The sequence below is a fragment of the Enterovibrio litoreus genome (genome assembly GCF_045679545.1).
Lineage (GTDB): Bacteria > Pseudomonadota > Gammaproteobacteria > Enterobacterales > Vibrionaceae > Enterovibrio.
The window spans coordinates 749,728-980,413 of record NZ_CP166195.1; the positions used below are offsets into that span (position 1 = coordinate 749,728).

Annotated in this window: 192 protein-coding genes and 7 pseudogenes (1 of these 199 cut by a window edge); 85 read left to right on the top strand and 114 right to left on the bottom strand. The window is 47.9% G+C overall.

The genetic code is table 11. From position 1 onward, the window contains the following. Positions 1 to 24 precede the first annotated feature (24 nt). Complete coding sequence (locus AB8599_RS18745) at positions 25 to 1,734, top strand: methyl-accepting chemotaxis protein (protein ID WP_407333253.1); 1,710 nt, start codon at positions 25 to 27, stop codon at positions 1,732 to 1,734. Between the two features lie 104 nt (positions 1,735 to 1,838). Here the strand turns inward: AB8599_RS18745 and AB8599_RS18750 are convergent, their stop codons facing one another. The 7 genes from AB8599_RS18750 to AB8599_RS18780 form a co-directional block, all read right to left on the bottom strand. After that, entirely contained in the window at positions 1,839 to 3,515 is a 1,677-nt protein-coding gene (locus tag AB8599_RS18750) for a BatD family protein (RefSeq protein ID WP_407333254.1), read from the bottom strand. A 7-nt stretch (positions 3,516 to 3,522) separates the two neighbouring features. Then, the gene (locus AB8599_RS18755) at positions 3,523 to 5,481 is read right to left on the bottom strand and encodes a VWA domain-containing protein (RefSeq protein WP_407333255.1); all 1,959 of its coding nucleotides are present in this window, start codon (positions 5,479 to 5,481) and stop codon (positions 3,523 to 3,525) included. After that, entirely contained in the window at positions 5,474 to 6,439 is a 966-nt protein-coding gene (locus AB8599_RS18760) for a vWA domain-containing protein (RefSeq protein ID WP_407333256.1), read from the bottom strand. Before AB8599_RS18760 ends, AB8599_RS18755 begins: the two co-directional genes overlap by 8 nt. Further along, a complete protein-coding gene (locus AB8599_RS18765; protein ID WP_407333257.1) occupies positions 6,432 to 6,938 on the bottom strand; it encodes a DUF4381 domain-containing protein in 507 nt (168 codons plus the stop codon). The genes AB8599_RS18760 and AB8599_RS18765 overlap by 8 nt, the downstream gene beginning before the upstream one ends. A gap of 31 nt (positions 6,939 to 6,969) precedes the next feature. Next, on the bottom strand, positions 6,970 to 7,941 hold the full coding sequence (locus AB8599_RS18770) for a DUF58 domain-containing protein (RefSeq protein ID WP_407333258.1): 972 nt from the start codon (positions 7,939 to 7,941) through the stop codon (positions 6,970 to 6,972). Beyond that, on the bottom strand, positions 7,938 to 8,894 hold the full coding sequence (locus AB8599_RS18775; RefSeq protein WP_407333259.1) for an AAA family ATPase: 957 nt from the start codon (positions 8,892 to 8,894) through the stop codon (positions 7,938 to 7,940). Before AB8599_RS18775 ends, AB8599_RS18770 begins: the two co-directional genes overlap by 4 nt. Before the next feature lie 241 nt (positions 8,895 to 9,135). After that, the gene (locus tag AB8599_RS18780; RefSeq protein WP_407333260.1) at positions 9,136 to 9,642 is read right to left on the bottom strand and encodes a DUF3087 domain-containing protein; all 507 of its coding nucleotides are present in this window, start codon (positions 9,640 to 9,642) and stop codon (positions 9,136 to 9,138) included. A 219-nt stretch (positions 9,643 to 9,861) separates the two neighbouring features. Between AB8599_RS18780 and AB8599_RS18785 the strand changes: the two genes are divergently transcribed. Beyond that, complete coding sequence (locus AB8599_RS18785; protein WP_407333261.1) at positions 9,862 to 10,791, top strand: hypothetical protein; 930 nt, start codon at positions 9,862 to 9,864, stop codon at positions 10,789 to 10,791. A gap of 176 nt (positions 10,792 to 10,967) precedes the next feature. Here AB8599_RS18785 and AB8599_RS18790 read toward each other — a convergent pair whose 3' ends face one another. Then, positions 10,968 to 11,195, bottom strand: a complete 228-nt coding sequence (locus AB8599_RS18790) for an inner membrane CreD family protein (protein ID WP_407333262.1) — start codon at positions 11,193 to 11,195, stop codon at positions 10,968 to 10,970. Positions 11,196 to 11,226: 31 nt separating this feature from the next. Beyond that, on the bottom strand, positions 11,227 to 13,356 hold the full coding sequence (locus AB8599_RS18795) for a type I secretion protein (RefSeq protein ID WP_407333263.1): 2,130 nt from the start codon (positions 13,354 to 13,356) through the stop codon (positions 11,227 to 11,229). A 750-nt stretch (positions 13,357 to 14,106) separates the two neighbouring features. Here AB8599_RS18795 and AB8599_RS18800 point away from each other — a divergent pair. Continuing rightward, positions 14,107 to 14,607: pseudogene (locus tag AB8599_RS18800) on the top strand (hypothetical protein); the annotation flags it as partial. Between the two features lie 77 nt (positions 14,608 to 14,684). On the opposite strand, the gene creD reads toward AB8599_RS18800, so the two are convergent. Then, a complete protein-coding gene (creD, locus tag AB8599_RS18805) occupies positions 14,685 to 16,130 on the bottom strand; it encodes a cell envelope integrity protein CreD (protein WP_407333264.1) in 1,446 nt (481 codons plus the stop codon). A gap of 516 nt (positions 16,131 to 16,646) precedes the next feature. Here creD and AB8599_RS18810 point away from each other — a divergent pair. From AB8599_RS18810 to AB8599_RS18835, 6 genes are all read left to right on the top strand, one after another. Continuing rightward, a complete protein-coding gene (locus tag AB8599_RS18810; RefSeq protein ID WP_407333265.1) occupies positions 16,647 to 16,835 on the top strand; it encodes a helix-turn-helix transcriptional regulator in 189 nt (62 codons plus the stop codon). Positions 16,836 to 16,964: 129 nt separating this feature from the next. Further along, complete coding sequence (locus AB8599_RS18815) at positions 16,965 to 17,558, top strand: peroxidase (RefSeq protein ID WP_407333266.1); 594 nt, start codon at positions 16,965 to 16,967, stop codon at positions 17,556 to 17,558. 10 nt (positions 17,559 to 17,568) lie between these two features. Beyond that, positions 17,569 to 18,696 carry a helix-turn-helix domain-containing protein gene (locus tag AB8599_RS18820; protein WP_407333267.1) on the top strand — a complete coding sequence of 376 codons (1,128 nt, stop codon included), beginning with the start codon at positions 17,569 to 17,571 and terminating at the stop codon, positions 18,694 to 18,696. A gap of 200 nt (positions 18,697 to 18,896) precedes the next feature. After that, positions 18,897 to 19,661 (top strand): dual OB domain-containing protein, encoded by a 765-nt coding sequence (locus tag AB8599_RS18825; protein ID WP_407333268.1) that lies wholly within the window; start codon positions 18,897 to 18,899, stop codon positions 19,659 to 19,661. Next, positions 19,658 to 20,098 carry a DUF488 family protein gene (locus AB8599_RS18830; RefSeq protein WP_407333269.1) on the top strand — a complete coding sequence of 147 codons (441 nt, stop codon included), beginning with the start codon at positions 19,658 to 19,660 and terminating at the stop codon, positions 20,096 to 20,098. Before AB8599_RS18825 ends, AB8599_RS18830 begins: the two co-directional genes overlap by 4 nt. Continuing rightward, positions 20,098 to 20,703: a DUF4326 domain-containing protein gene (locus AB8599_RS18835; RefSeq protein ID WP_407333270.1), complete on the top strand. Its 606-nt coding sequence runs from the start codon at positions 20,098 to 20,100 to the stop codon at positions 20,701 to 20,703. Before AB8599_RS18830 ends, AB8599_RS18835 begins: the two co-directional genes overlap by 1 nt. Before the next feature lie 621 nt (positions 20,704 to 21,324). Here AB8599_RS18835 and AB8599_RS18840 read toward each other — a convergent pair. Then, positions 21,325 to 22,287, bottom strand: a complete 963-nt coding sequence (locus tag AB8599_RS18840; RefSeq protein ID WP_407333271.1) for a transposase — start codon at positions 22,285 to 22,287, stop codon at positions 21,325 to 21,327. A 203-nt stretch (positions 22,288 to 22,490) separates the two neighbouring features. Between AB8599_RS18840 and AB8599_RS18845 the strand changes: the two genes are divergently transcribed. Both AB8599_RS18845 and AB8599_RS18850 read left to right on the top strand, forming a co-directional pair. Continuing rightward, complete coding sequence (locus tag AB8599_RS18845) at positions 22,491 to 23,039, top strand: hypothetical protein (RefSeq protein WP_407333272.1); 549 nt, start codon at positions 22,491 to 22,493, stop codon at positions 23,037 to 23,039. Between the two features lie 190 nt (positions 23,040 to 23,229). Continuing rightward, positions 23,230 to 23,691, top strand: a complete 462-nt coding sequence (locus tag AB8599_RS18850; RefSeq protein ID WP_407333273.1) for an exoribonuclease R — start codon at positions 23,230 to 23,232, stop codon at positions 23,689 to 23,691. 239 nt (positions 23,692 to 23,930) lie between these two features. Here the strand turns inward: AB8599_RS18850 and AB8599_RS18855 are convergent, their stop codons facing one another. Genes AB8599_RS18855 through AB8599_RS18870 form a run of 4 tightly spaced genes read right to left on the bottom strand, consistent with a single transcriptional unit; the run spans position 23,931 to position 27,358 of the window. Next, complete coding sequence (locus AB8599_RS18855) at positions 23,931 to 24,506, bottom strand: hypothetical protein (RefSeq protein WP_407333274.1); 576 nt, start codon at positions 24,504 to 24,506, stop codon at positions 23,931 to 23,933. Further along, positions 24,506 to 25,093 carry a hypothetical protein gene (locus AB8599_RS18860; protein WP_407333275.1) on the bottom strand — a complete coding sequence of 196 codons (588 nt, stop codon included), beginning with the start codon at positions 25,091 to 25,093 and terminating at the stop codon, positions 24,506 to 24,508. Before AB8599_RS18860 ends, AB8599_RS18855 begins: the two co-directional genes overlap by 1 nt. After that, positions 25,090 to 25,635: a sigma-70 family RNA polymerase sigma factor gene (locus tag AB8599_RS18865; RefSeq protein WP_394208781.1), complete on the bottom strand. Its 546-nt coding sequence runs from the start codon at positions 25,633 to 25,635 to the stop codon at positions 25,090 to 25,092. Before AB8599_RS18865 ends, AB8599_RS18860 begins: the two co-directional genes overlap by 4 nt. 19 nt (positions 25,636 to 25,654) lie before the next feature. After that, the gene (locus tag AB8599_RS18870) at positions 25,655 to 27,358 is read right to left on the bottom strand and encodes a vWA domain-containing protein (RefSeq protein ID WP_407333276.1); all 1,704 of its coding nucleotides are present in this window, start codon (positions 27,356 to 27,358) and stop codon (positions 25,655 to 25,657) included. Between the two features lie 209 nt (positions 27,359 to 27,567). Between AB8599_RS18870 and AB8599_RS18875 the strand changes: the two genes are divergently transcribed. The 12 genes from AB8599_RS18875 to AB8599_RS18930 all read left to right on the top strand — a co-directional run bounded on the left by AB8599_RS18875 (position 27,568) and on the right by AB8599_RS18930 (position 39,046). Next, on the top strand, positions 27,568 to 27,921 hold the full coding sequence (locus AB8599_RS18875) for a hypothetical protein (protein ID WP_407333277.1): 354 nt from the start codon (positions 27,568 to 27,570) through the stop codon (positions 27,919 to 27,921). 239 nt (positions 27,922 to 28,160) lie between these two features. After that, positions 28,161 to 28,676: a transcription termination/antitermination protein NusG gene (locus AB8599_RS18880; protein ID WP_407333278.1), complete on the top strand. Its 516-nt coding sequence runs from the start codon at positions 28,161 to 28,163 to the stop codon at positions 28,674 to 28,676. Between the two features lie 221 nt (positions 28,677 to 28,897). Continuing rightward, positions 28,898 to 29,209, top strand: a complete 312-nt coding sequence (locus AB8599_RS18885) for a cupin domain-containing protein (RefSeq protein WP_407333279.1) — start codon at positions 28,898 to 28,900, stop codon at positions 29,207 to 29,209. 84 nt (positions 29,210 to 29,293) lie between these two features. Next, positions 29,294 to 29,950 (top strand): alpha/beta hydrolase, encoded by a 657-nt coding sequence (locus AB8599_RS18890; protein WP_407333280.1) that lies wholly within the window; start codon positions 29,294 to 29,296, stop codon positions 29,948 to 29,950. Positions 29,951 to 30,159: 209 nt separating this feature from the next. Next, positions 30,160 to 30,633: a 2TM domain-containing protein gene (locus AB8599_RS18895; protein ID WP_407333281.1), complete on the top strand. Its 474-nt coding sequence runs from the start codon at positions 30,160 to 30,162 to the stop codon at positions 30,631 to 30,633. A gap of 310 nt (positions 30,634 to 30,943) precedes the next feature. Further along, positions 30,944 to 32,041, top strand: a complete 1,098-nt coding sequence (locus AB8599_RS18900) for a substrate-binding domain-containing protein (RefSeq protein WP_407333282.1) — start codon at positions 30,944 to 30,946, stop codon at positions 32,039 to 32,041. Between the two features lie 35 nt (positions 32,042 to 32,076). Continuing rightward, complete coding sequence (locus AB8599_RS18905) at positions 32,077 to 33,435, top strand: ABC transporter substrate-binding protein (RefSeq protein ID WP_407333283.1); 1,359 nt, start codon at positions 32,077 to 32,079, stop codon at positions 33,433 to 33,435. A 249-nt stretch (positions 33,436 to 33,684) separates the two neighbouring features. Then, positions 33,685 to 34,947, top strand: coding sequence for a carbohydrate ABC transporter permease (locus AB8599_RS18910; RefSeq protein ID WP_407333284.1), 1,263 nt, complete (start codon positions 33,685 to 33,687; stop codon positions 34,945 to 34,947). Next, positions 34,944 to 36,188, top strand: a complete 1,245-nt coding sequence (locus tag AB8599_RS18915) for a carbohydrate ABC transporter permease (protein WP_407333285.1) — start codon at positions 34,944 to 34,946, stop codon at positions 36,186 to 36,188. The genes AB8599_RS18910 and AB8599_RS18915 overlap by 4 nt, the downstream gene beginning before the upstream one ends. Before the next feature lie 54 nt (positions 36,189 to 36,242). Beyond that, a complete protein-coding gene (locus AB8599_RS18920; RefSeq protein WP_407333286.1) occupies positions 36,243 to 37,490 on the top strand; it encodes an MGH1-like glycoside hydrolase domain-containing protein in 1,248 nt (415 codons plus the stop codon). Between the two features lie 4 nt (positions 37,491 to 37,494). Then, entirely contained in the window at positions 37,495 to 38,553 is a 1,059-nt protein-coding gene (locus tag AB8599_RS18925) for an ABC transporter ATP-binding protein (protein WP_407333287.1), read from the top strand. A gap of 250 nt (positions 38,554 to 38,803) precedes the next feature. Further along, complete coding sequence (locus tag AB8599_RS18930; RefSeq protein WP_407333288.1) at positions 38,804 to 39,046, top strand: hypothetical protein; 243 nt, start codon at positions 38,804 to 38,806, stop codon at positions 39,044 to 39,046. 4 nt (positions 39,047 to 39,050) lie between these two features. Here AB8599_RS18930 and AB8599_RS18935 read toward each other — a convergent pair whose 3' ends face one another. Further along, positions 39,051 to 39,596 (bottom strand): nucleotidyltransferase family protein, encoded by a 546-nt coding sequence (locus AB8599_RS18935; RefSeq protein ID WP_407333289.1) that lies wholly within the window; start codon positions 39,594 to 39,596, stop codon positions 39,051 to 39,053. Between the two features lie 219 nt (positions 39,597 to 39,815). Between AB8599_RS18935 and AB8599_RS18940 the strand changes: the two genes are divergently transcribed. Together AB8599_RS18940 and AB8599_RS18945 are read left to right on the top strand one after the other, a co-directional pair. After that, positions 39,816 to 40,409 carry a LysE family translocator gene (locus tag AB8599_RS18940; RefSeq protein WP_407333290.1) on the top strand — a complete coding sequence of 198 codons (594 nt, stop codon included), beginning with the start codon at positions 39,816 to 39,818 and terminating at the stop codon, positions 40,407 to 40,409. Between the two features lie 31 nt (positions 40,410 to 40,440). Further along, positions 40,441 to 41,262: an AraC family transcriptional regulator gene (locus tag AB8599_RS18945; RefSeq protein ID WP_407333291.1), complete on the top strand. Its 822-nt coding sequence runs from the start codon at positions 40,441 to 40,443 to the stop codon at positions 41,260 to 41,262. Between the two features lie 141 nt (positions 41,263 to 41,403). On the opposite strand, the gene AB8599_RS18950 is transcribed toward AB8599_RS18945, so the two are convergent. Next, a complete protein-coding gene (locus tag AB8599_RS18950) occupies positions 41,404 to 42,612 on the bottom strand; it encodes an ammonium transporter (RefSeq protein ID WP_407333292.1) in 1,209 nt (402 codons plus the stop codon). A 250-nt stretch (positions 42,613 to 42,862) separates the two neighbouring features. Beyond that, the gene (murQ, locus tag AB8599_RS18955) at positions 42,863 to 43,768 is read right to left on the bottom strand and encodes an N-acetylmuramic acid 6-phosphate etherase (protein WP_407333293.1); all 906 of its coding nucleotides are present in this window, start codon (positions 43,766 to 43,768) and stop codon (positions 42,863 to 42,865) included. A gap of 272 nt (positions 43,769 to 44,040) precedes the next feature. On the opposite strand from murQ, the gene rlmC reads away from it, so the two are divergent. The 4 genes from rlmC (at position 44,041) to AB8599_RS18975 (ending at position 48,655) form a co-directional block, all read left to right on the top strand. Next, complete coding sequence (rlmC, locus tag AB8599_RS18960; RefSeq protein WP_407333294.1) at positions 44,041 to 45,171, top strand: 23S rRNA (uracil(747)-C(5))-methyltransferase RlmC; 1,131 nt, start codon at positions 44,041 to 44,043, stop codon at positions 45,169 to 45,171. 234 nt (positions 45,172 to 45,405) lie between these two features. Beyond that, the gene (locus tag AB8599_RS18965; RefSeq protein WP_407333295.1) at positions 45,406 to 46,392 is read left to right on the top strand and encodes a glutathione S-transferase family protein; all 987 of its coding nucleotides are present in this window, start codon (positions 45,406 to 45,408) and stop codon (positions 46,390 to 46,392) included. Between the two features lie 64 nt (positions 46,393 to 46,456). Next, positions 46,457 to 47,440, top strand: coding sequence for a glutathione S-transferase family protein (locus tag AB8599_RS18970; protein WP_407333296.1), 984 nt, complete (start codon positions 46,457 to 46,459; stop codon positions 47,438 to 47,440). Positions 47,441 to 47,485: 45 nt separating this feature from the next. Further along, positions 47,486 to 48,655 (top strand): questin oxidase family protein, encoded by a 1,170-nt coding sequence (locus tag AB8599_RS18975; protein ID WP_407333297.1) that lies wholly within the window; start codon positions 47,486 to 47,488, stop codon positions 48,653 to 48,655. A gap of 125 nt (positions 48,656 to 48,780) precedes the next feature. On the opposite strand, the gene AB8599_RS18980 is transcribed toward AB8599_RS18975, so the two are convergent. The 4 genes from AB8599_RS18980 to AB8599_RS18995 all read right to left on the bottom strand — a co-directional run bounded on the left by AB8599_RS18980 (position 48,781) and on the right by AB8599_RS18995 (position 51,798). After that, positions 48,781 to 49,176: a DUF2750 domain-containing protein gene (locus AB8599_RS18980; protein WP_407333298.1), complete on the bottom strand. Its 396-nt coding sequence runs from the start codon at positions 49,174 to 49,176 to the stop codon at positions 48,781 to 48,783. Positions 49,177 to 49,257: 81 nt separating this feature from the next. Further along, on the bottom strand, positions 49,258 to 50,019 hold the full coding sequence (locus tag AB8599_RS18985; RefSeq protein ID WP_407333299.1) for an ABC transporter ATP-binding protein: 762 nt from the start codon (positions 50,017 to 50,019) through the stop codon (positions 49,258 to 49,260). Further along, positions 50,016 to 50,759, bottom strand: coding sequence for an ABC transporter permease (locus AB8599_RS18990; protein ID WP_407333300.1), 744 nt, complete (start codon positions 50,757 to 50,759; stop codon positions 50,016 to 50,018). The genes AB8599_RS18985 and AB8599_RS18990 overlap by 4 nt, the downstream gene beginning before the upstream one ends. Positions 50,760 to 50,802: 43 nt before the next feature. Then, positions 50,803 to 51,798 (bottom strand): ABC transporter substrate-binding protein, encoded by a 996-nt coding sequence (locus AB8599_RS18995; protein WP_407333301.1) that lies wholly within the window; start codon positions 51,796 to 51,798, stop codon positions 50,803 to 50,805. Positions 51,799 to 52,022: 224 nt separating this feature from the next. On the opposite strand from AB8599_RS18995, the gene AB8599_RS19000 reads away from it, so the two are divergent. Both AB8599_RS19000 and AB8599_RS19005 read left to right on the top strand, forming a co-directional pair. Beyond that, positions 52,023 to 52,340, top strand: coding sequence for an antibiotic biosynthesis monooxygenase family protein (locus AB8599_RS19000; RefSeq protein ID WP_407333302.1), 318 nt, complete (start codon positions 52,023 to 52,025; stop codon positions 52,338 to 52,340). A 30-nt stretch (positions 52,341 to 52,370) separates the two neighbouring features. Beyond that, positions 52,371 to 53,285: a Gfo/Idh/MocA family protein gene (locus AB8599_RS19005; RefSeq protein ID WP_407333303.1), complete on the top strand. Its 915-nt coding sequence runs from the start codon at positions 52,371 to 52,373 to the stop codon at positions 53,283 to 53,285. 156 nt (positions 53,286 to 53,441) lie between these two features. On the opposite strand, the gene AB8599_RS19010 is transcribed toward AB8599_RS19005, so the two are convergent. The 12 genes from AB8599_RS19010 to AB8599_RS19065 all read right to left on the bottom strand — a co-directional run bounded on the left by AB8599_RS19010 (position 53,442) and on the right by AB8599_RS19065 (position 65,976). After that, positions 53,442 to 53,990 (bottom strand): porin family protein, encoded by a 549-nt coding sequence (locus AB8599_RS19010; RefSeq protein ID WP_407333304.1) that lies wholly within the window; start codon positions 53,988 to 53,990, stop codon positions 53,442 to 53,444. A gap of 369 nt (positions 53,991 to 54,359) precedes the next feature. Next, entirely contained in the window at positions 54,360 to 55,187 is an 828-nt protein-coding gene (locus AB8599_RS19015; RefSeq protein WP_407334433.1) for a hypothetical protein, read from the bottom strand. Next, a complete protein-coding gene (locus AB8599_RS19020; RefSeq protein ID WP_407333305.1) occupies positions 55,187 to 56,056 on the bottom strand; it encodes an ABC transporter ATP-binding protein in 870 nt (289 codons plus the stop codon). The genes AB8599_RS19015 and AB8599_RS19020 overlap by 1 nt, the downstream gene beginning before the upstream one ends. Further along, entirely contained in the window at positions 56,053 to 56,424 is a 372-nt protein-coding gene (locus AB8599_RS19025; protein WP_407333306.1) for a GntR family transcriptional regulator, read from the bottom strand. The genes AB8599_RS19020 and AB8599_RS19025 overlap by 4 nt, the downstream gene beginning before the upstream one ends. A gap of 296 nt (positions 56,425 to 56,720) precedes the next feature. After that, positions 56,721 to 56,966, bottom strand: a complete 246-nt coding sequence (locus AB8599_RS19030) for a hypothetical protein (RefSeq protein ID WP_407334434.1) — start codon at positions 56,964 to 56,966, stop codon at positions 56,721 to 56,723. Next, the gene (locus tag AB8599_RS19035) at positions 56,966 to 57,283 is read right to left on the bottom strand and encodes a hypothetical protein (protein ID WP_407333307.1); all 318 of its coding nucleotides are present in this window, start codon (positions 57,281 to 57,283) and stop codon (positions 56,966 to 56,968) included. Before AB8599_RS19035 ends, AB8599_RS19030 begins: the two co-directional genes overlap by 1 nt. 101 nt (positions 57,284 to 57,384) lie before the next feature. After that, complete coding sequence (locus tag AB8599_RS19040) at positions 57,385 to 57,699, bottom strand: hypothetical protein (protein WP_407333308.1); 315 nt, start codon at positions 57,697 to 57,699, stop codon at positions 57,385 to 57,387. Beyond that, entirely contained in the window at positions 57,699 to 61,547 is a 3,849-nt protein-coding gene (locus AB8599_RS19045) for an RHS repeat-associated core domain-containing protein (RefSeq protein ID WP_407333309.1), read from the bottom strand. Before AB8599_RS19045 ends, AB8599_RS19040 begins: the two co-directional genes overlap by 1 nt. Continuing rightward, positions 61,548 to 62,543: a Rhs family protein gene (locus AB8599_RS19050; RefSeq protein ID WP_407333310.1), complete on the bottom strand. Its 996-nt coding sequence runs from the start codon at positions 62,541 to 62,543 to the stop codon at positions 61,548 to 61,550. Next, complete coding sequence (locus tag AB8599_RS19055) at positions 62,540 to 63,259, bottom strand: DUF4123 domain-containing protein (RefSeq protein ID WP_407333311.1); 720 nt, start codon at positions 63,257 to 63,259, stop codon at positions 62,540 to 62,542. Before AB8599_RS19055 ends, AB8599_RS19050 begins: the two co-directional genes overlap by 4 nt. Then, complete coding sequence (tssI, locus tag AB8599_RS19060) at positions 63,247 to 65,283, bottom strand: type VI secretion system tip protein TssI/VgrG (protein ID WP_407333312.1); 2,037 nt, start codon at positions 65,281 to 65,283, stop codon at positions 63,247 to 63,249. Before tssI (AB8599_RS19060) ends, AB8599_RS19055 begins: the two co-directional genes overlap by 13 nt. Positions 65,284 to 65,457: 174 nt before the next feature. Further along, entirely contained in the window at positions 65,458 to 65,976 is a 519-nt protein-coding gene (locus AB8599_RS19065; RefSeq protein WP_407330938.1) for an Hcp family type VI secretion system effector, read from the bottom strand. Between the two features lie 300 nt (positions 65,977 to 66,276). Here AB8599_RS19065 and AB8599_RS19070 point away from each other — a divergent pair, with 300 nt between their 5' ends. Beyond that, positions 66,277 to 66,657, top strand: coding sequence for a hypothetical protein (locus tag AB8599_RS19070; protein ID WP_407333313.1), 381 nt, complete (start codon positions 66,277 to 66,279; stop codon positions 66,655 to 66,657). Between the two features lie 73 nt (positions 66,658 to 66,730). Here AB8599_RS19070 and AB8599_RS19075 read toward each other — a convergent pair whose 3' ends face one another. The 5 genes from AB8599_RS19075 to AB8599_RS19095 all read right to left on the bottom strand — a co-directional run bounded on the left by AB8599_RS19075 (position 66,731) and on the right by AB8599_RS19095 (position 74,480). Then, positions 66,731 to 67,714 (bottom strand): DUF6708 domain-containing protein, encoded by a 984-nt coding sequence (locus tag AB8599_RS19075; RefSeq protein WP_407333314.1) that lies wholly within the window; start codon positions 67,712 to 67,714, stop codon positions 66,731 to 66,733. A 12-nt stretch (positions 67,715 to 67,726) separates the two neighbouring features. Beyond that, the gene (locus tag AB8599_RS19080; RefSeq protein ID WP_407333315.1) at positions 67,727 to 70,828 is read right to left on the bottom strand and encodes a hypothetical protein; all 3,102 of its coding nucleotides are present in this window, start codon (positions 70,826 to 70,828) and stop codon (positions 67,727 to 67,729) included. Further along, the gene (locus AB8599_RS19085; protein ID WP_407333316.1) at positions 70,821 to 71,702 is read right to left on the bottom strand and encodes a DUF4123 domain-containing protein; all 882 of its coding nucleotides are present in this window, start codon (positions 71,700 to 71,702) and stop codon (positions 70,821 to 70,823) included. The genes AB8599_RS19080 and AB8599_RS19085 overlap by 8 nt, the downstream gene beginning before the upstream one ends. After that, on the bottom strand, positions 71,703 to 73,784 hold the full coding sequence (gene tssI / locus AB8599_RS19090; protein ID WP_407333317.1) for a type VI secretion system tip protein TssI/VgrG: 2,082 nt from the start codon (positions 73,782 to 73,784) through the stop codon (positions 71,703 to 71,705). Between the two features lie 177 nt (positions 73,785 to 73,961). Further along, a complete protein-coding gene (locus AB8599_RS19095; protein ID WP_407330938.1) occupies positions 73,962 to 74,480 on the bottom strand; it encodes an Hcp family type VI secretion system effector in 519 nt (172 codons plus the stop codon). A gap of 284 nt (positions 74,481 to 74,764) precedes the next feature. Here AB8599_RS19095 and AB8599_RS19100 point away from each other — a divergent pair, with 284 nt between their 5' ends. Beyond that, the gene (locus AB8599_RS19100) at positions 74,765 to 75,292 is read left to right on the top strand and encodes a DUF4395 domain-containing protein (protein WP_407333318.1); all 528 of its coding nucleotides are present in this window, start codon (positions 74,765 to 74,767) and stop codon (positions 75,290 to 75,292) included. Positions 75,293 to 75,436: 144 nt separating this feature from the next. Continuing rightward, positions 75,437 to 75,652, top strand: a complete 216-nt coding sequence (locus AB8599_RS19105; protein WP_407333319.1) for a DUF3820 family protein — start codon at positions 75,437 to 75,439, stop codon at positions 75,650 to 75,652. 101 nt (positions 75,653 to 75,753) lie between these two features. Here the strand turns inward: AB8599_RS19105 and AB8599_RS19110 are convergent, their stop codons facing one another. Continuing rightward, positions 75,754 to 77,994 carry a DNA/RNA non-specific endonuclease gene (locus AB8599_RS19110; protein WP_407333320.1) on the bottom strand — a complete coding sequence of 747 codons (2,241 nt, stop codon included), beginning with the start codon at positions 77,992 to 77,994 and terminating at the stop codon, positions 75,754 to 75,756. A gap of 511 nt (positions 77,995 to 78,505) precedes the next feature. Here AB8599_RS19110 and galM point away from each other — a divergent pair. Beyond that, the gene (galM, locus tag AB8599_RS19115; RefSeq protein ID WP_407334435.1) at positions 78,506 to 79,570 is read left to right on the top strand and encodes a galactose-1-epimerase; all 1,065 of its coding nucleotides are present in this window, start codon (positions 78,506 to 78,508) and stop codon (positions 79,568 to 79,570) included. 166 nt (positions 79,571 to 79,736) lie between these two features. Here the strand turns inward: galM and AB8599_RS19120 are convergent, their stop codons facing one another. Together AB8599_RS19120 and AB8599_RS19125 are read right to left on the bottom strand one after the other, a co-directional pair. Next, positions 79,737 to 80,702, bottom strand: coding sequence for a nucleoside hydrolase (locus tag AB8599_RS19120; RefSeq protein WP_407333321.1), 966 nt, complete (start codon positions 80,700 to 80,702; stop codon positions 79,737 to 79,739). Between the two features lie 125 nt (positions 80,703 to 80,827). Next, the gene (locus tag AB8599_RS19125) at positions 80,828 to 81,718 is read right to left on the bottom strand and encodes a LysR family transcriptional regulator (protein WP_407333322.1); all 891 of its coding nucleotides are present in this window, start codon (positions 81,716 to 81,718) and stop codon (positions 80,828 to 80,830) included. 115 nt (positions 81,719 to 81,833) lie between these two features. On the opposite strand from AB8599_RS19125, the gene AB8599_RS19130 reads away from it, so the two are divergent. Next, positions 81,834 to 82,697 carry an MBL fold metallo-hydrolase gene (locus tag AB8599_RS19130; RefSeq protein ID WP_407333323.1) on the top strand — a complete coding sequence of 288 codons (864 nt, stop codon included), beginning with the start codon at positions 81,834 to 81,836 and terminating at the stop codon, positions 82,695 to 82,697. 43 nt (positions 82,698 to 82,740) lie between these two features. Here the strand turns inward: AB8599_RS19130 and AB8599_RS19135 are convergent, their stop codons facing one another. Further along, the gene (locus tag AB8599_RS19135; RefSeq protein ID WP_407333324.1) at positions 82,741 to 82,875 is read right to left on the bottom strand and encodes a hypothetical protein; all 135 of its coding nucleotides are present in this window, start codon (positions 82,873 to 82,875) and stop codon (positions 82,741 to 82,743) included. A 160-nt stretch (positions 82,876 to 83,035) separates the two neighbouring features. On the opposite strand from AB8599_RS19135, the gene AB8599_RS19140 reads away from it, so the two are divergent. From AB8599_RS19140 to AB8599_RS19150, 3 genes are all read left to right on the top strand, one after another. After that, on the top strand, positions 83,036 to 84,241 hold the full coding sequence (locus AB8599_RS19140; RefSeq protein WP_407333325.1) for an iron-containing alcohol dehydrogenase: 1,206 nt from the start codon (positions 83,036 to 83,038) through the stop codon (positions 84,239 to 84,241). A 149-nt stretch (positions 84,242 to 84,390) separates the two neighbouring features. Continuing rightward, complete coding sequence (locus AB8599_RS19145) at positions 84,391 to 85,842, top strand: DEAD/DEAH box helicase (protein ID WP_407333326.1); 1,452 nt, start codon at positions 84,391 to 84,393, stop codon at positions 85,840 to 85,842. Between the two features lie 266 nt (positions 85,843 to 86,108). Beyond that, positions 86,109 to 86,672, top strand: a complete 564-nt coding sequence (locus tag AB8599_RS19150; RefSeq protein ID WP_407333327.1) for a hypothetical protein — start codon at positions 86,109 to 86,111, stop codon at positions 86,670 to 86,672. A 594-nt stretch (positions 86,673 to 87,266) separates the two neighbouring features. Here the strand turns inward: AB8599_RS19150 and yegD are convergent. Next, a complete protein-coding gene (yegD, locus tag AB8599_RS19155) occupies positions 87,267 to 88,619 on the bottom strand; it encodes a molecular chaperone (RefSeq protein WP_407333328.1) in 1,353 nt (450 codons plus the stop codon). Between the two features lie 467 nt (positions 88,620 to 89,086). Between yegD and AB8599_RS19160 the strand changes: the two genes are divergently transcribed. Next, a complete protein-coding gene (locus AB8599_RS19160; protein ID WP_407333329.1) occupies positions 89,087 to 89,833 on the top strand; it encodes an HAD hydrolase-like protein in 747 nt (248 codons plus the stop codon). 23 nt (positions 89,834 to 89,856) lie between these two features. Here the strand turns inward: AB8599_RS19160 and AB8599_RS19165 are convergent, their stop codons facing one another. The 3 genes and pseudogenes from AB8599_RS19165 to opgC all read right to left on the bottom strand — a co-directional run bounded on the left by AB8599_RS19165 (position 89,857) and on the right by opgC (position 94,081). Further along, on the bottom strand, positions 89,857 to 91,971 hold the full coding sequence (locus AB8599_RS19165; protein ID WP_407333330.1) for a methyl-accepting chemotaxis protein: 2,115 nt from the start codon (positions 91,969 to 91,971) through the stop codon (positions 89,857 to 89,859). Positions 91,972 to 92,370: 399 nt separating this feature from the next. Next, positions 92,371 to 92,493 (bottom strand): annotated as a pseudogene (locus tag AB8599_RS19170) (glutamate synthase-related protein); the annotation flags it as partial. A gap of 25 nt (positions 92,494 to 92,518) precedes the next feature. After that, positions 92,519 to 94,081: an OpgC domain-containing protein gene (opgC, locus tag AB8599_RS19175; protein ID WP_407333331.1), complete on the bottom strand. Its 1,563-nt coding sequence runs from the start codon at positions 94,079 to 94,081 to the stop codon at positions 92,519 to 92,521. A 360-nt stretch (positions 94,082 to 94,441) separates the two neighbouring features. Between opgC and AB8599_RS19180 the strand changes: the two genes are divergently transcribed. Then, a complete protein-coding gene (locus AB8599_RS19180) occupies positions 94,442 to 94,978 on the top strand; it encodes a DUF924 family protein (protein WP_407333332.1) in 537 nt (178 codons plus the stop codon). Between the two features lie 64 nt (positions 94,979 to 95,042). On the opposite strand, the gene AB8599_RS19185 is transcribed toward AB8599_RS19180, so the two are convergent. The 4 genes from AB8599_RS19185 to AB8599_RS19200 form a co-directional block, all read right to left on the bottom strand. Beyond that, positions 95,043 to 95,906 (bottom strand): ABC transporter permease, encoded by an 864-nt coding sequence (locus AB8599_RS19185; RefSeq protein WP_407333333.1) that lies wholly within the window; start codon positions 95,904 to 95,906, stop codon positions 95,043 to 95,045. Positions 95,907 to 95,910: 4 nt separating this feature from the next. Next, complete coding sequence (locus AB8599_RS19190) at positions 95,911 to 96,771, bottom strand: ABC transporter permease (protein ID WP_407333334.1); 861 nt, start codon at positions 96,769 to 96,771, stop codon at positions 95,911 to 95,913. Between the two features lie 9 nt (positions 96,772 to 96,780). Then, entirely contained in the window at positions 96,781 to 97,887 is a 1,107-nt protein-coding gene (locus AB8599_RS19195; protein ID WP_407333335.1) for an ABC transporter ATP-binding protein, read from the bottom strand. 117 nt (positions 97,888 to 98,004) lie between these two features. Next, positions 98,005 to 99,069 carry an extracellular solute-binding protein gene (locus AB8599_RS19200; RefSeq protein WP_407333336.1) on the bottom strand — a complete coding sequence of 355 codons (1,065 nt, stop codon included), beginning with the start codon at positions 99,067 to 99,069 and terminating at the stop codon, positions 98,005 to 98,007. A gap of 441 nt (positions 99,070 to 99,510) precedes the next feature. Between AB8599_RS19200 and AB8599_RS19205 the strand changes: the two genes are divergently transcribed. After that, entirely contained in the window at positions 99,511 to 99,786 is a 276-nt protein-coding gene (locus tag AB8599_RS19205; protein ID WP_407333337.1) for a DUF3081 domain-containing protein, read from the top strand. A gap of 53 nt (positions 99,787 to 99,839) precedes the next feature. Here the strand turns inward: AB8599_RS19205 and AB8599_RS19210 are convergent, their stop codons facing one another. Continuing rightward, positions 99,840 to 100,907 carry an acyltransferase gene (locus tag AB8599_RS19210; protein ID WP_407333338.1) on the bottom strand — a complete coding sequence of 356 codons (1,068 nt, stop codon included), beginning with the start codon at positions 100,905 to 100,907 and terminating at the stop codon, positions 99,840 to 99,842. Positions 100,908 to 101,361: 454 nt separating this feature from the next. On the opposite strand from AB8599_RS19210, the gene fusA reads away from it, so the two are divergent. Then, positions 101,362 to 103,449, top strand: coding sequence for an elongation factor G (fusA, locus tag AB8599_RS19215; RefSeq protein WP_407333339.1), 2,088 nt, complete (start codon positions 101,362 to 101,364; stop codon positions 103,447 to 103,449). Positions 103,450 to 103,538: 89 nt separating this feature from the next. Here fusA and AB8599_RS19220 read toward each other — a convergent pair whose 3' ends face one another. The 11 genes and pseudogenes from AB8599_RS19220 to AB8599_RS19270 form a co-directional block, all read right to left on the bottom strand. Beyond that, on the bottom strand, positions 103,539 to 104,003 hold the full coding sequence (locus AB8599_RS19220; RefSeq protein ID WP_407333340.1) for a DUF302 domain-containing protein: 465 nt from the start codon (positions 104,001 to 104,003) through the stop codon (positions 103,539 to 103,541). A 277-nt stretch (positions 104,004 to 104,280) separates the two neighbouring features. Continuing rightward, the gene (locus tag AB8599_RS19225; RefSeq protein WP_407333341.1) at positions 104,281 to 105,189 is read right to left on the bottom strand and encodes a DUF4434 domain-containing protein; all 909 of its coding nucleotides are present in this window, start codon (positions 105,187 to 105,189) and stop codon (positions 104,281 to 104,283) included. After that, positions 105,105 to 108,152, bottom strand: coding sequence for an NfrA family protein (locus tag AB8599_RS19230; RefSeq protein ID WP_407333342.1), 3,048 nt, complete (start codon positions 108,150 to 108,152; stop codon positions 105,105 to 105,107). The genes AB8599_RS19225 and AB8599_RS19230 overlap by 85 nt, the downstream gene beginning before the upstream one ends. Positions 108,153 to 108,154: 2 nt before the next feature. Beyond that, positions 108,155 to 110,335 carry a glycosyl transferase family protein gene (locus AB8599_RS19235; RefSeq protein ID WP_407333343.1) on the bottom strand — a complete coding sequence of 727 codons (2,181 nt, stop codon included), beginning with the start codon at positions 110,333 to 110,335 and terminating at the stop codon, positions 108,155 to 108,157. After that, entirely contained in the window at positions 110,322 to 111,410 is a 1,089-nt protein-coding gene (gene wecB / locus AB8599_RS19240; protein WP_407333344.1) for a non-hydrolyzing UDP-N-acetylglucosamine 2-epimerase, read from the bottom strand. The genes AB8599_RS19235 and wecB overlap by 14 nt, the downstream gene beginning before the upstream one ends. Positions 111,411 to 111,802: 392 nt before the next feature. After that, the gene (locus tag AB8599_RS19245; RefSeq protein WP_407334436.1) at positions 111,803 to 114,541 is read right to left on the bottom strand and encodes an alkaline phosphatase family protein; all 2,739 of its coding nucleotides are present in this window, start codon (positions 114,539 to 114,541) and stop codon (positions 111,803 to 111,805) included. A 310-nt stretch (positions 114,542 to 114,851) separates the two neighbouring features. After that, the gene (locus AB8599_RS19250) at positions 114,852 to 115,511 is read right to left on the bottom strand and encodes a c-type cytochrome (protein WP_407333345.1); all 660 of its coding nucleotides are present in this window, start codon (positions 115,509 to 115,511) and stop codon (positions 114,852 to 114,854) included. A 6-nt stretch (positions 115,512 to 115,517) separates the two neighbouring features. Next, positions 115,518 to 116,852 carry a molybdopterin-dependent oxidoreductase gene (locus AB8599_RS19255; RefSeq protein WP_407333346.1) on the bottom strand — a complete coding sequence of 445 codons (1,335 nt, stop codon included), beginning with the start codon at positions 116,850 to 116,852 and terminating at the stop codon, positions 115,518 to 115,520. Between the two features lie 305 nt (positions 116,853 to 117,157). Beyond that, on the bottom strand, positions 117,158 to 118,054 hold the full coding sequence (locus AB8599_RS19260; RefSeq protein WP_407333347.1) for a sterol desaturase family protein: 897 nt from the start codon (positions 118,052 to 118,054) through the stop codon (positions 117,158 to 117,160). A 149-nt stretch (positions 118,055 to 118,203) separates the two neighbouring features. Continuing rightward, positions 118,204 to 118,416 (bottom strand): annotated as a pseudogene (locus AB8599_RS19265) (VF530 family DNA-binding protein); the annotation flags it as partial. Between the two features lie 122 nt (positions 118,417 to 118,538). After that, positions 118,539 to 118,868 carry a hypothetical protein gene (locus tag AB8599_RS19270; protein WP_407333348.1) on the bottom strand — a complete coding sequence of 110 codons (330 nt, stop codon included), beginning with the start codon at positions 118,866 to 118,868 and terminating at the stop codon, positions 118,539 to 118,541. A 266-nt stretch (positions 118,869 to 119,134) separates the two neighbouring features. Between AB8599_RS19270 and AB8599_RS19275 the strand changes: the two genes are divergently transcribed. The 8 genes from AB8599_RS19275 to AB8599_RS19310 all read left to right on the top strand — a co-directional run bounded on the left by AB8599_RS19275 (position 119,135) and on the right by AB8599_RS19310 (position 125,451). Beyond that, positions 119,135 to 119,500: a DNA-binding response regulator gene (locus AB8599_RS19275; protein ID WP_407333349.1), complete on the top strand. Its 366-nt coding sequence runs from the start codon at positions 119,135 to 119,137 to the stop codon at positions 119,498 to 119,500. A gap of 165 nt (positions 119,501 to 119,665) precedes the next feature. After that, entirely contained in the window at positions 119,666 to 120,457 is a 792-nt protein-coding gene (locus AB8599_RS19280; RefSeq protein WP_407333350.1) for a DUF3450 domain-containing protein, read from the top strand. Continuing rightward, entirely contained in the window at positions 120,454 to 121,812 is a 1,359-nt protein-coding gene (locus AB8599_RS19285) for a MotA/TolQ/ExbB proton channel family protein (protein WP_407333351.1), read from the top strand. Before AB8599_RS19280 ends, AB8599_RS19285 begins: the two co-directional genes overlap by 4 nt. Continuing rightward, positions 121,809 to 122,360, top strand: a complete 552-nt coding sequence (locus tag AB8599_RS19290; protein ID WP_407333352.1) for a MotA/TolQ/ExbB proton channel family protein — start codon at positions 121,809 to 121,811, stop codon at positions 122,358 to 122,360. Before AB8599_RS19285 ends, AB8599_RS19290 begins: the two co-directional genes overlap by 4 nt. Continuing rightward, a complete protein-coding gene (locus AB8599_RS19295; RefSeq protein ID WP_407333353.1) occupies positions 122,357 to 122,761 on the top strand; it encodes an ExbD/TolR family protein in 405 nt (134 codons plus the stop codon). Before AB8599_RS19290 ends, AB8599_RS19295 begins: the two co-directional genes overlap by 4 nt. Beyond that, positions 122,761 to 123,459: an energy transducer TonB gene (locus AB8599_RS19300; protein ID WP_407333354.1), complete on the top strand. Its 699-nt coding sequence runs from the start codon at positions 122,761 to 122,763 to the stop codon at positions 123,457 to 123,459. The genes AB8599_RS19295 and AB8599_RS19300 overlap by 1 nt, the downstream gene beginning before the upstream one ends. Then, positions 123,456 to 124,676, top strand: a complete 1,221-nt coding sequence (locus tag AB8599_RS19305; RefSeq protein ID WP_407333355.1) for a tetratricopeptide repeat protein — start codon at positions 123,456 to 123,458, stop codon at positions 124,674 to 124,676. The genes AB8599_RS19300 and AB8599_RS19305 overlap by 4 nt, the downstream gene beginning before the upstream one ends. Before the next feature lie 226 nt (positions 124,677 to 124,902). After that, positions 124,903 to 125,451 (top strand): hypothetical protein, encoded by a 549-nt coding sequence (locus tag AB8599_RS19310; RefSeq protein WP_407333356.1) that lies wholly within the window; start codon positions 124,903 to 124,905, stop codon positions 125,449 to 125,451. 55 nt (positions 125,452 to 125,506) lie between these two features. On the opposite strand, the gene AB8599_RS19315 is transcribed toward AB8599_RS19310, so the two are convergent. The 4 genes from AB8599_RS19315 to AB8599_RS19330 form a co-directional block, all read right to left on the bottom strand. Beyond that, positions 125,507 to 126,334, bottom strand: coding sequence for an AAC(3) family N-acetyltransferase (locus AB8599_RS19315; protein ID WP_407333357.1), 828 nt, complete (start codon positions 126,332 to 126,334; stop codon positions 125,507 to 125,509). Further along, the gene (locus AB8599_RS19320; protein ID WP_407333358.1) at positions 126,331 to 128,127 is read right to left on the bottom strand and encodes a family 20 glycosylhydrolase; all 1,797 of its coding nucleotides are present in this window, start codon (positions 128,125 to 128,127) and stop codon (positions 126,331 to 126,333) included. The genes AB8599_RS19315 and AB8599_RS19320 overlap by 4 nt, the downstream gene beginning before the upstream one ends. Before the next feature lie 22 nt (positions 128,128 to 128,149). Then, a complete protein-coding gene (locus AB8599_RS19325) occupies positions 128,150 to 129,145 on the bottom strand; it encodes an ROK family protein (RefSeq protein WP_407333359.1) in 996 nt (331 codons plus the stop codon). 403 nt (positions 129,146 to 129,548) lie between these two features. Continuing rightward, complete coding sequence (locus AB8599_RS19330) at positions 129,549 to 130,298, bottom strand: calcium-binding protein (protein WP_407333360.1); 750 nt, start codon at positions 130,296 to 130,298, stop codon at positions 129,549 to 129,551. A gap of 288 nt (positions 130,299 to 130,586) precedes the next feature. On the opposite strand from AB8599_RS19330, the gene AB8599_RS19335 reads away from it, so the two are divergent. Together AB8599_RS19335 and grxB are read left to right on the top strand one after the other, a co-directional pair. Continuing rightward, positions 130,587 to 131,756: an MFS transporter gene (locus AB8599_RS19335; RefSeq protein WP_407333361.1), complete on the top strand. Its 1,170-nt coding sequence runs from the start codon at positions 130,587 to 130,589 to the stop codon at positions 131,754 to 131,756. Positions 131,757 to 131,949: 193 nt separating this feature from the next. Then, positions 131,950 to 132,600 carry a glutaredoxin 2 gene (grxB, locus tag AB8599_RS19340; RefSeq protein ID WP_407333362.1) on the top strand — a complete coding sequence of 217 codons (651 nt, stop codon included), beginning with the start codon at positions 131,950 to 131,952 and terminating at the stop codon, positions 132,598 to 132,600. Between the two features lie 140 nt (positions 132,601 to 132,740). On the opposite strand, the gene AB8599_RS19345 is transcribed toward grxB, so the two are convergent. Next, positions 132,741 to 133,094, bottom strand: coding sequence for a DUF2750 domain-containing protein (locus tag AB8599_RS19345; protein ID WP_407333363.1), 354 nt, complete (start codon positions 133,092 to 133,094; stop codon positions 132,741 to 132,743). A gap of 137 nt (positions 133,095 to 133,231) precedes the next feature. Between AB8599_RS19345 and AB8599_RS19350 the strand changes: the two genes are divergently transcribed. After that, complete coding sequence (locus AB8599_RS19350) at positions 133,232 to 134,146, top strand: NAD(P)-dependent oxidoreductase (protein WP_407334437.1); 915 nt, start codon at positions 133,232 to 133,234, stop codon at positions 134,144 to 134,146. A 105-nt stretch (positions 134,147 to 134,251) separates the two neighbouring features. Here AB8599_RS19350 and AB8599_RS19355 read toward each other — a convergent pair whose 3' ends face one another. The 4 genes from AB8599_RS19355 to ectA form a co-directional block, all read right to left on the bottom strand. Further along, positions 134,252 to 135,667 carry an aspartate kinase gene (locus tag AB8599_RS19355; RefSeq protein WP_407333364.1) on the bottom strand — a complete coding sequence of 472 codons (1,416 nt, stop codon included), beginning with the start codon at positions 135,665 to 135,667 and terminating at the stop codon, positions 134,252 to 134,254. A 68-nt stretch (positions 135,668 to 135,735) separates the two neighbouring features. Beyond that, positions 135,736 to 136,122, bottom strand: a complete 387-nt coding sequence (locus tag AB8599_RS19360; RefSeq protein ID WP_407333365.1) for an ectoine synthase — start codon at positions 136,120 to 136,122, stop codon at positions 135,736 to 135,738. Positions 136,123 to 136,135: 13 nt separating this feature from the next. Further along, the gene (gene ectB / locus AB8599_RS19365) at positions 136,136 to 137,401 is read right to left on the bottom strand and encodes a diaminobutyrate--2-oxoglutarate transaminase (RefSeq protein WP_407333366.1); all 1,266 of its coding nucleotides are present in this window, start codon (positions 137,399 to 137,401) and stop codon (positions 136,136 to 136,138) included. Between the two features lie 12 nt (positions 137,402 to 137,413). Continuing rightward, entirely contained in the window at positions 137,414 to 137,962 is a 549-nt protein-coding gene (ectA, locus tag AB8599_RS19370; protein ID WP_407333367.1) for a diaminobutyrate acetyltransferase, read from the bottom strand. A gap of 508 nt (positions 137,963 to 138,470) precedes the next feature. On the opposite strand from ectA, the gene AB8599_RS19375 reads away from it, so the two are divergent. Beyond that, entirely contained in the window at positions 138,471 to 139,919 is a 1,449-nt protein-coding gene (locus tag AB8599_RS19375) for a glyceraldehyde-3-phosphate dehydrogenase (protein WP_407333368.1), read from the top strand. Positions 139,920 to 140,006: 87 nt separating this feature from the next. On the opposite strand, the gene AB8599_RS19380 is transcribed toward AB8599_RS19375, so the two are convergent. Further along, entirely contained in the window at positions 140,007 to 140,378 is a 372-nt protein-coding gene (locus AB8599_RS19380) for an MmcQ/YjbR family DNA-binding protein (protein WP_407333369.1), read from the bottom strand. Between the two features lie 346 nt (positions 140,379 to 140,724). On the opposite strand from AB8599_RS19380, the gene AB8599_RS19385 reads away from it, so the two are divergent. The 3 genes from AB8599_RS19385 (at position 140,725) to AB8599_RS19395 (ending at position 145,266) form a co-directional block, all read left to right on the top strand. Further along, entirely contained in the window at positions 140,725 to 141,903 is a 1,179-nt protein-coding gene (locus AB8599_RS19385; protein WP_407333370.1) for a MerR family transcriptional regulator, read from the top strand. An 83-nt stretch (positions 141,904 to 141,986) separates the two neighbouring features. Next, entirely contained in the window at positions 141,987 to 143,024 is a 1,038-nt protein-coding gene (gene rsgA, locus AB8599_RS19390; RefSeq protein WP_407333371.1) for a ribosome small subunit-dependent GTPase A, read from the top strand. Positions 143,025 to 143,220: 196 nt separating this feature from the next. Then, complete coding sequence (locus AB8599_RS19395; protein WP_407333372.1) at positions 143,221 to 145,266, top strand: prolyl oligopeptidase family serine peptidase; 2,046 nt, start codon at positions 143,221 to 143,223, stop codon at positions 145,264 to 145,266. A gap of 71 nt (positions 145,267 to 145,337) precedes the next feature. Here AB8599_RS19395 and AB8599_RS19400 read toward each other — a convergent pair whose 3' ends face one another. Genes AB8599_RS19400 through AB8599_RS19415 form a run of 4 tightly spaced genes read right to left on the bottom strand, consistent with a single transcriptional unit; the run spans position 145,338 to position 148,772 of the window. Then, positions 145,338 to 146,351, bottom strand: a complete 1,014-nt coding sequence (locus AB8599_RS19400; protein ID WP_407333373.1) for a 2-dehydro-3-deoxygalactonokinase — start codon at positions 146,349 to 146,351, stop codon at positions 145,338 to 145,340. A 44-nt stretch (positions 146,352 to 146,395) separates the two neighbouring features. Continuing rightward, a complete protein-coding gene (locus AB8599_RS19405) occupies positions 146,396 to 147,085 on the bottom strand; it encodes an RraA family protein (protein ID WP_407333374.1) in 690 nt (229 codons plus the stop codon). Between the two features lie 2 nt (positions 147,086 to 147,087). Continuing rightward, positions 147,088 to 147,756: a bifunctional 4-hydroxy-2-oxoglutarate aldolase/2-dehydro-3-deoxy-phosphogluconate aldolase gene (locus tag AB8599_RS19410; protein ID WP_407333375.1), complete on the bottom strand. Its 669-nt coding sequence runs from the start codon at positions 147,754 to 147,756 to the stop codon at positions 147,088 to 147,090. A 2-nt stretch (positions 147,757 to 147,758) separates the two neighbouring features. Further along, positions 147,759 to 148,772, bottom strand: coding sequence for a C-terminal binding protein (locus AB8599_RS19415; RefSeq protein WP_407333376.1), 1,014 nt, complete (start codon positions 148,770 to 148,772; stop codon positions 147,759 to 147,761). A 210-nt stretch (positions 148,773 to 148,982) separates the two neighbouring features. Between AB8599_RS19415 and AB8599_RS19420 the strand changes: the two genes are divergently transcribed. The 4 genes from AB8599_RS19420 (at position 148,983) to AB8599_RS19435 (ending at position 153,527) form a co-directional block, all read left to right on the top strand. Continuing rightward, a complete protein-coding gene (locus AB8599_RS19420) occupies positions 148,983 to 149,462 on the top strand; it encodes a TRAP transporter small permease (protein ID WP_407333377.1) in 480 nt (159 codons plus the stop codon). Position 149,463: 1 nt separating this feature from the next. Beyond that, positions 149,464 to 150,750 carry a TRAP transporter large permease gene (locus AB8599_RS19425; protein ID WP_407333378.1) on the top strand — a complete coding sequence of 429 codons (1,287 nt, stop codon included), beginning with the start codon at positions 149,464 to 149,466 and terminating at the stop codon, positions 150,748 to 150,750. A gap of 369 nt (positions 150,751 to 151,119) precedes the next feature. Next, entirely contained in the window at positions 151,120 to 152,115 is a 996-nt protein-coding gene (locus AB8599_RS19430) for a TRAP transporter substrate-binding protein (RefSeq protein WP_407333379.1), read from the top strand. 110 nt (positions 152,116 to 152,225) lie between these two features. After that, positions 152,226 to 153,527 (top strand): lactate racemase domain-containing protein, encoded by a 1,302-nt coding sequence (locus tag AB8599_RS19435; RefSeq protein ID WP_407333380.1) that lies wholly within the window; start codon positions 152,226 to 152,228, stop codon positions 153,525 to 153,527. A gap of 22 nt (positions 153,528 to 153,549) precedes the next feature. On the opposite strand, the gene larB is transcribed toward AB8599_RS19435, so the two are convergent. The 3 genes from larB to AB8599_RS19450 are packed head-to-tail and all read right to left on the bottom strand — an operon-like array spanning position 153,550 to position 156,270. After that, a complete protein-coding gene (larB, locus tag AB8599_RS19440; protein WP_407333381.1) occupies positions 153,550 to 154,209 on the bottom strand; it encodes a nickel pincer cofactor biosynthesis protein LarB in 660 nt (219 codons plus the stop codon). Continuing rightward, on the bottom strand, positions 154,209 to 155,018 hold the full coding sequence (locus AB8599_RS19445) for an asparagine synthase-related protein (protein ID WP_407333382.1): 810 nt from the start codon (positions 155,016 to 155,018) through the stop codon (positions 154,209 to 154,211). The genes larB and AB8599_RS19445 overlap by 1 nt, the downstream gene beginning before the upstream one ends. Next, on the bottom strand, positions 154,999 to 156,270 hold the full coding sequence (locus tag AB8599_RS19450) for a LarC family nickel insertion protein (RefSeq protein ID WP_407333383.1): 1,272 nt from the start codon (positions 156,268 to 156,270) through the stop codon (positions 154,999 to 155,001). The genes AB8599_RS19445 and AB8599_RS19450 overlap by 20 nt, the downstream gene beginning before the upstream one ends. 232 nt (positions 156,271 to 156,502) lie before the next feature. Here AB8599_RS19450 and AB8599_RS19455 point away from each other — a divergent pair, with 232 nt between their 5' ends. Beyond that, the gene (locus tag AB8599_RS19455; protein WP_407333384.1) at positions 156,503 to 157,264 is read left to right on the top strand and encodes a GntR family transcriptional regulator; all 762 of its coding nucleotides are present in this window, start codon (positions 156,503 to 156,505) and stop codon (positions 157,262 to 157,264) included. A gap of 95 nt (positions 157,265 to 157,359) precedes the next feature. On the opposite strand, the gene AB8599_RS19460 is transcribed toward AB8599_RS19455, so the two are convergent. The 5 genes from AB8599_RS19460 to AB8599_RS19480 all read right to left on the bottom strand — a co-directional run bounded on the left by AB8599_RS19460 (position 157,360) and on the right by AB8599_RS19480 (position 161,734). Further along, the gene (locus AB8599_RS19460) at positions 157,360 to 157,743 is read right to left on the bottom strand and encodes a DUF2541 family protein (RefSeq protein WP_407333385.1); all 384 of its coding nucleotides are present in this window, start codon (positions 157,741 to 157,743) and stop codon (positions 157,360 to 157,362) included. 9 nt (positions 157,744 to 157,752) lie between these two features. Next, positions 157,753 to 158,328, bottom strand: coding sequence for a membrane integrity-associated transporter subunit PqiC (locus AB8599_RS19465; protein WP_407333386.1), 576 nt, complete (start codon positions 158,326 to 158,328; stop codon positions 157,753 to 157,755). Next, a complete protein-coding gene (gene pqiB, locus AB8599_RS19470) occupies positions 158,325 to 159,995 on the bottom strand; it encodes an intermembrane transport protein PqiB (protein WP_407333387.1) in 1,671 nt (556 codons plus the stop codon). The genes AB8599_RS19465 and pqiB overlap by 4 nt, the downstream gene beginning before the upstream one ends. After that, complete coding sequence (locus tag AB8599_RS19475) at positions 159,988 to 161,343, bottom strand: PqiA/YebS family transporter subunit (RefSeq protein WP_407333388.1); 1,356 nt, start codon at positions 161,341 to 161,343, stop codon at positions 159,988 to 159,990. The genes pqiB and AB8599_RS19475 overlap by 8 nt, the downstream gene beginning before the upstream one ends. Positions 161,344 to 161,548: 205 nt before the next feature. Next, entirely contained in the window at positions 161,549 to 161,734 is a 186-nt protein-coding gene (locus AB8599_RS19480; RefSeq protein ID WP_407333389.1) for a Flp family type IVb pilin, read from the bottom strand. Positions 161,735 to 162,415: 681 nt separating this feature from the next. Between AB8599_RS19480 and AB8599_RS19485 the strand changes: the two genes are divergently transcribed. From AB8599_RS19485 to AB8599_RS19515, 7 genes are all read left to right on the top strand, one after another. Then, a complete protein-coding gene (locus AB8599_RS19485) occupies positions 162,416 to 163,468 on the top strand; it encodes a TRAP transporter substrate-binding protein (protein ID WP_407333390.1) in 1,053 nt (350 codons plus the stop codon). A 110-nt stretch (positions 163,469 to 163,578) separates the two neighbouring features. After that, positions 163,579 to 164,193: a TRAP transporter small permease subunit gene (locus AB8599_RS19490; protein ID WP_407333391.1), complete on the top strand. Its 615-nt coding sequence runs from the start codon at positions 163,579 to 163,581 to the stop codon at positions 164,191 to 164,193. After that, a complete protein-coding gene (locus AB8599_RS19495) occupies positions 164,193 to 165,548 on the top strand; it encodes a TRAP transporter large permease subunit (protein WP_407333392.1) in 1,356 nt (451 codons plus the stop codon). The genes AB8599_RS19490 and AB8599_RS19495 overlap by 1 nt, the downstream gene beginning before the upstream one ends. A gap of 70 nt (positions 165,549 to 165,618) precedes the next feature. Beyond that, positions 165,619 to 166,779, top strand: coding sequence for an iron-containing alcohol dehydrogenase (locus AB8599_RS19500; protein WP_407333393.1), 1,161 nt, complete (start codon positions 165,619 to 165,621; stop codon positions 166,777 to 166,779). A gap of 75 nt (positions 166,780 to 166,854) precedes the next feature. Then, on the top strand, positions 166,855 to 168,351 hold the full coding sequence (locus AB8599_RS19505; protein ID WP_407333394.1) for a CoA-acylating methylmalonate-semialdehyde dehydrogenase: 1,497 nt from the start codon (positions 166,855 to 166,857) through the stop codon (positions 168,349 to 168,351). A gap of 216 nt (positions 168,352 to 168,567) precedes the next feature. Continuing rightward, a complete protein-coding gene (locus AB8599_RS19510; protein ID WP_407333395.1) occupies positions 168,568 to 169,335 on the top strand; it encodes an IclR family transcriptional regulator in 768 nt (255 codons plus the stop codon). 366 nt (positions 169,336 to 169,701) lie between these two features. Beyond that, entirely contained in the window at positions 169,702 to 170,727 is a 1,026-nt protein-coding gene (locus tag AB8599_RS19515) for a lipase family protein (RefSeq protein ID WP_407333396.1), read from the top strand. An 87-nt stretch (positions 170,728 to 170,814) separates the two neighbouring features. On the opposite strand, the gene AB8599_RS19520 is transcribed toward AB8599_RS19515, so the two are convergent. The 9 genes from AB8599_RS19520 to AB8599_RS19560 all read right to left on the bottom strand — a co-directional run bounded on the left by AB8599_RS19520 (position 170,815) and on the right by AB8599_RS19560 (position 178,652). Next, positions 170,815 to 171,315, bottom strand: a complete 501-nt coding sequence (locus AB8599_RS19520; RefSeq protein WP_407333397.1) for a GNAT family N-acetyltransferase — start codon at positions 171,313 to 171,315, stop codon at positions 170,815 to 170,817. Between the two features lie 74 nt (positions 171,316 to 171,389). After that, on the bottom strand, positions 171,390 to 172,310 hold the full coding sequence (locus AB8599_RS19525; protein WP_407333398.1) for a biotin-dependent carboxyltransferase family protein: 921 nt from the start codon (positions 172,308 to 172,310) through the stop codon (positions 171,390 to 171,392). Beyond that, a complete protein-coding gene (pxpB, locus tag AB8599_RS19530; protein WP_407333399.1) occupies positions 172,300 to 172,995 on the bottom strand; it encodes a 5-oxoprolinase subunit PxpB in 696 nt (231 codons plus the stop codon). Before pxpB ends, AB8599_RS19525 begins: the two co-directional genes overlap by 11 nt. Next, positions 172,982 to 173,722, bottom strand: a complete 741-nt coding sequence (locus tag AB8599_RS19535; RefSeq protein ID WP_407333400.1) for a 5-oxoprolinase subunit PxpA — start codon at positions 173,720 to 173,722, stop codon at positions 172,982 to 172,984. Before AB8599_RS19535 ends, pxpB begins: the two co-directional genes overlap by 14 nt. Before the next feature lie 75 nt (positions 173,723 to 173,797). Further along, a complete protein-coding gene (locus AB8599_RS19540) occupies positions 173,798 to 175,108 on the bottom strand; it encodes a TRAP transporter large permease (RefSeq protein ID WP_407333401.1) in 1,311 nt (436 codons plus the stop codon). After that, positions 175,108 to 175,644, bottom strand: coding sequence for a TRAP transporter small permease (locus AB8599_RS19545; protein ID WP_407333402.1), 537 nt, complete (start codon positions 175,642 to 175,644; stop codon positions 175,108 to 175,110). Before AB8599_RS19545 ends, AB8599_RS19540 begins: the two co-directional genes overlap by 1 nt. 152 nt (positions 175,645 to 175,796) lie before the next feature. Continuing rightward, positions 175,797 to 176,777, bottom strand: coding sequence for a TRAP transporter substrate-binding protein (locus AB8599_RS19550; RefSeq protein ID WP_407333403.1), 981 nt, complete (start codon positions 176,775 to 176,777; stop codon positions 175,797 to 175,799). A 27-nt stretch (positions 176,778 to 176,804) separates the two neighbouring features. Beyond that, on the bottom strand, positions 176,805 to 177,632 hold the full coding sequence (locus tag AB8599_RS19555; RefSeq protein WP_407333404.1) for a putative hydro-lyase: 828 nt from the start codon (positions 177,630 to 177,632) through the stop codon (positions 176,805 to 176,807). A 132-nt stretch (positions 177,633 to 177,764) separates the two neighbouring features. Further along, positions 177,765 to 178,652 carry a LysR family transcriptional regulator gene (locus AB8599_RS19560; RefSeq protein ID WP_407333405.1) on the bottom strand — a complete coding sequence of 296 codons (888 nt, stop codon included), beginning with the start codon at positions 178,650 to 178,652 and terminating at the stop codon, positions 177,765 to 177,767. A 373-nt stretch (positions 178,653 to 179,025) separates the two neighbouring features. Here AB8599_RS19560 and AB8599_RS19565 point away from each other — a divergent pair, with 373 nt between their 5' ends. Both AB8599_RS19565 and AB8599_RS19570 read left to right on the top strand, forming a co-directional pair. Continuing rightward, complete coding sequence (locus AB8599_RS19565; RefSeq protein WP_407333406.1) at positions 179,026 to 181,134, top strand: methyl-accepting chemotaxis protein; 2,109 nt, start codon at positions 179,026 to 179,028, stop codon at positions 181,132 to 181,134. Positions 181,135 to 181,256: 122 nt separating this feature from the next. Further along, positions 181,257 to 182,297 (top strand): annotated as a pseudogene (locus AB8599_RS19570) (IS110 family transposase). 563 nt (positions 182,298 to 182,860) lie between these two features. Here AB8599_RS19570 and AB8599_RS19575 read toward each other — a convergent pair. The 3 genes from AB8599_RS19575 to AB8599_RS19585 all read right to left on the bottom strand — a co-directional run bounded on the left by AB8599_RS19575 (position 182,861) and on the right by AB8599_RS19585 (position 184,961). After that, on the bottom strand, positions 182,861 to 183,199 hold the full coding sequence (locus AB8599_RS19575) for a hypothetical protein (RefSeq protein ID WP_407333407.1): 339 nt from the start codon (positions 183,197 to 183,199) through the stop codon (positions 182,861 to 182,863). A 370-nt stretch (positions 183,200 to 183,569) separates the two neighbouring features. Then, complete coding sequence (locus AB8599_RS19580; RefSeq protein ID WP_407333408.1) at positions 183,570 to 184,550, bottom strand: hypothetical protein; 981 nt, start codon at positions 184,548 to 184,550, stop codon at positions 183,570 to 183,572. A 3-nt stretch (positions 184,551 to 184,553) separates the two neighbouring features. Further along, on the bottom strand, positions 184,554 to 184,961 hold the full coding sequence (locus AB8599_RS19585; RefSeq protein ID WP_407333409.1) for a hypothetical protein: 408 nt from the start codon (positions 184,959 to 184,961) through the stop codon (positions 184,554 to 184,556). Positions 184,962 to 185,349: 388 nt separating this feature from the next. Here AB8599_RS19585 and AB8599_RS19590 point away from each other — a divergent pair, with 388 nt between their 5' ends. The 4 genes from AB8599_RS19590 (at position 185,350) to AB8599_RS19605 (ending at position 193,430) form a co-directional block, all read left to right on the top strand. Then, entirely contained in the window at positions 185,350 to 185,646 is a 297-nt protein-coding gene (locus tag AB8599_RS19590) for a PTS fructose transporter subunit IIB (protein WP_407333410.1), read from the top strand. A gap of 5 nt (positions 185,647 to 185,651) precedes the next feature. Continuing rightward, positions 185,652 to 188,132 carry a phosphoenolpyruvate--protein phosphotransferase gene (gene ptsP, locus AB8599_RS19595; protein WP_407333411.1) on the top strand — a complete coding sequence of 827 codons (2,481 nt, stop codon included), beginning with the start codon at positions 185,652 to 185,654 and terminating at the stop codon, positions 188,130 to 188,132. A gap of 285 nt (positions 188,133 to 188,417) precedes the next feature. Further along, positions 188,418 to 190,880: a GH92 family glycosyl hydrolase gene (locus tag AB8599_RS19600; RefSeq protein WP_407333412.1), complete on the top strand. Its 2,463-nt coding sequence runs from the start codon at positions 188,418 to 188,420 to the stop codon at positions 190,878 to 190,880. A 54-nt stretch (positions 190,881 to 190,934) separates the two neighbouring features. Continuing rightward, positions 190,935 to 193,430 (top strand): GH92 family glycosyl hydrolase, encoded by a 2,496-nt coding sequence (locus AB8599_RS19605; protein WP_407333413.1) that lies wholly within the window; start codon positions 190,935 to 190,937, stop codon positions 193,428 to 193,430. Positions 193,431 to 193,664: 234 nt separating this feature from the next. Here AB8599_RS19605 and AB8599_RS19610 read toward each other — a convergent pair whose 3' ends face one another. Both AB8599_RS19610 and AB8599_RS19615 read right to left on the bottom strand, forming a co-directional pair. Continuing rightward, on the bottom strand, positions 193,665 to 194,933 hold the full coding sequence (locus AB8599_RS19610; protein ID WP_407333414.1) for an RNA polymerase sigma factor: 1,269 nt from the start codon (positions 194,931 to 194,933) through the stop codon (positions 193,665 to 193,667). Positions 194,934 to 194,936: 3 nt separating this feature from the next. Then, positions 194,937 to 195,296, bottom strand: coding sequence for a YciI family protein (locus AB8599_RS19615; protein WP_407333415.1), 360 nt, complete (start codon positions 195,294 to 195,296; stop codon positions 194,937 to 194,939). Positions 195,297 to 196,039: 743 nt separating this feature from the next. Here AB8599_RS19615 and AB8599_RS19620 point away from each other — a divergent pair. Further along, positions 196,040 to 196,909, top strand: coding sequence for a hypothetical protein (locus AB8599_RS19620; RefSeq protein ID WP_407333416.1), 870 nt, complete (start codon positions 196,040 to 196,042; stop codon positions 196,907 to 196,909). 617 nt (positions 196,910 to 197,526) lie between these two features. Here AB8599_RS19620 and AB8599_RS19625 read toward each other — a convergent pair. The 4 genes and pseudogenes from AB8599_RS19625 to AB8599_RS19640 form a co-directional block, all read right to left on the bottom strand. Beyond that, complete coding sequence (locus tag AB8599_RS19625) at positions 197,527 to 203,931, bottom strand: beta strand repeat-containing protein (RefSeq protein WP_407333417.1); 6,405 nt, start codon at positions 203,929 to 203,931, stop codon at positions 197,527 to 197,529. A 380-nt stretch (positions 203,932 to 204,311) separates the two neighbouring features. After that, positions 204,312 to 205,136 (bottom strand): helix-turn-helix domain-containing protein, encoded by an 825-nt coding sequence (locus AB8599_RS19630; RefSeq protein ID WP_407333418.1) that lies wholly within the window; start codon positions 205,134 to 205,136, stop codon positions 204,312 to 204,314. Between the two features lie 124 nt (positions 205,137 to 205,260). Continuing rightward, positions 205,261 to 205,575, bottom strand: a complete 315-nt coding sequence (locus AB8599_RS19635) for a PTS fructose-like transporter subunit IIB (protein WP_407333419.1) — start codon at positions 205,573 to 205,575, stop codon at positions 205,261 to 205,263. Between the two features lie 150 nt (positions 205,576 to 205,725). Further along, positions 205,726 to 206,763: pseudogene (locus tag AB8599_RS19640) on the bottom strand (PTS fructose transporter subunit EIIC); the annotation flags it as partial. A gap of 559 nt (positions 206,764 to 207,322) precedes the next feature. On the opposite strand from AB8599_RS19640, the gene AB8599_RS19645 reads away from it, so the two are divergent. The 4 genes from AB8599_RS19645 (at position 207,323) to AB8599_RS19660 (ending at position 210,931) form a co-directional block, all read left to right on the top strand. After that, on the top strand, positions 207,323 to 208,081 hold the full coding sequence (locus tag AB8599_RS19645) for an amino acid ABC transporter substrate-binding protein (RefSeq protein WP_407333420.1): 759 nt from the start codon (positions 207,323 to 207,325) through the stop codon (positions 208,079 to 208,081). Continuing rightward, positions 208,081 to 208,755, top strand: coding sequence for an amino acid ABC transporter permease (locus tag AB8599_RS19650; protein WP_407333421.1), 675 nt, complete (start codon positions 208,081 to 208,083; stop codon positions 208,753 to 208,755). Before AB8599_RS19645 ends, AB8599_RS19650 begins: the two co-directional genes overlap by 1 nt. Beyond that, positions 208,752 to 209,489 (top strand): amino acid ABC transporter ATP-binding protein, encoded by a 738-nt coding sequence (locus AB8599_RS19655; protein ID WP_407333422.1) that lies wholly within the window; start codon positions 208,752 to 208,754, stop codon positions 209,487 to 209,489. The genes AB8599_RS19650 and AB8599_RS19655 overlap by 4 nt, the downstream gene beginning before the upstream one ends. Before the next feature lie 290 nt (positions 209,490 to 209,779). Continuing rightward, positions 209,780 to 210,931: a Na/Pi symporter gene (locus AB8599_RS19660; RefSeq protein ID WP_407333423.1), complete on the top strand. Its 1,152-nt coding sequence runs from the start codon at positions 209,780 to 209,782 to the stop codon at positions 210,929 to 210,931. A 125-nt stretch (positions 210,932 to 211,056) separates the two neighbouring features. Here the strand turns inward: AB8599_RS19660 and AB8599_RS19665 are convergent, their stop codons facing one another. Genes AB8599_RS19665 through AB8599_RS19675 form a run of 3 tightly spaced genes read right to left on the bottom strand, consistent with a single transcriptional unit; the run spans position 211,057 to position 212,905 of the window. Then, entirely contained in the window at positions 211,057 to 211,848 is a 792-nt protein-coding gene (locus tag AB8599_RS19665; RefSeq protein WP_407333424.1) for an ABC transporter permease, read from the bottom strand. Then, complete coding sequence (locus AB8599_RS19670) at positions 211,841 to 212,473, bottom strand: ATP-binding cassette domain-containing protein (protein ID WP_407333425.1); 633 nt, start codon at positions 212,471 to 212,473, stop codon at positions 211,841 to 211,843. The genes AB8599_RS19665 and AB8599_RS19670 overlap by 8 nt, the downstream gene beginning before the upstream one ends. A 3-nt stretch (positions 212,474 to 212,476) precedes the next feature. Then, entirely contained in the window at positions 212,477 to 212,905 is a 429-nt protein-coding gene (locus AB8599_RS19675) for an acyl-CoA thioesterase (RefSeq protein ID WP_407333426.1), read from the bottom strand. A 298-nt stretch (positions 212,906 to 213,203) separates the two neighbouring features. Here AB8599_RS19675 and AB8599_RS19680 point away from each other — a divergent pair, with 298 nt between their 5' ends. Continuing rightward, positions 213,204 to 213,389 (top strand): DUF2892 domain-containing protein, encoded by a 186-nt coding sequence (locus AB8599_RS19680; protein WP_407334438.1) that lies wholly within the window; start codon positions 213,204 to 213,206, stop codon positions 213,387 to 213,389. A gap of 43 nt (positions 213,390 to 213,432) precedes the next feature. Here AB8599_RS19680 and arfB read toward each other — a convergent pair whose 3' ends face one another. Together arfB and AB8599_RS19690 are read right to left on the bottom strand one after the other, a co-directional pair. Continuing rightward, positions 213,433 to 213,846 carry an alternative ribosome rescue aminoacyl-tRNA hydrolase ArfB gene (arfB, locus tag AB8599_RS19685; RefSeq protein WP_407333427.1) on the bottom strand — a complete coding sequence of 138 codons (414 nt, stop codon included), beginning with the start codon at positions 213,844 to 213,846 and terminating at the stop codon, positions 213,433 to 213,435. A gap of 81 nt (positions 213,847 to 213,927) precedes the next feature. Beyond that, positions 213,928 to 214,884: a DMT family transporter gene (locus AB8599_RS19690; protein ID WP_407333428.1), complete on the bottom strand. Its 957-nt coding sequence runs from the start codon at positions 214,882 to 214,884 to the stop codon at positions 213,928 to 213,930. A gap of 160 nt (positions 214,885 to 215,044) precedes the next feature. Here AB8599_RS19690 and AB8599_RS19695 point away from each other — a divergent pair, with 160 nt between their 5' ends. From AB8599_RS19695 to AB8599_RS19705, 3 genes are all read left to right on the top strand, one after another. Next, complete coding sequence (locus AB8599_RS19695; protein WP_407333429.1) at positions 215,045 to 215,443, top strand: DUF805 domain-containing protein; 399 nt, start codon at positions 215,045 to 215,047, stop codon at positions 215,441 to 215,443. Between the two features lie 293 nt (positions 215,444 to 215,736). Further along, a complete protein-coding gene (locus AB8599_RS19700; protein WP_407333430.1) occupies positions 215,737 to 216,120 on the top strand; it encodes a DUF805 domain-containing protein in 384 nt (127 codons plus the stop codon). A 390-nt stretch (positions 216,121 to 216,510) separates the two neighbouring features. Continuing rightward, positions 216,511 to 218,097, top strand: a complete 1,587-nt coding sequence (locus AB8599_RS19705) for a BCCT family transporter (RefSeq protein WP_407333431.1) — start codon at positions 216,511 to 216,513, stop codon at positions 218,095 to 218,097. Between the two features lie 78 nt (positions 218,098 to 218,175). Here AB8599_RS19705 and AB8599_RS19710 read toward each other — a convergent pair. From AB8599_RS19710 to tal, 6 genes and pseudogenes are all read right to left on the bottom strand, one after another. Then, positions 218,176 to 218,274: pseudogene (locus tag AB8599_RS19710) on the bottom strand (transketolase); the annotation flags it as partial. A gap of 421 nt (positions 218,275 to 218,695) precedes the next feature. Beyond that, complete coding sequence (locus AB8599_RS19715; RefSeq protein WP_407333432.1) at positions 218,696 to 220,438, bottom strand: FG-GAP repeat protein; 1,743 nt, start codon at positions 220,436 to 220,438, stop codon at positions 218,696 to 218,698. A 285-nt stretch (positions 220,439 to 220,723) separates the two neighbouring features. Beyond that, a pseudogene (locus AB8599_RS19720) lies at positions 220,724 to 220,920 on the bottom strand (IS5/IS1182 family transposase); the annotation flags it as partial. Between the two features lie 228 nt (positions 220,921 to 221,148). After that, complete coding sequence (locus tag AB8599_RS19725) at positions 221,149 to 227,373, bottom strand: hypothetical protein (RefSeq protein WP_407333433.1); 6,225 nt, start codon at positions 227,371 to 227,373, stop codon at positions 221,149 to 221,151. A 657-nt stretch (positions 227,374 to 228,030) separates the two neighbouring features. Then, a complete protein-coding gene (tkt, locus tag AB8599_RS19730; RefSeq protein ID WP_407333434.1) occupies positions 228,031 to 230,025 on the bottom strand; it encodes a transketolase in 1,995 nt (664 codons plus the stop codon). 101 nt (positions 230,026 to 230,126) lie between these two features. Then, positions 230,127 to 230,686 carry the 3' portion of a transaldolase gene (gene tal / locus AB8599_RS19735; protein ID WP_407333435.1) on the bottom strand. Its footprint extends 391 nt past the window's final position, so 560 of the gene's 951 nt are visible here — the last part of the coding sequence; its start codon lies off the right edge, out of view — the gene reads right to left on this strand; the stop codon is at positions 230,127 to 230,129.

Genomic DNA, 230,686 nt, shown 5'->3' on the forward strand with positions numbered 1-230,686 from the left:
TACTAAAGTATTTTAGGGGATGCCATGTTGATTAGACAAAAAGTCGTACTTTCTATTTCGGCAGCGATTTTGGCCATTGTGTTTGCCATATTGTCTGGATTGCAGGTCACGAAAGTCAGTGATGCTCAGCGCGCCCAAGCGGAACAGCGCTTCCTCTCTAATCAGATTGCTAACGAGTTTGTGAAAGTGTCTGCGTCATTGACAAGAGAAGCACGTTCCTTTGTGGCGACGGGCAACCAAATACATTGGGAAAGATATTTTGACATCATTGATTGGAGCAGTGGTAAGACGGCTCGACCCAATTGGGTTCACCGCGACCTGTTTCCTGGCGAAAAAATCGATCAGCTAACGATCATGACAAACCTTGGTTTTACCGAAGAAGAGTTGGGCTTGTTAGAAACCTCGATTTCTTATTCAAACCAATTGGTTGAAACCGAAACGCAAGCCATGGAAAGTATCAGTCAGGGGCGTTTTGTTGAAGGGCCATTTGAGATGCTTCCAGGGGAAACGGTGCAGCAGTTTGCTATTCGTATTCTTTACGATGCGAACTACTTTAAAGAGCTCGACAAAATCGCAGTGCCCGTTAATCAGTTTTTCGATCTTCTTGAAAACCGTTCAAACAAGAGCCTGATGCAAGCACAAGCGAGAACAGATGATTGGATGACCATTATGGTGTCATTGCAAGTGGTCGCTGCGGCTCTGTTTGGTTTTGTGGCTTGGCTGGTTATTCGTCGTTTACTTAACCCGTTGGGCGTTGTGATTGAAACCGTGTCGTCAGTGAGAACGGCGAACAATGAAATAGACCTGCGGAAACAATTGCCGCAGTCAGGCAATGATGAAATTGCCAAGCTTTCGACCAGTTTTAACTTCTTTATTAGTGCGCTGCGTGACATTACTAAACAGCTCGAGCAGTCTACGGGGAATTTGAAAACCTCAACCGTTGAGCTTGAGGATATCGCTGGCAAGAATGAGCAAATCAGTTTAGTACAGCGCGATTCATTGTCTCAGGTGTCAGTGTCCGCAAGCCAAATGGTGTCATCTGTGAGTGAGGCTAGAGAGAATGCATCGTCAGCAGCAGTGGAAGCTGAAGGTGCGGTGAAAGCGGCGGAATCGGGCTTGTCAGATATCAGTCTTGCGAACGACAGCATCAATGCATTAAAAACCCTGATGCTTGATGCATCGACTGTGATTGAGTCGCTCAAGCAGGATAGCAATAACATCACCAAGATTCTTGACACGATTCAAAGCATTGCTGAGCAGACCAATCTTCTGGCGCTAAATGCCGCTATCGAAGCTGCACGTGCGGGTGAACAAGGACGAGGTTTTGCGGTGGTGGCGGATGAAGTTCGTTCTCTGGCGGCACGTACGCAAGATTCCACAGCAGAAATTCAAGCGATGATCATACGCCTTCAGGACAATTCTACTAAGGCGGTATCCTCGATGGAGAGGAGTACCGAACAGGCTGAGGTATGTGTGCAGCAAACCGCCAACACCAAGAACTCACTGAATGATATTTCGAGTAGTATCAATACCATTACGGCGATTAACAGCAGTGTGGCGCAATCTACTGAGGCGCAAAGTGCGGTGATTGAAGAAGTGAGCCAAACGATTAACCGCATCCTGACGGAGGTGGATAACCTAGCCGGTCATGCGATTAATACGCGTGAGAACAGTAATCGATTGGCGAAGATAGCGTCAGAGCTTGATTCAGAGAATCGACGCTTCTTGAACTAGCCCATGCGGCACTTAAAAAGCAGCGCATAAAAAACCGGAAGGCGACTTCCGGTTTTTTTGTTTATTTATGCTGTCGTTTCTAGGCTGTGAACACTTCACTGAGCCTAAGGGGTTAGCTCGCTGAGTGATTGGCCTTTGGTTTTGTGGCTTTTCACTTTCTCAGCTTGTCTGAGTAGCGCAAGCAATTCGCTACTGTTCCAATCTTGGGATTGCGAACGGTATCGGCTTTCCATCATGGCGTTAATTTCCGCACCAATTTTCTCGCGTAAATCGTTCGGTAGATGACTGGTTTGCCAATTGCGATAGTGAGTCGCTACTGCGACGGCATTATTGCTACTCACTGCCGCTATCAGCGCGAGCAGGGCGTTGTCAGCATGAGGCGATGTTGGGCTGTGTGTTTCTGCTGTGTAGGCGACGTTAGCCTTTGATCTACGCAAGTACATGCCCAATGTGCCGAGCCATAAAACGGCAAAGAAACCTGTCGCCCATGGCCAGTAACCCGCTTGGGCAACGATGTTAACCTCTTCCGTTGGCGCTGTTTCAGACGGCGCAATGTTGACGTTAGTGTCTGGCTGAGCCGTTTGAGTTACTGGCGCGTGTTCGCCGGGGGAGACGGTTAACGTCAGTGCCTCAATCTCGCTGGTTTGCTGTTTCTTGTCGGTGGTATTGAACCAATTAATCGACAATGACGGCAAGGTGATTTGTCCTTCTTGGCGCGGAATGATCACCTGTTTTATCGTCATTACTGTGTAATCGCCTTCCTCTGTGTATTCGGGTTTATCGGAATACACACTCACGCTGGTGGGATAATCCAGATTGAGATTTGGCATGGCGCTTTGGGCAATGTTTTTGATTTTCAGGGTGATAGTGCGGTTAATCGGCTCACCCACCTCGGTGCTGAGTCGTTGACTTAGCGTGTCCGGTTGCCAACTTTGAGTTAGCTCAAGGTGCGGGGTTGGAAGCCACAAGCCTTGGAAATCTGCAGGTTTGTCAGCAATGTTCAACGTGAGACCATTCGCTTGGCGACTCATCGGCAGACCAATGGATGCCCCCCAGCCATTACCTTTTACTTCTGTACCAGTAAACACTGCGCCTTCAATCGTGAGTTCACCCGCTTGGGTTGGCGTGATTTGATACTGACGACTGATCACTACATAGCGACGACCATTCACCACGGCCTCGGCTTGCACATCTTCGCCGATTTGTGTCACGTCCAAGCCTTCACCGAACGGCGCTTGCAGGGCAGGGGAATCTAACCGTGTGCCGATCATCAAGCGAACGCGATAGTTGAAGGTTTCGCCAATATAGCCATCGTGACGATCAAGTGTGGCGATCACGTCCACTGCTTGCGTATCGACTTGTGCTGTCGCCTGACCCGCTTCCTCGACCTTGATGGTGATGGGATCAGTGCTCATGCCATCAATGGTTAACGCCGGAATGGTGTAACTGCCGACCTGTTTGCCTGCGATTGCCACGCGCCATATGGTGCTGCGCGTTAATGTACCATTGATGTAAGAGGTGTTGCTGCTCACGCTCGGTCTGCCATAGATGAAATCTTTGTCGAGTGGCGAGAGATCCAGAGCGTTATTACTCACGCTTTCATCGACAGAAATGGTCAGTTGTATTGCGTCACCCAACGCGACCACGTTTTTCGACACCGTGGCTTCGGCGGTTGCCGCAAATGCCGCGCTGGGTAGAGACGCAATCGCCATTGCGGCAATTAGCAAGGCGGCTTTGGCCTGTTGTGACAGTGACATCAGCGAAAATCTCTGATCGTTCATTCTTTGTTCACCATGAATTTTCAGTAGGCTGCGGCATCTCTTTTTGCCTCGCCTGAAGGATTAACTGAGCGCGAAGCAAGGCGGCGGTATCATCCTGCACTTGCTCGAGCTTTTTAAGTACCGGATTGCTGGCGGTCAGGGCATCGCTGTCGTTGGCAGGCTCACCGGATTCAGAGGCCATTGCCGCTGGCTGTTCGCCTTGTTCTCCGTCCTGATTTTGTTCGCCATCCTGACCTTGTTCATTCTGCTGTCCGTCTTGTTCTTTGGTTTGCTCTTGCTCAGATTTGGCTTCGCTTTGCTGCTCGGCACCGTCTTGCTTGTTGGCGTCGGCGCTTTGCGGCTGACTCTGTTCAGAGGATTGCTCTTGTTGTTGATCTGCGCTTTCTTGGCCCGAACGTTCTTGCTCAGAACTCTCTTGCCCAGAGCCCTCTTGCTGAGACTGATCCTGCTGTTGCCCAGACTGACCTTCTTGCTGTTGATCCTGCGATGACTGATCTTGACTGCCTTGCTGGTTCTGGTCTTGGGAGCCTTGCTGGTTTTGAGACTTGTCCTGTGACTCGTCACCCTCACCCTGCTGTTGGTCGTTGTTTTGCTGATCTTTCTGTTCTTGTTGTTGCTGTTTCTGCTGTTTCTGCTGTTCGAGGGCTTTTTTTACGACATCCAGATTGTGCTTGGCATCGGCGTTATTCGGGTTTTTCGCCAGCAAAGATTCATAGGTTTTCTGAGCAGCCTCTAAATCGCCAGCCTGGGCGAACGCATTGCCGAGGTTGTATTGAGAAACCGGATCATCCAATTGCGACAATGTCTCTATCGCACCCTGATAATCGCCTGCTTTGTACTGCGCGATGCCTTTCCACGATGGCGATGCAAAGGTGTTCGCGGCGTCTTGGTAGTTGCCTGATTCAAACTGCTCATAGGCTTGTTGATCGTCGGTCTTAAAAGCCGCAGCCGAAACCGGATTAATGGGCATCACGACAATCAAGGCGGCTAACACCACACCTTTTCGAAAGCCAAACAGCGCGAGTAACATGATAGGCAGGATCAGCCAGAACCCATCGTTGATGCGTTCTTCAATGGTTTTACTCTTCCCATCGGCGTTGCCGTCGAGCGGCTTGGCGCTAAACGCGACGAGGTTATTCACGTCTCGGTTGGTTGGTTGCCACTGTTGGAGCATACCGCCTGTTTTCTGGGTGATAGATGCCAAGGTATTCAGGTCGAGCTTCGCAACCACAGGTATGCCATTTTGTTCCAGCAATTTGCCGTCTGGCAGTTTGATTGGCGCACCTTGTTGTGTGCCGACCGCCAAAACAGAGACGCGATAATCGCTGCCACCCAGCACGTTAAGCGCGGCGTTGGACTCGCTATTGCTCAATCCATCGGTGATTAACACGATGTCTCCTTGCGAGAACCCAGCTTGTTTCAACAAGTCCATCGCTTGGTTTATCCCTGCAGCGGCGTTGCTACCCGGGATTGGCATAATGGCGGGAGACAAATTCGGGATCAGGGTTTTTAGGGTTGCGGCATCTTCGGTTAACGGGCTGACGATGTAGCCATCGCCCGCATACGTCACCAAGCCAGTGCTGCCTTCTTTCCAGCCCGGTAGCATGTCGAGGGCTTTGAATCGCGCTTGAGTGAGACGATTGGGCGCAATGTCTGTGGCGTACATAGAGCGGGACATGTCCATCACCAACACACGTGCCCCAGCAAGGTTCACCGCGGGTAATTCAGTTTTCTGCCAGCTTGGGCCAGCCAAAGCAATCACTGACATCAGCCATGCGCCAGCAAGCACAGCAACAGGCCAACGTTTTGGTTTGCGGTTAGCTGTTTGGTTGCCCGAAAGCAACGCGGCGAGATGCGGCGCGATCAAGCCTGATTTTTGTGCTTTTCCTTGAACCCAAGGAAGCAAAAAGGCGAGTGGCAATAAGGCCAGCAGCCATGTAGGGTGCATAAAGGTAAAATCAGCCATGACGTCTCCTTAAAACAACGATGACGACAGACAACGCCAGCGCGAATCCAAGCGGGAAGCGGAACAGCTCGTCTCGTGGTCGCCACGTTTGCTGGACGGTCGAGATCGGCTCTAGCTGGTCGATGAGTTGGTAAATGGTTTCAAGCTCCTTTCTGTCCCGTGCGCGAAAGTATTCACCGCCGGTCATTTTGGCGATGTCGGTCAGGGTTCTTTCATCCAAATCTTGCGAAGGGTTAACCCGTCGTGAACCGAACAAAGTGCGTTGCAGCATGCTGTCTGCACCGACACCAATGGTGTAAATGGTCACATCATTTTCTTTGGCAAGCTCTGCCGCTTCTAATGGGTCGATAACACCTGCCGTATTCGCACCGTCACTGAGTAAGATGATCACGCGCTGCGGGGCTTTGCTATCAATAAAGGTTTTGGTGGCAACACCCAAGCCTTCACCAATGGCGGTGCTTTCACCTATTAGCCCAAGAACGGCGCGTTCAAGTTGTTGCGCCACGGTATTGCGATCCAGTGTGAGCGGCGTTTGCAGATAGCCATGATCGGCAAATAGCACCAAGCCCACGCGGTCGCCTTCGCGTTTTGTGATGAAATCTGCCAGCACGTCTTTGACTGCTGATAAGCGATCGGTGGTGTTGCCATTGGTCATCACCATGTCTTCCATGGCCATAGAGCCGGACAAATCCACGGCCAGCATCATGTCTCTGTGTTCTGGCTGGATCTGAATAGGGTCGCCATACCAAATCGGACGGGCTGCGGCGAGCACTAGGCTCACCCACATCAGTGCCATCAGCAGCTGCCGCAGGCGGCTGCGTTGTTGTTTACCACCCAAGCCTTTTGGAATGCGGGGCAAGTGGATAGCCGCAGGGGTTGGCACGGGCTTGGCGAATTTGTACACCAGTAAGGGTAACGGCAGCAAAATAAACGCCCACCACCAGACAAACTCAAACATGGTTTGCCTCCTTGGTGGCGTTGCTGTCTATGGGTTTGCTGCTGGGCGGCAATGCCTGTTTTAACCACGTTTCTGCTAATGCTTTACAGGTAGCCAGCTCGGCGTCTGACAGTGCGACGTTGGCAAATATCCCTTTCTGCCAAAGCTCGTTTTGGGCGACAAAGCCTTGTTTGATGGCAGGCAGTTGGCTGTCGAGAAATGCTAGCCACGTTGAGCCAGTCAGACCCGCAACCAAATCGCGGTCGAAATAGCTCAGTGCCGCGCGCTTTAATAATGCATTGATGGCAGCCAGTGAATCGGCTTGAGTTAGCTGATTGAGCGCTTCATTTCGCGCTTGTAAGCGCTGGGCTCGCTGACGCAGCAAAAAGATGGCAAGTAATGTTGCTGCCAAAAGGGCTGCGATCAATACCCACCAGCCCCACGCCAGCGGCCAGATCCCGGGGGCGATCTGAAGCTGAATATCGGCCAGTGGTAATGTTGTTGATGCTGTATTCGTCATGGTTATGACAATGCCTTCATCGTGTTTGACCTCATTTCGTATTTGTAGCGTTTGCACTGCCGCGACGTGTGCTGCCAATCTGTTGCAACAGCGGCTGTGCGGCGCTGATGGTATGCAGGGGAATCGCCAACGACCGCGCCATATCGGTAATAAATTGCTGGTGGCGTTGGTACTGAATGGCCAGACTTTCGCGGGTTTTACGCGCAGAAAAATCCAGCCATTCCGTGTCGATATCATCCGATACCCATTCGTGACCGCGGTAGTCGGTTTGTCCTTGCTCAAGCGGGTCTGAAATCTGCACAAACTGAATGCGGTTATGTTGGCGAAGTTGGCTCAATCTGCGCTTGTCCGCTTGGGTCAGTGCGTAAAAATCGCTGATGATGGCGATTTCACTGCCTTTGGGGCACAAATGGTGCATGTGTCGAAGCGCCCCTTGCCAACCTTCCGTGGAGGCCGTGTGGTTCTCTGCCGTCAGCATTTCTTTGTGGGACTCCATCAAGGCATGAATGATGTGCAAGGTACCTTGGCGTCTTGCGGTCGGTTTGCACTCGCGCAGTTGAATGCCGTTGTAGATCACCGCACCAATGCGATCTTGTTGGCTCACCACCAACCAACTGAGCAGGCTGGCAAAGTGAGTGGCTTGAACCGATTTCAACATCAGTTGCGAACCAAACTTCATGCTGGCACTGAGATCAACTAACAGCATCACAGGCTGTTCCCGTTCTTCTGTGAATAGCTTGGTGTGGGTTTTTCCGGTGCGTGCCGTCACCCGCCAATCAATAGCGCGAATGTCATCGCCCGATTGATACGGACGTACTTCAGAGAAGTTCATGCCGCGCCCTTTCTGGCGACTGCCGTGCTGGCCGCTTAATTGCGACCAAATGCTCAATGCCGGCGGCAACCATCGCACCGCCTGTTTCTGGTAGTGCAGCAGTTCAGCCAGACCCACGTTGACGCCGTCACTGTGTGGTGGCAAAACCGCGGTGGTGTCTGTCAGGCTCATACACTGGCGACCTGTTCAATCAAATGTTTCACCACGCTATCCGCCGCGATACCTTCTGCTTGCGCTTCGTAGCTCAACAGCAGGCGGTGGCGCAGTACAGGGTAGGCCATGGCTTGCACATCGTCGGGGGTGACAAAATCACGCCCTGCTAACCAAGCATGTGCTCGGGCGCAGCGATCGAGCGCTAACGTGGCGCGAGGGCTTACCCCCATTTGTAGCCACGCCGCCAGTTTGTCGCTGTAACGATGCGGATCGCGTGTGGCCATGATCAAACGAATGATGTACTTCTCGACATCTTCTGCCATGTGAATACCAAGCACAGCCTGACGCGCTTCAAAAATGTTCTCTTGTTTTAGATGCACAGGCTCTTGTTTCTCTAGACCTTGCGCTTCGCCGCGATTAAGACGAAGGATCTCAAGTTCGCTGTCGGCATCGGGGTATTCAACGTTCAGCTGCAGCAAGAAACGGTCGAGCTGCGCTTCTGGCAGCGGGTACGTGCCTTCTTGCTCGATCGGGTTTTGCGTTGCCATTACTAGAAACAGCTCGGGTAACGGATAGGTTTTTCGGCCTGCCGTGATCTGCTTTTCTGCCATGGCTTCAAGCATGGCGGCCTGCACTTTGGCTGGCGCGCGGTTTATCTCATCCGCCAGTACCAGTGAATTGAAAATTGGCCCCGGCTGAAAGGTGAACTCTCCCGTTTCAGGGCGGAAAATGTCGGTACCTGTGAGGTCTGCGGGCAGCAAGTCAGGGGTGAATTGAATGCGGTGGAAATCCCCTTCAATGCAGTCCGCTAACATTTTGACTGCGCGGGTTTTCGCGAGACCCGGTGGCCCTTGCACCAAGATATGACCGTCAGCCAATAAAGCGATCAGCAGTTGCTTAACCAGTTGTGGTTGGCCGATCACCTGACTTTGCAGGTAAGTATTAAGGCTTTGAAAAGTATCCGATAACATAAAATTCTTGTCCTTGGTGAATCAAAAACAAAGGAAAAATGACCTGTTTGAGACCTATATCTTCTTGATAGGTTCATTAATTGTAAAAGTGGAGGCTTGCGAGTCTGCTTTCAAGGGGAGGGGGGAATCTGTGAATTTGAGTGAAGTGTTAATAAGGCGGCCTCTACTTGGTGTTCATTCAACGCCGTGTTGAACCTGTTTCACCGTTGGAGGCATACCTTCGAGTGCTTGAAACTTTCGATTAAAATGCTTTAAGTAACGCTGATTTGTAGTTTGTAATGTCTAGCTGCACATTGTACTCGCGTACCCACTCATCAAGCTGTGCTTGTGCGTCATTGAGGCTGCTCATGGTGATGGTGTTGTCGTCCAGTTGCCACAGCTGGCGAGAGCCTTCATAGCTGAACTGAAGCGCTAACATGGCATCTTGGTTGCCCTGTTTGGCTGCCGCAAGGAGCTTTCTGTTCTTTCGATAGATTGCATTCAAGGCTTGTTTGAGATCCCACACATATGCCACTTCGCGCATTTTAGGGTGAGTTTTCAGTTTGAGCAGTATCATCACCAGCGCAATCGTGCTCACCACCACACCAAGTAAGTTCCAATGAAAGTGAGAACCCGATTCAGAGGGGAAAATTAGTATCAATGTCTGAGAGATCGCCAAGCTCGATATCGCCAAACTGGCAATGCAGGCGACGATCACTCGGTTTAAACGTGAACGGTATAGTGTCTTGTCGATTTTCTCTAACTGCATGGGTCATCCAATGTTCGTGGCCTGCCTGACATCATATCGACAGTCTCCAATAGGGGCCAATCATACATCTTTCAATCGATTGAATAAGACCGACTTTGTTGCAAGCCGTGTCTTTTAAGGCGAGCCAGAAAAAAGAAGCAGGTTTTGTTGTCGCAAGAAGAGATACATTGACGCACTTAACCAGTAAACTGCGGACATCAGAATAAGCGTAAAGCGGCCATGCAAACTCACTCTCATACATTGATCGATATCCCGTTCAACCAGCGCCACATTTGCTGGTTCTGTGGTGAACCCTCATCGGAAATTCTTCATTTTCCACGCACTGCCCGGAAAAACGTCGAACATGCGTTGTTGGCGTTACCGGCATGCAAAGAATGCGATGCCATTAAACATAATCGCGATTTGAAATCCATTTGGCAGCTACGCGCTCACGTTAAACAGGCGCTCATCTCCAAATACACTAAGCACCTCGCCATCGGTGAAAACTGGACCAAAGAAGAGCTCGACGAGAGTGAATTCTCAGGGTCAATATTGGGCGGCTTTGGTGAAAGTGCCTGGCACATGTATGAAATTGCCAAACAGCGCGTGGCGTATGAAGGTTGGCCACTGATTGTCGATGGCCTGACTTTCGATGCGATGGATGATACGAGCAGTTTTGAATTCAACGGCACATGCTATGCGTCACTCCGCAACTGTATCGACTTCTTTGAAAAAGCGAGCGATATCGACAAAGAACTGCTCACACAACTGGTTGAGATTGTCACCCCTGCGCGTTTTGCTTATGCGTTAAAAATCGCGAAATTGAATAAGCGAATTTCCCCTGCTCGCCGAACCCAAATCATTGATGATCTCGCTATTGAAGAAGCTGAAAAGCGCGAAGCCGCAGCCCAAAGTGCGCTTGACCTATCCATTGAAGATGTTTCGGTTTCAGGCACGATTGCGCCGAGCTTTGCCATTCAGTGGGCAATACAAAAAGGGGCGAGCACGCTTTCTGAATTGTGCCCGTTAGAAGATGACTACTTTGACGACTTCCAACACCTTGGCGGCGCGGCGGCATTTGCCTCGTACAATGGTTTGCAGCTGTATTTAGAAGCGCGAGAAAACGCAGCGTGGGTTGAAGCCAATGATCCGAATAAAGATTTGTGGTGAAGCGTGTTGAGAGAGAGAGGGAGAGGGCGGCTTTGTGTTCTAGCCATAATCCGTCCTTCCCTCGATTCTGACGTTTACCTTATCTTCCCTTTCTCGTCATAAACATCAAGACCAACAGCACCAGATAAAACAGCGTCATGGCAGCACCCACCATGGCGTATTGCAGTGCCGACAAGCTATGTGCATTGCCTTACTTCGATCGTGCTTTGGTAAACGAGAGACTGATAAATGCCTCGAGTTCGAAAGTCATGCGTTAATCCTGCTTTCAGATCCAGCGTTGCCCGTAAGATCACGACTTCGTCGTAGCGACGTGTCCGACGTTCACTCACTTCTTTCACTTCCCCCTTCAAACCTAGCGGGTAAGAGGGGGAGGTGGCACGCGGGAGCCACAGCGTAGATTCCATTTATCGCAGTGTACTAGAACGCGAAAGCCTACTACATGCCAAAGATATCTTGACCGTCTTGCAAGAAGTGTTCAGCGTCAGTCCAGATAGTGATTGCATTGTCCCCTTTGACAAAGACATAGGCATCTAACTCTGATACTTGCGTATCAGTCAGACCCATAAAAGCAATCTGCTCTGCTGAGATGACCGCAGTTGAAGTCGCATCAGCATCGTAATTCCAGTTAACAGCTTCTAGGTTAAATGTATCGTCGCCTTCACCTAAATATGCGACAAAACCATCCCAAGCACCTGGGTCTACCGAAGTCGTACTTTGGAAATCATCAGATTGAGCATCAATAGCGTAAGCATTTGCAGTCACCGTTTGGTCACCCTCTCCTGCCGCTACGATAGCTTCAACCTGTGCAATTGGTTTGGGGCCTGACGTGATACCATATGACTTACCAGTCAGATCAACATTTGCATCCCCGTCTACTAGAATCTTGTCAAAGCCACGGTCACCAACGTAAATCGTTTTGTTTTCCTGCAAGAACGAAAGATCAGAGAAGTCGGATTGGTCAAAAATCATCGTGTCGTTGCCTTCACTCCCAACATAGATATCTAAGCCTTCACCCCCATCCATGATGATGTCATCTTCGTATCCCGCTTGCAGGTAATCATTACCAGCTCCACCGTACAGAGAGTCATTGCCACTCGCTCCAAGCAAGGTGTCATCACCATCACCACCATAGATAACATCGTCGCCGTTACCACCATTGATGGTGTCATTGCCACTACCGCCGTAAATAACATCATTACCGTTATCGCCACGAATATTGTCATCGCCAGCATCACCGTAGATCACATCGTCTCCATCTCCGCCACGAATAGTATCGTCATTGCTTTCGTCGTTAACAACTTGGGTCAGAGAAACGTTATCAATCAATGCCCCTAAATTCTCACTCTGCGCAGATGATGAAAAGCGCAAGGCAATTGATTCAACACCTTGTGGTACAACAATTTCATCATTGAATTCCAAGAAACCTTCGGTAGATGACAAAGCACCGATTTGTGTCTGATAAATGACCTCTCCGTCTTGATTTAGCACCACAACATTGAGAGGGCTATTTTCAAATTCTCCCATTTGCTCTCGGAAAGCATAATTGAAGCTCAATGCTAAAATACTGTCACCTTCTGCTGTAAGGTCAGCAGTCGCAACTTCTTGTTGGACCCACAAATGTCCATTCACATTCATATCCAAAACGGTATTGCTTTGACTATTTTCCCCTAAACCATCAATCGCGCCCTGATGCGCGGTTATTTTGTAAGCACCAGGCGTATACCAACCAAGAAATTGATGGTCTCCTAATACGGCTGTAGCGTCACTTAAGTTGTCACCCCAACCTTCCATATCTCCGTTGATAATGAGATTTTTAGCAGCATCACCGTAGATAACGTCATTGCCGTCACCACCTTGTAAGTTGTCGTTACCATTACCTCCATGGATAACATCATCGCCAGACTCACCAAAAATTGTGTCATTTCCGTCACCACCATCAATTACATCATCAATGGTGTTTGACGCAGTCAAAGCAACGTTATCAATCAGCGCTCCAGAACCGTCAGCTTTTCCATGGCCAGTGAATTTAAGAATCAAGCCCGACGTCCCTTCAGGGATAACAACGTCAGCATCAAAGTTCACAAAGTGATCGTTACTCTGTGTGTTGTCAAAATACTGCTGGAAGATCACATTGCCATCTTGGTCGAAAACTTTGACTTCAAAAGGGCTGGTATCATCAAGGAAAATACCCTTCTTCTTAGCGATTTTATATTGATTCGCATAGTCAAATGAAAGTGACAAGGTTGCGTCACCACTCTTTGTAAGGTGCGATACATCGACGTCTTGTTGAATGGATTTGTTGTTCTTACCACCATCTAAATCTATCACGGTGTTCGAATCAGAATTACCAAGTGCCTTTCCCAGCTTTCCTTGACCTTGGTGCACTTCTATTGGGCCATTATTGTGGGTATACCAACCTGAAAAATCATGGTCTTTTATTTGTGCATGAGCTGAACCTGAGTCGTTGCCCCATGATTCCATATCACCATTTACTAATAGATTCTGTTTTTCGTTCTGGTTTCCGTAAAGAAAATCCGCATCCTTTGTTCCGTTGATCTTTGACATACTTTGTCCTTAACTTTTCTTATTCTGGAAGAATTGCAACACTGAAGATGTGAAGATCTAATTTTACACCTTATGGTTTTGGAATTTAAATTATGCCAAAAGCACTTCATGGAAATAATTTCAAATATGAGAAAAATTACAAAAATAGTCGCATTTAAAACTGATAAGTAAAAAATAGAAAGCACCAAAAAGAACCACATTGAAATTCACAAAGAATCAGTAACAAGTTGATATTGCTGGATTAAATTTAACTATTGGCTTCATAAAAGAAAATGGATTAATCACTATAAAATTGTTCACGCTTTATATTACTCTGGGCAAAGAACATAACGCACCATGAAAATTAAATGGAACACAGTGTTGAATAAATCATGTGTTATTAATTTTTTGGCGCAAAATGACAGAGGGTTGGCACATTATAAGATTTACAAATAAAAAAATATCCACTTTAAATTGAGAAGTTAATTTTAAGCCATAACCTCAGGGACAGTCACCGTTATAGAAAGGCTATAGAAAGGAAACAACTAACTTGTCGATCAACTACTGCTATAAAGATAGATTTATCAGAAGTACACTCAAGATCCCCAAGTCACTAGGTCTCTCATCAAGTCTCACTAAATCTGGGAACGGGAGACAGCATAAAAACAGGCGATTGCCTGTTAGTTGATGAAGCTGAGGTAAGGAAGGAGAAAGTGTAGCCGACAGGCAGTCTAAGCCCCGATATGAACCTCAGGGACAGTCACCGCTATAAGCAGTTTTGAATTCAACGGCACATGCTATGCGTCACTCCGCAACTGTATCGACTTCTTTGAAAAAGCGAGCGATATCGACAAAGAACTGCTCACACAACTGGTTGAGATTGTCACCCCTGCGCGTTTTGCTTATGCGTTAAAAATCGCGAAATTGAATAAGCGAATTTCCCCTGCTCGCCGAACCCAAATCATTGATGATATTGCCATTGAAGAAGCTGAAAAACGCGAAGCCGCAGCCCTAAGTGATCTTGACCTATCTATTGAAGATGTTTCGGTTTCAGGCACGATTGCGCCGAGCTTTGCCATTCAGTGGGCAATACAAAAAGGGGCGATCACGCTTTCTGAATTGTGCCCGTTAGAAGATGACTACTTTGACGACTTCCAACACCTTGGCGGCGCGGCGGCATTTGCCTCATACAATGGTTTACAGCTGTATTTAGAAGCGCGCGAAGACGCCGCGTGGGTAGAGGCGAATGATCCGAATAGGGATGTGTGGTGAAGCGTGTTGAGAGAGAGGGGGAGGGCGGCTTTGCGCTATAGCCATAATCCGTCCTTCCCTCGATTCTGACGTTTACCTTATCTTCCCTTTCTCGTCATAAACATCAAGATCAACAGCACTGTCACTAACAACCCACTGCCCATTAGCAAGGCGTAGTCTTCGAGTCGCAGGATGGAGTATAAGAGCGCATACAAACCGACAAGCATAGACAGCATAATCACGCCTCTCCCCACGCTGGCCGTTGCGCTGCCCACATATGCTGGAATGCTGATCAAGGGAATACTCGCTGCCGCCATGAATGCCATGGTGAAATTCATGTGTTCAGAAAGCGCCAATAGCACCAGATAAAACAGCGTCATGGCAGCACCCACCATGGCGTATTGCAGTGCCGACAAGCTCTGTGCATTGCCTTGCTTCATACCAAGTTCAAACATCATCAGTACAATAAACGTCAGCGCAACAAACAGCAGGCCGTACTTCAATGAGCGCTCAATCTTTCCGTAGTGGGTGTTTGGCTCAAATAGCTGGGTATAAGCATTCGCCTCGTCGAGATTGATGCTGGCAGAATCAACAAACACTTGCGGATAATTTCGGCTTAAATGGCTGATATTCCACGTGGCAGAAAAGCCGTTATCGTTAATGTTTCTCGCCGTTGGCAGTGCGCCCACAAAGCTCGGGTGCGGCCAATCTGTTGTTAATTCAAACGTTGAGCTTTCCCCTAACGGCAAGAAACCAATTCCTTGAGAACCACGCAAACGGATTTTAAAATCCAACGTAAACGGCACGGGTGTTTCCGCCAGCGAGATAGGACGATGAAAGCCACGTTTCAGTGCATCAGTGTCCAGCCCTGTGCCCGACATCAAACCCATTTCAGCGGGTAGCCCTTCTCCTGTCACCGTGAACATGTCTACGCCATCAATCGCTTTGTTTGCGGATAACCCGAACACCAAACGTGCAGAATCAAAATGGAAGGTTTCGAGGTTAGCAATATTGGGTAGCGCAAATTGAAAATCAGCCTTACCTTCGAGCGTGCTTTGGTAAACGAGAGACTGATAAATGCCTCGAGTTCGAAAGTCATGCGTTAATCCCGCTTTCAGATCCAGCGTTGTCGGTAAGATCACGACTTCGTCGTAGCGACGTGTCCGACGTTCACTCACTTCTTTCACTTCCCCGTCACCCGTTGCCACCTCTTGAATCACCACATAGGTGTAAGGCAACACCAAAACTGGCCCCGCCAAGGTTTGCTCACTCCCCCACGATTGACCAATTTCATTCACCACGTCTTTGTACAAATACTCCCGCTCGTTCGCCATGTCATGCACCATGGAGAGTGGCACGATGGCGAGCAAACAAAGCACCAAGGCCAACACGCCTTTTAATAACAGGGAGCTGCGCGCTTGCACCTCAGGTAAATCAATATTGATGTTTAAACGGTTTAGCCCTGTTTTGACTAACACGAATGCGCCAAAGCCAAAAACGGCGAGCAGCAATAGGGCGAGAAGCCCAAAAATTAAATCAGTCATGAGTCTTCCTTGCGAATGATTGGCGAGATGATGTGTGAATGGACATTAAACCAGAGCAACGAAGTCACAGGCTGGCAATGTGGTGATCAATAGTGGCGAGAATATGGCGTGATGGTTTGGGTTTGTTTTGCGTGTTTGGTACACCTAGGTTCAATGACAAGCTGATGCTGAACTTTCTGGTCATCCGGTGATTTGATGATGAAACTTTAGCGGGAAATCATAGGGGTCCTTGGCCGTGTTTTTGAAAGATCTTACAAAGATCTTACTGGGACAGTCATCGTTATACCCTTACTCGGGCCGATCTGATCTGGCTCGTTTCTGCCCCAAAGTTGCTTAGAGCCATTATTGAATGCGACTCAGGCAGCATGTGCTTGCCATACTAAAAGTTATCCATTTTATCCCCCTTAAACCCTAAAAATATGCCACTTATTTGATATTGGAGCCAGTTGTGTGGATCCCTATGGACAAAAATTACATACCAGTTTCTTCTGAATAAACCAGAAGAGAGTACACACCATGCAACTTTTCAATCTAAAGGAAGTGATTTACCTGACAGAGCTCAAGCGTTCGAGTATCTACAAGTTTATGGATGAGGGGCATTTCCCGAAAAGTAGTTCGATTGGTTGGCGGTCAGTCATGTGGAGACTCTGTGATGTGGATGATTTGATAGCATTGAAGATTAAGGCAAGAGATTCGTTGATTTAAAGTTGTGGACATTCTTCATGTGCGTTAACAAAACTAAACCCAATTGACAAATTGAGGAAAGTGCAAGATAATCGCTTTGTATTTCACCAATCCCGTATGGGGCTACACAGTTAATCAGGAAGTGACTAGATGAAACAACCGTGGGAACTCAATCCAGCTCTTTCTAGCGAGAAAATAAAGTGGTTGGCATCACTGATTCGAGATATTCGAGATGATGTTATTGACAGGCATGATGATGAGTTAGGGGATTCGGCTCGAAGCACCGGCCTTAGGGCTTATGAATGCTGTCGAACTAGAATTATAAGGGCGGCCGCAGCTGATGGTGATTGCGATTGGCTCGGGATAGTAAAAGATGATGGTAAATTTACATTTTCAATTGATTCTGTCCCAGTGCGATTCTTTAGGGGTAAGCCATCTAACCCAGAGGAGCGCAGGCTCATTCCTTGTGTGGAGGCTTTATCTCAGATGAGCTTACTTCCGGTTGAGGTTGGAGATGCTGCTGCGATTGTTTGGTTTTTTGCTGTTGAAGTTGATGAGTTTAGATACGTAGAGCGTGTAACGTTTACGGGGTTCTTGGATAGCGTGCAGGTGTCTTGTTGGGACATCCCGCTGGATGTGAAAGTAGCTAGTATTGGGCTTGTTAGCTCAGAACTTCCTGAGCCAGTTATAACGCAAAAAGCTTCTGTTTCAATAAAGGTAAAAGAGAAACAAGAAGCCAAGTGATGGTTAAGATATGTCAGTAACATTTATTGGAGAGCGGCTAAGGCTTGCTCGCTTGCTTAAAGGGTGTACTTTGCAGGAGTTGGGAGAGGCTGTCTCTGTGACTCGTCAAAGTATCCATCAGTACGAAAGCGATGTTCGAGCACCAGCGGATGATGTGAAAAATGCGCTTGCAGAATTTCTGAAGGTTTCTCCAGACTTCTTTTGCTTGCCTATGTCCGGTGATGTTAAGCCCGAGCAATGCCACTTCCGGAAAAGGCAAACCACACCAGTAGGTGTTAAAAACAGAGTTCAAGCATACAGTACAGTTTTGGAACAGCTTGTTGAGCAGCTACATGAGCACCTAGATTTACCTGAGAATAGATTTAACTTAGTTGATTGCGATAATTTGCCAGAATTAACACCACCAATAATCGAGAGAATTGCCGAGGGTGCTCGTGAGCGATGGGGGGTTGGTCCTGACGCCCCGATTGATAACATGGTTAACGTTCTGGAAAATCAAGGCGCAATTGTCACTAGTTTTGATGGCGTTTCAGAAAAGGTTGATGCTCTATCTGTTAATAGGAAATACCCGATAATAATTCGAAATACGGCGAAAGAGAGCGTATGTAGAATGAGATTTGATTTGGCTCATGAGTGTGGCCATTTGGTCATGCACGATGGAGTGGAGACTGGGTGTAAAAAAACGGAGCGCGAAGCTGATGCTTTCGCATCTGCATTTTTGTTCCCAAGAAAATCTTTCTCGAGAGAATTTCCTTTTTGCATTCAATCTAATGGGCAAATCAACTGGCCAAAAGTTTATCAGTTAAAGTTACGCTGGAAAGTGAGTGCAAGAGCAATCATTTACCGTGCACATTATTTAGGGTTTATAAACGCCCAACAGTATCGGTCTGCAAATGTTTGGTTTAGTCAAACTCGTCAATCGAGGCAGGAGCGCTATGATGACCAACTGCCGCTTGAGGAGCCGCATGTGCTCAAAGATAGTTTGGAACTACTAAAAAGCCATCTCGGCATTTCGTTTGAAAAGCTTTCTGAAAAACTTGGTGTTTATCCAGAGCTATTGGCTGAAATCTCGGGCGTCAAATATACATCAGAGCAGTCAGGCGAGTTTGATGATGTAGTTGTGCCATTCAAATTCTGATCAAGCTTCAGTTTTCGCTCATACCCCATAGGGCTGGCTATTGATAGCCAGCCTTTTTTCAAGATGCTGACTGGGTGCATGGTATCTTGAGTTTAACCATTTGATCTGTATCACTCCCTTGTGAAGTTATCCCACCCTAATAGTATGCTTTATTAAGTCAATGATATATATTGTTTTTTCTGTATGTCTAGGGGCTTCGCATGGATACTGTTCAGGTCGTAATATTGTCTAAATCATATAAAAATGGTGGCAGATGCATAGCAGGAAAAGTTTGTGAATATGTTGGTGAAAAGACAGTTCGCTTGCTTGAATGGACGCGTCCGGTTTTAATCGACACTGATGGTAATGCGATTGGGCCAATCACAGAAAGTGAATACCAATACACTCGCGGTGGGTATTTGCAAGTGCTGGATATTGCTCATATCCCAAAGCTTGAGGATTGCACTGTTTCTGGTCAGCCGGACAATTTTGTAGTCGAACGTCGAAAAAAATGGGCTAGACATAGCCATTTTAGGGCCGACTGCGTTTTTAACATTGTAGATAATCCTGCTGATATCTGGTTGGATGCAGCAACGCAAACTAACAAAGTTACAAGAGCATATGTAGAAGAAGGGCGCGTTACTCAGTCGCTATATTTAATTCGACCAGAATCGCTGCAGGTGACTTTATCTAACAAATATAATGAATGGAAAGAAAGGTACGATAAGAAATCGCTAGCATCCTTTAGATACAATAATGTGCTATATGAGGATATTTCGATTACTTGCCCAGCAGCTAGGAAAATGCTGAAAGATCATTATCCTAATCAAGGGGGGGATGATGTTACTTTTTCTCTTCCTGACGGTGATGAGTATGCTCTGGTGTTAAGCTTGAGTCCTGTGTTGGAAGCTACGGGAATGCATTACAAGTTTGTGGCGACCATCTTCGATAGTTCTGGCTCACTTCAAAAGGACTTCAAAGCGTGAAAATTTACACAATTGGATTTACAAAAAAGAGTGCGGAGACTTTTTTCGAATATCTGAGGTCGTCAAATGTCAAAACTCTCGTTGATGTTCGTTTGAACAATGTCTCTCAATTGGCCGGTTTTGCGAAAAGAGATGATTTAAAGTTTTTCCTAAAAGAGTTATGTGATGCTGAGTATGTTCATGCTCCAGAACTAGCACCGACTAAAGATATTTTGAAGCCATACCAGAAGAAAGAAATTTCATGGGAAGCATATGAGGATAAATTTCTAAATTTGATGGCTCAAAGGAATATAGAAAAGCAGATATCTGCCAGTATGCTAGATGATGGTTGTTTGTTGTGCAGTGAGCATGAGCCTCATTTTTGCCATAGAAGACTTGTTGTCGAGTATCTTAAATTGCACTCTGGAATTGATATAAACGTAAAGCACTTGTTTTGATGAATAATTTACTTATTTTGTATCCGAATGCGTTTAAAGCTTACTCAAAGTTTGAGAGGAAGCTTGAACGAATCACAAGCAATATGGACAATTTTCGTCTAACTACGCCAGATGACGGTAATGGTTTTCTAGCGCAGTTTGCAGAAAGTCACAGTCTAAAACCTGAAGTGTTTGTGGTTGATGATTGGTTTGGTTCACAACCAACTCATGCCGTAGTGTTTGACGATGGGGAGGAGTTTTGTGATGAAGTGGTGCTTATTAAGCAACTCGCAGTGCCTCTTAGAGAGATTCGGATTGCTATAACCAGAGTTGTTAATATCAAGACAGACCCCAAATTCAACATTCAAGTCGATACGCCTGGGTTCACATATATTGGTAGGGGGTCATATTGGGGAAACCCATACTCAATGTTTGAAGAAAACGAGACTAGGGAAGAGGTGATTCGAAAATTCAAATACGACTTTGACTTTGAAAAGTTTCCAAATAAAGAAAAATCTGAAGTGTATAAATTGGCCGGGAAAAGATTGGGCTGCTTTTGTAAGCCCGAAGCTTGCCACGGTGATGTTTTGGCTGATTTTTTAAATGCTTGGGATGATGGAAAGTGAGTCAAACTCATAGCGAGCTGACAGAGTATCCCCTGCCTTAAACGACAGGGTTTCGTTTTTATACCGCAAGTTTCAGCCCATTCTGCCCAGCCATAGTATAAGTTGCCCTTGGCAGCTTATACTATATGTTCGCTCCAGCCCCCACAGCAACCGTGCATGCGGCTCCGCACAGGGTGGTTCATTTAGAACACCTAACTTTTCTGGTTAGGATATTGAACGGCGACTCATCCGTATCTCAGTGAAAATAATCCCGCTTTTTTTAGGTAATTATTACTCAGTAAAACTTACTAGGACAGTCACCGTTAGAGAACGGCACCAACTAACTTGTCGATCACCTACTGTTGTAAAGATAGATTTATCAGAAGGACACTCAAGCTCCCCAAGTCACTAGATTTCTCATCAAATCTCACAAGAACTTACTAGGACAGTCACCGTTAGAGAACGGCACCAACTAACTTGTCGATCACCTACTGTTGTAAAGATAGATTTATCAGAAGGACACTCAAGCTCCCCAAGTCACTAGATTTCTCATCAAATCTCACTAAGTATGGGAACGGGAGACAGCATAAAAACAGGCGATTGCCTGTTAGTTGATGAAGTTGGGGTAAGGAAGGAGAAGGTTTAGCCGTCAGGCAGTCTAAGCCCCGATATGCGCTTTCGGTTTAGTTGAGGTAATGCAGCTTTGATTGCAACATCGCTGCCCACTAGCCTGCCCCGCTCTATTTGGATGCAAGCTTCTAGCCAATCTGCGGGATCAAAGCCGAGCCTTGAAAGAATAGGCGGTAAAGCGCTGTTGATATGCCCACGTTTGTTGTCCCGCATTTGCCTTCCTGTCCAGTCGACAAGTTCCAGATAATCCATTAATCGAAAGGGAATACCATCGGGCATGGGTTCGCGTGGATTGCCAACAAAGGGGAAAAGGTAGGGGGCGGTGTGTTGCTCTTTTCTCAACGCTTCAATCCGTGCTTTGACGGAGGTAAAAGCGGATTGCTCAGGTGTTTCGGCAATCGCCGCACGAACGGGGTTTAAATCCACATACGCCATGGCTGCTGCCAGTGCTTTTTCATCAAGCAGCGCTTGGCTTTTAAAACGACCTTCCCAAAAGTGACCCGTACATTGGTCTTCCCGATTCGCTTCCAAAGCGATGTGTTGATTGAGCAACCGCATAAACCAACTGATGCTGGTCAGTCGCTCTCGCCAGACTTCGATAATTTCTTCACAACGTTCACGCTCAGCTTCGGAGAGTTTGTCACCGCCCATAAAGCGGTTCACCAACACCGGGCCTGAATGCAGTGACAGCCAACGTTCAGCGACCTGCTCCAGGGATAATAATCCTGCTTCTTTGGTGTTTATGTGCAAAACGACGTGATAGTGATTGCTCATAATGGCGTAAGCGCAAACATCGATGCAGAATATCTGTGCGAGCAGTAGCAGACGTTTCTCTATCCACTCTCGTCGGTGTTCAAAGCTCTTGTCTGCGTGTATGTCGTAGCCACAAAGAAATGAGCGGCGAACGCAGCGAGACACACAATGATAGTATGGCGTGGCTGATACATTGATCAGTGATGAGCGTGCTGTAGTCATAGAAGAAGCCGATAGTATGGTATGTCATAAAGCTACATGGGTTTCTATGTGTCGTCGCATCGGGTTCGTTGATTTATGGGGCTCTACTCATTGGAATGAAACTGACTGGTTTATCCTTTTCTTGAGGTGACTGTCCTTTCTTTAGGTGAGTCTTCCTTGATCAGGGAGCCAAAATTCTAGCTCACAAAGATGCTGCGAAGTGGATGAAGGCCAACCCCTATCCGGATATGGTCAATCCGACTGATACGTGGTCGGGCTCTCGCAAGGATATGATGTTTGGTGATACCAAGGTTGAACTGCATTTTCTGGGTTTAAACCACGGCATGGGCATGACCGTGTTCGTGCTACCGAAAGAGCGCATTGCCTACATTGCCGATCTGGTGACACCTAATCGTGTCATCTTTGCTGTCGTACCGGATTTCAACCCGCGCGAATGGGAACGTTCGTTGAGTGAAATTCTCGCGCTGGATTTCGACCGTGCGGTGTTTTCTCACAATGAAGGAGCAAACCCTCTTCAAGGTGGCGGCAAAGAGGAAATTCAGGCCCAACTTGCGTTCATTCAGGATTTACGCGCTGGCTTTTATGCGGAGTTACAGAAAGGCACAAACCCATTCCTGATCCCCTCAGTATTGAAGCTACCCAAGTATGAGAATTGGGTGGGTTACGATCAGTGGTTAGAAATGAACATCTGGCGCATTTTGTCGGACGAGTTTATGGGGCCTTTCCCTTGGTATGATGTAGAAGCCAAATAAAACAAAAGGCCGGAGCAAGACTCTGGCCTCTTCTCACTCCCAGCCAATCCAAGGCTCATTGTCTAATCACTCACCCCCTCTTCATTCAGCGCTCGCTGCCGAAACCTGCCGCGCCAATAAAACCGTGGCAAATCACACTTCAGCATTTAGAATGCGGCAATTGAAATCTATAACGAATTAGAGTGACCTTATGCTTCGTGATTACACCTTTGAATGTCTCGTAACCATGCCTCGCCATGAACTGGAAGAGTTTAGTGCTCGAATCATAAGCAGAATGGTGCCAGAGGACGTGATGAGCGAAATCTTCACGTTTGAGCAAGAGGAAATAGACAGCGAAGAACGCATGTTGTCAGCACGCCTTGACGCCATGCTACGTATGACGGCTATTGCACTGAATGAAAATCAGCAAGCCTTTGATGACTCAGAAAATGCCAAGCAAAACAGTGAAAGGATGACGCGATTAATCCTGTGGCACTTCTATGCAATATCGTTTCGATTGGAGCAAGCAATTTCCCTTGAAACGCATTGTGAGCACGTTGAAGCAACACTGAAAAATGCACCTGTGGATGTATTTGGTTGGGTTAACTGCCTGACTGAGCTGCTTCACACCTATGCCGACATCAGCGCGAAGCAAAACCCTCAAGGTGACTGAATAGCTGGATCGGACGCCCTGCGCTGCTGTTAGTACTACCTGTTAACGATCGCTTATGCCGCCGAGGTCGATTAAGAGCCTCGTTGGCATCAGTTAGTTTTGACGAATCCCAAAAATTCAACGTGGCGGATAGTAAAGTGGAATTGAGCAGTATTAGGTTTCGCCAACTGTGCTTGACGTGTTCATAACGTATATGAATCTTCTTTAAACAGGCGTTAATAGCGGGTTTATATGCTTGATTAGACATCAGCGATGCTAAGGTCTTTGCGCAGGATGTCGCAGACCACATCGATATCATCAATGCTATCAAAAACAGTATCATTGCTAAAATGTCGGGCAGACTCTCTCGCTGTATCGGAGTTAATGTCGAGTAGGAATTTCGTATATTTACTTTCTTTTCCTGTCCAAAAACGAATCGTTCCGTAGGACGCACCATAATATCGTGTGACTTGGATTTTTGTTTCAGGGGTGAATTCAATAGATTGGATGGCGCCAGAGCGTTCAATGATTGCCCGCTTATTGGTCAGTGCATAGACGGTATTTTTTCGGATTAACCTGTCATGTGTCTTGTTGCCATATAAAAAGTAAAAAAGGGTCAACGCCAGAACGAAAACTGCCGAAATACTCGATAAGCTGCTATTCATGTTTATGACTGCGGTGATAACTAATGGCAGTCCCAGCATGACCAAAACCAATGTAGAACCTATATTGATGCTGTCACCTTCGCGACTGATTATTCCCTGATGAGGTTGTCCACACCAAAGAATGGATTCGGATGCTTCTAGCGGCGTGTTGAGACGACTATCTGTATTCATCATTCCTCCTCAAGCAGGCGTTTGAGATGAGCTGGCAGCAAGCCATATAACGCTGGCTGTTCGTCCAGTTGCTGTTTAAGCAAGGCAATGGCCTTTTGTTTCTCGCCCTCTGCAAGCAGGCTTTCCACTTCTGCAAATGGACTGAGCTTGGCTTTCATTGCCGCGCTGGATTTTGCTTGCGGTGTGCGTTGGCTATCCATCGATTTAAAGGCTTCGGTTGGCTGGGATTTCAGCAGAGATCGCTCTTCCAAAGGCGCAGTGTCGGCTTCTATTTCTATTTCAGCCTCTATCGCGGATTCCAGTTCTAGGCTTTCTGCTTGCTGGAGGTTTTGCTTTGGTATTGGCGCTTCCATTAATTCAATATGAGCCGGTGATTGCAGGCTTTGATCAACCCACTTCCACGGTGCGAGCAAGGCAATGAATCCGACCGTGGCGGCGACGCCTGCATACGTCCACCAAGGAACCGGTTTGCGAGTAGCGGATTTTGCATGGGCAAGAATACGATTATCCAAGGCATCACTTGGGGTTTCAGTCGCGCTTTCCTTGTACAGCGCGACGATGTCTTCATCTTTGAATGGCGCTGTCATTGGCGTTCTCCGAGTTTTTTCGTCAGGCACTCACGAAGTTGCTCCATCGCATAGCGAAGGCGTGTTTTAACGGCTTCGGCTTTTGCCCCCAAGATTTCGCAGATCTGTGCGGGTTCAAACCCCGCTTCGTGGCGCAACAGAAAAGCTTCGCGCTGCAAGGGCGCCAATAAGGCCATGCAGGCTTTGATGGCTTGCGGTTTATCGCCGTCCATGTCTGGCGTGTGCTTTTGTTCATCGCTCAGGGTCTTGGCGTAAGCGTTAGACGACAGGTTTTTCCGGTGCTCATCAATCACCAAATTATGGGCGATATGATAAAGCCAAGTGGTGAACTTAGCCGATGGTGCGTAGCTTTCGCGCTTATCGATCACACGATACCAAACATCCTGATACAGCTCTTCTGCGCGGGCATGCTGGCTTGCGCCCAGTTGTCTGACGAAGTAGCGATATAACGGATTCTTATGGCGTTGATACAGTTCAGCAAAGGCACGTTGTTCGCCCTTGCTGAAACTCACCATCAGTTGTTCGTCAGTTAGACTGTTCATTAAAGGCTTTGATTGTCCATTACAGGCTCTGAGCGATCTCCACTAAGCTGATGAATTCACCACGATAGTTGTGCGGATCGTCGCCTCGGTTTTCCCGCGCGATATCAGCAATTTGACTGTAGGCTAAACCATCCACGTAGTGATTGTCTTTGAGTTTCTGCGCAAAGGCAGCAACGGCGGTGGCAAATTGAAAGTCGGTACTTGCTTCTGTGAACTGGCGTTTGTCTTTGTTGTTATTCACCAATTGGGTGGTGAGCTTGCTTTGTTCTTCGCCCGGCAGTTTGTATCGGACTTTGACTTGCGCCAGTTCGTCACCAAAGCCGGTTTTGCCAGATGTATTGACCTGATAACGAAGATCGTCAATGCGGCCTTGGTCGCCAACGAGTGTCACCTCATAAAGCGCGGTGACAGTATGGCCTGCACCAATCTCTCCGGCATCAACCTTGTCGTTGTTAAAATCTTCATCGCGTAGTTTGCGGTTTTGATAGCCGATCAAACGGTATTCTTTGACGGTGTTAGGGTTAAATTCGACTTGAATTTTCACGTCTGATGCAATGCTTTGCAGTGTGCCGCTCATCTGACGCAATAGCACTTTCTGTGCTTCATGCAGGGTATCAATATAGGCATGGTTGCCGTCACCGATATTGGCCAGTTGTTCCATCATGGCGTCGTTGTAGTTTCCGCGTCCAAATCCAATCGTGGTCAGAGAAATGCCGTTTTCACGTTCCTCTTCCACCAAATCTTTCAGTGCATCCAGGCTGGTGACGCCGACGTTGAAATCGCCGTCTGTCGCCAAAATCACGCGATTAACCCCGTCTTTGATAAAGCCATTCTTTGCTTGTTCATAGGCGAGCCTAATGCCACTTTCACCATATGTGCCACCACCTGCTTGCAGGCTTTTCAGGGCGTTGATGATGGCTTGTTGATCATCACCTTGGGTTGGTTCAAGCACCACGGAAGCGTTGCCGGCGTATGTCACCAGACTGACTTTGTCGTCGCTGCCAAGGTTCTTCACCATCAGAGAAAGGCTTTGCACTAGCAAGGGCAGTTTGTTGGGTTCGTTCATTGAGCCGGAGACATCAACCAGAAACACGAGATTCGAGGGTTTTCGCTCGTTGATAGGAATGTCATAGCCTTTGAGTGCAATACGCAAGAGTTGACGTTCTGCATTCCAAGGCGCTGTTGCCAGCTCAGTGTTGACTGAAAACGGTTGAACCTTGCTGGACGGCGCAGGGTAGTTGTAGTCAAAGTAGTTGATGAAAGCTTCTTCGCGAATGGCATCCGCGGGTGGCGTATTTCCCATCTTGAGGTAGCTGCGCACATTGGCGTAGCTGCCTGTGTCGACATCGACTGAAAAGGTTGATAACGGGGTAGTCGCGACCAAATGGGTGCTATTGCTCGGGGTGTCGAGATACTTATCGCGATTTTCTGGCTCGAAGAATGGATCGGCAAGGTTAGGGGCAGGGTTTGGCATCGACATCACCGCCAACTGTTTATGCGCAGCACGGTGATAGGCGATTTTTGCTGTTGGAGAAGATGGCATGACTTGAATGGCATCGGCTTCTACTACTTCCACTTCCACTCGTGACACCAAGACTTCTTCCTGAATGGCAGGGGTGGGCGTTTCTTTAGCGTTTGGTGTGTTGTCATTGATAGATTCTGAGCAGCCAATGATAACCGTGAGTGCTGTTGCAACAGCAATAGAGACTTGATTACGCTTCATATCCCGATCCTTTTTATCGTGGGTTTTTCGATATAAACGGGCGAGTCTCTGAAAGGGGTGAAATATTTTCTCACTTTTTTGTGTGAGTACTGCGGGGCTGTTCTGCGCATTAGGCACTGCTGCCCTTGTAGCGTTCTGGTATTATCTGGGCGAGCAGAAAACCCGTGTTGTTGTTTTCTGCCTTTTTGCGTTTGAAGGAGAACGAATTCATGGATCTGAAAGGTCTGGAAAAATACTTGGCGTTAAACCGCATTGATTATAAAGAAGCAACGGATAACGACGGTTTGCTGATAAACCTCGGCTTTCTTGTTGGCCGTGTCCACGTTAAGTACGACGAAGAAAGTAAAACGTTCAACTTCAATGACAAATCGCGTTGGATCATTCAGGTTGTTCTGATGGCATTGATGCTGTTCTTCCTGATCTCAAATTTCAACGTGTACACGCAAGTTCAGCTTTATACCTGTGTGGGCGTCACCATCGCGATGTTTGGCATTTTTGGCTATAAAGAAACGCGCATTAAACAGTTGAAGCAGGCAATTACACGTGAGCATACGGCATCTTAGATGAACGAAGCGCAGGCTAGTGCCTGCGTGATGTGACGTTCATCCAAGCAAGTCAGCCTCAATATGAAACTATCTCACGTCATCGGTGTTTTTCACTTCTCTGTAAGGGGCTGAAGCGATACTATCGCTCCGGAAAATCGGCATCCGCCGTGTAAGTGTTTGATTGTTAAATCCTCATTGCCTTAAATGCCAACCTTGTATTTTTCTTGTTGGCACTCGCCCAAATAGGAGATCGCGAATTGCATTACTATCGCTGGTATGCAGTTTATACCCACGCCAATGCTGAGAGCATGTTGTTCGAACATTTGCTGGCAAAAGGGTATGACGTATATCTGCCACGTCGGGCCATTAGACAAATGATTGGCATCAAAACCAAGACCACGTATGAGCCATTGTTTAAATCTCATGTGTTTGTGCGCACCCTGCCTGAGGGATTGGCTCAGGTGAAGCACGCGCCAGGTTTCTCACACATGATCAGACATGGCAATTATCTCGCCGCGATTCCCGAAACGCACATTGTGAAAATTAAAACTATTCTTTATCACTATGATGAATCGACTTCACTCGCCAACAATCTTGTTGATGGTGTCACGGTCGCCGTTATCAACGGCCCGTTAAAGGGGCTCACGGGGTTGCTGGTTGACGGTGAAGGTGAGCGTCCGATCGCGATGGAAGTGGGTCAACTTGGTCGATCAATTTTGGTGAATGTTCCGATGGCGACTGTTTTTCGCACCGAACTGCCTACACCCGCTTAAGCCTGTCACGCATTCGCGCGTAAATCCTTTGCGTGCGATGTGTGACGCTCAATTTTCTCCCATCCACTTCTCGATTCATTCCGTCTTTGTCTCAATACCTGAAAGGCCATTTGCCAATTTATTGCTGAGAAGTCGCACTCTCCACTCAGAAATTGCCGATAACACGCGCTATTCTCTTTTGTACGCATTGATGACAATGGTTGAGCCATAAGGACGAAAGGATGAAGATTGTTCGTAGCGGGGAATTCACAGCCGATCGTGCTTGGGGCGCGAAAGATATTGCCAACATGAATGGCGTTACCACTCGGCTCCATTGGACCGACGAGCCCTACAAATGGCATATCAATGAGGGCGAAGAAGTCTTTGTTGTGCTTAATGGCGTTGTAGAAATGCGCCTTCGTGAAGAAGGAATTGAGAAATCTGTGATGATGCAGGCGGGGGATATATTTTATGTTGCCGCCGGCATGGAACACGTTGCCAAGCCGTTTGGAGAAGCACGTATTTTGGTGATTGAAAATGAGGGCAGTGTTTAACGGCAACGGCCAGTCGCCATTTGTCTTGCTTCGCTGTATCGTTATGTTTATCAGGCATAACGATATCAATACGGACAGACAACAATGCTTAAATGTGTAGAAGTGGAACCCCAAGTCACCGCCACGGCCAGCGTGATTTGGTTACATGGTCTTGGGTCAAATGGTCATGATTTTGAAGCCATCCTACCCGAACTGCGTTTACCGGCATCGGCACCCGTGCGATTTATTTTTCCGCATTCTCCCTCCCTTGCTGTCACCGTCAACGGCGGTATGGTCATGCCAGCGTGGTATGACATTTTAGAGATGGGGGCAGGGCGTAAACTCAATACTGAACAATTGTTGGCATCTGCAAAAAGCGTCACTGATTTGGTTGAGCGAGAAATGGCACGTGGCATAGCGTCAGAGCGCATTATTCTGGCAGGCTTTTCTCAAGGCGGCGCTGTCGCGTATCAAGCGGCGCTGAGCTTTCCCCATCCACTGGCTGGTTTGCTCACATTATCAACCTATTTTCCGACCTCCGACACCATTGAGTATTCAGCATTAAATCGCGCGCTTCCGATAGAAATCATGCATGGCAGTTTCGATCCTGTGGTATTGCCGGCAATGGGAGAAGAAGCACGAGACGACTTGCTCGCTGCGGGCTTTACGCCAAATTGGTCGACGTATCCCATGGAACATCAAGTCTGTATGGCGCAGATAAAAGACATTGCAGCGTGGCTGTCGGTGCGTTTGGGTTTGTGATCTCATGGTACCTATCTGGGCTGTTTCGTGACATTCGTCGTGCAGTCGGTTTTCTGTCGTATTGCTGGCGGGCTAAGTCGATACCCGTGATGTACAGTGCTAAGTATATGTTTTTAAACAACTGTCAGGTAAGTGTCACGACGGTGTCGTAGCCAGTGTTCTCCGGTTTTCTGTAGATTGAAAGGGCACACAGCAGAAAGGATTCAATAATGATTGTCAGAAAACTCAGGTTACAGCGCGGTTGGTCTCAAGAGCAGCTTTCAGAGATGAGTGGGCTCAGCGTTCGCACTATTCAACGTATCGAACGTGGAGACAAACCGGGCCTGGAATCACTGAAATCTTTGGCTGCTGTATTTGAACTTCAAGTATCAGACCTTCAAAAAGAGCCGGAGCCAGAGATGACAGCAGACATTAAAATTACAGAAGAAGAAACACGTGTTCTCAACCAAGTGCGCGAAATCAAGGGGTTCTACTCCCACCTTGTCACTTACGTGTTGGTTATTGCGGGATTGTTCATTTTGAACTTTATGACCAGTCCTGATTATATCTGGGCATGGTGGCCAGCCATGGGGTGGGGGATTGGCATTGTTTCCCACGGTCTTAGCGCCTTTGAAGTGCTGAATCTCTTTGGCCCAGAATGGGAAAAGAAACAGGTTGAGAAAAGGCTAGGGCGTAAACTTTAGTATGTTGGTTATTAACGCGCTAACACCAGCTATCTAGCAGACACCACCGCTCAAAATAATCATGTGAAAGACCAGCAAGCAAGTTGGTCTTTTTTCGTTTAGGCAGAAGAGGTAGATGGCTTTCGCCGTCACGACCTGCTGACTACACCATCTGCTACTTTCAAACCCGTTATTAAACCTTGCCACACTCTCTACTCACAACATCTCCCTTTATTGGTGCATTTTTTCTCGATATTGACACGTTAATTATTTGCCGAAACCGGTTTCGTTAAATAGTTTTTAAATTAACGATACAAACTATGAGTGATTTATGGTTTTCAGTTCTCGCTCGGCCAATGCGGAAAAAACACAACGAAACAGACGACCGACGATTAATGATTTGGCATCTGCTTTGGGGCTGAGCAAAGGCACGGTATCGCGCGCACTGAATGACTACCCCGATATTTCCCCCATCACAAAACAGCGTGTCAGAGCAAAAGCTGACGAATTGGGTTATCGCGCATTGAGCTACGCACAAGCAGTCAAAACAGGACAAGTAAGGGCGATTGGGCTGGTGTTGAATTTAGGCAACGACAACGCGCACCGTCCCTTTTTGACCAATTTTATTGATGGGATCAGCCGTGCGGTCAGCCGTCACAACTGGACGCTAACGGTCGCTACCGCCAACAGTGAAGACGATGAACTCGCGACATTGTCGCGTTTGATTGCTGAGCACAAAGTAGATGGGTTCATTTTGCCGAGAAGCCGCGTTAAAGATCCTCGTGTTCATTTACTCACAGACGCCAAGGTACCGTTCGTGATTTTTGGCCGAATCCCCGACATAACTGGAGTCAGCTACTTCGATATTCGAGGTGAGTCAGCCATGCGCGAATCAGTGAAATTACTGGCGAAACAAGGCCACATCCGAATTGCATTTATTAATGGCGGTGACGAATACAACTATAGCCTGCTTAGAGAAGCGGGCTATCGAGAAGGGATGAAAGACGCAGGGCTTAAGGTTGATGAATCGCTGGTGGTATCTGGTGGGATCACTAAAGCGGCTGGTCATCAATTAGGACTGACGCTAATGGACTTACCGAATCCCCCGACAGCGATTGTTTGCGCGTTAGATATTGCTGCGCTAGGTGTGTACCGAGCTGCAGCAGAAAAAGGGCTAGACATCGGTTCAGAATTGGCCGTGATCGGTTACGACGGATTACCGGAAAGTGAGTTTGCATCACCCCCTTTGACGACGTTTTCTGTCGATATGCGTTACTCCGGAGAGCAACTTGCGACCTTGTTGCTGCGCCAAATCAGTGGCGAAAAACCGGAAGCGTTACGAGAGCTTGTTGATGCCCAACTGATACAGCGCCGTTCTCATTGTCATCATGATCTTAGTGATGAAGAGAGCGGTAGCAGCAATGTGTAGTAAGTGTGATTGATGCGCACCATAAGGAGAAAACCATGAACAATCAGCAAGCAGGTAAGCGACGTTGGCTAGCGGGTATCGTGTTGACCGCATTGTTTGGCGCTTCATCGGTGTCTGCCGATACGCTGCGATTCTGGACCACGGAAGAGCAGCCAGAACGTCTCGAACGACAAAAAGAGATGGCGCAGGATTTTGAAAAACTGTCAGGCACCAAGGTAGAAGTGATCCCTGTGACGGAAAGCGATCTGGGTACGCGAGCAACGGCGGCATTTTCTGCCGGCGATTTACCTGACGTGATTTATCACCCACTTCAATACACCTTGCCGTGGAGTGAAGCTGGTATTTTGGACGCCGACGCCGCCACGGAAGTCATTGAAGAATTGGGTGGCGATACCTTTGCGCCTGGAGCGTTGCAAATGGCCACAGTGCCTGATGGTTACGCGGCTGTGCCCGTCGATGGCTGGACGCAAATGATCGTTTACCGAAAAGATTTGTTCGACGAGAAGAAATTGGCCGCTCCTGATTCGTTCGCGAATGTGGTCGCGGCGCTAAAAGCACTTCACAACCCGCCTGAAATGTTCGGCTTTGTCGCCGCTACCAAAGTGGATGAAAACTTTATGAGCCAAGTGCTTGAGCATGTTTTCCTCGCGAACGGTGTTTCTCCTGTCAACAAAGATGGCATTCAAATGCTGGATAAGAAAAAGACCACAGAAGTGCTCGATTTCTACAAAGCAATTGCCAATGCATCGCCAGATGGCGAGTTGTATTGGAAGCAATCTCGCGAGCTTTATTTTGCAGGCAAGGCAGCCATGATCATTTGGTCTCCCTTCATTCTTGATGAGCTAGCAGGCCTGAGAGATAGCGCGCCACCGACGATCAATAGCGATCCAACCAGTCGTGAACTGGCTTCGAAAACGGGTATTGTGACACGCTTCTCTGGCCCTTCTAACCCAGATGGCGCGGCATGGGGCGATGTGCGTTATTTTGGTATCACGACAGACGCGGACATTGATAACGCCATGGCATTTGTGCGCTATTCAATGAGTGATGGTTACACCAATACCTTGGCCATCGCACCAGAAGGAAAATTCCCAGTTCGCCGTGGCGACGAAACCAACCCCACTTTGTATACCGACGCTTGGTCAAAACTGCCTGTGGGTGTCGATCGCAAAGCGCCACTTTCTGAGCTTTACGAAGCTGAAATGATTGAAGAGATAGTGAGTGGCTTGAACAACGCGCAACGTTGGGGTGTCGCAGACGGTCAGTTGGCATTGGCATCTCGTGTGATTAACAGCCAATCCATCAACCGACTGGTACGCGAATACATCGACGGAAAGCGCGATGCAACTGCCACTGTCGATGCGATGAATAAGGCGTTAGCCGAAATCCAATAATGTGATACCTGAGCCATCTCAAGAGGCGTGGCTTCCGAAGGGCGAATTTGTTGACCTCTATGCTTTGTTGGCTTCCGTGCTTTGTTGCGGACTCTCAATGTAGAGCCACTGTGTTTTCAAATCAGCGCGCGCCCGCAAGCCAACAAATTCTCACTGAACAAGCATTTTGAGGTGGCTCGGGCATATTTTCTCCTCGCACAGGCGCGGTAATCCCGCTCCTGATGGGCAGATATTATCCAAGGAATTGGGATGAGCGAACAAATCAATGCGATCAAGCCTGAACCGCCCAAGGGGGTGGGGCCACTGCAACGGCGTGAAACCCGTTTAGCGTGGGGGCTGTTATCACCCACTTTAATCTCAGTGGCCTTGGTTGTGCTGCTGCCATTGCTGACCATTTTTTGGATCAGTGTAAAACCGATACAACTCGCTGATCTGCGTCCGGTTGAACCGAATGTTTACGAGCGCTTTCGCGGTAAAGCAACCGCGGTCGGCGATGAGATTAAGATTGAATATCGCCTCACCAACCGCTCACAAGAAAAGCCAATTGACAATGTCACACTGAGAGACGTCTTGCCTGAAGGGTTAGCGGTTCAGTCTGTGCCAGAGAATTGTACGCTTGCTGCACGTGAACTGAATTGTGAGCTGGGTAACTGGACGCCGGGTTACAAAGAGAGATTCCAGATCCCCGTCGTGGTTGAAGAGGCTTATCTTGCCAACCCTGTTGGGATGCGTGATTACCCAGCCGAAATGACGGGGGTGAGCAGCTCAGACTTATTCAACGCCAATTTTACGCTAGATAACTTCGTCAAAGTGTTTGATAGCGAAGAATTTGCTGAAGTGCTGTGGGTGACCATTTTTTACACCGTGTTTGGCACCATAGGTGCGCTGGTTGTGGGCATGATGGCGGCGTTGTTGTTGAACAAAACCTTTAAAGGCCAAGGTATTATTCGCGGCTTAATGCTGTTCCCGTATGTCGCTCCCGTGATAGCGGTGGCGTTTACTTGGGTGACTTTGTTTGATCCTTTTTCGGGTTCCGCTAATGCGCTGTTGATTCAGATGGGAGCGATCAGTGCGCCGATCAATTTCTTCGGTGAAAAGCCCCTCGCGCTGATTAGCGTCACCGTGTTTGAGATTTGGCGTTACTTCCCCCTTTCTTTCTTGTTCATTTTGGCGCGAATGCAATCCATTGACGCCGATATGTATGAAGCCGCACGCATGGATGGCGCATCACCGTTCCAGCAATTCTGGTATCTGTCTATTCCGCAGCTACTGGGTATTTTGTCTGTGCTTTTCTTGTTGCGCTTTATTTGGACTTTCAACAAATTTGACGACATTTTCCTGCTCACTGGCGGTAATGCAGGCACACGTACTCTTACCGTGAACGTGTATGAGCAAGCTTTTGCCTTGTCGAATATTGGCGCGGGCGCCGCGGTTGCTGTGGTGATCTTCGCGTGCTTGTTGATTTTCTCGTTCTTGTTTTTCCGTTATGTCAGCAGGGAGGAGGGGTTATGAGAACCGTTACCGAACACATTTGGTATCGCCAATCTGATTTCTTGTGCGCCATGATCGGCGCTGCGTGGGGCGCGAGTTCAGCCGTTACGGTTACTGTAGCTCTCGCACTGATGACAGGCGCAGCCGTCGCACCCGTGATGATGGCTTCGCTCATCGCTGGGGCCGTTGCGGCAGTGTATATACTGCGAATGCAGCATCACCTTGAAGGAACAGCGCTGGTGGTCAGTGGCACAACAGTGTTCTTGCTACTGTTTCTGGTCATGACAGGGTTAGAGCCGTTTTCTTTGCCATTGGAAGTGCATACGTTGTCCCAAGCGGTCGCTTTTGTGGTTATGGCATTGTTCACCGTTTGGCCGCTATCACGCATGTTGGTTGATGCGCCACAAGGGTGGCTGGACCGCCATGAGTTTGAAGGCGCGATCATCAATTTCCTTTACTGGTTTGGCTATCTGTTCTTCATCATTATTGTGGCAGTGCCGTTTTATGTGATGGTGATGACTAGCCTCAAAAGTCAGCAAGCCTTGCTCGCTAATCCGCTTGATTTCAGTCTCGACCTCGACAAAGGGTTTGGCTTGTTTCGTTCCTACACCGAATTGTTCGAGCAGTTTAACTTCGGGGAATATCTACTGACGTCCTTTGGCGTTTCCGTCGCGACGGTGATTGTTACTTTGTTGTTCAGTGTACCGGGCGCGTATGCCGTCGCACGTTTACGTTTTCGCGGGCAAGCGGCAATGTCCCGTTCCATTTTGCTGATTTATATGGTGCCAATGATCGTACTGGCGCTGCCGATTTACATCGGATTCAGCATGCTTGGCCTGCGCAATTCGCTGTTTGGCATTTTGCTTATCTACCCCGTGACCACCATCCCAGTTGCGCTTTATATGCTGCAAGGTTACTTCCGTGGTTTGCCCGCCGAAGTGGAAGAAGCGGGGCTGATGGATGGGCTCTCTCGGTTGAAAGTGATTTGGAAGATCACCTTACCGCTTAGCCTGCCTGCCATGGCCTCGGTGTCGCTTTACGTGTTCATGATTGCGTGGAACGAGTTCCTGCTCGCTTTCATGTTGTTGGACGACCCGTCGAAATTCACCCTGACTCGCGGCGTCGCCATGCTCAATAGCTCCGAGATCCCAAGGCAGCACTTAATGGCTGGGGCCGTGATTGCCACTGTGCCCATCATGCTAATTTTCCTTGGGCTTGAACGCTTTATGGTGAAAGGCCTGACTGCCGGATCGGTGAAGTAGCGGCGTGGATGAACAAATGAAAAATGCAGAGACGAACTGTTTAGGGAAGCGATGATGGAAAAGTTAGATCAACAAGCTATCGATATATTGAAAGACAATGATCGTGGCGGTTACACAATACCAACGGCGGGGCTTTACCCGTATCAGTGGAACTGGGACAGTGCTTTTGCTGCACTCGGGTTCGCAACCTTTGATTTACCGCGAGCATGGTTAGAAATCGAAACCCTGTTTACGGCGCAATGGCAAAACGGCATGGTGCCGCACATTGTGTTCCATCAGCCCGATGAAGGCTACTTCCCCGGCCCCGATGTGTGGCAGGGAAAAGGGCCGATTGCCTCATCGGGGATCAGCCAACCACCGCTGATAGCAACCTTTGCCAGAAAAATTTACCAGCGCGATACCGTCTTGGGCGAAGAGAAGCTCAGAAAACTCTATCCTGCATTGGTGAAATGGCACCGTTGGTACATGGACTGTCGTGGTGAGTCTGGCGCGATTGCAAGCACGCACCCGTGGGAAAGTGGCCGAGACAATGCACCGGATTGGGATGAAGCCTCAGAAGCGATTGATACCTCCGCTGTCGGTGAGTACAAACGTCGTGATACGTCACACGTCGATGCTTCCATGCGCCCGACCAAGCTTGATTACGATCGCTATCTTGCGCTGCTGTATTTTGGGCGAGACTCGGGCTGGGATGAGGAAGAAATTGCCAATAATGGGCCACTGCGTGTCGCAGACCCAACTCTGACATTCACATTGCTTCGCGGTCATCGTGATCTGGCCGAAATAGGCAAAATGCTCGGTGAAGATGTCAGTGAAGTGGAAACATGGATTGCAACGCTAGAACAAGGCTGCATGCAGCTTTGGAACGAAGAAATGAAAGCGTTCGACAGTGTCAATCTTCGCAATGGCAAGTTCGCAGGCAGTTTATCGAATGCCTCCTTTCTTTGCTGGTATGCAGGCATTGAAAGCCCCGGTATGGTTGAACACCTTGAGCGCTTGTTGGCGAGCGGACATTACATTGTGCCGAGCTATGACCCCGCGGGTGATAAATACGATGCTATGCGTTACTGGCGCGGCCCTGTTTGGGGGATCATGAACGCATTGATTGGCTGGGGGCTGGAAGATCAAGGCCATGTCGTCTTGGCGCGTGCGGTGCGGCAGCAAACCGCAGGGCTGATATCGAATTTTGGATTTGCAGAATATTTCAACGCAGACGATGGAACATCGGCGGGCGGTGGTCATTTCACATGGACAGCATCAGTGTGGTTGTCATGGTCGTTGTCAGACATAGCAGGAGGCTAGGAACATGGGATCGATTCAACTCAATCGTGTTGAAAAGTGGTATGGCAACACGCAAGTGATCAAAGGTATCGATTTGTCAGTTGAAGAGGGCGAACTCGTCATTTTCGTTGGGCCATCAGGGTGTGGTAAATCAACCTTATTGCGCATGATCGCTGGGCTTGAAGAAACCAGCCGCGGGCAGATTTTGATAGATGATATTGATATGACCGATCAGCCCCCCGCGAAACGTGGCCTCACTATGGTGTTTCAAAGTTATGCATTGTATCCGCACATGACGGTGCGTGAGAACATGGGCTTTAGCTTGAAAACGCAGGGGCGTCCTCAAGCAGAAATCGATGAAAAAGTGAATTACGCCGCGCAAGTGCTGAAGTTAGATACGTACTTAGATCGGCGTCCACGCAATTTATCGGGCGGTCAACGTCAGCGCGTTGCGATTGGTCGTTCCATTGTGCGCGATCCCACCGCGTTTTTGTTCGACGAACCTCTGTCTAACCTTGATGCCTCCTTGCGTGTTGAAATGCGTTATGAAATCGCCAAGCTGCACCAATCACTGAAATCCACCATGATTTACGTGACCCACGACCAGGTTGAAGCGATGACGCTTGCCGACAAGATTGTGGTGTTGCAAGGCGGAATCATTGAACAGGTGGGCAGCCCAAAAACCTTGTACAACCACCCTGAAAACCTGTTTGTGGCGCAGTTTATTGGTAGTCCAAAAATGAATGTGATGCCGTGCATGACAGAAGGCGATAAGTATGTGCTTGCGGGTGGTAGCGAAGGCGGTGCGTATCCTTATGGGCGTGAAGCAACGCAAATCGGTGTTCGACCTGAAGCCATTGATCTGGTGTCTCCGGAAAAAGGTGACTGCCAAGGCATTATTGATGTGACTGAATACCTAGGTGCGGATATCTATCTCGTTGTTGATTGCGGCGAATTGGGCAAATTGACCGTTCGCACTGACGGAGAGAGTGAAGTTGCAGCGGGAGATCATGTTGGTCTTCAGTTCCACGCCAACAAGCTTCACTTTTTTGATGCAAACGGGCTTTCTGTTTCTGCGTCGTGATCTTCTGCGCTAACGCCTTTCGAGTTGGCATTAGCGCGAACATTCTCCTTTGATAACAGTCCTGCTCTTACGGTTCTGATATCTGTACCCGGCATTTCCTCCTTGGATGCCGGGATTTTTTTGCTTCTTGAAGCGATATCATTGAGAACAACGCGACATCTCACTTCATGAACACATTTATCAGCATGAATTGAATAACATTTCTCGCAGTCAGTGAATCTGCTGGCAGACAATAGAGAAAGGAAATTCAATGAATGCAAAATATCTAAAAAAATATACAAACCTAGCAGGGAGTCTGAGCTTGGCGTTTCTCTCTGCGTCAGTCATAGCAGGAAACTACACGCCAAAAGACTTTCCTGATGGTCAGTTGCCAAGTAATGACCCTAATATTACGTTTACCACCTACGACGCAAACTGGGTGTCTGAAATCAAACTTCCTATCGCCCCGCAGGATCATGCCCTCCCTGAAATTTGGGAGGGTGTTTGTAGCTAAACCCTCAGGTACTTTTATCAAGCATGAGTTTTGGCCAAAGTGTCAGCCAGTTTTTACTTTTAATTCTGTGTTTGGAAATCGTGATGTCCCGTTTGGGGTTCGGCGTGATCCGCAAGGCAAAAAGAGACTCAAACCCGAATGCAGATATACATTCCATTTCATTTTGCGGTGAAAGTCTGGCAGCGACTGCCGTTTCTTTTTCTGGCCAATAGCTCATGGCATCAATCACATCTCGATAGACGGGATCCCCATTTCTTACATGCATGTTGGCTTGATTGCGCACCTGCCAGTTCAGCGATGGCATAAGCGCGTGTAGCTGAGCTTCATAAGCAAGATAGGTGCTGTCGTCAGGTTCGTGCGGATCGAAATAGATGAGGTCCACATCATTAAGTGGCGTAGGCACCGGCTTCTCATGCAAATGATCCCAAACCAGATTTCGAACAAACCCTGCAGCGAGGTAACACTGTGACAACCCCAAGCTTTGGGCTGTTTGGAGTGCGCGCATTCTGTCTGGATCTTGCTCTAACAAGGCAATAATAGTGGTTTGCATGGTAATAAAACGAGAAGGGATGTTTCGGAAATCTTATCATATCGGAGTGACGAGCAATGGGTGAGAAGATGAATTTCCAGCTCTGATAAGTCAGTCAGGATGCATGGCACTCTGCGTTAGCTCTATTTGTGGCCTCAGTAAATGATCATCCCTGCAATATCGTTCAATACCTTTTCTGCGCTATCGAATATTCTCTGTTCGTTGAAAAGGGAGCAGTACATGGGAAGTGTGATTTTAGCGATGGCGACTTTCGCCTTTGTGGGGGCCGTAACACCGGGGCCTGTGAATATTCTGGCCACCAGCACAGCGGTAAACGCGGGCGTGAAGGAAGCTGCAAAACATGTCTTGGGCGCTTCGTTGGCCTATGCCTTTGTGGTGTATCTGTCGGGGAACGTGATGCAGGGGTTGCTGCACGTTTTACCTAAACTTGAAGCGGTCATGCAGGTCGTTGGCAGCCTGTATCTTTTTTACTTAGCCTATAAAATTTTCACTGCACCAGTGACAAGAATAGCGGCTTCACATACGGCGCGATCGGGACTGTGGACAGGTTCATTGACACAACTTCTCAACCCCAAAGCGTGGTTAGTTGCTATGTCAGGAATCAGTTTGTTTGTGTTTGGACGTGGTGATGAAAACCTATATTTGCTGATTTTTACCAGCGTCTCATTGGTACTGTGTTTAATTGGCGTGGGTGTGTGGGCTGTGCTGGGCACTGTGCTTGCAAGCCGTCTCGAGAATCCAAGGCAACAACGTCAGTTTAATCGTGTGATGGGTGTGTTGTTGGCCGTTTCTGTGCTAATGATATGGATCTAAGTGATAACGGCAAACAGGCAAGAGGATTGCGATGAAAAAGGACGGGAGTGCCAGCTTCAAACAAAGCACTGTGTTGCCTTGGGTTGAACTGCGAGTCGCCAACCAAAGTCATGCCTGTTATGACGCGCATTCTCACGATGAGTTTTCGTTTGGCATCATTAATCAAGGCCATGCGTACTATCGAAATCGTCAGAAAACCCACCCTATTGGCGAAGGTGATGTGGTGACGATTAACCCCGCGGATGTCCATGCGTGTAACCCCAATGCGGGTACGTGGTCTTACAGCATGTTGTTTGTTGATACGTTAAAGATGGGCGATGTGCAGCGAGATGTCCTTCAACGCGGTAGCAATGATTACACGCCATTTTTGAACGACTTGGAACGAAGTCCTTTCATCAAACAGCGCTTTCAAGCTCTTTTCGATGCGCTTCAAGCGGATTCCAGTGCACTGCAGGCGCAGGTCTGTTTGTACGACTTCATCGAAGTGATGCTCGGGAAGCAATCCCACGATCACATTGGGAAAATGGCCCAGCAACCGTATTTGACTCACATTCGTGAAAAGATGCTCGATGACATTGATCATGCCCATCAACTGGATGAGCTTGCTGAAGAGGCGGGGATGAGTCGCTATCAGCTACTTCGGGCATTCAAAAGTCAATTTGGTTTGCCGCCTCACGCTTATTTGATGGATGAGAAAATTAAGCGCGCCAAAGTGATGCTGAAATCTGGCAAAGACATCTCAGACGTTGCGCTGCAGCTTGGTTTTTCTGATCAAGCCCATTTCCAGCGCCAATTCAAAAAGAAACTCGCCGTCACACCGAAGTTTTATCAATCACACTTTTTACAGAAATAGCTCACTACACAGTCGTTTGTTTCTTGTTTCTTGTTTCTTGTTTCTTGTTTTTACTCCACTTCAGGGTGTTCTCAGCGACAAAAAAAAGCCCATCTCACAGGCAGAGATGGGCTTTTCAAACTGCTTCAGCAAGGTGCGTGATTAGTCTTCTGACGTCGAGGCGATTTTGTGAATCGCCAAGTCTGCGCCGTTGTACTCTTCTTCTTCCGTCATACGAATGCCTGCGGCTTTATCGACGGCGGTGTAGACAATCCACCCGCCCACGAAGGCCACCACAACACCTGCAATGGTGCCGATGAGCTGAGAGATGAAGCTCACGCCGCCCAAACCGCCCAGTGCTTCTAAGCCGAAAATACCGGCGGCGAGACCACCCCAAACACCACATACGCCGTGCAACGGCCAAACACCCAAAACATCATCAATTTTCAAACGGTTCTGGGTCAAGGTGAATAACCAAACGAACAAGGCGCCAGCAACACCACCGGTGACGAGTGCACCAATTGGGTGCATCAGGTCAGAGCCCGCACACACAGCGACAAGACCAGCAAGGGGACCATTGTGTAGGAAGCCGGGGTCATTTTTACCCACGATGAGCGATGCGACGATACCGCCAACCATCGCCATTAAAGTATTCACTGCGACTAATCCGCTAATGCCATCCAGCGTTTGTGCAGACATGACGTTAAAGCCGAACCAACCAATGGTGAGGATCCATGCGCCAAGTGCAAGAAACGGAATGTTTGATGGTGCGAAAGCGATAAGTTTACCGCCACGGTAGCGGCCTTTGCGCACGCCAAGGATCATAACGGCAGCAAGGGCAATCCAGCCGCCGACAGCATGCACAACAACAGAACCTGCAAAGTCATGAAAAGGCGCACCGAACGAGGCGTCTAGCCAATCTTGGAAGCCGAAGTTACCGTTCCAAATTAAGCCTTCAAAGAACGGATAAACAAAAGCCACGATGGCCGCAGCGGCAATTAACATAGGGGTGAACTTCGCACGCTCTGCCACGCCACCGGAGATAATGGCGGGAATAGCGGCGGCAAATGTCATCAAGAAAAAGAACTTAACGAGTTCATAACCGTTGTTGGCGGAGAGTGTTTCTGCGCTGCTAAAAAAGGTGGTGTCATAGGCTACCCAGTAGCCAATAAAGAAGTATGCAAGCGCTGAGAAACCAAAGTCTGACATGATTTTGACCAAGGCATTCACTTGGTTACGGTGTCTGACAGTGCCGACTTCCAAAAAGGCAAAGCCTGCGTGCATGGCGAGTACCATGATGGCACCCATCAAGATAAATAGCGTGTTCGCGCTTTCTGTTAGCGTTTGAATCGCGCTGCTGATGTTTTCCACGTTGTTTTTCCTCTACTTCCATGAGAACAAATTTCCATTGAGGGCAACAAAGCACAAAGCATGCCTGATTGTTCCAATAGGGGGCAGAGGAGCGCCAAGTGAGTGCGGTTTTTCTATAACATACTGAAATAATGCTATTTAGTTCTGCACTAAAAAGGAATGATTCAATAGTTGGCATAACAGCTTTGAAACGTGTCGCTTCAAAGCTGTGCAGAAATAGTGCGAGAGCGCACTAAAAGAGTGCAGCTATTTATTGGTGTTTGTTCAAAGCGTTGCGGATAAAGTCATGATGTTGCTCCAATCGTGCTTTCGCTTGTTCTGCATTAATACCTGCTAGAAGCATAAGAATGGCGGTTTTGCAGTGGCGGTTGCAGGCATTAAGCGCTGCTTCAGCCGAGTGTGAAGATTCGCCTGTTGCTTCCATGACAATGTTGACTTGGCGCTGAATCAGCTTGGCGTTGGTGGCTTCTACATCGACCATTAAGTTGCCATATACTTTGCCGCTTCGGATCATCGCGCCTGTGGTGAGCATGTTCAGGATAAGTTTTTGTGCTGTTCCTGCTTTCATGCGTGAAGATCCGGTGACAACTTCAGGGCCAACAATCGGCGTGATAGCAATATCCGCTTCATCCACCATGGCGCACTGTGGGTTACAGGCAATGGCGACCACGGTGGCACCTAATGTCTTTGCGTATGCCATGCCGCCCAATACATACGGGGTGCGTCCACTGGCTGCGATACCGACAAGTACGTCTTTGTTTGAGAGCTTAAGATCTTTTAAATCCTGCTCACCGAGTTCTGTATTGTCTTCTGCATTTTCGACCGCCTTGAGAATGGCAGGATGACCTCCTGCAATTAATCCTACGACCTGCTCAGCTTTGGTGCCAAATGTCGGAGGGCATTCGCTGGCGTCAAGGATACCTAATCGACCAGACGTGCCCGCACCCATGTAGATCAAACGTCCGCCAAGAGAAAATGCGTGAGTGATAGCATCAACCGCGAGCGCAATGGCTGGCAGTTGTGATTTGACGGCGAGTGCCACTTGTTGATCTTCCTGATTAATCACTGCCAGCATATCGAGCGTGGAAAGTGTGTCGATGTTTGCACTGGCTGGGTTACGGCTTTCTGTGACCAGCTGGGTTAAATCAATTTTCATTTTCTACGTCTCTTATGTCACTCGAGGGTAAGGCGTTTTGTCCTTCGATAGTATTCCTTATCCGCGCCAATGACCTCAAGTAAAAAGAGATTTTCTTTGGGATGTGCACCAGTGTATGTCGTCAGATTCGCTTTTGTGTCCTATGCCTGAAACGTCGGATCAAGACAGATTTATCTACGATAAAAATCATCAATTATCACGAAAAACAACGCGAATGGTGATTTTTCGTGGGAAGCATAGACTTGCATTTTTTCCGGCGGTGGTGGAACCCCATGCGTTGCAAATTCTTTGACCAGCATACGTGCCGTTCCTGTTCATTGAGAGAAATACCTTACACAGAACAGATTGCACAGAAAGACGAGGCGTTAAAAGCGTTGTTTGAACAACGAATGCCACAGCAATGGCTGTCGCCAGTGTTGAGCGATGAAATCGCCTGTCGCAACAAAGCAAAAATGGTGGTGATGGGGGCAGCACATGCGCCCGTATTGGGTATTGAAATGGCAAATGGCGAGCCTGCGAGCCTCACCAATTGCTCCCTATACACAGATGACATGACAGTGTTGCTGGATTATCTGCGTGATTGGATTCGTACCTCCGGCATTCCGCCTTATAACAAAACCAAAAAGAAAGGTGAGCTGAAGTATATTTTGCTTACTCGCGCTGAGATCAACGGTGAGTTTATGTTGCGGTTTGTGGCGCGAAGCCATGATGCCATAGCGCGCATTGAAGCCAATCTTCCCCGTTTGCAGCAGGCGTTTCCAAAGCTGCGCGTTGTGACGGTGAATATTCAGCCCGTTCACATGGCTCGCTTGGAAGGGGAAGAAGAAATTTTCCTTACGAAAGAGCAACACCTTGTTGAGCGTTTCAACAATGTGCCTTTAGTGATCCGTCCAAAAAGCTTTTTCCAGACCAACCCGAAAGTGGCCGCTCAGTTGTACGCGACCGCGCGTGATTGGGTTAAAGAGATCGCGCCGACGCGTATGTGGGATCTTTTCTGTGGTGTCGGTGGTTTTGCGCTGCATTGCGCCAGTGCAACTAACGCGGTGACAGGCATTGAGATTGAACCTGAAGCGATTGCGAGCGCCAAACGCTCTGCGGATGAAATGGGGATCACGAACCTTGATTTCGATGCCTTGGATTCCACTAAGTTTTCGCTAGGACAAGACAGCGCCCCCGAATTAGTGCTAGTGAACCCGCCTCGCCGTGGCTTGGGTAAAGAGCTCGCGGCGCAGCTTTCAGAGTTGGCACCGAAACACATGATTTATTCCAGCTGTAACCCTGACACGCTGCGAACCGATCTCGATGTCTTGCAGAACTATGTCGTTCAACGCTTGCAATGGTTTGATATGTTCCCCCATACCGACCATGCCGAAGTGATGGTGCTACTGAAACGATCGGCTTAAGGGGGGCAAAAAAGAGGCAAGTCAGTGGCTTGTCTCTGCTCTCACGACTTAGCTTCTCTTCTCTTCTCTTCTCTTCCCTTCTCTTCTCGTAATACTCCTATCTCATGTCTTGTCTCGTTTCGCCCCCTTTGTTCCCATATAGAGAACAATCATTTCGCATTACCTCTGTTTATTCACCCGTAGAGGTCGATTATTGTTTGTTCATCGAAAGTTGATGGCAAAGGATGACAGGTAATGGGCTTATTAGTAGATGGAAAGTGGCGAACCGATTGGTATGACACCAGCAAGACAGGCGGACGTTTTACCCGGAAAGCACCCAGTTTTCGTCACTGGATAACCCAAGATGGCGGCGCAGGGCCAAGCGGTGATGCGGGGTTTAACGCTGAACCGGGCAGATACCATCTGTATGTGTCACTGGCTTGTCCTTGGGCGCATCGGACGTTGATTTTTCGTGCGTTAAAAGGGCTCGAAGACATGATCTCCGTGTCGGTTGTTAATGCCTTTATGGGCGATGACGGTTGGACGTTTATGCCTGGCGATGATGTGGTGCCAGATAGCGTGAACGGTAAAACGCATTTGCATCAAATCTATACCGAGGCGATGAGCGATTACACCGGACGTGTCACTGTGCCTGTGCTGTGGGATAAGAAAACTCACACCATTGTGAGCAATGAATCGGCGGAAATCATTCGCATGTTGAACAGCGCATTTGATGAAGTGGGCGCAAAGCCAGGTGATTACTACCCGACGGCGCTACGCGAAGCCATTGATGAGGTGAACGATTATGTGTACCCAAACATCAACAATGGTGTGTATCGCGCTGGGTTTGCGACCACTCAAGCAGCGTATGACGAAGCGGTAGATGACGTGTTTGATGCACTTGATGCATTGGAAGTGAAACTCGCCACACAGCGCTATTTGCTGGGTGATGCATTAACCGAGGCCGATTGGCGTTTGTTCACCACCTTGATTCGGTTTGATGCCGTTTATGTTGGGCATTTCAAATGCAGTCGCCGTCGTATTGTCGATTACCCAAATTTGTTTGGATACCTGCGCGAGCTTTATCAAATGCCGGGTATTGCTGACACGGTTCATATCGACCATATCAAGGCGCATTACTACGGTAGCCACGAAACGGTGAACCCGACACGCATTGTGCCGATTGGCCCAGCGTTGGATTTTGTGACGCCACATGGGCGAGAGCAGATTGGCAACCAATGATATGCACCAGCACTGAGAAGCAATGCTGAGAAGCAATGCTGAGAAGCAATAAAGGAATGAAGGAATGGGAAAATTAGTTGAAGGACGCTGGCTCACCGACGATGCATTGCTTGAGTTGGAGACCAAAGAATATGAAAAGGCCAATGGCCGATTTCAACGCGGCACGGCGAAATTTCGCTCGTGGGTAACGGAAACGGGAGAGGCGGGCATAAGCGGTGATTCAGGCTTTAAAGCAGAAGCGGGTCGCTACCATTTGTTCGCGGCGTTGAATTGCCCTTGGGCGCATCGCACCTTGATTTATCGCAACGTGAAGCAATTGCAGAATGTGGTCGGGTTGTCGCTGGTTGCGCCGCTTCGCACCGATCAAGGTTGGGTGTTTGATAAAAGTACGCCGAGATTTACTGATGAGCTGTTTGGGCTCGATGCGATGCATCAGCTTTACGTGAAATCCAATCCCGATTTTACAGGCCGCGTGACGGTACCTGTGCTGTGGGACAAGAAAACACAGACCATCGTGAGTAATGAGTCGTCTGAGATTATCCGTATGTTCAACAGTGCGTTTAACGAGGTGACAAGTGATAAACAAAATTTCTATCCGTCTAAATTGGCGCACCGCATTGATGCGATGAACGAGTGGGTTTTCAACACCGTGAATAATGGCGTGTACAAAGCGGGCTTTGCCAGAACACAAGAGGCGTATACGGAAGCGGTGACGACATTGTTTGCGTCGTTGGAGGAAATAGAAACCCGTTTAGGGAATCACAAGTATTTGCTGGGGAGGAAGATCACTGAAGCAGATTGGCGATTACTGCCGACGCTGGTGCGTTTTGATGTGGGTTACTTCACCGCGTTCAAATGTAACCTGAAAGCGCTTAGAGATTACCCGAATATTTCGGCGTATTTGAAAGATTTGGTTCGACAGCCGGGCGTGCGAGACACCATTGATCTGGATGTGTATCGCCGCGGCTACCACTCAAAAAGTCCGTTGCGAAATCCGCACGGCATTGTACCTGTCGCACCAGATGTGGATTTTTTAGACGCATCTTAGGTCGGCACAGCAACAAACACATTATCAACGCAAGGAGGAGTCACCATGTTATTTAATCCATCGAATACTGCGACACGACAATTCAACGCAGCTGCTGACATATCTGCGTTGGTAAATGATGAAATGCTGAAAGACAGCGCGTTTCACCCCAACCTTGGTGGTGTGACAAAAGGCGGGATGGCGAATCATTACCCGATGACCATTATGTCGTTGCAAGCACTGGGTGCCAGTGATGAAAACATCAGGGATTTTCGTGCGTCGTGGCCGCGTTATCGCTCAAAAATTACTGACGATCTTCGTCTTCGTGACAAGGGTGTGGTGACACAAGAAAACTGGCCTGATTATGTAGGACAAGCAAACCTGCTGGCAGATTTTCAGCGTGTGTTTTTCGACGGTTTACAAGCAACGGACGATCAAAATGCGTACATCATGTCTGCGCTCGATAAGCTGCAATATGCGCTGCCGATGGGGCTGTTTCACCCCTTGATCAGATTAAGCTTTGCCATGATGCATGGCGATAAAGGGTTGATCGCTGATGCACTGGCGTATTGGGCAATCCGCTATGAAGATCTGTATAAACGCATGTTGCCGCCGCGCACGGATTTCACCAATATCTCGGTCAGCGCCGAAGACAATTGGGCGACATTACATGCTGCGAAACCCGAGCTGAATTTTCGAGGTGGTAGCCTGAATGTGTGCGAGCGTTTGTGTTCTGAGCCTGCGCTTCACGATATCGCCGTGGCGGAGAATTTCTTTATCACTGAAGAAAATCTCGAGCTGAAAATTCAAGAAATCGGTGATCGTGCTATTGGCTTGTACCTGTTTGAACCCGCACTCACGACCTTACATGGCGTGACGGCGTTTCAAGCGCTGGTGGACATTTCCCAGACAGTGCTTGGTGACAGTGACAGATTCCGCCCGTTGTTAGCTGAACTTTGGCAACGTTACTGGATTTGGTTGACGGCGCTATATATTGAAAAAGGCGTTCCAGAGGCCTTGCCAAGTGTTGCTGAAGAAGCACGAAATGACGTTGATGCTTTTGCATGGGAAGACATTGCCAGTGCCATAGTGAAAGTGCCAGAAGTGCATGCCATTAAAATGGTGTTTAGCTGCAAATGGCTATTTGAGAACCTTGATGCAAACCCGCGATACAAAGCGGCAGCCATCAATGTACTTAGCCAGCATCTCAATGTGAAGCCAGTGAGACTGAGCTAAATTCGGTTTTTTTTCAGAGCGACAAAAAAAGAGCGGGCATTGCCCGCTCTCTCTCTGCTTATTCTTTACTCTTCGTCATTCTGCATCAACACCAGCATGCTGTGATTGGCGCGACGGCTGAAGACTTAGCGCTTTTGCTTTTTCGCCAGACTCGTCAGATCAAAATCAAACTCATCAGGGAACAGCACGACACCTTCTAAGTCGATGTTTGGGAAAGCGACGATAGAAAGCTCATCGTCCAGCAGCCCGTTTGTCCAACGGCTATGCCACTTGTTCAGGCCAATGGCCTCAGGTTTACAGTGTTCCCACTCACCAGTTGCCCACTCTTGCGCAAACTCTTCGTTTGGCCAAACGGGAACGCAATCTTCTTCTTCGGTATTGAGCATGACGCAGCCGTGCTCGTCAGTCAGTATCCAAATCTCGCGATTCTCTACGACTTCTTTCACTAAGTATTTGTAACGTTGGTCAATGTCTAGTTTGAGGATTTCTGCGATGCGCTCTTGCGTCAGCGTCTTAGCCATGTTGGATTCCACCGGGCAGTAAGAAAGCGGGCATTATACGCAACTTACACCTTGATGTGCGATGACGCTGTGCGGATTTTTTTACTCTTGTTGAGAGGGGGTATTAGCTATCAGGCCGCTGAGCAAGTTTGGATGTTCATCCATCAGCTTAGTGGTGATGTGATCGATCTGATGGCGTCCTTGTTTGTCGGCGAGTAAACGTGCGGTGGGCTGTGTTATGGGCAAGGTATGAATCACAGTGGTTGGCGAACGACTGAGGAACCAAATTTCGTCTGCCAGTGAAATGGCTTCGCGAAGATCGTGAGTGACAAACACCATGGTGGATTGATGCCTCTCCCACATTTCAAGCAATTGTTGTCTGAGCTGATCGGCGGTGGGGGCATCCAAAGAGGTAAAAGGCTCATCGAGCAACAAGAGATCAGGGTTGTAAACAAACGCCCGTGCGATGCTGACTCGCTTTTGCATTCCACCGGACAATTCGGCGGGGTAGGCGTCTTGTCTATCGAGGATACCCATGGCATCAAGGGTTTCACCGATCGCTGGGTTGTCTTTGCCACATACCAGCGCCAAATTTTCTTTCGCGGTTAGCCACGGCATAAGGCGCGGGGCTTGGAAGATATACCCAACCCTTGGTTGGGCATTTTGTAGATTTGAAAACGATATTTCATCGGGTTGTGATGTTTCAAGCCCTGCAATCATGTTCAACAAGGTGGATTTACCGCAGCCAGATGGCCCGACAATGGCGGTGATTTTCCCTGCTTTGATGTTGCCTTTCAGATCGGCAATAACCAATGCATCGTGTTTATAGCGCTTGCTTTGAATATTCAGGGCAATCGAGATCATACGCGCCCCCGCGAAACAACGCTGTCGAGCGGACGGAAGATCAGTGCTTCAAGCAGATAGATGATGGCAACAAACGCAAAGGTGTATGCGAGGATGCCGGCAATATCGAAGAACTGAAACAGGGTATGCAGCTTAAAACCAACGCCGTTGCTGCGTCCTATCAACTCGACCACGAGAACGATTTTCCAAATCAATGACAGCCCAGTTCTGGCGGATGCCATGATGTAGGGGTAAAGCTGTGGTAGGAAGACTCGAAAAAAGCGAGTAGAAGGCGGCAGTTGAAATACTCTAGCGACGTCGATCAAATCGTCATCGACCATGCGCGCGCCTTCGCGGATCATCGCGATCACAGTGGGGATTTTGTTCAATGCCACTGCAGTCACGGCAGCCGCTTCAACCAGGCCAATACTCAGATAGCACAACAAAATCGTAACCAGCGCGGGAATGTTCAAGGCGAGTATCAGTACTGGGTCTGACAGTTCATTGAGCCTTGGGAAACGCCCCATCATGATGCCAAAAATGACGCCAAGTACCATTGAAAACGCAAAGCTCAGCACTACCCGCCATAGCGTCATGCCAAGGTGATAGAGCATTTGTTCCTGTGTCAGCTCAAAAACGAAGGCATGGTAGACAGCAACAGGCGTGGGATAATCGGGATTGTTTATCCACACCGCGGACCATTGCCAGAAAATCATCAGCAATGCGGGTAACAGCAGGCGAGTGTAGTTAAGCCGAATCACGTGATGGCAGTCCCTTTACCTATCATCCCAGACCTTTGCACGCTTACTGATTGAGCCAGAATGTGCCTTCACTCAACGAATCGGATTTACCCACCAGTTTTGGCCCTCCTTCTTTGGCGAGAATGTCGAAGATCTGGGCGGCGGCTTTTTGTTGCGCTTCACCAAATGTGCCTGAAAATCCGCGGCGATATGAAGATTTAAGCGCCTTAAACACAGCATCATTTTCTGCTTTGGTGAGGGGACGAATGATGTCCCATTCTTCGTCGGACGTTTGCAAAATCCCTCTCGCTTCTGCTGAGGCTTTCAAAAATGCGGCAACCAATTGTGGGTTGGCGTCTGCCCATTTTTCATCAAACACCCAACCGAGCATAGGCACTTGCGTGTCGATGCCCAAACCTTCAACGATTTGATCAAGAGAGATAACAGGTTGGAAGCCCGCCGCTTCAAGCCTTGCGCCGTAGTGCCAAAAATTGATGCCGACAGGCAGCTTGCCTTGCATGAGTAATTTATTAAGAAGGGGCGGGGCGACAAATTGCTGCTCGGTGGCTTCACTGACGTCTTTGTTCTCTTTGGCTTTGCAATACGCTTGATAAAGCACCCACGTTTTGTCTACCGCACCGCCTGCGATCCCCAGTTGTTTTCCGGCGATATCACAAGGGGTGGCTAGTGTGAGATCAGCCGCAGCAAACAAGCCACCTGCGGTCGCTGAGGTGGGTGATAAGGTATAGCTTTTCCCTGCTGCGCGCTGGCGGCTTACCCATACCCAATCAGAGAAAATGACGTCTACAGCCTTGCCTTGCAGTGCAACGGAAGACGCATTTTTGGCGGCAAGCGGGGTGATATCGAGCACAAAACCCGCTTTTTCGTCGAGTTTATTGCGTTTGATGACATCCATTTCCCAATTGATTGTCCCGAACTTAAGCACGCCGACTTTCACCACAGGTAGTTCTGTGGCGAGAGTCAGAAAAGGAACAGTAATCAACACGATAGCGGTACATGCAACACGAATTCTTTGCGCGAGTCTCTTGCTGTCCATCATGCTTAACCTCTTGATTTATTTGGGCTCAAACTAAAGCTAAGCGCATAATGGTATTGCTGCAATGCTACTTTGTGAGGAAAAAACCATTAATCTGAGCTTCATTAGTGCATTTGAGACGGTTAAAGGCGGTTAAAGGCGGTTAAAGGTTAACTGGGTGACTTGGGCTAAAGCGTGTTCTGCGCTAGGCTGTCTTTCCACGTCAAATAAACGGGAAAGGAATGCCCATGTCAGATATTGCGAATACCCCCGTCCCCCCTTATTACGCAGTTATTTTCACTAACCTGCGAACCGATATCGACGATGGCTATGGCGAGATGGCAGGGAAAATGGTCAAACTCGCTGAGCAGCAACCCGGTTTTTTGGGTGTTGAATCCGCCCGTGATGGGCTAGGCATTACGGTTTCGTATTGGCAGGATCTTGAATCCATCAAACAGTGGAAAGCGAACGTCGACCACTTGGAAGCGCAAAAGCTTGGGCGTAAAAAATGGTATGCCGCGTTTACAGCGCGCATTGCTAAAGTCGAGCGGGAATACAGTCTTTAATCAGTATTAAATAAATCGGAAAGAACATTAATGAGAATCGCCGTGATTGGCTTGGGTGACATTGCCACCAAAGCCTACCTTCCGTTGCTTACCCGTATGCCAGCCCTAGAGTTAGTGTTGTGTACCCGAAACCCTGAAAAACTGGCTGATGTTGCCAGAGAGTACCGCATCACAGAAACGTGTCGTGATTATCGAGAGCTGGTGAATATGAATGTCGATGGCGTGATGATCCACACCAACAGTGAAACCCATGCCCCCATTGCGACCTTCTTTATCGAGCATGGCATTCCTGTATTCGTTGATAAGCCTGCTACACTGAATTTCGCTGACTACCAAGCACTCCATGCGCTTTCAGAGCGTCAAACCGTCCCATTGTTTGTTGGCTTCAACCGTCGCTACATTCCGCTTTGGCAATCGCTGGTGGCGCGTCATGACCTACGAACTATCACTTGGCATAAGCACAGATTGAACCTGACAGGCGCAGCACAAAACTTCGTTCTTGATGACATGATCCATGTGATTGATTCGCTCAATCTTAACGGGAGAATTGACCAGCAAGATGTGCAAATCTCTGTGCAACGCAAGGGTGATGAAATCGCCATGATCAACCTGAGCTGGGAGGAAAATGGCACACTGTTTAACGGCCAAATGAACCGCTTATTTGGCAAAACCTGTGAGTCCGTTTCTCTGAGCTTTGAAAACGAAGCCTACCAATTTGACGGTTTTCTACGCGGTGAAAAACTCGAAAATGGCAAAACTGAGCGCATAGAAATGGCCGATTGGACAGATACATTGGAAACCAAAGGCTTCAAAGCGATGCTGGAAGATTGGGTCAGTGTGGTGAAATCAGGAAGTATCGATCAGCAGATAAAGCTTAGAAATTTTTCCACCCATGCGTTTTGTGAAAAGCTGGTGGGTAATTTATACGTGCCTAACGGGAAGTAAGTCTATCGTTCGCTCGGCGTTAGCGTTTTTGAGCGATCGATGTTCGTATCGAGATGATTTATCGCTGCTTTTTGTAAAGGGTGCATGAAATGAAAAATGAGTCAGCGCAACGTGTAACTGACTCATTTATTTACCTAAACGCCAGCAGAAAACGAATTAGAAATTATATCTAACGCCGATAACAACGCCTTGGTTTGATACATCTAGACCATTAAACGCATCAAAATCTGCCGTTTGATATCGGTATCCGATGCCGATATCCAATTGGTCAATCATGTAGCCTATTTCGAAACCCGCTTGGTAAGAAAGGTCTGAATCTTTAAACTTTTGACCACCAATAGTGATTTCTGAAGACATAGAGCCAACGCCAAAAATCAGCGCGCTGTAGAGGTTGTTTCCCAACTCAACAAACTTCGGCCTGACGTTGACATAAAAAGCTTCGCCTTCAACGCTTTCTGTTCTAGAAAACTTCGCTTTGCCAAAATGTTGATATTCAACTTCCACACCCAGATCCATGCCTGGAGAGATCGAGAAGCTATAGCCTGTAAATGCGTTAACACCCACATCGCTATTTTTATCAACCTTCATGCCGCTGTATTTCAATTCGGTATCGTTGAAAACGGATGCACTGACACCAGCATAAAAGTTGTTTTCAGCAAACGCATGAGTACTAAAAAGAAGTAACGCAACAAGTAGTTTTTTCATCTGTAAACCATATATAGCTTGATAAGGAGATAGGAGGTGCTTTTCCTATCTCTCTCAGAGAGTTAGCGGAGGAATATAACACTAGGTGTGAAGGCTTATATTTGATTTCGATCTCAAATGATTGTTTTTGTGTATATTTCTCGAAATGAAACGAGATGATTGTAGGTTGGGTTAGAGATATTTTTGTCGATCAGGCTGGCGTTGTTTTTTTCTGCGAGGCATGGAGGAAAGTCATGAGAGCAGGGGCAACTGAGAAAAGCGATGCTGAAGATTGGGTTAGTGTGATTGGATCAGGACGCATGGATGGACAGATGAAACTTAGATATCTGTCGACCCATGCGTTTGTGAACGTATGACTAATACGATCTTTTACACGGTGCGGCTGAATTTCAGGCTTGTTGCGCCCGCCATGACACCGCAAAGTGCATAAATTGCCACGTTGAACGCGCCCGCTTCTGAGATCGCGCTAAATGGATTTGAGTCGATGACTGCGCTCATTGGCAGGGAAAATATGGCGGAGAAAAAATCATCGACACCATAGAAACCAAACAAAGCGATAGGCATCCACTTCAACGCATAAATCGCAAGAACCATGACGATAAGCGGTGAATTCACTTTCTGCGAAATCGCCATCGCTGACAGCGCAAGCGGCAGCAGTAAGACACCGGCAAATACCATACGTAATAAGAACGTAATCCAACTCACCAATATGTTGCCCAAAGACGCTTGGCTTTGAAACAGTGCCAATTGGTGTTCGGTCGATACATGTAAGATCCAAAGCATCATATTTGCAGCTAAGACCAATATTGAACAAACGAGGGGAATAACGAGCAATCCAAACGTGAGTTTCACCACGTGTGTTTTGACGTCACTGACGGGCATGCTGCGCCAAAACATGATGCTGCCCTCTGTCCGCGCTTTACGCAACGTTCTCGGGAAGTAATGCGTACCAAGCAGGATAGACAAAAGCCCAGCCGCGCCTGTGACGAACCCATTAATGTTATCACCCAGCGAATGGAGAATGTCACTTCCATTGCCATTGATGCTCATTTGGAAGGACATGTCGTTTTGCAGACTAGAGTTACTCATCACGCTGACAAACAGCAGAGCGCCACAGGCGAGCAAGAACAGAGGTATGCGCAATACCAATGGGTTTTCCAACCGCTCTTTGCGTAACATCGCTAACACTGAACGCATCATACGGCCTCCCTTTGCAATGCCAGAAATAGGTCGGCTAGCCTAACCTTGTACACCATGCCCATCCCTTCAACTTGATACGCGCAATCACGAGATAGTAGCCACTTGGTCGTACCGAGTCCTTTTTGTGAAGATATCGGATTCAAAGCTTCTATTTGGCCACTAAAATCGTCACTGGCATCGAGAATGAAGTACGCCTCACTGATCGATTCCATTGAGGTCTGCATCACTGCGCGCCCATGTTTAAGGATCAATACATCCGTCAGCAGGTGTTCGATTTCAGCGACTTCATGGCTGGCGATGACCAACACTCGCTCGCCATCGTGGAACCATTCCAAAAGGTGGCGATAAAACGTATCGCGATACACCAAATCCAACCCGAGTGTTGGCTCGTCCAAAATGAGAATTTGCGTATTGGTCGCAATCACTATCGCGAGATGAAGTTGGACTTTCATGCCTTTTGAAAGCGCGCTGATACGTGTGCGAGGCTTAATATCGGTTTGAGTCAATAACGCATCTGCTTTACTGCGCTTAAAGCCAGGATGCACGCCTTCGGTGTAATCTAACAATTGTGCCACTGTCATCCATTCGGGAAGCACGTTCACATCCGAAATATACGATAAACTCTCCATCATTTTGTCACGTTGCGTGATGGGCTCGTAACCGTTAACACTGATCTGGCCTTGGTATTGATGCGCACCTAACATCGCTTTGATGAGCGTCGATTTACCCGCGCCATTGTGTCCGAGTAGGCCAAGCACCTGACCGGGCTTTAGCTCAAAGCTGATGTCGGTGAGCACGTCACCTTGTGTGATGTCTCGCCCACTGTATTGCTTAGAAACGTGTTTTACGCTGACTAATGCACTCATTGGTCACCTTCTGTATGTGATTTGAGTTGCTGAATAAAATCATCAAGAGACATACCCAGACGTTGTAATGTGTCGGCAATTTGAGGGATCTGCTGCTGGAGAAAGCGTGTTTTTTCTGCATCAAGCAACGCTTGCTTTGCGCCTTGGATGACAAACATACCCTGACCGCGCCGTTTCTCGATCAACCCTTCATCAACCAGCAGTTGATAACCTTTCATGACGGTTAAATGGTTGATTTTCAAATCAGCAGCAACAGTTCGAACCGAAGGCAAAGCCTGACCTTCTTGCCAGATACCCTGTAAGATTTGTTGGGTGATTTGATCAGCAAACTGGCGAAAAATAGGTTGGTTATCGTGCCAATGAGCCATGGTAATCCTTTGGCTGAGATGGTGTTATATCTATGTATAACAGCTATTGAAGGTGATGGGAAGGGAAGTGGCAGTAGTAGCGGTGAATGGGGTGGATGATAGCTGCCCTAATTCATTTGTATAGTTGTGGGTGTAAGGGTGTCTGCTATCTGTCAGTCTAAGTAGATTTAGAACGGTATCTGCACGGATGAGCGCTAACCCAATCTAAAATTGGTCATTATTCCGAAGGAATGAAAAGGCATGAGGCCGATTTTTCGACTTTTTTAAGAGTGACTGTCCCAGTTATTTCCGTTGATTTATCCCATCGAACGTATATTTTTCACAATTTCAAACTCTTTGTTTGTCAAATAGCCATGAGCTTCAATACCAACTAAAGCATGCTTGAGTTTGTCCCAGTAGATAAATATTTCTTCTTGCGATTTTGCTTGAGATATTTTTTCAATTGCTCCTATGTAAACTTTAACACCCTGTTGCGTATTCCTATCATTGGCCAGTTTTAACAGAATGGTTATATTGGTTAGCAATTCATTTTTGTCTATCATCACTTAAAACTCTCTGACAATTTATCAGTTCTTACTACAGTCGACTTAGGTAAGTTTTTAACATCAATAAGGCCTTGATAGCCACCTCCAAGACGTACTTCTCCAGTGAAGTCGCCGATTTGTTTTTTTGCGGTGCCTTCGCTAACCCAAGTTCCTTTCTGGGGTTTAAAGGTCGTGACGCGATCTATTTCAATACCCCACTCATCCAATATAGCTAGGTCGTTTCGAAGTTCTGTTTCGGTCGAATACTTCTTTTTAGTTACATAATTATGGGTTTTCCCTAAGCGATTGTTTTTACCATGATACTTATAGAGCATCTCGTCGCCAGAAGCCTGTCGATTTATGGCGACATCATCGGTAAAGTTACCTACATGATTATATAAGTTGCCTGTCCCGCTAAATTTTTATTAAAAAGTACTTAGCTTACTAGGGACCATATGTCTGACCTTAGTACGTCTAACTTTTCATTCTCTTTTTTTCTCTCTTTAAATTCATCGCGCCAAATATAAAAGTCTGCGAAGCTGCCATTTCCTGACACCATTGACTTATAGGTTTCACTTACGTAATCGAGAGTTTCTTCGAAATCCTTTTTTTCAGACTTATCTATCTGAGACAAGGCCGCAATGATGAGGTCAATACCCCGTATCCAGTTGGAATCATTTTCGTTTGCTAGAATTTTCCTGAGCTCAACGAAGAGCTTCAACAACTCTTCGGATTTATCTTTGGTGTTCACTACTTCTTTCCTCCAATAGGAGTTTCACTTAACACCTCAACGCCGTCAATATTCCACGGAGCGTTAACATAGAGTTGGATCTTATCTTGTCCGCCAAAGTATATGTCACCTTGATATCCCACAGGACCTTCGTACACCTTAGAACCTTTGGGTATTTTTATTTTGTATACTGATTCGACGGGAGATTCTCCAGTAATCTTACCATTGGAATCTTTCCATTGTGCTTTTACTGCCAAATCCATGCGTACTTGAACCTCTGATATTGATGGCTCTCTTGTGAACCATTGACCGAGAGAGTTTTTTCCACCACCTGCTTTTCCTGCTCTATGTAAAACTAGGTCTTCTTGTAACGTAATTACATTGTATTTGCCCCCAGCAAAGTTTGATGCTGGATTATTTGGGAGGTCAGCAAGCGGCCCTGGGCTTTCGACCATGTTGTGCGAATAACTCTGCTCACTGCCAGAAACGTCGCAACAAGCCCCACCAGCCTCAACAACCGCCAACCCCAACGGATCTACCCACCCAGTAGGATTCGGCACATACTGATAGTTGTTTAAACCACCTGCAAGCCCTATAGGGTCAGCTGTCACAAATCGCCCTGTGTTCGGGCTGTAGTAACGGTGTCGGTTGTAGTGAAGCCCGGTTTCTTCATCAAAATATTGCCCTTGAAAACGCAGTGGGCTGACGATTTCTTCAACGTGCTTCCTGAGCACATTGCCGTAAGCGCGGTATTGAACTGACCAGACGGATTTACCGTGTAAATCGGTGATGTCTGTTGGTGTGCCGATTTGGTCGAGGTGGTAGTGGTAAACCTCGTAATCTGTGCCTTCACCGGACAGCATAACCATCGGCTTGAACGTGCCAGGCTCGTATATGTATGTCTGGTAGTGCTCGCTGCTGGTCTCGGCTATTAAGGTGTCGCCTTGCCAAACAAACTCAGTGGCTTTCTCTGTTCCTAGTTTGTCGGTGACGTTCTTTTCAATACGTCGCCCAAATGCGTCATATTTGTAAGTTGCGAATGTGCCATCTGGGAGCGTGGCTTTGATCAATCGGTGTTGGCAGTCGTATTCGTAACGAGTGATTAAGCGCTGGTCTTTTCCGCGTTTTTCAGTGATGAGTCGGCCAAATTCGTCGTACTCATAGTGGCGGTCACCATGAAACTTGAGTTGGTTGCCTTCAACGTCGAACGGCTTTCGTCCTGCCTCTGCGCCGATCACCTGATCGAGCAAGTTACCTGCCGGGTCGTGGGCGAAGGATTCCTCAACCACACCACGGGTTTTCTTTAATCGAGAAAGGGGATCATAATCGTAGAAAACAGTACCGAAGCGGCTGTCAGCCATTTCTGTCAAATTGCCGTCTGCACCATATTGGTATTGGCGAGACTGTGTTTGGCGACCATTTTGATGCTGCGTGTGTGCGGTTAACCGCCCTTGCTCGTCGTGTTGGAAACGGCTGAGAATATCGCCTTGTTTACGGGCGGTTTCGAGGCCGTTTTGATAGTGGTGGCGAGTGAGTTGCTCATCGTTGAGTAAAACGCGATTTAATATGCCGCCTGCTGAACGCTCATAGCTTAGCTTGTTCGCATCAGGGAGTTGCCAGTGAGTGAGGTTGCCCACACTGTCGTATTCGAAGAAACTAGACGCCCAGTGTTGATGCTCTTCGGTCAAACGCCCTAACAGATCGTAACGCCATGCTAGCGGTGTTTCACCGTCATCAACGCCAATCAACTGCCCAAATTGATCATAGCGGTAGGCGACTTCATTGCCATCTGGCAGTGTTTTCTTGGTCAACCTGCCCATCGCATCGCGTTCGAAAATGGTTTCGAGCTGTGTGCCTTCTGTGCCCGTTTCGGTTTTCTTTAGCAGCTTGCTGTTGAGATCGTATTGGTAGTCGAAACGTCGTCCATCAAAGGTGACTTCGCTGCGAACCAAGCCATTGGCGAAGTAATCAATTTTATAGGTTTCATCGCGCTCATTGATAATGGCAGTGACGAAGTTTTTGGCGTTCTCATACTGGTAGCGAAGCGTTGAGCCGTCGGGTTGGATAACTCGGCTGACAAGATCAGTATTGGGGTGATACTCGTACTGCGTCGCTAGCCCATTTTCATCTACGACACGGGTTGCTTTGCCATAGCCGTTGTAATCGAAATGCTTGGATTGCCCCGATGGAAGTATGACCTTGCGGAGCCTGTCGGCATCGTCCCATTCATATTGTGTGACAGCACCTATCGCCGATTTTTCAACGATGATTCGCCCGAATATGTCATAGCGATAAGAGGCTTTTGCGCCATCAGGGTAGGTTTCGCCGATCAGCATACCTAGACGGTTCCACGCTAGCGCGTGTTTGCTGCCGTCAGGGTAGGTAATGTCAGAAAGCTGGCCTTGCCCGTTGTAACGGTAGAAGGTGTCTTGCCCTAATGGGTCGCGCTTTTCAGTGATATCCCCATTGGCGTTGTATTTATATCGCCAGTTGCGCTTGCCTTGAATGACTCGGCGCAGATTGCCGCGCCAATATTGGTATTCAATGACTTCACCATCGGGAAGGACAGTGAGCACACGTTGTTGGAACTCGTTGTAGACATGACGGGTTTCGTTACCCAGTGGATCGATAGAGAGAACTAAATCACCGTTATCGTTGAATTCGTTTTTAGTGACCGCCCCGTCAGGATCGGTCTGTTCGATGAGTTTGGCATTCTCATCATGCTGGTAGGCCGCAGTGCTTCCGTCTGAATAGGTGATTTCGACGGCATTGGTGGAATTATTCCACTCGAATTTCGTGTCGTATCCCGTGTTGCTCCAGTGGTGAACACAGCGAACTTCTTTTCCTTCACCTTCCCACTGCCAGCCGAATTCAACGCCCCCTGCCATTTTTCGCAGTGAAATGACGTTGGCGTCATCGTATTGGTAGTGTTCGCCTTCACCTGCGGTGTTGAGGGCGTCAACCAGTTGTCCATTCTCGTTGTAGTGATAGGTGAAGCTGGTGCGCTCTGTTATCCATTCTTTCTTTGAACCGTCTGATTTCAGGGTGCGGAATTCAATGGCCGTGATAAGACCGTTTTGATAAACAAACCAGAGGGCGATGCCGTACTCATTGATGACAGCTTGAGGGCGCTGGTAGCCATCGTATTCGACAATTAACCGGTTATGGTAATTGTCTGATAGACCCGTCAGTTGGGCTTTATTCCCTTTGCGGATGAAATGGTGGAATGGCTGACCCGTTTGAGCCAAGACATACTCGTCTTCTTTCTCACCCAAAAATACTGCTGCCCCCGCGAGGTCATTATAGATTTCAGGGCGTGACGCTGTGGGCTCTGGGAGTTGGGTGCGTTTGCCTTCGGAATCTTTCCAGAACAGTTTTCCCGCTTCGAAAATCAGGGATTGGCTAAGTGGGTGACTCCAACCAAAACCCAGACCTGAATTAAGTTCGCAACTTGAAGTTTTGTAGGTTCGAGTGAACGTGTAAGGCAACGTGCCAGGAAGGGTGACATCGCTGAGTTGAAGCGTTTCTTCACCCGTGACCATGGAGACGGGGCAGCCTTCCGAGACATCTTTTCCTGTACCTTGTGTCGCGTCGCCTTTGTCGGTGGTACTGCTGCTGTTATCGATGTCCCGAGGTTTTTCAGACGTGATATGCGAAGTCTGTGTTGCTGAACGTTTTTCCGAGGTCGCCCCCTCTAAACTTTTCCCTTCTACACGTTGGGTTGCCTTTGCCCGGGCATTAAGCTTGCCGTTACCATGCTGGGTGACTTTTTTAAGTGTGTCGATGTTGTCGATCGCATCTACCTTGGTGATATCAACCACTTCTTTGATTTTCTTTACGGCCTGAACGGCACGCTTTTTACTGCTCATTTACGCACCTACCATGGCTGCTGTGCCAGCAACATCTCTGAGTCGATTGAGATTTCTTAAAACCGCACCACCGGGGATAACGATACTCAAAACCACCTCAACCAAAATCGCGGCAAGAGAAACGGTAACCAGAGTGAGGATCTGCAGTGGGCTGAGGGTTTTGAACCATGAAATGACGGCATTCAGACACAAGAAACAGCGTGCTTCATCTTTTATCAGTGTCAGCATTCGCTCGGCTTCTCCTTTTGCAGAGGCCAGCATTTCCGCAATCAGCTCGGGATTCTCCATATATTTGGAGAGTTTTTTTGCAAGTTCAGTGGGATTAGCCAGTAGCTTGAATAAATCGGCAATTTCATCCCATGCATCAATGAGCTCATCGAGCATTTTGTCGAAAAATTTGCCAACTTCTTGCCAGACATCGATAGGGTCTGATAGGTAGAGCTGCCACTCGCTGCGCTGCGTCTTCCATTCTTTATCCAGCCATGCACTGAGTTTGCTAATGGTGGGGTCGTACGAGTCGATCATGGTTTTGATGTCACTCTCGTTCACCTCTGGATAAAAGGTGATGCGGACGGGCTTACCGCGATACTTTTGGTCCAGCGTCACTTCAGCCGTGCCATCACTACCAATGGTGCCGGATACCGCTGGGCCGTCAGGCTCATAAGAATCAATAAATATCCCATCATCGAATTTAACGGGTTGTACCTTAAATGGCGTGCCTGTGATAGGCACAAAGGCTTCGGCTTCAAAGCAATGAACCAGAGTTATCTTTCCATCCAATGGACAAGTGATGATATCGGCTTCTATCTCGGAATCATCAGTATCAGCCGATTGCTCATTTTCATTTACAAAGACTTTCTGCTCCATCTCTAGCGCCCAGCCATAAAACCAGTTCTCTGAATGCTTTCGGTACTCGTCGATAGAGGTTTCAAAATCACTTTTGATGGTGCTGAACATTTTATCGACATCACCCATTGTCATGGTGGTATTGCTCATCGATACACCTCTTTTTCCAAGGACGTTTTTAATAACTGATTAAGCGATCCATGCTCTTCTTTATGACGAGTAACGAGACGAGTGATCTTGGCTTGCAGTGTGCTTTCGGGGTAATAGAAATAAAGATCGGCGTGATTTTCACGAAGCCATTTAACGCTGTTGGTGATACGTGTGGTTTTGTCTGTGTCAGTGATTTTTTGAACTACATTTTTTGGCACGTTCCACCAAGGGAAAGGCTTCTCATCGGCATGTTTTATTGGCGTAACATTGAGGATTTCTTTTCCTTTCGCCTGCCATGTTTGGCAGGGTCCCATCACCTGAGCCCGCTGCTCGTCATCGCAAAATTCCGCAACAGTGAGGCTGAACCTAGGATCGTAGAAACGAAAAAACGAATGAGAACCTGATGGCATCCACACTTGTGTGAGGCTTCGAAAATGCGCAAGCGCGTCTGCCATTGTTGAGTCTGAACTCACGAGAATGCCCCAGTCTTCAGGGGCTTGCTGCGCTTCCCATTCGGTAAATGCGCTGAGGTGGGTGACATCCGCAATGAAAGGCATGACTTCAAGCCATTCTGCGTAAGGTGTGCCGCTCCAAAGCGGTTTTGCATCGTTTCCACCCAACCGATAGAAATGCTTGATGGCATTCTCTTCTGTTGTGCCATTGAAAATGGCGAAACGATTGATGCTCTGTGGTGTTGCCATGTTTAGATCGCGCATTGACCGTCCTTACATTTTTCACACTCTTCACAGAAAGGTGCTGCAGATTTCATGGTCGCGATTTGGGCGGGTGTCAGCATTGGTAACGGATTTGCAGGCTTGGGAGGTAACTGACCCGGCAATGTCGGCGCAATGCCACCGAATCCACTGCCGCTGCCTGCGCTGCCACCTGCATTGAGATCAATCACTGGGCCTGAAATGTGCACGCCTGTAGCATCAACAGTGACAAAGCATCCCCCGGCTTTTAGCGTAATTTGGCTTCCTGCTTCAATGACCAATTTGGCGCCTGATTTCTGATGGATTTCAGAGCCAGCTTCTACAAGCTGAGATGCTCCTTGCTTGATGTGAATGCTGTTATCGCTGATAACGGTTTTATCACCCTTCACATGCGCTTTGCTTTGCCCATCGACGGTTAAATGGTCATCCACCTTGATGTGCGAGAAACGCTCATTCTCCACATCCAGATGCAAATCATGTTTGATGTTGTCTTTGCGGTCATTCTCGACCAGCAGGTTCATGTCCTTTTGGGCATGAACGTAAATCTCTTCTTTGTCCGCTTGGTCTTCAAAACGCAGTTCGTTAAACCCTTCGCCTTGATGGGTTTCGGTTCTGAGTACCGTTCGGGTTTTGTTGGCTGGCAGCGGGTAGGGCGGCACATTGGTGGCGTGATAAGTGCGTCCTGTGATAATCGGTTGGTCTGGGTCGCCTTCAAGGAAAGAGACAATCACTTCATGGCCGATTCTTGGGATAGCCATCATGCCGTATTGCCCGCCTGCCCAGCCTTGGGATACACGTACCCAACAACTTGAGGCGTCGTCGCTGTTGCCATATCTGTCCCACGGAAACTGCACTTTCACGCGCCCATGCTCATCACAGAAGATTTCCTCCCCGGCAGGCCCAGTCACAATGGCGATTTGTGGGCCATGCACACAGGGTTTGGCTTGTGGCGCGGGACGCCACGGTCGGTGCGCCGGAATAACTGAAAACGTATTGTGATAGGTGGTCATGCCCTCACCACCGTGCTCTTCGAGCGCTTGGGGCTGCGTGCCTTCACACTGCGCCGAGACCACCACCCAATCGCGATTGGTGGTGTCATCAGGGTGGTCGGTTAAATCAAACAACATGCCGGCTTGGATTTGCATCACATTGCTCGAGGCGGTCGCGGTAATCGCATCGCTTCTTAGATGCTCTAACCGGTATTGGGTAAACGGTTTTCCTGCCGCATCACTTTTGTAGCGCCCAGGGAAATCATAATGCTCATAGGTGCCGCGCTGATAAGCCATCTCGGTGCCCGCATGGTCATGCAAAAAGCCATAAGCCGGTTTTTTGAAGCTGTAGTCTTTCAGCTGCGCCGACGACGGGCGGGTTTGCGCCGAGAATTGCCAACCTTTGACAAAGGTTGAACTGGCCGTGCCGCCAACAGTGGCGTTATAAGGCAGTGCTAATGACGAGTGAGAGAGTGTCTGAGTGTCATCCGAAAACAACACGGTATGTTTGTCTTTGCTGTGCAAGAAGGTATAGAAAATGCCTTCCTCGGCCGCGATGCGCTCTAAGAATTCAAGGTCAGACTCACGATACTGCACACAGTATTCACGGGGCTGCGGGCTGCCAGAGAGGGCGAACGCATACGCATCAATGCCCATTTCTTGCAGCAAGATACTGATGATTTCAGGGACAGATTGTTGCTGGAAAATACGGCTGTTATGGCGAAGGGACAAACGCGAAAGGGCAGGGACCATCTCAAGCGCATAACGAGAATGGCTAAAGCCCGTATCACCGCGGGTAAAGCGGCGCACAATGCCATGAAAGCGTTGGGCTAACTCCCCGTCTTTCCACAACATCAAGGTAACATTGCGGTCAACCACGTCGTTTTCGGAGAGGGCTTCTTTGCGGCTCGCCAGATTGACCTGATACACGAACGGCGCAGAAAGGCTATCCGTGCCTGAGAAGTCGACCACCGCAAAGGTGTCGTCGGGTAAGCCTTCAACATGAAGAGTAAATTGCAGACCGCTTTCCGTAGCCATAAACCATCCCAGCATGACCCTGTTTAAACAGCGTCCGTACATCATTCAACATCAGGCCGTCAGGCGTCATTGCTTGACGACAAAACCCGCCCAAGGGCGGGTTGGGCACAAAAGGCTCACATTGCTTCTTTTCAACAAAAGGACAAGAGAGGCGGAGCCTTAAGTCACGAAGCCTTACGCTTCAATCGGCGCACGCCAGTCATCGGCACCTGACGTACCCGCTACAGTGTGTTCCCAATCAATCTTGCGGTAAGCGACAGACACAGTCACCAGCTGGGTGAACTCTTTCTTGTTCGCGTCTTGGCAATGGGGCATTTGGCAATCGATATCGATGATGGTGCCGTCAGTCAGGATGGTCGAGAAGAAATGCTCTTGCTTACCTTCCACCGAGGTGCGGTACCATTTGAGTTCAATCTTTGGCAGCATTTCGCCTGATGCGAGTGAGTTGTACATCAGCGGCACGGCTTTGTTCAGCGCCACGGTGAACTTGAACGGCTTGTGAACACGTTGGCCAGAAGGCTGACCGCTTTGTGGGTCGGTCGGCACGGTCACGATGTGGTCAAAGGCTTGCACCAGCATTTGGTCTTCGTGGCCTTCCACATAGATGTTACCGACAGAATCCGCGGTGAAAGCACCGGCAGTGATGTTTCCCTGAGTTTTACCTTCAATAGCGATATAACATGGAGTTGGCATTGCGATGTCCTTATTCAATGGTTGCCCGCCAATCATGGCGGACAGAGAAATGAGCGATACAACGCAAGAGATAACGCAAAGGGTGTGCCAGCTCTTAGATGTAGTAAAAACAAGGAGTTAGTGAGCAACCTCACTCAGGCGAGCAAAGAATTGCTTGGAGGTCGGGCGAAAAATTGCTCAGCGAGCAAGATTTGGCCGGAATGACAAAACAGCGAGCACACTAATTTAACGATTTGGCGCATCAGTCAGACACTCGATGTCTTTCGGTACTGATAGCATGCAGTGAAATGGATTTAGCCAATGACTCATGGCGCAGAGAACTTGATGATGAAAGACATAACCTTCTCAGTAGGAGCCGTCACCTTTACCTACTCGCTCACCGCAGAGCAAAAGAAATTTCTGCGATTGGCTCAAGATACCCACGTTGATTTGGGTCAGTGGCCCAATTTTGCTGAGAATATGACGCAAGTGATTCAAGATGCCATTCCGGATTCGCTCAAGCTGCCATCAGAAAGCCAACTCAACTACGTGCGCACCATTTCAAGTGATTTGAATGTTCCGCTACCGGATAAATACGACCAAAGTGCATTAACATGTTTGTCGTTTATCGCTGACCACAAGCCAGCCCACGATAGGGTGCTGGCGGTGTTTAATGGGATAAAGGGGAGGTTGTTGGGGTGAGCCGAATTCGTCGTCTTTACCCAAGGTTTGCAGTAAAGACGACGATGATATAGTCATCAGTGTGTTAGCAGAGTTAATGCCAGTTGACTGTTTTCCCTGTCCATTTATGTACTTCTTCAGGCCAATGGTCTTTGATTGGATTGAAGCGAATTGCAAATTGAGATGGTGAGATGAATGGCAACAGTCCATAAAAAATTGGCGATAAGCACCAACCAATAACTTTTGCCTTTGTGCTCCAATCGGGATTCGGAAAACCAAAAAGCACTTTTTGTTGCATATTTCCCGTTAGGACACCCTTTTCTCCTATGGTCATGAACCGTCGAACGAACTCCCAATAAGCATATACCTCTCCATGCTCAGCCACAGCAGTTACCAAATTTAAAGCGATAGGCTGGTTTCCGCATTCTCCTTTTACACAGTGTTTGGGGTACAACCAAAGGTTCAGGTTATATGCATCCGAAAAAGCACCATAACCGACATGGTGAGGGGCATACATTGAAGCGATTTCACATTCACTCCAAGGGATCCGATATAGTGCTTTTTTGTGGTAAACATAAACCTCCTGATTTTTATGATGGAATCTAACAGGAGTTCGTATTGGTCGAAAAAATTCAACAAAACACAGAGCAAATACGAAGATAAGAATACCTAATTCGGCTGGATCTAAATATAGCCAAGGAGTGTCGTCGCGAAGTAATCTTATAACTAGATATGTAAATAAAAATATTGGGAACATGAAAAATTGTGAAAAGCGAGTCAGTGTTTGCCTGTTGTGCACGCTGTTCACTCTCATATCGATGAAATCTCCATGCGTTCCCGCTGAGAAAAGGAGATAAGATGCGTCATAAAACCCGCCTTCATCTGTTTCTTTGTCATCAACTAGCTCCACAGTTTTTGCGGGAGGGCTAAGAATGTCCTCCATGATATGGCTAGTACCAAAACCCGTGCTAAAGCCCTTGCCTCTTCTTTTTATTGTATTCCTAAAATGTGGTGCGTAGCCTTCTTGCTCCGTCCCGATCCAAAGGTCATCAGAAACTTTATTGATTCTATTTGGCATAATTCGCCTCAATTATTTTTCAACTTCAATTTCGGTACTTACATCATCCTGCCAAAAAAGAGCAGCGTCATCATCCAAGTCTACCGAATAGTTTAACGTTACGGGAAAGGAGCTAGGATTTGCATAGCTAATATCGAAACGATAGCTGTCGTAATCCTTTTTCCAAAGACTTTCTTTAAATGAAGCCTCAAGAGCAAAACCCTCTCCAGAGGATGACTTCATGTTGATTTTGTTTGTTGGAAGCTCTTCTGAACCATCTGCGTTGATGACCCGACCATACAAGAGTTCGGTTTTGTCATCGATGACACCAAGAACCTTGAGCGAAACCTTGCTGCTCGCACTCTCATAACCAGGAAAATAAATATTTAACGAAAAATCTTCGTATTTATAAAACCAACCGCTTTCATCATATGAAGAGTGGCTAAATATTGGCCTAAACAGTTCGTCGGTAAAAGCTACCAACTCTTTTGTTTTTACTTTCTGAACATCTTCGTCTGCAACGTCTTTGAAGTATTTTATTCTTGCGGATGTGTCATCTGGTAAGCTCCTTTTATAGACGTATGTGCTACCAATGCCCCAGAAGGATCCTTTGAGAAATGTTTCGAGCTTACTATCTTCTATCCACGCATGAATAAGGTCTAAAGCAACGCCTACTATTGCCAGTACTAATGCAATGACGCCAACCACTACATTTACGCCCGGAACAAGCGCCACAACGGCTAAAACTAGCGCTGCCGAATTGACAATCAGGGAGGAGACTGCAACAACTTTGGCTCCTAAACTGTCTTGCTGCTCTATATCCTTGGCTAAGTTGAAGCCGCTGGTTATGACTCCCAGGAAGTTTCCGACTATCGGTAATGCACGGTATCCAAACCTCGCGATGCCCGTCAATCGTTTTGTAACGGCTGCTGAATATCTACTTATAACTTGTTCTGGGATTGGTTGTCCTAGTTTCATGATTGTTCTTGTCGACTTGATACCGAAAGATTTTATATTGGATTTAGCCACAAGCTTCATAGCTTGCTCGTCACCAGAAAACTTGGCACTTTGGATGAAAGCCAGTGTAGATTGAATCAAGCCCACAGCACTATTGGTGATCTCAACGACCATTTTAGTGTCGCGCTTTTTGGCTGAGATTGTTGTATTTAATACAGCGATCATATTCGCTGCTTGAGCGATCAGCAGCAAGCCAGTGAATTTCCCATTGTGCTTTTCTACGACACCAGATAACTGCTTGCTCCACTGGCCCAATTTACTATTCGGATTATTGATGTCACTTTGTTCGACATTTTTAACAACCCAATATGCAAAACCTTCAAGGGCGCTGGGCTTATTTCCAGGTTGAAGTATCGTGTCTAGCTGATAGAGCTTTATTTTCACCTTTGGATCAATATACTTGGCTTTCTTTATGACGCCCCCTCTTCCTTTGCCCTTAGATTTTAATTTCTTCTTTTTAATATTTTTGGTCTTAGCAATGAGGATATGCTCTGCTGAAGCGGCAAATTGGACTGCATTGAAGTCTTCGATATCTTCAAGCACATCATTTAGTGAGGTGGTCATTACGCCATATTGATATCCATACCGTTCAGCCATGGCGTGATAGTAAACATGCCAAGCAGCTTCGTTTTCTGCATCTACAACAAACTGAGCAACTTTTTCACCTATGGAGTATTGAATGCTGTCAGTCGCTTCGGTGGCTGCGAGAATACCGTCAGAGATGAGTCGCCTTTGGTTAGATATGACGTCATCCCAATCTATAGAGCCTGCGTCATAAACAAGTTTTAAGTGCTTGCTGAGCTCTTTGTAACCAGAGTTGAGTACACCAATGGTTGACCATATTTGTCCACCGATTCCTTTTGACTCTGGTTTATCTTTCTCCGTTGTGCAGTAGGCGAAATCTTTAATCCAGTCGTCACGCAGTTTTTTGCCTACTTCTGTCACTTGTACATTGCCAAGCATATTTGCAATGGCAATTTCCTTTAGCTTAATTTGTTCTTGTTTATATGGAGAATAAAGGGCTAGTGCGAAGTCGGTGTAGTCAGATTCAAGCCATTGTGTCCAATCAAGGGCTATCTCTTCTAAGCTAGTGCTTAGAGCCTTAGTGTAAGCATCGCGGTCCGATTGAAATTTATCCATTTCTTCTGAGCGAATAACATCGTGATAATCCTTGATTATCCTGTCTCGGCGATCTTCACGAATGTATTCAATCTCTTTTTCTGTTCGCTCATAGTATGTGGGAAGCCCGTATTGATAATCTTTGGGTTCATGGGTAATGGATACGCGTTTTTTTACTTCTTTTCTAAACCCTTTTTGTGCCTCTCTATTGATTAGCATTTTTGTCGCATTCGCAATCGTGTAAGGATATTGCGTCTCCGCTATATGGGTAAATCCAGCGTCATATTGAGCATTGAAAAGTGTGCAAAGTTCTATGCTGATCCCCACTGGGTCAATGACAGCGACAGCAACATGACTGTCGGGTGTCACTGACCTGTATTTAGCCAGTAACGGTGGGGTCGATAGATCAGAGGTGGACCATAAAGACCAATCAAAATTAAAAGTTTCACTTGAAAAATCTGGGCTAACGGTCGGAAGATCTTCGACCATTAGGCAGTGGTCTTCTTTGCCCCTTCGAGCTCTGCTGACGCTTACGTGCTGAAGTTGATTTTTTCTAATGCTTTTATCTTTGACTAAACCTAGAACGAACGCTTCGTCCAGCTTTATGTAAGAAAGGAGTATCGAGAATTTGTCATTCTTTTCTTGAGTGATGACAGGAAAATGGCCCTGTATCTCATTGGGAACATCTCCAAATATACATTCCGTTTTGATTGCCTCACCAGAAGTATCAAACTCAGACAGCAGAACGTAATTGTCCCTTTCATTAAAAAGATAAATAAAAGCATCAATGACAGGGCGCATGATGTAATCATGCTCTTTTAAAACAGGCAGGCCGCTCCCCACATCTGAAGGTAGCATGAAGCTTAGCTCTATTTGCTTAACGGAATAGCGCATTGGGTGAATAACGATGAGATCATCATTTAATGGACAGGTAGACATTAGCGAGTCGATGCTATCAGCGCTCGATGTTGTAGCCGCTTCATTTGCTTTATTAACCATTTAGAGACTCTCTGTGTTCATAAAGCTCTGTCGCTTTATTCAATGCGTTTTGAATTCTTTCTGATGGAAGCATTGTGTCTTTGCTATCAAGTAGCTTTTTGACATCGCTGTGCTTTTCACCTTCCAATGCCTCTTCCCCTAACATGCAGAGAATATTGATAAAGCAAAGGCTTTCCATTTCGCTACTCAAACCATAAGACTGGCCTTGTTTCACATAGGACTCGATTTTTAGAAGCTGATCCTGTGGGGATGCTTGGTAAAAATGATTAGGAAAATGCTGATTCACATGATCTAAGGCTCGATAATGAAAGTGTTGTTTAGCTGCTTCTCCTAAAGCCGTTAACTGGTTATCTGATAGTGCCATCCAGCCGTTGTTTTCTTCTTGAGGAGGCTTCTCAAAATAGGTTATCTCTGTCGTCTCCCAAATTTTGTCGGCGCGAGACTGGCTCCAAATCTTGGTGATGGGTCCAAATAGTCGATGCTTTTGTGTATCAGTGGAGGCCAAAGCAATTCGGCCTACAACGTGAGGTAGATAGAATCTAAACACTGATGTGCTTCCATTACCTAAATCGGCTTTGATAACCGTCTTTAAGTGTTCTGCTACGTCAGACGTTGATGCTTCCGCCTCAAAAACTATCCCCCAATCGTGTGGCTTTTTGTCCATCGCTGCATTGAGCAAAACTTGATTGTTTTTTAACGGAAGAATAATTGGGCTCAAATTCGACACGATGTTAAGCACTGTGCCGCTGTATATAATCTCGATGTCTTGATTGGCTGCCAGTTCATAACTGAGTTTGACTGCATCCTCTATGACTGTGCCGTCGAGCAGAATGTAAAGCGGATTCTGATTCGCTTCTATGTCAGGCAAGTTCACTTAGCTATCCTCGCCTGAATCGATACATTCTTCACAAAGAGGTTTCCCTGACTTTCCTGCAGCAACGAGAGCCTTAGTTTGCTGAAGTAAAATCAATGGTGCCGCTGATTGTTGTGAAGCTGTTGCCAAGTTCCGAACCGCCTCATCCGGCGCTTTCTCTGCTTCAACCCCACCCGGCAACATCGGCATTGCACCACCAAAGCCTGAGCCAGATCCTGCGCTGCCGCCTGAGTTGATATTGATAACGGAGCCGACGATGTGAACGCCGGCGGGGTCTATTTTGATGAAGTTGCCGCCGACTTTGAGCGTGACTTCGGTATAGGCTTCGAGAATAGATTTATGACCGCTTTTTAGGTGGATCTCTGAGCTTGCTTCGTTGAGTATTCCCACGCCGGCTTTGATGTGCAGTGAACTGTCGGTCACGATGGTTTTATCACCCTTCACATGCTCTTTGCTTTGCCCGTCGACGGTTAAATGATCATCGACTTTGATGTGAGAAAACCGTTCATTCTCCACATCCAAGTGCAAGTCGTGCTTGATGTTGTCTTTGCGGTCATTCTCGACCAGCAGGTTCATGTCCTTTTGGGCATGAACGTAAATCTCTTCGTTGTCCGCTTGGTCTTCAAAGCGAAGCTCATTGAACCCTTCGCCCTGATGGGTTTCGGTTCTCAGTACCGTGCGGGTTTTGTTGGCTGGCAGCGGGTAGGGCGGCACATTGGTGGCGTGATAAGTGCGTCCTGTGATAATCGGTTGGTCTGGGTCGCCTTCTAAAAACGACACAATCACTTCATGGCCGATTCTTGGTATCGCCATCATGCCGTATTGCCCGCCAGCCCAGCCTTGCGAGACACGTACCCAACAACTTGAGGCGTCGTCGCTGTTGCCATATCTGTCCCACGGAAACTGCACTTTCACGCGCCCATGCTCATCACAGAAGATTTCCTCCCCGGCAGGCCCAGTCACAATGGCGATTTGTGGGCCATGCACACAGGGTTTGGCTTGTGGCGCGGGGCGCCACGGTCTGTGCGCCGGAATAACTGAAAACGTATTGCGATAGGTGGTCATGCCCTCGCCACCGTGCTCTTCGAGCGCTTGGGGCTGCGTGCCTTCACACTGCGCCGAGACCACCACCCAATCGCGATTGGTGGTGTCATCAGGGTGGTCGGTTAAATCAAACAACATGCCGGCTTGGATTTGCATCACATTGCTCGAGGCGGTCGCGGTAATCGCATCGCTTCTTAGATGCTCTAACCGGTATTGGGTAAACGGTTTTCCTGCCGCATCACTTTTGTAGCGCCCAGGGAAATCATAATGCTCATAGGTGCCGCGCTGATAAGCCATCTCGGTGCCCGCATGGTCATGCAAAAAGCCATAAGCCGGTTTTTTGAAGCTGTAGTCTTTCAGCTGCGCCGACGACGGGCGGGTTTGCGCCGAGAATTGCCAACCTTTGACAAAGGTTGAACTGGCCGTGCCGCCAACAGTGGCGTTATAAGGCAGTGCTAATGACGAGTGAGAGAGTGTCTGAGTGTCATCCGAAAACAACACGGTATGTTTGTCTTTGCTGTGCAAGAAGGTATAGAAAATGCCTTCCTCGGCCGCGATGCGCTCTAAGAATTCAAGGTCAGACTCACGATACTGCACACAGTATTCACGGGGCTGCGGGCTGCCAGAGAGGGCGAACGCATACGCATCAATGCCCATTTCTTGCAGCAAGATACTGATGATTTCAGGGACAGATTGTTGCTGGAAAATACGGCTGTTATGGCGAAGGGACAAACGCGAAAGGGCAGGGACCATCTCAAGCGCATAACGAGAATGGCTAAAGCCCGTATCACCGCGGGTAAAGCGGCGCACAATGCCATGAAAGCGTTGGGCTAACTCCCCGTCTTTCCACAACATCAAGGTAACATTGCGGTCAACCACGTCGTTTTCGGAGAGGGCTTCTTTGCGGCTCGCCAGATTGACCTGATACACGAACGGCGCAGAAAGGCTATCCGTGCCTGAGAAGTCGACCACCGCAAAGGTGTCGTCGGGTAAGCCTTCAACATGAAGAGTAAATTGCAGACCGCTTTCCGTAGCCATAAACCATCCCAGCATGACCCTGTTTAAACAGCGTCCGTACATCATTCAACATCAGGCCGTCAGGCGTCATTGCTTGACGACAAAACCCGCCCAAGGGCGGGTTGGGCACGAGAAGTCACTTTTTCTTATAAGAACCCTGAGGCCTAAAAAGCAAAAGTGACGTCTTGATGTGAAGCCTTATGCTTCAATCGGCGCACGCCAGTCATCGGCACCTGACGTCCCTGCTACAGTGTGTTCCCAATCAATCTTGCGGTAAGCGACAGACACAGTCACCAGCTGGGTGAACTCTTTCTTGTTCGCGTCTTGGCAATGGGGCATTTGGCAATCGATATCGATGATGGTGCCGTCAGTGAGGATGGTGGAGAAGAAGTGCTCTTGCTTACCTTCCACCGAGGTGCGGTACCATTTGAGTTCAATCTTTGGCAGCATCTCGCCTGATGCGAGTGAGTTGTACATCAGCGGCACGGCTTTGTTCAGCGCCACGGTGAACTTGAACGGCTTGTGAACACGTTGGCCAGAAGGCTGACCGCTTTGTGGGTCGGTCGGCACGGTCACGATGTGGTCAAACGCTTGAACCAGCATTTGGTCTTCGTGGCCTTCCACATAGATGTTACCGACAGAATCCGCGGTGAAAGCACCGGCAGTGATGTTTCCCTGAGTTTTGCCTTCAATAGCGATATAACATGGAGTTGGCATTGCGATGTCCTTATTCAATGGTTGCCCGCCAATCATGGCGGACAGAGAAATGAGTGATACAACGCAAGAGATAACGCAAAGGGTGTGCCAGCTCTGAGGTGCAATAAAAACAAGGAGTTAGTGAGTGGCCTCACTCAGGCGAGCAAAGAATTGCTTGGATGTCAGGCGAAAAATTGCTCAGCGAGCAATATTTGGCCGGATAGTGTCATCAATTCCGTCACGCCCCGTCATCATTTCTTTCAGCGTATAGACTTAGAGAAGAAAGAGAGACAAGGGAAAGCTCTATGCGCGCTGACGAACAAAAAAAATATCATACCTTTTTGACTAAACCTGTATTGGCGATGGGGCAAAGCTTGCCGGGTGAAAGTGATTTACGGATAGACGAAACCGCGACGCGAGCAAGAGCAGGGCTGCTCAATATTCTCTCTGCGGTGACCATGTTTATACTCGTTGTTCGTCCCGAATGGGACCCCATCATTTATGTTGGACCTTATGTCATCTTTGACATGGCAATGGCTGCGATGTTTGGTTTAACGCCACTCAGTCCATCAGGTGTGCTAGGTACCGCCATGACAATGAAGTTTAAGCCAGTTTGGCGGCCTATAAAGCCTAAACGCTTTGCGTGGATATTAGGTGCATCGATGGGAATAACTTGTTTGGCATTTCGATTATTCGACTTTTCTGATATTTGGCTTCTCTCTGTCTTGGGTATCTGTTTTTTGTTGACGTGGCTAGAGGCAGTGCTGGGCTTTTGCGTGGGTTGCTGGATGCACAGCAAACTCTTTGGTTGTGAAGTGTGTCAGTTGGATTGAATAACAAAAATGCGCTGGTTTGTGTCACTGGGGTGCCACTTTGTGTCAGCGTATGTTCCCCCTTTATTTCGCTGGTTTTTTTCTGATCTGAAATCCGTAAGGGTATACACTGCCCGCTTGTTTACTGAATAAAGCGCTCAAACCATGTTAGAAAAAGAGAATATGCTCAAACTTGCCCGAATTAAAATGCCATTTGGCAAATATTCGGGAAGAGTGCTTATCGACTTGCCTGAAGAATACTTGCTGTGGTTTGAAAGGCAGGGGTTTCCCAGCGGTGAACTTGGTCAGCTGATGGCGCTTTGTCTTACCTTAAAAATTGAAGGGTTAGACGAGATTGTGAGACCGTTAAAGAACATGTAATCACTAAAAAAAGCCCATCACACCCGCAAGCTTTTGTGCAAATGGTCAGGGCTTATCGTCAATGAATGCTCAATCAGTTTCGGGTCTTCTCCAAGGCTCGACTACGTGAAATTCAGCACCTGACCTTCGGCTCGTCGACTGACTGATTTATATTCCACCTTTGAAATCACTGTCTGCTCCACGTCTATTAGCTCGATGTATGATCCTTTGTTGGAAAGCGCAGCGCCACCGCCTCCTGCTCGCACGACAATACGATGATCTCGACCAGGCGCGAGTTTGGTTTTCTCTTGAATCGCGGTAGTGCCTGATTTAGTGCGTATCTTCCAGCCTGTCACGTCAACCAACCCCGCGGTTTCATTGCGGATTGATACCCATTCATTTTTATCTCCTGAGCCTTGCGGGTTAGGCAGCGCAGAAGCAATCACAACATCCCCCTCTTGATACAAAGTGACCTCAGCGTTGGAGTGGGGTGCCAAAAGAGGTTGGTGATTATCTCGACTTTTCAGCACGGGATAAAACGATCGTAAATGGAAACCGCGGGATTTGTCCTGACGGGTTTCGCGATAAATTACCAAATCATAGCGCCAGTCGTTAATGGCTGCGCGGCGGTTGGATTCTCCATCGAAAAATGCCAGTGCGTCGGCGTCATTGCGGTAGCTTTCGAAGGTCACTAATGTGCCCAGAGCTAGCATGCATTCTGGGCTGATGCCGACAAAAAAGCCGCCTTTTTCTTTCAGTGCAGACTTATTTCCCACACGCCAGCGCATGGACAGCGTCGCCACATCGGTATTGAGCTGACCTTCAGGGCCATCATAGAAAGAGCCGAGATAATTCAGGTTAGATTGGCCGCTCATTGCAACTTGCTCGTCCCAAAAGAACTTCACCCAATAATGATATCCACCCACTTCATAGCGAGAGCCTTCGCGTTTAATTTCCCCAAGGAACACATGCTCAAAGCCCGATGCACCGATAACAGCTTTATCGAAATAATTGGTGTAGAGGCCAAACCAAATGTTACGCAAGGTGGTTTGAAAGGCGGCCATGTCGGAGAGATCAACGCAGGCTTCTGAACCGAACGTGGTGCTGGAAAAGGGCATGTCGGTGTGGGCTTTTCTCTCAAAGCCTAATCCGCCAATTTCCGGCGAAGCGGTGATGTATTGATAGACTTCCTCCATCAAGGTCACACCATTACTGCCTGTGGTGGCAAAGCAGGTGTTTAGGAAGTTGTCGATCTCGATGCGCTCTTGGTTACTGTATTGTTCGCCATCGTGTGCCATTTCGTTGTAGTTATCCAACAGGCGCTTAAAGGCTTCATAGGTAGGCGACAACATTAGCTTGTCAGTATTCACGTCATCGAAGAGGGCAAATTTGGCGAGGTCTTGTTTTCTGGGGTTACGAAAGCCTTGTTCGTACAAACGAATATCCGCGTTTTCATTCATCCAGCGACCATCTTTCATGCGTGTCACGCTGAATTTGTTTTTATCGCCATCCCAAAGTGCTTGAATGATATCTGTGTAGTCGCCCCGGGTATTGATGATGTCCGTGGGCGATTCGATGGGGCGCATTTCTGGCGTGTCGATGTCGTTAGAAAGGGTAAAGTTGTTTGGCGAGTAGAACATTGGGTTGGCTTCGTACAGCTCAGCTTGGAAGTAGAGATCCGTCAGCTCACTGATCTGTGACAGTGAGACCTGATAGCTCTCCAAGTTAAGCGTTTTACGCCCGTCATGGTCGTCCCAAAATTCGCTCTGTTTCATCAAAAATGCACGGCATTGCAGCTCACCACCACGGGTAAACACGATGACTTTCCAAAAAGCGGAAGGAATAAATGTGCCGCGGTAGGGTTGATCATTGATGCTGTTAATCGGGCCAGTAAATACAGACAAGCGATCGCCCAGTTCCTGCTCTTCGAGCAGCCAGTTTTCGAGCTCCAACCACTCATCTTGATTAAACTTCGCGTGCTGCAAGTTGGCATTGGTGTAGAAGAAGGAGTCTCTATTCGCTTGGCTTGCTTTGGCGCGCTCACCCCACGTAATGGCGGCCCGTCGCACCATGTGCCCGCGATCCCACACATTGTTTTTGTAAACGTCAGGCCCTGCTTGATAGGCAAGGTCAACGCGGGGGTCGAGTTTCCATCGGCTTCGCGCCAAGCTGATCAGGTTCTCACGATCAATGTTATGCGCAGTATAAAACGCCATTTTGGTTTCACGGTTCATCACCAGAGAAAAATGCTCGTAATGCAGGGGCTCGCCATATTCCCATGCCACCTCTAACAAGCTTTCGCCTAGGCGTGGTAATGAAACGGGAATAGGTAAAAATGCCGTGTCGAATCCTTGTGCAGCCATTGAGATCTCCTGAGTGTTTAGCCGAAATTCGTGTCTGAATGAAATGTGTACGTTTAGATGTAGTTCGACTTAGAACAAGGTGCTGCGCAATACGCTATCTCAGCAATGTGTCTGATTTGTTCCAACAAAGTATGATTGATTGCCGCTTAACTAGAAGTGAGACGATCTTTCACGTTTGCTGTTTTGGGTGGGGAGAAGATCAAGGTCGAGTTGGCAAGCCAGAAACAGGTGATTGGCTGCTAAAGGTGTTAATGCATAAAATGACAACGTAATAAATTGTTATATGGGTGCTATTGATTACCTTTAACGTGTGCCGTGCATCTTTTGTAAACTTTTTCAAACGTTGTTAGGGGTACGGTTCGGGTTGTCTGTCACTTGGTAGGATGCAACACACTTATCTCGCGAAATAAAACCCTTAGCGTCGTGAAGCGAATAAGGCGTGAGAGGCGCGCTCACTCCAATAGCATATCGAACAATACATGATGGAGAAAAAGACGGTATGAGCGAACAGATGCTGCCACACGTTTCACAAATAAGTGCTGCGATGACCGCACACCATGCGTATGACGATCGTCCTGCAAATGTGGTTCATCTGCATAACGCAGCCGGAATGACCGCGTCATTTATGGACATTGGCGCAACCTGGCTGAGTTGTAATTTACCCATGAAAGAAGAACGTCGTGAAGTCTTGCTGCGTTCGCCAGATATGGATGCCCACAAAGTGCAAAAGGCATATCTGGGCGCGATTGTCGGTCGCTTTGCTAACCGTATTAATAACAGTCGTTTTTTGTTGAGTGGCACGGAATACGTGTTGGCAGCAAATGAAGGGGAAAATACCTTACACGGTGGCGTAAACGGTTTTGACAAACAGCGTTGGGTGATTAAATCTCAAACGCCACAACAGGTAGTGTTTACGCTTTTTTCTGTAGATGGCGACCAAGGCTTTCCGGGCAACTTAAGTGTCAAAGTGACATATACCCTAACGAATGATAATTCGGTTGAGATTGGCTACGAGGCGATATGTGATGCGGATTGCCCGATTAACTTAACCAACCATGCCTATTTCAACCTAAATGGCGAAGAAAGTGGTGCTAAAAGTCTCGATCACTCACTGAAAATGCACGCTAGCCATTATTTACCCACACGAGCTGATTTGATCCCGACGGGCGAGCAGCGCAAAGTGACAAGCACAGCATTTGATTTCAATGTGGCAAAAACCATACTACGTGACTTCTTGATCGATGATGATCAAGTGATGGCGGGCGGATATGACCATGCGTTTATGTTGGTACCTGAATATTGTGATGGCAAAGCGGCGGTGGCCACCGTTGTTTCTCCCGATGAAGCGGTCACAATGACAATCATGACCACCAAACCTGCTATTCAGTTTTACTCGGGTAATTTCCTCCAAAACACCGCAGGTGCGAGCCATATTTACGAAAAATATGAAGGCTTAGCGCTAGAGACACAATACTTGCCGGACGGGCCGAATCAGCCCCAATGGGGCGCTTTGTCCGGGATTCAACAAGCCAAAGTGCCGTATCAGCACATCACGCGTTATCGTTTTGTGTATTAGCGAACAGTGGAGGTTGGTGCGCCTTGTTAACGCAGGGGTGAGGAGCACAGCAAGGATTAACAGAGCTGTTGGTAGTAGGCAAACAAACGCCGACAACTAATGTTGTATTAGCGATCGGCGTTTATTTAGAGAGCGCTGAGCGTAAAAGCTTTTTAAAAGCGCAAATTTAGCGATTACCGTATTGCGCCATCGAATCGAGGTAGAGATCTAATACGCCTTGGTCGTTGACCGCCACGGCTACTTGTTGCGGCTTTTTGTCTGCCCATTCATCGGTTTTGTGTTGTGTCTGTTTGTACTTTTGCAGGGTCAGACCTTCGGCCGGGCCGTCGCATACCACTCGGATAGGGCCTTCACGTAGCGTAAACAGCGAAGGGTTTATCACATAAGCAATGGCTGATGGGTCGTGTACAAAACAGCCATTTACGCCCATGCGAGATTTGTAAAAATCGAGGTAGAAGCGGCTGATATCCCACATGAACTGGCCCACTTCTCCGCACGTATCGCGAAGTGTGTCGATATAGTCCGTAGAAAAGAAGGTTTCGTGAGTCACGTCCAACCCAATCACGGTGACAGGCCAGCCAGCAGTAAAAACGATGTCTGCGGCATGTGGGTCGTCGTGAACATTGGCTTCGGCAAATGGGGTGACATTGCCTGTGTGCTCATGCGTACCAAAGGCTCCGCCCATGATCACCACTTCTTTAACCAGTGCAGTAATTTCGGGGGCCAGTGTCACCGCGAGAGCAAGGTTGGTCAGTGGGCCGACCGCAACCAGCGTGATTTCGTTTGGCGCCGCTTTCACCGCATCAATGATGTATTGATGCGCAGGGCGCGGATCTGCCTGAATATTGGGCTCATCTATCTTTACATCACCAAAGCCATTTTCGCCGTGTACCGCAATACTGGCACCGACGGGCGGGCGCTTAAGGGGGTTGCTCGCGCCTTTGGCCACGTCGCATTGAAAGCCAAAACGTTGTTTGAGGTAAAGGGCATTGCGGGTACTGGTTTCAATATCTGCATTGCCAAAGACCGTGGTTAGCGCGACCAACTCAATGTTGGGATTGGCTTCTGCAAACAGTATCGCCATCGCGTCATCAATACCTGGGTCAGTATCGAGGATGATTTTTGCATTCATAGTGAATATACCTAGCCTTTTGTTTTTTATTTTAAATGTATTTTGAGGTCATATTGCCAAAGCAAATTCGACCTGTTGGCTTTTATTATGAGAAATACCAACAAAGTAACGTGTTGGACCGATTATCACTTTTTACCTAAGAATTGAAAATAGCTGCTCAGGTAGTCAATCACTGCTCTAACTGCGGGAGCCATGTTTTTTCTCGATGGGTAAAGAACGTAGATCTGCATGTCTTGCGGCTTCCATTCACCCAGAATTGGAACAAGCTCACCAGACTGAATATATTTCTCCGCCAAGTAAGTTGGTTGCATTGAAATGCCCATCCCTTCTATTGATCCGTATAACAGTGATGTCGCCTCATTCGCAGTGAGTTTGCATTGTATATCGATTGATTCGCTCAACTCGCCGTTTTGTAAATGCCATACGTGGTGCGCGAAGTTTCTATAGCCAAGACATTGATGCGTTGACAGGTCGGAAGGGCATGTGATCGGTGCATGGGTATCGATATATGACGGAGAAGCGACCAAGACGGATTCACAAACTGCGATAGGCTTTCCTATCAAAGATGGATCGGGGTTGGATGAAATGCGAATGGCGAGATCGATACGATCGCGGGTCAAATCGTTAGTTGTGTCTCGTAAGTCCATGTCGATGATGACACGAGGGTTGTCCGCCATGAAGGTTTTTAAAGCAGGAATAAGTTGGGCATGCCCAAATGACATGGAGACGGCAATGCGCACTGTTCCTGTTAATTCACCGTAAGTCGTATTAAGAAAAGAGAGCGATTCCGCCTGCTCAACGAGTTGTTCAACGTGCTCAAGATACCGTTCACCGGCTGAAGTCAGAGACACTTTACGTGTAGTCCGATGAAGTAAGCGCGTTTTCAGCCAGTCTTCCATGGCTTCAACGTATCGCGTCACCATGGGGCGAGACATCTCTAATCGGTCGGCCGTGGCGGTAAAGCTGCCTGTTTTTGTCACATCCAAAAACACCCTTGCGGCTGTGATTCTGTCCATGATTCGCTCGTAATAAGAAACAATATTGTTCAGTATTTGCTGTTTTTCCGAGCAGGTCAATTCACTAATCTAGTCTCCGACAAGAAAACATAAAACAATCTTTTGGAGAACAATGATGAAAACACGTATTGCACTTTTGACAACGCTACTTGCCGGTCAAGCTTTCGCTGCTGACATGGCACCGTTGACACTGGATGTTTACTACGGCGACGAAAATAGCTTTATGGTGACATCCACTTTAGTTCAAGGCGAAACCGAAGCCGTGTTGATTGATACGGGTTTCACAAAAGCAGATGCTTTGCGCATTGCCGCCAAAGTATTGGACTCAGGTAAGGAACTAAAAACCATTTTTATTAGTCAGGCCGATCCTGATTACTATTTCGGTGCGGAAGTGATTCATCAATTTTTTCCCAATGCTGAGATCATCACAACGCCTGCTGTGAAGAAAGTGATTGAGAAGAAATTGGCGGGGAAAGTGGCATTTTGGGGGCCAAAAATGGGCGCCAATGCACCGGTGAAGCCAATCGTTCCAGAAGCGGTTACTGTCACCTCTTTCTCAGTGAATGGCACGCCGATCGAAATCAAGGGGACGGAAGGTGTATTGGCACACCGCCCTTATTTGTGGCTACCTGCGAACAAAGCGATTCTTGGCAACGTTGGCGTGTTTGAAGGTATACATGGTTGGATGGCCGATACGCAAACAGACGCCGAGGTGGCGGCGTGGACAGCCCAACTGAAAGAAATGCAAGCTCTACAACCCCAAGTGGTTGTCCCTGGGCATACGACGCCAGATTCCTCGTTGAATGCTGAAGCCATTGATTATTCACTTTCCTACATTTCCGATTTTGTTGAGGCGAAAAAAAGCAGCAAAGACAGCAAATCGCTGATTGAAACAATGATGAAGTCTTACCCCGATGCCGCTGAGCCGTCGTCATTGGATCTGAGTGCTAAAGTGCATACCGGTGAAATGAAGTGGTAAACGTCATAGGTTGAGAATGACAAAGAAAAGGGGAGTGATGTATTCACTCCCCTTTTTTCTTGTTGTTAGCGATCAATTGTAACTCATCGATTTTTAGGTCTGCCTTCTCAGCGGTCTCCGATTCAAAGCCATCCAAGCGGTTTGGTTTTTCATTCAGTGATTTTGGGGTCTGCACCATGGTCATCCTCTGACGTGTTTAAGTGGGAGCTCCCGTTTATCAGGCGATGAAATATAGACCGCGCATCGTGACGAATCACTGTTTTTGAAAGCAAAAAGATAGATGGCACGGCGTCTGTTGCCTAGGCTATTACTACATCTCAAAAGAGGTAACAGACACAATGGGGCAACCGTCGTTGTTTTTCTTTAAAGGCTATATGAAAGCGCTCAAGGTCGCTGCTCGGGTGATCCCTATTCCGCGTCCGACTTTGTTTACAGGTGCAGACAGCACCGAGCAATTGTGTGAAGCGATTGGATTGATGAATCTCGGTAAGTTGCTGATAGTGACTGATCAACAGTTAGTCGATGTGGGGATTGTCGAAAAAGTAGAAGCGCATTTGTTACGTTTTGGCGTGAGTTTCGTTCGCTATGCCAATGTCATGCCCGATCCTACCTATCCCATGGCGGAAGAAGGCCGAGATCTTTATTTACGGGAACAGTGCACTGGCATTTTAGCCATTGGTGGTGGCTCGCCAATCGATTGTGCCAAAGTGATTGCTGCACGCGTTACCAATAAGAAATCTATTCAAAAGCTCGCGGGAATCCTCAAGGTATGGCGTACCCCCGCGCCACTGTTTGTTATTCCGACCACCGCTGGAACGGGTTCGGAAGTGACTGTTGCCGCAGTGATTTCAGACCCTTTCACGCATCAGAAAACCCCTTTAATGGACCCAAAGCTGGTGCCTATCATGGCGGCGCTCGATCCTGTGTTAATGACAGGGCTTCCACCCGCGGTGACTGCCGCAACAGGCATGGATGCGCTGACCCATGCTGTTGAGGCTTACTTATCGTTAAACGCAACGACAGAAACAGATGGCTATGTGAATGCCGCGGTACAACTTATCAGCAATAATCTTGTTCCTGCATACAAAGATGGCCATTCGCTAAAAGTGCGGTTCAATATGTCCATGGCGTCGTATTACGCTGGGCTGGCGTTCACCAAAGCCAGTTTGGGATACACTCATGCGATTGCACATAATCTTGGTGCCAAATACGGTACGCCGCATGGCCTCGCCAATGCCTTGGCGTTGCCTCATGTATTGAGATTTTCATTGCCGAGTGCAACCGCGCGAATGGCTGAACTGGCGCACATGGCAGGGGTAGGTGATGCAACATGGGATGATGCGACCAATGCACATGCTTTTGTTGCCTATATAGTTTCATTACAAGATGCTTTATCGTTGCCAAAAACACTGGCGGAAATTCAAACGTCGGATGTGGCAATCATCGCCAAAAATGCCATTAAAGAGGCGAAGTGGAACTATCCTGTTCCACGTTATGCCACCCAAAAAGACTGCGAGCAAATGATCGAAAAATTGATGGCATGAGTGATACTTCAACATGGCCTTGTCGCTGCGCGAATGCACCTGCACAGACATTGCTCTGCTTTTCTAACCACTCGTGCTAGAATGCGCGCCCTTTGTGGCGTTGCTATCTGCCATACTTGTTGTCATTTCTTTTTACGCCGAGATTTCTCATGCCATTCTCTAAGCTGGGCTTAAGCCTGCCGATTGTTTCTGCCGTCACTGAACTTGGGTATCAAACCCCAACGCCGATTCAGGAAAAAGCCATTCCTGTGATTTTGAAAGGGGAAAACCTCCTTGCAGCAGCGCAAACCGGAACCGGTAAAACAGCAAGTTTTGTTTTGCCTATCCTTGAGATGCTAAGCCGTGGTGAAACCCAACGTAAAAAGCGTGTTCGCGCGTTGATCCTTGCACCGACTCGAGAGTTGGTGGCACAGGTAGAAAAGAATGCAGAGCAGTATGCGAAGAATCTGTCACTGACCACGTTGGCGATGTACGGCGGTAAAGAGATCGCGGCGCAGAAACAGCGTTTGATTGAAGGCGTTGATATTCTGGTTGCCACACCAGGTCGTTTGCTTGACATGTACGCGCAACGCGCCGTTCACTTCGACGAAATTGAAATTTTGGTGCTGGATGAAGCTGACCGCATGTTAGACATGGGCTTCATTGAAGACATCAACAAGATCATTGAGCGCTTGCCAGTTGACCGCCAAAACTTGCTGTTCTCTGCAACCTTGTCTGACAAAATTCGATTCCTAGCGAAAACCGCCGTGCCGAATCCGGTTGAAATTTCAACTGCGGACTCGCAAAGCAAGCCAGAGATCGAACAGTGGCTAGTGACGGTCGATAAAGACAAAAAATCTGCGCTGTTGAGCCATTTGATCACTGAGCAGAAATGGGACCAAGCCCTGATTTTCCTAGAAACCAAGCACGGCGCTGCCAAGCTGGTGGAACAATTGGGTAAACGCGGGATTCCTGCCGAGTCATTCCACAGTGGTCGCAGCCAAGCAGTGCGAGAGCAGTTGCTGGAGGATTTTAAATCTGGCGCACTTAAGTACCTTGTGGCGACAGGCGTTGCATCTCGCGGGATTGACATCGAAGAGCTAACCCGAGTGGTGAATTACGATTTGCCATTCCCTGCTGACGACTACATTCACCGTATTGGTCGTACCGGGCGTGCAGGGGCGAAAGGTGAAGCGATCACTTTCTTGTCGAAAGATGATTTCAAAAACCTGTGCATGATCGAAAGCCGTTTAGGGCATTTGATTGAACGACGTGTGATTGAAGGGTTTGAGCCACGTAACCCAGTGCCTATTTCAGTGCTGAACTTTAAACCCAAACACTTGGCGTCAAAGAGCAATGCACCTAAAAACAGTTCATCAAAAAGTGGATCACCAAAAAGCCGTCAGCCGCGCAACGAGAAAAGCGAAGGGTCTGACAAGCGTGGTTCGCGCAACAGTTCACGACGCAGTGAAAACGCACGCTCAGGTGGCCGTTCAAATGATAGCCGTGTAAGTCGCAACGACGACAAAGCAGGCAGTTTATCCGCGAGCACATCTGATCGCTCAGGACGTGAAAGCAGCCCATGGGATACGGTAAAGCCGCGCACAGTTGGCAAATCCTGAGTCGTTATTGACGCGTGATCCAAACGTTGTAAAAAGTCCGCTCAGGCGGACTTTTTTGTATTCATCGCATTTTGACTTTTTTGATGCCTCGTCCTGTGCCAGTGTATTGATTATCCGCTAACGCATGTTTGGGTATGTGAGCGCTCTCGGGGTTCACACTGTCAATCTGTGATGTGATAGAGAACTAACCGTCTGATTCTTCAGTAATGAATAAATAATTCCCGCTGACTAAACGGGATGTTGGCGTCAATAATTAAGGATTGCAATTGAGACCAACACTAGGGCCACTAACCGTGCTATTACTCGCTGGATGCGCCACCGTGTCATCAGAATGGATGGCGGTGAACGGCGCGCAAGTCACGCAACAAGACGTCGTGGCTGTTGAGCGTCAATGCGAAGCTGCGCCGCCTGCGAACGTGACTGAAAACAAAATAGACTACTGCATGCTTTCTTATGGATTGATCCGACAAGACGCTATGTATGATGCTGCGCCTTCGTTTGTGAAAGCTGCGGCGATACGTATTAATCGTGATGTGCCAGTCATGGTGGATGAAGGAACAAGGCTGGATTCTGTTGCGCAAGACGGTCGCATGTTGCGTCTCAACCACACGATTGTTGATGATGTAGTCGCGGACATTAACGTTGAGTATTTTCGTCGTGTCGTGCCTCCTCTGGTCGTAAAAAACACCTGCCAGGCACGGCAAACCGTTGTGTTGTTTGAAAATGATGTTGTGTTTCGATATGTCTATTTTGACACGCTAGGGGCGTTTATTACTGAATTTGATGTAAAACTCTCTGATTGTACTACCGAAGCACCAATCAATAGGTAAGAGTGGTTTTCTTTTCTACAGTTAACAGCTTTCTTATGGCGCAGAACTTTAGATGTGCGCCGCACAAAAAGGCTTTCTTCGCGCTATTTCTTAATCACTATGTCATAAATAACACGCCACTCAATAGTATCCACGTTGAATGGAATGTTTTTTATCAGCAATCCACTGCCTTTTCTCGCTGATGTCAATCTGAGTGAATCATCACCGATTGAACACTTCGTCCCGCTTGACGAACACCCACCTGACTTTTCTGTGCAAAAAGGAAACGTTCAGAGTGGGTGAGTTTCTTTTTTTGCGCCGCTAATCATTGTTAAACCGATGTCGAGTTATACCGATGTCGTGTTCAACACTGGCTCTCTCTCTGTGTTGCTTCATGGCATCAGAAAGTTGTGTTGCTTTTGATCGAAGGGTCACAGCTGCTGGTGGAATGTTATTGGTCTCTAACATGAAGATATGTAAAAACGAGTGAAAAACACCGCTTACTGATTATGGATTGAAGGGTTGGGATGGAGTTGAAAACCAGAAAAATTCGGAAGCCAAAGAGGGCAAATTCTCTCCCGAACTGGGAGAGAATAAGTCGTCAGAAACCTTACACTAACTAAATCGTGCGGCTGCGTGACGCGCTAGTCCGGACGTGACCGAGCCAAAGTAGTCACCCGCAACGATTGGCACACCCGGCAAAGTGGTTTCGAGCAAAGTGCGTAAGATAGGTGAACGAGCACTGCCGCCTGTCATGAAAATGGCATCAGGTTTGGTATGAGCTTGTGCCAGCGCCTCGGTCACTAATTCGCTTATCTTAGTCACGGGTTTCACAATCGCATCCGCCAGTTGCCCCGTATCGATATCCACATGCAGTTGCTCACTCACGTTAGGCAGCGTCACTTGCGTGTTCTGTTGCTCTGAGAGCAATATTTTCGCTTCCTCGGCACAACGAACAATTTGATAGCCCAATGTTTCTTTATGGACAGTAATCAAGCGCGCAATTTTTTCAGGCTCACTGGCATCACGCATTAATTGATCAAGCACTTTGCGGTTTGCTGATGCATAAAAATCGGACTGCGCGACCACATTGTTGATGGCTATCGGGTTCCAAAACTGTGTCACGGGCATATCCATGCCGCGTTGCAATGTTGAACCTTTGCCAAACAATGGCATAAGTTGATCAAATGCCAAATGGATATCAAGGTCGTTTCCACCAACACGACACCCAGAATGCCCTAATAATGAAGCGTGGCGATCTTCCTTATCTCGCCAACTTGGGCCCATTTGGATCAAGCTGCAGTCCGTTGTGCCACCACCAATATCGACCACTAATACTGTGCTGTCTTGCGCCAATGTACTTTCATATTCCAATCCCGCCGCGACTGGTTCAAATTGGAACAGTACGTCTTTGAAACCGGCACGTTTGGCCGCGGCAGTAAGAATAGATTCCGCCTGTTGGTTGGCTTTTTCGCCACCGCTTCCTTGGAAGTTAACAGGACGACCAATCACGGCTTGCAAAATATCGTCTTGCAGGTTCGCTTCTGCTTGTTGCTTGATGTTGGCCATCATGGCGCAAACCAGATCTTCGAAGAAGCTAACTTGCACGTCGCGCAAACCCGTCGCACCTAAAAATGATTTCGGAGACTTAACGTAGTAAACCTCTTCAGGGTCTTCTAAATAGGTGGCTAACGCTGCGCGACCAAAGCGTAAGTCGCCTGGCTCAACATCAATCCCTTCTTCTCGATTAAACGCCACGGCACGGCGAAGTAATTGCTCGCCAACCGAATCGATAGGTTTGATGGAAAAGTGACGCCAAAGATACTCGCTCACCGCTTCACGCGTTGGGGCGCAAAGGGTTGAGGGGATGAAAGGACTGTCGCCTTCTAAGGGAAGGAGGCGCGGTGCGCCATTCTCGATGACAGCCACAGAACAGTTAGCGGTTCCGTAATCGAAGCCGATAAACATGAAAACTCTCCTGCGTCAAAAAAGCCGCACAGTTTACGCGAAAGAGAAATCTTAACAAGCAAAGCTGGCGATTTAGTGACGTTGTTTGATTCGCTTTTCGTTAATTCTGTGGAAAATTGGCTGATCTCTTATGACATGAAAAAAAGTTAATAAAAAATATGATTAAAAATCAATATAATAATAGGTTTTGAGATGACGGTTAGTCAAAGATCAATAAGATAGATAACATGCGGTAACAGGGTGTCACTAGCTTTTCTCACCACTCTGCTAAATTAGAAAGACGACGTTATTTTCCCTTGGCTGCTGTTTTAACATCTCGCAGTCGCAACGTCTTTGTTAACCCATTGGCTGTGCATTCAATAACACATCAATTTCTTCAACCGGACAGGGATAACCCAAGCAGCGAACGCCTAACAGTGGCACTGGCGAACGTTTTCTCATACTAATCATCACAGTTGGAGTGACCTATGTTGTCAGCAACACAGGTGAAAGCCGTTGTTTTTGAGTTAGATGGTACCTTGGTGGATACTGCTGCTGACATTTGTCACGCCGCAGAGGAAATGTTGTCTGATTTGCGTTTGCCAAGTTTAAAACCAGAGCATGTACGCGATTGGATAGGGGATGGCTCAGACAAGTTGATCCATCGAATCCTTTCAAGAAAGATCGATGGAATCGTGCCAGACCCCGTGTTTCGTATCGGCAGTGCACTTTTTATGAAAGCCTATCAGCGACGTCATCATTCGAGTGCTGCATTGTTCGACGGGGTTGAGACTTGTCTTCGTCAGTTAAGCCGACGAAAAATCCCCATGGCGGTTGTTACAAACCAAGCGACAGCACAAGCCAATGAGATTCTGACGGTGTTAGGTATTCGTAGCCACTTTTCACTGGTGTTAGGTCGAGACGCATTACAAGAGCCCAAACCGTCTGCTGATGGCCTGTTGGAAGCCGCATTATTATTGCACCTCAAACCCGAACAGCTCTTGTTGGTGGGGGGAAGCGTGAATGATGTCAATGCATCGAGAGCCGCCCAATGCCCAGTAGTTTGTGTTAGCCACGGCTATAACTATGGGATTGATATTCGCAAATCGGCACCGGATGTCGTGGTGGATTCATTGGCGGAGATCCCCGCTTATTTGAACCAAGATAGACCGAGAGCCACGAGACCTCGGCCGGGACGAAAATTGGCCTCGAAATCGGAAAAAGAGAAGCGCTGACCAGCGCTTCTCTTTGATTGGGCTCAAACCGTAAAGTGACTGACCATTTTATCAAGTGACCCAGCCGTTTCTTTCAAGTGCTGACTACTGCTTTGCGATTGGCTTGCAGCGCTAGATAGCTCGGTCACAACTTGGCTGATTTCAACCAGATCCTGACTCACTTGCTCAGAAACCATGCTTTGCTGGATGGCGATGCTGGCGACTTCGGTATTTAGCAAAGAAATGTTGTCGATTTCGTCGGTCATTTGGGTGAGTTGTGTTGCGGCATCATTCGCCAGTTCGACGCAATCTTTCGCACTTTGCCCACCAGAATTCATGGCTTCAACTGCGCTTTCCGCATCGACTTGCAGCTGGTTGATCAAATCATAGATTTGCTGAGTGGAAGACTGTGTACGAAGTGACAGTGAGCGAACTTCATCTGCGACGACCGCAAAGCCACGGCCATACTCCCCGGCGCGGGCGGCTTCAATGGCAGCATTCAGTGCGAGCAGGTTAGTTTGGTCAGCAATGCCTTTAATAACATCAATAATGCCATGAACGTTTTGACTGTTTTCGCCAAGCCGTGTAATCACGTTCGATGCGTCTGCAACTTCCACTTCCAGCTTTACGACAGCTTGTTGTACATCCGCTAGCATACGTTGACCGCGAGCTGAGGCGACTTGTGTAGTCGCCGCCGCTTTAGCGGCACTTTCAGCATGATCCGCGACGGTTTGTGCTGTGGTGCTCAGTTCGGTTGATGCGGTCGCAACTTGATTGACCATCTGCATTTGACGACTGACACCCTCTAACGTTTGCTGAGAAACGGCAGAAGATTGAATAGCGCTGTCCGAGACGACGTGGCTTGTTGCAATGACCTGTTTGATCACTTGTTGGGTTTTATCCAAGAAGGTATTGCATGCACGCGCTAATTCGCCAGTTTCATCTTGTGACTTAGCTTCTTCATCTAAGCGGCGTGTGAAATTGCCATCGGCCACCTGAAGCATAAACTGCGCGGTGCTTTGAATTGGTGACGCGATGCGACCGGCAATCATCCAAATTAGTGCGATGTTACCGATTAATACCGCCAAGCCCATCATCAGGGAAATCAACGTTTGCTCTCGCTGGTCTTCATCGGCTTGTGCTTGCAGCGCGATAACATTTTTCAATACTAACGCTTTATCGAGCGTGACAACGAGTGTCCAAGGAGCAATGTCAGCATCAGGCTTCACGGGGATCATGGCTGTAATGCGTTGTTCATCATCACTGGTAAAGCTTTGATAGCCACTGTGACCAAGGCGAGTTGCCCACTGTGTGGCATCGCCGCGAAGTGATTTTACGGAATTGCCTAGCGCTTCGTCTCTGCTGTCTGCTGCGATCGTACCGCGGTCAGTTACTAGCATCACGTGGCTTTGGCCTTGATAAAGACGCTGGCTAAGTGATTCCGCAACGTATGAAAGAGAGGCCAGTGAAATGTCGAGCCCGGTGATGCCGACGAAACGTCCATCATTCAAAATGGGCGATACCACAGAAGTGAGCAGCACGTTTTGACCATTCACCGGGTAAACATACGGATCCAGCAAGCAGTTACGACGGCTGTCGCGAGAGCAAAGGTAGTATTCGCCGACGCGTGCACCACTATCTGCGCGTGTTTCATCTGCATAACCTGTCAGCGGCGAAAGCTGAAAGCGTCCAGCCAAATCACGGTTCCAGTTAGGAATAAATCGTCCGGTGTTGTCATGCCCAGTTAGATTCGCATAGAGGCTGTCTTTGCCATCCAGCGCATTGGGCTCCCAAGCAGAGAATACACCAAGGGCATTTGAATTCTTCTCGAGCAAACCTTTGAGTTGATGATTCAGGCTAGCGCGAAGTGTATCGAGGGTATCTTGGTCGCTGGCATCCTGCTGACGGGAGAAATTTTCAGCCATCAAGGATGTTTGCAGAAAACTGTCTGCAAGTTCATCGGCAATCATCTCCGCGGCGTTACTTAGCTCAGCCTGTAAACCGTTGTTAAACATTTCCAACAGCAGCGCCTGATTTCGCTCATTCGACTGTGTCTGCAACTGAGTAGAGGAGTAGAGTGAAAAGGCGGTCATGGTGCTAATGGCGACTAACGTGGCAATCCCAGTAAAGAGACAGATTTTGAGTTTTATGGATTTCATAAAATGTATTTTTACGACCGTAAAGATAGGAACGAGATAAACCCAAGCTTCTACAAATAGCGAGTTTGTGGAGGCAAGAGGAGAAAAGGGCCGCAATATTCAATTAAGTGTTCATTAATGTCTACATCTATGTTGCTGGGTCATTGTTAAAATTATTATTAAATGGCTCATATGTTGGAAATTCATGGGTGCTGCTTAATTTTTCAAAACTTTAATTCAATTTTTTTATCATAGCGGGCAAAACCCTTTGTTTTGGTCGTGGGTATCCAGATACGGATGGTAACGCGCAGCGTGGTATTTGATGGTGTGAATGTTGATGTGAAACGCTTAGCGCAGCAGCATGAAATCGACCTCCAGAAGGAGGTCGAGAAGTGAAGTTTATAGTGCCGATTTTTGCTATTTCGCGGTTCCAATCTGAAATACGATGTCTGTGCCATCTTCAAGGTGGTAAGGTGACAATCCGCCTTCGCCTGTGTTCATCCAGATCCCTGCTTTTTTCGCCCCTTGTGAGAGGGATAGTATCAGTTGCGAAACCAAGTGATTGAATCTAATATAAATTCAACATGTAAATAGTCTGATCTTGCGCCTTATTATGGGCGAATTTAACAACATCCATGGTCGGTGGGCCTTGAAGGGGCGGGTTGTTTGAATAACCAAACCCTTCGGTTGGCATACCACCTGCGCCGAATGACAAGGTGTTGTTCCCATCCAGATCCTGAAAGGCCATGATGGCATAATATCCCGACGGCATTGGGTTTAGGGTGATCCCTTCTCGCACTTGATCAGCGGTATACGGCCCTGCAAAATGACTCGGAGCGCCCATTAAGTTGTCGGTGTCCTCAAAGATCAGTAGCATGACTCCCGCCTCTTCATCTTTCACATCTTTGATTTTGACGGTAAGCGGGTAACTTTCATTCATCGCGATAATAGGTGCTTGTTCCTGTTTGATGCTAGCCAAGCTGGCGGTTAGCAGCAGGGCAACGGTAGAGGCTAGCACGGCACCTTTCGGCAATGAGTTCGTGGTTTGTTTGCCGCTTTCTTGCCACCAAGCCGCAGCCCATAAAGTAGCGGTCAATGCTAAAACCAGCAGTGAATAGTAATGCGTGATCCTCATTTCGGTTAAGAATGGTGCGCTGACAAATATCAACACGGCTTGCCACGTGAATACTTGCAGAGAGTGCTTGCCAATATAGCTAAGTGGTGCGAATGCCAATGCATTGGGCGCGACACGTATTACGGCTGCAATCAGGTAAACCCATGCCGCCAGATTCAGTACACGCAACCAACCTAGTTCAGGTTTGTCGGCTAGGTGATACAGCACACCTTGATGAATGCCCCAAGACACAAACGCTCCGTGATGCGCTGCAAACATGCCTGCCGCAAACAGCCCCGCTAATACGGTCATAGCCGGATGATACCAATGCAATGTGCCTTGTCGTTGTGAATAGCCGAGAGCGGCACCCGAGACAAAAAGGAGCTGCCATGCGAATGGGTCGAAGTATCCAAACTGTACGTTGAGATCTGGTGAAATCAGCTCGAGAGCGGGGGAAAGCAGTGAGGAAGTGATACTGCCACTGAAAGCCCAAACTAGAACGCTGACTGCCAAAAATAGCCACAAATAACCTCTGCGAAACGCGTAGAGCGCAAGCGGCAGTATCAGCATGAACATCACGTATAGCGGTAGAATTTCTAGGTAGTCCGGCTTGTTGATGAGTAAGGTACTGAGAAGCAACGTCGCCACTGGCGATGCGATGAGATTATCAAAACTGCCACCTAAAGAGGTTGAAGCAGCAGGGAAAGTGAATGCGCAGAAGGTGAACCAGAGCATCACAATAAATAGGCTAGTAAGATGGTATTTGTAAATTGTTAAGGCACGGCGCAACACTTTGTTGCTAGCTTCTCGATGGGAATATTTGCGGCTGCTATAAACCGCGCCAGCCAAAAGACCAGAGATCAATACAAACCCTTCCGCGGCACCAAACTGCCCTAAGGGTTGTTGTGAGAAGTATTGAAGCACACTGCGACCACCGCTTGTCCATATCAAATGGTTGATGGTCATAATAACCAGCAATAAACCTCGAATACTGTCGAGTGCAAGTATCCTTTTCATAACTTATCTCCTCATCATTTTCATGCAACCGATTGTGCGATTAGGGAAAGGAGATAACCTGACCGAAGTTGCTGTTTTTATTGGGAAGGGGGAGCTTTTAGCCATAACTGTTGACTGGGTCTAAAAAAATGTGAAATAACTTTTTCCGCTCGCACTGTTTTGTTTGCCACCATTAAGTCCTTTTTCAGTTTTAGATTCTTGATGGGTCTGAGGGAATCGATTATTTCTTTTTTCTACGGATGAATGTTTGGACTGAACATCAAACAATCTGATGGGTTAGACAGAGAAAGCGCTATTATCTGGGCTATACCTTTATTTGGGCTATCAGGGCGTTGAAAACAAAATATAAGGAGAAATGCGATGTTTCGAAAAGTGCTCACGTTTTGGTTTGAAGAGTTAACGCCAAATCAGTGTTTTGCGAAAGATGAAAAGATAGACCGGTTGATCGAATCTCGTTTCTCCTCCTTGTTGGAAGAGGCTTCTCGGGGGGAGTGTTTCGGTTGGCGAGAAGAACCGGAAGGGCGCCTTGCTGAGATCATTGTGTTGGATCAGTTCTCCCGCAACATCTATCGCGACACACCAAAGGCGTTTTCACAGGACTCCATGGCGTTAGCATTGGCGCAGGAGGCCGTTTCTTTAGGGATTGACCGCGAGTTACCGCCGGTACAAAGAAGCTTTTTGTATATGCCATATATGCACAGTGAATCTAAATTGATTCACGAAGAGGCATTGAATTTGTTCAATCAGTCGGGGCTAGAAAATAACTATGACTTTGAGGTTCGCCATAAAGCCATTATTGACCGCTTCGGTCGTTATCCTCACCGCAATGTGATTTTGGGGCGACAAAGCACCCCTGAAGAGATTGAATTTCTGAAGCAGCCTGGATCTGGTTTTTGAGTATTTCTCAGAAGATGCCTAGAACCAGAGCCTCTCTCTATTTCAGTGAGAGACTCTGATTGGGTTATTCGATTTGGTTTCCTCGTGATGACACCCAAATACTCGCAAGAGCAAGTAACCCAGAGGCAACCATTAGAAGTAGTGATACCGCATTGATGACAGGCGTAGAGCCTTCACGCAGCCGATCAAACATGGCGATAGTCAATGGCGCGTCCGAGCCAACCAGCATTAAAGTCGTGTTGAAGTTCTCAAACGACATTAAAAACGCGATGATCCCTGCGCCAATCAAGGCTGGGCGAAGAAAAGGAATGGTAATAGTAAATATCGCCTCTGCTTTGGTCGCACCGAGATTGAGTGCGGCTTCTTCCAACGTGAGATCAAATTTTCTTAGTCTTGCTGAAATCACAAGCGTACAAATGGTGGTGATAAAGGCGAACTGTCCCAGCACGACAAGCACGAGCCCTGGCCGCATCCATTCAATATCCCAGCCGATTGTGTCTTCGATACCATTTGCGATAGTGCTGCTCATCAGCAAGATCGACACCCCTAAGATCACACCCGGAATCACGAGGGGCAGCAAGAGCAATACATAGCAAAAGCCTTTGAATCGAAAATCAAACCGTTCAAACAGAAATGCATTGGTGGTGGCGAAAATCAGTGAGCACGCTGTCACGGCAATGGCCACAAACAGACTCACGCCAATACCATCGGTGAGTTCTCTGTCATTGAACACGCCAATCTTTGGGGCGCTGGTTCCTGTGAACCAATCGAGCGTAAAACCATTCCATGGCAGGGAAGGGAATAAGCTGTCGTTAAACGAAAACACCGCGACGACAACAAGCGGTAGCATCAGAAATATAAAGAACAGCGCCACATAACCCTGATAGACACGGCTGAAACGCTTATTGGTGGGTAGAGAAGGGATCATGGCTTTACCCCATTGTCTTAACGAAGGATTGTCGAGTCAGCTTCAAGCCACCCCAAACCATAAGTGACGAAAGCGCGAGCAGTAAAATGCCAAACGCTGAGCCTTGCTCCCAATTAAAGCGGGTGATGAATTGGGTGAAAATTTGCTCGGTAAACCAGAGGCTATCTTTCCCGCCCAGTAAGGTGGGCGTAAGGTAATTACCGAGAGTCAGCATAAACACCACAATACACCCAGCCACAATGCCACTCATGGCGTGAGGGATCACGACTTCGCGCATCACGTCCCAACTGCTACCGCCGAGATCATACCCGGCTTCGATCAGGCTGTTATCGAGGCTGTCGAGCGTGGTGACCAAAGGCACAACCATAAATAGCATAGAGGTATAAACCAGCCCGACCATGATGGTAACGTCGTTATAAAGCAGTTCAACGGGTTGATCGACAAGCCCGAGAGTTTGCAACAAACCACTCACGATGCCGGATTCGCGTAGCAATATCATCCAACCGTAAGAGCGCACTAACTCACTGACCCAAAATGGCAGCAAGCAAGCGACAAACAGCAGGCTTTTGGCCTTTCCTTGGCACACTTTCGCGATGTAAAACGCGACAGGAAAAGCAATGATCAGCGTCAGTACGGTAGCGAGCAATGACATGACCGCCGTTCGCATGAAGGTGCGCCAATACAAAGGTTCACTGAAAAAGGTGATGTAGTTGTCAGCGCTCAGCACCGTTGCGCCGCCCACTGCGCGATCATGAATCGAAATAGAGAACATCTGAAGATGCGGAAGAATAATCAGCAGCAGTAACCACAGCAGAAACGGCGTGAGCAGCAGAAACAGGGCGAGTCGGTTGCCTCGTTCAATCATGGTCCTCTCCTAGCGTTGTGAAGGCAAGCAGCGAGAGAGTTGCGCCTGCCAATGCACGAAAAGGGCGTCACCGGGACGAACCTGCCGGAAGGCTTCGGTCTGCGGTAACTGCACCGCAAATTGCGTTTGGTGCTGTGGGCAATCGACCACAAGCTGGCTGCGAGAGCCATCAAACAGAATTTCTTTCACTGAGACGTCAAAGCCATTGTCGGCGAAGGCGGGCTTGGCGTTCGGAAATGCAATGCTGATGGCTTCTGGACGGACAAACACATCCGCACGTTGGCCGACTGAAAGGGGCGTTCCCGCATTGGCTTGCATCGTGTCACCGCCTTCACCTTTCAAGGTGACCGTGTTGCCATTGACCGAGGTGACGGTGCCAGTGCGCTGATTGTTTTCACCAACAAATTTAGCGACAAACGCAGTGGCGGGTGAATAGTAGAGATCTTGCGGTGTGCCAAGCTGCTCAAATTGGCCATTATTCATCACGGCCACTTGATCGGACATCACCAAGGCTTCCGATTGATCGTGGGTGATGTAAACAAAAGTAGTGCCGAATTCTTGTTGTAAGTGTTTCAATTCCACTTTCATCTGTTCGCGCAGTTTTAAATCCAATGCGCCTAGTGGTTCGTCTAGAAGTAACACGTCGGGGTTGAGTACCAAGCAACGCGCAATCGCGATGCGTTGCTTTTGGCCGCCAGATAACTGAGATATCTGTTTTGGCCCGCTGCCAGAAAGTCCTACACGGGCAAGCACTTCATCCACTTTCTTATTGATTTCATGTGAAGGTGTTTTGCGGCGGCGAAGTCCATAACCTATGTTCTCAGCGACTGTCATGGTGGGAAACAGTGCCAAATGCTGAAACACCATATTCACAGGGCGTCGATTGGGACTGATGTCGTTAACTCGCTTTCCCTTGATGAAAATGTCGCCGCTACTGGCTTGCTCAAAACCTGCCAGCATTCTGAGCAATGTTGTTTTGCCACAGCCTGATGGACCGAGAATGGAAAAAAAACTGCCATTTGGCACGCTGAAATCGATGCTGTTCACTGCGGTGAAGTCAGCAAACGCTTTGGTTAATGCTCGACATTCGAGATCTGGGATCGGGTGTGCTGTCATTTAAGTACCGCCAATTGGTTCAGACTGGGTCACGATTCAGATCGACAAAAAACGACGACGAATGTGATAGAAACGGCCTGTGTGAGCCACAGGCCGTGACAGGGAGGAGTGGCGAAATTAGTTTGCCGCTTTCACGCGATCTAGCACTAATCCTTCCATTTCTTCTAAGCCAGCCGGCACGGTTGGATACCATTTGATGTTATCAATATCCGCTTGTGGGAAACTGGTTTGGAACTGGGCTTTTGCGGTTTCGTTGACAAAGTTATCTGCGCCTTTAGATGCAGTAAAGTTGCCTGCGGATTCCGTGATTTTTGCAGCAATCTCTGGTTGATTCACAAAGTTAATCCACTGATATGCTGCGTCAACGGCTTTGGATTTTTTCGGAATGGCAAAAGTATCAATCCAACCCAGTGCACCAGAAGCTGGGGCGACAAAATTGATATCGGCATTATCGCGATTCACTTTCCAGCCACCTGCATCCCATGCCATAGCGCCAACGACTTCGCCGGAGCGAACCAGATTAAGCAGTTCGTCACCGCCTGACCAATAGGCTTTCACGTTAGGTTTACATTCCACCAACTTGGCTTCCACTTTATCCAAAATGGCTTTGTATTTTTCAGGGTCGCTGTAGGCAGCGAATGGGTCTTCACCCATGGCAAATGCAAAACCAATTAGTGTTGGGCGTTTCAGTCGGTATGACACCTTGCCTTTGTATTGTTCGTTACACAGGTCGGTGTAGTCTTTGATCATGCCAGCGTCTTTGGTGTTCACTACCAAGCCGCTAGTACCCCAAATATGTGGTACGCCATAAACCTCACCGTCTAACGCCGTGTTTTTCTTCGTGGCGTCAACCATTGAAGGAATGAGTAGGGCGGTGTCCACTTTGCTCATATCAATCGGCTGATAAATACCAAAGTCACGCTGCGCACCAGTGATGCGATCTTGGCTTGGTTGAACAAGGTCAAAGCCTGAACCGCGTGTCGCGCGAAGTTTGGAAATCATGTCTTCGTTGTTTGATTTGGTGACTTTGACTTCTATGCCCGTTTCTTTCTCAAACTGATCAATCACTTCTTGTGGAGCATAGCCACCCCATGTCAGCAGACGAAGGGTTTCAGCGTTGACAGCTTGCGCAGAGAGCAATGTTCCCGCTGCCAATGCAACGGTAAGTTTTAAGCTATTCATCTTTCGTTCCTTTTGGATGGGGTACGGCGTAGGCATCGTCCTTGCCGTCCGAAGCTAACTTGTTGGCATTTTTTCTTTTGTTTATCTTTCTTTTTCGAACGGTACGGCTATTTTGTTACGTTTTTTTTACAAGTTAGTGAAATAGCTATGATCCAAAGTGAAGGAAATCACCAATATACATTCTCACATCTGTGAAGGTAGTCACGTGGTGGGTGGCGAAATTTATCTTTAATTTTTAATTGGTTGACCGTGTCTTAGTAGCGATGCGTGTGATTTGAGAGTGAAAGACGTAATAGCGGGGTACAAAACGGCGGCGTGTTCGAGAATCCCTGTTTTGGATAGATATGGGGCGTTGGCGAAATAGTGTATTGAAAATCATACTGTCATAGAGAGAAAAGGAATTCTCTCTCGTATCTATATCTATTTGAAAAGAGGTGTGAAATGAAAAATGAACTCAACCCTGCCAAATTGTTAGCGGCGTTTGAAGTAATCATGGCGAAAGGTGAGAAGACCGAGTTTGGTAAGCATTACCGAGGCGTGGAAGCATCCACTGACTATGATGGCTACAACGTGTATCTGAAGGGGAATGGTGTAGAACTCCATATTGGGTTTCACAACACGTATGACTTGAAGTATGACCAAGCCCATCTCAAAGACAGTTTTTTGAAGAAAATCGACAGTTTGCTTCAGGATGAACAGGCTGGTGACCATCGTTAAAAAAGTCCGGGTAGCCGGACTTTTTCGTTTTCACTCACATGAATGTTGCGCTATCAGAGCGTTTTACTGTGCTTGAAATGGCGAGATTGCTTGCTTTCCATTTGAACCAGAAAGCGCGTGAAGGGCAGTTTTTCCAATAAGAAAACCAGGCCAAACGAAAGTGCGATTGTCAGTGGCGCAAGCAATAGATCTTTAAGCAGGCCTTCAATGGCAAAGGCGCCAAGGAAATTAAACAAGACAATCATTACAACAAAATGTGCGACGTAAACGCCAAGTACGCGCTGGCTTAATGCTAGCGTCATGGGTGAGTTACCCCACGTTGGGTGATTGAGTAGCAGGCTAAAAATACCCATAGCCATGATAGGCGTGCCTAGTAAGAAGTCATGGGTCGCCATCCAAACATCGTATTGGCTGAGAAAAGCTCCTTCTAGCAAAATTAATGACAAACCACCCAAGAACATGGCCAGTGAAACCTTTGATGAGAACCGGATGTTTCGACGACGTAATTCAAAGCCTGCCACGACCATCAGCAAACTAAAAAAGGGACCATTACGGGTGAAGATCGGAGCATCGCCTTCCATGATAGGTTGGTAGCTTCCTGCCCCCAAGCCCCAGATATAAAGGCCTAGTGCCAATGGTACCATTAAGGATTGCTGCTTGAACCTGATGAGCAATGCCATGATGCCCAGTGCGGATAACAAGCCTGGGATGTACCAAAGGTGCACCATGCCGCCTTCAAATAGCGTATTGAGTGGCGACTCTAAGAGATAATTCCAGTATCCAGCGCGATCTGCCAGATAACCTTCGGTCATTGCCACGTCAAAGCGAAAAGGTATCAGCAGATAAATAGCACTCCACGCGAGCCAAATTGTCACTAGTGGCTTGGCATAGTGAGCGAATGTTTCTGATGGGTGTTGGGTCAGTTTGGGTTGGGTAAAATAGCCCGTCAGTAAAAAGAAGAAAGGGACCGCAAATCGGGACAATTGGTTGATGACATCAGAGATAATATTGATGTTTTGGCTGTAGGCGTCACCACGCAAAGGCCCTGCGTGAATAATGATAACGGCAACGATGGCAAGCAGTCGTCCCATCTCCAACGATGAAATACGGGCGGAGGGCATACAGAATCCTTAATTTTACAGCACGTGTAGACTTGCGAAAAGTGGCACTGACTATAAGGATTTGCCGGTTCAAAACTGAGTTAATAATCTCTATTTTGCGAAGTGAGTGCGCAAAGTCGTGTAACGATGATGCGTTTGGTTGAAAAGAAGCCAGTCTGTATCCACAAACAAAGTCTAAAAACTCTTTATCTCTGTCGTTTAAGATTCTTGATGACATAGCTTCTAGAGGTGACTTGGGTAAAAACGAATCAGGACCATGCAAATTAATGATATGTCTATACGTGTATGGCGGAAAGACCTGAGGAAACGGACGAGATTTGCTCGGAAATGTGGCTAGAAATGCAGCAATGGAAACTTAAATTATCTCGCTGTGTACTACATGTTTCTTTACGCCACAACGCCTGCTATAATCTCCGCCCTTATATAAGCCAGTAATTGTTTATAGAGACGAACAATGACAGATCTAAGTAAATACAGAAACATTGGTATTTTCGCGCACGTTGATGCGGGTAAAACCACGACCACAGAGCGTATCTTGAAGCTTACAGGTACTATCCACAAACTTGGTGAAGTTCACGATGGTGAATCGACTACCGACTTTATGGAGCAGGAAGCTGAGCGTGGTATTACCATCCAGTCAGCAGCAGTAAGCTGTTTCTGGAAAGGCTACCGCTTCAACGTTATCGATACTCCGGGACACGTTGACTTCACCGTTGAAGTATACCGTTCACTGAAAGTACTCGATGGCGGTATCGGTGTTTTCTGTGGTTCTGGTGGTGTTGAGCCTCAGTCAGAAACCAACTGGCGTTACGCGAATGATTCAGAAGTTGCACGTATCATTTTCGTAAACAAACTAGACCGTATGGGTGCAGACTTCCTAAACGTTGTTGATCAAATCAAAAACGTGCTAGGTGCAGTACCACTAATCATGACACTGCCAATCGGCCGTGAAGATGATTTCGTTGGTGTTGTAGACGTTCTTGACCGTAAAGCATACATTTGGGATGACTCAGGTCTTCCTGAAAACTACACCGTTACCGACGTTCCTGCGGACATGGTTGACGACGTTGAAATGTACCGTGAAGAGATGATCGAAACTGCTGTAGAGCAAGACGATGATCTGATGATGGCATACATGGATGGTGTTGAGCCTTCAATGGAAGACATCAAGCGTTGTATCCGTGCGGGTACGCGTACTTGTACGTTCTTCCCAACGTTCTGTGGTTCAGCGTTCAAGAACAAAGGCATGCAGCTAGTTCTTGATGCAGTTGTTGATTACCTACCTTCTCCTACAGAAGTAGATCCACAGCCACTGACCGATCCTGAAACTGGTGAGCAAAACGGCGAATTCGCTATCGTTTCTGCTGACGAGCCTTTGAAAGCACTTGCATTCAAAATCATGGACGACCGTTTCGGTGCCCTAACCTTTATTCGTATCTACTCTGGTGTGATGAAGAAGGGTGATACCATTCTTAACAGTGCGACTGGTAAGACTGAACGTATCGGCCGTATGGTTGAGATGCAAGCTAACGATCGTAACGAACTGACTACTGCACAGGCGGGTGACATCATCGCTGTTGTTGGTATGAAGAACGTTAAGACTGGTCACACTCTGTGTGATGTTAAGCACGAATGTACGCTTGAGCCAATGATCTTCCCTGTTCCTGTAATCTCAATCGCTGTTGCTCCTAAAGACAAAGGCGGTTCTGAGAAAATGGGTATCGCGATCGGTAAAATGGTTGCAGAAGATCCAACGTTCCAAGTTGAAACTGATGAAGAGACTGGCGAAACCATCCTGAAAGGTATGGGTGAGCTTCACCTAGACATCAAAGTAGACATCCTGAAGCGTACTTACGGCGTAGACCTTATTGTTGGTCAGCCTCAGGTTGCTTACCGTGAAACTATCACCAAGCCTGTTGAAGATAGCTACACGCATAAGAAACAGTCTGGTGGTTCTGGTCAGTTCGGTAAAATTGATTACCGTATCAAGCCAGGCGAACCAAACACTGGCTTCAAATTCAACTCTGTGGTTGTTGGCGGTAACGTTCCTAAAGAATTCTGGCCTGCAATCGAGAAAGGTTTTGCATCAATGATGCAAACTGGTCCACTAGCTGGTTTCCCAGTTTTGGACGTTGAAGTTGAGCTTTACGACGGTGGCTTCCACGCAGTCGATTCATCTGCAATTGCATTTGAAATCGCAGCGAAAGGTGCATTCCGTCAGTCTATGCCTAAAGCGGGTCCTCAGCTTCTTGAGCCAATCATGGCTGTTGACGTGTTCACGCCAGAAGACCACGTAGGTGACGTAATCGGTGACCTTAACCGTCGTCGCGGCATGATCAAAGATCAGCAAGCTGGTGTTACTGGTGTTCGCATCAAGGGTGACGTACCACTTTCAGAAATGTTTGGTTACATCGGTACCCTGCGTACCATGACATCAGGCCGTGGCCAGTTCTCTATGGAGTTCGCTCGCTACGCTGCATGTCCAAACAACGTTGCTGAAAAAGTGATCGCTGATCAAAAAGAGAAAAACGCTAAGAAGTAATTCTTAACGTCTCTTAAAAACAAACCCCGCATGCGTAAGCCTGCGGGGTTTTTGTTTTTGAAACCAAGAAATATACTGAGGATAATTCGTTATTGAGCTGAAGGTTGGGTGGCGAGTTTTGCTAGAGAAACCAGCGCTTTTTCTACTTTTTTAACCGACATTCCGCAGTCTTCAATATGATGACGCTCTGCCATATAAGTAGGGTTGTTGTACCCTAGCCACACTTTTCCTTCCGCATCTTCCCAGATCAGTGCTTTTTGAGGAAGGTCGATACCCGCCGTTTGGTTACATACCATCATGGGCGTACCAACTTTAGGGTTTCCAAAAATAACTAACTCAGTTGGGCGTAATGCCAATCCTGCTTTTTGTGCTCCTTCTGCGTGATTTACGCGTCCGATAACATTGAGTCCACGGGCTTTGGCGGCGACGATCAGACGTTCTGTCGTAATGGGAACACTGTATTGGCTTTGAACCTGAACCATACCTTCCTGTGCGAGCGAAGGAACGGCGATGAAAGCAGCCAAGAGTGTTAAAAGTCCGAAATTCAATTTCATAGTCGAATCCTTATTGCGAATACCTTAACGATAAAGCGAATAAACTAAGGCGCTACACACTCTGTCCTGAGTAGTGTAGAACTGCATGCCGACACATAAAGACTAGCAAATTGTGCAGAATGTCACTGAAGCTATTGGCCTAATCAAAGGATTGACGCAAGAAAAATACGATAAATGACGATATTTATTACGTTCTCTATTGAACTCGCTGAAATGCGGCAAGAGCGACTGAGTGTAAACGCACACAGTAAATCGACAGCTAGATCGAAGTTACGTATCAAGGCAAAGGGAGCGGATGGGGAATTGGACGTAGATATCGCAACGAGAAACTGAGCTTTTGGTGACAAGGTTTGATAGATAAGTTAGCGGTACTACGTTCTTCGTTGGTCATCGGACGCGCATGAAAGGGAGATACACTCGTTTGTATAAAAAGCTCTGAAATTACGCCTACGTCGCAGGCGAGCACATTAAAATAGGCCTGTCGTGTTTTTATCGGTAGTGCTTGCGTTCCTTGTCCGTCTTGTAGCCATATGTGAACGCCTGTTTGTGTCAAAGAGATCAACCATTTGTTAAATGCTGATGGGGAAAGCGTTCCGCTTGCAAATACACTAATGGCGAGAGGTTTATCTAGCTTGGAAGTAAAGTGCGTGAGCTGCTGTTTCAATACTTGCTGTGATGCAGGAGTGCGAAAGTAATAGTCAGACAGTTCCATAGGCAGATAGTAGCCCTGAACGTTGTTGGTGTTCGCACTCACCCAAGTCTGCCAAGCGGAGAGAGTTTTAGCATTCTTATCAAGCAGCATGTCCAAATATTTCGCTTGCTGGTTTGCGGGCTGATCAATACGAGAGAAATACTCCGGGTCAGCATATAGCCCTAACCAGACAGGCGAACGTTGAGTCCACATTTGCATTCGCTGAGCCAGCCAGCCGTTTGTTTCTCCAAACGTCTCATCACCGTATTGGACCCACTGAATAACGCCACTTTCTATCCCAATACCGCGCAGAGAATCAAGGTTCGCTGCCCACTCGCGGTCGGTAAGCTGCTTATCCATATTCAACGGCTGATAGTATACAGTGCTTGCGCTCGCAAAGGACACACTTGTTAGTAGTGCCAGTAAAGCCGCAACATAAAGGCATCTTCTGTATTTGTTTTGGGGTAGAAATCGCTGTCTATGATGTGCTGCCATTCGAGATCAACCTCAAGGTCGTGGTTGTAACCATGATATTTGTTATAGCCCCATTGGCTTAGCCACCCAACGCCTAAGCCTGCGCGAAAGTCACTGCGTGTCACTGAGTTGTCAGTGGTGCGGTTTTCGTCTTGGTCCGCTTGTAAAAAGGAGTAAGCACGGAGCCGGTGTTGGTTGTCATATTTTATGGGAAATACCGGCCCAACGTCATAACGTCCATAAAGCAGTCGCTGATTTCTCCCGAGATACTGAAAAATATCCAAATACAGACTTTGGTGCCACCAGTAATCCACGCCACTTTGCCAGTATTTATTCATGCCCAGGTGAGCGAGTGGGTCACCATAAATGCGAATATAGCCATTGGTGTCTTTGTCCCCATCAAGTTGATGGCGTAAGCCCAGTGCGACATTCAAATCGTAGGTAGGCAGTGGCCGCCAAGAAAGACCTATATCCAGTTCTTTGGTGTCAAAGGGGGTATCTTCGCCAGAAGAAAGCCAAGCTAGTTTGAATGAAAGGCTGTTCGCTCCGTTGTCATGATTAAGTAGGGTGCGCTGCGCTTCACCAAGTAAAAATCGATTTTGGTCGGCGGTGAACAGCGTGCTCTCAGCATTTCGGGCGTCGTTCCCTCCCGTCTCGCTAATACTGAATTGCCAACGGTTGTCGACTTGCTTGTTTTGTGACTGCAAGTAGACCAATTTCTGCTTATCTGATGCACTTGGGGAGTCGCTCAATGGGTCAATGAGTTTTGCATATTGTGCTTTTGCATCCGCGTTTAGGCCTAGGCGAGAATAGCCTATCGCCAACTGATGTTCGGCTTGAAACAGGGCTTCACTATCCAGCGATGGTATGGATTGTTCCAGCAATCTGACCGCCCGTTCGGTGTCCGTTGGGAACAAGATGTAAGCCAACTCTGCCTTGTATGTGGCATCATCAGGATGTTGTGCGATTTGTGTTTCGTAAAATTCGATGAGCTTATCTTGCTCTCCCGACGCGTTATAAAGTCGAGAGTAAAGATCATCAATATAGACAGAATCAAAGCGACTATCTGCTTGTTGCAGCCTTAACTCTGCCGTTGAATATTGATGACGGCTGATCGCGATATTAACGCCAAGTAACCACCAGTCTTCACTTTGTTGTAAGTCAGCTGCATTCCACCATGTGTCCGCTTTTTCATAGGCGCCGGTATGGTAAAAATTCTGCGCAATATAGAACTTCATATTGGGGGATAATTGGTCTTCGGGCATGAGTAGCCAATAGCTCAGTGCTTTCTCTGGTTGGTCGGTGACGGTGTAGAGATACCCAAAATAGAAAAGGTCATGTTTGTCTGGTTGTTGTGCGTGTGCTTTTTCTAGGTAGGCCAACGCTTTGTTAGGATCTGTTTGATAGATACAGTAAGCCAAGACGCGATATGCGAAGCTACTTTCTGGCTGGGTTAGCGCCTTTTGGGCAACATCACAAGCATCGTTGTTGACCCAGAGATTTGCCAAGTGTTGCGCCGACACGGGTTGGTCATTAAATTGTTTGATCTCATTGGGGTTGAAGTAAGCAGGGTGATCGGCATAGAGCGCCAATAATCGATCGAGCTGAGTGCGCTGATAAGCCTCGCTGCGTAATTTGCGCAGTGAATCATGAATCAGCGCAATGGAGCGTCTGGGCGAAAGGTGTTCAATCGCAAGCGTAGTGGCAATATCGAGAGCTTCAACGTCACCAGTTTTTAGAAATAACTGATACCAAGTATCTACTGCCTCTTTGAAATGGCCACTTCGTTGTTGAGCGGTGGCGAGCAACATGTATTCGTTTAGGTTTTGCGGCCGATCTAAAAGCGCAATTTGTTTTTGATCTTGCTGCTCGCGATGGTAAAGATTAGCGAGAATTTTGCGTTGCTGTTGAATTAGCACGTCATCGCTGAATAACTGAGACTCAATAGCATCAGTTTGTCCGAGTTTTTCGGCGAGATAGAGCCAGTTCTCTGGGTCTTCTTTGGGGCTACAAGATTGAAATCGTTCATTGGCGATGTCTAGTTGATTGAGTTCAGCATACAGCGAAATGTTCGCGATGCAGTTAATGCCTGCGGGACTCGCCGCTGCGATAGCACTTTTCAAGTCATTGTCTCTAATGGCCAACTCAAATTTCTTTTTGTAGTCCGCATTGGTGAGCGAATGGTGCGTAGTAAGCCATTCATATTGCACTCTGGCGGTTGAAATATCGTTATCTTCGACAAGGTTCTCGATGTGCTGACGAACAATGCCTTCACTGCTTTTCAGTGCTGGCAGTTCATTGGCTAACGCGAGCGCTTGCGGGACATTGCCTTTGGCGAGATAACTCAGCCCCAACAGCAGCCGAAGCCGTTCGTTAAGATCTCCTTCTTGGCGCTGAATAGCGGCAATGGACGATATAGTTCGATCAAAATCGTCGAGTTCAAACGCCTTCTCTGCTTCATAGGCCAAGATGTCAGCGGATTTCATCTCGCTAGGTAACTCTCGCGCCCAATCAAGCGCTTGTGTCGCACCTTTCGCGGTTTCTAATTGGTAAAGGTAGCTTAAGGTCAGTTTGTCTTTTTCCTCTGCCGTCAATCCATTGAGTAAGGCAATGAATTGCACCGAGGTCAGGGTATTGTTTTCTTTGAGTTGCTGATTCCGCAAAGCGAAAAGGAGGCCTTCGCGTTGCTCGTTGGGTATCAGATTAAGTACCTGCTCTGCTTTTGCATAGTTAGCGGCTTTGGTTAGCAGCAAATATTGATAGCGAAGAAAAGGAAGGTGTTCCGGCGTGATATTGAGAGCTTTCTCGATTTCCTCTTCTGCCTCCGTATAGCGATGCTGTTTTTCCAATTCAAAGGCTTTGTCGACATACGGATAGGTTCTAAACTCACTAAATTCGCTGAGGCCTTCCATGATGAGTGCAGACCCGTAGGCATTTAGTACAAATAAGTAGCTGACAATAATCAGTAGTAAGCGTTTCATCATGCTTAGTCCGCCATCGTCAAGAAATTGGAGAAAGGCTCGTCAGCTTGTTGCTGCTTGAGCGCTTGCTCCAATTGTTCATGGGTGATGTAACCTTGCTCTACTAAATACTCGCCAAAGCGCGTTGACGACGTGAAGTCGTAATTAATCAGTGCTTGATTGAGTTGCGCAGGGTCTAAACATTTTTCCGCCACTAAACGCACACCGAGTGGCTGTTGGCTAACCAAATATTGATCGATGTACTGCGTGAGGCGTTGCGTCGATACCTTGCCTTGATGTTGGGCCTGTTCTAGATGAGGACGAAAATCCGCACTTTTGTCTTTCAAATAGTGGTAGCGAATACCTAAAGTGACCAGCCCTTGGTCGACAATCTTGTAGGTGACTTCTTTATTGATTTGGCGCTGAAGGGCGGCAAGCGCCACCGGAGGAATTGGGGACTCTGCAGCGAGAACCAGCTGGTTGTTATCGCCCTCGATGGGAAAAACCATGTACTTTAGGGCCAAGTTAACAGGAAATTGTTCAATGAGCGTTAGCGGAACATTAAACAAATCTACGGCCATGTGTTCGGCCCCGGCTTGTATCGCAATGGCTTTACTGACATGGGCATTCGACACATATCCATGACGAACAAGATAGGTGCCGAGGCGTTGGTTCGGTGGAAGGTTCAACAGCGCCTTCTCAAGATCAGCCTCGGACAATTGGCCTTGCTCCACCAAAATCTGGCCCAAAGGTCTGCGTCGCACGTCATGAATAATGGGGAAATCGTGACTGGTTTTGTCCCACGCCACTCGCCGAGGATCGCCTTCAATGATGACCTGCTTGATTGCTCGTACGTTGGCTGAAAAGTTAATAAAGTTGCCCCAGACTACTCTGGGTAATGACATGATGCCCTGAAACGAACCGTAGTACTGGCTCACGAAAATAAAGCGCTGCACCATACGATTAAGAAAGAATAAAGCGTTGGAATAAATGAAAAATCGAACGGTAGGGTCATCGTTAAAAATGGACAGAAAATGATAACTTTCTGTCACTGTTAATTGGTAGATCACAATGAGCAAGAGTTGGAAAAAAACGAGTGTGGCTGCAAACGAGATGATGTTGGAGATAACGCCGCGTCTGTCTCGCCAAAGAAAATAATTAATGCGCCAGTCGCGTGACCAATGATGATTTTTCATACCTTGAAAAACGATACCAATGATCCAGCGGCTTTTCTGCCTTACTGCGGTTGAATACGTGGCGGGGAAATACTCTCGCACACAGATCAAGCGAGAGGCACGTTTGTTTAGGCCAAACGCGGTTTCGCGGAGAGAAGCGTCTTTGGCGCTCACTGGAAACTGCACAAAGACTTCGTTCATGCCCCATTGCTTAAGGCGAAAGCCGATATCATAGTCTTCAGTGAGAGATTGAACATCAAACGGAAGGCCGTCCCCTTCTTTTAACAGTCTAAGAACGGCTTTGCGACTAAAGCAGGTGCCCACGCCGGCACTGGGCACCTGTCCTGCGAGTGCTTCTCGTACGACCACATCCTTGCCATGCATCTCGGCAAACTCATCGACATAATGTGCGGGCGTGAATTGATACCATTTGCGTGCATAGGGGTAGACAGGAAGCTGGATGAGATCTTTGTTGGGTAGCAAATAGTTAAATAACCTCAGTTCCATCGGCGACAAAACATCTTCGGCATCGTGCAGAATGAAACCCGCGAATTCGATGTTGATGCGTTTCTCAAACGCCACAATAGACGCCACGATGTTGTTCAAGCAATCTGCTTTACTTGTTGGGCCGGGGCGCGCGCACACTACTTTGTGGACATTGCTAAAGCGCGCGCATACCTCGTCGACGTCAGCCTGTGTTTGTGGGTCATTGGGGTAAGTGCCGACAAAAATTTGGTAGTTTTCGTAGTCAAGTGTCTTTGCCGCGAGTTCTGCCATTTTTCCAATCACGCCGACTTCCTGCCAAGCGGGCACCATGATAGCGAGCGGCTTTTCCTTTTTTTCGAACAGTTTTTCAGGGTCGGCAAACCCTTGTTTTCGATAAATGGTGATACGGCGAAAAAGGCGTCTGACCCAGTAGTAAGTGTCTAGCATCAGATCATCAAAGCCAAAGATGAACAAGGCGACCATAAGCACTAAGGTGACGTATTTTAGGCCATACAAATAGACGAGAAAGGCATCAAGAAAGCCCACGAATGCACTCCTTAATATCACTAGCGATTGTTTGTGCGGCCTTGCCATCGCCATAAGGATTGGATGCGATGGCGTGACTGCTGTTCAGCATGTGTTGTGCTGCGTCGACAATTTTATCAGGGTCGGTTGCTCCTGCCAAAATGGCAAGGCCAAGTTGGCACGCTTCTGGGCGTTCGGTGGTTTCGCGCAACACGACAACAGGCACGTCATAGGTGGGGGCTTCTTCTTGAATGCCGCCTGAATCGGTAAGAACAAGCGCGGAATCGGCCAGTGCTTGCTGCAGGTTAAGGTAGTCAAGTGGATCGGAAATTTGCAGGTTAGGGCTGTCAGACAGAAGATCCTGAATTTGTTGTTTGATCAACGGATTTGGGTGGGTTACAAAGCGAAATGTTAGCAGTGGGTGCTGCTGCACTAAGCGATTGATCGCCAAGCATATTATGGGCAGGTTTACCCAGTTTTCGCGCCGATGCACAGTGATTAATACCGTGCGCTTTTCTTTTGGCGTGGTGATTTTGCTTTGTTTGAGCAAATACATCTGCGCGTCAACAACGGTGTTGCCTGTGCAAATGACGGTTTCGGGTGCGATGCCTTCAGCGAATAAAGCATGGGCGGCTTTGACCGTGGGTGAATAGTGACGGTTTACCACAACCGCGACTTGTTTACGATTTACCTCTTCGGGGAAAGGATGATAGATATCACCAGATCTTAGCCCGGCTTCAACGTGTGCGATGATAGCGACTTTGTTGTAAAACGCCGCCATGGCCGCGGCAAGGGTTGAGCTGGTATCACCATGAACAATCACGCATTTTGGGTGATGGGCTTGGATGACGCCGTTGAGTTGGGCGAGCAATCCGGCAAACAAATCAGCAAGCTCGGTGGTATTGGGGCGTGTTAATGAGAAATCAGGCGTAATGTTGAAGTAGCTAAAAGCTTGCGTCGCAAGCGTATCGTGTTGGCCAGAATGGCACCACACGACCGAGAGACTTTCCTGCTGAAGTGCATGGTAAACCGGTGCCATTTTTATCACCTCGGGTCTTGTCCCTGTGATAATCAAAACATCAATATCCAAATCCAAATCATTGACTCCTGCCAGCGTATTCTAGGTCACTGATCACCAATGTGCTGCTTGGCTTGCGTGCGCATTGTGCGCTTGATTTACCAGCGATGTGGCTTGAGCCTAGTCGTGATCTATTCATGCCTCCATGGCGAAATAGAGAATTTTGCTCAATCTCTCTAACCTTGGGTGATCTACGCATTTTGTTTGCTGAGAAATTGAGATTTTCAACATATCCCCAAACAACTTTAAGAGGCTCTGAATCCTGAGGTTGCTGGGTAGATAGTCGCTGTGTTGACCGACTCTCTATCGGGGAAGGCCGCATAGTTTGGTTGACTTGCTGGATTGAATAGTCAGTGTGATGGTGAGGGAAATATTAAAAAGGGGCTGTCGCCCCTTCTTACGCTTTTACTTTAATGTGTCAGCTGTTTAAGCAAAGACGGAAATCCCCAACCGTTTTTACCCACTTCCACCTGATCGCCTGATAGGTATTCGTAGAGGGTAGGGGAAAGAGAACCGTTGACTGCAGAATGAATACGCTTGTGGGCGTTAACAGGCGTTCCCCAAAAGCCGATAAAGGCGTCTTTTTCATGAAAATGCTCACCAGCATGGCGGCCAGGCACTTTGGTGTTGTAGCCAATGCCTTGGGCGGGGAACAAGTTAATGGTGCCCGCTCTGTCCTCATCATAAAGGTGTGCTAATTGGTTTACGCTATCGGGCCTTGGCGTGAGGCGAGTCAGTTGTTGCCAAGTTTGTTCATCGCACCATGTTTCCGGCTTAGCCGCTTCAGCTTGCTCTACGCATTGCTTGATGAGCGCAGACTTCTCGCGCTTTTCTCTGTCATTCATTGGCGCAACGTAAGGGTTTATCTGTTCAATATTGAGCAATGTAGGCAAAGTGCCGTCGACAGATTGATACAGCGCGCGTGACCCTTTGCGTGTGATGATCTCATCATGCCGCTTGCCGTTTTTGACGCTCACCAAGCGCAGTGTACAGGTGTTAATGTCGCAATCTGTTTCCCTTACTGCGAGATAATCAAGACTGTCGCCAAGGCGTGAAGCGGTTTCGTGGATAAGATCAATGGCAGGCTCATTGTGTTGCACTTGTTGAGGCTTCCACACCGTGAGCTCTTGATATACTGGCTGTGTAGACCAGCCACGCGTTGAATTGAACAAGTCCATCATGTAGTTGCCGCCAGCTGTCGAGGCAACAATGATGTCGACGTTTCGATTGCTGGGGTAGTTGAAGGTATGTGTGATCTTTGGTCCCTCCCCCTCGTCTGAGGAAATCTTGCGGACATTAAGGCTGTAGCCGTAGTCGGATTCAATGGCCTCAAACACTTGCTTTTCAGGGCTGACAATATGATGAATGGGCGTTAATCCATGATCACCCGCCATGCCCCAAAGCGTTTGGTCGTAGACATTGGCTTGTTGATAAACGCGCTCAATCTCGCCGAGCCAATAATCCAGTCGGTTTAATTCCCCGGTAGGGGAAAGTATTTCATCTGCAAACGGCCCGGTGAAATGTGCGAAATGATCCGGCCACGGGTTATATACCATGACAAAGTCGGGCAGACCACGTTGTGACTTTTCTGCGTATTGGTCGAGCTTGTCTTGGATAGCAAGGCGTTTGGTGGTTCGAGTAAAAGGTGTCCACCATGAGATGCCTTGGTAGGCGACAATATCTTTGATCAGAGACTGACGAAGCTGGTGAAGCTCGGTCTCGATATCGCCACGCTTTCGCAGATCTTTCAGGCAACGCTGTTCACCGAAATCACGAATCGCTTCTCCTACCCCCAGATTGATTAACGGATCAAAACTTGATTGTGCGTACCAGTCATACTGTGCGTTGCAGTTCAGCGTGACCATAGGGGCGAGTCGCTCAAACTGGGTTTTTGCGTCGTTTTGGTCAAGTAAGCGATCAAGTTGAATAGCATCGTTGCCGAAGAAGTAATACGCCCGATCGCGTTGCCTATCGACAAAGTGGAAATTGGGGATGCCCGTGCCGCCATCACCTGCCACGTTGGCACCTGTCTGTATGATGGGCAGGTTGCGTACGCTGATGGTGGGTGTGGTAGACACGCCAAACTCGACAACGCCATTATGATTGTTGACGTACAACTTGCGGAAAAAGGGCAAGTACCTTGGGTCACGCAGGGGTTTATCGGCGACCTCAAACAGGAACGCATTGTTTGGTACGTGATTTGGCGCGCTCACCTCCATGCCTTTTGGTGCCATGGCTGCGGCTTGTTGCTCGTCACGTTTTACTTGCTGCAAAAACGGTGAAGGTGTTTCGCTAACCAATCCTTGCATGAGCCCTTGTTGTAAACCGTCGACGGTGATTTGAACAGCAAGGGGGCGCTGGTTTTGATGTTCAAGGTAAGCGAGTAAGGTTGTGGGGTCGTCTGAAAACTGGGCTTTTAGCCAATCATTGAGGGCTTCTGTTTTGGCTTTTTCCAGAAGAAATTGGCGGTAGCCTTTCATCACATTTAAACGCACAAAGTCGATCAAGCTAATGGTGATAGCTTGTGCTTTGTTGTTTTGTCTATTTTGGTTCTCGGGTTTTGCGTCTTCGATAATGCCAAGCAAAGCTGTTTTGATATCTCCATCTTCAAGGCTTTGACTGTAGTCGGTGAGTTTCTGGATCAGTATGTTTTGCACCGTCAACACGGTTTCCTGATCCTGCACACTGTTGGTTAGATACAGGTAATGATCGGGGATCTCATCGCCGTGTAGCCACTTATCTTTGCCAAAGAGCGCATCGTATAGCGTGACCAGTGTGGCCATAAACTGGCGATTTAAGACACTGGCACTCTCGCTACTGCCGCTATCATCCATATTCTTGGGTTGAGCATCACTTGCTGGGTTTAGCTGAAACAAACCATGTTCCCATTGGTACAGTTCAGATCGGCTGTAACGATCAAATAGCGCCTGACGAAAAATGTCCTCGTTAACGACGTCGCCTGTGTATTTGTCATAAAAGCTGTAAAGCAAATGACCAAGTTGAATCGCATAAACCGGGTTGGCAAGCTGCGAGATCACTCGTGCTTTTATATCGGCTTCGAGCGGTAGGGTCAGCACAAGACTGTTCAACGTTACGCCGCCTACAGTAAACAAAGCAACGTCTCTACTGGTGGCCGCACCCACTTCAATTGAGTCAAAGATTGTGGAAAACACCAGTTGGCTACTGTTGTAGACAGTGCCAATGAGAGGTGTGCTGCCGATATCAGCGGCTTGTGTCATGGGCGCAATAGCTAAGGCCGTGGACACCAAGGCTGTGCGGATACAGAGGGGAAGTTTTGTCACTATTTGCTTAGCAGTCATGGAATCAGGCTTTGTAAGGGTTAAGCGCGAAGGCTATGAGTATGCTGCAAGCTTACAAGAATGGGGGAAGAAGAAAACAGAGGAGTGATGCATTTTTGTGCAGTCACTCCTTTCCGATAATGAGAATGGGGGGATTGAGTTACAGGCCGTAATAGGTTGAAAGGTAAACGAGTATTTGCTCATGATCATCAGGATCAAGTTCATCCATACCTTGTTCGTCAACCATCCACGTCAGGGTTTCATCCCAGCTTTCTTTGCTTAAGCCTTGTTGCGTGACTAAGTGCAATGAATGGCAGGCAGAGCACATTGACGCGACCAGCGCCATATTTTCTCCAGGCGCTAAAATGCCTTCGCCTGCTGACTTTATCGGCGTATCTGCATCGCCAATCTGCCAATCCGGTGGTGTCGGATTCTTCGTCGCGAGCCATGCAATAATTGCAGCGCGTGCGCCGTCGTCTTTTACGCCGGGATACAGCATATTGGTGCCAGGGGCAAATGCATCAGGTGATAACAGAAATGCATCTAACGACTGTGCATCCCACTTACCCGCATGCTGCTTAATGCCCTCACTGTAACTAAAATTAGGAAACGCAGCGATATTCCTCTCAGCTAACCCCCATAAGGGCGGGCCGACTAAGGGTACACCATCGGGTTCGACTTGATGGCATGCTTTACATACCAGTGCCTGTTGCTCCCCTGCAGCAATTAATGCTTCATTGGCGGTTGCGGTTCCCGGCCATAATAAGCAGAAGGCAACAGAGAGCGGAAAATACCGCTCATTAACAAAATTTCTTGCCATACAGGGTTACCCTTTCACAACTAATGCAACACGGTGAAAGCTATTGTTGAGGTAGCCTTTCGGGTTCCAAGCAATCGCAAAAGGTTGGCTAACGCCTTGGTCGTCAGTGGCCTTGGCCCACACTTCGTAATAACCCGGTTGTGGGAATTTGACGTTGGCACTAAACGTTTGCCACGCGCCAGGGTTGGAGGCTTCGGTGAGATTGGCGTCAATCCATGTCGCGCCAAAATCCGTCGATATCTGTACATTGTCGACCGCACGATCTCCAGACCAAGCATGACCTCTAACTAGGACCTCTTTGCCTGCAATTTCGCTGTTGGTTTGAGGAGAGGTGATAAGGGATTTCACGGGCATCCGTTCGATGATCACGAAATCTTCTTTTGCGACTTTCTCCCCAGGTGAAACAGGGCGATTCGGGACGCGATAAGATGTGCCAGTCATTTTCGCGCCATCATGCACTTGGTCGCGCACTTGAATGCGTGTTAGCCATTTTTGCGAGCATGAACCTGGCCAGCCAGGAACAACGAGACGCAACGGTGCACCATTCATCGGATGAAGCGGCTCGCCGTTTTGAGCAAAGGCGATTAAGTTCTCGCTGCCCATGGCTTTTTCAATTGGTAGGCCACGAGAAATTGGCGTTTTGTCTGCCTTGCCCGACAGGTGTTTATCTGCACCATAGTGCGCGGTATACACCGCACCATCTTGCACGCCAGCTGCCTTTAGCACGTCAGCCAGTCGCACGCCTGTCCAGCTGGAACAACCGACTGCGCCATAGGTCCACTGATTCCCTTTGGCTTTGGGTTCAAAGAAAGCACGACCGTTACCGCCACACTCCACCACCAATTGTTGCTCAACGACTTCAAAGTTTTTCTTCAGATCTTCGATGGTTAGCGTCATCGGTTTGTCCACTAACCCGTCGATGGTGAGTGCCCATTTTTCTGTGGAAATATCGCTGGGAGGGATCCCATTGTTACGGATGAAGTGGCGAGAGGTCGGGGTGACATCGTCATCAAGTAAATGGGGAGGTGTTTCGGCGTTCATGGGTCTGTCGTTAAGCACAGTGAGTCCGTCTTTCCCTTCAATGACCACATCGTCCAAGCCTTCTGCAAACGCAGCGGGGATCATACCGGCTGGCATATTGCGGTGAAAAGGGATCGCGCCGCCCAACACCGCCGCCATGGTGGCTAACCCCGCACCTTTTAAAAAGCCTCGTCTGTCGGGAAAGCTCTTTCGCCCAAACAAGGTTTCGTCTGCGGTGTCTGGGTTTGTCTGATAGTGTTCATAGATGCCAGTTGTGGGTTTGTCGTGATTGTTTGAATCGTGTCCTTTTTTGTTCGACATGGTGCCTCCTGCTTGATGAGTCAACTGAAATTTGCACAAGATGAAATGACAATGTAAGCGGTTACATTTTGAATGGTTAAAGTATAGGCATAGTTATGATCGGGGTTGATGAGGAGTTGATGAGCAGTCTTACTCGCGGGACAGCAATAGCGGTGTAGAGCTTTAAAAGTGAGAGATAAGCGTGTTTTTTAGGCAATAAATAACACGCTTCAAGCGAGGTGGCGGGTTTAAAACGCGGTATTCATCCACTCGCTAACGACGACTATTTATTTGTAGACCCAACAAAACATCTTATCGATTGGTTCTTACTCTTGTGTTGATGATGTCGTCGCGGAGGAATTCGTGGTGAGCCATTTCATCGCATCATCGCTGAATTTTGGCGGGCCAAATAGGTAAGCAAAGCGTGTTCTTAATGGTGTGCTGTTCGGTGAAAATGCCAAACTAAATAGTGTTTTCCATTGGTGAAACGTGGCGGTAAAAGGGTTCCAACTGTTGATAGGATGAGGGATGCCATAATCAATCTTCACGTTGTTTTTTTCTTCAACGTAAGTGCCGAAGAGTTTGTCCCAAATGATCAAGACGCCTGCAAAGTTTCGATCGATATATTCTGGATTTCTTGCGTGGTGGACACGGTGGTGGGAAGGCGTGTTGAATAGGTACTCAATCCAACCAAGTTTTCCCACAATGCGTGTGTGCACAAAAAATTGAAAGCCAAGATTGAGTGCCACCACTAATATCACTGTTTCAGGTGGATAGCCGAGGAACATGAGTGGCGTCCAAAATAGCCACATGCCTGAAATGGGGTAGGTCAGGCTTTGGCGAAATGCCGTGGTAAAATTCATCTGATCAGAACTATGGTGGGCGACGTGTGACGCCCATAGCCAATGTACATTATGCGATGCGCGGTGAAACCAGTAGTAGCAAAAATCTTGAAGAATAAAGGCGGCAAACACCGTGAAAGGGGTCATGGTGATATCGAATACGCGATATTGATAAAGCCATAGGAAGAAAGGCATGAGCAATAGGGTAGCGATGAGATCTGCACCCTGATGAAGCCCCGCAAGACTGAAGTTACAAACCAGTTCCTTCAACGAATAATCGCTAGCACCTTGCTTACGCAGCAGTCTGTATTCAAGCACCATGCAGATAAAAAACAGTGGTGCGAGAAAAAGCAGTGTCAGTGATTCCCAGCCTGAATCCATGCCATTTCCATATGTGATCGTGGCTTACAGTTAAACCAATATATACCACGAGCACGATGGCGACAAACTAACTCAATTGTCTGATAATGGGTCTATTTTTCTAGCTTATTTAGTGCTGTTGCCCATGGGTCTGTGGTTTCACTCGGCGTGCAGAAAGTATCGATGTACAGTTCTTCCGTTTTCTCTCGGGCCCAAGGCGTTTTTCGAAGAAACTTAAGGCTAGATTTCACGGAAGGATCACTACGAAAGCAGTTGATCGCGATCTGTTGACCTAGAGATTGCCAGCCGTAATGGTCAACCAATTCGGTGACGATTTGTTCAAGTTTAAGCCCATGAAGAGGGTTATTAGGTTGGACGTTCATGCTAAAGCCCGAGGGTGAGTGAATTCGGCTGCGACTTTGCCACAATGTGCGCTGCGCTTCAATCTATCACGCAAAAAGAAAGGAAGCCTAAGCACTCTTCATGTGTTTATCCTGCAATACGATTAGCGACGCATAGACAGGCTTTGGTCTTTGAATTGGTTAAGGCGGATACGTGTTTTAATGTCTTCACAAGCGCGTTGCACACTGAAGGTTTCTTGCGCAGTCAGGTGAAGCGAGAGAGTGCCTTTAAAACGAATATCTTCGCAAATATCAGCTAGGCCTACTAAATCAGAGATTTTGGCGTCTTCGGGATCTTTTAATAGCTTCTCATGTTGCTTTTGAATTTGTATCACATAGATCTGACTGGAGTATGTGAGTGATGTCAGTAACATTGCCAACATTGAAAGGAACAAAACCAGAGATACGACAAGTAGAGGTTTATAGCTAGACATATTTATTATTCATACCATCGATGGAAATGGGGGCTCATATTTGAGAACGAGGAGTCTACTCTTCTGGGCATCGTTCGGGCAATAGTCTCAACAACGTTGATGCAGGAAATATGTGATCACAATCAAATTATTGTTTTTATTCTCATATGATTGCAAATATAGATTTTGATTTGTCTTTTCTATTTCAGTGCGTTGGTTGCAATAGTAGACCTTTCAGGAGAGACATGAGATTATAATGAGAATTAATATCATTTAAGAGTTTAAACATGCCGGAATTACTTCTTATTGAAAGCAGGTTGTCTCCGTGCGGTTGGGTGAAAACAACGTTTAGCCAACATGGCTGTAAAGTGACCCGCGTGCTTCATGTCAAGCAAGCAGAAAGGGCATTGCGCCAGTGCAAATTTGATGTTGTGCTTATCGCATCTGAAGGGGTTTTGCCTTGCATGACGGATGTTAGGCGTTTAAGAGAAAGTACGACATTGCCCTTACTTGTATTGATGCCTAGTGCAACAGAGACGAATCAAACGGATCTTATCCAAGCGGGTGTGGACACATTAATCTGCGACAATATTGCTAGAGAAGCACTTTGGCCTGAGGTCGAACACTTGTTAAATAGAAAGTGCCTGCAATAATGGCGCTAATTTTGCCACCGGGCTGTATGTATAGCCGTCGTTTTATTTCGGCAGTTGGCATTTATGCAATTGATTTATAATGCATCTGTATTGAGGTAGTCACGCGCAATGTCGCGATTGTTTACAGTGTAAATATTGACCAAGTACATAGAGACACACTAATCCATGAAATTATTCTCGCGCATTTGCGTGATCAGTGCGATCAACTTGATAAGCATGCCGCATTTCGCGGGCGCCACCGAGCTTGATACGGCGGCTTCCATCGAGACAAGTACCCTTGAGGCGGCAGCAGCCTCGCAAGTGCGTATTGATGCGAGTGACGACAGCTCTCAACAGATGAAAGCCGACATTGAGCGCCTTCAGAAAGAGATCGAAAACCTCACTGTCTATCGTCAACATCTTCAAAATTTGCTGAGCGATCAAAGCCAAGAGCAAGATCGGCTCAATCAGCAAATTGCAGAGATAGAGCAAACGCGACAAGGTATCGTGCCTTTGATGTATGCGATGATCGATATGCTGGGTAATTGGGTGGAATCCGATATTCCGATCAAACCCGAGCGTCGTGAGCAACGTGTTGTTGAGTTAACAAGCATGATGTCACGGGCAGACGTGAGTGATGCAGAAAAATTTCGCCGAATTCTCGAAGCCTACCAAATTGAACTCGACTATGGCACGAAGCTTGGGGTTTATCAGAAGAGAATTTCATTGGATGGCGTTACCCGAGATGTTGACGTGCTGCACCTGGGTCGTTTGTCGCTTGTCGCTCAAAGTCTAGATGGCAAGGCATTCTGGTATTTCGATCGCCTTAAATCTGAATGGCGACCTGTTTCCGCTTCTGGAAATGACATGGACGAGCTGCGTCTGGCCTATCAAGTGGCGAACAAAAACGCGGCACCGACTCTGTTGAACTTACCTCTTTCATTGGTTCCGCCTTCACAATCGGAGGCACAAAAATGAACCTCAAGAAATTTTTCCCATGTGTGCTTTTGGCACTGACCGTGAGCACTGTCGCCTTTCCTGCGCTGAGTGATTTGGTGTCGGCTTCACAAGAAGCGCATATTGTTGGCAAACAACATAACAGTGAGCGTGAGTCCACGTTTAAAGTGAAAGAAGCCTCACTAAGAAGTCAATTGGAGGCATTGCAAGCGCAGCAGCAAGCGCTCGAGAGCGAAACAGCGAAACTGAGTGATGATTTTACCGCTAACGAAAAGATACTGGCCGACCTTGAGCAAACGCTCCGTTTAGAAACGGGCAGTTTAGGCGAAGTGTTTGGTGTAGTGCGACAAGTCGGGAAAGAGCTTCAGCAGGCGCGTGTCGATTCGCCAGTCGCTGTCACTCTAGTTGATTCTGACTATGAGCGAGCGCTCGATGTTATCGCTGACGCCAAAGTCTTGCCTTCCCTTTCCATCTTAAATGCCCTGTTTGCAGGTATATCGAAAGATTTGGTCGCCAGTGGTGAAATCACACCCGTGCAAGCCAAAGTGCGAGATGCAAATGGCGTGATCAACGAACAATCCATTCAGCGAATAGGAAATATTGCGCTGGTGGGCCAAGACGGATACTTGGAATGGGATAGCACGCGCCAACAAGCCAATTTGCTGCCTTATCAACCCAAAGGCGGCTTGACGAGCACGGCACTGGATCAGACGAACGCCGGAGATCTTATCCTCATCGACCCAACCCGTGGCGCTGTGCTTGAGCAACTGTTTAATACGCCGACATTGTCGCAACGATTCGAGCAGGCTGGAATTGTCGGCAAAATCATTGCTGCACTGCTGGCGGTGGGGCTGGGTATTGCATTAGTACGAGGTGTGATGCTGTTTCGAACGGGCTTAATGATTCGCGCCCAGATCAAGCACCCAGAAACGCCGAACGATAACCCGTTAGGCCGTGTGTTGAAGGTATACCACTCTGAGCCCAACCGTTCACTGGATTCGTTAGAGCTTAGATTAATGGAGACCATCATGGATGAGCAGCAAGGCTTAGAGAAAGGTCTGTCGATGCTTAAACTGCTCGCCGCACTCGCCCCTATGCTTGGCCTGTTGGGGACGGTCACAGGCATGATTGAAACTTTTCAGGTTATCACTCAATTCGGCAACAGCGAACCTACCGTGATGGCGGGAGGGATATCTATGGCCCTAATCACCACAGTGATGGGCCTGGTTGCTGCCATGCCGCTGCTCCTTGCACATAACCTACTGACCACGCAGGCGGAAATATTACGCGGTACGTTGGAAAAAGTGGGCGTGAGTTTGGTCGCGCAACAGTCAGAAATGTTTGGCCCATCTTCTGTTGTCGAGCTGCGAGCATGACAGATATAGCCCTTTACCAGCCCAATTTTGCCGACCAATGGTGGTCGTCACTAGCGAACTTTATGACACAAGGTGGCCCTGTTTTATGGGGGTTGGCATTGGTCGCGGGTATGTGTTGGTTGGTGGTGGTGGAGCGAGTGCTTTTTATTGCACTTATCTTCCCAAATACTCATCAATCCTTAGTATCACGCTGGGAGAGCCGAGATAATCAAGCAACGTGGGCATCTCGCGTGATTCGCGACGGCTGGCTGTTTGACGCGCATACCATGCTGTTTCGTCACCTTAATTTTATCAAAGGGTTGGTGGCGATTTGCCCCATGCTCGGCTTGCTTGGCACGGTCACGGGAATGATCACGGTTTTTGATGTGATTGCGACAGATGGCAACAGCGATCCGCGGTCGATGGCGGCGGGTATTTCGATGGCAACATTGCCCACGCTGGCGGGGATGGTGATCGCCCTTGCAGGAATGTTTGCACATGCGCGGCTGTTCAAAGCCTGTGAACGCCGAGAAGCCGCATTATCTAAAGCGTTGAGGAGCCAGCAGTGAGATTTCAACGCCAACAAAAACCTAGAGAAGATGCACAGATTGATTTGACGTCCATGCTGGATATTGTCTTTATCATGCTGATCTTTTTTATCGTGACAAGCTCGTTTGTTCGAGAGCCTGGCGTTGATGTTAATCGCCCAAGCGCCAGTCACGCTTCGGCTCAAAAAAGTGTCGGTATTATCGTCGCGATCACTGCCAACAATGATATCTACATCGACAAGCAACGTGTGGATGAAGAACGCCTTGAAGCGACGTTAGCAAGGATGGTGACCGAACAGCCTGACGCCTCATTGGTGATCCAAGCTGACAAGCTGGCCTATAACGGTACAGTCGTGACTGTTATCGATGCTGCCAAAGGCGCGGGTATTGATAAAATCGCGTTGGCGGCGGAGCAAGGTTAATGCTGCGTTGGTTGTTGGCAATACCCATTGCGGGGCTTTGCGTTCTCGCTCTGTTTGCTGTTATGGCTAGCATGATTGAACCTTCTCGCCCCAACAATTCGCGAGTTGGCAATTCACTGGCTTTCGATATTGTGATGGTAGAACCTGAAGCTGAGTTGGCACGCCGAGAGCGCGTGCTGCCGCCTAAACCTGAACCCCCGCCACCGCCTATTGAACCACCCACACCTGCTGTGAGTGAACGCGTCGCCAGTATGAATGACACGAACGCATCGCTGAACATGAGTGAATTTTTGCCTGATGTTGCTGACCTTTCCAACATTGCTTTGGATATCCGTGTGACAGGGATTGAAACGGCATTGCCTGTTGTATCCCCACTCGCCGTTGGGCCTGTGGGAGATTTGCCATCCGTGAATGTTGGCGCACCTCAGGAAGCGACTCCGATAGTGCGCGTTGAAGCGGCCTATCCACCCAAAGCATTGAAGCGCGGTATTGAGGGCTATGTCGTGATTGCATTTACCATCGATCAGCAAGGGCGTCCGAGAGATTTGAAGGTGATAGATGCAAAGCCAAAACGACTGTTTGAGCGTGAAGCACTGCGAGCACTTAAGAAATGGAAATATGCACCGAAGCGTGTGGACGGCAAGGCCATTGAACAACCGGAACAAACAGTGATGTTTGAGTTTGCGGTCGCGAAATGAGTTCTCGTATCCACGCCTTTGTTTTTCTCTGCCTTCGTTTGACACTGAGCTTGGTGTTGGCGGTTAGTTTGATGCCGTCTCCTGCTAGTGCGGGGTCCCTTTCTGCTAACACTGTGGCAAAGGTGCAACGTGCGATCACCTTTCAGCAACAGAACAAATGGCAAGAGGCGAGAGCAGTGTTGGAGGGTATGCCCACTGCAAACCTGTATCCCGCCAAAAACTATGACGCAGCGTTTGTTCATCGCATGCTAGGCAGCTTGTATTGGCAATTAGAAGAGCCGAATAAGGCCATTAAGGCATTAAGATCCGCTGTTGATAGTCATGAGCTTGAACAGAGTGCCCAGCGTTCAGCGCAGCGAATGCTTGCTGATATTTTGCTATCACAAGCGCGCTATGACGAAGCCCTGACGCGGTATTACTCACTGACGGCTGATAAACCTCAAGCATCCTCAGATCAGTCTGTGCTGACCAAAGAGCTGGCGGATATTTGGCTGCGTATTGCGCAGGCACACTATCAAAATCAGCAAGCAAAACAGGCGTTACGTGCGGTCGAAAAACACCTGTCGCTAACTGCCGCGAAGGTTTCTTCCTTGTCGTTGAAATTGGGTGCTCAGATCACCCTCAAGCATTGGAAGGGCAGCATCATGACGCTTAAGCAACTGCTCAGGCTCGAACCGACCAACAAAACGTGGTGGCTGCAATTAGCTGGGAGCTATCAGCAACTCAATCAGCCGGCAAAGATGTTGAATACCCTTGTATTAGCGACGCGAGAAGGCATCAAGCTTTCTTCTTCCGAGAAAAAGATGATGGCACAACTCTATGCGCAGCAGGGAGTGCCCGAAAAAGCGGCTGCCTTAATGCATGAGTTGAATGCGGACGAGGCCAAAGCGGGCTCATTGGCGATCGAAGCCAGTTACTGGCACAAAGCGAAAGAGTGGGAAAATGCGATGGCATCTTGGCAGCGTGCGGCAGAAAAAGATAATCAGTACCGCTTGGCGTTGGCGCAGTTGCAGCTTCAACGTGGTTTGTACCGAGATGCTTTGGTGAATTTCGCCTTGGTAACGGAGCAAAACCAAGAGGCACCAGTTGCTCTTGCTCAAGCAATGGCTTACGCCAAGCTGGGTGATCTCGATAATGCACTTCAACATGCAAAGCGTGCTCACGAGATTGAGCCGACTGCCCAAAGTGAAAGCTGGATTCAATACCTTAGTCATTAACACAAGCTGGCTGCTGGCAATGCATTAGCAGGTGTTAAGAATTTATATTCGCATTAGGTGTTGATAAGCACATCATTCTCGCTTTATTATCGTTCCTGACCTTGTTTTCCCCCTGATTTGCGTGGGTGCAATGGTTAAATATTCGGCATGAAGACCATGTTTTCTGTCGGCTAAGAAAAACGCCAATTTGAGCTATTCGTGCTCCTCTTTAAGAGATAATCCCTGAATGACGTTAGATCTCATCACCGAAATCCTCGGATGGACATCCGTTGCTTTCTACATCGGTATTACCATATTTAATACCATGAAATTTACGCGCTATGCTGCGTTTTGCTCGGCAACGAACGATACGCTTTGGGCGTTTTTGATGGGATGGTGGCCAAAAGTCATTCTTAACCTGTCAGTGGCATCACTGAATACTTATCGTTATGCCAAAGACTTCACGAATGCATCAAAAACGGTCATTCTTGGTCTGGGTGGTGTTATGGCGGCAGGTATTCTTTATATCGCTTATGTCGCAGTCACGGCATTTATCGCGGAACCTACACTGGCTGTTGCTTTGCAGTTTGCAGATTTGGGCGTGATTTTGTTGGCACTGTATATGACGACTTTGACCAACTACCGCAAGCTCATGCTGATCTCGGGTTTCATCGGTATGGCTGCTTACTACGGCAACACGCAAATGATGATCATCAAAGTGCTAGTGATTGGCATTATGAGCTTCAAGCTTCTGTTCGATAAATCACAAAACACGGAAAGCGCTGAAGCGGTTTAATGCCAATCAGAACTGTCTTAACAGGCAAGGATGCCACAATGAGTGACGCCGTCACTCATTTTTCTGGGAGAGAAAGTTCCTCTGATGTGGCTAGTCCGCCGTTTACCATGTCTTGGCACCGTGGACAGTCAATGCTGCACTGAGTAATCGTGGGGTTGATTACAATAGCGTGCTGACAAGCTGTCACCAGTGATGCCAATGGGTAGGCTGTCCATGCTGCCAACCCTACGTTGGCCGTTGTCCCCACGTGACGCAACGTATCTTCTAGCTGATGAAAACCTTCAGAGCAACTACCTATACACACTTCAACATCACCGCGTGACGCCGTGCGTGCCCACCGACGAAATAATTCTCGCCCCGCCAATTGTTCCGCGAAATGGATTGGCGTAATACTGTTAAGCATGACACCGATTGCTAACACGATAGCCTCTGAAGCGTCTTCGCAGTTGTAGTGCGCATACACATCAATATCTGTTTGATGAGCCAATACCGCAGCGGCTTTGGGGCCAACACCTGCAAAGCTGCTGATAGGGTGCTCCGTTCTTACGCGATTTGGGTGGTTAACCACGGCTGCAGCAAAAGCGCCCATTGAGGGTTCTATCACGTTGGCGTTTGCGTCAAAGGGGAAGATGTTCTCAAACTGCCATTCGCCACGATGTCCGTTTTGTGTGTAATGGTAATCACTGGGAGGAAGGCACAGGGTGTCATAGTTAAAGGCTGGGACGATCACGGTACATCCAGCTTCGAGCAAGATATCGAGCAAGGCTGCCGCACCGCCATCAAGCTTACCTAGTGAACGCATAGAAGCATGTACGAACAGCACTTTATTGCGCAGAGAAAGCGTGTGAAGCGCGGCTTCTATTTCAGACGGTGTGCGGTTCATAGTACAGCCTCTTGTCTATCGATTTTCACGGGCGCTTCGTCGAGTAACTTCAGTAAATGTTCAAGGCGCGCGCTGCTTTGTGTTAAACCGCCCGGTCTGTAGTACTCTGACCAGAGTATTCGATAGGTTGACAGAAGAGTTTGTACATCCTTGCGCAATGCATTTTTTCTTGATGCAGAAAAGTGCTCTACCTCTCGATGATCTTCTTCGGCATACCCTTGTACAATTCGACAAGCAATATTGAGCGCGTCAATGGTCCATTCTAAGTCAGGCATCATTTCACTGGCATCCAGTACGGCTAACTTTTGTTTCCATATTGCTAGCTCATTGCGTGCTTTTTCCAATGTGTGGGATTTCACGCCGGTTGCTCGCTTGATGTGGCGACGGGATTGCTGATCAAAGAGAACCGGGCCAAAGAAAGCGCAATTAGGGGTTTGCACACCCGTTGATAGGTAAATGTCTTGCAGTGCAATCAGCGCTTCTATTTCTATGTAGGTGGCGTCAGGATAAAACCATTTAACGGCTTCCGTGACGTTGCTATCGAGTTGTTGTTCTTGTCCCCAAGCCATCGCTGCCCCAAAAGCATAAGCAGGAATAGGCATGGCAAACTGTTGTCCGTGCCCCATGTCCCCCCATTCCGTCACCATGTAGCCTTCTGCGCCGAAACGTTTGCCGGATTTAGCGGCCTTGCGCATGTGCGAAACGGCAGCATGCCAGCGCCCAGAAACGGAAGCGAAACAATCCGTCGAAACCACCACATGAAACGGATGGCCAAACAAGGCGAGCTGCTTGTGCTCGGCGTCAAACGGGTGATCGGGTTCGTAGCCCCAGTTTAATAGGGTAAGATCGTTAGGGAGTTGGTCAATCAAGTTAGGATAGCGAAACAACATATCGCTAAACATCTGGCATCGTTTCCCTTTTGACTTAGCAAGTGCGATGACCTTGTTGAGGTACTCTAAATAGACTTTCCCTTTACCAAATATTTCACACGCTGATTTACTCGCCCCTGCGCCTAGATCCATGGTTTCATCAAAATTGATGTTGATCGTGTCGCTGGAGAAATTCGGCAGTAGTTCGTCGAGTAGCTCGTCAACAAACGTTTCGGTTTGTGTGCTGATAGGGTTTAGCCCAAACGCGCCGGGGCGAAAGTCTCCCCGCTGATCGAAAAAGCCTGATGTTTGTTCGGCAAGATGTTCATAGTCAGGGTGGTTGAGCCACTTTTCCATGTGACCAAAGCAAGCTTGGTTTGCCACCAGTTCTATACCTAACTGCTGACAGTAACAATCAATTTCTTTGATCTCTTGTGCTGTCATTGGCGAATAGTCTGCCCACACTGTTTCATGCTTTCGGTATGCGAAGGTGTGTTCGGTATAAAGTTGTAGTTGGTTGAATCGCAGCGCGGAGAAGTAGTCAACTAAGCGTTTTAATGACGTCATGGTTGGCACACGATCTCGACTGATGTCGAGTAAGACGGAACGGGTTGGAAAGTCTGGCCAATCTTCGATCACAATGTCTTCACGAATCACTGCATTATTCTCAATGAGTTGATTGATGGCGAGGTGTGCATAGCGGATACCGTGAAGATCGGCATAGTGAACGACGAGGCATCCTTTGGAAAATCGAATGCGATAGCCTTGTGCTTGGATTGCGGGGTCGTGACGGTAGTCGAGCGTTGCAAGCAGCACTTTCGCCCCAAACCGCACCGGACAAGAAGACACCAGCGCTGAGACATTGACATACTTTGTCGAATATCCTGCCAAATAGCGCTTTGGTGCGGGGAATATCATTGTCATCAGACGTCCTTGTCATGTGCCGTTAAATTGAAAGATTTCCGTTTTCAGGCAAGCTGAGACTGTCAGCAAGTTTGAGTTCGGGAGTGAGTAATTTTTGCCAAGCCATAGACGCTGCACCCATGGCAGCAGCTTGCGGGCCTAGCAGTGAGAATTCGATATTAGGCTTGAAAATTAAAGATCCTGCGAGTTCATCGCTATGCTTTCTTAATGATGTGGCCAGTTCAGAACCAAATGACATTCCGTTGCCCCCGATCACGATACGACGAATGCTCATTAAGCTGCACAGGTTCACCGCAAGGGCTGAAAATTCTTCCATGATGACACTCGGTGTGGGCTCAGCACCGCGCATCAGTTCCTGACTGTTAAACTGCCCCGCCATGTATTGCTCACCGTAAAACAATTGACGATTCAGCACGATGCCGACCCCAATACCGAGGCGGTGATAAAGCTCTCTGGCATGGTGTGTTGAAAGCAGCACGTAAAGAAAATGGTCATATGGCAGGCTGCGTTGCTGCATGAGTTCTCCCCAGGCGCCACAGTTTGCATCGTTATCGATGAAAACGGGGTAAGGAAAATGGCGTTTAAATCGAGAAGCAAAGTTGATGGTCGACCGGACGTTGAGAGAGTGAGAAACGTGCAATTGCCCTTTGTCTGGGTCGATAAGTCCAGGCATGCCAATGCCTATCGCGAGTATGCGAGGAAATAGTGATTGAATGGTTCTTACACAGGGTAGCAAAGAATCCAGCACAGCTTTGTCAACAGGGGCCTGAGTATCAATGGGGATCATGTCGTGATAAATCACTTGCCCAAGTAAGTTGACGACGGAAACTTTGATGGCATCAGAGTTAACATCGACACCGATAAGTACAGCAAACTCGGCGTTGAATACCAAAGATACTTTTGGCCGCCCGCCCTTGCCCGAAACGACCTGTGGTTGCTCCAATATCATGCCAATATTAAGTAGGTAGTTAACCGTCTTGGTGACAGTCGACTTATCGAGACCCAACTTTGTGGCCATATCAATGCGAGACACTCCGGGTGACTGCCACAAAGCGTTAATGATTCCCGCCGTGCTATTTGTGCGGCTTAGCTTAATCGACAAAACATTAGTTTCCAAAAGCAACTTAACTACAAACATGGTATTGATGATGTTAAAAAAAACAACGTGCTAGCTGCAATTCACAGCGCAGTTCACGACTTATAAGTGATAGGTTGAAGTGCGTCGAAGTTATGATGAGAAAGAAAAGGGGATTACGTTGATCGTCTGAGTGATATGCCTAGCTGTCATGCATCGAGCGTGTTGAGTATTGGTTGCCATAGACAAGTATTTTGAACGTAGAGGGTCGGATGTAAGCCTCGCCAAAACTCAACAAAACCTCAGTGTGCTGAACGACTGAGGTTTTTGACTGTGAGTATCTAGGCTAGAAAAGAATAGGGTCGATGGGTGCTATGCTATCCGTTTGAAACAAGTCACTCATTGAGGTATTGGAGCTATCAATATCATGCAGAACAATGGAAACCTTATTTTGAAAATTAATCAGCATATTCGCGCCTTGCTGCGTCACGATAAATGATGTGTCTAGATCGGTGAGATAGTCATTACCATAAAAATGGAATGCTAGGTGATCAACGCCGATTTCAAAATCGGTAATGCGCACGACAGTGTTGGTTGGGTTGACGTCTTGGCTTTGCTCGAATTCAAAGAAGTTGAATGAATCGGCTCCTTGACCGCCGCTGCAGTAACTGACGCCAGTTTCTGCAATACCCAGATCTCTGAACGAGAAAAAATCATCGCCATTACCACCAAACATGGTGCAGTTCTGCGAGCTTTCAGAAGCAAGCACATCGTTTCCAGCCCCTCCTTGCATCACATCGCGATAGTCGCCGCGATCTTGGTCTGGGTTGATTTTGCTCAGAATGTAATCGTCGCCAGTGCCACCCCGTAACGCGTTACTGCCGAAGTTTGCAAAGAGGAAATCGTCACCTGCGCCGCCGATCAAGGTGTCATCACCAAGACCTGCAAACATACGGTCTTCACCGCCGAAGCCAACAATAGTGAGGTCGTCGTTGTCGCGCTGTAAATCAAAATAGTCATTTTGCGTCGAACCATAGAGAAAATCGACGTTTGATTCTCCAAGTATTTCTACCGCCGTTTTTGAAACCACAGACATAGTTAACACCTTCCCTGAGTATAAGTAGTGATACGAAGTCATCCGTTAACTTTTACAGATTTACATAATTGCTTGATCTCGTGTGACTTAATATCGAGACACGCATGTAAGAATGCCTTGCAATCTCTTAATCTGAGAACCAACGGGGCATTGACGATTCGACAAAGACAAAGACAAAGACAAAGACAAAGACAAAGACAAAGACAAAGCCAACGGCAAAGGTTGCTGTCTTCACTTTGCTGCGGGATACTCGAACGAACGCTTTCTCTTGGCCTGAGTATTCACGGAATGAATAAAAATGTTTGGTTGCTGGCAATTTGCCAAGCTCTCCTGATGAGCGGAAACATCGTGCTTATTTCCGTCAACGGTTTGATAGGTCAACAACTCTCTCCGAGCGACAGTTGGGTCACATTGCCTGTCTCGACACAGTTTGTTGGCTTAATGTTGGCGACGATCCCTGCTTCTCTCATCATGGCGAGAATTGGTCGAAAAAATGGGTTCATGCTTGGTAACTTGATTGGCATTTGCGGTGCGATTTTGTGTGTCTATGCCTTGAATCAAGCGGACTTCTGGCTATTTTGTTTCAGTACACTACTGCTGGGTGTTGGAATTGGGTTTGGTACTTTGTATCGTTTTGCTGCGGTGGAAGTCAGTGATCCCGCGAGCCGTGACAAAGCCATCTCATTATCAATGGTGGGCGGTGTGTTAGCGGCAGTGCTAGGTCCAAACCTCGCGATTGCAAGTCAGCATTGGCTACCGGGCACGCACTTTAGCGGGGCTTTCGTCGGCATTACTGTCCTTTACATCATTTCTCTTATCGTGCTGCAATTTATTGGGTTGCCACCCGCTGCACCTGTTGATAAAAACAATCCGCCGCGATCAGTCTCCCTCATTATTGGTGCGCCTGGGTATTTGGTGGCGGTCTTCGCCGCGGTTGTCGCGTATGCAGTGATGAACTTGCTAATGACAGTCACGCCTATTGCGATGCACAAGCACGGCTTTGAATTCGCGCAGGCGGCGCTGGTGATTGAATGGCATGTGTTGGGGATGTTTGTACCGTCCTTTTTTACCGGATCGATTATCGGGAAAATTGGGACTCGCATGACTATCATGCTGGGGAGCCTGTTTTTCATTGCTTGTATTTTGGTCAACCTGAACGGGGTGTCAGAATGGCATTTCCGAATTGCGTTGGTATTGCTGGGGGTTGGGTGGAACTTTATGTTCATTGGTGCAACAAGCCAATTGACCCAAACCTATCTGCCCCAAGATAAATCACGTGCACAGGCATTCAACGAGTTTGCGGTGTTTGGTAGTGTTACGATCACGGCCTTGCTGGCAGGGAATTTAGAAGTGACGTTAGGCTGGCAAACGCTCAACTTAGCGGTGCTGCCGTTTGTCTGTATGGTGCCTTTGGTTTATATGCTGTTTACGCGAGCGTCAAAAAAGGCCGCGGTCTAGTTCTTCCCCGCTTCTGTTTTTTAAAGAATGGAATTTCCATGCCTTTGTGCAGATTGCGGAGGGTGTCATATCGTTCGTTGATAAAACTCACTACAATCGCGACTCCAACGATGTGCCACAACAGATCGTGGATATCCCCAAGCATCTTAAGGTTGTCTGGATATATCTGCCCAGTTTCAGAAAAGGAAGTTGTATGAAATTGTTCGTGTTCGATCATTGTCCATTTTGCGTTAAAGCGATGATGGTTGCCGGCTTGAAAAAGATGGACATTGAACTGGTTTATTTACAGAACCATGACGTAGAAGCACGTACCGAAAAAGTGGGTGCTAATTTGGTGCCTATTTTGCAAAAACCGGATGGTTCTTACCTGGCAGAAAGCCTCGATATCGCTGCATACCTAGACAATTATGATGGGCAACCCGTGTTGGCAGAGGGCGCGTTAAACGAACGAATCTCATCGTGGATGGATGTTGCCAGTTATTTTGGCTCTCGCCTGATTTACCCGCGTTGGATGATGATAGATTTGCCTGAGTTTCAGAGCGAAGAGGCCAATGCATGGTTTATTAAGAACAAATCAGCCATGATCGGCATGACGTTTGAAGAAGCCTTTGCTAACAGTGAAGAGTATCTTGCCAAATTGAATGTGGAACTGTTTAAGCTCAGCTGGTTGGTTCCGCCGTCACAGCGCAACAATCACATCACGTATGATGATGTAAATATCTTCCCGTTTTTGCGTAACTACACCGTGATAAAAGGTCTGCGTTATCCTGGCAATGTGCGTCAATATCTCGATGAAATGTCGAAGCTTACGGACGTCGATTTATATGATGCTGTTGCCGTGTGATGAGCAAAAGTGTACTTAATGTTGGCTTAATGTGATTGATGTTGGCTTAATATGATTGCGTATCAACTGCAACTGACATGAAAAAAGGGCCGACGGATAACACCGTCAGCCCCTTTTTTTCGTCTGTCAGAATGGTCTGACTACAGGTATAGTTTCGCTAGTTCTGAGGGCTCAAGTTCTTTGCCTTCTAGCTCAGCATTCCAGTTGGTACCAACCAGCACGCCATCTTCACTTAGTGTGATTAACCAATCTTCAACGAACACATCCAGTGGGATTTCAACGACTTCGAAATCTGCCCATTCTTCAACGTTATGATGTTCTGCATCTTCTTTTGCAGACCAGAAAGGCATCACTTCGCTGTTTTCGAATTCAGATGAATCGCAAGCCAGCCAACCATCTTCTTCGTTTTTTAGGCCCCAAACCACTTGGGTACGTTTGGTTTCTTCAACGAAAAGCATTAGGTTCGCTTGGATGTCTGCAGTCAGTTTGCTCATTTTTAGTATCTCTCAAGATAAGTCGGCATTAGGGTAGCACTTTATTGGATGATGTGCGCGTATGCTTTCGATTAATAGCAACGGGGTTTAGGTCTACAAGGCCAAGATCAAACTGAACTTTTGCTTGTTTCCTGTCTATCGTCACGTTACAACATTCCTTTACTGGAAAGGCTAGGGAAGCGGATATGACACAAAAAAAGGTTTCATTTATTGGACTTGGCGTAATGGGTTATCCCATGGCGGGGTATTTGGCGAAGGCTGGCCATGAAACTCGTGTATTCAACCGCACAACGGCACGTGCTGAAAAATGGGCAGAGACTTATCAAGGTTCGGTTGCGTTAACGCCTCGCGAGGCAGCGGAAAGCTGTGACGTGGTGTTTGTTTGTGTGGGCAATGATGACGACGTTCGTAGCGTGGTTTACGGCGACAACGGTGTGCTTGCCAGCATGAAAACCAACAGTGTGCTGGTTGACCACACAACCACATCTGCAGAATTGGCGATGGAACTGGCTAAAGCATGCGGCGAGAAAGGTGTGCATTTTATTGATGCGCCAGTATCTGGTGGACAAGCAGGCGCGGAGAACGGTGCACTGACGGTGATGTGTGGTGGTGATGCTGACGTGTTCGCCGATGTGAAATCAGTCATAGATGCCTACTCTAAGCAAGCGGTGTTGATGGGCGAAAACGGCCAAGGTCAGCGCTGCAAGATGGTGAATCAGATCTGCATTGCCGGTATTTTGCAGGGGTTGAGTGAAGGTATTAGGTTGGCGAAAGCATCAGGTTTGGACATTGAGCAAATGGTGAATGTCCTTAAGCATGGTGCAGCAGGTTCGTGGCAGATGGAGAACCGCTCGACCAGTATGGCGCAAGAGAAGTTTGATTTTGGTTTTGCCATTGATTGGATGCGCAAGGATCTAGGAATTTGCTTGGATGAAGCTCAGTCTAAAGGGCTTGATTTACCACTGACGAAATCCGTGGATGAAAAATATGCGCAACTTCAAGCGCAAGGGTTGGGACGCATGGACACCTCTGTGCTGATCAAGGCACGCTAACCATTGGCGTGAGCTTGATGCAGTAGATTCAGATAAAACCAAGGCCAGTGATGTTCTCATCACTGGCCTTGGTTTTTTTGATTTACGCGCTCAGGTTACAGGCTGTTATGCCACTTTTTGGCGCTTGACCTTTGCTTGGAAAAATTCCTGATGCAAGGCACAAATGGCATTTTCGTACACATTGTCTTTGACGACAAATTGCACATTCACATTGCGCATCGACGAGTGCACAGCAATGGGGGAGATATCGTGGCTCATCAACGCCAACACGCCTTTGCTCAGCGTGGTATTGGTGTTGATTTCTGAACCGATTGCAGAGATCAGCGCCACCATGTGACCTGTGATGGTCGAGTTCGGGAAGCGCTTTTCCGCACGATATAGCATTTCGTTGAGGCTTTTCGCCGTGCCACTTAAATAGTAAGTAATGGAGTTGGCGTTCATCTCTTTACCCACTAGGCTCACGCGCTCATCGGCGATGATTTCCATCATTTCGTAGCCGACGTTGTCGACTTTGCCAACCATGGCTTGATCGAATAGATGGAGCGCAAACACTTTGTTTCGTCCCGCAATGATTTCGATTTTTTGTGCTTCTGGCTGATAGGCTTTTGAAATCAAGGTGCCTTTATGTTCAGGCTCAAACGTATTCTTAATTTGTAGCGGAATATCGTTCTGACGAAGTCCTGATGCGGCATTAGGGTGAATGGCTTCCATCCCTAAGTTCGCGAGTTGATCGGCAACATCGAAATTAGATTGACCAATTGGCAGAACGTTTTCAGGGCCGACGACTCGCGGGTCAGCGCTGCTTAAGTGATACTCCTTATGAATAATCGCCAAGTCAGCGGAGGTATTGCACGCAATGCGACTAAAGGTAATTTCGCTGTAGCCGCGGTCATATGTTTTCATCAAGCCTTCGTCGCAATAGGCGTAGCCAGTCACAATCGGCAATTCAGTGGTGACATCAATGTCTTTAAACGCACTGGCAATCACAGTATCAAGGTTTCCTTGCAGCGAGTTGTCCCAGCCTGACAAATCAACAAAACGCGCATTGATATCAAGAGTTCTTAGCTTCAGGGCGGTGTTAAATGCACTGTGTGCTTCGCCGATTGAAGATAAAAACTCTCGGATTTGAGGAAGGTATTGGCGCAACGCAAACTGACCATATTGGCATGTCGCCAAAATGTTGGTGATACAGTTTTGAGCGTCGTCTAAACGTGAGCAAATAAAGTTGTCGGCACGTGTGCGGCTCAATGGATCGGCAAACATGTTGCTGTTGATCAACTGCAAGCGCTGTTTGAGCGCGTGAAATGCGTCAATCCAACTGTCGTCACGTTTTGCGACAAGTTGATAAATGCCAGGTTCGCCGGTGCGCTTGCATTCCAACAGTGCATCAGTAATGCCGCCATAAGCAGACACAACAAAAACACGATGGTAAGGGGAAGCTGGGCGGAGGAAGATATTGTCTAATACGGCATCAAATGCTGACATTGATGTACCGCCGATTTTCTCTACGGTATAAGTCATGAGTAAGTCCTTTGCTGGCAAATGCTTAAATGAAAGGGAGCAATTGCTCCCTTAAATGGCGGGGGAGATCAGTCGACTAACGGGTAGACACCGTTTTCGTCGTGAACCTCATTGCCTGTGATGGGAGGGTTGAAAACACACGCCATCACCATTTCTTTATTTTTATAGGCGCGCAGATAGTGCTCGTCGTGTTTGTCGAGAATATAAAGCGTACCTGGCTTAATCGGATACGTTTCACCGCCGACCACTTCAATCTCGCCTTCACCAGACATACAGTAGACAGACTCTAAGTGATTCTTGTAATGGATGTGCGTTTCAGTGCCTTCATAAATCGTTGTGATATGGAAGGAAAACCCCATCTTGTCATCTTTGAGTAGCATGCGTACGCTTTCCCACGTTTCAGACACCACTCGACGTTCACTGTTTTGGCACGCTTCCAGAGTTCTTACGATCATTTTCTTTTATTCCTTACGACGCTTTACGGGTTGAAACGGCAGCAACATGCTCGGCGGCTTTTTCAAAGATATGTAAGCCTTGCTCAAGCTCTGATTCACTGATTGTTAGCGGCGAGAAAAATTTAACCACTTCATCGTCAGGTCCTGCTGTTTCAATCACCATGCCATTTTCAAAGCAGTGACGTGAGATAGATTCTGCAAACTCAGGGCGTTTACACTCAATGCCTTGCATCATGCCGCGGCCTTTCGCTTGGACGAACAAGCTTGGGAAGCGCTTCAGAACACGTTCGATGGTTTTTTTCACCTGTTTGCTGCGATCTGCAATGTGGTTTTCGAAATCGTCGTTTTGCCAGTAGTTTTCAATCGCGCAGGTGGCTGTAATAAAGGCGTGGTTGTTGCCACGGAATGTCCCGTTGTGCTCACCTGGCGACCATTTGTCCAGTTCCGGTTTCAGCAGTACCAACGCCATTGGCAGGCCATAACCACCAATGGATTTTGACAAAGTCACGATATCCGGTTTGATGCCTGACGGCTCAAAGCTAAAGAATGTACCTGTGCGGCCGCAACCTGCTTGGATATCATCCACAATCGTCAAAATACCGTGTGCTTTACAGATTTTGCTGAGCTTTTGCAGCCAGGTATCAGAGGCCACGTTCAGGCCGCCTTCACCTTGAACCACTTCAAGTAACACTGCTGCTGGCTTGTCTAGGCCGCTTGAGTTGTCATTGAGCATGGTTTCGAACAGTGCCAATCCATCAACACCGGCATAACCTTCATAGGGAAGGCGAGAAGTGCCAGCAAGCGGCATGCCCGAACCACCACGATGGTGTTGATTACCTGTCGCAGCCAATGCACCCATGGTGCAACCGTGGAAGCCATTAGTGAAAGTGACGATGTTAGTGCGGCCAGTGACCTTACGCGCCAGCTTCATGGCAGCTTCTACCGCATTGGTACCTGTTGGGCCGGTAAACTGCACTTTGTAATCAAGATGTCTAGGTTCGAGAATGTGATTACGGAGTGCGGTTAGAAACGCAGCTTTGGCTTCGGTGTGCATGTCTAGGCCGTGGGTAATGCCGTCTTTGTCGATGTAGTCGAGCAATGCCTGTTTCAATATGGCGTTGTTGTGGCCGTAGTTAAGCGAGCCAGCACCCGCGAGAAAATCGATGTAGCGATCGCCGTCATCTGTTTTTAGCCAGCAACCTTTCGCTGAAGTAAATAGCACCGGAAAGCTGTTGCAATAAGACTTAACGTTTGATTCTTGCTTGTCAAAAATGTTCATGATGGGTCCGTTTTATAAATAATTTTTGTTCAAAGGAATGCGAAATAAAAACTCAGTATCGTGGTGTCCTTTGAAATGCTTTACGTCATCAAGAAACACCGATACGTCACCTTTCTTGCCATTGGCAGCATCGAGTTTTCTAAATAAGCGCCACGATCCTTCATTTGATTTTGTGATCGTGGTTTCGACCGCCTCCACATGCTGTAAATGCTCGCGCATTAAAAGCTCTTGCAGCATGTGATACGCCAACCCTTTTCCACGCATGTCTGGAGCCACAGCAACCTGCCACACGAATAAGTCATTGGGGGCATCGGGTTTTAAATAGGCGGAGATAAAACCGGCTACCTTGCCTTCGTGCTCAGCAACGATGCAAGTTTGATTAAAGTGGGAAGATTGGAGGAAATTGCAATACGAGGAGTTTTCATCAAGCGGGGGGCATTTGGCGATGAGGCTATGTATCTTGATGCCATCATCCTTACGTGGAACACGAAATACCCAGTCGTCTTTATCCGTCCTTAAACGCATCAGCGTTGCGTTTTGGTAAATGGTCTCAGTACTCATTGTGGTTAAATTCCTTTAGAGGTCTAAGTATTAAATCCTTTTAAAGAATACCTTTAATAGATAATTTATCAAGTGTAAGTCACTAATTTGAGAATAATCAGTGGTAAGTCACTGTTTTACATGTGCGGCTAGTTATTGCCTTAAAAGTTAAACATTTAGAGGTGTAATTAAGTTGTCACATATTTGTCAGACAGAAGGCATCCATGATGAGCGAGGCCGCTTGTATGCTTATTTGGTGGCGAGTATTAAGTGAAATGGTCACAATTTCCTGTCGCAATTACGTAGTAAACTTTCAGTCAGATTTTCGCTGATGATGAAGCAATTGAAGACTTGACAGTAATTAGTTAACAGGATCGCGTTTAACATGTTGAATTTTAGGCAATAGATCGTGATCTTATTTTTTCTTGGTTAATAATTATTCCCTCGTTAGACTCTGCGCCAAAATAATAAAAACAGTCGTAATCCTACTTTTCACCGTGAAGCACCCAAAAAGGCAAAGAAAGTAACGATGAGCCCTGAACAATATCTTACCCAATGGCAACAAAGCCAAACTGACGCAGAAACTATGTCCCCCCTCATCGGTAAGCTATACCGCGAGAAAGGTGTCGAAATCCAGATTTATGGTCGTGCTGTGATTAACGCGAGCACGATTGATCTTCTGAAATCTCACCGTGTCGCACGTTGGTATACCGGGCAGGAAGTAACCACATCTCACACATTGCCACTTCTGGAAGCCTTGGCAGCGTTTGATTTGCCTGCTTGCCGAATTGATCTTGGACGCTTAGCAAGCCTTTATTGGCGAGATCACCAAGATTGCGCTCAGTTGGATGATTTTTTAAAAACAGCAGTCGCAGACCTACCTAAAAGCACGCCTCTTAAGGAGCCCAAAGATGTTGTGCTATATGGGTTTGGCCGCATTGGACGCTTAGTAACGCGTCTGATGATCGAGAAAAGCGGACCAGGCTATCCCCTGCGTTTACGCGCGATTGTTGTACGTGGCGGCAAAGATGGCGACTTGGAAAAGCGCGCCAGCTTGCTGCGTCGTGATTCAGTACACGGACCCTTTAACGGTTCGATTTTGGTTGATGAAGCCCGCAACGCGCTGATCGTCAATGGCAACTACATCCAGTTTATTTACGCGAATCATCCCTCTGAGGTTGATTATGAAGCACACGGCATTAAAAACGCGGTTGTGGTAGATAACACAGGGATGTGGCGTGATGTAGAAGGGTTGAGCCAACACCTAACGGCCAAAGGTGCAGATAAAGTGCTGCTGACTGCGCCGGGTAAAGGTGAGATCAAAAACATCGTATTTGGTGTGAACCATGATGATATTGGTGACAACGACACCATTATTTCAGCAGCGAGTTGCACCACCAATGCCATCACCCCTGTTCTGAAAGCAATGAATGATCGCTATGGCGTGGAATCGGGTCATATTGAAACCGTCCACTCTTTCACCAACGATCAAAACTTGATTGATAATTTCCACAGCGGTGAACGTCGTGGTCGTGCGGCATCATTAAACATGGTGTTAACGTCAACGGGTGCGGCAAAAGCAGTGGCGAAGGCCCTACCAGCATTAAAAGGTAAGCTGACGGGCAACGCCATTCGCGTGCCAACGCCAAATGTGTCGATGGCAATTGCTAACCTGAACCTTGGCAGTGACGTTGAGCGTGAGTCATTGAATGCGTTCTTGCGTGAAACGGCGTTGGTCTCCCCGCTGGCAGGTCAGATTGATTACACGCAATCCACTGAAATTGTTTCGTCCGATATCGTTGGTTCACGTTATGCCGGTGTTGTTGATAGCCAAGCCACCATTGCAGAAGGCAACCGCTGCGTGTTGTACATCTGGTATGACAATGAATTTGGTTACAGCTGTCAGGTAATCCACTGCATAGAGCACATGGCGGGTATGCGTTATCCGGTTGTGCCAGCGCCAAAAACAAAAGGTTAATCGCGACATCACGCCAATCGGTTACATGTGTTAGCGAGGCGGCTCTTAGAGCCGCTTTTTTGCGCCTGTGCGGCAGTGAATGGACTTCTAGCTGAGATCTTGATTCAACCCTAATTCTTTCTGTTTTGCTTTGGTGAGCCCAAGCGAGACGAGGCGGTGGGATTCGGTCAGGTAATACTGTAAATCGTCGTCTTTTTCTGGGTGGGTATCGGTTTGTTGGATCCACTTCATACCACGGTTCGCAAAATAGGGCGCGGGTATATAGCCTTCGCATTCACGCAAAAAATAGAAGTTTCGCTCTGAGGTTTTGAAGGTGAATGCAGGCTGCTTATCTTTGGCCCAACCGCCAATGGCAAAGACCTTACCGCCTACTTTCCATACATGTGAATTTCCCCACTGCATGACATAAGTGGTTGCTGCTAACGAACCGCAAAATTGATTAAATGCTTCGTAATTCATAAAGCCTCTTTGCAAGTACAGGCGTCATTATATCTCGTTGAATCCTGAATCCTCTGGTTGTTTGGGTATATCCTACTGGGTATTGTCGAAGAGTAACGTCTCACTGTCTGACCATTCATAGAACCATATCAAAGCTCGATACTCATTTTTATCTATGTCCATGATGACATTGCCATTTTGCGATCGTGGAGATATGGCAAGCGACAATGAGCTGACTCCTGCATTCTGAATTTAACTATTGAAGCTGATGATTTTGAGTCATGGATTGCCCCAAAACAGGTTGACCTGTCTACTGCTTCATAGTTCATAATCTGTCCCAATTGAGAAAGCATAGGCTTGTTTCACCATGTATCTGATTTCAGAGTTGGCTGCCAAAGCGGGTATATCACGCACTACCTTGCTCTACTATGAAAAACTCGGCCTGATCAATGGTCAGAGGCTAAGCAACGGATATCGCCGTTACAGTGAGCGCGATATGCAACGGTTACTGCTTATTCAACAACTTCAAAGTGCAGGATTAACGTTAAAAGAGTGTCAAAGCTGCCTCGATGTGAAGTTGGATAAACAGGTTCTGGTTGAGCGATTGCATCAGCTAGAAGAAGAAATTCAGAAGAAAACACAAGCACGTGAACTGTTGCTCGGGTTACTCGGAGAGCGCTCGCAACGAAATTTGCATGAATCGCTTATCCAGAGTGCCCCGCTCGAGCATTTAAGCTGGCTGAACACGCAAGGGTACAGCGAAAAAGAAGCGCTTCGATTGAAATGGTTATCAAAAGACATGAATGATCACGATGCTTACATGCAAGATTTTATGGATATATTTGCACCGCTAGAGCGGTGGGGACCGGGTAGTCAGGAAGACACACTGAAAGCGGCTTCATTTCTGCCTAACAGTGCAACGCATATTTTGGAGATCGGCAGCGGAAAGGGGACATCGACCTTATTGCTTGCAGAGCATTGCGATGCGCATATTACTGCCGTAGATAATGAACCTATTGCGATTGAGCAACTTAAACAGAAATTGGCTGAGACACCGCTTGGTGAGCAGGTTTCGCCCGTTTGTGCATCGATGACGGCATTGCCGTTTGCAGCAAACAGTTTTGATGCGATTTGGGCGGAAGGCTGCGTCTACATTATGGGAATGGAAAACGCGCTGACTCAATGGAAACCATTCCTTAAAAACCACGGCATGCTTGTGGTGAGTGATCTGGTTTGGCTCACTGATTCGCCGGATGAAAAGACCAAACAGTTTTGGCAATCCGAATACCCTGACATGCAAGACATCGCGACACGACTGAAACAATTTGATGCATTGGGCTATGACCTTGTGGACCAATTTTCTTTAGGGGTAGACGCGTGGCAAAACTATTGGTTACCACTTAAACGTCGTATCAACGAACTGTCGCCCAGCATGGGCTCATCACAAGCACTTATCGATATTGACAATGAGATTGCGACCTATGAGAGAAGTGCTGCCAAGGCGTTCACCTATCAATATTTTGCTCTCAAGTTAAGAGCCTCTTAGTTAAGGGCATGGAAAGGCAATATGAATGACTTACTCGCTGTTCCGCGGCGCTCAACAATCCGAATTATTGGTAAGAAGATTATATGCAAACGCCAACATTAGTTGATTTAGGTATGCGTCCATTCTTCCAGCAACAACTGACGCTGGAAGAGCTCGAACACTGCTCGCTTGGGCGTGTTATTGAACACCATAAAACAGAAGTGGTTGTCTTGGCTGGCCAGGATGCGTTGCGGTTATCGCTCAACCCGAACATCGACGGCATTTGTGTAGGGGATTGGGTAGTGTTCAACGGTGAACGCCTACTTCGCGTTCTCGAAAGACAGTCCCTGTTTCAGCGCAAAGCAGTAGGGAGTGCTCGCGCTCGTCAGCTCATTGCAGCCAACATCGATACCGTATTTATCGTTAGCTCACTCAACGATGACTTTAGCCTCAATCGGATTGAACGCTACTTAGCACTTGCGAAGGAAACGAATGTTGAGCCAGTCATCGTACTGACCAAAGCCGATCTCTGTGCTGATGCCGACGATCACCGCCAGCAAGTGCAAAGTCTGGATTCACTGCTGAGTGTCTATTGTGTCAATGCGCTTGCGTCTGATGAACTCGACGTATTGAAAAGCTACTGTCGACGAGGAAGAACGGTTGCCTTTTTAGGGTCATCGGGCGTTGGGAAATCCACATTGGTGAATGGACTACTTGGCAGCGAGCAGATGGATACGGGGGAAATTCGCGAACAAGACAGCAAAGGGCGACACACCACCACTTATCGCGCCATTAAATGGCTTCCTGAAGGCGGTTTGTTGATGGATACCCCTGGAATGCGCGAGCTTCAACTCAGTGATGCAAAGGAAGGTATTAAACTGACCTTTGCGGACATTGAGTCTCTCGCTAGCCAATGTCGGTTTCAAGATTGTCAGCATCAAAATGAGCCGGGTTGCGCGGTGCTAGACGCGCTGGAAAAGGGTGAAATCTCAACCAGAAGGTTAGATAACTTCCATAAGCTATTGCGAGAAGATGCTTACAATAGCGCCACGTTGGCACAAAAACGCGCCAAAGATCGCGCATTTAGCAAGATGGTTAACACCGTTCAAGAACAAGCCCGATCGGGGAAAAAGTTCAAGTAAATCACTTATCCTTTTCAAATATCTTTGGGATGTCGTGAAAGGGGTGTTTTGTCATTTTGGCCACAGACTGGTGGCCTGCCTAAACGCTGTGTTACGTGAGTTATCAACAATTTGTCACGTTTTTTGTTGGACAAACCTGCGCAGTGTTCAGGTGCTTTCTATATGATGAAACCATCAGCAAAGTATGGAGTAAGCGATGTTTCACTATCCGAAAACGCGTCAAGATGACACTGTCGATCGCTATTTTTCTACGGAAATTGCAGATCCTTATCGATGGCTAGAAGATGATCTGAGCGAAGAAACCGCAGCTTGGGTTGATGCTCAAAACGAGGTCACGTTTGGCTATTTACGCGCCATACCGTCTCGCGATGCGATTCGTGCACGGCTGGAAACGGCCAATAACTACGTCAAAGAATCTGCGCCGTTTACGCGTGGGGCATATACCTATTTTTATCGCAACGACGGTCTGCAAGATCAAGCGGTGGTGTATCGCACCCAAGGCGCGGCAGAAGATGCCACCGTTTTTCTCGATCCGAATACGTGGAGTGAGGAAGGCACCACATCGCTAGATCAGCTCCGTTTCTCCGGTGATGATAAAAAGATTGCCTACTCCACCTCTGAAGGCGGAAGCGACTGGCGCACGATATACGTGATGGATGCGACCTCAGGTGAGCGACTGAGCGACAAAATCGAAAACGTGAAATTCTCCGGCATTGAGTGGCGGGGCAGCGAGGGCTTTTACTACTCCACTTACGACAAACCGGAAGGCAGTGAACTGTCGGCGCGTACGGAACATCACAAACTCTATTTTCATGCGCTCGGCACTTCGCAAGCTGATGACGAACTGGTGTTCGGTGGCGAAGGCGATCCTCAGTATCGGTATGTGGGTGGCTACACCACAGAAGATGATCGATTCTTGGTGATCACGGGTGCGAATGCTACATCGGGCAACATGTTGTATGTGAAAGATTTGCACAATGATTCCGATCTGGTTTGCTTGACCGAGGATGAAAGCGCAGACAGCGATGTAGTTGCGCATCATGATGGCAAGCTGCTTATTTATACCAACCTAAATGCGCCAATGGGTCGCGTTGTGGCAGTCGATGCCGCTACACCTCATCAAGAAAATTGGCAAGATCTGATCCCTGAAACAAACCATGAACTCGGCATTGATGTGGGCGCGGGATACCTATTCGCCAGTTATTTGGTGGACGTACAAACACAGGTGAAACAGTACCAGTTAGACGGTACCTTCGTCCGTAATATTGCCTTGCCAGGTGTAGGCTGTGCATCAGGCTTTGGCGCGCGAGCCAAAGACACTGAGCTTTATTACACCTTCACCAATTACACCACGGCGAGTGATACCTATCGATTTGACCCAGTGACAGGTGAGGCCGAGCTGTATCGTCGTAGCGCATGCGTCATCGACAGCACACAACTTGAATCCAAGCAGGTGTTTTATCCCTCTAAAGACGGTACCAAAGTGCCAATGACGATCTGCTATCGCAAAGGGATTGATCTGGACGGCAGCCATCCGACCATTCTTTATGGTTATGGCGGCTTTAACGTCAGCTTAGAGCCTGCGTTCAACCCTAATATCGCGGTGTGGATTGAAATGGGGGGCATTTATGCCGTAGCGAATTTGCGAGGTGGCGGTGAATATGGCAAAGCATGGCACGACGCTGGCACGCAGCAGCAAAAACAAAATGTGTTTGATGACTTCATTGCCGCGGCAGAATATTTGATTGACACGAAATATACATCGTCAGAAAAACTCGCCATTCGCGGTGGTTCAAACGGAGGCTTGCTGGTGGGCGCATGCATGACTCAGCGGCCAGAGCTGTTCAAAGTGGCACTTCCAGCGGTTGGGGTGTTAGACATGTTGCGCTATCACACATTTACCTCGGGCGAAGGCTGGGCTTACGACTATGGCACGTCGGCGCAAAGTGCAGATATGTTTCGTTACTTGCTGGGTTACTCGCCTGTGCACAACGTGAAAGCGGGCGTTAGCTATCCATCGACCTTGGTAACAACCGCCGATCATGATGATCGTGTTGTGCCTGCTCATTCCTATAAATTCATTGCCGAGCTGCAAGCCAAACATGGCGGCGATAACCCAGTGCTGATCCGCATTGATGTCAATGCAGGTCACGGTGCAGGCATGCCGACGCATAAAGTGATGGATTTGAATGCCGATGTCTACGCGTTCTGTTTCGATCAGATGGGCGTGACACTTGTCTAGAATCAGGGCCTATCGTTGAATTTTCAAAGGAAGAACGCGCTGCAATTGGCGCGTTTTTTTTCATTGCTGACTTAAGACATTTGCGAAGGGATCAACCCTGCCTGCTCTGCAATGCGCAACGCGCCGATGGCAGAGAGATCATCAATGTCATTACAGCAATACACTTCGTTGGGAAGCTGGCGCTTGAATATTTCGGCAGTTGCTTCGCACAGTAAACCTTTGCCGCCGACATAGATGGGGGTCTCTGGCGTGTATTGCAGCGCAGGAAACTGCGTGAGTGCTTGGACATCGGATTGTAAAACCACACCCACAAGAAAACTGGCCAATTGAGCATGTTCCCAGTGCCGGAATTGTTCATTGAGCCTGATTGAAAATAACGCTTTACCGAATCCGTACTGTTCGGCTTCTTGGTATCCCGCATTCAAAGACGTTACACACAAGGTATCTGAGAAGCGGTTTTCCAGTGAGCCAGTAAGAATGGTGTGATGTGTCACGATAGCGTTGAGTTCGCCCGCCATGGTGGTGCAACAGCCTAAAATGGTTCGCTGTGCATCAATCGCGACAAACTTAGAATGAGAGCCAGGAAGAGCAATGATCGCGTTTTGTTGAATGTCATAGCGCTCTGCAATGGCGACTGTTTCCACCTCTTCGCCACGCATAATGTCGAGGTTGAGTGGGGGATTGGTCGGTGAGTCATCATGTTCTGCCGCAACATCAATATTTTTCACACCGGGGATCAAGTAAATAGGCTGGTTCGCGATCTCAGGCAAGCTCACTGCGCGAATGCTGGTAGAAAAGTTAGCCAACGACACCGGCGCAACCAGATGTGGCACTTCGACCAAACCAAGGTTGGAGGTCAGCATGCCGGAGCCAATGATGATATCAATGTCGTTGTCGGATAACCGATGACGTTGCTTTAACTGCTTGACCGCATGAGCAATGGCTGCAACGAGAGACTGATTGTGCCCGTCGATACTGGTGTTTTTGACACCAACGTCTGATTTCACAATATCAATGCGCTGCTGTGTAGCATTAAACAAAGCGACCCGCGTATTGGTCGTGCCCGTGTCGATGGTAATGAACATTGCATTTTCCTTGAACAAGGGCTCGCCAAGCGAGCCCAAATACGTCAGATCCGGCCGAATTTTGCTAACAACTCTTCAACGGTTGCCCCTTTTAAGATCTCGGCACGGGTTGCTTCTTCCTTTTCAGCTTGTTCCTTTGCGATGGGATAGACTTCCGCCAGCAAATCGTAAGGAATGACGGTGACGCCGAGTTCATCCGCAACAACCAGATCGCCGGGATTGACGATTTGTCCGCCACAGCAAACAGGGACGTTAATTTCGATCGGTTCAGTGCGTCCGGTATAAGCAGAATGAGCTGCCCTTGGTGACACAGAGCGAGCGGCGACGGGGAAATCGAGCATTTTTGCTTCGTCGGTATCACGAACTGAACCGTCAACGACTGCGCCGACAACGCCAGCAGCGCGTGCAAGGCCAGACATGAGACCACCCCAGATAGAGGTATTCGGGGTGCCGTTCGCGTCGATAACAATGACGTCACCAGACTTTGCAATGTCAAAAATGGGCAAGCAATCAACAATGTCACCCGGCTTCAGCTTCACGGTGAGTGCTGTGCCGATGAAAGGCTTGTTGGCCGATTTGAATTTAATTTCATGATCCATCACACCATCGCGACTAAGCGCATCACTGAACACAGCGCTAATGCTCAAGGTGTCTTTCATCGCGACACAATTGGCGACCAACGCGGCGTCGATATCGTTTCGGCCAGGGTTAATGATCTTCTTTTCGTAATCCATGTTCAGTTCTCCAGTAATTTCAATGCCTGCGTGTAGCGACAAGCGTTGTGATAGATGTCTTCGAATGCGTTGCTTTCGATCAGTGTGTTGTTCACCAAATTCGAACCAATGCCAAACCCGACCGCGCCGGCTTTGGCAAAAGCGGCAAGGTTGTTGGCATCAACACCACCTACCGCGATAAATTTCAGATCAGACAGGGGGGCAGCCAGGGCTTTTAAATACTCAGGGCCTAACAAACCGCCCGGAAATAACTTGATAAAATCAGCGCCAGCATTGTGCGCCGTTACGGCTTCAGACGCGGTCATTGCGCCTGGAAGTGACACCATATGAGCCGCACGCGTTGCCTTGATGACATCCACGTTGGTGTCGGGAGAGACAACAAACGACGCCCCGATGTTTTGAATGGCGCTCACTTGATCTACGTGAGTGACCGTGCCCGCCCCGATGATCAGTCGGTCGCCATATTCTTCAGTGAGTATCCGCAGTACCTCTAAGGTTTGGCTGTCTTCAGCGTTGCGATCAAACGTGACTTCAACCAAACGAATACCGCCGCGATATAGCGCATCCATCGTTGGGCGCACGTGCTTTGCATCGATACCGCGAACGATGGCAAATATCTTGTGCGCTTCAATGGCACGAAGGGTTTCTTCTCTGTGTTGGTTTCTATCCATGATTACGCGCCTGAAAGCGGCGTTTTCACGCGTTTAACGGGGTTGCTCGGCGCGTTACCCAACAGCACTGCTTTGGCATTTTCGGCGGCAATGCGACGACATTCCTGAAACGCTTCGTGCGAAACGTAGGCAACATGCGGTGTGACAAGACAGTTATCTAGGCCAAACAACGGGTTGTCTGATGGCTGCCAATTTGCGAGTTTTGCCGGTTCTTCTTCGGTATCGTCAAGGCCAGCAGATGCTATCCATTTTTCGGTCAACGCTTTATACAGCGCCGCGTTATCAATCACTTTTCCGCGGGCACCATTGATCAAAATGGCGCTCGATTTCATTTGACGTAAGCGTGACTCGTCAATGAGGTGGTGTGTTTCAGGGGTGTATGGACACATCACATTCACGATGTCGGCGCGTGTTACCAAGGTGTCCAAATCAACTTTTTCAACCCCATACGTACGCATGAAAGAGTCTGAGATATAGGGGTCATAGGCCACAACATGGAAACCAAAAGCAGAAAGTTTTCGAGCGATATTTTGTGCAATACGGCCAAAACCAATTAAGCCCCATGTTGATGATCGAAAGCGTTTAGGAACATGACCATCCATGTTCCAGTGCCAGTTTCCGTTTTGCGTGTAGGCGTTGTAAGCAGGGATGCGACGCAATAATGTCAGCCCAAGCGATATCGAATGATCAGCCACTTCGTCGATACAGTAATCCGGCACATTGGTGACTTTGATACCGTGGTCGTAACAGGCTTCTACATCGAGAATATCCACACCGATGCCATAGCGGCAGATCACCTTGCATTGCGTCAGTTGTTCGATGGTTGAGCGAGGAATCTTCGCGTATTGCTGCAAAATCGCATCTGCATCTTTCGCTTGATCGGCCAAGCCTTCACCGGTTTTGCATTCAAGTCCGATCACTTCCGCACCAATTGGCTCTAGTACGCTCCGCTCAATGTCCAAGTTTGGGTAATCAAAATCGGACACATAGACCTTGAATCTCGTTTCGCTCGTCATGTTAATGCACCTCAGTATTTGAATATTCGTGCTATATGAGATCTAACATATCTGTTGATATTTGATTGAGAAATGTCCTTTGGCTTGAACTGTGATCAAGCCCAAAGTTTGAGCTATGTTCAATTTTTATCGCGATTCTGTGCTTTATTTCATCAATAAGTGCACCTATGCTATCTGATATATCAGTGATTGGATGAATGGTAGTTGATAATGAAATGGCTCAATGAGAACTTGGAATCAATGCTCGGAGGCGCGCTGCTGGCGGGTATTGTTCTGCTTATCATGATGCAAGTGATCATGCGTTACGTGTTTCAAGATGCGTTGTCTTGGTCAGAAGAACTGACGTTGTGGACGTTTATTTGGTTTATATGGATAGGGATTTCATACGCGTTTAAAGAGCGCAAACACGTGAAAGTGACCTTTTTTCAAGACCTGCTTTCAGACAAATTCAAGCGTAAATTAGAAATGGTCATTGATGTGATGGTCGTCCTCTTTCTGATCATCATGACTTACCAATCTTATAAGCTCATTTCATTGCCTTATGTTTTGTCGCAAAAATCGGTGGTGCTTAACCTTCCGATCGCCATCTTGTATGCATCTGCGCCTGTCGGTTCGATGCTGTCAGTTTTCCGTATCATTCAATTTTATTTCATAAAACCAACACAATACGCCAACTCGGAGGGTGTTTGAGATGTCAGGGTTAATCTTGTTCGGCGCATTAGGGCTGCTACTTATTCTCGGTGTTCCCATTGCGATGAGTTTGGGAATGAGTTCTTTGCTTGTCATGAGCGCGATAGAAGGAACCCCTCCTCTTAGCTTGATGGCACGTTCAATCGTGACAGGCGCTGACTCTTTTCCTTTGATTGCCGTTCCTCTGTTTGTCTTGGCCGGTGATCTGATGCAGCAAGGCGGATTGTCTCGCCGCATCATTGGTTTCGCATCATCACTTGTTGGGCATATTCGTGCCTCACTTTGCTATGTTAACGTGATTGCATCCATGTTCTTTGCCGCCATTTCCGGATCAGCCCCCGCCACGGTAGCAGCAATTGGATCGAACATTATTCCGTCGATGAATCAGCAAGGCTATAAGAAAGAATTCTCCGCTGCATTGACTGCCGCAACAGGCATGATTGGCGTCATGATTCCTCCTAGCATTCCATTCATTATTTATGGTGTGGCTGCAGAAGTATCCATTGGTAAATTATTTCTTGCTGGTGTTATTCCAGGTGTGTTGTTTGGCATTATGTTCATGATTACCAGTCGTTGGGTTGTTCGCCACCAACCGGTTATGGAACTTGATTTAACGCCTTTTTCTTGGATGGGTGTTGCGAAGCAATTTAGAGATTCTATTTGGGCCTTAATTGTTCCGGTTATTATTCTTGGTGGTATTTATGGTGGCGTATTTACGCCTACGGAAGCGGGGGCTGTCGCGGTCGTGTACGCCATTATTTGTGGTTTGTTTATCTACAAAGAAATTGGCTTGTCGGATTTGCCTAAAATATTTGCACGCTCAACATTGACGTCGGCAACTATCTTGGTGCTTGTTGTGTTTGCCGCTGCATTTGGTCGATTGGTCACGTTTGAACAGATACCATCGGCGGTGGCTAATGCCTTGGTGAATTTGTCTGATAATCCAATCGTTATTCTGCTACTGATAAATATTATGCTATTGATTATTGGCATGTTTATGGAGACGATTTCGGCCATCATCATACTGACACCCATCTTGCTGCCTGTGGCGATGAAAGTGGGTGTCGACCCTATCGTGTTCGGTGTCATTCTCACGGTTAACCTTGCTATTGGTTTTTGCACACCGCCTTTAGGGGTCAATATTTTTGTCGCCAGTCAGGTTTCAAATGTCAGTATCGAGAAAATATCACGTGCATTGTTGCCTTTCTTGGTTTCAATGATTGTGTTGCTACTTGCTGTCACCTTTATTCCTGAAATATCATTGCATCTCTCAGAGATCGTTTACTAACTAGTTGCAAAAAATAAAGACACTCAGTGCATTTTCTGAGTGTCTTTGTTATTTTAAATTTTCCCTTTATTAATTATTTTTTCATCATGTAAAATCCCACTGTAAACATCCTTTCAATTCCTTATCTGTCTGCTTTTCTTTCTGTTCTCAAAATGGATACTCAAATTAAATATTCAATTTCAAGTGGGTGGTAAATAAATTTTCGTGACATCACTCACGGTAAAAGATCACTTCATCAATAATACTTAACATCTAACATATCAGATGTTAACAAGTAAGCTGTGTGAGCGTATTACGCGAATACATCTAACGGAAAAGCGAAAACACGATATTCAGAATACACTTTGCCTATATACCAAAGAGGGCTCTATGAAAAAGTTACTGATGGCGGCAGCCGTATCTATGCTGGCACTTTCAACGTCCGTGATGTCTGCGACAATTATCAGGGTAGGACATGGTGCGAATGAAAATTACCACCTGCACAGGGCGTTAGAGCAATTTAAGACTGACGTTGAAACAAAATCTAACGGGAAGTTTGAAGTGCAAATTTTCCCTAGCTCACAAATGGGCCCCGATCGCGAAATGATTGAAGGCGTTCAGTCGGGCGCATTGCAAATGGCAGTTTCACCTTCGTCATTCTTCTCTTCATGGGATCCCTCTTTTGATGTGGTTGAATTACCGTTCATTTACCCAAGTAAAGAAGCGGGCCTTCGCACCGTGCACAGCGCAGAAGGCGATAAAATGCTAGGTCGCTTGGCGAACATGAACCTTGTGGGCTTAGGTTGGTTAGAAAATGGCGTGCGTCATGTGTCTAACAACAGCCGCCCAATTGCGGATATTGACGACTTGAAAGGGTTGAAAATCCGCACAATGAAAGTGCCGGCACACGTGCAAACGTTCAATTCACTGAATGCTTCGGCAACGCCAATGAACTTTGGCGAAGTGTATTCTGCGCTTCAACAAGGTGTGGTTGATGGTCAGGAAAACCCAATCGCTCATATCTTCTCGCAGCGCTTCTATGAAGTTCAAAACTACGTGAGTTTGACGGGGCACGTTATTACTTTCTACATCCCTGTGATGAACTATGAATTCTGGCAGTCTCTGTCTGCAGATGATCAAAAGCTGCTAAAAGACGCCATGAAAGGCGCGGAAGATTATCAGCAGCAACTGGTCAATGCTGAGGAAAGCCAGCAATTAGAAGCCTTTAAAGAAGCCGGCACCAAAGTTAACGCGTTGACTGAAGCCCAGCGTCAGCACTTTATCGAAGCGACTGAACCTGTTCGTCAGGCCTACCGCGAGAAGTTAGGTGCGGATGTGTATGACGCTTGGATGCAGGCGATTAAAGATTCATCAAACCAAAGCTGATTCAGATCTTAAACCATTCGGTTGATGGAGAAGAGGGCATGGCCCTCTTCTTTTTCCGTTTTGTTCCGTGAAGGAATCGATATTAATAGATAAAGAAGCGAGAGGTTGGCATGCGGAACAAGCTGTTTGAAGGTGGCGTTTCATTTGTGCTAGATGGCGGGTTTCACTGTGGTCTTCCCAAGATGGTCAAGGTGCAACAAAGCTTCAAACGCCAAAAGCTGGATGATATCCCCGCAAAGATGCGCGAGGAATTGGAAAACCTTTCTGATGGTTCGTCGTTAAAAGGTCAACGACTTGCCATAACGGTGGGGAGCCGCGGTATATCGGGATTGATCCCCGTTTTACAAGAAACCATCGCCTATTTACACGCTCAGGAAGCGGAGCCTTTTATCGTGCCCTCTATGGGCAGCCATGGGTCTGCCAACGCGGAAGGGCAGGTTGCGATTCTGGCGTCTTATGGGATCACTGAAGCGTCGATGAAAGTGCCGATCCGCTCGTCTATGGATGTCGTTCACGTGGCAACCATGCCCGACGGTATTCCTTTGTATCTCGATAAAATCGCCATGGAAGCGGACGGGATCATTCTGTGCAACAAGATTAAGCCACACGCCGATTTTAAAGGGGGTGTTGAGAGTGGCTTGCTTAAAATGCTTTGCATTGGATTGGGCAATCACCTTGGCGCGTCTTCGCTGCATCGATACGGATTCCATCAGTTTCACTGGGTTATTCCCGAAGCGGGCGAGCGGTTACTGCAAAAAGTGAACATCCCTTTTGCGATTGGTTTGATCGAAAATGCATATGATGAATTGATGGACATTGTGGCGGTGGAGCAAGCACATATATTGGACGCTGAGCCGAGATATCTCGCCCAAGCCAAGCAAAACATTGCACAAATTTTGTTTCCCGACATTGATGTGCTGATCATTCAAGAGATTGGCAAAAATATCAGCGGAGAAGGCATGGATCCGAATGTGACAGGACGCCCCGGATCTGGTGTGGCGGGCTTTCATGGCCCAAGCATTCGAAGCACTGTGGTCTTAGCATTAACGAAAGCAACACACGGCAATGGTGTTGGGATTGGCATGGCAGATGTGACTACCTTAGGCTTGGTGCAAAGCTTGGATCTGTCGGCCATGTACACCAACGCGGCAACGGCAGGTACGTTAGCAACCGCGAAAATCCCCATGGTGATGAACACTGATCGAGAAGCGATCGTGTTCGCGCTAAAAACTGCCCCCATTCATGACATTCAAACGGCCAAAATAGTGTGGATTAAGAACACGCTAGAGTTGGATACCATCATGGTATCGACCTCATTGGCCAATGAGATTGATGATATTTCAGCAGCGAAATGTGTGTCAGATCCGCTTGAGTTTAGGTTTGATGCCCAAGGCAAATTGATGCCGTGGTAGCGCTCGATCTGTCCAGCAGTTGTCAGCCTTCGAATTGATTGAGAAGCTTGATCGCGGCACATGCTGCGCCAAACCCATTATCAATATTCACCGTCATTAACCCTGCTGCACAACTTCCCAAACACGCATTGAGCGCGAGGTGGCCGCCTGATGCAACGCCATATCCAACAGACGTTGGAACAGCAATGATGGGATTGGCAATTAACCCAGAGAGCACAGTGGGCAGTGCCGCTTCCATCCCTGCTACCGCAATAATGATCTTGGCTTTTTTGATGTCATCCAATCTGGCTTCCAGTCGCCAAAGGGCGGATACCCCCACATCTTCAATACGCACTGCGGCGATACCGTGGTAATTCAGGGTTAGGCTGATTTCGTGACAAACGGCTTGGTCGGAAGCCCCCCCAGATACGATAGCGACGGGGGCGTTTTCGAGGCTTAACGGAGTAACAGCCCCCATGGTCGCGATGCAAGCAATGGGGTGGTAGGTCAATGGCGCTTTGGCTGATTCAGTGAGTTGGTCAAATTGCGTTTGATTGAGGCGAGTGAACAGTGCGCGTGCTTGTCTTTTGCTCATCATGGTGATGATGGCTTCAATTTGTTCAACGCTTTTACTTTCGCAGTAAATCGCCTCTTCCACACCACAACGTGCGCGACGTTCAAAATCAATCATGATGTCATGCATTATTTTGCTCCGATAAACGCGCTGCCGCGCTGATAAGGGCGAAAGGCAATCGGGATCGTCATCTTGTGGCGATGAACAATCGCTTCCACGTCATTGGTGAACTGACGAATTGCGTCTGGCGAGAGTGATTGAAATGTCGATTCATCGAGTTCGATACACACCTGCGAACCTTGGATACGACAGCGCAAATTGTCGGCATCTAGTTTCGATTTCAGTGACAGTTCAACGTCATCAATCAGGTGGAGATGTTGGTCTAGAATGTGAATGCCCGTTTCAATGCGACTTGATAAACAGGGTGAAGCTGGCAGTGTTGCCAGCGCAGGCAAACCCAAATCATGGGCGATTTCACGTAAGGTGTGTTTATCAATCCCGACCTCAACAAACGGATGACGAACCTTGTGTTCTTTTGCCGCAATCAGTCCGGGCCGATAGTCGCTCAAATCATCAAGGTTTGTGCCGGACACCACCACGCCGTGGTTCAGTGCAGACAAGGTAGAGTACAGGCACGATTTGCAGTAATAACAGCGGTTAACTGGATTGTCGCGATACGCCACGCTGTCGGTTTCCCCCGCTGTCACAAAGGACATGTTCCAGCCATATTTTTCCGCATATTCTCGCACTCGTGCTGTGTCTTGGCTCGGTACGGCATTCGACACGGAGTGGACAATTTTCGCTTGTTCTCCCAACACTTGATGCGCGAGAAACGCCAGCGTCATGCTATCGACGCCCCCGCTGACCGCAACAGTGACGTTGCCAAGTTCGTTTAAATGCGCGGCAAGCAATTGCGTCTTACTTTTTGCATTTTTCATCTTGTGCTTGCCTCTCTGCATCGTGTTTTAATTGGGTTTGGGTGGCGTAATTCATGTGAGCATCAACCAAATGATCCGCTTCGATTTTGCTTGTCATACTACGGTCGGGACGCGTGACGGTTTTGACTTCAAGGGGCATACCATTAACGGACACTGTGTGTTGCTGGCGGGGAAGGATTTGGCGATGACATGGCCAATATCGTACGCCAATGGTCGAAGTGTGATTGAGCACGACATCCACGGTTTGAGATAGCGCCTGCTCTTCACACAAGATCGTCAGCGTGCTGATATGGCGATGCTTTTTGCCGTGGCTAATGGCTTCGGTAACGTCCAATACGCCAGGTTGCTGTCGGATTTTTTCACGTGCGATAGCCAGCATTTCTCCTGTCATATCGTCGATGTCGCATTGCAAAGTGGCAATGGTTTGTGTGTGTTGGTATTCCGATGCGGCGATTGATTTCGCACTGTCAAACATGGTCACTCTGAGCAAATTGGCTCTGTCCGGCAGTTGGCGTTGACCAAAGCCAAAGCCGCTGCTCATGAGCTTACCTGTGGGGAGGGTTTGTTGTGGTTTGAGAAACGCCAGAATGGCAGCGCCTGTCGGTGTGACTCGCTCGCCTTTTACGCCATCATCCATCATGGTGAAGCCTTTCAGGAGATTCACCGTGGCGGGACTTGGAACAGGAATCGTGCCATGGGCGCAGTTAACGGTTCCGCCGCCCCAAGGAACGGAAGAACACGACCATGACGTGATGCCTGAGTGATGGATTAACCAACTGGCAGAGACGATATCGATAATGCAATCCCACGCGCCGACTTCATGAAAGTGCACCTCTTCAACCGATTTGTTGTGAACCGCCGCTTCTGCTTCGGCGAGCAATTGAAAAATGCCGATCGCACTCGCTGATACATCAGGATCCAAATTGGCCTGTTGGAGAAATTGGCGAATGTCTTTCCACGCTCGATGTGTGTGGTGTGTATCATCATGGTGCTGGTGCTGGTGCTGGTGCTGGTGCTGGTGCTGGTGCTGGTGCTTATGGTTGTGCGGAGTGTCATTGAGCTGTACGTGAAATCGTGTGCCAGATAGCCCTTTGTCCATGGCCTTATCCACTGAAATATCAACGCCGTTCCCTTCACTCAGCATAGTGAGTGCTGCCATGAGAGCCTCAACGCTGTCTGGCATTAAATCAATCATGGACGCAGAGAACATATCTCCGGCCATTCCCCCAACTAAATCCAAATGTGCATGCATCGTGATGGCTCCCTGTTCCTTTGCACGATCACCCCTTGTGATCCCAAAGCAGGCTGGAGTGCTTTATGTCATTTTAAGATCTAATATATTAGCTGGAGTATCAAAATTGGCTGAGAAATCGGTTTTTGGCAAAATCACAGGGAGGGAAGTTCAAAAACTGTGAGCTAAACCCTCAAAATGCTGCCTCAGACGAACGGGATTTTGCGTTATCTGATATGTTAGATATTCTTAATTGAATCAGAGCGGATTTTCATCATCGCGTCGAAAAATCGACATCCCCGCAGCATTCCGTGAAGCCGTCAATTACCACACTGAACAGATTGAGGATAGGAAATTGAAAAGCATTATTCGCCCGAAAAGCCTGACTGAAAACGTGGCGGAAAACTTACGTTTGTCTATTGTGAGCGGTGAGCTTTCATTGGGTCAGCCACTGTCGGAAGCTTCATTGTCTGAAACCTTTGGTGTGAGCAAAACACCAGTCCGCGAAGCCTTGTTTATTTTGAAACAAGAAGGCCTTGTGAACATCATTCCGCAAAAGGGGAGCTTTGTTTTCCAGCCGGATGAAAAATCCATTGTTGAACTGTGTAACTTTAGAAGCTATCTCGAACCCATTGCCATTGAAGAATCTATGCGCCACAGCAGGCAAGCTTTTCTAGAAGAACTCGAGATCTGCATTGTGAAAATGGAGCACAAACTCCGCAATAAGGATTTCAAAGCGTTTCTGTTGTTGGATGGGGAGTTTCATGAGTCGTTTTTCAAATACTGCAACAACAGCCTGCTACAAAAAAGTTACCAGTTGGTGCAGTTCCATATTGGTGCTATTCGCAGTCACCTAACCAGCACCCACGAAGCGTTTGAAGATATTATTGAAGATCATCGCAGCATTTGCGAACTTCTCAAAGACGACCAGATCGACGCGGCACAAACCAAGCTGAGAAAGCATGTTTTGAACATCAAATCTCTCATTGATGCGTGTGTTGAATATAAAGTTTGAACATCCGTGTCTTTGCAAGCAACAGACATACTCGTGAATAACTAGGCCGCTTTTTAGCGGCTTTTTTATTGCTCAATGCCTTGACTGCCAATCAATCACTGCCTCCCATAAACCCGAATCCCAGCCGATGAATTTTCAGATTCACCAAACACTTCCAGTTTTTTAACGCAACGTTTGTAGGGCAGTTTTCGCCAGTCTGTGGTTTTGTCTTCCTTGACGTTGCGGTTGAAACGAATGGTTTTGGTATCGCCATTTTTAAAGGTGATTTTCACTTTTTGAAGGTACATGTCGCGGTCGGCTTTGACTTGAATGGCATCGACACGACGGCAAATCACCAAGGGAATATCGGCACCGTAATCGGTGTTTTTAAACACGATGGTTCGGCCCAGTGTGATCCTGTCATCTGCTTGTGCGGCAGTTGGTATGCCGATCAGGGTGCCGAAAACGCAGATTAGTGAAAGTAACGTGTTCGTTTTCATGGCTCTACCTCAATGATTCAGCTTGTTAGCCAGCTGGGTGGTGAGATTATCGAGTGCTAGGGAAAGGGCATCAACCAATGCCACATAGCCCTCTTGTTGTAAAGGCTCGCTGATTCGGAAGGTTTCAGAAAACAGGATAGTTCCGTTGTTATCTAACCAAGCCCACTCGCCAGATAGTGTGGCGTTGCCGGTGTAGCTGCCATCAAATTGCTCAACGCTCACCCAAAGAGTGCTGGCGGGTGTGGTATTGGAAAGTGGCGACGCGCCAACCGGCCAATAGCGTGTTTGCTTTTCGCGAAGCCCAGCAATGATAAGTCGGGTGAGTTGCTCAGATAAGCCTTCCGCCCAAAGGTTATTGCTTGCCGCGATCGTTTCAGTGTCTGAAATCTGGTAAACAATGCCATTGCCAGAAAGGATATCCGCGACGCTAACAGTAGGAATGCGCAGAAGCGGCTTGTTGTTAAAGGTATAGGTTTTACTCGTGGAATCGCTTGTGAGCAGGTAAGTGTTGCGCTCAATGCTTTGTGAGCCGCTGCACGCAGAGAGCAGCCATAAAGCCAAAACAGAGATGACAAGAGTCTTCATTGGTGTTTTCCTTTCACGGGCACGGGGTCATGTTGTCCGCTGGTGCCAAATATCAGAGCATCTGGCGAGTCGTTGAGGGTTTTAAGTAATGGCTCGAGTTGCCCTAGTGCATTGTTAACTTGTGACAATGCCTGTTGAAGTTCAGCGTAAGAGCTTGATTCAGGGCTGAAGCCTTTCAAGGTTTTTTGAAGTTGCGTCAGGCTGTTTTGAATTTCTTTTGGTAGCTGCTGCGTGTCTTTTTGTTTAAGCAGGGCGTCGAGACGTTTGACGGTCACAGACAGATCTTGTCCAAGGCCATCAAAGGTTTTTAATGTTTGTTGTGTGGTGGTTAGCGTGTCATCCAGAGACGACAGTGTGGTGTCGAGTGGTAGCTTACTTAACTTGGTAAGAATGGTGCCGATTTGGCGTTGAAACTGAACAAATTCGCCATCAATGGTTGGGAATACGTTATAGCCGTAATATTGCTGTGCAGTGATTGCTTTGTCTTCATTGGGATAAAAGTCGGTGTCGATATACAAGGCGCCAGTGAGCAAGTTGCCGGTTTTCAGTGATGCACGAAGCCCCTTGCTAAATGACTTGTTAAAATCGGCCAGGAGCTCAGAGTCACTTAGTGTCACCGAGGCGTCATAGATTCGCTCCATTTCAATATGTACTAGCACGGGAATTTTTTCTGATCCCATTTCAGCTTCTTGGCTCAGGTGCAGAGGCACTTTCATCACGGTGCCTATACGAATGCCGCGATACTCGACGGCAGCACCGGGGTTTAGGCCGCGAACAGACTCGCTGAATAGCATGGCGTAAGCGACGAATCGCTCATACATTCGTTCACGAATTTCTTTTTTATTATCAAACAACGTAAACGACAGCATTTGTTCCGTGACTGCAGGGCCGTCAGATGTCCCATCCGGCACACCAAAGCTCACACCGCCAATCATGAGGGATTCGATGGAAGCGATGTTGACACTAAAACCTTCAGCATTGAGCTTGATATCTAGCCCTGAATTGAGCCAAAACCGAGTACGTGTGCGCACTAACGCATCGTAGGGCTGGAAGATAAATAGCTGATAGGTGGCGTATCGTTTGTCGATGTCGAAGCCGACTTTTTCGACACGACCGACCGTATACCCTTCGTACATCACAGGATCGCCAATGGCGAGTTTACCGGCATCGTCAGAGGTCAGTACCACACGCAAACCTTTGGTATCTGCGGGGGCGACAGGTGGGGAATCTAAAACGGTGAATTTGTCTTGCTCCACGTCAGATTCGCCGGGTCTGAGTTCTAGATATGGGCCAGATAATAAGGTCTCCAGCCCTGATACACCTTCTGTTCCAATGCGGGGTTTGACCACCCAAAACAGCGTATCTTCTCGCAGCATTCTTTCGGTGCCACTGTCCATTCGCGCCGTGAGCAAAATTTCGTTGTAGTTTTTGCTCAACGCCACGTTAGTGACCACACCAATTTTCACGCTTCGCGCTTTGACAAGCGTTTTCCCCGCTTCCATACCCTCAGCGGTCGGGACGGTGAGGGTGATTTCTGGCCCTTGTTCACTGGCGTATTGGTAGATCATCCAAATTCCCGCGAAAAGAGACACGATGGGAATGATCCACACTGCTGCCATGCGTTTGGCGGGCTTCACTTGTGCGGTAACGGCCTTGTCCTTATCCATGCTTTTCCTGTTTTATCGGTGTCTGTTGGCTTGAGACCGGAGGCGGTGAAGCAGCAAAATTCTCATCTGCTAAAACGCCGTCGGTTTGCCAAAGAATGCGAGGGTCAAAGGCGTGCGTCGCAAGCAGAGTGAATACGACGACCAGCGCGAAATAAAACACCGCAGGGCCGGGGGTAATACTCATGAGTTGATGAAACTGAACCAGCGCGGTGAGAATCGCGACGACGAAGATGTCGATCATTGACCAACGACCAATGATTTCAATAAAACGATATTGTTTCAGTCGCATTAAAGCGTCTCTTGAGCCTTGTTTTCTTGAGGATTTCGCCTTGATGAGTAAATGCACCAAGATCAGCATTTTTGTGATCGGCACTATGATGCTGGCGGTCAAAATGATCAGCGCAATAGGGTATGAGCCTAACTGCCAAATCAAGATCACGCCATCCATGATGGTGGATGCGTCCGATGCGCCAAAGCTGGTGGTATACATCATGGGGTAGAGGTTGGCCGGGATATAAAGGATGATCGCAGTGATCAATAGTGCCGTTGAGCGGTTTAGGATTGTTGAGGGATTAAATACCTGCAAGCCGCTGCCACATCGTTGGCACTTCGTGGGATCGTGCTGGTTTGATGCGTGTGTTGGGTTGATTTGGCTGCATAATCGGCAAACAAGATGTGTTTGGCTGAGATGGGTATCGCCAGCATGAACATGTGCGTAAGACTGAGTGGGAAACAGTCGATCCCAAAGCCATTGCTTGTCTGCCACGCGCGAACATTTCAAAACCAGATGTGCGTAAAGAAAAAACGTCCAAAATGCAGGGCCCAGCGACATCTCCGCCATAGCGGCAATTTTTACGATGCTGACCAAAACACCCACAAAGAAGATATCGACAAGCAACCAAGGCTCAATACGAAGAACAAAGCGGCAGAGAAATTGCGTCCATCGATTTGCGTTGCGCTCACAATGCTCTGAACGACTGGCTTTGAAGAACAGATACATCAAAGCTGCAACGGTCAAAACGGGCAGGAGCACCACGGTGAAGATCAGCATTGCAGCCAGTACATCGTTGTCGAAATAGTGAAATACGCTGAGTGCATTCAATAATACGATGTCGTTTGACAGCCCCTGAACGCGAATTGACATGAACGGGAAAATGCAGCTAAGCACCAGCATGATGCCGCAAGATAAGCCGTAAGCGAGAACTTTGGTGTGGCTGTTTTTCACACTTGTTAGCAGGGTATGGTTGCAACGAGGACACGCCGCTCCTTGGCCATATTCCAAATTAGGAATGGCACAAACAAGCCCGCATTCTCTGCATGAAATCAACCCACTGTCGTGCACTGTCATTTCGTCTTTTCCCGCACCTCATTCGGTACGAAGTATAGGAATCAGCAGCGGCGTCATTTAAGTAAAGTTGTCGTTTCTAAACTCTGAAACAGGTTAGGCTATTTGAGGATTAGGCCGAGGCTTGGTTTCCTGCGCGGTCATTCTCGCGATTTATGAAGACCTTTGCGTAGAGTAGAGGTGGTTGTGAGAGAAAATAAATGCGTAATCAGGAGCCTGCGCTATTGATATTGGTTTGGATAGTCACAAATGCGGTCATGAGCGCCTCTCGCAATTCGCTACCTTCACTGAGTGCTGCCAGCGCGATGACAGATATCGCCACACCCAAAATGGCATATTCGACAGCAGTGACGCCAGATTCGTTTCGTATAAATCGCTTCGCCGTTTTAATCATCAGTACACAGTCTCTTTCGTGTTTTGGGGGCTTCGCTGGGGTCAGTACATAACCCATTGTTTGAGAAGCTATCTCTCTTCGCTGAATTTATCCAGCGCTGTATTGAAGGCCTAAGACGCTAAGCATGCCAAAGGCGAGGTCGAATGCTTCCTCACTTGTCTTAGTTTTAATGTTATTTGCCTGCAGATGAAAACTCACCACAAAACCCATGCGAGATCTCACAGTTTTCACTATGAACCTATACGCTATGTGATTGGTTTTCATCGAGAAATGCTAACAGCAAGTTATTTTGTATTTTTTGAGGGGCATCACCTTTTGTTCCCGCCTTCACCGCATACATAGAGGGTGATTTTCAGAATGCTCTTGTCTCATATTTAGGAATGATGTCTGTCTGCATTACTGGCGCTTTCTCATTTTCGACATTTTCTTTTTGCCCGTATCATATTGGTTTAACAAAAATTTAACCTTTAAATTCTCACTATTGATGCGATCAGTTCAATATTAAGCCATTTGAAGCAAATAACGATTCAAAATGTATCGTTTTAAATCCCATCTTGCGAAACCCACTTTTGTGGAAAATGATATGTATCGTATCGTTTTTATTTGGTTTTGGCTCAATGAGCCAGAGTAAAGGCATAACAAAAGAGGATCAAAGCGATGAGAAGTAATGGGTTAAAGGGAATGAAGACCACAACAACGGTACTCGTTGGTTGTTTAACCGCTGCGCTGCTTGCAACGCCGGCGCTCGCTCAGGAGAAGATCCGCTGGAAAGTACAGGCTGTTTTTGGCACGCACTTACCCGCGCTCGGTGACCCCATCACACTGGTGGCGGAACAAATTGATAAGGCCACCAATGGCGACATCAAATTCAAAATTTATGAACCCGGTAAGCTAGTGCCTCCGTTTGGTATTACCGAAGCGGTGAAAAACAATCAAATAGATGCAGGGTATACCTGGCTAGGTTACGACCAAGGGAAAATACCTTCAGCGGCACTGTTTGCGGCGGTTCCATTTGGTATGGAACCTTGGGAATACGCGACGTGGTGGTATGAAGGTGAAGGTCAGAAACTGGCGGAAGATCTTTACGGAAAACACGGCGTGCATCCTGTGTTATGTAGTGTAATTGGCCCTGAAACCGCGGGCTGGTTTACCAAAGAAATTAATTCACTGGATGATTTCAAAGGGCTGAAAATTCGTTTTGCCGGTATTGGCGGGAAAGTGCTGCAAAAAGCGGGCGCATCGGTCACCGTATTGCCGGGTGGTGAAATATTCCCTGCGCTTGAGAAAGGGGCGATTGATGCCACGGAATTCTCCATGCCTGCCATTGATACGCTGATGGGTTTCGACAAGATCGCCAAAAACAACTACTTCCCCGGTTGGCACCAAACATTCACCGCGTCTCACCTTGTGGTTAACAAAGAGGTTTGGGACAAACTGGAAGACTCCACCAAGGCCACCATTGATATGGCGTGTACTGCGGGCACATTCCGCGCACTGACCCGAGGCGAATCGCTGCAAGGTGACGTGATGGCTGGGTTTGAAGCCAAAGGTGTGACTGCACGTACCCTCAACCCCGAACTGCTCAAATCTCTGCAAACGCTCTCTGCCGAAGTGATGGACGAAATTGCCGCCACTGACCCTGACTTCAAGCGTATCTATGACTCGCAGCAGCGCTTCGTGGATAACTACAAAGAGTGGAAGCAGAAGGCATATCTGCCGCGTGATTTTGAATAAACGCGAGGTGAATAATCACGATGTCGAAAAAGCACAATAACGCATAACAACGGCGACAAGGTTCCCCTTGTCATGGACTTGGGGAACCCTTTTTTGGGCAGGAGGGCGCTATGCGCGACAACAAGGAAATCAAGTTGGTGTTACCACAACACGCAGAGGTTGAACGGGAGAGTTTTCCCGTCACGCCACTCTCTCGGCTGCTGGATTCGTTTTTACTTCGACTTGGTAACAGCCTTTCATGGGTATGGGTGGTGTTAATGCTGGTGATCATCACCAACGTTTTGATGCGTTATCTGCTGGGTGAAGGGCGCATCGAGTTTGAGGAATTGCAATGGCACTTGTACGCGCTCGGATGGTTAGTTGGCTTGTCGTATTGCATGGTCACGGACAGTCATGTGCGCGTTGATTTGCTGCGTGATCGTTTTTCCTTAAAGACACAAGCATGGATAGAACTGTTGGGTCTATCACTGCTCTTGTTTCCGTTTTTGGTGCTGGTGTTTTGGTATGCCCTGCCGTTCGTGGCCTATTCGTGGGAGCTTGGCGAGGTCTCAGCTTCACCGGGGGGATTGCCTTATCGCTGGGGCATGAAAGGCGTGCTGGTGGTGGCGTTTGTGTTACTGGCCGTGGCTGTCGTTTCTCGCCTGAGCCGAGTCATTGCTGCGATTTTCCAAACACCGGACACATCGTTACCTGCGACGGATTCAGAGCGTGAGGAGTCAATCTGATGGAAGTGAATGAAATCCTTGTGTTGCTGATGTTCGGCACCTTTATCCTTTTGTTGTTCACAGGCTTCCCCGTCGCTTGGGTACTGTGCGGCGTTTCGATGATTTTTATTCCGGTCGCCATGCTTGCCGATACCTGGTTTGATGCCTTTATCGGTATCGACTGGAACTATGCCTCGCTGGTTGTTCCCCGTATGTGGGACATCATGACCAATTGGGTGTTGGTTGCGTTACCCATGTTTATTTTTATGGGGTTGATGCTTGACCGCTCTGGCACCGCCGAAGATCTGATGGGTAATTTGGTGCGCTTGTTCGGACGTGTTCGAGGTGGGCTGGCCGTTACCGTGATCTTTGTTGGTCTGCTGCTCGCGGCATCCACAGGCATCATTGGCGCGTCGGTTGTGCTGCTTGCCGTACTCGGTATGCCTTTGATGATGCGTGATGGCTACAGCAAAGAGTTGGCGTGCGGCACGGTCGCATCAACGGGTACCTTGGGTATCTTGATCCCGCCCAGCATTATGTTGGTGATGATGGGGGATCGCATTGGTGTCTCTGTGGGCGATCTGTTCCTTGGCGCCGTGTTCCCCGGCATCATGTTGGCAGGCTTCTATGTTGCCTATGTGCTGTCTTTGGGTTTCTTGCGCTCGGATGTTGCGCCCGTATCTGCCGATGCTGAGCCTGTCAGCCTTGCCATCGTGTTTAGTGCGCTTCGTGCCGTATTACCGACCGCAGGGCTCATTATCGCTGTTTTGGGTTCCATCTTTATGGGCGTGGCGACCCCAACGGAAGCCTCCGGTGTCGGTGCCATGGGCGCAACGCTATTGGCCTTGGCAAGAGGTCGACTGACGTTCACTGTGTTGAAAGAAGTCGGTCGAGAGACCACCAAAACCACCGCGTTTATTTTTGCGTTGATCGTTTGTGCCACCGCTTTTTCGCTGGTTCTTCGTGGCCTTGGTGGCGATGAACTCATTGAAAAAGCACTGACAAGTTTGCCTTTTGGCCCCAGTGGTATCGTGATTTCGATTCTGGTGGTGACCTTTTTCCTTGGCTTCTTCCTCGACTGGATCGAACTGACACTGATTATTTTGCCGCTTGTCGCACCTGTCGTCAGTGCGCTTGGGTTTGATCTGGTTTGGTTTGCCGTGTTATTCGCCGTATGTCTCCAAACCTCTTTCCTGACACCACCTGTGGGGTTTGCACTTTTTTACCTCAAGGGTGTCGTGCCAGCAGGCATCAGGCTTCAACACATTTATCGTGGGGTCGTGCCATTTATCCTGCTGCAGTTGATTGGGTTGGCGATCGTCTTTTTCGTGCCGTCCATCGTGACTTGGTTGCCTGCAACAGTGTATTCGCCCTAATCCATCGTCGATTAATTTTATTTCACATCAAATTGTTATGTGCATGCGCACAGGTTAACAAGGAGTCGCTATGTCTTATTCAATCATCCTGCCGCGCCTGATGGAGATCGGCGATGGCGCATTAAACAAACTGGCGGATGTGCTGACATCGCTAGGCTGCCGACGCCCGTTAATTGTGACTGACAAAACCATGGTCGCATTGGGGCAAGCCAGTAAAGTGACATCGATACTGAGTGCGGCGGGTATGTCATCTACTGTGTTTGATGACACCATTCCAGAGCCGACGGATGCGTCTATCGGCGCTGGTGTGGATACGATTCGTGCAGGCCACTACGACAGCTTGGTCGCGCTTGGCGGAGGCAGTGTGATTGATAGCACGAAAGCTATGGCTGTGTTGGCGAAATCCGGCGGGAAAATGCGCGATTACCGTTTTCCGCGAATCGTGGCCGAACCTGCTATTCCGGTTGTCGCTATCCCAACCACGGCAGGGACAGGCTCAGAAGTCACCCGCTTCACCATCATTACGGATGCCGAGAACGATGAAAAAATGCTGTGTGTTGGCCCAGCCTTCATGCCTGTCGCTGCATTGGTAGATGCCGAGCTAACACATACCTTGCCCTCGCGCATGACCGCAGACACGGGCATTGATGCGCTCACACACGCCATTGAGTCTTACGTCAGCCGCAAGGGCAACGCGTTTAGCGATTATCACGCCAAAGAAGCCATGCGTCTTATTGCCCCAAACCTTCGTCGTGCCTGCAACAACGGCAATGACATTGAAGCGCGCGGTGATTTGATGTTGGGGGCAACCTTAGCGGGTATCGCGTTCTCTAATGCTTCGGTTGCACTGGTGCATGGCATGAGCCGTCCCATTGGTGCGTTTTTCCATGTTCCTCATGGATTGTCCAACGCCATGCTGCTGCCGTCGGTCACCGCATTTTCCATTCCTTCCGCACCAGAACGCTATGCCGATTGTGCAAGGGCGATGGGCGTGGCGAGCGCAGAAGACACGTCTGATATTGCCTGCCAAAAGCTCTTAGCGGAACTCGAGTCGCTCAATCGCGATCTGAACGTGCCGACGCCAGAGGGCTTTGGCATTGACCGCGCAGTCTTCTTCGATCGAATGCAAACCATGGCAGAACAAGCCATGGCTTCAGGCTCTCCGGCGAACAATCCCAGATTGCCAAGCATTGAAGAAATGATGACGATTTATGCGCAACTCTGGCGCTGAAGATCAAGCAACAAGGTCAATGGCTGGAAACATCAATGAATAAGAAAACGACATTTAACGGAAAGGGAGCACACCATGAACACCATTCAACACTTGATTAACGGCGAACTGGTTGCAGAAGGATCTGCAAGTTTGCCTGTTTACAACCCCGCGACAGGCGAGTCGACGTCTTGCGTTGATGTCGCAAGCGCACAGACCGTAGAAGAAGCGGTGCGACGTGCCAAAGAGGCGTACCCGGCATGGCGCAATACGCCACCGATTCGACGTGCGCGCATCATGCAGAAGTTTGTGCAACTGTTGGAAGAAAATGCGGATGAGATTTGCGCGTTGATCGGGCAAGAGCACGGAAAAATTCGACACGATGCCATGGGCGAATTGCAGCGTGGTATTGAGAATGTTGAATATGCGTGCGGCATTACCGAGCTGCTTAAAGGCGAGCACACGCGAAATGTTGGGCCGGGCATTGACGCATGGAGCGAATTTCAACCTTTGGGGGTCGTCGCGGGCATTACACCGTTCAACTTCCCCGTGATGGTGCCGTTGTGGATGTACCCACTCGCGATTGCCTGTGGTAACTGCTTCATTCTTAAACCTTCTGAGCGCGTGCCGAGTTCAACGCTATTGGTGGCAAAACTGTTGCATGAAGCGGGCTTACCGCCAGGAGTGATGAATGTGGTGAATGGCGATAAAAACACCGTCGATGCACTGCTCGATCATCCCGATGTCTCTGCGGTGAGCTTTGTGGGCTCAACGCCTGTGGCGGAAAGTATATATGCACGCGCCAGTGCAGCAGGGAAGCGCTGTCAGGCACTTGGCGGGGCGAAAAATCACGCCATCGTGATGCCGGATGCCGATTTAGATAATGCGGTTAGCCAACTATTGGGTGCGGCGTTTGGTTCGTCTGGCGAGCGCTGCATGGCACTGTCGGTGGTAACCGTGGTCGGCGATAGCACTGCCGATCTATTGGTGGAAAAACTCAATACTCAAATGGCGGCACTGAAAGTGGGTGGTTGCCAAGATGACAGCAATGATTTTGGCCCCGTAATCACGGCGGCACATCGTGATCGCGTGGTGAGCTTGATCACCAGTGCACAGTCGCAAGGGGCAAGCGTGGTAGTGGATGGCCGTGAACCTGCGATCAAAGGCCATGAAAACGGCTTCTTCGTTGGCGCGACGTTGATTGATCACGTCAAACCCGATATGGAAAGCTATCAACAAGAGATTTTCGGTCCTGTGCTTCAGGTCGTTCGTGTCGATACCATGGCGCAGGCTATGCAACTCATTAATGACCATGAATATGGCAATGGCACTTGTATCTTCACCCGTGACGGCGAAGCGGCGCGTTATTTCTCTGATCACATTGAAGTGGGTATGGTTGGCGTAAATGTGCCGCTTCCTGTGCCCGTGTCTTATCACAGCTTTGGCGGTTGGAAACGTTCATTCTTTGGCGACCTGAGTGCCTACGGCCCTGATGGCGTACGTTTTTATACGCGACGTAAAACCATTACTCAGCGTTGGCCTTCAGAAGCCGTGCGCGAGGGCGTGTCATTTTCAATGCCTGTGATGAAATAGTGTAAAAATACCGAGACGCACGGTGTGCTTGTGTGAGCTGGATAATACAGGCACACCGTGGAGTTCTGATTTGCCATGCAATTCGCTTATACTCGCGGCTACTAGGTGTACAAATCTCGAATACAACATTGGGAGGGAGACATGGACAATAACGGAGCATAATCAACGGCTTTGTCACCACCATGTCAAGACTCCCCTCATCGATCAGGTGCAAGGATGACAACAGAAAAACGCGAAAAAGCTTCCTCCATTGCCCGTGTGCTGGAAATTATTGAAGCCATTTCTCGTGCCGAAAGACCGCCAACCCCTTTAGAGTTGTCGATCATGCTCGACATCCCCAAGCCCAGTATTCATCGTCTCTTGCAGCAACTCGAGCGTGACGGATTTGTGCAAACCAATCTGCGAGGAAACTTGATCCCCGCAAAGCGTTTGCATGATTTGGCGCTGGGTGTCATGCACACGGCACAATTCAAATCCATGCGACAGGCGATTTTGCAAAAGCTTGCGGACGAGATAGGTGAAACCTGCGGGATTTCATTGCCTAATGGCATCAACATGATTTATTACGACAGGGTTCAGACCAACTGGCCATTGCAGATTAATTTGCCGATTGGCAGCCATACCCCGATTTGGTGTACCGCCAGTGGAAAACTCTATTTGAGCTCAATGCCGAAAAGGCGTCGGCAACGGTTGATCAATAATCTGTCGCTAGAGCGACAAGCGAGAAATACGATCACCGACCCGATCGAACTGGAACGTACATTGAATGAAGTCGCAGAGAATGAATGCGGCATAGACAATGAAGAGTTCATTGATGGCATGGTGGCGATTTCGGTCCCTATTCGCAATGAACAAGGGCAACTGCATGCGTGTCTCTTTACTCATGCGCCGGTATTTCGACGATCTTTAGACGAAATGCTGCACTTTAAACCTCAGCTTCAACGCGCAGCGCGAGAGTTGGAAGCACTGATGAAGGAGGGGTGACGCTTACGCCCGTTACTTATCTTCTCCTCCGCTTGAGCACTCACCACGAAGAAGTGAGCTGATTTGGGCATCATAGATGATGAAAACTGCTAGACGAATTAGACTGGCGGTTTTCTTTACAGTTGCCGAAATACCCTCTCATTTTTAATGTTCGACAATCCCCCATTTAAATATTTAATATCAATGCTTTAGTTATGTATTTCTTTCGGCTAAATGAAAGGAATATATTAAGTTTGAATTGTATTAATAATGACACAATTTATGACTGGCAAGATCGGAATGACAACCTAACCTTTAAATCGATACAAGGAGTATCGATTTAACTATTGGTTGAAATGCTAATAACTAGGAAAGGGACAAGTTCTCATGAAAAAGATCATTGCATGTTCATTCGCGGTTGTAATGGGCTTATCGGCGCAATACGTGTCAGCAACCACTCAAGAAGAGTTGGGCAACTTAGGTTCGTACTTAGATTCTGTGTTAAACCCCAACCAAACTGACACGGCAAATACAACAGGCACGACGTATAAAACGCATCAACCGCCTTCAGTCAATCAGGCAGGCGATGCACTGCATTACTTGGCGTTTTCAGAATACGTGTACAAAAGCTGGGGCGCGCCAAGAGGTTGGACGCTAGCAGAAACCGTTCACGACAGCAGCACAGGCTTTCACGCGGTGGTTTATACCAGCGGGAGCAATGCGGTGATTGCATTTCGCGGCAGTGAATTAGGCACCTCCGATTGGGTGAACAACGGCATCATGGCGGGTGGAGCGATCCCTCCTCAATATCGCATGGCGATGTCAGAGTCGGTGAGACTAGCCAATCGCTATGGTCAATACTCGATTCACTATACAGGCCACAGCCTGGGAGGCGGGTTGGCAACAGTCTCGGCCATTCGTACGGGTAAGCCTGCCACTGTTTTTGATGCGTCTGGCTTGGGCGATGCGGTGTTAGCGAACATTCAAGCCGACATGGCAAATGCTGGCATGGCAAATACCGTTTGGGCCAACAATGCAGCTCGAATTACCAATTTTAATCTGCAAGGAGAATTCGTTTCTGATGGCGATGGCCAGCAAGACGCCGACGTGATCGGGGTTGATTCCAAACAATATGGCGACATTTTCTATCTTTCCGCCGCACGCTTTACGCCTATCTTTTTCCTCAATAACGGCTTAACGCGTCACTTCTCGACACCCATTAAAGAAGAGCTTCAGTTTTTGTCTCAGCCCGTGTTTCGCGTTAATCAAAATGACCTAAACAGCATTGATAATGACATCAACGGTTTCACGGCATTGTTCTACATTGATTGGACCGACGACACGCTAGATCTGATGATTTGGCAAGCGGAATACGCGATTAACTCCTTCCCAAGTTTCCTTGAAGACTTATAGTTATTTGCTGTAATCACGATAAAAAAACGCGCCCGAGTGGCGCGTTTTTTAGTCTCAAATCAAAAATCGCTATTGCGTGCTTGGATGCTAGAGAAGTTTTTCCAGCATCACTTCATCTATATATTGGCCGTTAATCTTGGCGTGTTTCTTCGCTCTTCCTGCAATGTCGAAGCCCTGCTTCAAATAGGCGGATAGAGCAGCTTCGTTGTCGTCACGTACTTGAGCAATCAGTTTTTCGAAACCACGGGCTTTTGCAGTTTCTAAGGTCGCACGGAAAAGCGCAGAAGCCACCCCTTGCTGACGATGATTCTCTGCTACATACGTCGTGATGATGCCGACGTGATCGAGTGTGCGTGTGTAACTGGCGAAGGGTTCCACTGTTTGATAGCCAATGAGTTTGGACGACGTTTCATCTTCGGCGACAAGAAATACCCCGTTGACTGGAAAATACTGAATGAAAAAGCTTTGGTCAGACACAGAAAAAGGGGAATCAAGGATAGTGAATTGACCACTTTCAACGATAGGGTTAATGATCTCTGTGATGCCTTTTGCATCCGAAGATAGAACATTTCTGATGATGAAATTCATGTTTGAAAGGCTTAATTGAGCATTGGATTGAAAGGAAGCGTAGCGCATTCAACACTTGCTACGCCAATGAATTTTTAACCAAATATCACGCGATTAAACAGCCTTCTCTCGACTTCGGCGTCTGCCACGTCCATCGGGGAGAAACTCACGGTTTGTCCGGGTCTGCGCTGCGAAAGCTGACCTGCACCTAAACTGCTCAAACAGCCAATTTTGGGGTAACCGCCAATGGTCTGTCTGTCTTTCATCAAGACAATGGGCTGGCCGTCATTGGGGATCTGAATCGCGCCAAATGCGATACCTTCAGAAATAATACCGCCAAGGCTGCTTTTGATGGGCGCACCCGACAGGCGATAGCCCATGCGGTCGATGTTTTGGCTCACTTCATACGCACTGGTGAAAAAGGTCATCTGTGCATCGTGAGAAAACGAAGCGTTTTGATAAGCGGGCATTACCCCCAGCTCTAGCGGCGCATCGTAGTTGGGTATGGTCCACTTTGGCGCACGTTGATCAATCGGCTGAACGTGCGGAGTGAAACGCAGTACCTCACCTTGTTTAAGTGGCTCGCCGTTGCCCTTTAAGCCACCGATTTTCTCGCGTTTGACCGTGGCGACGCTGCCAAGTTTCTCTTCACATTCAAACCCGCCTTTTACGGCTAAATAGGCGCGTAATCCCTGCTTGGGCGTGCCGAATTCCAGTGTGTCGCCTTTTTTCACGGCGAAGGTACACCAGCTTTTCACGGGCTTGTCGTTAATGCGGGCAGACAAGTCTGCACCAGTAATGGCAATGCAAGTGGCGGCGTTGACCTTGAGCTGAAGCTGACCGAAGGTGATTTCCAGTTGGTTGGTATTGGGAGGGTTGCCTAAAAGACGATTCGCCCAATAAAAAGCATGTTCATCCATCGGGCCGCCTGCGGTTATCCCTAAATGCTGATAGCCAATCCGACCTGCGTCTTGAAGCAGGGTTAACATACCGGGGTTGACGACATCAAAGCTCATCGAGCGCTCCTCCCAACTGGATGAATGTTTCCCTGTCTATAGGGGAAAATTTAACGCGGTTGCCGACATTCACACGAGCCAGTGTTTCACTGTCCCAGTCGATCATGTTCAGCGGGGTGCGACCAATGATCTGCCAGCCACCCGGTGTGCTGCTTGGGTATATGGCGGTTTGGTTGTCGGCAAGCCCAACACTCCCTGTTGGCACTTTCAGCCGTGGTGTCGATTTTCTTGGCATCACAATGGCGTCATCCAAACTGCCGAGATAGGCAAAGCCAGGGCTAAAACCAATGGCATAAACACGGTATTCGCGTTCGCTGTGCAATTTGATCACGGCGTCTGCATCAAGGCCGGTTTTTAAGCATACATCCGCCATGTCCAACGCAACGTCGTCACCGTAATAGACGGGTATTTCAACCAGCACGCGATCGCTGTCATTACTCAGGCTTTCAGCGTGAGTGGCCAAAGCGTGTTTGATCCGTTTGATGATGTCGAATCTATCGGTTCGCGTCAGATCAAAGCTCACCAATATCGAGTTGTAAGACGGAATGATATCGGTGACTAAGTTGCCAAGAGCATGTTGGATTTGAAAGATGGCGTGATTAACCTCTGCCGCCACTGCTTCATCAATCGTATCGCCCAGATACACAATCAATGTTTGCTCATTGACGGCCTCAATTCGTGCCATTTGCCCTCCATTGACCCAATGCTTGTGCCACTGCCGAAGCATGAGGGCCATCGCCATGAATACAGAGAGTGTCGGCGTTTACCTTGAGGGTTTTACCACTCAGGGTCGTCACTGTGCCTTGTTCGGTGATTTGCTGCACTTGGCGAAGAATCGTTTCCGCGCTGCCATGCACAGCGCCTTCAGTACGACGGTCCACCAGAAAGCCTTCATCGTCGTAGGCGCGGTCTGAAAAAGCTTCAAACAGCAGTTCTATGCCGATTTCTTCTGCCAGCTTATTCATGGCGTCACGATGCGGGATCGCCATGACCACCAAGGGACAACCGGGCGCAGTATCTTTCACCGCGCGCATCACAGTGCGCAATACTTTCTCATCCTTCATCATGGTGTTGTACAACGCACCGTGAGGTTTTACGTAATCTACAATGGCGCGTTGCTGGCGACAAATGCCTTTCAGTGCGCCAATTTGGTAGCCCAACCATGCATAAAGCTCTTCGTCGGTGCAATCAAACTTACGGCGCCCAAACCCAAGCAAATCGGGGTAGCTCGGGTGTGCGCCAATCGACACGCCATGCTTGAGTGCTAGCGCAACCGTATTTCGCATGATGACCGGATCGGAGGCGTGAAATCCGCAGGCGATGCTAGCCATATCAATGCACGGCATCACTTCAGCGTCTTTGCCCATAGTCCATGCGCCAAAGCTTTCACCCATGTCGCAATTCAGTTTCATTTAGGAATTCTCCTTGTTGTTCGCTGCTTTTTTTATTGAAATGGCCGCTTTCAGGCCATTTCTTATTGTCTGCAGCTACCGTTGACTCATGGTGGTTGGCAAATAGGTCACAATTTCTGGAAACACCGAAATCAACACTAACCCTAATAAGATCAGCATGAAAAACGGAAACGCAGCCCGTGCGACATACAGTATGTTTTTACCCGTGAGTGCTTGAATAACAAACAAGTTGAAACCAACGGGCGGGGTGATTTGCGACAACTCGACCACCAGAACGATAAAGATACCGAACCAAAGCAAATCGATACCCGCCTGCTGCACCATTGGCATGACAACAGCAACCGTTAATACCACCACCGAAATGCCATCTAAAAAGCAGCCCAACACCACAAACAAAATGGTGAGATAAAGCAGCAGTTCGAACGGAGACAGCGACATAGCGGCAATCCACTCTGCCAATGCACGTGGAATACCTAAAAAGCCCATGGCCAATGTGAGGAAGTGCGCACCGACCAGGATGAAACCGATCATGCAGGCGCTTTTCACTGCACCAAGCAGGCTCTCTATAAAGCTTTTACGCGTCAGTGATCCCGTCATGGCTGCCAACACCATGGCACCAAATACACCCAAAGCCGCCGCTTCGGTTGGGGTGGTGAACCCACCGTATATCGAGCCCAAGACGAAACCAATTAAGATGACTATTGGCAGCAGTTTTTTCAGAGACTTAAAGCGCGTTGACCATGATATTTCGTCGCTGGTGTGTTGCGGCACGCCATCTTTGTTGAACATGGCCCAGATGGTGGTATAGCCGACAAACAGTAACATCAGCATGATGCCGGGCAGTGCGCCTGCAATGAACAAGCGACCAATGGACACTTCGGCCGCCACGCCATACACAATCAAAATGATTGAAGGGGGGATCAGTAAGCCCAGCGTGCCAGACCCTGCGAGTGTGCCGATTGCCATGCGCTCGCTGTAGCCTTGCGCTTTAAGCTCGGGCAGCGTCATGCGGCCAATGGTGGCAGCGGTGGCAGCTGATGAACCCGATACCGCCGCGAAGATGCCGCAGCTCAGTACGTTTACGTGTAATAGCTTGCCGGGAAGGCCGCTCAGCCAAGGGGCCAAGCCCTTGAATAGGTCTTCTGATAGTTTGGTTCTAAACAGCAGTTCGCCCATCCAGATAAACATCGGAAGCGCAGTGAGCGACCAACTGGTGCTGGCTCCCCAACTTGATGAAGCAAACAGCAGCCCGATTTGTTCGTTGCCGGTCATATATAGGCCGATCACGCCCACGCCGATCAGCGCGAGAGAAACCCAAAGACCTGCGGCCAAAAATAGCAGTAGGCTCAATGCCAAAATAAACGATATCAATGTCATGTCAGCCATTACTTGCTCTCCTTGTCGTCGCCAAGGTCGAGGACGACTTCTTCCCCTTCAAGCACCTTGTAATGAGGCGTAATGCCACGAATGTTTTCGATAAGGCTGTCCAGAACGGCGAGGTTAAATGCCATCATGCCAACAGCGAGTGGAACCTGAGGGATCCACAGTGGAATAGGAATATAGCCGTGAGTGACTTCTTCGAAATCGTAAGATTCCCACACCATGTAAGTGCAGTAATAACTGGCAAAGCACAGCAGTAGAAACGCGATCGCTAATACCACTGTTTCGAGTGGGCGCTGCCATTCATCGGGTAAGCGTTGAATCGCAAGGTTAACGCGAATATGGCCGCCTTCGTGAAAGGTGTATGCCAATCCAAAGAAGGTGGAGGCTGCCAGAGCGTAACCGGAAAAGTCTTCTGCCGATGGCACAATAAAGCCAAGCAAACGACCGATAATTTGGGCGAGGATGATCAACATGATCAACACAATGAAGAAACCGGACAAGCCGCCCGACAGCATGTACAAGGCTTGCTTAAATCGCATAGTCTTAACCTTTTTTAAACCGTCCTGATTGGCTCAACCGTCGCGGATACGCGGTTAACACCATGATTGGTTTGAACGCCCTCCCCAATCCGTTCGAGGAGGGTGATGTATCTAACGTGGTTTATCTAAAGTGGTCTATCTGTAGTGAGTAATTACTGACCACGATACGCTTTTAGAACAGGAGCCAATGTTTCTGGAGATTCTGCTTCCCACTCATTGGTCATGGTGACACCAATGGCTTGCAGCTCGCCAAGAAGTTGCTCAGAGGGTTGTGAAACTACGATGCCGTTGTCTGCCAGTATTTTGGTGTCTTTGGCTTCTTGTGCCGTCACTTCGTTCCAACCACGTGCTTCCGCAGCCGCAGCCGCATCTAACATGGCTTGTTGGGTTTTCTTGTCTAAACGTTTGAACGCGCGCTTGTTCACGACCACCACGTTTTTAGGGATCCACGCTTTGATTTCATTGAAGTGGCTTAGGTAATCCCACGCTTGACCGTTTGCGCCTGTTGATGGCGAGGTGATCATCGCATCGATAATGCCTGTGCTGAACGCTTGAGGAATATCAGGCACTTGTACCGTGGTTGGTGTGGTGTTCATCAGATCTGCCAAGCGCGAGGTAGACGGACTGTAGGCGCGCATTTTTGTGCCTTGAATGTCTGCCAGCGAGTTGACGGGTTTTTTGGAGTACAGGCTTTGTGCAGGCCATGGCACGGTGTAAAGCAACATCATGCCTTCTTTATCGAGCTGCTTTTCAATCTCAGGCTTTGAGGCTTCCCAAAGGGCTCTGGCTTGTTCGTAGTTTGTGGCGAGGAACGGAATATTGTCGTGCTTAAAAATGGGGTGGGTATTACCCATAATGCCGATGAAGACTTCACCCAATTGAACCTGGCCCGTGCGCACTGCGCGAGGGATTTCAGGGTGCTTCATGAGCGATGCGCCCGAGTGAACTTTGATGTCCAGCTCGCCACCTGTGGCTTCGTTGATTTGCTCTGCAAAGCCATAAGCGATTTGCGTGGGCAAATTGGCGTCGCCATAAGGGGTTGGCATGTGCCATTGCGCAGCGAATGTTGAAGGCATCATTAATGCCGAGAAAGATACCACCGCAGCGGGTAGCAGGGTTTTCAATAACTTCATTGGAAGTCTCCTTTTCACATGTGTTCGTTAAAGAATAGATAGCTGATCATTGCTCACTTCGGTCACTAACATCTTCCCTGGTGAATGCGTGATGGCAATGGGTGGGCAGGCATTGGCAATGGCCAATTGTGGTGTCACACCACATGCCCAAAATACGGGTATTTCGTCGTCATTAATCGGCACTGCGTCGCCAAAATCTGGCTTAGAAAGATCATCAATACCAATCATTTCAGGGTGACCAAGATGAACAGGGGCGCCGTGCGATTTTGGATAACGGGTGGTGATTTGCACCGCGCGAATTGCATCCGCCGGTTTAAACGGACGCATAGATACCACCATGTCACCACTAAAATACTGGCTTGGGTTGGTGGCAATGTTGGTGCGGTACATAGAGACATTGGCATTGCATTCAATGTTACGCAGCGACAGCCCTGCTCGCATCAGCGGATCTTCAAAGGAAAACGAGCAACCCAACACGAACGTCACTAAGTCAGCACGCCACAAGTCAGTAATGTCGTAGATTTCTTCTGACAATTCACCGTGTCGAAACACACGGTATTCCGGCACATCAGTGCGAATATCAATGTCTTCGCCTAAGGTATAGAGAATAGGTTTACCTGGGGCAGAGACCGCAAGAAGTGGACATGCGATGGGGTTTTGTTGACAGAACAACAGAAAATCATCCGCCCAGCTTTTGGGCAGTATGACCACATTTCCCTGTGCTAAGCCGGGTGCAAATCCGCTGGTGGAGCCAGTGAATTTTCCGCTTCTCGTCAGTTGGCGCAACTCACGGGCTTGATTGAGAGCCGCTTCGTGCTGGTTTGTCACGATAGGCGTTTCCTGTCCGGCGATCATTGAGGCTGTCATCCTTATACCTACATGTTAATCGTGTTAATTAAATGTTGCAGGTTGATGTCATTTCGTCCAATTATAGTTTTTTACCTTTTCCAATAAATATAATTAATCACTAGCGACCATATACGCATGTCAGTGTGTATGAATGGCAGCGACTTCCATCGCAAGTTTCGCCGCCTCTTCTGCTGCGCCATTGAACGGGGCACGAAGATAAGAAGCAGTGAAACCGAGTGGGGAAGGTGTCCAATCGCAATCCACCGTGCGTAATCGTCCATTTTCAATTTCTGGCTCGGCAATTTTGGCGGGAAGCGTGGCAAGCCCTAATCCATCAACCGTCATGCGCAAACATGCTGACAAAGAACTCGACGTGAAAAAGCGCACATTAGTGGTATCGGCTTGGTTGAACTGCTGTTTGATTTCACCAAAGGGCTGAGTGTTACGTGCATAAGTGATCACGGGCCAAGGGGCGAGTTCTTCTAACGTTAGTTTTCGTTTGGGTAGTTCGAGTGATGGGCTTGCCACCCACACCAGAGGGTAACGACACAGCGGCAAATTCGTGACTGAGGGCTCTGATAGTGGCCCCATCAAAAAAGCGAGATCCAGGGTTCTGTCGAGCAAATCGTGGCGAAGGTTGGAGGTGACATCCACCGTGATATCAATGTCCAGCCGAGGAAATCTGTCATTGAAGCTGCGCAAGAATTCGGTCAGCCAGGTGTGAACCACGGTTTCTGAAATGCCCAAACGAAGCGTGCCCGTAAACAGCGCGGTATTCTCCGCACGCTTTTGGAATTGTTCCGCCGACATCAGCATTTTCTCTGCAAAAGGCAGTAATTCGCGTCCTTTTATCGTCAAAGATATAGGCGATGCATCGCGGTCAAACAGGGTGACCCCCAACTCTTTCTCAAGGCTGGCAATGCGAGAAGAAATGGCCGGTTGTGTGGTGAACTGCTGCTCGGCGGCTTTACGAAAACTGCGAAGGGTCGCGACGATAACGAAGGTTTCAATGCGTTTAAGGTTCATAGTGACTGCTGATTACTGTGAGTTATTGAAAAGATAGACTTTGATTTGCCAACCCATAGGTCACAAGTCACGCCATATGGCCTACATCACAGAGAAATTTCATGACGGCGGCCTCTGGGCACTGAAAGGCTCGAAATCTGTGAACTAGATCTCGTGATATGCATTTCCTGAAAAATGGCCATTCCTGTTTTTATCGCACCGAATGCAACATTTTCTGCAGGGGCTGTGACTGCCCCTTCATCTCTCGCAAAAAAATATTTGCTCATTTTGGGCTCATCAAATCAGCGATGAGCTAGATTTAATAGAGTCTCATTATTGAGATGTTCTTTTTTTACAGCAGACTGCGTCACTATCTGTCTTCTAGGAGAGACAAATGCTAAGCACAATTAGAAGCAAATTAATTTTCGGCATCGTATTTTTACTGATGCTGCTATCTGTTACTGCTGCAGCTGGTCTGTTTTATGTCTTCAAGCTAGACACCAGCATCAGAAACCTGAGTGAAGACATTGCACCCACGATTGAAAATACGGACGATATGATTGCGTCTTTGTGGGAGCGTGGGAAAGTGGCCAATGAAATCATGGCATCAGAAAGCAAAGAAGAAGTTAAAACGCTGCATGATCAGTTTAAGCCACTCAACGACGTTTTCACCACATCTTACGACGCGCTGAAACCTTTAATCTCAGGCGATGAAGTGCGCATTGCATCAGAGGCGGTGGCGGCGGATGCATTATTGAAAAAAAATATTGAACGGATGTATGAAGCGCATTACGCAGAGCTGGAAGAAGAAGAAAAAGCCAAACGTCTGTTGAATAATTTTGACGAAATTGGTGGGCAGTTGATCACCGCACTCGATGAGTTTGCGATAGAAAATGAAGCAGAGATGGCAAAAGCCGAAGACAAAGGTGATATGTTGGCGACCCAATATGGGGCAACAGCCAGCGATGTTAACGATGTACTCGGCGAGCTATTTGAACGCGATTACCCTGTGGTTGAAGCCGCATTGAAGCTGCAACGTTACGTGATAGAAATGCAAGACACGGCAGGGGAATATTTGGCAGAAGAAGACGCCACGAAGCTACCTGCGATCAGAAAGAACTTTGATGCGCTAGCTGTTGAAGTTGTCTCTTTGATGGCTGTGCTTGAAGAGCTGGCGGAATCCGACGAAGACAAGCAAGATGCGATTGATTTGAAAAACAACTTCGCGAAATGGCAAGTCTTTGCGCTAGATGACGAGCAGTTGTTCGATACCTATCGTGACCAATTAGAACAAGAAGTTCTTGCTGATAATTACACGGAAGAATTAGAAGCAAACATCACGGCCGCTGATGGCTATTTAGAACAATTGGCCGCATCTGCCGATGCAATTGCAGACACAGCTGATGAACAAGCAACGGTTGCGGTGCAAACTGCGGTGACCATGGTCGCCACCTTTTGGGTGGTGGCGTTGTTGTTTGGTGTGATGACGACATTTGTGCTTATTCGCGCCATTATCAAGCCTGTTGATGCCCTGCTTGAACGATTAAACGATATTGCTCAGGGGGATGGAGATCTTACGCAGCGCGTTGATGATAGCGGTAAAGATGAAATCGCCGCATTGGGTAAAGCCTTCAATGGTTTCGTCATCAAAATACAGACGCTGGTATCCCAAATTGCGACTGAGTCCGGCACGCTAAATACAGCCATTGGTTCGATCTCTGAGCTTTCGGCGCGTGTGGCAGACAGGGTTGAAGTGCAGAGTGAAGAAGTAGAGTCGGTGGTCAGCTCCATCTATCAAGTTAACGATGCGGCAGACAGTATTTCATCTAATGCCCAAAACTGTTCTGAAGCCTCTCGCTCCGCAAGCAATGACGGTGAATCGGCGAGGCAGGTGGTGCAACAGGCGGTGACATCTGTACAAGGTCTTGCGAAAGACATCGACCTTAGCTCATCGGTGATTGATCAATTGAACACCGAAGTGGCACGTATTGTGTCTGTGCTTGGTGTGATACGAGACATTGCCGAACAAACTAACTTGCTGGCACTGAATGCCGCGATAGAGGCGGCTCGCGCAGGGGAGCAAGGCAGAGGCTTTGCTGTGGTAGCGGATGAAGTGCGTACCTTGGCCTCACGCACACAAAACAGTACCAATGAGATTCAAGGCATGATCGACAGCTTGAAGAAAGGTGCTGATGACGCGGTAGAATCAATGAGGCGTTCGAAAACAGGCGGTGAAAGCACCGTTGAGTATGCGCAAAATGCAGGCGATGCATTGGAGCGCATCACGCAAGCAATCAATAACCTCAACATGATGAATGAGCAGATAGCGACAGCGGCGGAAGAGCAGCGCGCTGTTGTGAATTCCGCGAATACCAGCGCGCGGAATGTGAAGGAAGTGGTTGAGGAAAGCCGAGTTGCGGCCAAGGAAAACCTTACTTACACCCAAGATATGCGTGCATCCCTAGGTAAACTCAGCGCATTGGTTGGGCAATTCCGCGTGTAGATAAGCCGCAAAAAACACTTTTCTGAGGAATTAAAAGCCTGCACCTGCTGCGGGCTTAATTAGATGGTCCGCCTTTCCTCCAACCCGCTAGGCTTGGAGGTTAGGCAAATAGGAGGCGAACCATCATGTCTATTCAAGTCATTGGAATCGATTTAGGCAAGTCCACATTCCATCTCATTGGCCACGATAAAGCGGGCCATATCATTCTTCGCAAAAAGCTGACACGTAAAAAGCTCATCGAGTTTCTTTCCACGCTATCTCCCACACTGGTTGCGTTTGAAGCCTGCGGTGGCGCCCATTGGCTGGGACGCTTCTGCCAAAAGGCCGGACATCGCGTTAAATTACTCCCCCCTCAATATGTTCGTGCTTACGTCAAAGGTAATAAGAACGACTTTATCGATGCAGAAGCGATAGCCGAATGTGCACAGCGACCCTCAATGCGCTACGTGGAAGTGAAGTCCGAGTATGCGCAAACCGTCGGTGCCATGCACCGTATTCGAAGTGCGTATGTGAAACAGCGAACTGCCTGCATGTCGCGTATCGGTGCCGTGCTTCTGGAGTTTGGCGTGAGCTTGCCCAAAGGGCATGCAAAGATGCGAACCCTTTTCACATGATTAGGCACCCAAGCCGTGACCTTACCGGACTTATTGTCAAATGAGTTGCACGAACTCCATCAGCACTATGTAGAGCTGAACGAGAAGGTAAAGCGTCAGGACCTCAAATTAGGGGCGGAGGTGGAACAAAACTCAGATGCCCAGCTGTTGAAATCGATACCGGGTATTGGAGACATGATAGCCAGCCAGTGTGTGGCGGATTTGTCTTCTGTAGAGCAGTTCAAGAATGGGCGGGACCTGGGCGCTTGGTTAGGGTTGGTGCCGAGGCAACATTCAACGGGAGGTAAGCCTAAGTTATTAGAGATAAGTAAACGGGGGAACAAACACCTGCGAACCCTGTTTATTCATGGAGCGAGAGCCATTTTATCGAGGCCAGAGCAAACGGGCGCGATATTTGGGGATTGGCTAAGAAACCTGAGAGCAACCAAGCCTTTCAATGTGGTTTGTGTCGCCCTGGCGAACAAGCTGGCTCGGATAGCGTGGGCAGTGCTGAAATACAAACACCCCTTTGAAGTAAACCAGTTACACACGAGTTTGCATGAACGATAGAAAGATGACGAAAACGGTAGAACCACCGGATTAAAACCTGACATAAAAAACAGCAGAGAATGCTTTCGGTTTTTTGAGGATAATCCGGCGCGGAACTCATCGTGGAGCGGGAAGCAAGAGCCTCCCAACAGAGACTCCGAATACATTAGCGCAGACCCACCCTGTCATTGATAAATTGTTCTTGCAACAACGAGGCGGACCATACATTGTTTTTGTTGCTCAAAAATTGCTGCCCAATGGGCGCGTTTTTGCTCTTGGTTCATGGTGCCTCCGATGAAAAAGGCACTATGTCAAAGCCCGGGTGTTATTGGTATGTGGGGTTTGTTAACCGCTTACTTTTATGTTAGGGAGAATAATCACATTAGCTGCTAAACTAATCATGAAAACTTTCATGGTTGGTTTTTTCTATCTTGTTTCTATTATAGATTCGATAAGATTTCCATATTAAAGAAAAGCTGATGTGTGGAATATTTTTAATTTCAATGTAGTGGTTGTTAAAATAACAGGGTTATCATGTGTATACTAATCTTTCCATGTGTGCTATTACATTTTTATTCCTTATTTCAATGGCGCATCCAAAACCCGAAGCTGGAAAAATTATTTTTCATCCACCATTGATTATTTTTCACTACATATTCACGATTCATGTTTACAGCCTGACTCTCAACTGGGTTTAATACTACAGAGTTTATTCGCCTAGCTTTAAATACTTCACTTTCTGGGACTACTACTGTAATGTGCCCACTAAGTTCGGTATTATTCCTTTTGGCTGCAATAATGCAAGCATTCCCATCATTAGCACTTTCTTGAAGTTCATCTAAATTTTCCGTTGTATACCAACCAACCAAAAGACGAACCAAACTCGGATAACCAATCGTGTATGGCATTTGCACTTGTTTCAAATAGATTAACACCTAGTTTTGGAGTTACTCTCTGGCCAGACTGAATGCTTTTGATGGAGTTCGCATCCCACCAAACGCGAGGGATATAGACGTTGCATAGATAACAATAGTCATATGCATAAATATTTCAGGAGGTAGTTCCATTATTTTCACTGTACCTTTCTGATTCTTCAACGTCCAGCCAATCAATTATTTAATGTATTGAGTTAACTTTATTTGGTGATGTATCCATTTTATCACGCAAAGCTTGCCCATTTTCTTTTTATGCATATGCCCACTGATGGTTGCACCTAGAAACTGAATTTTGTGAGTGCAAATGTAAAAGCAAATAGGTGTCTATATTTCTCATTCTCAATTCTTTATTGAATGGCTAGAAAACAACTGACCAACCGATTTGATAGCTTTGTTCTTCATCAATAGAGAATGGCAATTTCCCATCAGTAAATGCAATATAAAAATTTTGGTCAAAGAATAATCCAGCTCTAAATAACCCATAGCTTTGCAAGTTTGCATCTGTGATTTCTTTTGGTGCGTCCACTTCATAATAATGGATATAATATGTTTCAAGTTTTTTTATTCCGGAAATGGGTATTTCAACCTGTAAGAAAGCCTTTCCTTTGAGACGATCATAATGCTTATCGTCATTACCCTGGAGTATCTCGTTTCTAAGCGTATCATTTACAGAATTTACGCGAGCGTAATCAACAGAAAGGTTTATGAAGTTGTTAATTGATGTCACGTTTTGCCACAAATGGATGGATGCGCTCGCGCCATAATTGAAATTACTGTTTTCATTACTTTGATCTAGTTCATAAGAGGTGAATGCTCCAATATGATAAGTGTAATCGTTAGACACAAATTTTCTATACCCTGCTCCTATTCTTGCCTGGCTGTAATCTAGCGGGTTCTTCTTCGCTTCGGTACCAATGGTTCCGTTAACGTCTAGTGTTAAATCAAACTCGGAAAAGTTGAATTTTGATATTTCATTTTGTTTATTTATCTCAATTTCAAGGTGTTCGCATTTGGTGTTATCACCTTTGTTTTCCCTTAAGCAATCCCGGTATTCTTTTGTTTTTCCAGTTGGCGTTGTTGACTGTCCGTGATTGTTGGCAATGACTATTTCGTCTGACGTTCGATGCCCCCAAGATTTTTTTAAGTCAAATCCGATTCCTCCCCCAGAGGCTGTTGAGTTACCATTTGTCATCATAAATAGATCAATTTCAGCCCCCAAAATGTTGAGATTGGTAAGGTTTTTTCTTCCAGTTTCTTCTGCCGTGTCAGTTCCTTCTTCTGCAATGCAGGTTGATGAGAGGGAAATGATGAGAAGTGGTGTTAATATAATGTTTTTCATATTTTACTCTATTTCATCGATTGTTCTGAATTTATCATCAAAGTATGTGTATATGTCATTTAGCGTTTTATCTGACTCTGCCAGTATATCCTTAAGACCTGTCAATAATTCTGTGTAAGTTAATTTTCCATTAATATATTTATCTTCAAGTCCATGAAGTACACCACTGCCACTGACATAGTTGATTAAAGTTGAAGCTGCTTGAGTGGCTTGTATTTGTCTTATTTCTGGATCTAGGTTTGTCCAAAACTTCAACTGTGACATTTTCACCTCACCAGCTTTGTTTACATTGTTTGGGATGTGATCGTCACCAAAGTATGGGCTGCGAAAGGCAGACCAAATGATTACGCATAAGCTACTGTCTGAGGACCAAGCCATAATTAACCACCATTTTTGGAGTGCATATTTCATTGATAAAAGGTGTATTCCTGCAATGATACGGTTATTAATTATGAGCTAAATCGATCTTCTTGGTGACCCAAAAGTGAGAATAATTATTTTTTGTTCTGTACTTTTGTATATGTGGCCTCTGCATTTGGCTGGAGGTTTTTGATTTTTAGAAAATTCTCATACAAGGGCATTAATAACGTAGTAACACCAGTGATGCTTATTTGGATTGGATTTTTAATCGATTAGTTAACATAGTGGCGAATATGAACGCTTTGATGCTGACGGTGACCCAATTCACACATTGTTTTTCATGCGCGTTTTGTCCAGTAAATGATAGATATTTCATCTGTTTGTCCAGCTCGTTAAGGCATAGCATCAAGCTGTCTGAATCAAACGATAAGTAGAGCAAATGAACGTTGTTGCTATCACTGCATGCCATACCGGAATCGCCCATTGTTACATGGCGGCAGACCGCCTGACTGAGGCAGCCAAAGCGCTCGCCATTACCATTAAAATTGAAACCCAAGGTGCCATGGGTATCGAAAACAAAATCTCCAAGCGCGAGTTTGATTCCGCGGATTTTATATTGTTGGCCACTGAAATTAGCCCGGCAGAAAGCGATCGCTATGAAGGGAAAAATCCCACCATCGTTTCCGTGCAAGACGCCATCAATCACCCCTTATCTCTTTTGAAAAAATTTAAGTGAACACAATGAAAAAAGAAGTCGCATTTACCTGTGAACTGCCAAACGGTATTCACGCTCGCCCAGCAAACCACCTTGAAGCGGTTTGCCGTCAATTTACCAGCGAGATCACGCTGAAAAACCTGCGTAACGAGAACACAGGTTCAGCAAAAAGCGTATTGTCGCTGGTGGGTACAGACACCCTGTTGAACGACCCTTGTTCATTGATCATTGAAGGTGATGACGCAGAAGCGGCATTTGATGTGCTGGCGACGTACCTACGCGAAGAATTCCCGCATTGTGACGAAGAGTTAGTGGTGATGGATGAGGGCGATGTGACCCTGCCACAATCACTGATGAACCATAACCCAACCCTTATCCGCGCGAAGCGTCTGTCTGCAGGTATCGCCAAGGGTAAACTCATTCGTTACAACGACATCGAACTGTCTGTGTTCGAGCAAGAAACCGCCACGCTAACCTTCGAGCAAGCGAAGCAGCACGTGACTGAAACGCTGATTGATAAAGCAGAGTTGGCGAGCGGCCAAGAAAAGGAAATCATCAAAGCGCATTTGGGGATCTTGAACGATGACACCCTAAACGAAAAAGTGTCGGGTTTTGTGTCGAGCGGGGAGTCGCTGGCGAAGGCAGTTCTTCTGACCGTAGCTGCTATTACTGAAACCCTGATGCAGTCATCGTCTGCATACCTAAAAGAGCGCGTGTTGGACATCAAGGACATCGCGTTGCAATTGCTGATGACAGCGCATCCACATGTTGAAGTATCGACAGACTTCACTTTAACCGAACCGTCTATCGTGATTGCTAATGACTTAACGCCAAGCCAATTCTTGGGTCTAGATCGTGCATTCTTACAAGGCTTGATCCTGACGCAAGCAGGTTCTACCTCGCACACTGTGATTTTGGCGCGCGCGTTCAACATTCCTGCAGTCTCTGGCGTTGAAATCGACGAGTGTACGAAGCACGAAGGCGAAACACTGTTCGTGGATGGCGGGCTAGGCATCGTGGCGTTAGCGCCATCTGACGCAGTTGCTACTTACTTTGAGCGTGCTATGTGGTTGGCAGAACAAGTCAAAGCCTCTGAAAGCGAATACCTAAACCTACAAGCACAAACCAAAGATGGCCACAAGATTGAAATCGCGGCAAACATCGCGTGTACCGTAGAAGCGGAATCGGCGTTTGCGAAAGGGGCTGAAGGTATTGGCCTGTTCCGTACAGAAATGCTGTTCATGGATCGCACCACTGCCCCTGATGAGCAAGAACAATTCGACGCCTACAAGCAAGTGCTGGAAGCCGCAGGCGACAAGGCGGTGATCATCCGCACCATGGATATCGGTGGTGACAAGCCGCTTGATTACCTGAATCTGCCACACGAGCACAACCCGTTCTTGGGTTACCGCGCGGTGCGCATCTACCCGCAATTCCTTGCGCTGTTCCACACTCAACTTCGTGCGATTTTGCGTGCGGCGCAATTCGGTCACACCAAAGTGATGATCCCGATGATTCAAAGCATCGAGGAAATCCGTTGGGTGAAAGAGCAGCTTGAGATCGTGAAAGCGGAACTGACGAACGACAACACGCCATTTGGTGCGATTGAGCTTGGCATCATGGTAGAAATTCCATCGGTGGCCTTCATCATGGATCAGTTCTGCAAAGAAGTGGATTTCTTCAGTATTGGCTCTAACGACATGACCCAATACCTGCTGGCGGTTGACCGTGACAACGACAACGTTGCCAAGCTTTACAACAGCCTAGCGCCGTCGTTCCTGCGCTTACTTCGCGCGGTGGTCTCTGGCGCGCAAGCGCACGACAAATGGGTTGGTCTGTGTGGTGAGCTAGGCGCGAACAAGAAGGTTCTTCCACTGTTAGTGGGCGCGGGCTTGAACGAGCTAAGCATGGCGGCACCAAGCATTGCACCAACCAAAGCGGCACTTCGTCAGTTTGACAGCGAAGCGTGTAAAGCGCTGTTCAATGAAGCGTGTGATTGCGCGACGATCGCCGACGTTGAAGCCTTGCTTGAAGCGTTCGCACAGTCTCAAGAAGACAAACCATTGCTTGACGTTGAATGTGTGCTGCTTGATTGCGACTTCAACAGCAAAGAAGAAGCGATTCAAACGCTGGTGGGTAACCTAGGTGTGCGTGGTCGTACTCACGTGGTGAACGAGTTAGAAGCCGATATCTGGGCGCGTGAATCTGTGTTCACCACCGGCCTTGGTAATGGCTTTGCTATCCCGCACACCAAATCAGACAACATTGCGCATTCGTCTATCTCTATCGCTCGCTTGAACAAGCCTGTGATTTGGAGCGACGACGAAGATGGAGCGGTCGAGTTTGTCATCATGCTGACGCTAAATAAAAACCAGGGCGATCAGCACATGCGCATTTTCTCTGGCCTTGCGCGCAAACTTATCCACGAATCTTTCCGCAACACCCTAAAAACAATGACGACGGAAGCTGAAATCATCAGCTACCTGCAGTCTGAGCTCTCTTTGTAATAACTCAATTACGATTTCAGGTGCTGCATCCCCCTGCGGCACCTTTTTTAAAAGATCCACTTATCGGGAGGACTATTAGCGAAGCCTTGGTTGTTTTTTAAACCAGAAACAGTAGATGGAATGAATGGTTAGATTTATATAAAAGCTATTAGTCATTGACTGCTCGAAATAACGAACCTCCAAAATATATTTAAACAATGTGGTCATGTTTAAGTGTCTGCGGTTTTCCATAACGATAAAACGTGAAAAATTAAAGGGAGAGCCCTCCCCCTTTTTCTAAAAGGAATGAAAATGAAACATAAATTAGCACCGATTGCGGTGGTGATTGCTATTGCGCTGTCTGGTTGTAATTCAGATTCGGATTCAAATACGCAAACAGGTTTGGTCGGTGAAGTGGTTAATAAGTCACTGATTAAATATGTTGACCCATTTATTGGCACAGGCGCTGACGGCCACACCTTCCCGGGCGCGGTCTACCCTGGCGGGATGGTGCAGCTTTCTCCTGATACGGAAATGGAAGGGTGGGGCTCTGCTGCGGGTTATTTTGACCACGGTAAAAAAGAAGACATTCCTGTTTACGGTTTTTCTCATACCCACCTTTCTGGAACAGGTATCACTGATTTAGGCGATATTCTTATTCTGCCATTTACTGAAAAAAGCAATGCGACTTATAACACCTTCGATAAAGAAAATGAAAAAGCGGAAGCGGGTTATTATTCTGTTGAATTAAACCGTGGTGATATTAAAGTGGAATTAACCACATCACCACGTGTGGGTTACCACAAATATACCTTCAAAGAAGGCACGACCCCGTTCCTTAAATTCGATTTAGACCACACGCTCAATAAAAGCTGGGGTAACCGCACCACGATCGGTGATATCGAATTTATTGATGAATACACGGTACGTGGCAAGCGCAGTTCTGACGGCTGGGCGAACAACCAGCACATCTATTTCTACGCTAAGTTCAATCAACCTATTGTGAAAGCGACAGGCATGATTGACGGTGTGGAAACTGACATCGCTCTTGAAAACGACGCGATTCAAGCCACCAAGACCATCGCCTACCTGGAGTTTGCGCCATCAGATAAACCACTCGAGTTGACTCTTGGCCTGTCGCCGACCAGCGCTCGTGGAGCGAAGAAAAACTTGGATGCGGAAGTTACCGAGTGGGGTTTTGACAAGGTACTAGAAAAATCACAACGTGCATGGCACAGCGAACTGGCAAAAGTGTCAGTGAAAGGCGGTACGGAAGAACAAAAAGAAATCTTCTACACGGCCATGTACCACGCCAACATCGCGCCTATGGTGTTCCAAGATGTTGATGGTACCTACCGTGCAATGCGTACCCAAGAGCTGAAAAACGCGGGCGATACACCAAACTATTCCATCTACTCCATGTGGGATACCTTCCGCGCCTTCCACCCGTTGCAAACCATCATTAACCCTGAACGCGCTGAAGAATACGCGAACGATTTGATCCGCAAATACAAAGACGGCGGCATTCTACCGAAGTGGGAGTTGCAAGGTCACTACACGGGCACCATGATTGGTTTCCCTGCGATTTCTATCATTGCCGATGCGATGGTGAAAGGCTTAGATGTGGATGCGCAAGACGCGCTGGAAGCGGCTGAGTTTACTGCGCGCTATCACGAGAAAAGCGAATTCCCAGATTGGACGGAAGACCAAAACATCGGCGCAGCGAACGTGGTGCAGGTGAAAGTGTACGAAGACAACGGCTTTGTTCACCACGGCTATTGGAACAGTGCATCGTACACCTTAGAGTTTGCTTACGGCGACTGGGCGGTATCTGAAATCGCACGTATGGCGGGTGATGTGAAGGTTCAAGACGAGTTTCTTGTTCGCGCTGATAACTGGCTAAATCACTGGGATCCTGAAACAGGGTTCTTGCGTCCGAAAAATCATCCAAACAGTTCAAACGCAAACAAGCCACCACTGGCATTTAACCAGCCTATTGACGAATCGCGCGAAGATGAGTGTGTGACAGTTGCATGGCCAAATCACCCAAGCGGTGAATCGCTGCAGTGTCCGTTGCTGCCGTTCGACCCATATTACGTCGATGAATTTGCGTTTACTGAGGGCAATGCATGGCAGTGGAAATTCCAGCCAATGCATGACTTCGCCCGCCTAAAACAAGAAATCTTTAAGGCGGATAAAGAAAACGGGAAAGACACCACTCCAGAGAAAGCCTTCCGTGAAGATTTGGATGAGTTGTTCACCGCGCGTTCATCAAACACAGGTGAAGAACTGCCTGATTTGACGGGTTACATCGGTCAATACATGCACGGTAACGAGCCGTCGCACCACATCCCTTACCTGTACAACATGACTGACGAGCCTTGGAAAGCCCAAGAATACCTCGACCGCATCATGGCTGAAATGTACACCATCGAGCCGACGGGCTTGATTGGTAACGAAGACGTCGGCCAGATGTCTGCGTGGTACATCATGTCGGCGATGGGCTTCTACCAAGTTTCACCGGCAGACCCGTCTTACTCCATTGGTCGTCCGCTGTTTGATGAAGTGGCGATCGATGTTGAAGGCGGCAAGTTCACCATCATTGCTGACAACAACAGCCCGCATAACAAGTACGTGAAATCCGTGACCATTAATGGCAACGCGCTTTCTGATGACTTGACCTTTGAGCACAGTGACATCAAAGCGGGCGGCGAGCTTCGCTTCGTAATGACCGGCGACAAAAAAGAAGCCATGCAGGCAAAAATCTAATTGTTCATAGACCCGATGCCGCCAGTGCGCGGCATCTTTCTCAAGGAATACTCTATGTTTATTTCTCGTGTTTCTCAGGTTGCGTTGTCCGTCTCTGCTGCTCTTTTCTTATTTGGCTGTAACTCCAGCTCTTCTGATTCAAACCCGAATACAGGCGTTGTTTCGCCAGAAGTGAATGTTCTGAAATACGTCGATCCCTTTATTGGTACTGGGTTTAACGGACACACCTTCCCTGGGGCAGTTGTGCCAGAAGGTATGGTGCAGTTGTCACCTGATACGGAGCTCATGGGCTGGCATTCATCGTCGGGTTATCACTACGACAAAGAAACCCTGTTTGGCTTCTCGCACACTCACCTGTCTGGTACAGGTATGGGCGGTTTGGGCGACATTCTGTTCCTTCCATTCACGGAAGAGAACGCCAAGTACATTGAAGACACGGACGATTACCGCGAGGCGATTTCCGTCAAGATGGACAAAGCGTCTGAAGTGGCAGAAGCGGGTTACTACTCCGTGAACATCGCTGAGAATGGCATCAAAGCCGAACTGACCGCCTCTGAGCGCGTGGGCTTCCACCGTTATACTTATCCTGAAGGCCAACCGCAGCGTTTGAAAATCGATTTAAACTCGATCCTTAACAGCGATTGGGGTTCGACCTCACTGCGCAACAAACTGACGGTCAGTGACGATGGTTACACCATCACGGGTGAGCGAGATGCTGCGCATTTTTCTGGCTGGGCGAAGAACCAAAAAATCTTCTTCCACGCCACCTTCGACAAGAAAATCAAAAACGTTCAACTCCTCGTTGGCGGTGTCCCAGCCGATGGTTTGAGTGCCGAACACATTTCCGAATTGGTTTATGACAATGACGCTAAACCGGTCAAACGCATCAAAGCCGACGTGACGGCGTATGTTGAGTTTGAACAGGGAGAATCACAGGCCTTGAACGCACAAGTGGCGATCTCTGCCGTCAGTGCTGAAGGCGCACAAAACAACCACCAAGCAGAAGCGGGTGTGTCGTTTGATGTCGCGCGTACGCAAGCCAGTGAAAAATGGGCAAGCGCGCTGAACCTAAGCGTGAAAGGTGGCACTGATTCGCAGAAAGAAATTTTCTACACCGCGCTGTACCACACCAAGATTGCACCTCAGGTTCACCAAGATGTTGATGGAAGCTTCCGCGGCATGGGTAAAGGGTCAATCCGTGAAGGCGAGGGTGAATATTCCATTGCGTATGGTGAAGCCACCGAAGAACTTCCTAACTTCTCTGTTTACTCTTTGTGGGACACACACAAAGCTCTGCACCCGCTGAAAACCATCACTGAACCTAAGCGCGCGGTTCAATACGCGAAGAACTTGGTGCAGAAGTACACCGAAAGTGGTTTGCTGCCGAAGTGGGAACACCTAGGGGACGAAACGGGCACCATGGTGGGTTACCCAGCAGTGGCTGTGATTGCCGATGCGATCACTAAATTCCCAGACGCGTTCACGCAATCAGAAAAAGCGCTCGCGCTTGAAGCGGCGATAGCTTCTTCTACCTATGACAATTACGCCACGCTTGCATCAGAATGGGATGTGCCGGTATTGGATCGCACCCTGACCAAGCATATAGACTACATCGAGAATGGAGGGTTTGCGCCAGCGATTCAACGTGAAAACGGCGAGCCTGTGAATCCAGATTACACCATCGAATCGGTGTCATACGGTTTGGAAAACGCCTTCTATGACTGGGCTATTGCGCAAATTGCGAAAGCCGCAGGCGATACCCAAGCAGAAGCAACCTACCTAGAGCGCTCAAAAGGCTACCAGCATTACTTCGATAACAACCCGATGGAGTACGCCGATTATGGTGTAACCGGCTTTATGCGTCCTGTCATGATGGACGGTTCGTTCATGACGCCGTTTGACCCGTTCGGGACAGCACATGAAACAGGTAACTACACCGAAGGCAATGCATGGCAGTGGACCTGGTTTGTTCCCCACGACATTGCGGGTTTGAAAGAGATCATGGGTGGTGAAGCTGCGTTCAAAACCAACTTGGAAGCGACATTTACCGCTAAAAGCCAAGGCACAGAAACACCAGATATGTCGGGTTTGATTGGTCAAGTGGCGTTTGGTAACGAACCTTCACACCACATTCCGTACTTGTACAACTGGACCTCAGAGCCTTGGAAAACCCAAGAAGTTGTCGACCATATTTTGGATGACATGTACCTAGCGGAGCCGAAAGGCATCATCGGTAACGAAGACGTAGGTGCAATGTCAGCGTGGTATGTTATGTCTGCCATGGGCTTCTACCAAGTGAACGCGGCCGACCCTACATACACCATCGGCCGACCACTGTTTGATGAAGTGAGCATCCCTGTTGCTGGTGGCGAGTTCAAAATCACCGCTGAAAACAACGCTGACGATAACTACTACGTCAAATCAGTGACCATCAACGGCCAACCCCTTGAAGACGGCCTCTTCTTCAAACACGTCGATATCAAAGCGGGTGGAAATCTCCACTTCGTGATGACAGCACTGAAGAATGAGGCCATGGCAATTAAGCAATAAGAATACTCACACTATAACGATTACAATATGATTCACACGATTTGCCGCTCCCTACGAGCGGCTTTTTTATGCATAAAAAGCGAAGTAAAGTGCTTTAGATGAGCCAGTCATTGCAGATGCAGATGCAGATGCAGATACAGATACAGAGGTAGAAGACCGCTTGGGTCGAACGGTCGAGAAAAATCCAGTCAAATTAGCGAAATGTAGGCAACGTAAATCGTCAATCGTTTAAGATCATTTGCTACTCGGGCCCTGACATTTTGGCTTGTTGGACTGATGTAATATATCTAATTTGCGTTCCAGAAGTTTGCGTGACGCGTCGTTTGGTGCGGTACGAATCGCTTGCACATAAGCGTCACGAGCGCCTAAGAAATCACCGAGTTTTCCCAGAATATGGCCGCGAGAGGCGTACCAAGGTTGGTAGTTTTTGAGCTGAGTTTGCAGTTCATCAAGTTTTTGCAACGCGAGTTCATAGTGTCCTGTTTCGGCTATGACTACAGACCAGTTCAGAGCGACGACAGGGGTTGGTTCGAATACCCAAAGTGCCCTGTAGAGCAAGGACATCTGCTGCCAATCAGGTTTGGGTCGCAACATGTGGCAGTCTGCGATGGCTGCTTTGAGTTGGAAGGGACCTGGTTGCATGCGTCCGATTGCGTCGTCAAGGATGCTTCTCCCTTCCGCTATCATGTCATTATGCCAAATCTCTTCGTTCTGCTCCTCTACAGGCACGATAGCACCGTCACCGTCGATTCTTGCGACTCGCCTTGCATCAGTCAAAAGCATCAACGCAAGCGCACCTTCTATTTCAGGTTCATTAGGGCAAAGTTTGCGTAAAAGGCGCATCAAGAAAATACCTTCTTCGCATAGATCTCTTGGTCCGGTGTCTTCTCTCACATAGCCCGTGGTAAAAATCAGATATATCGTAGACAGAACTGCCTCCAATCTTTCTGTCCATCCCTCTGATTCCGGTACAGAGAAACGGATGCCTTTGGACCGGATTTTCGCTTTTGCTCTGGAAAGGCGTTGTCCCATTGTTTGTTCATTATCGAGGAAGGCTGCTGCGATCTCTCGGGTCGTCAAATTGCAAACTGTGCGCAGAGTCAGTGCAACTCGGGACTTTTCTTCAAGCGCGGGGTGGCAACAGGTAAAAATCAAACGCAGGCGTTCATCTGGGATTGTTTCCGCAATGTCGTCATAAACATCATCGGATGAAAGCCTGACCGCTAAGTCGTTTGTTCTCATCGTTTCGCGTTGAGATGAGCGGATTTGGTCGATCCCTTTGTTCAATCCCACCTTCATTAGCCACGCGACGGGATCGTGAGGAATACCTACCCGACCCCAATGTTTGAGAGCGGCAATAGAAGCTTCCTGCAACGCATCTTCACCCATTTGGAAGTCGCCAAACCTAGAAATCAACCCAGACAGAATCCGTCCCCGATCGCGGCGTAGCACCTCATCAATGATGTGACTGACCGCGATGGCTTTGGGAACGGCATTCTTCATTTGTCAGTCCTCCGGTTCGTAGTCCAACAGCGGTCGAACCTCGATGGTACCGAAATGGGCGATCGGTATCATTGTGGCATATTTCAACGCTGTATCCAGGTCCGCTACATCGACAATATAATAGCCACCCAGATGCTCACGCGTTTCTGCAAACGGACCATCCATAGTTTCCACTTTACCGGATTTAATGCGGAGCGAGGTGGCTGTTTCAATTCCCTGCAACCCTTCTCCACCCACAAGAACGCCGTCATTTTTGAAGGCTTCGCTGGTCGCAGCAAACGCGGCCATCATTTCATCAAACTCTGGGGTGCCATAGACAGGTTCTTTATCCGGTGCGGCATACAGCAAAAGCATATATTTCATTTCGAACTCCTTTCTTTTTTGATGGTTACGCTACAAGGACGTTCCCGTTCCTTCATTTTCGACATGTTTAGAAATATATCTATATTTTTTGCTGAGTAAGTCACTATTGGTATCTTTATCAGGACAAACAGATTAAGAAATCATAGCCAGTAAAAAATGCTGAGGAATTGTGATGTTGTCGAACGCTGGCTTGCTTCTTGCCAAGAATCACCTTTGGTTCAGCGCTTCATGCGCGGAGCCGATACCGCCTCAATTTTTCGTATTACCACCACCTTGGCAGCTTTCTAATGAGGAAGCGTTTGATTCAAATGTTTGGGGCAGAAACAGCTTGGTGATCACACAGATTAGGGCTAGCGCTCTAAACCGAATTTGGACAAAAGTGAGTTGGTGTTGGTGCTCTAAGCCATGCTGTTCAGATAAGTTGAGTTTGTGAAAAAAGTCTCACATGTATCAAATGAATCGGTGGCTTTTCACTGGCTCACCCAGTTACAACTCCATCAACTTTTTGGTGCGAGCTTTTGCTTTACGCCCACCCAACAACCTTAGGGGAAAATGCACGACAACCCACAAGAATTTCGAACGAGAATGCACTTCAAATCTTGTGTTCTCAACGTCATGTACAGACATGCTTCGAAATCAGTTTATTGTTTGTGCAAACGATTTTAGTACTGACAATAATCAATTGTTCAAGAAGGCTAACCACTTATAATCAGCCGTTTTTTTGCAGATTGGTTGGTAACATCTTGAGTATAAATAAACTAAAAATCTCAACACTCGCATTGTCGATTTTTGCCGTCGCTGGATGTGGTGGTAGTGATGGTGGTAACGAAAGTAAAGGCTACACCGATGAACAGGTGGCGAGTGCAGTAAAATGTACAAACCAAGCTGAAGGTGGCTTGTGTGAAAATAATAGCGGAGGCAATACTTGGGGTGTGATTGATAACTTCTACCCAGATAACTGCAACTCTGGCATATATTGTTTTGATGATGGCTCCGAAGCACCGCAAAACACCGGGTTAACGCGATTTGTCGAAGGAACACTGATCCCTGTTTACTATCGAGACAAGATTGATCCACGTTTCGTTGCGACCATGGATTATATCGAGGGGTTAGTGGGCTATCAGATGTTTGAGCGCAAAGGCGTGGTTAATATTGACATCTCTGACCCCAATAACATCGACCTATCCAGTTTAGATACCGATTGGGGATTCATACTAAGCCAAGGTACATCAATTGGCTTAATGAGTGGTTTCTGTAGTCAGGGAACTGTCTCTGTTGCACCGTATTCGTTCAACATCACATCCTATATCGTTTCTGCGGCTGACTACGGCATTAAATACCCTGCAGCTAAATGGGGTAAAGATCATAAATTTACATGGGTAAATTTAGACAGTGTTACTGGCGCTAATAACGGGCTGATCACCTGCAGTGCAACTGCGCCACAAGCTGTTGCGACCCATGAGTTTGCACATGCTTTAGGCATGAACAATCATTTTAGTGGATTTGGCTTTGATGGTGCGTGGGAGAAAAATGCTGAACGTGTTTTGAAGACGATGTACAGCGGTCAAAATCCGCAAGGGCAACCATTTGATAGTTTGATTGTAGAAAATTAATGACATGAAAAACGCTGGCCAATCGTCGGCGTTCTTTTCTTCAGTTAATCATTAAACGCGGTCACCAGAAAGCCACAACTCTGTTAGTTCCAATACCGCGCTCCAGCTCTCGATAAATTATCCTGACACCGCGTACCAGCGAGATTCCAGTAAACCACGCCTGAATCGAAGTTATCTCAACGCCCTGAACGATGCTAAAAAACGCGTATCGTTTTAAACGTCGAGTACAAGGGCCTAATAAGCCTGTTCCAGCTTTTCTTGTAGCGTTGGTCTTACTAAACACCACTTCCCTACAGGTGATTGATGACCGTTGAAAACAAGCTCATATCACGGGCTAACACACTGACTAAGAGGGAAAATACTCCACCTATGTGTATAGGCATAGAAGCATGAAGTATCGCACTCTTTTTAGGGGCAAAACTGAGCTAGACAAGATCACTAACTCGGTATTGGCAGGATTGACTCATAGGTAGTGAACTAAGCCGCTAGTTTCGGATGAGCTGCACTGTCTTGAGGAAAATCGAGCATGTTACTGTCTACAAGCTCAGTGGTTGTTCATACTTCGTAATATGGTCAAAACAGGAATATTGGAATGCTGCAGATTTTTCATGGGTGCATCAAATAACAATGGTGTCTGGAACATCAATGGTGATTTGGGTTGGTGTAATGGTGACAGTTTCTGAACCAGTAAAAAGTAAAGCTTCTGTTTCAGGGGTAAAAATACCTAACTTGAAGCTTCCGCCTGATGACCAGTTATCCAAGTCGAAGAAACGAACAACGATTTCTTGATCATAAGCACCATCTTGGTCTGTATCGATATAAATGAGAGAAGAACCATTCACATTTTCTGTGATCCATAATAAATCCAACGTATTGGAACCAGATGATAGAAGATCTGATAAATCAATGAGATCTTCCCCTTCAACAAAACCTGTTATTTCATCGTTCTGAGTAATGCTGGCATCAATATCCTCCTGTTGCCAGTAGAAAATATCATTCCCGCTGTCGCCATAGAGAACGTCATCACCCAGTCCGCCAAAGATAAAATCATTGCCTTCGCCTCCGCGAAGCAGGTCATTGTCGTCGTGACCATAGAGCCAATCGTCATCTGTATGACCGTATAGAAAATCTGTGCCATCTCCGCCATGAATCACATCGTTCCCGCTGCCTCCATTGGCGATATCGACAGTCAGACCGGAAATGACGCTGCTGTTTAGTAGTCCATCAATATCAGTTAAGCTGCCGGCATTGTTTCCAATAGGACGATTGGCGAATAAAGAGTCTCGTATATCTTGCCTAGTCATTTCTAAAGAGGCATCGGTACCTAGTGATCCGCCCCCGGTTCCACCAGTAAAGATTAAGTCGTCCCCCGCACCGGTTTCGATAATGTCGTAACCATCATACCCATGCACCGATTGAGAAGATGTTGTCGTATAGCTAATTCCCGCGTCGGTATAGTCTGCAGTGCCATCACTTGCTGTTATTTTCCCCCAGTAGTCTGATGCAATGGAGACTACGAGTTGATCTTGATTAGTCGCATTTTCGCCATTCGTCACGCGGAATACATCGTTTTCCAGATTGCCTGTGGCACTGAGTCCTTCGGAGTTGTAATCAATGGATAGTGTTTCTGTGGTGCTGGTTTGGGCGGAGGAGTCGGTCGCTGCAAAGTCTATGCTTTGTGGTGATGTGTATTCAGTGGCACGGACCGCGCTTAGGGTAAAGTTTCGATTTACTAAGGGATCGACACTAACAACATACAAGCGAATTTCATCAAAGCCGCCTAATTCCTCGATAGAAATGATGGCTCTTCCGTCCGTATTATTCATTATGTCAGTATAAGAATAGTCAGCTAACTCAACGTTGTTATTTAGCACGATAGCGTGAGTAATTGCACCTGCAGAGCCTGTTGGGGCATATAAGACGCTTTGTAAATCGATCTGCACATCTCGCATTGTTTTGGTGCCAAAATCGATGACCAAACTTTCTTTGTCTAAGGAGTCTATTTCGACGGTTCCACTGCCACTCCCACTATCCACTCCTAGGCCATCAAAAGCATAAAAAGGGGAGGAATTCCCGTAGGACAATAGTTGATCGCTTAGAACACTGGATTGATCTGGGCTGTTGCCGGTATAGGTGACGGCTCGAACGGTAATGTCACCGACATTCACTGAATTGGTTCCCGCCATAGAAACATCGGTGTAGATACTGGTTTCACCAAAGTTCTGGTGAGATTGAAGTACGCGCATTTCGGTATCAGGCGCAAAAGTGTCACCCGCTTCTACAAACTGGAATTGGCCATCGGTATCGACATAGGCCAGAGTATCCCGCACTGGTAGAGTAGATACGGTTACGTTCGTCTCTTTTGCATCCACCAAGCTGCTGTCATCTACCGCATCTGAGATATTGTCTGAGAAAGCGAAAGAAATGAGGGCTGAGTCGGCGGTTTCCATCAAGTTGCCGCCAACTGCTGTTGGCACATCATCCATCGTCGCACTGTCACTATCTGTTCCCGATGTATTGCCCCTTAAATCTATTTGATAGGCTGAAACGCTGAGTGCTTTGTTATCGGGTGTAGCGGGCTCTGACCAGGAGATGACACCCGTTCCTCCGTTGTAACTGTAACCAGTGGCAGCGCCTCCCCCTGCATACTCCAACGAGCCCCCAACATAGACTAATTCGACGGAAGAAACGTTCGTATCATTTGTTACATCGATGACCACGGACCCCCCTGCCACAAATTTGTCGTGATTAATGGCGACTTCAACATTGGTTGAGGTCGCTGCACCTTCCACTGCAAGGATGACTGCATCATCGTTTGCATCATCGGTAATGGTCACCGTTGGCGTGGTGATATCGTCATCAAGAATAGCGGCGGTGCCCGTTTGTCCGCCCACGTTCAGCGTAAAGGTTTCGTCTGCTTCATCAATGGCATCACTGACGGTGGGAACGGTCACGGTAAAGCTGGTGACGCCTGCGGGAACCGACACAAGTCCTGTGCCGCTGCTGTAAGTCACGCCATCAGAAAAGACCATGGCGTTAGTGTAATCATCAGTCAGGGTCGCGGTGCCATTGGCGAGCACCAGTGCAAAATCCACCGAGAAGGCCGAGGGGTTAGAAAGGGTGACGGTGAAAATCGCGCCTTCCGCTTCATCGACGGCAGCCCCACCACTGTCGACAGCGTTACTGACGGCAGTAACGGTCGGGGCGGGATCATCATCAATGATAGTGGCGGTGCCCGTTTGCCCGCCTACGTTCAACGTAAAGGTTTCGTCTGCTTCATCAATGGCATCACTGACGGTGGGAACGGTCACGGTAAAGCTGGTGACGCCTGCGGGAACCGACACAAGTCCCGTGCCGCTGCTGTAAGTCACGCCATCAGAAAAGACCATGGCGTTAGTGTAATCATCAGTCAGGGTCGCGGTGCCATTGGCGAGCACCAGTGCAAAATCCACCGAGAAGGCCGAGGGGTTAGAAAGGGTGACGGTGAAAATCGCGCCTTCCGCTTCATCGACGGCTGCGCCACCACTGTCGACAGCGTTACTAACGGCAGTAACGGTCGGGACGGGATCATCATCAATGATAGTGGCGGTGCCTGTTTGCCCGCCTACGTTCAGCGTAAAGGTTTCGTTGTTTTCGTCTGTTGTATCCGTCACGGTGGGAACGGTCACGGTAAAGCTGGTGATGCCTGCGGGAACCGACACAAGTCCTGTGCCACTGCTGTAAGTCACGCCATCAGAAAAGACCATGGCGTTAGTGTAATCATCAGTCAGGGTCGCGGTGCCATTGGCGAGCACCAGTGCAAAATCCACCGAAAAGGCCGAGGGGTTAGAAAGGGTGACGGTGAAAATCGCGCCTTCCGCTTCATCGACGGCTGCGCCACCACTGTCGACAGCGTTACTGACGGCAGTAACGGTCGGGGCGGGATCATCATCAATGATGGTGGCGGTGCCTGTTTGTCCGCCTACGTTCAGCGTAAAGGTTTCGTCTGCTTCATCGATGGCATCACTGACGGTGGGAACGGTCACGGTAAAGCTGGTGATGCCTGCGGGAACCGACACAAGTCCTGTGCCGCTGCTGTAAGTCACGCCATCAGAAAAGACCATGGCGTTAGTGTAATCATCAGTCAGGGTCGCGGTGCCATTGGCGAGCACCAGTGCAAAATCCACCGAAAAGGCCGAGGGGTTAGAAAGGGTGACGGTGAAAATCGCGCCTTCCGCTTCATCGACGGCTGCGCCACCACTGTCGACAGCGTTACTGACGGCAGTAACGGTCGGGGCGGGATCATCATCAATGATGGTGGCGGTGCCTGTTTGTCCGCCTACGTTCAGCGTAAAGGTTTCGTCTGCTTCATCGATGGCATCACTGACGGTGGGAACGGTCACGGTAAAGCTGGTGATGCCTGCGGGAACCGACACAAGTCCTGTGCCGCTGCTGTAAGTCACGCCATCAGAAAAGACCATGGCGTTAGTGTAATCATCAGTCAGGGTCGCGGTGCCATTGGCGAGCACCAGTGCAAAATCCACCGAGAAGGCCGAGGGGTTAGAAAGGGTGACGGTGAAAATCGCGCCTTCCGCTTCATCGACGGCAGCCCCACCACTGTCGACAGCGTTACTGACGGCAGTAACGGTTGGGGCGGGATCATCATCAATGATGGTGGCGGTGCCTGCGTCGCCACCTACTCGAAGAGTGAAGGTTTCGTTGTTTTCGTCTGTTGTATCCGTCACGGTGGGAACGGAGACGGTAAACGCGGTTTCTCCTGACGGAACCGTCACTTTTCCGGTGCCAGAGTCATAGGAGACGTTGGCCGAAAAAACCATTGCATTGGAATAATCTGACGATACGAGAGCAGTGCCATTTGTCAGTGAAACCGAATATTCCGCGCTAGAACCCAAAGGGTTACTGAGAGAAACGTTAAAGATGGCGGTTTCGGCTTCATCGACAGAATTGCCGCCGCTATCCACGGCATTGCTGACGGAAATGACAGGCGACAGAGAATCATCATCAACGATTGTCGCTGTGCCAGATTGTCCGCCAACAGACAGCGAAAAGCTTTCATCCAACTCGCCATAAGGATCTTGTAGTGTAGATAAAATAGCAGTAAAGCTGGTGATCCCAGCGGGAACATAAACCAGATTAAGTATGTCGTCATAGGTGACGCCATTAGATAAGGTTAACAGTGTTGAATAATCGTCAGAAGATACCGTGGTGATATCAGAAAGATTCAGGCTGAAGGACAACTGCGTGCTTGAAGGGTTTGTTAATGCAACGGTAAATTGTGCCGTGTCGCCTTCATTAATCTGTTGACCAAATTGGTTTAGGCCATTGCTGACAGAGGAGATAGTTGGTGTCGGATCATCGTCAACAATCGTTGCAGTCGCGCTTTCATCATCGATGTCCATTCTAAATACTTCGTCAGGCTCATCAGTCTGGTCACTGATAGTAGGAACGAACAGTTGAAAGTTTTCGACAAAAGCGGGAACTGATAATTGGCCTGTTTCTGGATCGAAGGTGACGCCCTGCGTAAAGCTCCAGTTGGATGAGTAATCTTCCAAGGCTGTCGCTGTAAGGTCTGAAATAGATAATTGGTATTGCGTCGCCTCAGAGGCAGAATTGGTGAGGCTAATAGTGAATATCGCTGATTGAGATTCGAAAATTGTGCTTCCGAATGCACTGATAGCGTCTTGGATTTCTTCAACCTCTGGTGTTGCATCATCATCAATGATGTTAGCGGAAGCTTGTTTGCCTCCAACGTTCACAATGATGCTTTCGTTTGGCTCATCAACGGTATCCTGAAGTGTTTTCACTTTAATTGAAAATTGGTCAACGTTTGGAGAGACAACAATCTTCTGTGTCACGCTGTCAAACGACACACCGTCTGAAAACAAAACATCGCTAGAGAAATCGACGCCCTTTGCAGCCGTTCCTTCAATAAAGTCAAAATTGAACGATGTTTCAAGCGAAGAAGCCTGACTGAGCTTTACGTTGAAAATCACGCTTTCGCTTTCCAATACATCTTCAGTGATGACAAAGATCTCTGATATTTCAGGGTAGGGGTCATTATCCTCAATGGTGCCAATGGCAGATTTCCCGCCCACCGTTAAGTTGAAAGTTTCTACGTTTTCGAACTCACTATCTTCTTCAATAGGTACCATGACAATAAAGGAGCTGATACCCGCAGGGACAACCAGCTGACCACCACCAATTGAGACCCCATTTGTCGCTGACAAAAGGCCAGAAAAATCGACCCCTAAAGTTGCAGAGAGGCTCTTTAGGTTGAAAGAAAATGTGGTTGCCTCAGTGGCAACGCTGGAAAGGGTGACGTTGAACTTGCAAAAGCTTTCACCGCCATTTCCTTCTGTCGTGGCAGCTTCAGACACACTGATCACCGTGACCGAATTTGACCCAGATACTGCTTCATCTAATGGGCGCGGCTGCGGTAAGTCCTGGTTGTCTAAGTGAGATTTTTCTTGAGAGTAGTCATGTCGACGATGGTTAGCTGCGACTGGTGGTGGTTCATGTTCAGGTTCATCTTCGGTGTTTTTCGGTGTCGTTTGATCTTGAGAGGGCGAATGTGACTCCTCTGCGGACTGCTCCCACTCGGTATCAGGGATTTCCAGTATCAGGTTCTCATCGTCAATATTTTCAAGGATCAGAAGATCAATGGGAACGACGGACTCAAACGCGCTTGGAGGTGATGATTGACCGCCATTATCGTCTGGAAACAACAAAAAGTTGCGGGTAGTGCCTCCATCGCCCCCGATACCACCAGAAAAGAGGTTGGGGTATTCTGATTCAAGCGCTTGTCCAAACCAAGTGCTGGTCAAAAGGAAAGAAAACGAAGAAGGCGCATACCCTTGATGCATAGCAGTGGGGGTATTTACTTGAAACCGTGATTTTGGCGAAGGTGATTCTTCTTTGATTCCTTGGTCTTGAGAAACGTCGCTTGGGCTGGTTAGAGAGTATTCTTGAATTGTCAGCTTGTTGTTGAAAAAGCTATCGTGGTCTTTGGGGCTAATTGTCATGCCCAGTGAAATTAGCGGATGAATGTCAATCGCATGGTTAGGGATGCTTATAATATTTTGATTAGTAACAATAAATTCTTGCCATTGTAGGCGGCAATATATAGGCGTATCCCGAAAAAACAAAGGCATTCAAACATCCACTGCGTTAAGAAACTAACACTAAAGTATTCAATATAAGAATAGCCTTATATATGACACAGTGGGTTTTAAAATTTAGGGACTGCCCGATCACTAGCCTTTAAATTGCAGAGGCTTAGGATTAAACACCAGAGTAAAACGCCGACTTAGCTTTGCCTTTCGTGCTACGTTTTATACAACGCCATTTAGGCTCTGCCGAATCGCGGATTTTAATGAGACGTCTAAACCGTCCATTGGTCTATTTAAGCCCCCAATCGATACCCACTTGGTGTCTTACCTGTTTTGTTCTTAAACACGCGGCAGAAATAATTCGTGTCTTTGAATCCGCAACGATGAGCAATTTCTTCTAGTTTAAAGTTGTATTTCTTCAGCATAAACTTGGCGCGATCAAGACGAACATACGTAACGTAATCGGCGTATTTCACCGAGCCTTCTTGGTTGAATAGGCGCGAAACGTGGGCGGAGGAAACGCCGAAGCGGTTGGCGACAGAAACGCGGGTAATGTCTTTGTGGAAGTTCTCTTGCACGTAAATACACATGCTGCGGTAGAGCTTCTCACTGCGGCTGATTTTGCTTTGAACAGGGTTGTCTAGCAATTCGAGACAATATTGAATCAGCGCGTTGGCAAGGTGTTCTCCCATCACGTTCGAGCGGCTTTTATCACTCATGCAATTTAGGGCATCAAGCACATGCTCCAAGGCCATGGATGAAGGCAAAGATAACGCGTGCTTTTGTACATCGACGAAGCCGCCCTCTGTGGTGTACTGCACAAAACTGAACCCGACTTGGTGCTTGCCGAACAGCACAGAGATCATTTTGCAAGGCTTATCCCACGTTGGCTTGCTCCACGCATTGGAAGGGATGTAAACCATCTCCCCTTGTTTCAGCGTTAGCTGGCTGCAGCCATCTTTAGCATCCACAATCAGGTCGTATTCTCCCTCAAGAATAATTTCAAGGCGGTTGAAATTGACTTGATACGCGCCTTCCGGTGGCGTGTTTTCGTTGCTGCAAACGGCAATGAGCTTGCCTGTAAAGTGGGTCAGTGATTCGGTAATGTTTGTGTGCATGGCGACAAGCCTTTTTGATTTCGGATGCGTAAAGCGAAGCAGAAGGGTGAGGGTGTGCGCTTGGAGCTTCACGTGGGCAGAACGGAAAAAGCGGAGTGGAACCGGAATCCACTCCGCTAAGCGATTAAGCTTGAGCTAGCATGCTCTCAAGTTTTGCGATGATTTCAGGTGCTTGTTTAGCTGCCTGAGTGACAGTCACACGAACAATCTTCTTACCGTTGAAGCGCTCTTCGTTCTTGATAGCGATATCTTTGGTTAGAACCACAACATCTGCACTTGCAACGTCTGCAGCAGTCAGTTCGGTTTCAATGCCGATTGCGCCTTGGGTTTCAATTTTAACGTCCCAGCCTTTTGCTTTAGCTGCGGTTTCTAGAGCTTCGGCAGCCATGTATGTGTGAGCAACGCCAGATGGGCAAGAAGTTACGCCAATAAGTTTCATAGTAAATCTCTCTTAATACACTTTTATAATTTTTAAGTTCAGTGCGGAGCGACAATCTTGTTGGAGGTTGTCGCTCCGTGAATGCATTTTTATGTGACTATGTTTCTACTGTTCTGTTTCTAACCTAAACGCTGTTTAGTCGAAAGACAGTTCCAGTTCTTCGGTTTTTGTTTGTTTTTCATCTTCGCGGTCTGCGACAGGTTTTTTCAGCGCATTGACGATAAGCGCGGTCGTTGCGGCGCCAGCGATGACGGCGATGACATACATCATGCGACCTTCAACCACCGGTAGAACAATCAGGCCACCCCAAGGCGCGTGGTTAAGCACACCTGCCATGAAGGCCACAACGTTACCGACGATACCGCCTGCTACGATGGCTGGGATAACACGTGCTGGGTCATTGGCTGCGAATGGAATTGCGCCTTCAGTGATACCGATACAACCCATGATTGCTGCTGCTTTACCGGCTTCTTTTTCTTCTGGAGAGTATTTCTTAGGAGCAAGGAAAGTTGCCAGAGCCATGCCAAGTGGTGGCACACAGATTGCCACACCAACGCCGCCCATCAACCAAGGTTGAGTGCCAACTTGAGTTTGTGCGAACAGGGTTGCTACTTTGTTGATTGGGCCACCCATATCGAATGCTGTCATACCACCTAGTACTGCACCTAGAACCGCTTTCGATGCGCCAGCCATGGATTGCAGGCCTTCGTTCATGAATGCCATGAAGCCAGCGATAGGTTGACCGATTACCCAAACAACCAGTGCCGATACGATAAACGTGCCGCCGATTGGAATGATGAAGTAGGTAGAAAGCGCTTTAAGCTTGTTAGAAAGGGGAATGCGCTTAAGTTGTAGAACAACGTAACCTGCGATGAAACCGACGACGATGGCGCCAAGGAAACCCGCTTGTACTTGGTTCGCCAGGTAAGCACCAATCATACCCGGTGCCAGTGCTGGGCGGTCTGCGATTGAGTAAGCAATGTAACCACCAAGAACAGGAACAAACAGGGTGAAACCTGCAATACCCATATCCCAAATGCCTTCAAGGAATACGCCTTCAGGAACGGCGCCTTTACCACCTAGCATGACTGACAATGCAAGTAGAACACCGCCAGCGACGACGAATGGCAACATGTGGCTGGTGCCGGTGAGAAGGTGTCGCTTCAACTCTGCGAGATTTGTTTTCATGATTCAGACCTTTTATTTCGAGTTATTAGATTTGTGTTTCGAGTTGGGCTGATTATGCGCCCGGTCTGGGGCGTAAGATATTGGATAAATAAGCCCTTTACTGGAGAAATGTTGCATGTTGATATGACTGAGAAGGCAATCACATATCCTTGATTTTAGTGATCTTATTAACATTGTTGGCAATGGCGCGACAAAGATTTTTGTCGCTGTGGCTGGAGGCTAGCAGGGTGCTATATGCCAGGAGTAGGCATAAGTGTGAGCAATCAAAGATGAATAGATATGGCCTTTCATTTGGTGCAATTGGCGAGAGAGCCAAAGAAGGTAAAGAGCATTTGCAACGTTAAGCTCGCTGCAATAGAGAACAATGCCTCTTACTTTAGAGAATGAAAGTAGGCAGTTTGTGAATATCCAGTCAAAAACCCTGTTCAATTAATGAACAAAGTGCTAAATGCCCAATAACTGACTAATTTGCAGAGCATTACATAGATCGTTTCGTTATTTATCACAAAATTACACTTAGGTTACATTGGCGACATCAAAAAAATGGAGTAATAACAAAATGTCTTCAATGAAAAATCTTTTGCTTGCCACCCTTGCTTTGGCAACCAGCGTGACTGCTACCGCTTCACTGGCTCAAGACGATGTAAAAGTCGGTATGTCTGGTCGTTACTTCCCCTTCACTTTTGTGAAATTGGATGAATTACAAGGCTTTGAAATTGATGTTTGGAACGAGATTGGGAAGCGTGCTGACTATAACGTCGAGTTTGTCACATCGAGTTTCTCTGGTTTGTTTGGCATGTTGGAAGCGGGTCACATTGACACCATCAGCAACCAAATCACCATGACTGAAGCCCGTACCGCCAAGTATGCATTTTCAGTCCCTTACGTTATAGATGGCGCACAAGTTGTGATCCGAAAGGGCCGTGATGACATTGCAGGTATTGATGATCTGAAAGGCAAGAAAGTTGCGGTTAACCTTGGCAGTAACTTTGAGCAACTACTGCGTAACTACGACAAGAAAAACGAAATCAACATCATCACGTATGATTCTGGATTTGAGCAAGATGTGGCACTAGGCCGTACTGATGCCTTCATCATGGACCGTGTTTCTTCAGCGCAGCTTATTCAAAAATCTGGCTTGCCACTGCAATTAGCGGGTGAACCGTTCGAAACCATTCAAAATGCGATGCCATTTTTGAACACACCCGAGAAATTGGCGATTAAAGCGAAAGTCGATCAAGCCCTAACAGAAATGAGAGCAGACGGCACCCTGACTGCGATTTCTGAAAAGTGGTTTGATTCTGACATTACTCAATAATGAACGGCTTCGATTTTGACTACATGCTAGCGTTGTTCCCGATACTGATTAAGTATCTGGGAATAACTCTAGAAATGTCGTTAATTGGCTTCGCGATTGCTCTGGTGTTATCGGTGTTTCTCGCACTGGTAAGGGTGTTCAGAGTCAACGTATTGAATGCGATTGTGGTGGTGTACATCTCTTTCTTTAGAGGGACACCGTTACTGGTTCAATTATTTTTGCTGTATTACGGTCTGCCCCAAGTGTTCCCGATTTTCGTCGGTATGGATGCATTTACTGCGGCGGTCATTGGTCTTTCCCTCCACTTCTCCGCGTACATGGCAGAAAGCATTCGTGCGGCGATTGTGGGAATCGATAAAAACCAGATGGAAGCGAGTCTCAGTGTTGGCATGACTGAGCTTCAAGCCATGAGACGCATCATATTGCCGCAGGCGTCACGTGTTGCGACGCCGTCGCTGATGAACTATTTCATCGACATGATCAAAAGTACATCGCTGGCCTTTACGCTGGGTGTGGCAGAAATCATGGCAAAAGCACAGATGGAAGCGTCATCGAGCTTTAAGTTCTTTGAAGCATTCTTGGCAGTGGCACTGATTTATTGGTTGGTGGTGATTTTCTTCACCCAGATTCAGTCAATGTTGGAAGTCAGATTAAATAAGGCGTATGCGCGATGATTAGTGTTAAACGATTGAGCAAACGCTTTGGTGATGTCGAAGTGCTCAAGCAGATCGACCTTGAGGTTCATCAAGGTGAGATTGTGGCGATCATTGGGCCGTCTGGCACCGGTAAATCGACGTTGCTGCGCTGCCTGAACTTCCTTGAAACGCCAACAACCGGTGATATTCAAATTGGGGATGTGAGTGTTACGGCGGAAAAAGCCACCAAATCGGATATTCACCAGTTACGCAAACAGAGCAGTTTCGTCTTTCAAAGCTATGCGTTATTCGCCAACAAAACGGCGTTGGCGAATGTGGCGGAATCCTTAATTACCGTGTGGAACGAGCCAAAGCATCAAGCAGAAGAAACGGCGAAAAAATTGCTGATCAATGTGGGGATGGAAGATCATCTTCACAAATACCCGGCACAGCTCTCGGGCGGTCAGCAGCAGCGTGTGGGTATTGCCCGTGCGATGGCATGTAAAGGTGAAGTGATTTTGTTTGATGAGCCGACATCCGCGCTTGACCCTGAATGGGTCGACGAAGTGTTGTCGGTCATGAAGCAACTGGCTAAGCAAAAGCAGACCATGATCGTGGTGACGCATGAAATGCAGTTTGCCCGTGACATTGCTGACACCGTGATTTTCATGGAAGGTGGTGTGATCGTTGAGCAAGGTCCGCCTTCACAAATCTTTGATAATCCTCAACATGACCGTACTCGTGCGTTTGTCGCAAGAGCCATGGGCTACTGAGCAACCGTTTAGATTACCTTGAAATAGCGTTCAATTAAAAAGCCAGATCACGCTGGCTTTTTTGCGTTTTGAAGTGACGTATTGAGGTAGTGATACGCCAATGAAACGGGTTGCACTTAATCGATAAGTGTCATGATTCGTGAGGGTGAAATTTTCTGATAGGCGGTCACAAACTCGTCATATAAAAGTCAAAAAATATTCAAAATAAACGTTCCGGTAATATATTTGTCACATTAGATTCATACGATGCCTGCGAACTGACAAATTACTTACATATCAGGAAGTGAGTTATGAGCATCCAATCTGATGCACTGCAAGGACCCCAGTCCAACGCTCCAACCAAACGCGCTCTGCAGTGGGTTGCCCTTATCGCCATGCTGTATCTGCTACTGCTATCTGTTTCAATGATAGGTAGCGGCTTCAAGTGGGCTGCGGGTGATCATGCGAAAGAATTGTTCGAATTTGCATCAAACCCTGTTGCGGGCTTGATGATAGGTATTATTGGTACAGCGCTTATTCAGTCATCCAGCACAGTGACATCGATCATTGTGGGTCTGGTGGCGGGCGGTTTGCCTGTTGAATTGGCTATCCCTATGGTCATGGGCGCCAACGTGGGCACAACAGTGACCAACACGCTGGTAAGCTTGGGACATGCACGCTGTAAAGACGAGTTCCGTCGCGCCTTTACCTGTGCAACGGTGCACGATTTCTTCAACCTTATTGCCGTTGCTATTTTCCTTCCGCTTGAAATGATGACGGGTTTCCTTGAGAAAATCTCGGCTTGGCTTGTGTCGCCTTTGATGCACGCTGATAACCTCAGCATGAAAAGTTTCAACTTCATCAAGCCAATCACTAAACCTGTCGTGAACGGTGCTAAATCGGTGTTTGAAGCGTTGCCAGGAAGCTTCGGCGGCATCGCTTTGGTTCTGTTTGGCATCTTCTTAGTGATTGTTGCCATCACTGTGATGGGCAAATTGATGAAAAAGCTGATGGTAGGCAGAGCCCGTGAAGTGCTTCATAGCGCGATTGGCCGTGGTCCTATTCACGGTATCGCATCAGGCACGTTGGTGACCATTCTTGTTCAATCTTCATCTACCACTACAAGCTTGGTTGTCCCTTTGGTGGGCACAAACGTACTGAGTGTTCGTAAAGTGTATCCGTTCATGCTGGGCGCTAACATTGGTACCTGTATCACTGCCTTGCTTGCTGCGACTGCTGTGACGGGTGACAATGCGGTGTTTGCCTTGCAAATCGCACTTGTCCACCTCACATTCAATGTGCTGGGTATTGTGGTGATTTATGGCCTGCCGTTCCTGCGTGATTTGCCTGTTAAGTGTGCTGAGACCCTCGCTGACTATGCGGTGAAATCTAAACTGGCTGTTGTGGGTTATCTCGGCACCGTGTTTATTTTGTTACCGGGTTTGGTGTTGTTGGTGTCATAGCGACAGCAAAAAAATCAGTGACAGCAGATGTGTCACAATGAACAAACTATGAACAAAAAGGAAAGCCCTGTGCAAAATGCTCAGGGCTTTTTTGATCCGAGTATGTAGGAATGAATCGGACTAGGTCACATCTTTAATTGGCCGTAGCAGTTAAACGCGCTGCGACTGGCAAACATCAGGGTGGTAGCAACGGAAAGCGTGACGGTGAGGAAAATCGCAATCATGATCACCAGTTGATATTTCACAGCCAAAAGTGGGTTGGTTCCGCCGAGGATTTGCCCCGTCATCATGCCAGGCAGGCTAACTATGCCTAATGTGCTCATGGCTGCCATGGGTGGTCGCAGTGCAGCAATAAAGGCTTCTTTTATAAAGGGCTTGGCTGGGGCGGGTGATCCTAAAGAGAGGTAGAACTGAAATTCATCATGTCGCTGTTTTAAGCTGGTATGAAAGCGCTCAAGAGCGAGCACGTTGGCCGAAAGGGCATTGCCTAGCAACATGCCAGCCACAGGAATTAAGTACTGCGCCTGCCACCATGGCTGTGTTTGAATGACGCCGATCATCAAAACGGGTAGCAAGCAGCTGAGAGCAATAACTTGTCCGGATAAAACAGGCAGAAGCAATGCCTTTACATTCGCACCCGCCTGACGGCACACCGTCCAACTGGCGACCAAAATCATCACGAGCAGCCACAGCGTGTTGAGGTAGATATTGGCAAAATCAAACAAGGTTTGAAGATATAAGCCCACCACGGCCAGCTGCAACGTCATACGGATAACAGAGGTGATGAGCGGCTTACTCAACCCCAATTGCCAGCGCTGAAACAGCAGTAATGGAATCAAAAAGATCAGGTAGAAAGCCGCTAACGCACTATTGCTGATATTTAAAGCACTATTGCTGATATTTAACGCATCATTCATGACCATTCCCCATGTCAAACACCGTGTCAGCCGATTGAAGCCAAATTGGGTCGTGCGAAATTGAAATGCGGGTGATAGAAGTGTGAGAGAGCGATGCTATCAAGCTGTCTCGACTTGCTGGGTCTAGAGCTGAAGTGGGCTCATCCAATAACCAGATGGGGCGCTTGAGTAAAAGCGCTCGTGCAATGGCTAATCGCTGCTTTTCTCCGCCAGAAAACTGCTTCACCTCGTTGTCCAAGTCTTTGGATAACCCTGCCTGCACCAGCGCGGCGTTGCAAAGTTCGTTGTCAGGAATAGGGGAGGATTCTGCTTTGAGCGTCCATGGTAGGCGTAGAACGCCTGCAACTGTATCCGCACCCAAAACGGGTTCTTGAGGCAAATAGCAGCACTGCTTGCGCCACCATATGAGGTTACTCTCTGTGATGCGTTGTTGTTGCCAGTGGAACTCACCACCGTGTGCGGGCATCAAGCCAGCAATGACCCTCAGAAGGCTTGATTTTCCACAGCCTGAGGGGCCGCTCAAGGCGAGGTGATCACCCACGGCTAAATCAATCGAAAGAGGCGTTGAGTGCGAGCCTCCAAACCCAGAACTTAGGTTATGAATGGATAGCAAAAGCGTCGTCACTGTCTATCGCAAATAGCGTTGAAGTTGTGTGGCGGTTTCCGCCGGAATCGCACAGCTTTTACCCGTCTTAAAATCACAGTAAACAATCAGTGCTTCGCCATTAGCGACACATCGCTGTTGGTTGTGGCTGTGGATTTCATATTTCATGGTGTAGCGCTTTTCTTGTATATCTTCGACCCAGGAAACCGTGGTGATGGTATCGGGATACACGAGTGGCGCTCGGTAATCACAGCGTGTCGACGCAACCACTGGGCCAATGTTGTGGCTTTTGACGTGCTCAAATACCTTCAGTTCTTCGAGCATGACCACGCGAACATCTTCAAAATAACGAAAATACACCGTGTTGTTGATATGTTGAAGCGCGTCCATATCATTCCAGACAATGGCTTGAGTCTGGGCGAGCGGGTAGTCACTGAAGTGGGTTTGAGACACATAAAGCTCCTCTTGTTGATGATATTTGATTGGACACCAAGTGTTGTTGGGTGACAAGTAAGTCAGTGGGTCAGACTTGTGTTGTGTGACATTAGACCAGTGCGAGTTAGTGTTCACTTTCGCCTTTTGCGAGTAAATAGCGCTTTGAAATTGGGCAGTAAAGCATCCCAGAGAGAAACAAGAACATTAGGTTTTATTAAATTAGTATTATCTAAACTATGATTCTATAATCAAAGCGTCGGTGAAAAGGAGATGAGCAATGACACAACTCGATACTGAAAACGTGAACGACCGTGCACTGTCTTTGGATGGTGTGGTGAGAGTCTTTGCCGGAGTGATGGTGCTTGTTTCATTGGCGTTAATGCACTGGGTTGATGCGAATTTTATTTGGTTAACCGCTTTTGTCGGCTTCAACCTGATCCAGAGTGCGTTTACTGGGTTTTGTCCCGCCGCCACGGTGTTTAAGAAATTTGGATTTCGTTAGCCGGTTTAACTAAACACAGTGGGAAAGTGTCGACAGAGCGCATCTAGATCGACACTTTTCCACGCATAGATTTCGTCTTTCCGCGCAGCGTTTTGCTATCCACACGTTTTCTTTGTGAAGATTTCGTCGGCTTCGTTGCTCTTCTTGCCTTTTGGACAATCCCTACACTTTTAATCATCTCCTGCAAACGCGAGAGCGCGTCGTCACGATTTTTTTCTTGTGTGCGAAATTGCTGGCCTTTAATCACGACTACGCCTTCTTTGGTGATGCGACTGTCCTTCAGTGCAAGCAGCCTTTCTTTGTAAAAGTCAGGCAAAGATGAAGCATTGATATCAAAGCGCAGGTGAACAGCGGAAGATACTTTGTTGACGTTTTGGCCGCCAGCGCCTTGCGCGCGGATATACGAAATATCGATTTCGTCATCAGGGATAGAAACGGTATTGGAAATAAATAGCATGATGGTGCGCCCTTACAATAATTGGGCGTCACTATAACGGAATGTGGCAGTGTCACTCAATCTGCATTTGCAAGGGGCACTTTAACGTGTTGGCGTGGGCGGCTGTTTTTTTGAGGGAAGGTTGGCGATGAGCAACCCCAGCACAATAAATGTAATGCCAACATAGTGATAACCCGCCATGCGTTCACCGAGTAGCAGCATAGAAAAGATGATGCCAAACACCGGGATCAGATGCATAAACTGCCCCGTCTGGGCCGCTCCCATTCGCATAACGGCACTGTTCCAACAAAAAAAGGCAATGCCAGAGGCAAAGACCCCGGTATAGAGCGATATCGCCACACTGTTGAATGAAATTGGCATGGTTTGAATAAACAAAGATTCAGCAACATATACCGGGAAAATCATCGCCGTGCCGATGTACACGGTATAACCAAGAATGGGTAAGCCTTTTAGCGCTTGAGGCAGTCGTTGAACTAACACACAGTAAGTTGCCCATACCAGAATGGCAAACAGCGCTATAAGCTCACTTTGGCCAATCGAAAAATCAGAGACCAGTTGACCTTTGGTGATAATAAGCAATACGCCAATAGCCGATATGCCGATGGCGAGTGTTTGTTTGAGTGTTGTTGTTTGGCCCAGCAACAAAAACTGCACCAATAAAATCATTAACGGCGATGTAGATTGTAAAATCACGACGTTGGTGGACAGGGTGTTTTCCAGCGCGATGTAAACCAGACTGTTATACCCAGCGACACCAAGCAGTGCGAGCACAAGTACCAAACCGATATGCTGTTTAAGCAGCGGCCACTGTTCGCGCATGGGTTTGTAAACGAAAGGAAGCAGCACGATACAAGCCACTGCCCAACGCCAGAAAGACAGCCCCATTGGGGGTATTGTTGCGTTCACGAGTTTTGCGAGTGTGATATTACCTGCCCAGCTCATTGTTGCAATAACAGCCAAAACAACCGGTAACCATGCCGTTAAACGAGACGTTTTTCTTTCTGGTGGGGACTGTGTTGGAGAGGCAGGGTTCGTCATTCGATGATACGTCCGTATAGTATTTTTCAATTGGTTAGTTACTCATGTTGTTCACGTTTTGGCAACATGCGAGCGCATTTAAAGTAAGAAAACCCCTTGTTCATCAAGTCGCATTCTTTGGTAAAGTATCGGTCAGGGATTGATGACGTTGGAGAAAACCATGAACGAGTACATTGGTGTGTTGAAAAAGTACACTGTGTTTAAAGGGCGAGCGCGTAGAAAGGAATACTGGACGTTTATCTTGATCAATATATTGGTTTCATTGGCGCTGGGATTTGTTGATCAAATGCTAGGATCTTTCAATGAAGAAGCGGGCATTGGCACATTGGGCATGGTGTATGCCGTCGCCGTGTTTATTCCGACTCTCGCGGTGACGGTGCGAAGGCTACACGATACAGATCGTGTTGGCTGGTGGGTATTGCTTGGTATTGTCCCTTTTGGCGTAATTGCTTTGCTTATTATGCAGGCTTTTGAAGGTACCAAAGGAGAGAATCGCTTCGGTGTTGACCCTAAATGTCATCAAGCTAGCCACGGTGACAGCGGTACGTTCGACGGGTAAATTATTGTTTTTGATGCGTAAAAAGCCAGTCACATCGACTGGCTTTTTGTTTTATGCTTGCTGTTAATTGAACATTCACCGCGTTGAAACTGTCTCATTTTTTCCTATGTCCGAGAACGAGAATGCAACTGCATGAATTGCCATTTATAAGATCACGTATTAATACTGAGAGCAGATCTGTAAGTACAGAAACCACTTGTATTTATGAGGGATATATCTCCGTTTCTACCCTTATGCTTTGTTAGCGTGCTAGTCGATTTTGACCTAGATACCCCAGCAGTAAGGGAAGACAAATGAAGTGGCTATTTCTTGGTTATTTAAAGTATGCAACGTTTTATGGAAGGGCGAGAAGAAAGGAATATTTCGGCTTTTTTTTCACTCAAAATTTGATATTGGTATTTTGTGTTTGGTTAGATGTTGCCTCTGTGGGCGTTCAGAATTTCAATATCACGGATCTTAATGCTTCATTGTTATGGTGGGGGGTAACGCTATTGCCATCACTCGGTGTAACGATCAGACGACTGCACGACATCAACAAGTCAGGATGGTGGATGTTGATAAACATGATTCCGTTGGTGGGTGGGTTGATTTTTGCGGTGCTTTTATTGCTTCGAGGAACAAAGGGTGGCAATCGATTTGGTGGCGATCCGAGAGGGTTGTTTAGCCACAGTCTCTGAATTCTGCATCTTGAGGTTGCTTGGGTATATAAACGCGCTGATGGGCGCGTTTTATATTGGCTAGGCGTATTGGAGCCTCACGCGTTTGCCACTGGATTAATAGATGATCATCCATTTTTCTATTTTAATTCTGTATGTTCTCAATATTGAATCTCGACGCTCTGGATATAAGATATTTAGTTTGCACTTACATTACGTGCCTGACTCATTGCTCATTAATTGGGATGAAAAGGGATTTTATCTGATTTTTAAGAGGCTATTGGTCATCATTGCCGCACAGAGTACACGATGAAAATGTTTAATAAATGCCCTTTCTCATGTAAGAAGACGTGAGAAAGGGCATTGTTATTACTGCTTAGTCGTGTGAGAGCAGTAAAAGGAGGCAATGCTGTGAGTGATCCAACATCGGAAGTGAATAATGACGAGCAATACAATACGGATTATCAAATAGGTCAAGATAACATCAACCCACTAGGGCTTGATTTCCACAACCCTGTTTTCCCAATTTCCGCCATCATGGTGGTGGTGTTTGTATTGGGTGTGCTGATATTTCAAGAGCAAGCGGCAGAGTTCTTTGGGTGGTTGCGCCCTGCAATCACACAGTCGTTTGACTGGTTCTTTGTGATTTCAGCCAACATATTTTTAATTTTTTGTTTGGTGCTCGCGTTCTTGCCTGTCGGTAAAATTCGACTGGGTGGGGATGAAGCAACACCTGATTACTCCTACCCGGCATGGTTTGCCATGCTGTTCTCGGCAGGTGTCGGCATTGGCCTAATGTTCTATGGCGTGTTAGAACCAATGAACCACACGCTTAACCCACCATTAGGCTTAGAAGTAGGCTCTGAGGCGGCACGAAGCATTGGTACGGCAGCATCGATTTTCCACTGGGGTTTTCACGCGTGGGCAGTTTATGCTGTGGTGGGGTTGGCGTTGGCCTTTTTTCATTACAACAAAGGCCTGCCACTGACACTTCGTTCCGCCTTCTACCCATTGCTGGGTGATCGCGTTTGGGGTGTTTGGGGACACGTCATCGATATCATGGCAGTACTGGCGACATTGTTCGGCTTGGCAACATCACTGGGTATCGGTGCGAACCAGATTGCCGCTGGCCTCAACTACCTGTTTGGTATTGATGCGGGTATTGAAACCAAATCCATTTTGATTCTATTGATCACTTTCGCTGCGCTGATATCCGTGTATCGCGGTATGGACGGTGGTGTGAAACGTCTGAGTGAGATCAACATGGTGATGGCTGGCATGCTGATGATCTTTGTGATTGTTGTTGGCCCAACCATACTCATCTTTAAAGGTGTCGTGACGAATACTGTGGATTACCTTAGCTGGTTGCCTGCGCTGTCGAATTGGGTGGGTCGCGAAGATTCAGGCTTCTATCACGGTTGGACAACCTTCTACTGGGCGTGGTGGGTATCTTGGTCTCCATTCGTTGGTATGTTTATCGCGCGTGTATCGCGTGGCCGTAGTGTTCGTGAATTCATTCTGGCAGTACTGATTGCTCCAACCATTGTTTGTATTGTATGGATGACAACGTTCGGTACGACGGCATTGGATCAAATGGATGGCGGCTACAATGGTGTTGTTAACTTGATCACCAATGGCAACTGGCAGCCAGAGCTCTCCATCTACAAGATGTTTGAAGCCTTACCGTTTACTGGCGTGATCAGTTTCTTTGGTATGATTCTGACAATTATTTTCTTCGTGACATCATCAGATTCGGGTTCGCTGGTTATTGATACTATTACAGCAGGCGGCAAAATCGATGCGCCAGTTTCTCAGCGTATTTTCTGGTGTTCCATTGAAGGACTTGCGGCGATAGCACTTTTGATGGGGGGCGGCTTAGGGGCACTTCAAGCAGCAACCATTTCTACGGGGTTACCGTTCGCGGTGTTCTTGTTGGTGATGTGTGTGAGTTTGTACCTCGGTCTTTCACGAGAGTTGCGTAGAAAGCAATTCGCGTAGTTTCTGGTCGCGCAATTTCAAAGCAAGCAGATAAAAAGAAACCCGCCAATTGGCGGGTTTTTATGTTTGACCTGGAAGTTATGCGAGTAGCTCTTTCGCTGTCTCAACGACGTTTTCGACCGTGAAGCCAGCATACTTGTGCCAGAAGTCAGCAATACCAGCTTCAATTGCAAATCGTTTATCTCCAATTAAACGTTTTGATGGAGCCAGTCTAAGAGGGGATAGATGAGTGGACGAGGCATAAAATGTTTAAAGGTGGGAGAGATTTTCTATCTTAGGGCTTTCTAATGGCAACTTGCTATGAAAGGTGTATTTCTCTTAAGCTTTTAAAACATAATCTTGATACCTATTTTTGCACCGTCCTGTGCGGCGGTATCGATACAACTTGAATAGGGGGAATGGCAAAGCTACATATTCCATCATGTTGAATCGCATTGCATATTACTTGTTAATCATGTAACCCGAATATTTTCCCAGTATAGCCATGTCACACTCAGGGATAGCATTTTGGTCGATATCGAAAAAGGCACCGAACGAAAATTCAGTGCCTTAGTCATCCAGTTTGACGAGTATTTAAACCCACAAGAAACAATCAGTGTCAGTAGGAATATACAGCTCCCGATGCTGTGGTATTGTTATTCTGGTCCAAGGAGTCACTGCTTTCAAACGTTGCCCCGACAAATAAACTGTTTCCATCATTGCTAAGTTGTAATGACGAACCAAATAGATCGCCAGCATCGACATTTGAGGCTTTTATAAAGCTTGGCGTGCCCCAAGTATTGCTTTCGTAACGATAAATATAGACAGCACCGCTATTTAATGAATCGTTATTATCAGATGTTCCACTACTGTCTTCATTTTTTGCACCGACGGCGAGCACCGTACCATCGCTATTTAAAGACACCCAAGTTCCAAATTCATCACCTGCTTCTATGTTGGATGCCTTAATGTAATCGGGGGCACTCCAAGAACCGCCACTATATCGATAAACATACGTTGCCCCTGCCGCACTGGCACTATCATCTGGTGTTGTGGCACTGCTGCTATCTTCATTTGGAACACCCACTGCGAGTGTGTTTCCATCGCTACTTAACGCTATATTGAAGCCGAATTGATCGCTGTCGCTCATATTTGACGCCTTCAGAAAGTCAGGTGTCGACCAAGCACTGCCTAGGTAATCAAAAACATAAACAGCCCCGACATTTAAACCACTGTCATCAGTGGGAACACTGTTACTGTCATCGTTCGGTGCTCCAACGGCGAGTCTGTTGCCATCTTCACTCAATGCGACTGAAACGCCAAATGCATCATCTGCATCTATGTCAGTTGCTTTTAGGTAATCGGGACTTCCCCAAACGCTGCCAGAGTACCGAAAGACATAAACTGCCCCTGCATCAGCTTGAGAGTTATCGGAAGGCGAGCTTGTACCACTGTCTTCGGCAGGGACTCCCACTGCGAGTGTCAGACCATTTCCACTCAATGCTACTGCTCGTCCAAAGTTGTCACCTGCTGTAATGTCAGATGCCTTCAAGTAATCGGGTGTACTCCACGCCCCCGACGTATATCTATAAACATAAACTGCGCCAGAAGCTCCAGCGGCATTGTCCGAAGGAGTAGAAACGTTCGCGCTCGATTCGTTGAGAGAACCAACTGCGAGCACAGTTCCGTCGCTACTTAGCGATAGACTAAAGCCAAATACATCTCCTGCATCAATATTGAACGCTTTGACGTAGTCCGGTGTTCCCCATGTTCCATTTTGGTAGTGAAAAACGTAAACAACGCCTGCATCCACGGCACTATTGTCGATTTGTATCGTTTCCGAACTACTATCTTCAAGCGGCGCTGAAACAGCGAGTGTTTTACCGTCTTTGCTCAATGCTATTGCACTACCAAATACATCGTTAGCATCTATATTTGATGCTTTCAAATAACCAATGGCGGCAATTAAGGTAGCGTCGCTTATGCTTATTTCTGAACTCAACGATACACCAGCTGCATTGCTTGCTCGAATAAAGTAATCTTTGTTAATAAAATCATCTTTAACGAGTAGTGTGGGTAACGTATACTCTATCGTCTGAGTAGCATCTGTGGAAGCCGTTTGTGTAGCAAGCACTAAGCAGTTATCTGAGTAGTTACTCTGTTTTTCACATAAATCGTAACTTGTAGCACCTTCAGCTTTATTCCAAGTGTATTTTAGCGTTTTTGTTTTTTCAGCACTGGCTTCGACAGACAGTAAATTGAACGATGATGGTATTGAAGTCGTCGATGAATCTGAACATCCTGTAAAAATCAAAAGAATTGTAACTAACAAAATATATTCAAAAATCTTGAATTTCTTCATTGCGCACCCGAGTCTTATTGTTGATACTAGTTTAATTTAGTCTATGCCTAATGATGTCGCAAGGTACGGTTTTTAATGGCTTTGTTGATCAAATCAGTCATCAAACTTACTGATTCAATGAAGGCTACTCTGTTACTCAACTCGGTAACTCACAGGCATACCTAGTCTTGTGGCTTTGTTCATCGCTTTGACGTTCGACAATGCTTAGTTGACCTGTGCATCGTAATCACGCAGTGCCCGATGTGGGGCGAGTAACTTTTTATATCGAGACATCCCAGTTTCTGAAAGGGCGCGTAATGAGAGCCTGAAAATGCCTTTAATCATCAGCGCCGTTTCAATGGCACCTTGGGTAACCGTAAACCTCTTCCCTGTTTCCTATGGTGCTCTTTGCCACGCTAAATCTGGATTGCTGCTTCATCTCCACAAAAGGTTACCGAATCGCGGTCAATTAAAGCCTGATTGTATTTAATGATTTGAAACATCAATGTTTGAATCGGTGCGTGGATATCTTTGATATCTGTATGAGGTAATGGATGAACTTGATGCTCGATAAGAAAGCAGTGCTAAGGGTTGCATTAGTTTGGGGGTGTTTTGATTTGATATTCCATATTATTAATACTAAATAGTGTTTCAGCGATATGATAAATGGTGCTTTGTAAGCAAAGGAAAACCCGCCAGTTGGCGGGTTTGTATTAGTAAATTATGATTGGTTAAGTGAAGGAAAACATATCCGAACTAACATCAGTTACGCAGTAATTTTCTAGGGTCACATAGGCCGTACCATTGTTAATGGAAAGAACTGTATTTGCTCCTTCTGCCCAGTAGGAAACCTGAGAGAAGCTCAATGCTAGTGAGTCATCTATTTGAATAGTGTCCTGTTTGCAATTGAAGTCCACGACGACATCAGAACCGGATAAGTTATCGAAATAGAACGTATCAAAATGATCGCCGCCGATGAGACGGTCATTGCCAGCGCCACCGTTGATGAAATCATTACCACTATCGCCTAACAGAATATCAGAACCATTGTCACCAAAGAGCCAGTCGTCGTCATTGCCGCCATCGATATAGTCATGACCTTCTCCGCCATGTAGAACGTCGTTCTCATTGTCTCCATAGATGGTGTCATTTCCGTTTCCACCATAGACTGTGTCTTTGTTACCTTCTCCACGAATAAAGTCATCATTATCACCGCCGTCAAGGTAGTCGTTACCTCCTCCGCCGAAGAGTTGGTCTGAACCTTCTCCGCCATAGAGATGGTCACTGCCATTGCCACCCCACAGCTTATCAGCGCCTCTATCTCCAACGAGTATATCTGCACCATTATCGCCGTAAAGGTGGTCATCGCCATGATTGCCGTTTAGATAGTCATCGTCATCGCCACCCCAAAGGAAATCGTTGTCATTTCCTCCTTCAATGTGGTCACAACCAGCATCGCCATATAAATAGTCGTTTTCATTGTCGCCATATATACGGTCGTTGCCGCTACCACCTTTTATGGTGTCTTTGTTGCCTTCACCTCGGAGATAATCATTGCCATTTCCGCCATCAAGGTAGTCTTCACCATAGCCGCCATACAGCGAGTCATTTCCTTCCTGTCCGAATAGTTCATCGCCAGCATCTTGACCGAATAGGGTGTCATCTCCGTTTCCTCCATAAAGTGTATCATGGCCACCTTCACCATAGAGGGTATCATTGTCGTTACCGCCATCAAGAACATCGCTGCCATCGCCGCCGATCAGGATGTCTTGGCCGTCCTCCCCGTATAGTGCATCGTCACCATTGCCGCCTTCCAATCGGTCGTGTCCCCATTGGCCGAACAGTTCGTCGTTGCCTTCGCCGCCATCGAGATGGTCGTTCCCATGCCCACCTTCTAAGCGGTCATTGCCCAATTGGCCATAGAGTTTATCATCATGGTTTCCGCCGTTAATGTAATCATTGCCTGCCCCGCCGCTGAGGCCGTCGTTACCATCTTGACCGTAAATAGCATCATCACCATTTTCACCGTCAATGCCATCATCACCAGCGCCGCCGGAAAGGATGTCGTGACCATCGCCGCCATAGATCACATCGTTACCGGTACCGCCATCAACAGCGTCGTTGCCCAGACCTGCCCATATTTTGTCATCACCGTCTTCACCGTATATGACATCGTCGCCGGCATCACCGCCAATGGCGTCATTGCCTGTGCCGCCAAAGATGAGATCATTGCCATCTTGTCCGGTGAGGTGGTCATTACCGTCTTGGCCGTAGATTTCGTCATGACCTTCTCCACCTTTGAGGGTGTCGTGTCCCCATTCGCCGTAGAGAATGTCGTCGTCAGTGCCACCTTCAAGGGTATCGTTACCTAAACCGCCAATCAGTACGTCATTGCCTTGCTCGCCGACTAGGTGGTCGTCGCCATCGTTACCGTAAAGATGGTCATTACCATTACCGCCGTTGACGTAATCATTACCTGCGCCGCCGCTGAGGCCATCGTTACCATCTTGACCGTAAATAGCATCATCGCCATGTTCACCGTCAATGCCATCATCACCAGCGCCGCCGGAAAGGATGTCGTTACCCTCGCCGCCATAGATCACATCGTTACCGGTACCGCCATCAACAGCGTCGTTGCCCAGACCTGCCCATATTTTGTCATCACCGTCTTCACCGTATATGACATCGTCGCCGGCATCACCACCAATGGCGTCATTGCCTGTGCCGCCACAGATGAGATCATTGCCATCTTGTCCGGTGAGGTGGTCATTACCGTCTTGGCCGTAGATTTTGTCATGACCTTCTCCACCTCTGAGGGTGTCGTGTCCCCATTCGCCGTAGAGAGTGTCGTCGTCAGTGCCACCTTCAAGGGTATCGTTACCTAAACCGCCAATCAGCACGTCATTGCCTTGCTCGCCGACTAGGTGGTCATCGCCATCGTTGCCGTAAAGATGGTCATTGCCATTACCGCCGTTGACGTAATCACTACCCGCGCCGCCGCTTAGGGCGTCGTGACCATCTTCACCGTAGATAACATCGTTACCGGCACCACCATCAACAGCGTCGTTGCCCAGACCTGCCCATATTTTGTCGTCACCGTCTTCACCGTATATGACATCGTCGCCGGCATCACCACCAATGGTGTCATTGCCTGTGCCGCCAAAGATGAGATCATTGCCATCTTGTCCGGTGAGGTGGTCATTACCGTCTTGGCCGTAGATTTTGTCATGACCTTCTCCACCTTTGAGGGTGTCGTGTCCCCATTCGCCGTAGAGAATATCGTCGTCAGTGCCACCTTCAAGGGTATCGTTACCTAAACCGCCAATCAGCACGTCATTGCCTTGCTCGCCGACTAGGTGGTCGTCGCCATCGTTACCGTAAAGATGGTCATTACCATTACCGCCGTTGACGTAATCATTACCTGCGCCGCCACTGAGGCCGTCGTGACCATCTTGACCGTAGATAGCATCATCGCCATGTTCACCGTCAATGCCATCATCACCAGCGCCGCCGGAAAGGATGTCGTTACCCTCGCCGCCATAGATCACATCGTTACCGGCACCGCCATCAACAGCGTCGTTGCCCAGACCTGCCCATATTTTGTCGTCACCGTCTTCACCGTATATGACATCGTCGCCGGCATCACCACCAATGGTGTCATTGCCTGTGCCGCCAAGGATGAGATCATTGCCATCTTGTCCGGTGAGGTGGTCATTACCGTCTTGGCCGTAGATTTTGTCATGACCTTCTCCACCTTTGAGGGTGTCGTGTCCCCATTCGCCGTAGAGAGTGTCGTCGTCAGTGCCACCTTCAAGGGTATCGTTACCTAAACCGCCAATCAGCAAGTCATTGCCTTGCTCGCCGACTAAGTGGTCGTCGCCATCGTTGCCGTAAAGATGGTCATTGCCATTACCGCCGTTGACGTAATCACTACCTGCGCCGCCGCTTAGGGCGTCGTGACCATCTTCACCGTAGATAACATCATCACCATGTTCACCGTCAATGCCATCATCACCAACGCCGCCGGATAGGATGTCGTTACCATCGCCGCCATAGATCACATCGTTACCGGCACCACCATAAATACGGTCATTGTCGGCACCACCATCGACAGCGTCGTTACCGTCACCGCCGTTAAGCAGGTCGGCACCTTCGTTGCCATAAATCACATCGTCATCGCCATCACCGTTGATGGTGTCGTTGCCTAGACCGCCATGGAGTTGGTCGGCCCCGTGTCCGCCATGCAAGGTGTCGTCACCCTCATCACCGAAAAGGATGTCGTTTCCGTTGTTGCCAAACAGAGTGTCATTACCTGCGCCGCCTTTGGCTTCATCGTTACCGTCGCTGGTGTCGATAACATCGTCACCGTCGTTACCTTCGATGTAGTCATCGCCGCTTGCAGCATAAATAGCGTCAGCACCGGCACCGCCGTAAATACGGTCATTATCGGCACCGCCATCAATGAAGTCGTTACCGTCACCACCGTTGAGCAGGTCGGCACCTTCGTTGCCATAAATCACATCGTCATCGCCATCACCGTTGATGGTGTCGTTGCCTAGACCGCCATGGAGTTGGTCGGCCCCGTGTCCGCCATGCAAGGTGTCGTCACCCTCATCACCGAAAAGGATGTCGTTTCCGTTGTTGCCAAACAGAGTGTCATTACCTGCGCCGCCTTTGGCTTCATCGTTACCGTCGCTGGTGTCGATAACATCGTCACCGTCGTTACCTTCGATGTAGTCATCGCCGCTTGCAGCATAAATAGCGTCAGCACCGGCACCGCCGTAAATACGGTCATTATCGGCACCGCCATCAATGAAGTCGTTACCGTCACCACCGTTGAGCAGGTCGGCACCTTCGTTGCCATAAATCACATCGTCATCGCCATCACCGTTGATGGTGTCGTTGCCTAGACCGCCATGGAGTTGGTCGGCCCCGTGTCCGCCATGCAAGGTGTCGTCACCCTCATCGCCGAAAAGGATGTCGTTTCCGTTGTTGCCAAACAGAGTGTCATTACCTGCACCACCTTTGGCTTCATCATTACCGTCGCTGGTGTCGATAACATCGTCACCGTCGTTACCTTCGATGTAGTCATCGCCGCTTGCAGCATAAATAGCATCAGCACCGGCAGCGCCATAAATTCGGTCATTATCGGCACCGCCATCAATGAAGTCGTTACCGTCACCACCGTTGAGCAGGTCGGCACCTTCGTTGCCATAAATCACATCGTCATCACCATCACCGTTGATGGTGTCGTTGCCTAGACCGCCATGGAGTTGGTCGGCCCCGTGTCCGCCATGCAAAGTGTCGTCACCCTCATCACCGAAAAGGATGTCGTTTCCGTTGTTGCCAAACAGAGTGTCATTACCTGCGCCGCCTTTGGCTTCATCATTACCGTCGCTGGTGTCGATAACATCGTCACCGTCGTTACCTTCGATGTAGTCATCGCCGCTTGCAGCATAAATAGCGTCAGCACCGGCACCGCCATAAATTCGGTCATTATCGGCACCGCCATCAATGAAGTCGTTACCATCACCACCGTTGAGCAGGTCGGCACCTTCGTTGCCATAAATCACATCGTCATCACCATCACCGTTGATGGTGTCGTTACCTAGACCGCCATGGAGCTGGTCATTGCCATCACCGCCAAACAGGCGATCATCGTGATCACCACCCGCCAGGTAATCATCGCCAGCGCCTCCGACGAGCGTGTCATTGCCATCTTGCCCATACAGCTTATCGTTATCATTGCCACCATTGAGGTAGTCGTTACCCAGACCGCCTAAAAGGAGATCCATACCGTCGTCGCCGTACAAACGGTCGTTATCATCACCGCCATCGAGACTGTCGTTTCCTTCATCGCCGTTAAGGAGATCATTGCCGGATCCTCCAACTAGAAGATCATTCCCTTGGCCGGCTTTAATCGTATCGTCACCGAGTTCGCCATACAAAGAATCGTCACCGCCTTGACCATATAGGGTATCGTCACCATCGCCTGCATAGATGGTGTCGTTGCCGTCGGAATCTGAATTATTTACTTCACCTGGTATGACTAATTCACCCAAGCCACTTCCGCCTGTTTCTAAGTCATAGCCCGAGTCACCAAACAAGATGTCGTCACCAGCACCGCCTTCGAGTGCATCATCACCTTCATTGCCAAAAAGTGTGTCGTTGTCGTTGCCACCATTAAGCTTATCGTTGCCCAATCCACCGTAAAGGGTGTCATTACCATCTTCGCCATTCAGTTGGTCGACACCGTCCCCGCCGAAAAGGGAATCGTTGCCTGTGCCACCAGATAATGTGTCTTCACCTGCATCACCATATAGACGGTCATCGCCAGCACCGCCTATTAGAAGATCATTTCCATTTTCGCCATGTAGACTATCGTCGCCATTTTGGCCGTAAAGCACATCGTTGCCGTTCCCACCCCAAAGCGCATCGTTGTCGTCGCCACCTTCAAGGGAATCTTCGCCTTCACCACCCCAGATAATATCGTTTCCAGCATCACCTTTTAGTGTGTCGTTACCTTCATCACCGAAAAGAATATCTTTACCTGCACCGCCGCTGATGATGTCATTTCCTTCACCGCCTCTGACTTTGTCATTGCCAGCGTCTGCATAGATAGTGTCCGTGCCCTCATTGCCAAACAAAAGGTCGTTACCATTACCGCCATGCAACGTATCGTCTCCAAGGCCGCCCTCGACACGATCGTCGCCATCATCACCAAACAGGTTGTCATCAACAAGTCCGCCGCGGACCCAATCATTGCCAGCATCTCCATGGACCTCGTCAGTCCCATCACCACCAATGACTGTATCGTCGCCATCACCACCATAAATTAAGTCTGTATCGCCATCACCTTGAATGAAATCATTCCCTCCATGGCCGTAAATGATGTCCTTACCTGATGTGCCGCGTAGCTTATCGTCACCGTTAGTCCCGTTGATGATATTTGACATGTATAGCTCCCTTGTTCGTATCGATAAATTTGGTTTTCTTATGAATGAAAACTTTAGATGCGAGACAAAAGTAAACGAAATGTTTCGGTTTGGTGAGTAATATGGTGTTTCAAAAATGAGAGGACGATTGTCAAAAAAGAATTGGGAAAAAGAGAGAATGGGGAAAGAATTGGAATGGCATTGGGCTTGGTGCTAGAAAAGAACTAGATACTTCAATGAAAGTAGCGTTCATCGATGTTTTCTTAAATATAGGATATTCCATTTGTGATGAATAAAATATTGATTTTAATTATTATTTTTAATATTACAAGGTGTTTTAGTGCCACTCCGGAGTATGCTGTGAAATAAATGCGAAATTATCTTTCGGTGCGTTGGTGTGATAAAAGTGTATATCTTATCTTCTGATAAACTAGTTCTTTAACTAGACTTTAAGGTGAGTTATTCGCTAATCATTAACAGATATTTAACTTGGTTCTTTTATAAATATTCGAATAAAAAGTATATTAATGCAACTATGAGCATTGGCTTTTAAAAGAGTATTGTGTTTTGACTTTGATACAATCTTTTGTCGGGTCACATAACATCGTCCTTTGGATAAAAATAAACCCGCACTTAGGCGGGTATATTTAGACTGTATCTGGAAACGATTTTAACTATTTATTCAAGCAATTCTTTCGCTGTCTCAACGACGTTTTCGACCGTGAAGCCGAACATCTTGAACAGCTGATCAGCCGGTGCCGACTCACCAAAGCTGTGCATACCGATAATGCGACCATCGAAGCCAACATATTTGTACCAGAAGTCTGCAATGCCTGCTTCAATCGCAACGCGTGCCGTTACGTCAGAAGGCAGTACTGATTCACGATACGCTGCATCTTGCTTATCGAATGTATCTGTTGAAGGCATAGAAACAACGCGCACGTTGAAGCCTTGTGCCGACAAATCTTTGCTAGCGTTAACAGCAAGCTCAACTTCAGACCCGGTCGCAATCAGAATCAACTCTGGTTGGCCAACGCTATCTACTAAGACGTAACCGCCTTTAGATATGTCGGTTAATTGGTCTTCACTGCGCGCTTGCTGCGCCAAGTTTTGACGCGAGAAAATCAGCGACGTTGGGCCGTCTTTGCGCTCAATCGCCAGTTTCCAAGCAACTGCAGATTCCACTTGGTCACACGGACGCCATGTGCTCATGTTTGGCGTGAGGCGCAGTGATGCAATTTGCTCAACAGGTTGGTGTGTTGGGCCGTCTTCACCCAAACCGATAGAGTCATGCGTGTACACTTGGATGTTCTGAATTTTCATCAGTGCAGCCATGCGCATTGCGTTACGTGCGTATTCCATGAACATCAGGAAGGTTGCGCCGTAAGGCACGAAACCGCCGTGCAGTGCGATGCCGTTGATGATGGCCGTCATACCGAACTCACGCACACCGTAGTGAATGTAGTTACCGGATGCGTCATCAGCCGTTACCGCTTTCGAGCCAGACCACATGGTCAGGTTTGAAGGCGCAAGGTCAGCAGAGCCACCCATAAATTCAGGCAACATAGCACCAAACGCTTCTAGCGCGTTTTGAGATGCTTTACGTGATGCAATGTTGGCTGGGTTTGCTTGCAGATCAGCAATGATTTGGCTCGCTTTCGCTTCCCATTCTGCTGGCAGTTCGCCGTTTACGCGGCGTTTGAATTCCGCGGCAAGTTCAGGGTGAGCTGATTCATAAGCTGCAAGTTTCTCGTTCCACGCCGATTCCTTAGCTGCGCCTGAGTCTTTCGCAGACCACGCTGAATAGATGTCCTGCGGGATTTCAAACGGGCCATGTTCCCAACCTAGTTGCTTGCGTGTTGCTGCGATTTCATCAGCACCTAGTGGTGCGCCGTGACAGTCGTGTGTGCCTGCTTTGTTTGGTGAGCCAAAACCAATTACGGTTTTTGTACAAATCAGGGTAGGGCGGCCTGTTTCAGCTTTTGCCGCTTCAATCGCTGCGTTGATTGCGCCAGCGTCGTGACCATCAACCGCAGGGATAACATGCCAGCCGTACGCTTCAAAACGCTTAGGCGTGTCGTCAGTAAACCAGCCTTCTACGTGACCATCGATAGAAATACCGTTGTCATCCCAGAATGCAACCAGCTTGCCCAGACCCAGCGTACCCGCCAATGAACAGGCTTCATGGGAGATACCTTCCATCAAACAGCCGTCGCCTAAGAACACGTAAGTGTTGTGGTCAACGATGTCGTGGCCTTCACGGTTAAATTGCGCTGCCAGAGATTTTTCTGCCATCGCCATGCCTACCGCATTGGTGATGCCTTGGCCAAGAGGACCGGTTGTGGTCTCGATGCCTGGTGCATAACCGTACTCAGGGTGGCCCGGGGTTTTAGAATGTAGCTGGCGGAAGTTTTTCAGATCATCAATCGACAGATCGTAACCCGTCAGGTGAAGCAGAGAGTAAATCAGCATTGAGCCATGTCCGTTCGACAAAACGAAACGGTCGCGGTCAGCCCACTCAGGGTTTTGTGGGTTGTGGTTCATGTGGTCGCGCCACAGAACTTCAGCGATATCAGCCATGCCCATTGGGGCGCCAGGGTGACCGGAGTTAGCTTTTTGTACGCCATCCATGCTTAGCGCACGGATTGCATTGGCAAGGGTTTTACGTTCCATCTTGGGCTTACCTTATAAAATGATGTTCAGACCTGTAGGGCAGGATCATATAAGAAATAAGAGAGCGGCAATAGCCGCTCTTGAAAATGTGTTTTGCGAACTTACAACTTCTCGCGAATCATGACTTCAAGTTTGCCTTGGTCAACCGCGAAATTGCGAATGCCTTCAGCCAGTTTTTCAACGGCCATTGGGTCTAAGTTGTGTTCCCATAGAAACTCAGCGTGGGTCATTGGCGCTGGACGTTCTTTGATTTCAACATCGTCAGACAGCTTCTGAACCACGTCGCCTGTTTCCTCTGACAGCTTTTTCAGCAGGTCAGGGCTAATTGTTAGACGGTCACAACCTGCCAGTTCAAGTATCTCGCCGATGTTACGGAAGCTAGCGCCCATCACGACGGTGTTGTAGCCGTGTGATTTGTAGTAGTCATAAATAGCAGAAACAGATAGTACGCCTGGATCTTCTTCTGGTGCGAAATCACGGCCTTCTTTTGCTTTGTACCAGTCCATGATGCGCCCAACAAATGGAGAGATCAGGTAAACACCGGCTTCAGCACAGGCGCGCGCTTGAGCAAAAGAGAACAGTAGCGTTAGGTTACAGTTGATGCCTTCTTTTTCCAGCACTTCTGCTGCGCGAATGCCTTCCCATGTTGAAGCCAGCTTGA

Coding starts and splice junctions, on each gene's coding strand:
- AB8599_RS18795 (WP_407333263.1), bottom strand. CDS start 13,356: ATGTCAAAGATCAACGGAACAAAGGATGCGGATTTTCTTTACGGAAAC.
- AB8599_RS19095 (WP_407330938.1), bottom strand. CDS start 74,480: ATGCCAACTCCATGTTATATCGCTATTGAAGGCAAAACTCAGGGAAAC.
- AB8599_RS19285 (WP_407333351.1), top strand. CDS start 120,454: ATGAACCTCAAGAAATTTTTCCCATGTGTGCTTTTGGCACTGACCGTG.
- AB8599_RS19110 (WP_407333320.1), bottom strand. CDS start 77,994: ATGGCTGCACAAGGATTCGACACGGCATTTTTACCTATTCCCGTTTCA.
- creD (WP_407333264.1), bottom strand. CDS start 16,130: ATGACTGATTTAATTTTTGGGCTTCTCGCCCTATTGCTGCTCGCCGTT.
- AB8599_RS18850 (WP_407333273.1), top strand. CDS start 23,230: ATGCTTCGTGATTACACCTTTGAATGTCTCGTAACCATGCCTCGCCAT.
- AB8599_RS18870 (WP_407333276.1), bottom strand. CDS start 27,358: ATGAAGCGTAATCAAGTCTCTATTGCTGTTGCAACAGCACTCACGGTT.
- AB8599_RS19695 (WP_407333429.1), top strand. CDS start 215,045: ATGAACGAGTACATTGGTGTGTTGAAAAAGTACACTGTGTTTAAAGGG.
- AB8599_RS19690 (WP_407333428.1), bottom strand. CDS start 214,884: ATGACGAACCCTGCCTCTCCAACACAGTCCCCACCAGAAAGAAAAACG.
- AB8599_RS19420 (WP_407333377.1), top strand. CDS start 148,983: ATGAAATGGCTCAATGAGAACTTGGAATCAATGCTCGGAGGCGCGCTG.
- AB8599_RS19635 (WP_407333419.1), bottom strand. CDS start 205,575: ATGAAACTTATTGGCGTAACTTCTTGCCCATCTGGCGTTGCTCACACA.
- AB8599_RS19130 (WP_407333323.1), top strand. CDS start 81,834: ATGAAAACACGTATTGCACTTTTGACAACGCTACTTGCCGGTCAAGCT.
- AB8599_RS19290 (WP_407333352.1), top strand. CDS start 121,809: ATGACAGATATAGCCCTTTACCAGCCCAATTTTGCCGACCAATGGTGG.
- AB8599_RS19465 (WP_407333386.1), bottom strand. CDS start 158,328: ATGAAGACTCTTGTCATCTCTGTTTTGGCTTTATGGCTGCTCTCTGCG.
- AB8599_RS19630 (WP_407333418.1), bottom strand. CDS start 205,136: ATGCACACAAACATTACCGAATCACTGACCCACTTTACAGGCAAGCTC.
- pxpB (WP_407333399.1), bottom strand. CDS start 172,995: ATGGCACGAATTGAGGCCGTCAATGAGCAAACATTGATTGTGTATCTG.
- AB8599_RS19500 (WP_407333393.1), top strand. CDS start 165,619: ATGTCTTATTCAATCATCCTGCCGCGCCTGATGGAGATCGGCGATGGC.
- AB8599_RS18745 (WP_407333253.1), top strand. CDS start 25: ATGTTGATTAGACAAAAAGTCGTACTTTCTATTTCGGCAGCGATTTTG.
- AB8599_RS19600 (WP_407333412.1), top strand. CDS start 188,418: ATGAAAATGAAACATAAATTAGCACCGATTGCGGTGGTGATTGCTATT.
- AB8599_RS19330 (WP_407333360.1), bottom strand. CDS start 130,298: ATGTCTGTGGTTTCAAAAACGGCGGTAGAAATACTTGGAGAATCAAAC.
- AB8599_RS19660 (WP_407333423.1), top strand. CDS start 209,780: ATGAGCATCCAATCTGATGCACTGCAAGGACCCCAGTCCAACGCTCCA.
- AB8599_RS19520 (WP_407333397.1), bottom strand. CDS start 171,315: ATGAATTTCATCATCAGAAATGTTCTATCTTCGGATGCAAAAGGCATC.
- AB8599_RS19045 (WP_407333309.1), bottom strand. CDS start 61,547: ATGAGCAGTAAAAAGCGTGCCGTTCAGGCCGTAAAGAAAATCAAAGAA.
- AB8599_RS19070 (WP_407333313.1), top strand. CDS start 66,277: ATGACTCATGGCGCAGAGAACTTGATGATGAAAGACATAACCTTCTCA.
- AB8599_RS19065 (WP_407330938.1), bottom strand. CDS start 65,976: ATGCCAACTCCATGTTATATCGCTATTGAAGGTAAAACTCAGGGAAAC.
- AB8599_RS19125 (WP_407333322.1), bottom strand. CDS start 81,718: ATGGACAGAATCACAGCCGCAAGGGTGTTTTTGGATGTGACAAAAACA.
- AB8599_RS19450 (WP_407333383.1), bottom strand. CDS start 156,270: ATGCATGCACATTTGGATTTAGTTGGGGGAATGGCCGGAGATATGTTC.
- AB8599_RS19275 (WP_407333349.1), top strand. CDS start 119,135: ATGCCGGAATTACTTCTTATTGAAAGCAGGTTGTCTCCGTGCGGTTGG.
- AB8599_RS18860 (WP_407333275.1), bottom strand. CDS start 25,093: ATGACAGCGCCATTCAAAGATGAAGACATCGTCGCGCTGTACAAGGAA.
- AB8599_RS19145 (WP_407333326.1), top strand. CDS start 84,391: ATGCCATTCTCTAAGCTGGGCTTAAGCCTGCCGATTGTTTCTGCCGTC.
- AB8599_RS19210 (WP_407333338.1), bottom strand. CDS start 100,907: ATGCCCTCCGCCCGTATTTCATCGTTGGAGATGGGACGACTGCTTGCC.
- AB8599_RS18770 (WP_407333258.1), bottom strand. CDS start 7,941: ATGAGCCTGACAGACACCACCGCGGTTTTGCCACCACACAGTGACGGC.
- AB8599_RS19460 (WP_407333385.1), bottom strand. CDS start 157,743: ATGAAAACGAACACGTTACTTTCACTAATCTGCGTTTTCGGCACCCTG.
- AB8599_RS19220 (WP_407333340.1), bottom strand. CDS start 104,003: ATGAAATTGAATTTCGGACTTTTAACACTCTTGGCTGCTTTCATCGCC.
- AB8599_RS18855 (WP_407333274.1), bottom strand. CDS start 24,506: ATGAATACAGATAGTCGTCTCAACACGCCGCTAGAAGCATCCGAATCC.
- AB8599_RS18985 (WP_407333299.1), bottom strand. CDS start 50,019: ATGATCTCGATTGCCCTGAATATTCAAAGCAAGCGCTATAAACACGAT.
- AB8599_RS19480 (WP_407333389.1), bottom strand. CDS start 161,734: ATGATTAAAACGGCGAAGCGATTTATACGAAACGAATCTGGCGTCACT.
- AB8599_RS19405 (WP_407333374.1), bottom strand. CDS start 147,085: ATGGATTACGAAAAGAAGATCATTAACCCTGGCCGAAACGATATCGAC.
- AB8599_RS19725 (WP_407333433.1), bottom strand. CDS start 227,373: ATGTCAAATATCATCAACGGGACTAACGGTGACGATAAGCTACGCGGC.
- AB8599_RS18925 (WP_407333287.1), top strand. CDS start 37,495: ATGGGATCGATTCAACTCAATCGTGTTGAAAAGTGGTATGGCAACACG.
- AB8599_RS19590 (WP_407333410.1), top strand. CDS start 185,350: ATGAACGTTGTTGCTATCACTGCATGCCATACCGGAATCGCCCATTGT.
- AB8599_RS19140 (WP_407333325.1), top strand. CDS start 83,036: ATGGGGCAACCGTCGTTGTTTTTCTTTAAAGGCTATATGAAAGCGCTC.
- AB8599_RS19415 (WP_407333376.1), bottom strand. CDS start 148,772: ATGACGAGCGAAACGAGATTCAAGGTCTATGTGTCCGATTTTGATTAC.
- yegD (WP_407333328.1), bottom strand. CDS start 88,619: ATGTTTATCGGCTTCGATTACGGAACCGCTAACTGTTCTGTGGCTGTC.
- AB8599_RS19490 (WP_407333391.1), top strand. CDS start 163,579: ATGCGCGACAACAAGGAAATCAAGTTGGTGTTACCACAACACGCAGAG.
- AB8599_RS19585 (WP_407333409.1), bottom strand. CDS start 184,961: ATGAAATATGCACTCCAAAAATGGTGGTTAATTATGGCTTGGTCCTCA.
- AB8599_RS19425 (WP_407333378.1), top strand. CDS start 149,464: ATGTCAGGGTTAATCTTGTTCGGCGCATTAGGGCTGCTACTTATTCTC.
- ectA (WP_407333367.1), bottom strand. CDS start 137,962: ATGAGTACTGAGACCATTTACCAAAACGCAACGCTGATGCGTTTAAGG.
- AB8599_RS19270 (WP_407333348.1), bottom strand. CDS start 118,868: ATGTCTAGCTATAAACCTCTACTTGTCGTATCTCTGGTTTTGTTCCTT.
- AB8599_RS19105 (WP_407333319.1), top strand. CDS start 75,437: ATGTTAGAAAAAGAGAATATGCTCAAACTTGCCCGAATTAAAATGCCA.
- AB8599_RS18940 (WP_407333290.1), top strand. CDS start 39,816: ATGGGAAGTGTGATTTTAGCGATGGCGACTTTCGCCTTTGTGGGGGCC.
- AB8599_RS19315 (WP_407333357.1), bottom strand. CDS start 126,334: ATGAACCGCACACCGTCTGAAATAGAAGCCGCGCTTCACACGCTTTCT.
- AB8599_RS19565 (WP_407333406.1), top strand. CDS start 179,026: ATGCTAAGCACAATTAGAAGCAAATTAATTTTCGGCATCGTATTTTTA.
- AB8599_RS19540 (WP_407333401.1), bottom strand. CDS start 175,108: ATGGCTGACATGACATTGATATCGTTTATTTTGGCATTGAGCCTACTG.
- AB8599_RS19205 (WP_407333337.1), top strand. CDS start 99,511: ATGAAAAATGAACTCAACCCTGCCAAATTGTTAGCGGCGTTTGAAGTA.
- fusA (WP_407333339.1), top strand. CDS start 101,362: ATGACAGATCTAAGTAAATACAGAAACATTGGTATTTTCGCGCACGTT.
- AB8599_RS19505 (WP_407333394.1), top strand. CDS start 166,855: ATGAACACCATTCAACACTTGATTAACGGCGAACTGGTTGCAGAAGGA.
- ptsP (WP_407333411.1), top strand. CDS start 185,652: ATGAAAAAAGAAGTCGCATTTACCTGTGAACTGCCAAACGGTATTCAC.
- AB8599_RS19380 (WP_407333369.1), bottom strand. CDS start 140,378: ATGAATTACGAAGCATTTAATCAATTTTGCGGTTCGTTAGCAGCAACC.
- AB8599_RS19225 (WP_407333341.1), bottom strand. CDS start 105,189: ATGGCAGCACATCATAGACAGCGATTTCTACCCCAAAACAAATACAGA.
- AB8599_RS19355 (WP_407333364.1), bottom strand. CDS start 135,667: ATGACTTATACCGTAGAGAAAATCGGCGGTACATCAATGTCAGCATTT.
- AB8599_RS19310 (WP_407333356.1), top strand. CDS start 124,903: ATGACGTTAGATCTCATCACCGAAATCCTCGGATGGACATCCGTTGCT.
- AB8599_RS19005 (WP_407333303.1), top strand. CDS start 52,371: ATGAGAATCGCCGTGATTGGCTTGGGTGACATTGCCACCAAAGCCTAC.
- AB8599_RS19055 (WP_407333311.1), bottom strand. CDS start 63,259: ATGCGCGATCTAAACATGGCAACACCACAGAGCATCAATCGTTTCGCC.
- tssI (WP_407333312.1), bottom strand. CDS start 65,283: ATGGCTACGGAAAGCGGTCTGCAATTTACTCTTCATGTTGAAGGCTTA.
- AB8599_RS19160 (WP_407333329.1), top strand. CDS start 89,087: ATGTTGTCAGCAACACAGGTGAAAGCCGTTGTTTTTGAGTTAGATGGT.
- AB8599_RS19120 (WP_407333321.1), bottom strand. CDS start 80,702: ATGAATGCAAAAATCATCCTCGATACTGACCCAGGTATTGATGACGCG.
- AB8599_RS18790 (WP_407333262.1), bottom strand. CDS start 11,195: ATGGAATCTACGCTGTGGCTCCCGCGTGCCACCTCCCCCTCTTACCCG.
- ectB (WP_407333366.1), bottom strand. CDS start 137,401: ATGAACATTTTTGACAAGCAAGAATCAAACGTTAAGTCTTATTGCAAC.
- AB8599_RS18890 (WP_407333280.1), top strand. CDS start 29,294: ATGCTTAAATGTGTAGAAGTGGAACCCCAAGTCACCGCCACGGCCAGC.
- AB8599_RS18965 (WP_407333295.1), top strand. CDS start 45,406: ATGGGCTTATTAGTAGATGGAAAGTGGCGAACCGATTGGTATGACACC.
- AB8599_RS18945 (WP_407333291.1), top strand. CDS start 40,441: ATGAAAAAGGACGGGAGTGCCAGCTTCAAACAAAGCACTGTGTTGCCT.
- AB8599_RS19610 (WP_407333414.1), bottom strand. CDS start 194,933: ATGAAGAATGCCGTTCCCAAAGCCATCGCGGTCAGTCACATCATTGAT.
- AB8599_RS19715 (WP_407333432.1), bottom strand. CDS start 220,438: ATGAAGAAATTCAAGATTTTTGAATATATTTTGTTAGTTACAATTCTT.
- AB8599_RS18845 (WP_407333272.1), top strand. CDS start 22,491: ATGAAGGCCAACCCCTATCCGGATATGGTCAATCCGACTGATACGTGG.
- rsgA (WP_407333371.1), top strand. CDS start 141,987: ATGCAAACGCCAACATTAGTTGATTTAGGTATGCGTCCATTCTTCCAG.
- AB8599_RS19035 (WP_407333307.1), bottom strand. CDS start 57,283: ATGCTCTATAAGTATCATGGTAAAAACAATCGCTTAGGGAAAACCCAT.
- AB8599_RS19335 (WP_407333361.1), top strand. CDS start 130,587: ATGAATAAAAATGTTTGGTTGCTGGCAATTTGCCAAGCTCTCCTGATG.
- AB8599_RS19375 (WP_407333368.1), top strand. CDS start 138,471: ATGAGCCCTGAACAATATCTTACCCAATGGCAACAAAGCCAAACTGAC.
- AB8599_RS18750 (WP_407333254.1), bottom strand. CDS start 3,515: ATGAACGATCAGAGATTTTCGCTGATGTCACTGTCACAACAGGCCAAA.
- AB8599_RS19515 (WP_407333396.1), top strand. CDS start 169,702: ATGAAAAAGATCATTGCATGTTCATTCGCGGTTGTAATGGGCTTATCG.
- opgC (WP_407333331.1), bottom strand. CDS start 94,081: ATGAAAAGGATACTTGCACTCGACAGTATTCGAGGTTTATTGCTGGTT.
- AB8599_RS18935 (WP_407333289.1), bottom strand. CDS start 39,596: ATGCAAACCACTATTATTGCCTTGTTAGAGCAAGATCCAGACAGAATG.
- tssI (WP_407333317.1), bottom strand. CDS start 73,784: ATGGCTACGGAAAGCGGTCTGCAATTTACTCTTCATGTTGAAGGCTTA.
- AB8599_RS19615 (WP_407333415.1), bottom strand. CDS start 195,296: ATGAAATATATGCTTTTGCTGTATGCCGCACCGGATAAAGAACCTGTC.
- AB8599_RS19535 (WP_407333400.1), bottom strand. CDS start 173,722: ATGAAACTGAATTGCGACATGGGTGAAAGCTTTGGCGCATGGACTATG.
- AB8599_RS18905 (WP_407333283.1), top strand. CDS start 32,077: ATGAACAATCAGCAAGCAGGTAAGCGACGTTGGCTAGCGGGTATCGTG.
- AB8599_RS18820 (WP_407333267.1), top strand. CDS start 17,569: ATGTCAGTAACATTTATTGGAGAGCGGCTAAGGCTTGCTCGCTTGCTT.
- AB8599_RS19485 (WP_407333390.1), top strand. CDS start 162,416: ATGAAGACCACAACAACGGTACTCGTTGGTTGTTTAACCGCTGCGCTG.
- AB8599_RS19030 (WP_407334434.1), bottom strand. CDS start 56,966: ATGATAGACAAAAATGAATTGCTAACCAATATAACCATTCTGTTAAAA.
- AB8599_RS18975 (WP_407333297.1), top strand. CDS start 47,486: ATGTTATTTAATCCATCGAATACTGCGACACGACAATTCAACGCAGCT.
- AB8599_RS18760 (WP_407333256.1), bottom strand. CDS start 6,439: ATGTTTGAGTTTGTCTGGTGGTGGGCGTTTATTTTGCTGCCGTTACCC.
- AB8599_RS19510 (WP_407333395.1), top strand. CDS start 168,568: ATGACAACAGAAAAACGCGAAAAAGCTTCCTCCATTGCCCGTGTGCTG.
- AB8599_RS19360 (WP_407333365.1), bottom strand. CDS start 136,122: ATGATCGTAAGAACTCTGGAAGCGTGCCAAAACAGTGAACGTCGAGTG.
- AB8599_RS19250 (WP_407333345.1), bottom strand. CDS start 115,511: ATGGCAAGAAATTTTGTTAATGAGCGGTATTTTCCGCTCTCTGTTGCC.
- AB8599_RS19185 (WP_407333333.1), bottom strand. CDS start 95,906: ATGATCCCTTCTCTACCCACCAATAAGCGTTTCAGCCGTGTCTATCAG.
- AB8599_RS19560 (WP_407333405.1), bottom strand. CDS start 178,652: ATGAACCTTAAACGCATTGAAACCTTCGTTATCGTCGCGACCCTTCGC.
- AB8599_RS19280 (WP_407333350.1), top strand. CDS start 119,666: ATGAAATTATTCTCGCGCATTTGCGTGATCAGTGCGATCAACTTGATA.
- tkt (WP_407333434.1), bottom strand. CDS start 230,025: ATGGAACGTAAAACCCTTGCCAATGCAATCCGTGCGCTAAGCATGGAT.
- AB8599_RS19100 (WP_407333318.1), top strand. CDS start 74,765: ATGCGCGCTGACGAACAAAAAAAATATCATACCTTTTTGACTAAACCT.
- AB8599_RS19525 (WP_407333398.1), bottom strand. CDS start 172,310: ATGAGCTTTGATGTCGTCAACCCCGGTATGTTAACCCTGCTTCAAGAC.
- AB8599_RS19255 (WP_407333346.1), bottom strand. CDS start 116,852: ATGTCGAACAAAAAAGGACACGATTCAAACAATCACGACAAACCCACA.
- AB8599_RS18910 (WP_407333284.1), top strand. CDS start 33,685: ATGAGCGAACAAATCAATGCGATCAAGCCTGAACCGCCCAAGGGGGTG.
- AB8599_RS19410 (WP_407333375.1), bottom strand. CDS start 147,756: ATGGATAGAAACCAACACAGAGAAGAAACCCTTCGTGCCATTGAAGCG.
- AB8599_RS18765 (WP_407333257.1), bottom strand. CDS start 6,938: ATGACGAATACAGCATCAACAACATTACCACTGGCCGATATTCAGCTT.
- AB8599_RS19020 (WP_407333305.1), bottom strand. CDS start 56,056: ATGAGTGCATTAGTCAGCGTAAAACACGTTTCTAAGCAATACAGTGGG.
- arfB (WP_407333427.1), bottom strand. CDS start 213,846: ATGCTATTTATTTCCAATACCGTTTCTATCCCTGATGACGAAATCGAT.
- AB8599_RS19230 (WP_407333342.1), bottom strand. CDS start 108,152: ATGATGAAACGCTTACTACTGATTATTGTCAGCTACTTATTTGTACTA.
- AB8599_RS19015 (WP_407334433.1), bottom strand. CDS start 55,187: ATGCGTTCAGTGTTAGCGATGTTACGCAAAGAGCGGTTGGAAAACCCA.
- murQ (WP_407333293.1), bottom strand. CDS start 43,768: ATGAAAATTGATTTAACCCAGCTGGTCACAGAAAGCCGTAACCCAGCC.
- AB8599_RS18980 (WP_407333298.1), bottom strand. CDS start 49,176: ATGGCTAAGACGCTGACGCAAGAGCGCATCGCAGAAATCCTCAAACTA.
- AB8599_RS19345 (WP_407333363.1), bottom strand. CDS start 133,094: ATGAGCAAACTGACTGCAGACATCCAAGCGAACCTAATGCTTTTCGTT.
- AB8599_RS18970 (WP_407333296.1), top strand. CDS start 46,457: ATGGGAAAATTAGTTGAAGGACGCTGGCTCACCGACGATGCATTGCTT.
- AB8599_RS19430 (WP_407333379.1), top strand. CDS start 151,120: ATGAAAAAGTTACTGATGGCGGCAGCCGTATCTATGCTGGCACTTTCA.
- AB8599_RS19545 (WP_407333402.1), bottom strand. CDS start 175,644: ATGCGATTTAAGCAAGCCTTGTACATGCTGTCGGGCGGCTTGTCCGGT.
- AB8599_RS19385 (WP_407333370.1), top strand. CDS start 140,725: ATGTATCTGATTTCAGAGTTGGCTGCCAAAGCGGGTATATCACGCACT.
- AB8599_RS19325 (WP_407333359.1), bottom strand. CDS start 129,145: ATGGCCACAAAGTTGGGTCTCGATAAGTCGACTGTCACCAAGACGGTT.
- AB8599_RS19650 (WP_407333421.1), top strand. CDS start 208,081: ATGAACGGCTTCGATTTTGACTACATGCTAGCGTTGTTCCCGATACTG.
- AB8599_RS18930 (WP_407333288.1), top strand. CDS start 38,804: ATGAATGCAAAATATCTAAAAAAATATACAAACCTAGCAGGGAGTCTG.
- AB8599_RS19645 (WP_407333420.1), top strand. CDS start 207,323: ATGTCTTCAATGAAAAATCTTTTGCTTGCCACCCTTGCTTTGGCAACC.
- AB8599_RS19320 (WP_407333358.1), bottom strand. CDS start 128,127: ATGACAATGATATTCCCCGCACCAAAGCGCTATTTGGCAGGATATTCG.
- AB8599_RS18840 (WP_407333271.1), bottom strand. CDS start 22,287: ATGACTACAGCACGCTCATCACTGATCAATGTATCAGCCACGCCATAC.
- AB8599_RS18780 (WP_407333260.1), bottom strand. CDS start 9,642: ATGCAGTTAGAGAAAATCGACAAGACACTATACCGTTCACGTTTAAAC.
- AB8599_RS18835 (WP_407333270.1), top strand. CDS start 20,098: ATGAATAATTTACTTATTTTGTATCCGAATGCGTTTAAAGCTTACTCA.
- AB8599_RS18875 (WP_407333277.1), top strand. CDS start 27,568: ATGGATCTGAAAGGTCTGGAAAAATACTTGGCGTTAAACCGCATTGAT.
- AB8599_RS19655 (WP_407333422.1), top strand. CDS start 208,752: ATGATTAGTGTTAAACGATTGAGCAAACGCTTTGGTGATGTCGAAGTG.
- AB8599_RS19195 (WP_407333335.1), bottom strand. CDS start 97,887: ATGACAGCACACCCGATCCCAGATCTCGAATGTCGAGCATTAACCAAA.
- AB8599_RS19400 (WP_407333373.1), bottom strand. CDS start 146,351: ATGTTCATTACCATCGACACGGGCACGACCAATACGCGGGTCGCTTTG.
- AB8599_RS18920 (WP_407333286.1), top strand. CDS start 36,243: ATGGAAAAGTTAGATCAACAAGCTATCGATATATTGAAAGACAATGAT.
- AB8599_RS18810 (WP_407333265.1), top strand. CDS start 16,647: ATGCAACTTTTCAATCTAAAGGAAGTGATTTACCTGACAGAGCTCAAG.
- AB8599_RS19135 (WP_407333324.1), bottom strand. CDS start 82,875: ATGGTGCAGACCCCAAAATCACTGAATGAAAAACCAAACCGCTTGGAT.
- AB8599_RS19550 (WP_407333403.1), bottom strand. CDS start 176,777: ATGAAGTTATTGAAAACCCTGCTACCCGCTGCGGTGGTATCTTTCTCG.
- AB8599_RS19300 (WP_407333354.1), top strand. CDS start 122,761: ATGCTGCGTTGGTTGTTGGCAATACCCATTGCGGGGCTTTGCGTTCTC.
- AB8599_RS19580 (WP_407333408.1), bottom strand. CDS start 184,550: ATGAAAAACATTATATTAACACCACTTCTCATCATTTCCCTCTCATCA.
- AB8599_RS19190 (WP_407333334.1), bottom strand. CDS start 96,771: ATGATTGAACGAGGCAACCGACTCGCCCTGTTTCTGCTGCTCACGCCG.
- AB8599_RS19305 (WP_407333355.1), top strand. CDS start 123,456: ATGAGTTCTCGTATCCACGCCTTTGTTTTTCTCTGCCTTCGTTTGACA.
- AB8599_RS19475 (WP_407333388.1), bottom strand. CDS start 161,343: ATGACAGTGCACGACAGTGGGTTGATTTCATGCAGAGAATGCGGGCTT.
- AB8599_RS18885 (WP_407333279.1), top strand. CDS start 28,898: ATGAAGATTGTTCGTAGCGGGGAATTCACAGCCGATCGTGCTTGGGGC.
- AB8599_RS19025 (WP_407333306.1), bottom strand. CDS start 56,424: ATGGCTCATTGGCACGATAACCAACCTATTTTTCGCCAGTTTGCTGAT.
- galM (WP_407334435.1), top strand. CDS start 78,506: ATGCTGCCACACGTTTCACAAATAAGTGCTGCGATGACCGCACACCAT.
- AB8599_RS18815 (WP_407333266.1), top strand. CDS start 16,965: ATGAAACAACCGTGGGAACTCAATCCAGCTCTTTCTAGCGAGAAAATA.
- AB8599_RS19625 (WP_407333417.1), bottom strand. CDS start 203,931: ATGACAATTAGCCCCAAAGACCACGATAGCTTTTTCAACAACAAGCTG.
- AB8599_RS18775 (WP_407333259.1), bottom strand. CDS start 8,894: ATGTTATCGGATACTTTTCAAAGCCTTAATACTTACCTGCAAAGTCAG.
- AB8599_RS18995 (WP_407333301.1), bottom strand. CDS start 51,798: ATGATGGACAGCAAGAGACTCGCGCAAAGAATTCGTGTTGCATGTACC.
- AB8599_RS19395 (WP_407333372.1), top strand. CDS start 143,221: ATGTTTCACTATCCGAAAACGCGTCAAGATGACACTGTCGATCGCTAT.
- AB8599_RS19000 (WP_407333302.1), top strand. CDS start 52,023: ATGTCAGATATTGCGAATACCCCCGTCCCCCCTTATTACGCAGTTATT.
- AB8599_RS19435 (WP_407333380.1), top strand. CDS start 152,226: ATGCGGAACAAGCTGTTTGAAGGTGGCGTTTCATTTGTGCTAGATGGC.
- AB8599_RS19445 (WP_407333382.1), bottom strand. CDS start 155,018: ATGAAAAATGCAAAAAGTAAGACGCAATTGCTTGCCGCGCATTTAAAC.
- AB8599_RS19050 (WP_407333310.1), bottom strand. CDS start 62,543: ATGAGCAATACCACCATGACAATGGGTGATGTCGATAAAATGTTCAGC.
- AB8599_RS18755 (WP_407333255.1), bottom strand. CDS start 5,481: ATGGCTGATTTTACCTTTATGCACCCTACATGGCTGCTGGCCTTATTG.
- larB (WP_407333381.1), bottom strand. CDS start 154,209: ATGCATGACATCATGATTGATTTTGAACGTCGCGCACGTTGTGGTGTG.
- AB8599_RS19080 (WP_407333315.1), bottom strand. CDS start 70,828: ATGGTTAATAAAGCAAATGAAGCGGCTACAACATCGAGCGCTGATAGC.
- AB8599_RS19010 (WP_407333304.1), bottom strand. CDS start 53,990: ATGAAAAAACTACTTGTTGCGTTACTTCTTTTTAGTACTCATGCGTTT.
- AB8599_RS18895 (WP_407333281.1), top strand. CDS start 30,160: ATGATTGTCAGAAAACTCAGGTTACAGCGCGGTTGGTCTCAAGAGCAG.
- grxB (WP_407333362.1), top strand. CDS start 131,950: ATGAAATTGTTCGTGTTCGATCATTGTCCATTTTGCGTTAAAGCGATG.
- AB8599_RS19180 (WP_407333332.1), top strand. CDS start 94,442: ATGTTTCGAAAAGTGCTCACGTTTTGGTTTGAAGAGTTAACGCCAAAT.
- AB8599_RS19555 (WP_407333404.1), bottom strand. CDS start 177,632: ATGATCGCCGGACAGGAAACGCCTATCGTGACAAACCAGCACGAAGCG.
- AB8599_RS18825 (WP_407333268.1), top strand. CDS start 18,897: ATGGATACTGTTCAGGTCGTAATATTGTCTAAATCATATAAAAATGGT.
- AB8599_RS18785 (WP_407333261.1), top strand. CDS start 9,862: ATGCAAACTCACTCTCATACATTGATCGATATCCCGTTCAACCAGCGC.
- rlmC (WP_407333294.1), top strand. CDS start 44,041: ATGCGTTGCAAATTCTTTGACCAGCATACGTGCCGTTCCTGTTCATTG.
- AB8599_RS19605 (WP_407333413.1), top strand. CDS start 190,935: ATGTTTATTTCTCGTGTTTCTCAGGTTGCGTTGTCCGTCTCTGCTGCT.
- AB8599_RS18900 (WP_407333282.1), top strand. CDS start 30,944: ATGGTTTTCAGTTCTCGCTCGGCCAATGCGGAAAAAACACAACGAAAC.
- AB8599_RS18915 (WP_407333285.1), top strand. CDS start 34,944: ATGAGAACCGTTACCGAACACATTTGGTATCGCCAATCTGATTTCTTG.
- AB8599_RS19260 (WP_407333347.1), bottom strand. CDS start 118,054: ATGGATTCAGGCTGGGAATCACTGACACTGCTTTTTCTCGCACCACTG.
- AB8599_RS19665 (WP_407333424.1), bottom strand. CDS start 211,848: ATGAATGATGCGTTAAATATCAGCAATAGTGCTTTAAATATCAGCAAT.
- AB8599_RS19075 (WP_407333314.1), bottom strand. CDS start 67,714: ATGCCAAATAGAATCAATAAAGTTTCTGATGACCTTTGGATCGGGACG.
- AB8599_RS19495 (WP_407333392.1), top strand. CDS start 164,193: ATGGAAGTGAATGAAATCCTTGTGTTGCTGATGTTCGGCACCTTTATC.
- AB8599_RS19700 (WP_407333430.1), top strand. CDS start 215,737: ATGAAGTGGCTATTTCTTGGTTATTTAAAGTATGCAACGTTTTATGGA.
- AB8599_RS18865 (WP_394208781.1), bottom strand. CDS start 25,635: ATGAACAGTCTAACTGACGAACAACTGATGGTGAGTTTCAGCAAGGGC.
- AB8599_RS19165 (WP_407333330.1), bottom strand. CDS start 91,971: ATGAAATCCATAAAACTCAAAATCTGTCTCTTTACTGGGATTGCCACG.
- AB8599_RS19200 (WP_407333336.1), bottom strand. CDS start 99,069: ATGAATAGCTTAAAACTTACCGTTGCATTGGCAGCGGGAACATTGCTC.
- pqiB (WP_407333387.1), bottom strand. CDS start 159,995: ATGGATAAGGACAAGGCCGTTACCGCACAAGTGAAGCCCGCCAAACGC.